This window comes from Mycobacterium senriense (genome assembly GCF_019668465.1).
GTDB lineage: Bacteria > Actinomycetota > Actinomycetes > Mycobacteriales > Mycobacteriaceae > Mycobacterium > Mycobacterium senriense.
In genome coordinates this window covers 5,316,699-5,536,765 of record NZ_AP024828.1, presented here as the reverse complement: position 1 = coordinate 5,536,765, position 220,067 = coordinate 5,316,699, and the positions used below count along the sequence as shown (strand labels likewise).

Here is a 220,067-nt window from a genome sequence, read left to right as displayed (position 1 = left end):
GAGCGCGCACCCGGGCCGAGCTGCACGGCCGGCTGGCCAAACGCGGCTATCCCGACGACGTCAGCGAACGGGTGCTCGACCGGCTGGACGCCGTCGGCCTGATCGACGACGCCGACTTCGCCCAGCAGTGGGTGCAGTCCCGCCGGGCGCACGCCGGGAAAAGCAAGCGCGCCTTGGCCGCCGAGCTGCACACCAAGGGTGTCGACAACGACGTGATCACCGCGGCGCTGGCCGGGATCGACGCCGGCGCCGAGCGGGACCGGGCGGAACAGTTGGTCCGGTCCAAGCTGCGCCGCGAGACGCTGAACGACGACGACGCGCGGGTGACCCGCAGGCTGGTGGGGATGCTGGCGCGGCGGGGTTACAGCCAGAACATGGCGTGCGAGGTGGTGTTCGCCGAGTTGGCCGCCGAGCGGGAGCGCCGCCGGGTCTAGGCCGGTGACGTGCGGTTTCTCACGCGCCGACCGGTCGCCGTACCATGGCCCCGTGACTTCGATGGTGCGAGAGACCGTGGCGGCGGACACCGCGCCGGCGCGCACCTACCAGGTCCGCACCTACGGCTGCCAGATGAACGTCCACGACTCGGAGCGGTTGGCGGGTCTGCTGGAAGCGGCCGGGTACCGGCGTGCGCCCGAGGGCGCCGACGCCGACGTGGTGGTGTTCAACACCTGCGCCGTGCGCGAGAACGCCGACAACAAGCTGTACGGCAACCTCAGCCACCTCGCGCCGCGCAAGCGCGGCAATCCCGAGATGCAGATCGCCGTCGGCGGTTGCCTGGCCCAAAAGGACCGGGACGCGTTGCTGCACAAGGCGCCCTGGGTCGACGTCATCTTCGGCACCCACAACATCGGGTCGCTGCCCACGCTGCTGGAGCGCGCCCGGCACAACAAGGTCGCCCAGGTGGAAATCGCCGAGGCGCTGCAGGAGTTTCCGTCGTCGCTGCCCAGCGCACGCGAATCCGCTTACGCCGCTTGGGTTTCCATCTCAGTCGGGTGCAACAACAGCTGCACGTTCTGCATCGTCCCGTCGCTGCGCGGCAAAGAGGTCGACCGCAGCCCCGACGACATCCTGGCCGAGGTCGCCTCGCTGGCCGACGACGGCGTGCTCGAGGTCACGCTGCTCGGGCAGAACGTCAACGCCTACGGGGTGTCCTTCGCCGACCCGGCCCTGCCCCGCGACCGCGGCGCCTTCGCCCGCCTGCTGCGAGCCTGCGGCGACATCGACGGCCTGGAGCGGGTGCGGTTCACCTCGCCGCATCCGGCGGAATTCACCGACGACGTCATCGAGGCCATGGCGCAGACGCCGAATGTCTGCCCCGCCCTGCACATGCCGCTGCAGTCCGGGTCCGACCGGGTGCTGCGCGCGATGCGACGGTCCTACCGCGCCGAGCGCTACCTCGGGATCATCGACCGCGTCCGGACCGCCATGCCGCACGCCGCGATCACCACCGACCTGATCGTCGGGTTCCCCGGTGAGACCGAAGAGGACTTCGCCGCCACGCTGGACGTGGTACGCCAGGCCCGGTTCTCGGCCGCGTTCACCTTCCAGTACTCCAAGCGGCCCGGTACCCCGGCCGCTGAGCTCGACGGGCAGATCCCGAAAGCCGTTGTGCAGGAACGCTATGACCGGCTGATCGAGCTGCAGGAGGGGATCTCGCTGGAGGGCAACCGGGCCCTGATCGGCCAGACCGTCGAATTGTTGGTCGCCACCGGCGAAGGGCGCAAGGACAGCCGCACCGCCCGCATGACCGGGCGGGCCCGGGACGGCCGGCTGGTGCACTTTGCCGTCGACACCCCCGGGGACGTCAGGCCCGGCGACATCATCACCACGGTGATCACCGGGGCCGCACCCCACCACCTCATCGCCGACGCGGGCGTCGTCACGCATCGCCGCACCCGGGCGGGTGACGCGCAGGCCGCCGGGCAGCGCCCTCGCGGTATCGGCCTTGGCATGCCCGCCGTCGGGCCGCCCGCCGGCCCGGCCGAACCCCTTGGATGTGCGCTGTGAAAAAAGAGACGAACAACGACGACGTACAACTCGGCGCCCTGCGGAGCGAGATCGAGGCCGCCGAACGCCGTGTGGCCCGCGGAATCGACCCCGGCCCGCGGGCCTTCTTCGTGTCGATCCTGGTGTTCGTGCTGCTGGCGTCGTTCGTTTTGCCGCACACCGGTGACGTGCGCGGCTGGGACGTGTTGTTCGGCAGCCACGGTGCCGGCGCGGCCGCCGTCGGCCTGCCGTCGCGGGTGTTCGCCTGGCTGGCGCTGGTGTTCGGTGTGGGCTTCTCGATGCTGGCGCTGGTGACGCGGCGCTGGGCGCTGGCCTGGGTTGCGTTGGCGGGCACGGCCATCGCGGGCGCCGCGGGCATGCTGGCGATCTGGTCGCGTCAGACCGTGGCCGCGGGGCACCCGGGGCCGGGCTGGGGCCTGATCATCGCCTGGCTCACCGTGCTGGTGCTCACCTACCACTGGGCCCGCGTGGTCTGGTCGCGCACCATCGTGCAGCTTGCCGCCGAGGAGCAGCGGCGCCGCGTCGCGGCGGCGCAGCAGTCGGTCACCCTGCTGGACAGCCTGGACGATCCGGCCACGCCCACCACCGCGGAGACCCGCGACGACCCAGGGACAACGGGGTCTGACGGGCGCTAGGGCTTGCGGGTCAGCGCCTCAACGGCCGCCTGCGCCCACTGTCGCCACTGCTCGGCGTTGGCCTTGGCCTCTTCGGCTTCCTTGGTGCGGCCCGCCGCCGCGGCCTTCTGCGCCTGCTGTTCGTATTGCTCGGCGCGGGCCTGGAACTGCTCGGCCCGGGCCTGCGCCTGCGGGTCCGACCAGCCCGTGTCGCCGGCGTCGCGCACTTTTTTCTCGACCGCGCGCAGCCGGCGCTCCAACTCGGCGGACCGCTCCCGCGGAACCTTGCCGATCGCGTCCCACTTGTCGGTGATCGTGCGCAGCGCCGCGCGGGCGGCGTCGTGGTTGCTGGTGTCCAGCTTCTCCGCCTCGGCCAGCAGCGCCTCTTTGGCGGTCGCGTTGGCCCGGAACTCCGCGTCCTTCTCCGCCGTCACCGCGTTGCGGGCGGCGAAGAACACGTCCTGGGCCGCCTTGAAACGCCGCCACAGGGCGTCGTCGACCTCCCGGGTCGCCCGGCCGGCCGTCTTCCACTCGGTGAGCAGCTTGCGGAATTCGGCGCTGGTGGCGGCCCAGTCGGTCGAGTCGGACAGCGCTTCGGCCCGCTCGCACAGCCGTTCCTTGGCCTGGCGAATCCCCGAGCGCTCCCGGTCCAGCTCCGCGAAGTGCGCTCCCCGCCGCCGGTTGAAGGCCTCCCGGGCCGCGGAGTAGCGCTTCCACAGCGCGTCGTCGACCTTGCGGTCCACCCCGCTGATCGTCTTCCACTCGTCGAGGATCGCGCGGAACCTGTCACCGGCCGCCTTCCACTGCGTCGAGTTGGCGGCCAACTCCTCGGCCTCCGCGGCCAGCGCCTCCTTGCGGGCGGTCTGGGCGGCGCGATGCTCCTCGCGCCGGGAGCGCTCCGCGGCGACGGCCGCTTCGGCGTGCTCGGCGATGGTGGTCAAGCGTCCCGCCAGCGCATCGACATCGCCCAGCACGGCCGCCGTCGGCAGCGACTCGGCCAGCTCGGCCGCGTGCGCCTTGATCTTGCGCGCGTCACCGGACCCGGAGGTCAGGCGCTCCTCCATCAGGGTGACCTCGGTGGCCAGGTCGTCGAAGCGCCGGCCAAAGTGGGCGAACGCCGCGTCGCGATCGCCGGCCTGCCAGGAGCCGACGATGCGCTCCCCGGCGGAGCTGATCAGCCACACCGTGCCGTCGTCGTCCACGCGCCCGAACCGGTGCGGATTGCTGGGCGGCGGCACCACCAGCGGGTGCGCGGTGGGGGGCCGCGGTGTCGGCCGGGGACCGGGCCGCGGTCCCGGACGCGGCGCGGGCCGAGCTGAATCGTCGCGAGGCTCGTCAGCCGTCATGCGCTCGTCACTACCCTTTCACAACCCTTCCGCGCGGTCCGTGCCCCGCGCGCCTGCCGCGCGTAGCGGCACCGTCTCCTGCCTCTGCTGGATGCCCCGGGCAGGGTTCTTCCAACAGCTGCTTAACCAGTATTCAAGCAGCTTGCTCCGGCATGCGCCGCCACCTTGCCATTCCGACCAACCCGGCGCCCGCGCGGCACCCCGCGCCGTCTCCGCGTCGGCGGGTACCGTCGTGCTAATCGCGTCACCGCATCGGAGTTCGTCGAACCCTGGTGAGCGTTATCTTCGGCTCTCGTCGGGGTCGCACGTCGATGGGAGGTCACCATCGCCAAGGTGGATATTGCTGCGCTCCTCGCGGTGATCGCCGCGCTGATGTCGGGCGTCGGCGACGTGATCCGGCAGCGCTCGGCGCAGGAGATCACCGACCAACAGGTGGGCCACCTCGAGCTGTTGCGAATGTCGTTGCGCGACGTCCGGTGGTGGCTGGGCGGGATCGCGGCGGTGGCCAGCTTCACGCTGCAGGCGGTGGCGCTGAGCCTTGGTTCGGTGGTGCTGGTGCAGGCCCTGCAGGTGACCGCGCTGCTCTTCGCCCTGCCGGTGTATGCCTGGCTGACCAGGCACCGATTGAGCCGGCGGGAGTGGGTGTGGGCGGTCCTGCTGGCGGGCGCGGTGGCGGTCTTCGTCATCGTCGGCGAGCCGGCCGCCGGTTACCAGCGGGCGTCGCTGGATTCCTGGGCGGTGGTCGCGATGGTGATCGGCCCGGCGATGGCGTTCTGCGTGCTGGGCGCGCGCCTCTGGTCGGGCCCGCTGGCCGCGGTGCTGCTGGCGCTGGTGTCGGCGTCGTCGTGGGCGTTGTTCGCTGTGCTGACCAAGGCGGTCGTCGACGTGCTGCCGGACGGGCCGGGGGCCCTCCTGCGCGCCCCGGAACTGTACGGCTGGTTGCTGGTCGCGGTGCTGGGGACGATCTTCCAGCAGTCGGCGTTTCGGGCCAGCGCGCTCACCGCGTCGTTGCCGACGATGACGGTGGCCGAGCCGCTGGTCGCCTCGGTGCTGGGCGTCACCGTGCTCGGTGAGACGCTCGGCGCCAAGGGCCCCGCGGTCATCGTCTTGGTCGCCGCGGTGGTGGTGGTCGTCGTCGCGACCACCGCCCTGGCCCGCGGAGAGGCCGCATCCCTGAACGCGGCCGACGACGCGCCGGACCATCAAAGCGATGTTGTGACGCTGATCCCATCGCGCGCGGCGGGCGAGGCGTGAAAAGGGCTGGCAGCGAACGGCCTTAGTTGTCGCGCGCCCCTGCCTGTGTAGTTCTCTTAGAGTTATCCCACGCGTTACATAGATTGCTGAAGTACTAGTTGAACGGTTACCTGCGGCGCAGTTAGCAACGTGTGGAACGTCATAAATTTGTAGTTGAACTGAACGCAAATTGTGCGTGTATTTGCCTGCGCCTCGGGGAAAGCTTGGTCGAACGGTCGTGAGGCGGAGGGGTCGAAAATGTCGAAAGTTGATGTCGCAGCGTTACTAGCCTTGTGCGCGGCGCTGGCATCGGCGGTCGGCGACGTCGTCCGGCAGCGCTCCGCGCACGAGGTCACCGACAAGCAGGTCGGCCACCTCGAGCTGTTCCGCATGTCGCTCCGGGACACCCGGTGGTGGCTGGGCGGCCTGGCCGCGATCACCAACTACAGCCTGCAGGCCGCCGCCCTGGCGTGGGGCTCGGTCGTCATGGTGACCTCGCTGCAGGTCACGGCGCTGCTGTTCGCGCTGCCCATCTACGCTCGGCTCGCCGGTCACCGGGTGAAGGCCCGCGAGTGGATGTGGGCGCTCATCCTGGCCGCCGGGCTGGCGGTCGTCATCATCGTCGGCGACCCGACGGCCGGGGAACAGCGCGGGCTGCTGCAGACCTGGCTCATCGTCGCCATGGTCATGATCCCGCTGCTGGTGGCCTGCGTGGTGGCGGCGCGGCGCTGGTCCGGCAGACCCTTCTCGGCCGTGCTGCTCGCGGTGGTGGCGGGTTCCTCGCTGGCGCTGTTCGCGGTGCTGACCAAGGGCGTCGTCGAGATGTCAGAGAACGGGCCGATGGCCGTGCTGACGTCGCCGGAGTTCGTGCCCTGGCTGCTGGCGGCCCTCGCCGGGATGATCTTCCAGCAGTCGGCTTTCCGCGCCGGCGGGCTGACCGCGTCGCTGCCGACCATGACGGTGGCCAAGCCGGTGGTCGCCGGCCTGCTCGGGGTTCTGGTGCTGGGCGAGACGATGAACACCAGCGGCCCTAGGGCGTTCGTGCTGATCGGGGCGGTGGCCGTGGTCATCATCGCGACGATCGCGCTGGCGCGCGGCGAAGCGGCCACCATCGACCAGGCCGAGCGGGGGTCAGGTGGTGCCCCGCGAGAAATCCAGACCCGAGAGATGACCGAAGACAACGACTTCGGTCCCTTCAGTAACCGTCTGGTCGTGGCGGACAGCTTCCGCCGGTGACGTCAGATCCCGGCACGCCGCACTAGTGCCGGGCCGCCGCGTTAGTTTGGTGGCGTGCTGAGCGCCATTGCGATCGTCCCGTCGGCGCCGGTCCTTGTCCCCGAACTCGCCGGGACGGCCGTCGCCGAATTGGCCGACCTGGCCGCGGCGACGCTTGCCGCGGCCGCGCTGCTACCGGACCGCTGGGTGGCGATCGGGGCGGGACTCGACGACGACGTGCTGGGTCCCGACGCGGTGGGCACCTTCGCGGGCTTCGGTGCGGACGTCCGCGTCCGGCTCTCCCCGCAGGCCGACGAGGCGGCCCCGTCGGCGGCACTGCCGATCTGCGCGCTGCTGGCCGGGTGGGTGCGCGGCCAGGCGCAGCCGCACGCCAGCGCGCAGGTCCGCGTCTACCGCGCCGACCACGACGCCGACACCGCGCTGACCCAGGGCAGACACCTGCGCGCCGAGATCGACCGGCTGGCCGAGCCGGTCGGGGTGCTGGTCGTCGCCGACGGCGCGAACACGCTGACACCGGCCGCCCCCGGCGGATACGACCCGGACAACGCCGAAGCCCAGCAGGCCTTGGACGACGCGCTGGCCGGCGGCGACATCGCCGCGCTGCGCCGCCTGCCGCAGCAGATCCACGGCCGAGTCGCATTTCAGGTGCTGGCCGGCCTGGCCGAGCCCGGGCCCCGATCGGCCAAGGAGCTGTACCGCGGAGCGCCCTACGGGGTGGGCTACTTCGCCGGTGCCTGGCAGCCGTGACGGCCGCCGTGCGCCCGTTGGCGATCATCGGCCCCACCGGCACCGGCAAGTCGCAGTTGGCCCTCGACTTCGCGGAACGGGTCGAGCGGCTCGGCGTCCGCGCCGAGATCGTCAACGCCGACGCGATGCAGCTCTACCGCGGCATGGATATCGGCACCGCCAAGCTGCCCGTCGGCGCCCGCCGCGGCATCCCGCATCACCAGCTCGACGTCCTCGACGTCACCGAGACCGCGACCGTCGCGCGCTATCAGGGCGCCGCCGCGGCCGACGTCGAAGCGATCGCGGACCGGGGCGCGGTGCCGATCATCGTGGGCGGCTCCATGCTCTACATCCAGTCGCTGCTCGACGACTGGTCGTTTCCGGCCACCGATCCCACGGTGCGCGCGCGCTGGGAACAGCGGCTCGCCGAGTGCGGGGTCGGCGAACTGCACGCCGAGCTGGCCCGCCGCGATCCCGCCGCGGCCGCGTCCATCCTGCCCACCGACGCCCGGCGCACGGTGCGGGCCCTGGAAGTCGTCGAGCTGACCGGTCAGCCGTTCGCGGCCTCCGCGCCGCGGATCGGTGCCCCCAGATGGGACACCGCCATTGTCGGACTGGACTGCGACACGACGCTTCTTGACGAGCGGCTGGCCCGGCGCACCGACGCCATGTTCGACATGGGTCTGGTCGGCGAGGTGATCGCGCTGCTGGACAGGGGTCTGCGCGACGGGGTCACCGCGTCGCGTGCGCTGGGCTACGCGCAGGTGCTGACGGCGCTGGACGAAAGCGGTCCGGCGGGCCCGGGCGCCGATCAACTGCGGGACGCGCGCGAGCAGACCTTCGTCGGCACCCGGCGCTACGTCCGGCGCCAGCGATCCTGGTTCCGCCGAGATCACCGGGTGCAATGGCTCGACGTCGGCGCCGCGACCCCGGCCGCGGGCGGCGCGGTCGTCGACGCCACCGTGCGGGCCTGGCGCCAAGTACCCTGAACAGGTGATCCGCGCCGACGACGATGATGTTGGCGCAGCCAGGATCGAGGAGTGGCGCACATGATCTTCGCCAAGGGCCACGGCACCCAGAACGACTTCGTGGTGCTGCCGGACCCGCAGGCCGAGCTGAGCCTCACCGAGGCACGGGTGGCCGCGCTGTGCGACCGGCGCCGCGGGCTGGGCGCCGACGGGGTGCTGCGGGTCACCACCGCCAGCGCGGCGCTGGCGGCCGGCGTGCTCGAACGGGTGCCCGACGGCGTGGGCCCCGACGACTGGTACATGGACTACCGCAACGCCGACGGGTCCGTCGCCCAGATGTGCGGCAACGGCGTGCGGGTCTTCGCGCACTACCTGCGCGTCAGCGGCCTGGAATCCCGCGACCAATTCGTGGTCGGATCGCTGGCCGGTCCGCGGCCGGTCGCGGTGCATCGCGCCGACGCGACCACCGCCGACATCAGCGTCGACATGGGCAAGGGCAACACGCTGGGACCCGGCGACGCGGTCGTGGGCGGCCGGCGGTTCTCCGGCCTGGCGGTCGACGTGGGCAATCCGCACCTGGCCTGTGTCGACCCACAACTGACGGCCGACGCGCTGGCCGCGCTGGACGTGGCCGCGCCGGTGAGCTTCGATGCCGCCCAGTTTCCGGACGGGGTGAACGTCGAGATCGTCACCGCACCGGCCGACGGGACGGTGCACATGCGCGTGCACGAGCGCGGAGTCGGCGAGACGCGCTCGTGTGGCACCGGAACCGTCGCGGCCGCGGTGGCCGCGCTGGCTAGTGCCGGTGCGACCACCGGCGCCCTGACCGTTCGCGTGCCCGGCGGCGAGGTCGTCGTCACCATCACCGACGCCACCAGCTTCCTGCGAGGACCGTCCGTACTGGTAGCCCAAGGAGAACTCAGCGAGGAATGGTGGCGCGCACAGCAACGTTAATTCAGGTGCACGACGCCGTTTTCGCGTGCATCATCGTTTATTGCCTATGACAGAACCAGAATTTCGTGATCACGCTCCGGCAATCCCGGAGCCCAGCACGGGCGAACTCGCCCTCGAAGATCGGTCGGCGCTGCGCCGTGTCGCCGGCCTGTCGACCGAACTCACCGACATCTCCGAAGTCGAATACCGCCAGCTCCGGCTCGAGCGGGTCGTCCTGGTGGGTGTGTGGACCGACGGCACCGCCGCGGACAGCGAGGCCAGCATGGCCGAGCTGGCCGCCCTGGCCGAGACCGCCGGCTCCGAGGTGCTCGAAGGGCTGATCCAGCGCCGCGACAAGCCCGATCCGTCGACCTACATCGGCTCGGGCAAGGCGCAGGAACTGCGGGAGGTGGTGCTGGCGACCGGAGCCGACACCGTCATCTGCGACGGTGAGCTGTCCCCGGCGCAGCTGACCGCCCTGGAAAAGGCCGTCAAGGTCAAGGTCATCGACCGCACCGCGCTGATCCTGGACATCTTCGCCCAGCACGCCACCAGCCGGGAGGGCAAGGCGCAGGTCGCGCTGGCCCAGATGGAATACATGCTGCCGCGGCTGCGCGGCTGGGGTGAATCGATGTCCCGGCAGGCCGGTGGCCGGGCCGGCGGCAGCGGGGGAGGCGTGGGCCTGCGCGGTCCGGGTGAAACCAAGATCGAGACCGACCGGCGGCGCATCCGCGAGCGGATGGCGAAGCTGCGCCGCGAGATCAAAGACATGAAGCAGGTCCGCGACACCCAGCGCAGCCGGCGGGTGCACAGCGACCTTCCCGCGATCGCCATCGTCGGCTATACCAACGCCGGCAAGTCGAGCCTGCTCAACGCGCTGACCGGTGCCGGGGTGCTGGTACAGGACGCCTTGTTCGCCACGCTGGAGCCCACCACCCGGCGCGCCGAGTTCGAGGACGGCCGTCCGTTCGTGCTCACCGACACCGTCGGATTCGTCCGGCACCTGCCCACCCAGCTGGTCGAGGCCTTCCGCTCCACGCTGGAAGAGGTCGTCGACGCCGATCTGCTGGTGCACGTCGTCGACGGTTCCGACGTCAACCCGCTGGCGCAGATCAACGCGGTCCGCCAGGTCATCTCCGAAGTCGTCGCCGACTACCGGACCCACCACGACGGCGCCGCGCCGCCGGAGCTGGTGGTGGTGAACAAGGTCGACGCCGCAAGCGATCTGACGCTGGCCAAGCTTCGTCACGCCCTGCCGGGCGCCATGTTCGTGTCCGCGCGCACCGGCGACGGCATCGACGCCCTGCGCCGCCGGATCGCCGAGCTCGCCGTCCCGGCCGACACCGCCGTCGACGTGGTGATCCCGTATCACCGCGGCGACCTGGTGGCCCGCATGCACGCCGACGGGCGCGTCCAGCAGGAGGAGCACAACGCCGAGGGCACCCGCATCCGGGCCCGGGTCCCGGTGTCGCTGGCCGGCCGGCTGCGCGAGTTCTCGGCCGACTGACCGCGCGTCCGCCCCGGGTATCTCGGGCGATCCGTGCAGCGCAGGCCCCGTCCCACCCCCTCGAGGCGAGGGTAGGCGACCCCGCCGTCTGCCTACCAACCGTCCGGTTGGTATATCTTGGGCTGCAGAATCCCCAGTCGCCGGAGGTCTTTCCATGAGCAGCGCCATCAAATACCAGCGCACGCTTTTCGAGCCAGAGCACGACCTGTTCCGTGAGTCCTACCGGGGCTTCCTGGAGCGCCACGTCGCGCCCTATCACGACGAGTGGGAGAAGGCGAAGATCGTCGACCGCGGTGTGTGGCTCGAGGCCGGCAAGCAAGGCTTCCTCGGCATGGCGGTGCCCGAAGAGTACGGCGGCGGCGGAAACCCGGACTTCCGGTACAACACGATCATCACCGAGGAGACCACCGCCGGCCGCTACAGCGGCATCGGTTTCGGCCTGCACAACGACATCGTCGCGCCGTACCTGCTGGCCTTGGCGACCGAGGAGCAGAAGCAGCGCTGGCTGCCGAAATTCTGCACCGGAGAGCTGATTACGGCGATCGCGATGACCGAGCCGGGCACCGGTAGCGACCTGCAGGGCATCAAGACCCGTGCGGTCAAGCAGGACGACCACTACGTGCTCAACGGCTCAAAGACGTTCATCACCAATGGAATCAACTCCGATCTGGTGATCGTGGTCGCGCAGACCGACCCGGAAAAGGGCGCCCAGGGCTTCTCGCTGCTCGCCGTCGAACGCGGCATGGAGGGCTTCGAGCGCGGTCGTCACCTGGACAAGATCGGGCTGGACGCCCAGGACACCGCCGAACTGTCCTTCACCGACGTCAAGGTGCCCGCCGAAAACCTGCTGGGCCAGGAGGGCATGGGATTCATCTACCTCATGCAGAACCTGCCGCAGGAACGCATCTCGATCGCCATCATGGCGGCCGCGGCCATGGAGCAGGTCCTGGAGCAGACCCTGGAATACACCAAGGAGCGCAAGGCATTTGGGAAGCCGATCGGCAGCTTCCAGAACAGCCGCTTCGTGCTCGCCGAGCTGGCGACGGAGGCGACCGTGGTCCGCATGATGGTCGACGAATTCGTCCGCCTGCACCTGGACCACAAGCTGACCGCCGAACAGGCCGCGATGGCCAAGTGGTACTGCACCGAAAAGCAGGTGCACCTGATCGACCGCTGCCTGCAACTGCACGGTGGTTACGGCTACATGCGCGAATACCCCGTTGCCCGTGCCTATCTGGACGCCCGGGTACAAACCATCTACGGCGGCACGACCGAGATCATGAAGGAAATCATCGGCCGCAGCCTCGGCGTATAGCGTTTCGTTTGCTGGATAGCGGGCGGGAAAAGGGCGCGACGAACATTCGGGCGGTCAACTCGCGCTGCGCTATTGCCGGTGAACTGACCGATGCGTGATCGGTCCGTCGCGGCGGGGTAGAGCGCGCGAATGCCTTCGATGGCTCGCGTACCGTCGGCGCATGTGTTTCCGCTGTGCCGACCGCGTCATCACACGTGGCCAGGCCCATCACCGCGGCGCCGGCGACGGCTCATGCGCCCTGCGCGGGCGTATCCGATGCAATTCCGCTGTGCGAGTCGGCAGTCCGGCGGTGTTAGTCGCTTCCGCGTTCCCGCCGCCTTTCGGTGCGTTATCCGCAACACCGCGCGAACGTTGCCGCAGTGGGTCGCGATTGGGCCGTGGGCAGGCATCATTTCGACATCGGTGTGGTATCCGTTTTTGTAAAATTCGTGATTTGACTTCGCATTTCTTGTTGGCTGGAGCAAAGTTGTGCGAGCCCGGCGATAAGGCCGATCGTGCGTGGGTCGATTTTCCGCGCAAGAACCGCTCACTCGCCGGTTATGCAGGTAAGGGCATAGCCGCAGATAGAGCCATATCCGCCGGCTGGGAGGCTTGGTGAAGGTGCAGAGAGGTCACATGCGCAACCTGATCGGGAGCGCGCTGGTCAGCTTGACGACCACAGCACTGGCCGCCGTGTTGCTGGCCCCCACCGCGGTAGCGAGTCCGATTGGTGACGCCGAGGCGGCGATGATGGCCGCATGGGACAAGGCCGGCGGCGACACCTCACCGCTGGGCGCCCGCAAGGGCGATGTGTACCCCGTCGGGGACGGTTTCGTCCTGGACTTCGACGGCGGCAAGATGTTCTTCACCCCGGCCACCGGGGCCAAATTCGCCTACGGGCCCGTATTGGACAAGTACGAGCAGCTCGGCGGGCCGGCCGGCAGCGATCTGGGCTTCCCGGCCATCAACGAGGTGCCCGGTTTGTCCGGCCCGGACAGCCGGGTGATCACGTTCTCGGCCAGCGACAAGCCGGTGATCTTCTGGACGCCCGAGCACGGCCCGTTCGTGGTGCGCGGCGCCCTGAACACCGCATGGGACAAGCTGGGCAGCTCGGGCGGCGTTCTCGGCGTGCCGGTGGGTGACGAGACCTACAACGGCGAGGTGTCCTCGCAGAAGTTCAGCGGCGGGCAGGTCTCGTGGAACCGGCAGACGAAGCAGTTCACCACCGAACCGCCCGCGCTGGCCGACCAGTTGAAGGGCCTGCAGGTGGCGATCGATCCCACCGCCGCGATCAACACGGCCTGGCGCGCGGCCGGCGGACCCACGGGACCCTTGGGCGCCAAGCAGGGCGGGCAATATCCCGTCGGCGGTGACGGAATCGCCCAGAACTTCGCCGGTGGCAAGGTCTTCTTCACCCCGGCCACCGGCGCAAACGCCGTCGAGAGCGACATTCTCGCCAAATACGAGTCGCTGGGCGGACCTGTCGGCAGCGACTTGGGATTCCCCACCACCAACGAAACCGACGGCGGCATCGGTCCTTCCAGCCGCATCGTCACCTTCTCGGCGGCCGACAAGCCGGTCATCTTCTGGACGTCCGACCGCGGCGCGTTCGTCGTGCGCGGGGCGATGAAGGCCGCGTGGGACAAGCTGCGCGCCCCCGCCGGCAAACTCGGCGCACCCGTCGGTGACCAGGCCGTCAACGGCGACGTGATTTCGCAGCAGTTCACCGGCGGCAAGATCTCGTGGAACCGCGCGAAGAACACGTTCAGCACGGAACCGGCCAACCTGGCGCCGCTGCTGTCCGGGCTGCAGGTGTCCGGTCAGAACCAGCCGAGCAATTCGGCCATGCCGGCGCACCCGAACAAGTTCACCTGGCACTGGTGGTGGCTGATGGTCGCCATTCCGGTGCTCGCGTCGCTCGTGCTGCTGGTGTGGATGCTGTTCGGCCGGCGCCGGCCCGAGCACGAGGATGGCGCGCACTACGCGCCCGACCACCGCGGCGACTTCGCCTACGACGCCGACGAACGCTGGGGACACGACGAATCCGACCACGACGCCGAGGCGTACGCACTCAGCCCGCCGCGCCAACCCGAACCCGAACCCGGCGCCGGGCGGGTCAGCTGGCAACGCCAGGTTCCCGCCGAAAGCGACTACGGGTTCACCGACGATGACCCCGACGCCGTCGACACCGACTCCATCCCAGTGGTCTCCGACGAGATGCTGTCGGAGGCAGAGTATTCCGACGCCGGAGCCGACTACACCGACTACACCGACGCCGTTCCCGACGTCGCAGAACCCGAGACGGCGGACGACGCCGCCTACGTCGACGCCGAGGACCCTGACGCCGGCTACGCCGAAGAGGTGGATTCGGAGGACGAGTATCCCGACGTCGCCGTTCCGCACACCCCGCCGGACAGCGACGCCGTGAGCGGCGCCCTGGAAGCCGCAGAGCCCGAGGACGAATACGCCGACCTCGCGGCGCCGGAGCCGGACGTCGAGCCCGCGGCGGACACACCGGCGGCAGCGGACGTGGCAGAGGCGGCCGTCGTCGCGGGCGCGGTCGCGGCCGGGACGCAGGCACGAGGCGGTCGCCACGCCGCCGCGGACGCCGCGGACGCGTCGGAGAACGGCCTGGCGGGCCCGGACGGGCGACCCACGATCCACCTGCCGCTCGACGACCCGTACCAGGCGCCCGACGGATACCCGATCAAGGCGAGCGCGCGCTACGGCCTGTATTACACGCCGGGCAGCGACCTGTACAAGGACACGCTCGCCGAAATCTGGCTGTCGAGTGAAGAAGTCGCTCAGGCCAACGGATTCACCCGGGCCGACTGACTCGGCCTGCTGTCGGGTCAGACCTTGCGGATGACCGTGACGACCTTGCCCAGCACGCTCGCGTCGTTGCCGGGGATGGGATCGAACGCCGGATTATGCGGCATCAGCCACACCTGACCGCCGGCGCGTTTGAACGTCTTGACGGTGGCCTCTCCGTCCAGCATCGCCGCGACGATGTCGCCGTTGTCCGCGACGTTCTGCTGACGCACCACCACCCAGTCGCCGTCACAGATCGCGGCCTCGACCATCGAGTCGCCGACCACCCTGAGCAGGAAAAGCGTTCCCTCGCCGACCAATTCGCGCGGCAGGGGAAAGACGTCTTCGACGGCCTCTTCGGCGAGGATGGGCCCACCGGCCGCGATGCGCCCGAGCACCGGGACGAACGTGGGCTCCGGCAGGGCGTCCGAGCCGGCCACCTCGGTGGCGGGCACCGTCACGTCGTCGTCGGCCCCGCGGACATCGACGGCCCGCGGGCGGTTGGGGTCGCGGCGCAGAAATCCCTTGCGCTCCAGGGTGCGCAGCTGATGCGCGACCGACGACGTCGACGTCAGACCTACGGCATCGCCGATCTCTCGGATGCTCGGCGGGTAGCCGCGGCTGGTGACCGAGGCGCGGATGACATTCAGAATGGTGCGCTGCCGTTCGGTCAGCGAGGAGGCCACGGAGTGCAGCCGACCGTCGGGGCCGGCCGATGAGATGTCGTTGCTGTCGCCCATGGCAATGAATGTAGCCGCACCGCGAACCAGAATCAAACATGTGTTCGAGTAGCGTGTCGCGCCGCCCGATCGCCCCCGGGATAGGCCCAAAGTCGGGTGAATCACAAATGTGTAACTCTTCGGGATACCGGGTATTTGTGCCTCATGACAGTGGTAGGGGCCGACGAACTTGTCGGTGGTGTGATCTAGCGTTTGCTCGTGCGACACGCTTCGCTCAAATGTTCGGTTTTCGAACATACAAGCGATTAGAGTCGAACACACGAGCGAGAGTTAGTTGACCGGAGGAACGAAGATGACAGTCATCCACACGCCTGCGCCGCGTACCAGCAGTCTTCGGCGCCCGATCAACGGACCCGTCCAGGGCGTTCGCTACGGGCGCGACGGCCTGGCCAGGTCCCGCAGGCCCGCGCCGGCACGGCCGGCGGGTGCGCCGACGCGCTATTACGGCACCGGGGTGGCAATGTCGGTCGCCCCGCACCGCAGGCGCGCCACCACCTGGGCGTCCACCATCGGGTTGGCGCTGGCCGCCGGGGCGATCACGCTGTGGCTGGGTCTCGTCGCGAACGTCGGTCAGGCACTCAACGGCGACTCCACCAGCTCCGCGGCCCACGTTCCGGACCGGCTCGCCGTCGTCCGCGTGGATGCGGGGGAGTCGCTTCAGGACTTTGCCCACCGGGTGGCGCCCGACGCGCCGAGCACCCAGGTCGCCGACCGGATCCGCGAACTCAACGATCTGCACTCGCCCAACCTGATGGCGGGCCAGACCCTGATCGCGCCGGTCGGCTGACAACCGTTGTGCGAGCACGACTCTGGACCGACGGACCCCGGCCGCCAGTGGTGTGTCCGTACGCCCGGCGGCTCCATTAGCCGTGCAGGTCAGCGCGCGGGTACGCTCAAAGTCCAGCGGTACCTTGTCGGCGCGATGAAGGAGCGGTCATGCACTGTCCGTTCTGCCGCCATCCCGACTCCCGGGTGATCGACTCGCGCGAAACCGATGAAGGGCAGGCCATCCGGCGCCGCCGATCCTGTCCCGAGTGCGGACGGCGTTTCACCACCGTGGAGACCGCGGTCCTGGCGGTGGTCAAGCGCAGTGGCGTCACCGAACCGTTCAGCAGGGAGAAGGTCATCAGTGGCGTCCGCCGGGCCTGCCAGGGTCGTCAGGTCGACGACGATGCGCTGAACCTGCTGGCCCAGCAGGTCGAAGACACCGTGCGCGCCGCGGGCTCGCCCGAAATCCCCAGCCACGAGGTGGGCCTTGCCATCCTGGGGCCGCTGCGCGACCTCGACGAGGTGGCCTACTTGCGGTTTGCCTCCGTGTATCGGTCGTTTGAGTCCGCGGACGATTTCGAGCGCGAGATCCAGGCGCTGCGCGATCACCGCGGAGTAGCAACCCCGGGCTGACGGAACCCGACGAGCCGTCCCGGCCTAGGCTCGGTTTCATGCCCCCTGACTTGCATCCCGACCTTGCGGCGCTGGCCCCGCTCCTCGGGACCTGGGCCGGGCGCGGCTCGGGTAAGTATCCGACGATCCCGCCCTTCGACTATCTCGAAGAAGTGGTGTTCGCCCACGTCGGTAAGCCGTTTCTGTCCTACGGGCAGAAGACCAAGGCCGTAGCCGACGGCAAGCCCTTGCACGCCGAAACCGGCTATCTTCGGGTGCCTCAACCGGGTCACGTCGAACTGGTGCTGGCGCATCCCAGCGGCATCACCGAGATCGAGGTCGGCACCTATTCGATCACCGGCGACCTCATCGACATGCGGATGTCGACGACGACGGTCGGGCTGACTCCCAGCGCGAAACAGGTGACGGAGCTTGGGCGTTCCTTCCGCATCGACGGGGACGAGCTCGCCTACACGGTGCAGATGGGTGCGGTCGGGCAACCGCTGCAGGACCACCTCGCCGCGGTGCTGCACCGGCAGCGCTGAACGCGGGGGCCTCGGCCGTCCTCAGTTCAGGTGTCTCACACCGTCATTGACGACTCGCCCGGCCACGCCGACCCAGCCTTCGGCGCTCCACGTCGTGTCGATGACGGAGCCCTTGCCCTGGGTGATCCGCAGGCTCTGGCTCAGGTAATCGGTGATCCGCATCGCCGCCGAACCGGTCGCCTCGTCCTCGACCACACCGAGGCTGGCGGCGAACGTGCGCGACCGCAACGACCCGGCCGCCCGATCGGTCCAGGCCCACAGGTAGTGCGCGGTGTCGTCGGGATAGTCCGACGGGTCGGCGGCGAGAACCTCGTCGGCCGAAGCGAATTCGTGCAGGGCGAATTCGGGTGCCCAGTCCGAGCGGGCGTTGATGCTGGCGCGGTGTTCGTCGTGACCCACCTGCACGAGCCCGGCCGGCACCTGCAGCGTGTTGATCGGCGAACCGTTCTCGCGCAGCCACCAGGTCGCGCCGACGGTCGGGTGCCCGGCGAACGGCAGTTCGGTTCGCGGCGTGTAGATGGTGGCGTGCGCGGTGGCGGAGCCGGGGGCCGGAGGAACGACGAAAACGGTTTCGCTGTAGCCCAATTGGGTTGCCAGCCGCTGTCGGGCCGCGACCTCGACCTGGCCGGCGTCCACCACACCCAGCGGGTTACCGAAATTGCCGTCCGAATCGGTGAACACCCGCAGCACCGTCACGTCGATCCCCATGGCCCGACTGTACGACGCGGCACCCGGCCGCATCGATCAAGGTGATCAGGTGGCGCTGCGCTCGTCGGACCCCATGGCGTTCAGCACCGCGACGCGAGTGGGCGCGGAGCCCGAGACGGCCTGCTCGCCGCCGCCGGTGCGGAGCAGGCCGCGAAGGCGGGCCTGGTCGTATTCGGCGGGTTCGGTGGAGTCGATGAAGCGCTCGACGACGTCGATGAACCGCGCCGGGTCGTCGTGGAAGGGGAAGTGGCCGGAACCTTCGAAGATTTCCAGCCGCGAGCCCGGCATCGCCGCATGCGCCATCCACGCATGCCGGACGGGAACCACCACATCCTTTGTGCCCCAGATGATCTGCACCGGAATGGCTTCGGTCAAATAACATCGGTCGAGCATGGTGACGATCTGCCCACGCCAATCCACCACCGCCCGCAGCGTCCTGCTGAACGCCGCGGAGGCCGTCGGTTCGGGCAGGTCGTCGAGGATTCGCAACACGTTGGGCAGGTCGCGGCCCAGCCCGGTGCTGCCCAACGCCAGGCCCAGGACGCGGCCCATGGCCTGAACCGCGGGCAGCACCAGCGGCAACCGCAGCAGCGCGATCGCCTCGCTGCCCATCGGCAGTGAAGCCCAGCGCAGCACGAAGTTGACGTCCTTGGTGACGCCGCCGGCGCCGACCAGGATGAGCCGTTCCACCAAATGCGGGAATTGGTAGGCGAATTGCATGGCCACGCCGCCACCGAGCGAGTGGCCGATGATGGTTACCCGCTCGATGTCGAGCACGCTGAGCAGGTCACGCATCCCGTTTGCGTACGCCGCGATCGAGTAGTCGGCGCGCGGCTTGTCGGATCGTCCGTGGCCCAGCAGATCCGGAGCGATCACCGTGAAACGCTGGGCGAGCTTGGCCTGCACGGCATTCCACGTGGTGGAGTTGTCGCCGATGCCGTGGATCAGCAGAATCGCCGGCCCGGAGCCGGCAATGCGGTAGGCCCGCTTGTAACCGTGAATGGTGCGGAACTCGAGTTTGGGTGCGGTCACTTCACGCACCGGGCGGAGCGTGCTCTTGCGCTTCCGCTCGGTCATATCGCCAACCTAGGTGTCGGGCCGGGCTAAGGGCGGCCTGGCCGGGGCGTGGTGCTGAGTGGGTCAGGCCTTGTCGTCGTCGTCGAACTTCTTCTCCGCCTGCTGGGCCAGAAATCGCTCGAACTCTGCGCCCAGCTCGTCGCCGCTAGGCAGATCCTCGTCGCGAGCCAGTAACGATCTGTTCTCCTGAGCGTCGATGAAGGCATCGTACTGGCGCTCCAGAGCGGCCACCACTTGAGCGACCTCCGCGCTCGCTTCGACCTGTTCGTCGATCTTGGCCCGGATCACCTCGGCCGCTTCGGTCAACGCCGTCAGCGGCAGCTCCAGCGACGCGGTCTTGGCGACCTGCTCGAGCAACGCCTGCGCGGCGGCCGGGTAATCGGTCTGGGTGAGGTAGTGCGGGACGTGCACGGTGTAGCCGACGACCTCGTGACCGTGCTGGCCCATCCGGTACTCCAGCAAATTGGACGCGCTGCCGGGAACCTGGATCTCCGAGATCCACGGCTGGAAGTTGGCGATCAGCTCCGGGTTGTTGGAGTGTGCGGTCATGGTGGTCGGCCGAGTGTGGGGGACCGCCATCGGGACCGTGCCGAGGCCGATGGTCTGGCGCACGTTGAGGCGCTCGGCCAGCAGCCGGACGGCGGTGATGAAGCGCTCCCACTTGAGGTCCGGTTCCATGCCGGCCAGCAACAGGAACGGCGTGCCGATCGTGTCGCGCATCGCGTACAGGCTCAGCTCGGGATCCTCGTAGTGGGTGAAGTGATCGGTCTTGAACGTCATCAGCGGACGCCGTGAGCGGTAGTCCAGTAATTCGTCGATCGCGAAGGACGCGACCAGCTCGGTGTCCAGCACCGCCTTCAGGTGCGCGGCTGCCAGTTTGATGGCATGACCGGCGTCGGAAAAGCCCTCCAAGGCGTGCACCAATACCGGACCGCGGCCGTCGGACGTCGACAATTGCGGTGCCGGCAGCTCGAGCTCGTACATCCCAGCCTGCCCTGGCTGGTACTGATCACCTGGGTCTCGGTGGTGAGACATCTGCGATCGCCTCCTCTCGGGGGTCTCTTCAGGGTGCCCTACCAAGTGTCCCCCGAATCAGGCGGCACCCGACATCTATCAGCGAACTTCGTAGTCACGCTGTGAGCTGAAACGCGATAGTCCTCAGGCGTAATCCGCGAACGGCACCCGGGCGCCGGTGGCGCGCTCGCCGGCAAACCCTGTGGCGCACCGCGATGTGCGGAAGTCGGCTTGTCGACCACCGGTCAGGCATGATGAAGGCGATGCGCATTCGGATCCTGATGCTCTGCTTGGCGGTGGGGGTGGCAACGTCGCTGGCGGCCTGTCGTCCTCCCGTCCAGCATGCGTCGGGCGCTCCTGTTTCCGCCCCGCGCGTCGGCGGCCCGGTGCAACGGCTCAGCCAGCCCGAGCAGAAGGCCGTCGCGGGCCCGGTCGAGCCGGATCGGCGTATCGGGGCGATTTTCATCGACGGCGGCCCGCTGCACGTCTGCACGGGCTCGGTGGTGCATTCCGCGGGCGGCAACCTGATGATGACCGCCGCACACTGCCTGGCCGGCGCCTCCCTGATCACCTTCGTCCCCGGTTTCGCCGGGGACGCCGCACCCGGTCCCGCCGATGTGTGGAAGGCCGACGCGGTCTACCTCGATCCACGCTGGATGGCCAGCAAGGACCCGCACGCCGACTACGCGATCGCGCGAGTCAGCAACGAGGCCGGCGTTCCCGTCGAGTCGCGGGTCGGCCTGGCGCTGACGCTGGGCGTGACGCCCCCGCCGGGCAGCCGCGTCACGGTGCTCGGCTATCCGGCGGGCGTGGGTGGCTCGCCCATCGGGTGTCAGGCCAGCACGTCCGTCACCGACACCGGGTTCCCCGCGCTGGCCTGCGAGGGCCTGGTGGACGGCACCAGCGGCGCGCCCTGGGTCAGCGGCACGACGCTGATCGGGCTGATCGGTGGTCTCGAGCGGGGCGGCTGCGCCGCGAGCATGTCGTATTCGGCGCCGTTCGACGCGCAGACCGCGGAGCTGCTGCATCGGGCAGAGGTCGGTGGGCCCGGCGATCCGGTCCCGAACGACCTCTCCGACGCCTGCTAGTTGTGATCGTCAGCGCGGCGGGTCGCCACCACCGGGTTAGTGGCGGAACTGGTTGAGCGCCCGGACTTTGTTCATCACGTCGAGCGCCGCGACCTTGTAGGCCTCGGAGAACGTGGGGTAGTTGAACACCGCGTCCACCAGGTACTCAACCGTGCCCCCGCAGCCCATCACGGCCTGGCCGATGTGCACCATCTCGGTGGCGCTGGTGCCGAAGATGTGCACGCCCAGCAGCTTGAGGTCCTCGGTGGACACCAACAGTTTGAGCATCCCGTAGGAGTCGCCGGCGATCTGGCCGCGGGCAAGCTCGCGGTACCTGGCCACGCCGACCTCGTAGGGCACTGAGTTCTTCGTCAGCTCCACCTCGGTGGCGCCGACGTAGGAGACCTCGGGGATGGAGTAGATGCCGATCGGCTGCAGTTCGGTGATGCCGTCGGTCGGCTCCCCGAACGCGTGGTAGGCGGCCACCCGGCCCTGCTCCATCGACGTCGCGGCCAGCGCCGGGAAGCCGATGACGTCACCGACGGCGTAGATGTGCGGCACCTTGGTCCGGAAGAAGTCGTCGACGAAGATCCGGCCGCGGTTGTCGGCCTCGAGTTCCGCGTTGTGCAGGTCGAGGTGGTCGGTCTGGCCCTGCCGCCCGGCCGAGTACATCACCGTCTCGGCGGGGATCTGCTTGCCACTGGCCAGGGTGGTGACGGTGCCCGCCGAGCCGACGTCGACCGCGGTCACCTCCTCACCGAACCGGAACGTCACCGCCAGGTCGCGCAGGTGGAACTTCAGCGCCTCGACGACTTCGGGGTCACAGAAGTCGAGCATGTCGTCGCGCTTCTCTACGACGGTGACCTTGGTGCCCAGCGCGGCGAACATCGAGGCGTACTCGATGCCGATGACGCCCGCGCCGACCACCACCATCGAGGTGGGCAGCGACTTGAGATCGAGGATCCCGTCGGAGTCGAGCACGCGGTGCTCGTCGAACTCGACGCCGGAGGGCCGGGCCGGCCGGGTGCCGGTGGCGATGACGACGTATTTGCCTGTGATGGTTATCTTTTCGCGCCGCGACGGATCCTCGACCTCGATGGTGTGTGCGTCGACGAAACGCCCGTGGCCAATCAGCAGGTCGATGCGGTTGCGCATCAGCTGGTTGCGGACCACGTCGACTTCCTTGCCGATCACGTGCTGGGTTCGGGCCAGCAGGTCGGCCGGGGTGATCTTCTCCTTCACGCGGTAGCTCGCACCGTAGAGCTCGCGCTGGCTCATCCCGGTGAGATAGAGGACCGCCTCGCGCAATGTCTTTGACGGAATGGTGCCGGTCTGGACGCACACACCGCCGAGCATCTGGCCGCGCTCGACGACGGCGACCGACTTACCGAGCTTGGCCGAGGCGATGGCGGCCTTCTGTCCGCCGGGGCCGGACCCGATGACCACCATGTCGTACTCTTGCGCCGAACTCATGGCTTAAACAGTAAGGCAGCACAACGCACAGTGCTGGGTTCATCCACAGGTCCGCTGCCGCACCCGCGCACGCGCGCACCGGTTGACGGTGGCGGCCGTCAGCGTTGGTCCTCATGACGACGCCTCGAGAAGACTTCGAACTTTCCCGCCCCGGTGCACTCATCGCCGCGCTGCCGGCCGTTCTCGGCTTCGTTCCCGAAAATTCATTGGTATTAGTGTCTTTGGGCGACGGGGAACTCGGTTCGGTGATGCGCGTCGACCTCTCCGAGGAGCTTGCCGATCGGGTTGAGCATTTGGCGGAGGTCGCCGCCGCGGCGGCCCCCGAGGCTGTCATCGCGGTGATCGTCGACGCGGACGGGGCCTACTGTCCCAGCTGCAACGAGGAATACCGGCAGCTGGCGGCGGCGCTGGCAGAAGCCTTGTCGCAGCACCACATTGAGCTGTGGGCCACGCACGTCGTCGACCAGGTGGCCCTCGGCGGCCGCTGGCACTGCGCCGAGGGCTGCGGGTCGAGCGGCCTGGTCGACGATCCCGCGGCCTCCCCGCTGGCCGCCGCGGCGGTGTTGGAGGGCAGGCGGCTCTATCCGCGGCGTGCCGACCTGCAGGCGGTCATCGCGCCCGACGACCCGGCGCGCACCGCCACGCTGGCCGACGCGGTCCGGCAGCAGGCCGCCCGGCGCCGGGCGGCACATCGTGCGCATCCGGTCCGCTGCACCCGCGGCGACGTGGAGACGGCGATGGCCGCCGCCGCCCGGGTCGCGGCCGGGGAGCCGCTGTCCGACACCGAGATGGCGACGCTGGGCTGTGCGCTGACCGACGCGCAGGTGCGCGACATCTTGTATGCGCTCGCGGTCGGGGTGAGCGCCGGCGAGGTCGAGTCGCTGTGGGCGCTGCTGGCGCGCACGCTGCCGCCGCCGTGGCGGGTCGAGGCGCTGGTGCTGATCGCGTTCAGTGCGTACGCCCGCGGCGACGGCCCGCTCGCCGGGGTGTCGCTGCAGGAGGCGCTGCGCTGTGCGCCCGACCATCGCATGGCGGGCATGCTGGACACCGCATTGCAGTCGGGGCTGCGGCCCGAGGACATCCGGGACCTGGCGCTGACGGGCTACCGGCTGGCCAAGCGGTTCGGCGTGCAGCTACCGCCGCGACGGCCGTTCGGCCGCAGGGCGGGATAGTGGCGATCGCAAGCGCGGCGCAGCCGGGAGAAGCGGGTCGCCACAATCGGGCTAGGCGGGCACGAACGGCCCGGGTCAGACCTTCTCGACCTTGACCGCGTGCGCCATCTCGTGCGGCAGGGTGACGTTCTCGTGGCCCGGAATGACGATGGTCACCCCGGCGGAGCCGTTCTCGACGGTGACGCGTGCGTTCGGGACGACGCCGGCGTCTTTCAGGCGTGAGATCAGGTCGATGTCGCCCTGGACGTGCTCGGTCAGTTGGCGTACCACCACGGCCACCGGCGCGCCGGCCGGTAACTCGGTCAGCCGGACCAGGGGACCGTCCTCGGACCAGGACTCGGGGCCCACGCCCAGGTCGAGGAGTCCGGGGATCGGGTTGCCGAACGGCGAGGTTGTGGGGTGGTTGAGCACCTTCACCAGGCGCCGTTCGACGTCCTCGCTCATCACGTGCTCCCAGCGGCACGCCTCGGCGTGGACCTCTTCCCAGGGCAGGCCGATGACGTCGACCAGCAGGCGTTCGGCGAGGCGGTGCTTGCGCATCACGGAAATTGCCAGCGCGCGGCCCTTATCGGTGAGCTCGAGGTGGCGGTCACCGGCCACGTGAAGTAAACCGTCCCGCTCCATGCGCGACACGGTTTGGCTGACAGTCGGCCCGCTCTGATCGAGGCGTTCGGCGATGCGGGCACGTAGCGGCGTCACGCCCTCTTCTTCGAGGTCGTAGATGGTCCGCAAATACATCTCGGTGGTGTCAACCAGGTCGTTCATTCAGCACCCTCCGTCGACGCTGAGTCTACTTGGCCAGCTGCGTGAATGGTTGTAACGCCTCCCAGGCAAGCAGTATGCCCGCCGCTGACGCGGCGGGCATACCGTCTGCTACCTAGCTTGAGTGAGGTGTTAGCTCGCGTACGACCGTAGCCTGTCGGCGCGCTCCCCGTTGCGGAGTTTGGACATTACGTCCCGCTCGATCTGGCGGACCCGCTCGCGAGACAGACCGAACAGCTTGCCGATCTGGTCCAGGGTGCGCGGCTGGCCGTCGTCCAGGCCGAAACGCAACCGGATCACCTGGTGCTCACGCTCGTCCAGGGTGGCCAGCACGCTGCGGATGTCGGTGTGCAGCAACTCGGCGATCACCGCGTTCTCGGCGGACATCGCCTCGGCGTCCTCGATGAAGTCGCCCAACGGGGCTTCCTCCTCCGAGCCGACGGGCATGTCCAGGCTCACCGGGTCGCGACTGTGCTCGAGCAGGTCGTTGATCTTCTCGACCGGGATGCCGGACTCGGCGGCCAGTTCCTCGTCGGTCGCCTCGCGGCCCAGGTTCTGATGCATCTCGCGCTTGATCCGCGCCAGCTTGTTGACCTGCTCCACCAGATGAACCGGCAGCCGGATGGTGCGGCTCTGGTCGGCCATGCCGCGGGTGATGGCCTGACGGATCCACCACGTCGCGTAGGTCGAGAACTTGAAACCCTTTGTGTAGTCGAACTTTTCCATCGCGCGGATCAGCCCGAGGTTGCCCTCCTGGATCAGGTCCAGCAGCGGCATGCCGCGACCCGTGTACCGCTTGGCCAGCGACACCACCAGACGAAGGTTCGCTTCCAACAGGTGACGGCGCGCCGCCTGCCCGTCGCGAACCACGGCCTCCAGATCGCGTTTGCGGTTCTCCCCGAGGCGCTTACGCGTTGCAAGCAGGTGTTCGGCGTAAAGCCCGGCTTCGATGCGCTTGGCGAGTTCGACCTCGCCTGCCGCGTTGAGGAGTGCCGTCTTACCGATACCGTTGAGATATACGCGCACTAGATCCGCTGCGGGGCTTTGAGCATCCAGATCGCCGTCAAATCTGCTCGTGCTGGCGTTCGCCATAGCGACCTCCCGTTCGGCTTTGTTCTGTCATGGAGTTCAACGACAGATCAGCTCTGAGAGTTCCCAGCGATTCGCCATCTCACACGTCTTGACGTGCAGAAATGTGCCGAAGACCTGAGAATGTCCTGAGAACCCCGCCGGGGCGGCACCTTCAACAGAAACGACGGCTAGCCGTGATCGATTCCGCCCGGCGCGTCCGGCGGCCACTCCGGCTGCGGGTGCTGCGGGGCCTCGAGCGCGCGATGTTCGGCCCGGGGGAAAAGGGGGGTGCGCTGGCGGGCGTTGTCGAACCGGCGCGGCTCGTCGGCACTGCGCGGGGGCCGGTCGTTGGCGATCAAAACGGCCATCCACGGCAACGGGATTGACAGCGCCACGATCCCCAGGGAGATCAGCCCGTTGTGCCACGCGCCGTAGGCGAGCGCGGCCAGGATCAGCGCCGGGATCCGGAAAGCCATCAAGGTCAGGTATTTACGGACTCGCGCACGGTGCTGCTCCTCATACGAGGTCGCTGCGGCGGTGATGAGCACTGGGCGGCCTTTGTTGCCGTCAAAGTCATCGAACCCCGGGTCGGAGCCGTGCTTCATTTCTCCACTGTCCCACAACTGGCCGATTCCGGCTCGGCCGGTTTCCCGGCCTGCTGGGCAGTGCACAATGTCAGGTATGCAGACCCAAACGATCGAACGCACCGAGACCGACGAACGCGTCGACGACGGGACCGGCAGCGACACCCCGAAGTACTTCCACTACGTCAAGAAGGACAAGATCGCCGAGAGCGCGGTGATGGGTAACCACGTCGTGGCGTTGTGCGGCGAGGTTTTTCCCGTCACCAAGGCGGCCAAGCCGGGCTCACCGGTCTGCCCGGACTGCAAGCAGATCTACGACCGGATGAAGAAGGGCTGATCAGCCGCGTGGCTCCGCCGGCGCGGCGTCGCGCTGCGCGGTGATCGGATTCTTGGTCACGGGATTCGACAGCGTGTCCGCCGCCTTCGCCAGCGCGGGCGAGCGCGACAGCAGCCATCTGCGCAGCCGGTGTGCGTGCGTCCTGGGCGCGGGGAATTCCTCCTGGATGGCGGCATTGAGCTCGGCGCCGATCATGATCGCGAAGCCCCCGAAGAACGAGAACAGCAGAAATGCGATCGGCGTGGACAGCGCGCCGTAGGTGTAGCCCGTACTGGTGATCCACTGCAGGTAGATCCGCAGGCCCAGGGTGGCGATCACAAACACCGCGGTGGCCAGGGCCGCGCCGAAGATCAGCCGATGCGTGGGCAGCGGCTCCGGCAACGACACGCGGTACAAGATCACGACCCCGACCATCAAGACGAGGATCAAGGCCGGGTAGTAGCCGTAGCGCAGCACGTTGGCCAGGCTGACCGGAATGTGCTCACCCACCTTGCGCGGGCCCAAGACCACCAGCGGCGCCGTCGCCACCACGAACACCAGCCCAACCACGTACAGGAACAGCGCGAACAGGCGCTGCCGCACCGGGTGGCGCAACGGCGTCTGGTCGTGCGCCTCGACCACCGAGTCGACGAACGACGAGATCGCCGACGAACCCGCCCACAGCGAGATGATGAAACCCAGCGACACCACTTCGCCGCGGGCGTGGTTGGCGATATCGCGCACGGTCGGCTCGATGATCTCGTTGACCACGCTGCGGGAGAACACGCTGTGCGCCGTCGAGATCAGCTGGCGCAGGATGCTGGGCAGCATGTCGGGCCCGAACAGCGGAGCCACATAGGCCAGGGTGCCCAACAGCCCGAGCAGCAACGGCGGGAGTGACAGCGCCGACCAAAAACCAGCCTGAGCCGACTCCGAGAAAATCGAGTCGTCCCAACTCTTGGAGAGAGTCCTCAGGGTGATTCGCCAAATGTGGTGGCGCGACGGTTTCGCGACCTGCTCGCTCATACCCGTCCAGCATTACCGAAGATCGCTCGCGCCGCTCACATTGGCGATGGGCGAGTTCGCTGCGGGTTAGCTTTCGCTGAACTCCAGCACGGCGTCCAGCTCGGTCAGCTTCGCCTCGTGCTCGTTGGCGTGATGCTGGCAGAAGAGAAGCTCCAGTCCGGAAGGCAGCTTGGCGCGTACCCGAGCCGCAGCACCGCAGCGGTCGCAGCGGTCGGCGCGGGTCAGTTCTGGACTCGTCAGAGTTGCATTCATGGCTTCTCCGTTCTCGTGCATTCACTTTCTCAGACGTATGGCGTTTTCGCCTTGTTCCCCGATCGTTATCGGTGTGTCGTTTCTCACGGGCTGGTCGAGTTTTGGTTTGGGCGATCTCTAGGGTGTCGAAGTTGTGACCTTCGTTCCTGATGCCCTGGTGCACCTGTGCGGAACCGAGCAGTGGGCGCGGGCCCGCCGGCTGGGCGCCATCCAGCCGGACACCGCCGGTGGCGAGTTCATCCATCTGTCGACGCCGGAGCAGGTGCACCTGCCGGCCAATCGGCTCTACCGCGGTCGTAGCGACCTTGTCCTGCTGCACATCGACCCGGCCCGGCTTGCCGCGCCGCTGCGGTGGGAGCCGGGGGTGGCAACCGATCCGGAGTCGATGTTGTTCCCGCATCTGTACGGCCCCCTGCCGGTGGCCGCTGTGGTCCGGGTCACTGCCTACCCACCGGCCGGCGACGGCTCCTTCGCGCCGATCTCCGGGGAAGGGGAGTCGACGTAGGCGTCGGCCTCGATCTCCACCAGCAGCTCGGGAGCGATCAGCGCCGAGACCTCGATCATGGTGGCCGCCGGGCGGATCGCGCCGAAGACCTGCTCGTGCACGGCGCCCACCTCGCGCCAGCGCGAGATGTCGGTGACGTAGATGCGGGTGCGCACCACGTCGGTGAGCGCTGCGCCCGCTTGCTGCAACGCAATCTCGATGCGGCGCAAAGCATCTCGTGCCTGCGCAGCGATGTCGCCCGCGGGTCCCGCGCCGGTTGTCCCGGCCACCGACACCAGCGGCCCGACCCGCACCGCGCGCGAATATCCAACCACCGACTCGAATTCGGAGTCGGACGTCACCAGCCGACGGTCGCCTGACATGATGGCACTGAATGGTGTTGCGGCGCGCCGGATCTCAGTCGAGGTAGTCGCGCAGCACCTGCGAGCGGCTGGGGTGGCGCAGCTTCGACATCGTCTTGGACTCGATCTGGCGGATACGCTCACGGGTCACGCCGTAAACCTGGCCGATCTCGTCCAGGGTGCGCGGCTGGCCGTCGGTGAGACCGAAACGCAGTCGTACTACGCCCGCCTCGCGCTCTGACAGCGTCTCGAGCACCGACTGGAGCTGGTCCTGCAGCAGCGTGAACGACACCGCGTCCACGGCCACCACGGCCTCGCTGTCCTCGATGAAGTCGCCCAACTGGCTGTCGCCCTCGTCGCCGATGGTCTGGTCCAGCGAAATCGGCTCGCGGGCGTATTGCTGGATCTCCAGCACCTTTTCGGGCGTGATGTCCATTTCCTTGGCCAGCTCTTCGGGCGTGGGCTCGCGGCCCAGGTCCTGCAGCAGCTCGCGCTGGATACGGCCCAGCTTGTTGATGACCTCGACCATGTGCACCGGGATGCGGATGGTGCGGGCCTGGTCGGCCATGGCGCGGGTGATGGCCTGACGGATCCACCACGTCGCGTACGTGGAGAACTTGTAACCCTTGGTGTAGTCGAACTTCTCGACCGCGCGGATCAGGCCCAGGTTGCCCTCCTGGATGAGGTCCAGGAACGCCATGCCGCGGCCGGTGTAGCGCTTGGCCAGCGACACCACCAGTCGCAGGTTGGCTTCGAGCAGGTGGTTCTTCGCGCGGTCGCCGTCGCGGCAGATCCACACCATGTCGCGGCGCTGGGCGGCCGGCAGTTTGTCGCCGCGCTCGGTCAGCTCGGTCATCAGCTGCGTGGCATACAGCCCGGCCTCGATCCGCTTGGCCAGCTCGACCTCTTCCTCGGCGTTGAGCAGCGCGACCTTACCGATCTGCTTGAGGTAGGCGCGAACCGAGTCGGCGGAGGCCGTCAGCTCGGCGTCCTTGCGGGCCTGCCGCAACGCCTCGGATTCGTCCTCGTCCCACACGAAATCGCCGGAGGCCTTGTCCTTTTCGCTGGGCTCGGCGATTTCCTCGTCGTCCTCCGCGGCGGCATCGGCGGCCTTGGCGGCGGGCTTCACGGCGACTACTTCGTCACCCTCGGCCTCGGCCTCGGCCTCGGCCTCGTCGGAGTCGGACTCGTCGGCGTCTTCGCCGTCGGCCGCTACATCGACCTCGAGGTCGTCGAGGCTGAGGTCGGCGTCGATCTCGAGGTCTTCGCCGGGCTCACCCTCGAGGTCGGGTTCGTTGTCGAGATCCTCGACGGCACCGTCGGAATCGAGGGCGTCCGGATCCGCCGGCCCACCCTTGGCCGCTTTGGTTCCGCGCGCCGACGGGGCCTTGGCGCCCTTGGCTGCGGCGCCGGCCTTCTTGGGGTCGGTTGCGTCGGCCTCGGACTTGGTGGACGGCGTTGCCTTGGCGGCCCGCTTCGCGGGTGCCGATCCATTGGCGGCCTTGGCCGCCGGTCGCTTGGCGGGGGACGACGGAGACTTCGTGGCGGTGCGTTTCACCGGCCCATCCGTCGCCGGGCTTGCTTTCGTCGCTGCCACTTACACCCCTTCGTTTGGGCTCACCTTCGGTGGGTATTGGGCATGGTTAACCGAAAGTGTCTGCTATGTCCGATGTCGGCGTTGGTATCAGCGTGGTAGGTGCACGCTATCGGTTGGGCGTTCGCCGAGGACCATTGTAACGACAGTGCGCGCTACTCCGGCTCTGCCGGGCGAAATCAGTGAGTCACGTCCGAGGTGGCGGCCATGGCCGCGCCGACGATCCCGGCGGTGTTGAGCAGGGCCGCGGCCACCACCGGGGTGCGGTTGGTCAGCAGCGGCACCCATTTTTCGGCCTTGCGGCTGATTCCGCCGCCCGCGATGAACAGATCCGGCCACACCGCGTTCTCGATGCTCACCAGCACTTTGGTCACCTGCTTGGCCCACTTCTCGTAGGACCAGTCGTTCTTCTCCTTCACCGAGGACGCCGCCCGCTGCTCGGCCTCCTTGCCGCCGACCTCGAGATGGCCGAACTCGGTGTTGGGTATCAGCGTCCCGTTGTGAATCACCGCGGAGCCGATCCCGGTGCCGAAGGTCAGCAACACCACCAGGCCCGACTGGCCCTTGCCCGCGCCGTAATGTTCCTCGGCCAGCCCGGCCGCGTCGGCGTCGTTGAGGACGACGACTTCCCGACCGTCCAGCTCGGCGCTGATGACGTCGCGCGCGTTGGTGCCGATCCAGGCCTTGTCGACGTTGGCCGCGGTCTGCACCACGCCGTGGGTGACGACGCCGGGGTAGGTGACTCCGAGCGGGCCGGTCCAGTCGAAGGCGCTGACCACCTGGGCGATGGTCTTGGCCACCGCCGAGGGCGTCGCGGGCTGCGGGGTCAGTAGCTTGACCCGCTCACCGATCAGCTGCCCGGTGTCCATGTCGACGATGCCGCCCTTGATGCCACTGCCGCCGACATCGATGCCGAATCCGCGACGCTGCGGCCTGCCGTCGGTGATGGCGGTGCCGGGCGTGTCCGTGGTCGAGTCGGTGCTGGTCATCGAATCTCCTCGGCGTGACTGGGCTGTGCGCCCACCTTAGCGCCGCGTCCGTGTCGCCCGTGGCGTCTGCGCGGCCGTGGCGACTGTGATGCGATAGGCCGGTGACCCCTTCCGATGACGAGCTCGTACGGCTGCGCTCGGTCGCCGAATCCCTGGCCGCTCAGGCCGCCGCATTCGTGAGGCGTCGGCGGGCAGAGGTTTTCGGCGCCGACGCGGGCGGCTCGAAAGTCCCAGACGGTGGCGCGGTGCGCTCGAAGAGCACCCCGACGGACCCGGTGACCGTGGTCGACACCGAAACGGAACGGCTGTTGCGCGACCGGTTGGCCGAATTACGGCCCGGGGACCCGGTTCTCGGCGAGGAAGGCGGCGGGCCCGCCGATCCGGCGGGCACCCCGGCCGGATCGGTCACCTGGGTGCTCGATCCCATCGACGGCACGGTGAATTTCGTCTACGGCATTCCCGCCTACGCGGTGTCGGTCGGCGCACAGGTCAACGGCGAGTCGGTGGCCGGGGCGGTCGCCGACGTGATCGGAAACCGGGTGTATTCGGCGGCGCTGGGCCTGGGTGCGCATGTCACCGACGACGAGGGGACGCAGTTGTTGCAGAGCTCCGCGGTCGACGATTTGTCGATGGCGTTGCTGGGCACCGGTTTCGGCTATTCGCGGCAGCGCCGCGCGGCGCAGGCGGCGCTGTTGGCCCGGATGCTTCCGGTGGTCCGCGACGTCCGTCGCATCGGTTCGGCCGCACTTGATCTGTGCATGGTCGCCTCGGGTCGGCTCGACGCTTACTACGAGCACGGCCTGCAGGTGTGGGATCGCGCCGCCGGTGCGCTGATCGCTGCGGAGGCGGGGGCCCGGGTGGTGCTGCCCGCGCCCGGCGTGAACGGGGCCGGTCTGGCGCTGGCCGCCGCGCCCGGCATCGCCGACGAGCTGCTGGCCGTCCTGGAGCGTTTCAACGGCCTGGATCCGATTCTGGATTGACCGCCGGCGTCAGCAGCTGCTGGCGTGAATCTTGGCCAGCAGCGTGGGATCTGAGGGCTCGGTGGCGCCGGGACGCAGGGTGGCGAGCACCGCGTCGATGTCATCGTCGTGGGCCAACGCGCTGAAGTCGGTGCCCAGGGACAGGTCGACGGAATCGTCGGCGCGGTTGTCGTTGAACAGCTCGGTGCACGGGGCCACCAGCCACACGGCCGCCGCGGTGGCCTGTCCGGCGGTGCCGAACCGGATCTGGCCCTGGCAGGTGAGTCTGGTGCCCGCATAGAGGGGATCGTTGGCGGCGGTCGGTTGCGCGAAGCCGAGGTCTTTCATCGCCCCGGCGACATCGCCGGCCTGCCCGCCCCGGCCGCTGGCGTTGAGGACACGAACCTTGGTGTCGGCGAGTTTGGCGGGTGTGACGTCCATCATGGCGCTGCGCGACACCTGCTCACCGAGCTGGGCCGGCGCCGAACCGGCCGCCTGGGGCGGGGGATTGCACACCACGGCTTCGTGCACCTTGGCGGGCCGCGTCAGCGCAATCGTCCAGATCACGCCGGTGGCCACCGCCAGAAGCACCACCACGACAATGGCCGGCCGGGGGTTGCGCCGCCGAAAAGGGCGGCCGTGCTTGTCAAAGGCTGTACCCTCGGTGATTTGCGTGACCACAGCTGCACTCTAGCCGCACGCTAAACCCACTGTTCAGACACGAGCGCAAGGGTAAAAATAGGGGTGTGACGTAAATCACACGTTAACGGGCCGCGATACGGGCACGAATCGTTTGGTGGATGCGTTCGACGCTGGTACAAAGCGATGCTTGGATAACGAGGGCATGTGAGGGGATAGGGCGATGCCTACCGACTACGACGCTCCACGGCGTACCGAGACCGACGACGTTTCGGAGGACTCGCTGGAGGAGCTCAAAGCGCGACGGAACGAGGCGGCTTCAGCCGTCGTCGATGTCGACGAATCTGAATCCGCTGAGAACTTTGAACTGCCTGGTGCCGACCTGTCTGGTGAAGAACTGTCGGTGCGCGTTATTCCGAAGCAGGCCGACGAGTTCACCTGCTCGAGCTGCTTTTTGGTGCAACACCGCAGTCGGCTGGCCAGCGAGAAGAACGGCGTGATGATCTGTACCGACTGCGCGGCCTGATAGCTGCACTCACCGTGTCAGTGCCGACAGCACCCGCTCGGGGTGACGGCAGCTCACCAGCCAGTACGGCGTCGGGTCGTCCGGATCGTCGAGTACCGCCAGGATCATCGGCCCTACCCATGCCCTGTGCAGCACGTACGCCGCCGGGTCGAGTTGGCGGCCCAGGGCGGCGGACTTGGCCGAGGGCGCTATCTCCGCGGACCGGGAGATCACGGTGACCGGCAGATGCGCCTGGCCGGCCCACAGCTGCACCTCGCCCGGCGCCGCCGGGTCGGCGGTGACCCGGATCTCGATGCGGCCCAGCCACAGCAGCGCCGCGGCCGCCACCGCGAACAGCGCCGCGTACGGCCACCAGGACGACTGGCGGGTGACGCCCATGTTGAATTCGAAGGCGATGATGCCGGCCAGCGCGAAGGCCGGTGGCCACCACCACCACGGAACCCACAATCGTTCGCGATACCGCACGTTGTGCGGCGCGACGCGCGTATCTGACACGCAGTCAAGGGTAGTCTGTGGCCCCGTGTCGACCAGTCTGGCCATCGTCCGTCTTGACCCCGAGCTTCCGCTGCCCAGCCGCGCCCACGAGGGCGACGCCGGGATCGATCTGTTCAGCGCCGAAGACGTCCAACTGGAACCCGGGCGGCGCGCCCTGGTGCGCACCGGGGTCGCGGTCGCCATCCCGTTCGGAATGGTCGGCTTGGTGCATCCACGGTCGGGACTGGCTGCGCGAGTTGGACTTTCGATCGTCAACAGTCCGGGTACCATCGACGCGGGCTATCGCGGCGAGATCAAGGTTGCGCTGATCAATCTGGACCCGACCGAGCCGATCGTGGTGCACCGCGGCGATCGGATCGCCCAGTTGTTGGTGCAGCGAGTCGAATTAGTGGAGTTGGTCGAGGTGTCGTCGTTCGACGAGGCCGGGCTGGCCGAAACATCCCGTGGCGATGGTGGTCACGGTTCCTCCGGCGGACATGCGAGTTTGTGATGGCATTCGGTAAACGCACACCCAAAGACGACGACGCCGACACCTCGGCGGCCGACGAGGTCGCGGCCGCCGGCGCCGACGAGCCGTCCCCCGAAGAGTTCGAGGGCCCGTTCGACATCGAGGACTTCGACGACCCCGCGGTCGCGGAACTGGCGCGGCTCGACCTGGGCTCGGTGCTGATTCCCATGCCGGAGGCCGGCCAGCTGCAGGTCGAGCTGACCGAAACCGGTGTGCCGAGCGCGGTCTGGGTCGTCACGCCCAACGGGCGCTTCACCATCGCCGCCTATGCCGCGCCCAAGACCGGCGGCCTGTGGCGCGAAGTGGCCGGCGAGCTCGCCGAATCGCTGCGCAACGACGCGGCCCAGGTCAGCATCAAGGACGGGCCGTGGGGTCGCGAGGTGGTGGGCACCGCGACCGGCGTGGTGCGCTTCATCGGCGTCGACGGCTACCGCTGGATGATCCGCTGCGTCATCAACGGCCCGCACGAGACGATGGAAGCCCTGGAGCAGGAAGCGCGAGCGGCCTTGGCGGACACCGTGGTTCGGCGTGGCGACACGCCGCTTCCGGTGCGCACACCGCTGACCGTGCAGCTCCCCGAGCCAATGGCACAGCAGCTGCGCGAGGCCGCCGCCGCGCAACAGGCCGCGCAGCAGGACGACGCCCAACAGGCCGAGGGGCAGCAGGCATCGCCCAACGAACCGGCCGCGCGCCGCAGCGTCGACGGGTCGGCGATGCAGCAGCTGCGCACCACCACCGGCGGCTGAGCCGGCTACAGGTCGGCCAGCGCGCCCAGGCACGCCGCCCCCAGGGCGGCCGGGTCCGCGCCGATCTGATCCAGCGTCACCGTCCGCAGCGCCGCGCGCGGCGCGGCGGCGACCCAGTCGAGCCCGGCCTGCAACGGATGGATCGGATCGTCGACCGCGGACGCCACGCCCAGCGGCGCGGCCAGCCCGGCCAGCTCATCGCAGCTCGGTGCGACGTAGGCGGCCGCCTCTTCCATGGCGTCGGGCAGATGGGGCCACTGGGCGCCCCACGACCGGGTCAGCTCGTCGGCCAGCCAGGTCGGGCTGGACGCCCGCATCTGGGTCGTTGTCGCCGCCAGCCCGTCGGCGCGCAACTGTGACGCCGAATACCGTGCCGCGAGTGCCGCAGGGGCGGCCCCGGGCGCGCCCGCCCAGGCCGGCAGCGCGGCCAGCACCGCGATCGTCCGATCGGGGTGGGCCAGCGCCCAGGCGGCCGCCACGGCGGCGCCGATCGAGACCCCGCCCACAGCGATCGGCCCTCGGTAGCCCGCGTCATCCAGTGCCGCCAGGTAGCTCTCGATCAACCGATCGGGCCGCGGCGGCGGGGTAACCAGCACCGCGCCGAGTTCGGACAACGGACCCGAAAATGCCCGGTGAACGTAGTCGTCGTCGGAGCCGGTTCCGGGCAACAACACCGTCGTGACACCGCGCAGATCGACCACCACCTCTTGATAGTGCCCCGCCGTTCAGCTGCCCTCCAACACGACGTTTGAGTCGGTTGGCGCTTGGGGAACCAAGAGGTCTACGGTGTCCGTTGGCATAAATGGAAGCGTCGAGGCTTATCAGCATTGTCAGGAGTGGCCATGGGGGCCCAAGGGTATCTGCGCCGGCTCACCCGTCGGTTGACGGAGGATCCGGAACAGCTCGACTCGGAGGAACTGTCCGACGAGGTCGCAAGCACCGGTGCGCAACGGGCGATCGACTGCCAGCGTGGCCAAGAGGTCACGATGGTGGGCACGCTCCGTAGCGTCGAGTGCAACGGCAGGGCCTGCGCCGGCGGAGTACGCGCCGAATTTTTCGACGGCAGCGACACCGTCACGCTCGTGTGGCTGGGCCAGCGCCGCATCCCGGGCATCGACTCGGGCCGCACCCTACGAGTGCGTGGTCGCCTCGGCAAGCTGGAGAACGGAACCAAGGCGATGTACAACCCGCACTACGAAATTCAGCGGTGACCGACCCCGAAGATCCGGGGGCACACCTGCGCGAGTCGGGCGCATCGGAACAAATGACCTCTAACCGCATCAACCCGGAACGTCTGCTGGCACAGGCAGGCGGGGTCAGTGGTGTCATCTATTCGTCGCTGCCGGTGGTGGTCTTCGTCGTCGCCTCGAGCGTGTCGGGACTGGTTCCCGCGATCGTGGCCGCAATGGCGGTGGCCGCGCTGATCCTGGTCTGGCGGCTGATTCGCCGCGACTCCCCGCAGCCGGCGTTCTCGGGTTTCTTCGGCGTCGCGCTGTGCGCGCTGATCGCCTACGTGCTGGGGGAGTCCAAGGGCTACTTCCTGTTGGGCATCTGGATGTCGCTGGTGTGGGCCGTCGTGGTCGCGGCGTCGGTGCTGATCCGCCGTCCCCTGGTCGGCTACGGGTGGAGCTGGGCGACCGGGCGTGGCGACGGCTGGCGCGACGTGCCCCGGGCCGTCTACGCGTTCGACATCGCCTCGGTCGGCTGGGTGCTGGTGTTCGCCGCCCGGTTCGTGGTTCAGGGGCTGCTCTATGACGCCGACCGGACCGGGTGGCTGGCGGTGGCGCGGATCGCGATGGGCTGGCCGCTGACCGTGCTGGCCGCGTTGGCCACCTACGCGGCGATCAAGTCGGCGCAGCGGGCCATCGCCGCCGTCGGTGCCCCCGCGGTCGACGCGGAACCCGGCGCCGTCACCGACTGATCAGCCGCCGGCCGGATCGTGGCTGCCCAGGAGCAGCTTCTGCAGGTCCTCTTCCGCCTCGGCAACGGCGACGAACAGCAGCTCGTCTCCGCCCTCCAGCGGCTCGTCCTCCTCGGGCACGATCACCCGCGGGCCGCGCAGGATCGTCACCAGCGAGGTGTTCCGCGGCAGTTGCAGTTTGCGCACCGGCTTGCCGCCCCACGGCGTGTCGTCGGGCAGCGTGATCTCGACCAGGTTGGCCTGCCCCTTGCGGAATTCCATCAGCCGCACCAGATCGCCCACGGCGACGGCCTCTTCGATGAGCGACGCCAGCATGCGCGGCGTCGACACCGCCACGTCGACCCCCCAGGCGTCGGTGAACAGCCATTCGTTGCGGGGATCGTTGACCCGCGCCACTACCCGCGGCACCGCGAATTCGGTTTTGGCCAAAAGGCTTAGCACGACGTTGGCCTTGTCGTCGCCGGTCGCGGCCACCACCACGTCGAACTCGTGCAGGTGTACCGACTCCAGCAGACTCAGTTCGCAGGCGTCGCCCAGCCGCCAGTGCGCGGCCGGGATGGCGTCGACGTCGACGTGATCGGGATTGCGTTCGATCAGCGTCACGTCGTGGCCGTTGCCGATGAGTTCGCGGGTGACCGAGCGGCCGACCGCGCCGGCGCCGGCTACAGCTACTTTCATCTGCGCCGCTCCTCAACGCTCGAATTCATCACAGGTCTTCGCTGGGTGGTAGGGCGGCGATCGCCACCGCCTCGGCGGCGCGCCCGGAGATCGCGGCGACGTACACCTGGTCGCCGGCCTGGATAACCGATTTAGGTTCCGGCAACACGCCGGCCCCGAAACGGATGAGGAAGGCCACCCGGGCGCCGGTCGCCTGCTCGAGATCGGTGACCCGATGCCCGATCCAGTCCTCGTGCAGGACGACCTCGGACACGGCGACGGTGCCGGTCGGATCGCGCCACTTGGCCGTCTCGGTCTCGCGCAGCAGCGCGTTCAGCAGGCGATCGGTGGTCCAGGGCACGGTCGCGATGGTGGGAATGCCCAGCCGCTCGTAGACCTCGGCGCGCTTGGCGTCGTAGATGCGGGCCACCACCCGCTTGACGCCGAACGTCTCCCGGGCCAGTCGCGCCGAGATGATGTTGGAGTTGTCGCCGGAGGACACCGCGGCGAACGCGTCCGCCTCCTCGATACGGGCCCTCAGCAGCACGTCTCGGTCGAATCCCTGCCCCAGCACCCGTTCGCCGGCGTATTCGGGGCTGAGCCGGTTGAACGCGGTGCTGTCACGGTCGATGACCGCGACGTCGTGACCGATGCGGGAGAGCCCGTCGGCGACCGAAGAACCGACCCGGCCGCAGCCCATCACCACTACTCGCAACTTGAGGTCCTCTCGGCCACGTCCTGCGCCCTTCACCGACAGCCCACGTCGGCCAGCCGTTTCCGGTCGGCGAACATTCTTCTACGAACGCTACCGCCAAACCCGTCGGGGCTTACTCTTGGCACTCGTGTCCAAACTTTCAACCGCCACCCGTCGGTTGCTTATCGGTCGGCCGTTTCGCAGCGACCGGCTGAGTCACACGCTGCTGCCCAAGCGGATCGCCTTGCCGGTGTTCGCCTCCGACGCGCTGTCCTCGGTTGCGTACGCGCCAGAGGAAGTGTTCCTGATGCTCTCGGTGGCCGGGGTCACGGCGTATGCGCTGACACCGTGGATCGGGCTCGCGGTGGCCGCGGTCATGCTGGTGGTGGTCGCCAGCTACCGGCAGAACGTTCACGCCTACCCGTCCGGCGGCGGCGACTACGAGGTGGTCACCACCAACCTCGGTGGCACCGCCGGGCTCGTCGTCGCCAGCGCGCTGATGGTGGATTATGTTCTGACCGTTGCGGTCTCGACGGCGTCGGCGATGGCCAACATCGGCTCGGCGGTCCCGATCGTGGCCCAGCACAAGGTGTTCTTCTGCGTGATGTCCATCCTGCTGGTGATGGCGCTGAACCTGCGAGGGGTGCGCGAGTCCGGGCTGGCGTTCGCCATCCCGACCTATGCGTTCATCATCGGCGTGCTGGTGATGATCGGCTGGGGTCTGTTCCGGATCTTCGTGTTGGGCAATCCGCTGCGGGCCGAGTCGGCCGGTTTCCAGATGCGCGCCGAGCACGGCCAGGTCGTCGGTTTCGCCTTGGCGTTCTTGGTGGCTCGGTCGTTTTCTTCGGGGTGTGCGGCGCTGACGGGTGTCGAGGCGATCAGCAACGGGGTGCCGGCCTTTGAGAAACCCAAGTCGCGCAACGCGGCGACCACTCTGCTGATGCTGGGCGGTATCGCGGTCACCCTGCTGATGGGCATCATCGTGCTGGCCGAGAAGATCGGCGTTAAGCTCGTGGAGGATCCCGCGACGCAGCTGGGCGGCGCGCCGAAGGGCTACTACCAGAAGACCTTGGTCACCCAGCTGGCGCAAACGGTGTTCGGCAGCTTCCACATCGGGTTCCTGCTGATCGCCACGGTGACCGCCCTCATCTTGGTGCTGGCGGCCAACACCGCCTTCAACGGGTTCCCGGTGCTCGGTTCGATCCTGGCGCAGCACAGTTACCTGCCGCGCCAATTGCACACCCGCGGAGACCGATTGGCGTTCTCCAACGGGATCCTGTTCCTGTCGGGCGCGGCGCTGCTGGCGATCATCGCGTTCCGTGGTGAGGTCACCGCCCTGATTCAGCTGTACATCGTCGGCGTGTTCATTTCATTCACGCTGAGTCAGATCGGCATGGTGCGGCACTGGACCCGGCTGCTGCGCAGCGAAACCGATCCGCGGGTGCGGCGCAAGATGATGCGCTCGCGGGTGGTAAACACGGTCGGATTGTTGTCCACCGGCACGGTGTTGCTGGTGGTGCTGGTGACCAAGTTCGCCGCCGGCGCGTGGATCGCCCTGTTCGCGATGAGCCTGCTGTTCGGGATCATGAAAATGATTCACCGGCACTACAACACCGTGAACCGCGAATTGGAGGAACGGGCCGCCGCCCAGGACGACGTGGTGCTGCCCAGCCGCAATCACGCCGTGGTGCTGGTGTCGAAGCTGCACCTGCCGACCCTGCGTGCGCTGGCCTACGCCAGGGCCACCCGCCCCGACGTCCTCGAGGCGGTGACGGTCAGCGTCGACGACGCGGAAACCCGTGAGCTGGTGCACAAGTGGGAGGAAAGCGATATCAGCGTCCCGCTCAAGGTCATCGCCTCGCCGTATCGTGAAGTCACCCGTCCCGTCTTGGAATACGTCAAACGGGCCAGGGAGGAGTCGCCGCGCACGGTGGTGACGGTGTTCATTCCGGAGTACGTGGTGGGCCATTGGTGGGAGCAGGTGCTGCACAACCAGAGCGCTCTTCGGCTCAAGGGCCGCCTGCTGTTCATGCCGGGCGTCATGGTGACTTCGGTTCCGTGGCAGTTGAGTTCGTCGGAACGGCGCAAAACCCTGCAGCCGCATGTGGCGCCGGGTGACGCTCGTAGGGGAATCTTCGATTGACCCGCGAATCGACCCGCGCGCCGCGCGCGACTCCACCAGCCGTGGGGGAGCCGACCCTGACCACCGGTGCCCCGGCCAACGGCGGCAGCTGCGTCGCGCACCACGAAGGCCGTGTGGTGTTCGTCCGATATGCGTTGCCCGGTGAGCGGGTGCGTGTCCGGGTCACCGCGGATCGCGGATCCTATTGGCACGCAGAGGTTCTCGAAGTGATCGACGCGGCTGCCGGCCGTATCGCGTCGCTGTGCCCCATCGCCGGGGTGGACGGCGCCGGCTGCTGCGACCTGGCGTTCGCCGAGCCCGAGGTGACCCGCACGCTCAAGGCCGAGGTCGTGGCCAACCAGCTCGAGCGCCTCGGCGGGCATGCGTGGAGCGGAGAGGCCGAGCCGCTGGCGGATTCCGCGCCGACCGGGTGGCGCACCCGCGTTCGGCTCGACGTGGGCCCCGACCGTCGCCCGGGCTTTCACCGGTATCACAGCGAGGATTTGGTGACCGACCTGCGCTGTGCGCAGCTGCCGGCCGGCATGCTCGACGGGATCGCCGACCTCGACTGGCCGCCCGCCGCCCAGCTGCACGTGGCCGTCGACGACGACGGCGCGCGCCACGTGGTGCGCACGCTGCGGCAGGGCAGGCAGACCGCGACCAAGGTGGTGGAGGGTCGCTACGAGGCGGTGCAGCGCGTGGCCGGGCGCAGCTGGCAGGTGCCGGTGACCGCCTTCTGGCAGGCGCATCGCGAGGCGGCCGGTGTGTACAGCGGGCTGGTCGCCGACTGGGCACAGTTGGGCACCGGCATGCGCGCGTGGGATTTGTACGGCGGCGCAGGTGTTTTCGCTGCGGTGCTCGGTGATGCCGTGGGCCCGTCCGGGCGGGTGCTCAGCGTCGACACCTCGCGCGCGTCGACCCGGGCCGCCCGGGTTGCCCTGGCCGATCTGACGCAGGTGCACGTCGTCACCGACTCGGTGCGGCGCGCGCTGGCGGCGCAGCGCGGGCGCGCCGACGTGGCGGTGCTGGACCCGCCGCGGGCGGGGGCCGGTCGCGAGGTCATCGACCTGCTGGCCGCCGCCGGCATTCCGCGGGTGGTGCACATCGGTTGTGAGGCAGCATCTTTCGCCCGCGACATCGGGATTTACCTCGGGCACGGCTACGCCGTCGAGCAGATCAAGGTGTTCGACGCCTTCCCGCTGACGCATCACACCGAATGCATCGCGCTGCTGACCCGTTAAGGAGTTTCTGGCGGCGACGGTCCCGCCGGCATGTCACCGCAATGCCGCGCGGGTGATACTCACGACCGGCTAGACTGCGTGGCGGTGTGCCGGGAAGTCTGGTCGGCGATGTCGTCGTCGACCGATCGAAAGGCGCGCGTGCTGATCATCCAAGGACGGGCCGTGACTGCCGAGTCATGTCGATTGCGCGCGCGGTACGTGCTCACCGGTGCTCGATTGCTGCCATCGTGAACGAAACTTCTCGCTACGCGCTGCTCGTGTTGCTCTCCAGCGCGGTCGGTTTGGTTGCGGTGTTGGCGAATCGGCTGACCGAGCGGGTCAAGATCCCCGTTCCACTACTGGTGCTGGTCGGAGCTGCGGTCGCGGTGCACACCGTGCCCGTGGTGCAGCCTCCGCCCGAGCGGGTTGTGGAACGCGTCATCACCATCGCTCTGGTGCTGGTGTTGTTCGACGGCGGCATGCACATCGGGCCTTCGCGCTTCCGCGCCGCAGCCGCTCCGATCCTGTCGCTAGGCGTAGTGGGCACCGCCCTCACCGCAGCGGGGGCGGCATTGGTGCTGCACTACGGATGCGGAATCGGCTGGTTTCCCGCGGTGCTCGTGGCCACGGCCGTGGCTCCGACCGATCCGGCCGTGGTCTTCTCTGTCCTGGGCAAGCGCGAGATCAGGGGGCGCAGTAGCACCATTTTGGAGGGCGAGTCCGGCGCCAACGATCCGGTCGGCATCTCGCTGATGTCCGGCCTGATCGCCGCGGGTGGCCTCAGCGCGGCCGGGTTCGCCAGCGTGGGAACCCAATTCGCTCTGCAAATGGCGATCGGCCTGGCCGTCGGGGTGACCGGCGGGCGTGCCCTGCTCGTCTTCATGCGCCGCGTGGCGTTACCGAGCGAAGGCCTCTACCCGCTGCGTACCCTGGCGTCAGTCCTGATGTTGTACGGCATCGCCACGCTGGCGCACGGCTCGGGATTTCTGGCGGTTTTCGTCGCCGGCATCGTGATCGGCGACGCCCGCGCGCCCTACAAGCCGGAGATCAAGCGATTCCACGCCGCCCTAGCCGGTCTGGCCGAAATCGTCGCTTTTGCCATTCTGGGTTTGACCGTCGATCTCGGTGTCCTTGGCCATCCCGATGTATGGGTTTGCGGGCTCGTCATCGCTGTGGCCCTGACAGTGTTGATTCGGCCGCTGGCGGTGGGCTTTTGTCTAGTTCCCGTGCGATTGCAGCGAAACGAACGCGCCTTCGTTCTTTTCGCCGGGCTCAAAGGCGCGGTGCCGATCCTGCTGGGCGAGTTGCTGCGCGCCGCGCACGTCCCCGATGCCGAACGCCTGTACGGCGTCGTGGTCGTCGTCGTGATCTTCTCGGTTCTCGTGCAGGGCAGTTTGGTGCCCGGCGTCGCGAATCTGTTGCACCTGCCCATGCGCACGGTGGAGACCCGGCCGTGGGAGATAGGCGTCCGGCTCGCGGACGAACCGGCGGGGGTGCATCGTTTCAGCGTTGCCAAAGGGTCTGCTATCCAAGGGTGCACGGTCGAGGGGCTCGGTGACCGCGTTGGTGATATCTGGGTGAGCATCGTTGTCCGGACGACCGGCCTGGTGCCGGTGCGGGGCGACACCGAACTCCGGGCCGGCGACGAGGTCGTCGTTTTGGCGGATCCCGAACTCCGTGACACGCTGGCCGACCTCTTCGGCCCGCCGCGGGCGCGGTGAGCGCTGCAACCGTGCCATTCGGCGGGCGCTGCGTAGACTGACTGGATGCTGGAACAGATCCGTGGGCCCGCCGATCTGCAGCACCTTTCCCAACATGAACTTCGCGTACTGGCCGCTGAGATTCGCGAGTTTCTGATTCACAAGGTTGCTGCCACGGGGGGACACCTGGGCCCGAATCTGGGCGTGGTCGAGCTGACGCTCGCCCTGCACCGGGTGTTCGACTCGCCCCACGATCCGATCATCTTCGACACCGGCCATCAGGCCTACGTGCACAAGATGCTGACCGGCCGCTCCCACGACTTCGAGAGCCTGCGCAAAAAGGGCGGGCTGTCCGGATATCCGTCGCGCGCCGAGAGCGAGCACGACTGGGTGGAGTCCAGCCACGCCAGCGCCTCGCTGTCCTACGCCGACGGTCTGGCCAAGGCCTTCGAACTGAGCGGGCACCGCAACCGGCACGTGGTCGCGGTGGTCGGCGACGGCGCGCTCACCGGCGGCATGTGCTGGGAGGCGCTGAACAACATCGCCGCCTCCGGCCGCCCGGTCATCATCGTGGTCAACGACAACGGCCGCAGCTACGCCCCGACGATCGGCGGTGTCGCCGACCATCTCGCCTCGATGCGGCTGCAGCCGGCCTACGAGCAGGCCCTGGAGAAGGGCCGCGACGCGCTGCGCGCGCTGCCGCTGGTCGGCAAGATCGCCTACCGCGTCATGCACAGCGTCAAGGCCGGCATCAAGGACTCGCTGTCGCCGCAGCTGATGTTCACCGATCTGGGCCTGAAGTACGTCGGCCCCGTCGACGGCCACGACGAACGCGCGGTGGAGGCCGCGCTGCGCCACGCCCGCGGCTTCGGACGCCCGGTGATCGTGCACGTGGTGACCCGCAAGGGGATGGGCTTCGCGCCGGCCGAGGACGACGAGGCCGAGCAGATGCATTCCTGCGGCGTCATCGACCCGGTCACCGGCCGGGCGACCAAGGTCGCCGGCCCGGGCTGGACGGCGACATTCTCCGACGCCCTCATCGGCTACGCCCGGAAGCGCCGCGACATCGTGGCCATCACCGCGGCCATGCCCGGCCCGACCGGGCTGACCCCGTTCGGGCAGCAGTTCCCGGACCGCTTGTTCGACGTCGGCATCGCCGAGCAGCACGCGATGACGTCGGCGGCCGGCCTGGCCATGGGCGGCATGCACCCGGTGGTGGCCATCTACTCGACGTTCCTCAACCGGGCCTTCGACCAGATCATGATGGACGTGGCGCTGCACAAGCTGCCCGTCACCATGGTGCTCGACCGGGCCGGCATCACCGGTTCGGACGGCGCCAGCCACAACGGCATGTGGGACATGTCGATGCTGGGCATCGTGCCCGGTATGCGGGTGGCCGCACCCCGTGACGCCACCCGGTTGCGTGAGGTACTCGGCGAGGCGCTCGACGTCGACGACGGCCCCACGGCGCTGCGCTTCCCAAAAGGTGATGTGGGCGAGGACATCCCGGCGATCGAGCGCCGCGGATCGGGCATCTCTGGCGTCGACGTGCTCGCGGTGCCGGCCGCCGGTTGCAATCACGACGTGCTGCTGATCGGCGTCGGTGCGTTCGCGCCGATGGCGCTGGCGGTGGCCAGGCGGCTGCAGGACCAGGGGATCGGCGTCACGGTCATCGACCCGCGCTGGGTGCTGCCGGTCTCGGAGAGCGTTCTGGAATTGGCGGTCCAGTACAAGCTCGTCGTCACGTGCGAGGACAACGGGGTCAACGGCGGGGTGGGCTCGGCGGTGTCCGCCGCCCTACGCCGCGCCGAGATCGACGTTCCGTGCCGCGATGTGGGGCTGCCGCAGCGGTTCTACGAGCACGCCTCGCGCGGTGAGCTGCTGGCGGATCTGGCGCTGACCGATCAGGACGTGGCCCGCCGCATCACCGGTTGGGTCGCCGCGCTGGGCAGCGGTGTCACCGAAGCGGAGATCCGCGAGCACCTCGACTAGTCGGCGATCTCCGGCGGGGCCTGCAACGCGCGGGCCAAAACCGGATCCACCAATTCCCGCTGCCACGGCCGCGCCTGCCCGGCGCGCAGGAACTCCTCGACGGCGTCGAACGGATCGGGCGCGGGCGCCCAGTCCCAGCACAGCCGTCGCACCAGGTCCGGCGACACCAGGTTCTCGGTGGGGACGTGGACCCGCTCGGAGACCTCGGACAGCGCCGAGCGCGCGGCCTCCAGCCGGGCGGCGGCCTCCGGTTTGCGTCTGCTCCACCGCGCCGCCGGCGGCGGACCGTTCGGCGGCTCGTTGACACCGGGTGGATTCTTGGTCCGCCGGGCCTCCTCCAGCGCCCCCAACCACGTCGCGGCGCTGCGCCGCTGATTGCGCCCACCGAACACCGGCAACGCGACAAGCTCCTCGACGGTCGTCGGGTTGGCCAGGGCGGCATCGATGATGGCCGAGTCGGGCAGGATGCGGCGCGGGGCGATGTCGCGGCGCTCCGCGATCCGGTCGCGCGTCAGCCACAGTTCGCGGACCGCGGCCAGGCCGCGCTGATCGCGCACCCGATGTATTCCCGACGTTCGCCGCCACCGGTCCCGCCGCACGGCGGCAGCCGGATCTTTCGTACCCGCGTCGCGCAGATAGTCGAATTCCTGTGCGGCCCAATCGGTTTTACCCTGCTCGGCCAGGATGTCGGCGATCGCGGCGCGCAGCTCGATGAGCAGTTCCACATCCAGCGCGGCGTAGTTGAGCCACTCGGCGGGCAGGGGTCGCTTGGACCAGTCGGCCGCGCCGTGCCCCTTGGCCAGCCCGAAACCCAGCAGCCGCTCGACCATGGTCGCCAGGTTCACGCGTTCGAACCCGGCCAGCCGCCCGGCGAGTTCGGTGTCATACAGCGCCGGCGGCCGCATGCCCACTTCGGCCAGGCACGGCAGGTCCTGATCGGCGGAGTGCAGGATCCACTCGTCGCTGCCCAGCACCTCGGCCACCGGCCGCAAGGTTTCGAGCGGGTCGGCGCCGTGGCTCACCGGATCGATCAAAACGGTGCCGGAACCGGCCCGCCGGATCTGGATCAGGTAGGCCCGGTTGGAGTAGCGGAAACCCGACGCCCGCTCGGCGTCCACCGCGAACGGCCCGTGCCCGCGGTCCAGTCGCTGCGCGGCCGCCTCGATCTCGTGCACGCTCACCGAGATGCCCGGCACGCCCTCGGAGGGGTGCGGGAGCGGTGTGGGGGCGGGTTCGGTGCCTACGTCGCCGGGCGCGCTGCTGCCCGGCCCGTCGGCCGAGGGTTCGCCCATGCTAGGCGCGTGACCGCGAGCTCAAATCGGTGACTCCAGCGGGGGGTAGGCCCGCGGCGTGCTCCAATACCTCGCAGAACGCCTCGACGTGCCCACCAACCGCGGGCGACGTCGCGGTCCAGGACGCGCGCAGCTCGAGCTGGTGGGCGCGCGGCGGCCCGGAGATGTCTCCGTAGCGGACCGATGTGGTGGCGGTGACGGTGCCGCCCAGGGCGACGACTTGTTCCATACGTGACTCCAGTGCCTCGACTAGCCAGCTCCACGCTACTTCGGGCAGCAGCGGGTCGACCGCCTCACTGGGGTCAAGGTCGGCCTGGATGTAGGCGACCATGCGGATGGTGCCGTCCCACGCGTCGGCCCCTTCAGGGTCGTACAGCAGGATCAACCGTCCGAAGGCGTCGCCGTCGGACCGCTCGGGAATGATTTCGTGATCGGGATGTTTGACCTCGGCGCCCAGGGCGTAACTGTGCGGAGCCAAGCGTTGCGGCGGCCGGATGGGACCCAACTCGATCTCCGGCCGCACGACGACGGCGTTCATCGCCGCCACCGCCTCGCGGAAGGGGGCCGGTTCGGAAGAGGTCACTTGGCGCCGCTCCTGTTCATCCCGACCGTTCTGCGTCGTCACGGCACGGGTCACAGGGATCGACGCTAGACCCACAGCCCGACACGCCGCGACAGGCGCGCCGCGTGTCAAACCGGCCGCGACCAAGCCGTTACCAGGCCTCCACCAAAGCTATATGTGCAGCTCAGACTGCGGTCAGCGGGTGAAACGCGCCTGGCGCTTCTCGCGGTGCGCGGCCAGGCCTTCCTGCACGTCGGGGCCGCTGAAACTGAGGAATTCCAGGCCCACCGAGGTCTCGAAGGTGGGCCCCATCATGCGATACCAGTGGTTGAGGCTGCGCTTGGTCCACTGGATCGCGTTCTGCGCGCCCTGCGCCAGGTTCTCGGCGATGCGGGTGGCGGTGGACAGCACGTCGTCATCGTCGACGCAGGTGGATACCAACCCGATCCGCTCGGCTTCCTCGCCCAGCAGCGTCTCGCAGGTCAGCAGGTAGTACTTGGCCTTGGCCATGCCGACCAGCAGGGGCCAGCAGATGGCGGCGTGGTCGCCTGCCGCCACGCCCAGCTTGGTGTGCCCGTCGATCAGCTTGGCGGTCCGGCCCGCCACCGAGATGTCGGCGAGCAGGGCCACCACCAGGCCCGCGCCCACCGCCGGCCCCCGGATGGCCGACACGACGGGGGTGTCGCAGTTGATCATGTTGTGCACCAGGTCGCGGGCTTCGCGCATGATGCGGATCCGGCCCTGGTAGTCGTTGATCGTCTCGTCGATCAGGTCGAAGCTGCCCCCGGAGGAAAAGGCCTTGCCTTCACCGCGGACCAGGACGGCGCGCACGGCGGGATCGCGGTCGATCACCGGCCAGATGTCGGCGAGGTCGCGGTGCATCTGCGGCCCGACCGAATTCAGGCCGGGGGAGTCGAGGACCAGCGTCAGCACCCCGTTCTCCCCCAGCTCGCAGCGCAGGCTGGGAAACGCGTCGTAACTCGCTGGGGGCTGACTCACTGGCATCTCCGCACTCCTGACGTTCAAACGGTCGCGGTCGTTGATCGTACGCAGCGCAGTTCGGTGTTCTTCGGTCATGGCAGCATTGAGGCTGATGAATACTCGCCGCGACCTTCCCGAGTCGCCGTATCTGGCCGCCGTGACCGGCCGCAAACCCAACCGGGTGCCGGTGTGGTTCATGCGGCAGGCCGGTCGCTCGCTGCCCGAATACCGGGCGCTGCGAGCCCAGACCGACATGCTGTCGGCCTGCTTCGACGCCGATCTGGTCTGCGAGATCACCCTGCAGCCGGTGCGCCGCCACGACGTCGACGCGGCGATCCTGTTCTCCGACATCGTGGTGCCGTTGCTCGGTGCGGGCATCGACCTGGACATCGTCGCCGGGGTCGGGCCGGTCATCGAGTCGCCGGTGCGCACCGCCGCCGACGTGGCCGCAATCAAAACCCTTGAGCGGCAACGGGTTCAGCCGGTATCCGACGCGGTGTCCATGCTGGTGGCCTCGCTCGGCAACGTCCCGCTGATCGGCTTCGCGGGTGCCCCGTTCACGTTGGCGTCCTATCTGATCGAAGGCGGCCCCAGTCGCCACCATGCGCGCACCAAGGCGATGATGCTGGCCGAGCCGGACACCTGGCATGCGCTGATGGAGAAGCTGACCGACATCACCGTGGGCTTCTTGCGGGTGCAGCTGGAGGCCGGGGTGGACGCCATCCAGGTCTTCGACTCGTGGGCCGGGGCGCTGTCCCTGGCGAACTACCGCACCTACGTGCAGCCGCACAGCACCCGGGTGTTTTCCGCGCTGGCCGACCACGGCGTACCGATGACCCATTTCGGGGTCGGCACCGCCGAACTGCTGGGCGCCATGTCCTCGGTCGGCGCGACCGTGGTCGGCGTGGATTGGCGGACCTCCCTGGCCGACGCCGCCACTCGCGTGCAACCCGGCACGGCGTTGCAGGGCAACCTGGATCCGGTGGTGGTGCTGGCGGGCTGGCCGGTGGTGGAGCGCGCGGCGCGCGCGGTCGTGGACGACGGGCGGCGGGCGATCGACGCCGGCGCCGCCGGTCACGTCTTCAATCTCGGCCACGGCGTGCTGCCCGAGACGGATCCCGGTGTGTTGACCGATCTGGTGTCGCTGGTCCACTCACTATGACCTCTCCCTCGTATTGTGTTGTGGGGGGCGGTATTTCGGGTCTGACGGCGGTCTATCGGCTTCGCAGGGCCGTCGGCGACGACGCCGCGATCACGCTGTTCGATCCGGGCGACAGGCTCGGCGGCGTCTTGCGCACCGAGGTGGTCGGCGGGGTGCCGATGGACGTGGGTGCCGAGGCTTTCGTGCTGCGCCGACCCGAAATGCCCGCACTGTTGGACGAACTGAATTTGTCTGGGCGCCAGCGGGTTTCGACGGGCGCGCGTCCGTTGATCTACAGCGGGCAGGGGTTGCGCGCGCTGCCCGCGGGCACCGTGGTCGGGATCCCGTCGTCGGCGGCGTCGGTGGCGGGGCTGGTCGACGAGGCCACGGTGGCCCGCATCGAGGCCGAACCCGCCCAACCGCTGGCGTGGGAGCCGGGCGCCGACCCCGCGGTGGCCGACCTGGTGGGCGAGCGGTTCGGCGACCAGGTGGTCGCCCGGTCGGTGGATCCGCTGCTGAGCGGGGTCTATGCGGGCTCGGCGGCCACCATCGGCCTGCGCGCGGCCGCCCCGACCGTGGCGGCGGCGCTGGACCGCGGCGCCACCAGCCTGACCGACGCGGTGCGGCAGGCGCTGCCGCCGGCCACCGGCGCGCCGGTGTTCGGGTCGCTCGAGGGCGGCTACCAGGTGCTGATCGACGAGCTGCTCGCGCGTGGGCGCCCGCGCTGGGTGCGCGCCGCGGTGTCGCGGCTCGAGCGCGCGGGCGCCGGCTGGGCGGTGGTCGACGACACCGGCGCGCGCTGGGCCGCCGATGCGGTGATCCTGGCCGTGCCGGCGGGGCAGTGCTGCCGGCTGCTGGCCGAGATCGCCCCCCGCAGCGTCGCCGCGGCCGGCCGCATCGCCAGCGCATCGTCGGTGGTGATGGCGCTCGCCGTGCCCGCCGATACCGCGTTCCCGGACTGTTCGGGCGTGCTGGTGGCCACCGGCGAGCGGTTGCGGGCCAAGGCCATCACGCTCTCGTCGCGCAAGTGGGGTGCTCGGGGTGACGCCCAGTTGCTGCGGCTCTCGTTCGGCCGGTTCGGCGATCGCGTGGCCGCCGACACGTCCGACGACGAGCTGCTGACCTGGGCGCTGGGCGACCTGGCCGCCGTGTTCAGCCTGACCATCGACCCCGTCGAGGTGCGCATCCAGCGCTGGATCGACGCGATGCCCCAGTACGGGCCCGGCCATGCCGATGTGGTCGCCGAGGTGCGGGCGGGCCTGCCCCCCACGCTCGCGGTGGCCGGCAGCTACCTCGACGGCATCGGCGTGCCGGCCTGCGTCGGCACCGCCGGGCGCTCGGCCGAGCGTGTGATCAGGGCCATCGGAGACTTGGACGCGCGGGTGGCACGATAGGTTCCATGGCCAAGCTGGACTACGACTCGCTCAACTCCACGATCCGCTACCTGATGTTTTCGGTGTTCTCCGTAGAGCCCGGTGAACTCGGTGACCAGCGCGACGACGTCATCGATGAAGCGTCGACGTTCTTCAAGCAGCAGGAGGAGCGCGGCGTCGCGGTGCGCGGCCTCTACGACATCGCGGGCCTGCGGGCCGACGCCGACTTCATGATCTGGACCCACGCCGAACGCGTCGAGGCGCTGCAGGCCACCTACGCCGATTTCCGGCGCACCACGGCGCTGGGGCGGGCCAGCTCGCCGGTGTGGAGCAGCGTGGCGTTGCATCGGCCGGCCGAGTTCAACAAGAGCCACATCCCGGCGTTTTTGGCCGGCGAGGAACCCGGCGCCTACATCTGCGTGTATCCCTTTGTGCGGTCCTACGAGTGGTACCTGCTGCCCGACGAGGAACGCCGCCGCATGCTGGCCGAGCACGGCATGGCCGCGCGCGAATACAAGGACGTTCGCGCCAACACGGTCCCGGCGTTCGCGCTCGGCGACTACGAATGGCTGCTGGCCTTCGAGGCTCCCGAACTGCACCGCATCGTGGACCTGATGCGGGAGCTGCGCGCGACCGACGCCCGCCGGCACACCCGCGAGGAGACGCCGTTCTTCACCGGGCCCCGGGTTCCCGTCGAGCAGCTGGTGAACGCCTTGCCATGACCGCGCCGGCGACGATATGGCGCATAGCGCCAAAAATGAGCGAGAGAAGCGGCGCCACATGACCCAGCCCTTCGATCCCACCGACCCCACCCGCTTCGAGGAGATGTACCGCGACGAGCGGACAACGCACGGCCTGCCGGCTGCCACACCGTGGGACATCGGCGGCCCGCAGCCGGTGGTCCAGCAGCTCGTCGCGCTGGGCGCCATCAGGGGTGAGGTGCTCGACCCGGGCACCGGCCCGGGCCATCACGCCATCTACTACGCGTCCAAGGGATATTCGGCGACCGGCATCGACGGGTCGGCGGGCGCCATCGAGCGGGCCCGGGAGAACGCCCAAAAGGCCGGGGTGTCGGTGAATTTCGAGCTGGCCGACGCGACGAAGCTGGAGGGGTTCGACGGACGGTTCGACACAGTGGTCGACTGCGCCTTCTACCACACCTTCAGCACCGAGCCCGAGCTGCGCCGGTCCTATGTGCAGGCGTTGCACCGCGCCACCAAACCGGGTGCGCGGCTGTACATGTTCGAGTTCGGCGAGCACAACGTCAACGGGTTCAAGATGCCGCGGTCGTTGTCGAAGAACGACTTTCGCGATGTGCTGCCGGACGGTGGCTGGGAGATCACCTATCTGGGCACGACCACCTATCGGGTCAACGTCAGCGTCGCGTCCATCGAGGCGATGGCCAAGCGCAGCCCCGACATGGCCGACCAGGCGGAGAAGTTACTGGAGCGCTTCCGGGTGATCGAGCCGTGGCTCGACGGCGAGCGGGCGTACGCCCCGTTCTGGGAAGTACACGCCACCCGGGTGGACTGAGAGGGCTGACGGCCCAGAGCTATCCGCCCGCCGGCACCAGCCGCAGCGAGACCGAGTTGATGCAGTAGCGCTGATCCGTCGGCGTCGGGTAGCCCTCGCCGGCGAACACGTGGCCCAGGTGGCTGTGGCAGTTCGCGCACAGCACCTCGGTGCGCGTCGTGCCCATGGAATGATCGGGCCGCAGGATCACCGCCTCGGACTTCGCCGGGTCGAAGAACGACGGCCAGCCGCAGTGCGACTCGAACTTCTCTGTGCTGCGGAACAATTCGGCACCACAGGCCCGGCATTGGTACACGCCTTCGGTTTTGGTGTCGGTGTATTCACCGGTGAAGGGTCGCTCGGTGCCGGCCTGGCGCAGCACGTGGAACTCTTCCGGGCTGAGTTTCTTGCGCCACTCGTCGTTGCTCAGTTGCACCTTGGGCTGCGACACGTCGGGGGAGGTCATGCATCCACGCTAGCGCGCATGGCGGCGATCCGCCGCGCCCGGCCCGGCAGCGCCCCGCGATCGGCGCGACGCTCAGTGGACGTGAGCCGCTGCGCCCGGCTCCGCCGCGGGTGCGATCGCCTCGCGCTCGCGCTCGGCCGTCAGCCACGCGGGATCGATGCCGTCGTCCAGGCGGTTCTCGGCCCTGGCGTCGAGGTAACGGAACAGCAGCACGGTGAAGGCGACGATCAGCAGCAGCGACCAGCCGTAGGTGATCTTGAGGTAGTGCAGCGCACGGCCGTACCTCATGTACTTGTAGATCAGCCAGTCGTCCAGCGCCATGAAGCCGTAGATCCCGAGCCAGGCCGGCCAGTTGCGGATCAGCGAGTTCCGCAGCACCACCGTCATCAGGAACGGGAACAGCATCATCGAGTAGTAGCCCTGGGCCAGTGACGACACCAGGAACGACCACAGCAGCAGCACTCCGGACGAGCTGGTGAACCAGAACAGCGGGTCTCGGGTGCGGTAGTACCGGTACAACAGCCACATCGCACCGATCATCAGCAGGGTGAACAGGATTCGCATGAACACGATCAGCCAGGTGGGTAGGCCGAAGTACACGCCGTTGCCCTCGATGGAGCTGTTGAAATAGTCCCGGGTGCCCAGGAAGTAGGGCACCGTCTTGGTGACGAAGTCCATGGGATCGCTCACCAAAGGCCATGCGGCCACGTTGACGACGACGGGAACCGCGATGGCCGGCACGAGCGTCCGCCACTGGCGATTCAGCAGCGGCAGCAACAGCAGCGGGCCCAGCACGGGTTTGAGGGTGAGCGTCAGGCCGATCACCAAGCCGGCCCACCACTGGCGCCCGGCCCTCCCGTCCAGCAGCCACCGGAAGAACAGCACCTCCGCCAGCAGCACACAGCCGTTGATATTCGTGAACACCAGCGTGCTGGTCACGCTTTCGGTGCAGAACATGGCCAGCAGCAGGGCGGGCGCGGCCACCGAAGCCAGCGTGAATTTGAACATCCGCAGCAGCAGGTACCAGGCGATCAGGATGGCCACGGCGTTGATCAGGATGAACAGGTAGCGCGACGGCGTGAAGGGCAGGTATCCGAAGGGCGCCATCAACAGCGTGCCGCCCGGCGGGTACAGGTAGTGCGGGTCGACGTAGTCGAAGTGCTCGTTGTAGATGTCCCAGCCGTGCCGGAAGTTGAGGACCGCGCGGTACACCGGTTTGAAGTCGTCGGTGATGTTGCCGTTGAGGCTCAGGATGATGCTGCGGTGCAACACCGACATGATGGCCACCGGCCACAGCGCCATCCTCAGCACCGTCGACGTGCTCGGCGGGCCGGTGCGGGGACTGAAGGCGGCCAGGGTCCGATCGCGCAGGCCGGTTCGGGTCGATTCAGCTGCCGTCACCAGCGCACCGTACACCGGCGCCCACGGATGCCGGAAAGCAGTGTCAGGCCGGGCAGTACGTGTCGGTGTTGGGTAATTTGCCGCTGCTGAGGTAGCCGATCAGCGGCGGAACGGCGCAGCCCGAGAAGATGCTGGCGCCGTGGCCGATGCCCTGCCACATCACCCGCTTGCTGGCGGCGTTGGCGTTGATGATGCTGGCCGCGGTCGCCGCGACGCCGTCGGTGCCGACGATCGGGTCGTTCTGCACGCCGAGCAGCAGCACGTCGACCTTGAGGGTCTTCGGCATGGGCGGCGGTGAGCCGGTGGGCCAGTGCACGCACTTGACCATGTTGAGCGCGGCGACCGTCCCGAAGTCGGGGTAGAGCTTGCCCCAGGCGACGACGAGTTCGCGCACCCGGTCCGGGGTGGGGCGGTTGACCGCGTCGCTGCACACGTTGACGAACTGGCCGTCGGAGTCCTGGAGGGCGTTGGCGTGGTTGATCAGATTGTTCAGCGCGTTGGTGTCGCCGGAGCGGGCGCTCGCGAGCGCGTTGGCCAGGTCGGTGGTGGCGTTGACGCGGCCGCCGGCGGGGTAGCCGAGCGCGACGGTGATGGCGTTGGCCACCTGCGCCACCGACGTGCCGCCGGGGCCCTTACCGGCGCGGGCGTCGGCCAGCAGGGCGCTGACGGCACCCTTCGGGTCGGGGCCCAGCGCGCAATTCACCGCGATGCACTGCGCGGCGAACGCGTCGAGGGCGGCCTGCTGCCCCTTGACCTGCTGCTCGGCGGCGGCTTCGGCGTTGGTGCCCAACGCAACCGGTGAGTCGAGGATCAACCGGGCCACCTTGTCCGGCCGTGATCCGGCGTAGGCCAGCGCCACCTGCGCGCCGTTGCCGATGCCGACCAGCGCGAGGGTGGGCACGTCCCACAGGGTGCGCAGCCGCTCGATATCGGAGGCGGCGTGGGCGTCGTCGTAGGAGGAGGCGTTGGGTCCGATCCCGACCGCGTCGCCGCAGTTGGTGGTGGCGGTGTTGGAGACCTCGGAGAGGTTGGCCACCGGGTCGTCGCCGGTCTGGAATTGCGACTGGTCGCGCATCTGCTGACGGTCGAACTTGTCGCGGCAGTCGATGGGACTCGACATCCCGATGCCGCGGCGGTCGACCGACACGATGGGGTGGGTGGCGAGCACGTCGGCGCCGGCACGCGACAACCAGATGGGCAATTGCGCCGAGGACGGCAGATCGGAGCCGGTGGTGAAGACCAGCGGCCCGGCGTCCTGGGGTGTCTTGTCGGAGTGGGCGCGGACCACGCCGATGCTCAGGGTGCCGCCCCCGCCGTTGACCGGATCCAGGTCGGCGTCGTAGTTCGCGCAGTCCAGCTGGACGCCGGCCGCGGCGGGGACGGCCGCGTCGGCGAACACCTTGGAGGTGCAGTCGTGCCATGCCAAGTCGTTCTTGGGTGCGGCGATCGGCGGTGGGCCACTGGGTGCCGGCTTCGAGGTCGCCGCACCCTGCGGTCGCGCACCGGAATTGGTGGCGAACCGCGGATCGGCGGCCAGGCCCGGGACGCAGCCGGCCAGCAACGCGGTCACCGCAACCAGGATCGTGGCGCACGTGTACGGCCGACTCATGCCGACCACAGTAGCTAGGCCTTGACGTAGCGGGTGTAAAGGTAGCCGGCGTCGTCGGTCAGGACGTGGGCACAGCGCATCCGGGTGAGCAGCTGCCCCGAGCCGGTCGCGATGCGTCGTGCCTGGCCGCCGACGAGGCAGGGCGCGATCGTCAGGCACAGCTCGTCGAGCATGTCGCGCCGCATCAGCGAGTCCAGCAGCGTCGGGCCGCCCTCGGTGAGAATGCGGCGCATGCCGCGCGCCCCGAGGGCCGCCAGCAGCGCGGCCTCGTCGACCTTCTCGGGATCGCGGCCGGAGCAGTCGAGCACCTCGCACAGGCCGCTGAGCGCACGGCGCGTCTGCTCGGCCGCCGCGGTGCAGGTGAGTACCAGCGGCTGCACCGCGGTGCGGGTGAACACCGCCATATCCCGGTTGAGGTGGCCCGAGCCGGTCACGATCGCCAGCTGCGGGACCTCGCTTTGGCCGCGGGTCTGCCGCCGCTGACGCTCGGCGGCGCCGACCTGAGCGCCCGAGTAGCCCTCGATCCGCACCGTGCCCGCGCCCACCAGGATGACGTCGGCGAGCTCGCGCAGCAGGTTGAAGATGAACCGGTCGCCCGGGCCGCCCATCGCGCCGCTGCTGCCCCCCGTGGTGGCCCCGCCGTCGACGCTGGTGATGAAGTTCGCCCGCACCCACGTGCCGTCGTGTTCGGGATAGTCGTAGAGCCGGGGGAGGTCGCCGTCGTCGAGTCCGCGAATCGAGCCGAGCAGCGACAGCGGCGTCGTCGAAGTCGCCGACGTCGCGAAACTCTCCGGGCCGCCAGAGTCGGGCATGAGTCTGATTGCAGCACGCCGCTACAGTTCCTGCATGCACGGGTCCACCTCCGCGGGCGCTTCGGGCGGCGTGGCTCATTTGGTGGATCGGCACCCGACGGTGTCGCCGCAGCGGCTGATCGCCCAGTTGCGACCACCTCCGACCTTCGCCGACGTGAGCTTTGCGACGTATCAGCCCGATCCGGCGGAGCCGACGCAGGCCGCCGCGGTGGTGGCGTGTCAGGAGTTCTGCCGGCAGGCCGTCGAGCGTCGCGCCGGCCGACGAAAACTGTTGGGCCGACGGGAAATTCTGCCCGGCGTCGGGCTCTACCTGGACGGTGGTTTCGGCGTCGGCAAGACGCACCTGCTGGCGTCGGCCTACTACGAGCTGCCCGGCGACGGCCCCGGCGGGTCACCGGATGGCCCGGCGCCCAAGGCGTTCGCGACGTTCGGTGAGCTGACCCAGCTGGCCGGGGTGTTCGGTTTCGTCGAATGCATCGAGCTGCTGGCCAATTACACGGCGGTCTGTATCGACGAATTCGAACTCGACGACCCGGGCAACACCACGCTGATCTCGCGCCTGCTCTCGTCGCTGGTCGAGCGCGGGGTCTCGGTGGCCGCCACCTCCAACACGCTGCCCGAGCAACTCGGTGAGGGCCGGTTCGCGGCGCAGGATTTTCTGCGCGAGATCACCACGCTGGCAAGCATTTTCACAACCGTGCGGATCGAGGGGCCCGACTACCGGCACCGCGGGCTGCCGCCCGCACCGCAGCCGTTGTCCGACGACGAGGTGGCCGCGCGCGCCGCGCGGGTCGAGGGCGCGACGCTCGATGACTTCGACGCGCTGTGCACGCATTTGGCCACCATGCACCCGTCGCGGTATCTGACGCTGATCGAGGGGGTGAGCGCGGTGTTCCTGACCGGCGTGCACGGCCTCGACGATCAGAACGTCGCGCTGCGGCTGGTGGCGCTGACCGATCGGCTCTATGACGCGGGCATTCCCGTGGTGGCCTCGGGCGCCAAGCTGGACACCATCTTCAGCGAGGAGATGCTGGCCGGGGGATACCGAAAGAAGTATCTGCGGGCCACTTCCCGGCTGCTCGCGCTCACCGCGGCGGCTGACCCAGCTCGCGGATCATGACATAGTCGCTCTCGACGCCGGCGCCGAGCTGAAACGTCCTGGTGCCATTGATCGTGAACCCGCTCTTGAGGTAAAAGCGTTGCGCCCGTTGGTTTGCCCGGTTCACGCCCAGCCACACGCAGCGGATACCCCAGTCGGCCGCGACGGCCAGTATGCGTTCCATCAGCGCCGACGCGGCCCCGCTCGCGTGGCGATCGGGCAGGATATACATCTTCGACAGCTCGGCGGCCGGGCGGATTTCGACGGCCTGCTGGACGCCGGCGTGCTCGGAGACACCGCGAACCAGCATGGCGTAACCGACGATCCGGCCGTCCTGGCGCGCGGTGACGACGGCGCGATCCGGATCGCTCAGATACCGCGCGAAGTGGGCGGCCGACAGGTTCGCCTCGATGAACGACGCGATGTTCTCCGCGGTCGCCGACGGCGGACACGCCAGCGGAAAGGTTTGCGCCGCAACGGCGGCCAGCTCTAGGGCGTCACCGGAAGCCGCCGGCGCGATCTGGAACGTTCCGGTCAGAGGTTCCACTGCGCGAGGTGGTAGCCCGTCTTCTTGTCCAGCAGGACGACGGTGGAGACGGGATCGCGGTAGGCGTCCCAATACACGCCGCCGCGCACGATCGCCCCGTTCGGGGCGTTGACGAGCACGTTGTCCAGCGCGTCGGGCGCATCGGAGGCCCGCGGCTTGTAGGCGTCGGCGTTCGGGGTCACGCCGTTGAAATCCATCACGGTCGCCATGACGTACGGGTTGGGCACCCGGATCGCGCGGATGGTCACGTCGGCGCGCTCGACGGTGCTGCCCGGAAAGCCCTTGTAGGTGCCTTCGCGGGTGTAGCCGAATCCCGGCGGTGGGTCGCACGGCCCCACCCCGCTCACGGTGACGTCGGCGATGAACGTGCCGTTGTCCACCCGCAGCGTGTCGCCGATGTGGCCGATCGGCGCATCCCCGGCCCACGCGCGGGGCATCGGAACCGCGCCGACGCCGACGCTGATGATGCCGGCAACGGCAACCAGAAAGGCGGACGCCACCACCGGCCAGCGGTGCATCTTCGCCATGTGGTGCCTCCTTGGCGCCGTTGCAGGGGACCCTCGCATGATTGCACACGCGGTGATGCCGAAGGGAGGGGTCGACCGCACCGCTCAGCCGCCGCCGGCCCCGCTCGGCGCGACATTCCCGCCGCCGGAGAGGGTTTGCAGCGCCGTGATCAAATCCGCCTCGACCCGGTCTTTGTCGACGCCGCATCGGTGCAGCGGCCCGTCCCCGCCCTCCAGCTCCAGCAGCGCCAGCAACTGGTGCTCGGTGCCCACGTAGTTGTGGCCGAGGCGAAGTGCCTCGCGCACGCTCAGTTCGAGCGCCTTGCGCGCAGGCCCGCTGAACGGAATGAGCTGCGGCGGTTCGGCATCCGCGCGCAGCGCGGAGATCGCCTCGGTCGCGGCGGCGCGCAGCGCCTCGGTGTCGACCTTCTGCAGGTGCAGCAATACGGTCGCCAGGGCGGCCGCATCGCCGAGCACACCGAGCAGCAGGTGATCGGGGGTGATCTCGCCGTTGCCCGCTTCGTGCGCGGCGTTCTGTGCGGCCACCACCGCGCCCCGCGCCCGCGGGGTGAACCGCGTGAACCCCTGTTCGAGGTCGAGGGCGGCGGCCTCGGCGCGCGGGACGAAGCGCTTCTGGGCGGCCTGCTTGCTGACGCCCATGCTCTTGCCGATGTCGGTCCAGGACGCGCCCGAGCGGCGGGCCTGGTCCACGAAGTGGCCGATCAAATGGTCGGCGACCTCGCCCAGGTGCTCAGCGGCCAGGACGGCGTCGGCCAGCTGGTCCAGCACGTCGGGGTGGACGCTCTCGATGGCGTCGATCAACTCGTCCAGGCGGATCCGATAGGCGATACGGACAGGGTCGGACATGTCGTCAACGCTAGGTTGACGACGGACGGGTTGTCAACCGTAGGTTGACGATTGGTTCGTCGCACGAGATGCAGGTTGCTCGCCTTTCTGTCAATCTGTAATTCATGAAACTGTTTCTCGCCGCAGCGGCGGGCTTTGCCGCCGTAATTGGTATGGCGGTGCCTGCACACGCCGATGACACTGACGACGCATTCATCGCGTCACTGGATAAGGCCGGCATCACGTATTCCGACAGCGATCTGGCAGTCGGAGCGGGCAAATGGGTGTGCAAGACGCTTCAGGCCCCCACCGGGATGTCGGATGTCGTCTCGACTCTGGAGTCCAAGAACTCCGACCTGACTGACGATAAAGCCAACAAGTTCGCGGCCATCGCCGCCAGCACGTACTGCCCGTACGTGGTTTCGAGCACCACCTCGCCCACATCGAGTGCGACGCCGGCCAGCTCCTCCTGACACGTCGTCCGCAATGGGACGTGTGAGGTGAATGTAATAAGGTTTTTACAAATTCCATACACCGGCACAGCATTGACTAAATCGTTAAAAACGCTTCAATGCGCTCATGCGGATCTATTTGCTGATCGGCGATAGCGCCTATTCGCTACCCGCTTCAGGTGCATTTAAATCCGCTGTTCCGCTGCGGACACCCCGGCGGCCGGAGGACAGTTCACGTCCCGTTCGCCCGACGAGATGCCAACCACCCGCATGTTTGCAACAATCGAAGCGCTATGCGATTTCTTTTGGGGCTGACCAGCCTCGCAACCATGATCGTCCTGGCCGCGCCGGCGCACGCGGACATCGACAACGACCAGGACTTCCTCAAAGACCTCCGCGACGCCGGCCTCACCTACCAGGACGGCGGCAACGCGATCACCATCGGCAAGTCGGTGTGCGATTTGCTCGACGACGGCCAATCGGACGCGAAGATCGTGACCGACCTGCGTAACCAGAATCCGGGCTTCCAGGGCGCCGCCGCGGCCAAGTTCACCTACCTCGCCGCCGCCCATTACTGCCCGAAGTACATCACCGGCGACGACCGCGGTCCGAAGCCGGAAGGCGGCGCCGGCAACTGAGCCGATCGCGGCCGCAATAGGCTGGTGGCCGTGCGCGTCGATCCCGGACCGCTGACATGGGACGCGGCCGTTGCGACCTGGCATGTCGACCTCGTCTCCGCGGCCGTCGTCGCGGTGCTCGCCACCGGATATGCCTGGTGCTACCGGCGCGCCCGTGGTGCCGAACGTCCCGTCCGCGCCGCGAACGCCGCGTGCTTCGGTGCGGGCATGCTGGTGTGGCTGCTGGCCACGATCAGCGCGGTCGGTGCCTACGCCTACGTCCTGTTCTGGGTGCGCGCGCTGCAGGTGTTACTGCTGCTCTATGTCGTGCCGTTTCTCGTCGCGCAGGCCAAGCCGGTCACCGTCCTTCGCGACGCCGTCGGGCCGGCGGGCCGCGACCGCATCGATCGGTTGTTGGCGACGCGGTTCGCGCGCGTGCTCGTGCATCCGGCGACCACGTCGGTGGCGATGCTGGTCACGCCGTGGCTGCTGTACCTGACGCCGTGGTACACCGCGGCCCTGCGGGCCGAGTGGATCGGTGCGCCGACGCGAATCCTGTTGGTGGCGTTGGGCTTCTGCTACTTCTATGCCCGGCTGCAGGAAGACCCGGTACCACACCGGTACCCTCAGTCGATCTCGCTGCTGATCAGCGTGGCCGAGGCGCTGGGCGACGGTGTGCTCGGATTGGTCATCTGGCAGGGCCCGTTGATCGGTGCGGCGTATTACGCGGGGCTGCAACGGTCTTGGGGCCCCGACCCGCGGCTCGACCAGACGATCGGCGCCGGTGTCTTGTGGATCCTCGGCGACCTGGTCGGGTGGCCGTTCGTGCTGCTGCTGATGCGCGCCATGTCTCGCGACGAGAAGGCGCACGCGGTCGCGGTCGATGCCGAACTGGACGAGGCCGAGGCGCGGAGCGCCCAGAGCGGGGGCGCCGAGAATGAAACCCCCGCGCCGTCGGGGCTTTGGTGGGAGAACGACCCGCAGCTGCGGGAGCGGTTCCGCCGCTGAGGTCCGGCTATCTCACGCCGCGCGCGCCGTCCACGTGAAGCTTTGCATCTCCGGGATCTGTGACACGAGCGCGGCGGCGACGCTGCGACCGATCTGGTCGGAGGCCGCCAGCGACGTGTCGGCGTTCAGAAAGCCTTCCACCTCGACGCGCAGGGTCCGCCCGGTCCACCTGGCCCGGGCGTGCGCGTGCGTCACACCGGGAACCGAGGCGGCGACGGCCTCGGCGGTGGTGATGATGTCGGGGTCGACGCCGTCGAGCAGGCGGTGCGCGATATCGGCGGTCACCTCCCAGCCGACGTGGCAGATGAACCCGGTGACCACGATCCCGGCGACCGCGTCGGCCCAGCCCCAGCCCAGTGCCACCCCGATCAGCCCGAGCACCGCACCGCCCGACGACAACGCGTCCAGCCACGAATGCTTGGCGTCGGCCACCATGGTCGCCGACCGAATTCGCCTGCCCACCACCAGTTTGTAGCGAGCCACCAGCTGATTGCCGACCACGCCGACGACCGCCGCGCCGATGCCCCAGCCCACGTAACCGGTGCCGCCGTGACGAAGCAGCTTGGTGACGCTTTCGAAACCGGCGACGACGGCGCTGCCCCAGATCACCAGCGCCACGCCGATCCCGGCGAGGTCTTCGGCGCGTTCGTAGCCGTAGGGGTACCGCTCGGTGGGCAGCTTGCGTGACGCGCGGAAGCCGATGAACACCAAGGCGCTGGTGGAGACGTCCGACAGGTTGTGCAGCGCGTCGCCCAGCAGCGCCACCGAGCCGGACAGCAGCGCGATGACCAACTCGACCAGGCCCGTCAGCGCCAGTCCGACGGCGCTGAGGGCGACGGCGCGATTGGCCTGCCGGCGCTCGCCGGCGTCGTCCGCCGCGTTGTCGAGGGGAAAGCTTGCCGCCGGGTCACGCACTCCGTTGATGACATGCATACCGCCAGCATGCCCGACTCGGCGGCGGCACCCAAGTCCTTTACCGAACCCCGCGTTCGTACACCGTCACCCGATCGCGTTGGCCCCACCACAGCACCGGTTGGCGGGAATCGACCTCGGTCCACTGTGTTTCGAGGATCTGATGCATCTGGGCGTCCCCGGTGCCGCCGCCACGGCCATCGCCGACGTAGATGAGACGATTCCCGTTGTAGGCCAGCAATATTCGCGCGCCGACGTCCTGGTCGTGGGGAGGCCAGGACAGGAACAGTGTTCGGTCGGGGTGCAGGGCGGCCGCTTCGGCGCAATCCTTCGCGACGATTTGGGCGTACAGGTCGTCACCGTGCTAGCCGTTGGTGAGCAGGTCGGTGCCCGGGTTCAGGTCGTAGCAGACGACGTCGACGCCCAGTTGGGTGAGCAGGTAGGCCCAATAACCCGTGCCCGCTATGGGATCGAGCAGCCCCCCTTGGCGTGGCCGGCCACGAACTGCACGGTGTCGGGGTCGGGGACGGTCCAGCAGTATCGGCGTACGAGCCATTGCCGGTTCGGCGAGTGGGCCATGTTCTCTTCGACCGTGCGGTCCAGGCTGAAATAGCCGACCACCGGGTTGCCGCCGATGCTGTCGGTCTCGACGCAGTCCTTGACCGCGTCCCAGTAGGGATTGTCGATGGCCATCGTCGGTGGTCCCGCCGCAGCGACCCGCCTGCCTATGCGGAACCGCTACTCGGCCTGCTCCGGGTTGGACGGGCCGTCGCGCCAGGGGCGGGGGCTCTTCGGCAGAATCATGAACGCCACGGGCAGGCGTACCAGCGCGTCGCGGGCGGCGACCTCGAGGAACACGATCTCCATTTCCAGGCGGTTCAACGGCCGCGTTTCCATCATGAAACGCGTCCGCAGGTAGCGGGGCGTCCTGAGCCACTCGACCACATTCATGCCCGCGACTCTACCTCGTTAGCCTAAATACTTGATTTGCACAATCTTTCACGGCAACCAAAGCCGGTTGGGGCTGAAATTCGAGAACGAGATAGACGTCACCGAAATCGTGCCGGGGATCGAACGCACAGTGTTCTGGTTGACCACGGCGTACGAGCATGGTCCCGCCGGCGTGACACGGCGCTGACGCCGAAGTCGCGTGCCTGCAACGGCGCGGAAATCCGATTGTTCAGCCGCTCATAAGCCATTTTTTTCCGGCTGTCCCTATTCTTCATCTTCATGCCGCTGTGGGTCGACGGCATCGTGAACGTCCCGAAGAAAGGAAGCGCATGATGTTCTCACCTCGCCGGCTGGCCGCGTTGGCCGTCCCCGCCTTGGCGGGCGCGGCTCTGGTTGCCAACGCCGCGGTCGCTACCGCCGATCCGCTCGATGACGCATACCTGGCTCAGTTGCGCGGCGCCGGTTTCAGCTGGCCGCCCGACCACGACGCCGCCCTCACCGCAATGGGGCGCCTGATCTGCGACGACATCGGGTGGGGTTGGACCTATGACCAGATCGCCCAGAACATTCACCAGACGTTGGATCCGAGGAACGTGACTTTCGGAGAGGTCGGATCCATGGTGAGCCTTGCGCATTCGACCTATTGCCCGCTGCAGCGATGCTGGACCGAGCACTGCTGAGCCAAATCCCTTGTGCTGCGGTAGCTACGGTCACATAAGCGGGCGTCCAGGCAGCCGTTCAGCTACTCGAAGGGCCGACCCTGTCTTTGTATTGCGGGCAGTAGGTGGCTACCGAAAGTCCGATGAAGTAGCCGGCCTGTCTCGGCGACAGGTCGCTGTCCCGCGCCAGTACAAATGCCAGCGTCGGGGCGTTGGGATTCGTATCGAGGCTGCTGCACACCATATGGGCTGTCGCAATCGCATTGTCGTTGTCGGGCACGGTGATTCCGCCCTTGGAGAGGTTCGCGATGAAGGCGTCGTCGGTGTCATCCGCTGCCGCCGGCGTCGCACAGGCGAGCGCGGCAGCGGCCAGGAAAACCGCACAGACTGTCGACCACTTTCCAGCCTTCATCCGGGTCATGGCCTCCCCTCGGTGCGCGGGCCGTTCGGCGGCGAGTCAAGGACGACTTCACTGAAAGATAGTCGAAATCGCGGTGTTCTTGGCGCTACGCGCTGACGCGTGCCATCAGGACGAGCAGTGCGTGGTCTTGACCCGACCGTTGGGTGACCCCAGCTTGGTCAGCGCGTCGTTCGCGGACGCCGTCGTGTCGGGACCCGAGCCGCCCTGGAACCGGCCGGAGGCGCGATCGAACGCCACCGATGCGCAGCCGTTGCGCGTGCCGGCCACGACCTCACAGGCGTCACCGGCTTCGGCGGTGCAGTGGGCCAGCGCGATTTGGTTCGCCTGGTCCTGGCTGCCCCCGGTGCCCCAGCCGGCGGCTCGTCCGCTTCCGACGGACACGGCCAGCGCAACGAAGTCGTCGTCGGCCCGGGCCGTCGGTGTCGGCAGCGCGACGAGCCCGGTAACGACTGCAACGACGATGGCAATGATCGGCCGCACCGCTTTCACTCCTTTGCAATGCTCAGAAGGGGGAATTTAGCGCCAACGACGGTGACCGCGCGGGCAAATGGCCGCCGCGTCGACAGGCTATGAATTGTCTTCCGGGTCTTCGGCCAGGTAGGTGACGTCGTATAACCGCCGGCTCGGTTCGGCGTCGAAAGCTTCGGTCGCGGTTGCCCGCTCGAGCCGGACGTCGGTCAGATGCGGATTATCCACGCGGATGCGGTCTTCGAGTTCGGCATGCAGCGCGTCGCCGTCCAGGGCGATATCCGCGTCCGCTCGGCCCGTGTACCTCGTCCAACTCACGCCCCACATTGTGCTCCGAGGATGGCGCGGCACGAAATCCTCGGGCCACCTGTGGGTCTCACGAACAAATCGGGGCCTTCGCGAGCCGATCGGTTTCTTCTATACTCGGCATACTCTGGTGGAGGATGCGATGGCTACAACCTGGGACACGCTCGATCGCTATGTCGTCGTCTCGACGGATACCCACGCCGGGGCGGATCTGTACGGCTACCGGCCGTATCTGCCGGCGCGGCTGCACGAGGAGTTCGATGCGTGGGCCAAGGCCTACGCCAGCCCGTTCGACGATCTGATCGTCGCCACCGCCGATCGGAACTGGGACCACGAGCTCCGGATCTCCGAGATGGACGCCGACGGGGTGGCCGCCGAGGTGCTGCTGCCCAACACCGTTCCGCCGTTCTTCCCGAGCACCCCGAACATCACCATCAGCCTGCCCCGCACCCAAGCGGACTTCGAGAAGCGTTGGGCCGGTGTGCAGGCCCACAACCGGTGGCAGATCGACTTCTGTTCGCTGGCGCCGGCCCGGCGCCGCGGGTTGATTCAGATCTTTCCCAACGACATCGAGCTGGCGCTGGAAGAAATTCGTTGGGGCGCTGAGCAGGATTGCTTTGGCGGCGTGCTCATTCCGGCGGTCTCGCCCGGTGATCCGCAGGTGGCCCCGCTTTTTCACACCCGCTATGAACCGATCTGGGCGCTGTGCGCGGACTTGGACCTGACGGTGGTGCAGCATGCGGGTGCAGGCAGCCCCGAGATGCCAATGGACCAGCCGGCGTCCAACGCGGTGTTGATCACCGAGATGGCGATCTGGGCCCAGCGCACCCTCGGTCACCTGATCTTGGCGGGGGTTTTCGAGCGCTATCCGACCTTGCGATTCGTGCCGACCGAGCAGGGCACGCTGTGGGTGCCCGGGCAGATCGGCATCCTCGACGCGATGGTGCCCACCATGAAGTCCGACGCCGGCAACCGCACCTACGGGATGTTCGGCGGATCCTCCGTCGATGCGCTGACCCTGACTCCGAGCGAATACGTGCAGCGGAACTGCTATTTGGCCAGCGAGCTGATGCCTTTCGACGGCGCGATGATCAACTTCATGGGCCCCGATCACATCATGTGGGGAAGTGATTATCCCCACGAGGAGGGCTTCGCCCCCCACTCCAAGTTGGCCATTCGGTGGGCCCTGCATGACAGGTCGCAGGACGCCTGCCGAAAGATCTTGGGCGGCAATGCCGGTCGCCTGTACCGATTCGATCTCGATGCGTTGGTGCCAGTGGCCGAGAAGATCGGCCCCACCGTCGCCGAGGTGCACACTCCGTTGGAGGACACGGGCTATCGCGCCCCGGCCGCCTTCGGCTACCGACCGTTTGAGGGAGGGCTGGCCCTCAAGCGGCTGGCGCCGGAACGACGCTAACCGGACTCTTCGGTCGTCAAGGCAGCGGAGAACTGAGGACGAGCGAGGCTGTGGCACAGGGTATCTGAGTGCCATGCGCGATTGATCGCGCCATAGGAGAGCGTCTGGGCCCAAGGCCGGAATTTGTCGGTGCGCCGAATTTTTTCCGCGCCCCGGCGCTGTCGTGTGACGATTGAAGAATTAGAGTCCGTGTGCCGGCGAACACATCCTGGCAGTGAAGAAGGGCGACGAATGACCAGAGAATTTGCGGCAACCGCAAATCACTGGTTCTGATGGGTTGAGCGTGCCCCTTAAGCGAGTCGACGAATTGAAACCCGGAGACAGGATCCGGATGAAGATCGGGCACGCCACCGTCGTCGCCACAGAGCCCCTGGACGACGACCGCACCCTGCTGACCTTTACCTATGGAACGACGGGCACCGCCAACAACGCGCTGACCGTGGACGTCCTCGACGACGACGAGTGGGGCTGGTAACGCGAGGAACCCTCGGCCACGTCGAAAAGTCACGCACCCCGGAGCCCGGCGGCGAAAACCTTGTCGGCGACCGGTTCGGCATATGACTATTGGATGGGTACGACCCGCAGGAGGAACCATGGCTCCAGACCGTCTGGCAGGCTTCGCCGGTGTATCCGCCTTGTCGCTGGCGATTGCCCTGCAGGTGTCCCCGACGGCCCTCGCCGACAATCCGTCCTGGAACGGCCAATACGCGATCACGTTCATGGTTGGCCCCAAGGCCGGGACCAGCATGGCGGTCGGCGACCCTGAGACGCAGCACACCGAGACCTACGGGTTCAGTTCGAGCTGTACGAACGGGAAGTGCGTCGCCACCATCGTCAGTGGCCCGCCGCCGACTAACCCGACGGTTCCGCAGCCGGTGCAGTTCACCTGGGATGGAAAGTCGTGGTCGCAGACCAACGATTTTCAGTGGGACTGCATGATGCCCGAAACCACGATCCAATGGAGTCCGGCGCGAGCCCAGACGCGCTACACGCCCCAACCCGACGGGTCGCTCGCCGGCGTGATGCACACCGACATCTTGAGCGGCGCGTGCCAGGGCACCATCGACATGGATATGTCGGCCGTGCGCGTGTGAATCTGCATTCACCCTCGACTGCGCGACCTATGCACCGTCGTCGCCGTCGCGCAGACAGTGAACCATGCTCTGCAGGAGCCGGAACGCGTCCGACTGCTCGGTCTCGGTCATCCCGGCCAGCATTTTGACTTCGACGGACCGGACCGCGACGGACGCCTTCTCTAGGCTCCGTCGGCCGCGAGGCGTGAGCCGCGTGGGAAGAACCTTGCCGACGGGTGCCTCCGCAGGTCTGGTCACGTAGCCATCTCGTTCCAGGGCCTGGAGCAGCACATTCATCGACTGCCGTGTCACGAACGCGCCCCGCGCGAGCTCGGAGTTCGACAAGGCCGGGCGTTGAGCCAGCAGCTCGAGGCAGGAGTAGTGCGTCACGCTCATCCCGAGCGGCCGCAGCACCTCCTCCATGGCTGCGCGGAGGGCGCTCGACGCCTCTTTCAGCAGGTAGCCCAGTGACGTCTTCAGGTCGACGCCGGCACCGTCTTGACTCATGTCAGTATCCTGACATAGGTTGCCTTATGTCAGAAAACTGACACGATCCGAAGGAGCATCTCATGCCCGTCACCGGCCCCGACTTCATCTCGCTCCAAGCGCGCGACCTCGACGCATCGCAGGCGTTCTACGAGCAGTACCTCGGTCTCGTTCGCTCGCAGGCCGGGCCTGCGCACGCCGTCGTCTTCGAGACGAAGGCGATCGCGTTCGCAATCCGCGACGTTCTGCCCGGCACCGATCTCGCATCCGTTGCTCAGCCCGGCATCGGTGCTGCGATCTGGCTTCACGCCACAGACGTCCAGGCCATTCACGATGCTCTCGCCGCCGACGGTCACACCATCGTCTCCGCACCGATTGACGGCCCCTTCGGTCGGACATTCACTTTTGCCGACCCCGACGGCTACCAGGTCACTCTCCACGACCGCGCCTGATGAGCCCGACTGCCCCACAGGGCAATTCGCTCAGGTGTGCACTTTCCAGCCCGCTAACGGCGTCGGTGCAGCGGGAGCGTCGGGATCGTTGAACTCGATGTAAACGTCGCCCTGCTTGATGTTGCTGTCGTAGGCGATGAATCCGTGGGCGGTCTGGCCGTTGGTGACGCTGCCCGAGCGCAGCGGCGGCACCTTGTTGATCTTCTGGTAGTCGACCAGAGAGGAGCCGCCCTGGGCATCGCGGTTCGGGTCTTGCCGCCACGCGGAAGAGGCGGCGGTCAGCGAGGCCGGGCTGTAGTTGAACGGCGCGTTGGACTTGCCTTCGATGGTCAATTCGATGACATTGCAGCCCCCACCGCCGGAGCAACCGGACGAGACCCAGGTCGCGTTGTTGAGCGTGACGTCGGCGGTCGCGGTGCTGTACTCCGTGACATGGATGCTGGTGCCGGATTTTCCCGTCGGGAAAGGCGACTGCTGGGACGTCGGGTCCGCGGCGCCGGGGGGCGCAGTCAAACAGGCCGTCAGCGCCAGCGTCGCTGCGAGTGCGCTCATGCGAGCAGGTCTGGTCACTGCGCGAAGATAACGTATTCGGGGATTTGAGGGCGAGTTCGCGCGTTCTGCTCCCAGCCTCGAGAATCGCCATTGAGCTGCAAACCGGTTCTGGCCTGCGCCTTGGAATGTGTCGATTGCCGGAGCGGTGTTTTGCCCGCAGTTGTCTTCCGGGCGTGATGAATTGAAGTCGCGACACTTCGATCATTGAGGTGTCGTCAAAAGGGTAGCTACGGTTGCGGCGGCGGGGGCGGCGATGCAGGCGGGTTGTCCCAACTGCCCGGAGTGCCGGCCGGCACCTGCATTCCGAGCCAGTTGCACGGCATCATCGATCGCCACGCAATGAACGCGCATTGCTGCTCGGGTGTCAACGGACTGGGACCCGCGCATGGCGGCGTTCCCGGCGTACCGCAGATCGGATCGGCCGATGCGAGCGGCGCATAGGCGAAAGTGTCATCCGCGAACAACAACGCGACGGCGGTGATCATGGTGGTGACGAGACGTCGGGTGCGATGCATAGCCCCTCGAATCAATAGCGCTTGCACAGATCGTAACGCCAGCTCAGGGCACGAATGGGCGGTTTGAACATGCCCGGCTCAACTCGATGGATTGGCGGAACACGCACATGTCGACCACCTGGCCGGCGGACCTGAAACTGAATCGGTCACACCATTATTCGGGAGGCGGGCTGCGACTAAGCACCTTGGTGCACAATGCATTTCAGAAAATGAATGCGCTTTACGACGATTTTGCCGGGGTGTTTGCGCTAGTGCGGCAAGTTGGCCAGGTAACACCGCACTCGGGTGGCGGCGTCCTCCGGCTTGACTCCCATATTGATCAATCTCCGAACTACTTCGTCCGCGGGCACAGCCGAACCGATGTCGTTATCGATCACATGGACGCTGGGGAACCAATTCTCCGCGGTTACCCCCGGTGGCGGGGGCTTCGCGTCGCCCCCTATGCACTGAGCGTAGCCATTGGCGCCGGTTTCAGCGTGAGCTGGCGGCGAACCCATCGGCACGGCAATGGCGATGCCGGCCGTCGCAGCGGCGTAGATAAGACGCATCCTGGCATTATTGCGCGTTCGCATTGTTTAACAACCACGAATCGGGTCGCCAGTGCGAACACGGCTCTCGAAGGTGCTTAACGGCCCGGCCGGTGCCCCGGGGGTGGGGGACCGATTCCGCATCGATTTTCCCTCTCAGGAGCGGCCGCCGGCCTTAGACTGCATGAGAAATGAGCGCCTATCAGACGGTCGTGGTCGGCACAGACGGCTCGGACTCCTCGCTGCGCGCGGTGGAGCGCGCAGCCGCGATCGCTGCGGATCATGGCGCGAAACTGATCGTTGCGACGGCACACCTCCCCGTCCGCGAGGAACGCGGACGCTACGCCATCCCGCCGGGGAGCGATCACGGTCAGGACTACCGGACGGTCGGCGAGGCTCCCTACTACGCGATCCTGCGGGACGCCAGGGAGCGGGCGCACCTAGCCGGTGCCAAGAACGTCGAGGAGAAGTCGGTCGTCGGCGCCCCCATCGACGTGCTGGTGCAGCTCGTAGAGGAGGCCGATGCCGACCTGCTGGTCGTCGGCAACGTGGGACTCAGCAGCATCGCCGGCCGGCTGCTGGGATCAGTTCCCGCCGCCGTCTCCCGCAGGGCCAAGACCGACGTCCTGATCGTCCATACCACCGACGCCTGAGCCTTCGTCGAGAATCGGCCGGGTCAGCTCAGCAATCGTTTGCTGATTATCCAGCGTTATCGCTGGGTATCCGTATAACCGTGCGTTTCATCCACGCGGCCGCCGCGGTCGGCATAGCCATCGCCGCCTTGTTCATCGCCTCGGCGATGCTGATAGAGACGTCCGCTCACGCTGACTACAGTGGTTACCGCCGCTGCGTGGGAAAGATGACAGAACCGCTGGCGGAACACGACCCCCAAAACTTGCAGCTTGTCGGAGTCATTGAGCAGGATCTCGATTCTGGAGTTCCCCCCGCTGCCGAGGCTCAGAAGGTAGCGCAGATGGGATTCGACCCGTCCTTTGCCAACGGGATTGTTCAGTGTGTGATTGAAGAACGTCCCTAGCGAGTCATCCGTGAGCGGCGTCCGCTGCGGCGATCAACGCCTGGGCCAGCTTCCGGGCTTGGGCTGGCGCGATGATCGGGGTATTGGGACAGTCAATGAAGACCTGGCACTCAGCGTGCCCGTCGACGTATTGCCGCCCGACGACGGAGACCACGATCTCGCTCTGTGGCCCGTGGCCAGCATGGTTGATGCTCCACTCCGGGCCGTCGAACACCCTGAACGCTGCCTCGACGGTGTCCCATTCGTCGACCATGGTTGCCCCGGTCGGCGGTGCAAGGTTGGGCTTCATGGCTAGATCGTCTCCGCGATCCCGGGCCCGGGCACGAGTAGTCCGCTACTCCACTTGTGCTGACCCCGGTCGACGTAGCGCTAAAAGTGGCTCCCAAGGCAGCTCCGGCGACAAAAGTGACTTGCAACAGTAACGTCCGCGCCGTCGATGTCGGTGATCGACAAGCCTTCTCCGACAGCGCATCCCGCATTACGCGCGTCTTCGACGCCGTAGCGGACTGGTCGCTGGGTTGCGCTGGTCACTGGCACCGGCCATCGCGGCCATCGATGGTGAACTCCGCATAGATAAATTGCTCCGCAGCGTCGGCTCGACCCGGCGCGGAGGGATTACCAGCGGTGTAGCGTTAGCGTCATAGCTGCTTCAGGAGAACAGGGTGCGGATTTGCAGGCGGTGCAGTGCAGCTGAAATGGCTAAATGTTGCCGAGCTGATCGCTAAGGCCGGTGGTGATCCATGGGCGATTAACCAGAGCTTGCAGGCCGGCAGCCCGTCTCAGATTTCGAGCCTGGCCGAGGCCTTCCATGGCGCGGGCCGACACACCGCCGAGGCGGACCACGCGTTCGAACAAGCCCGCCAACGATTCAATGCGGCTTGGAATCACCAGAACGGCGACCACCCGATCAACGACTCCGCGGAAGTGCAGCGGGTCATCAAATCGCTTGGCGCGCAGTCCGAGCAGTTGCCCAAAATCGGCGCTGACTTGGAGAACATCGCCGCCGCGTTGGCCGACGCGCAGAAAGCTGGAACGCAACGGATCTCTACGTTGGAACACGAGTTGCAGGGGCTCGACAACATTATCGACGCGGCGGAGCACGATCTGCAGGCTGGCCATCCCGACGCGAAGACCGAGGCTTTTCTAAAGAAGTTGATCGACGACGCGAAAGCCGACGCCGCTGATGACGTCCGGGATGCGCTTCACGATCTGCAGTCAATCCGTGACGGCTACTCGGCCACGCTGCAGAACTGTCTGGGCAATCTGCGCACCGACGGCTACGACCCGAACATCCTGCAGCCAGTCGATGCAGACAACCAGATCCCCCCGCCGAGCACCAATCCCGAGGACGTGCATCGCTGGTGGACATCACTGACCCCACAGCAGCGACAGCGGTTCATGGCGGAGCATCCCGACCAAATCGGCAATCTCAACGGCGTCCCCATTCTGGCGCGCAATGACGCCAACCTCACAGTGATGAATCAAGACCTCGACCGGGTGCGTGTCACCGCCGCCCGCAACGGTGTCTCGGTGGACGACGTGCTTCGCGATCCCGCGAAATTCGGTCTGTCAGCCACCGACATCACCCGCTACCAGAACGCCAACGAGACCAAGCTAGGCCTCGATCACGACGCCGGGGACCCGCTTCACCCGAACCCGGTCTACCTATTCGCTTATGACCCAACGGCGTTCGGCGGCAAGGGCCGTGCCGCGATCGCAATCGGCAACCCGGACACCGCGAAGAACACCGCGGTGATCGTGCCGGGCACCAGCAGCAGCGTGAAAGGGGGCTGGCTGCACGACGGCCACAACGACGCGATCAACCTGTTCGAACAGGCCAACGCCGCCGACCCCAATAACCCAACGGCGGTGATTGCGTGGATGGGCTACGACGCCCCCAACGGGTTTGACGACGTTGTGCGCATCTCCACACCCGAACTCGCCCGGACGGGCAGTGCGGCGCTAGCGCAGGACGTCAACGGTCTGTGGGCAACCCACCTCGGGGCGGCCCAGCATGTCACCGTGTTGGGCCACTCTTACGGCTCGACGACCGTTGCGGACGCCTTCGCCATGCACAACATGCACGCCAATGACGCTGTGCTGCTGGGCTGTCCGGGAACCGACCGTGCGACCAGCGCCGAAAGCTTTCACCTTGATGGGGGACATGTGTTCGTAGGAGACGCCTCCACCGATCCGGTCGGCATGCTCGGTCACCTAGACGGCGCGAGCAAGAAAATCTTCGGTGAGAACTTCTTCGGGAACAACCCCAGCCTGGGCGGAGACCCTGCCGTCGACGGGTTTGGGTCGGTCCGCTTCCGCGCCGAGGTTCCTGGCTCCGATGGCATCAACCCGCACGACCACTCCTACTACTACCACCGCGGCAGCGAAGCCTTGTACGGCATGGCCGACATCGTCTCCGGCCACGGCGACCAACTACAAGCCGACGGCATGACCGCCGAACACCGGCATTCGCTGGGCGGCGTGCAAGTCAGGATTCCGGGGCTACCGCCGGTCACGATCGGCCCACACACGCCGGCCGTCGTTGACCCGGAGTGGGAACGGTCGCCAGGGTCTATTACCGACAACCATGTTTTCGATGCCCAACACCACCATTAAGGAACAACGCGTGCCGTTGCGCCAATTACTGCTTACTTCGCTAGTGGCCGTCGCCATGTTGTTAGGAGGATGCGCACCAGTGCAACACAAACCACACGCCCCCGGATCGACAAACCCATATGAAGACACCGCCCACCCCATGAGCGACGACCAGACCAAGGCCCAGGTGATCGAGCCCGCCAAACAGATCGTCACCGCCGCCAACTTGGAGGGAGTCAGCGGGGCGTTCTCGTTCGCCTCCTGCAACGACCAAGGCGACCCGCCGTTTCAGGGCACCGTCACGCTGAGCTTCCTGATCCACGGGGACCCCGATGCCTATTTCCAGCAAGTACGGGCGGCGATGATCGCGCACGGCTGGAACGACGGGGCGCCACCCGGACAGCACTACCACGGCGCAACGCTCAACAAAGATGGCGTCGCCGCCAGTATCAGTTTCATGCCGTCCGACCACAGTTACGGGCAGATCATCCTCGACGGCCAATGCCGGAACATGGGCAACCACAAGGGCGAAGGTCAGTGGAGCAACATCAACGATCAGTTGGGCGGCCGTTAGCCGTCTTGCCGAATGACTAGCTAGGGCGACAGCGCGGTTGAGGATTCGGCCCCCGCAATCCTTGCGAGGACCATGGTTAACAACCAAATCCCTTGTGCGGCAACGCAGGAGGGGCGCGCCATCAATCGCTGGATATTCCCTGCCCTGTCAACCCTTCGGAGCTCACGTCGTGAGCGACATGTGCTGCGGCACGAGGACTTTCGTGTGTTCATATCATGACTAAAGTTTGGAATACGCCCTAGCGCGACAGCTTTCGCACGACGGCTGAGCTTCCGTACTCCTTCTAGCGGTAAGGTCCACGACCTCCTGCCGTGCGGCCATTCTGCGGTGCCGCATGAGTCCGCCCAAAAAAGTTGCGGGCCGAGCCCCGCACCACCAGGGTCGACCCGCAACCAACAACACCAACGGCGACCACAACCGCTAATTTGTGAAGTCCAGCGTAAACCCTTGGGTGAGACAACTGCGCACAAGGCACGTACCTGATGGCCGATTCCCTGGCACCGGAGCCGGGCGGCGGGCGGTGGGCGGCTAAACCAGTACTCAGCACAGCAGCCGGCCCGCCCCCAAGTGGGATGACGGGCCGGCTGTTTCGTCGGACAGGTAGTCCTAGGCTGTCGCGACCTCCTTCTTGCCGAAGACCCTTTCCAGCGCTGCGGTGTCGGCATAGGCGTGCGCCGCGACGACCTTGCCGTCGCGCAGGGTGAACACCTGCGCGATCTCAGAGGTCTCGCCACCGGCCGTAGTCTGGCAAAGAGCGATCACGTCGTCGCCATCTGCGATGAAACGCTGCGGGTCGGCAGTCGTCTGCTTCTCGGCCATCTTTGCGAGCAAACCTGCGAGATCGTGCTTGCCGCGATAGGAACCGCCGATCGCGCTGTCGCCCGGCTGCACCCACTCGATGTTGTCGTCGAACAGGTCCATCACGGCCTTGCCGTCACCGGCATTGAAGGCCTCGTAGCCGCGCTTGACTAACTCGATGTTCTGTTCTTGCTCTGACATTGTCAGTTCCCTTCACTCCACCCCCGATTTTCGGCCGCGGTGGACTCGCCCAGTCTGGGCAATCGCGCTAGGTCGGGTCTCCGATCAGTCAGACCATTCGCCGCCCGCTAAATGTAAGCCTTGGCACAGCGGATTTACTGGTACCGCTAGGAATATTTACTGGTAACGCTAGGAATGGGGTACTGGACTACCTGCCGCGCGGAGGTCAGCAAAAGCCGCCCTCCAGGTGAGATTAACGGTTGGCCCGCGAGCCTCAGGGCCTCGGCCGTAATCCGCCTCGGTCCTCGCGGCGTTCATCCCGCAGCGCATCCGCGCCCCACGACTATCGACGGCAGCGTCCCGCCCCGCTCCCGAGCCGCATGACGAAGAGCCGCCATTAACTCCTCCATAGCCATGGACTAGCGAGGTGCGCAGGGTGCGTGGACTACGCCGCGACCCGTGCAGCCGCGCCGACACCGAAAGCGGTGGATCAGCCTCCCGACGAGTTGGCCGTGGCCGCTGTATCGCTCCTCCACCAAAATATCGGCGAGCCCACCGCACTTCAGGCACTTTTCGACCCGGTGCATGCATTCCGGCATTAGCGTCCTCCTACGATCAAATTACGCGGGTGGCATCACCGGGGCATCTCTCGTAGGTCACGGATGGGCATGTCAGTTCCCTGGAGTGACACTGACCAGCATGGCATTCAAGGTGAATCGCGAGCCCAAATCGACCCTAAGCTTCGGGGACAAAGACAAGTTCGAGATTGTCAACGGCGGCGTGCTGAAGATCCGCCGAGCGAACAGAACAAATCTGTACATCAGCCCCCGGGTCTGGACGAGCATTGAGGAGGCCCCGTCACCTAGTGCTGGCCCTAGCCCGCGGATACACGACGACCTTGCTACCTAGACGTGAATAATCGGGCCCCTCCGAGGAGAAGTAGGGGCGGCCCGATCGACAACTAATTGAGACGCGGAGAGTGTCAATCCGGTTCCATCTTGTCCGCAAGTCATTGCCGCACGCACATCGCGTTAGGGGCGTGCGCGAGGGATGACGCGCGCGACGAGCGCTGGTGTCAGATTCGGCGCACCTTTTGCTCAGACTCCCAATCCTGCACCAGCCGCTTGGCGTTCTCCAACGTATGTGCTGATCCCTCAACCTCTTTGCGTTCACGACCGTCGCGGAGCGAGTAGCCCCGCGCCACCCAACGGTCGCTCTCTTCGTGGACGGTGTAGTGGACCCGGGTGCCGTACCGCTCCCAGGCATCGTCGCCGATGTGCATCCACTCATGCGACGCGGTCATGGTTCTCTCTTAAACCCCGTAGCCGTGCCGGGCCGCCCATAGGGGATCGCGTCTCCTTGTTCGTTTACTCGAACAGCGGAAACACCACCCTCGACGATTCCTCAAAAAAGTTGGCGAGCAGGGTATTTCAGCGTGCTCATCGAGCAGCTAGCCGATATGCCCCAGAGTCCCCGGCGTGCGGCCTTCTTCTGGCGTCCGTGATTTCGTAGGCGTTGTCACCACGCGCACGCAACGGCGGCGCATCGGAACGGTTCACAGCTGCTACCAGCCCCGGGAAGTCCCGCATAGGCAAGTCGGACGGCGCTCCTTTTCGTCAGGAACGCCGTCCGAAGCGCCAACCACCTGGTTACCAAGCTGCATGGATTGCGCGGTGAATGGTGGCCTCGGCGTCAGAAGAGGAAGAGTATTTCTCCCTGGCCTGACGCAAGCCCACCGCGCTGTGCCCAGTTGATGGGCCTTGCTTCGCGTGGGTGCCTGGTGGTCGTGCTGGGCGCCACAGCCGAGAGGAGGAATCTTCTCTTCCGGTCCGACCTTGGTCTGCCGTGGATCCGTACGGTTGACCCTACGCCTATCCAGGCAAAACAAATAGTGAATTGTCCGGGACGACGTAAGCGCCCGCGGTTTCGTGCCGCCTTGGGTGGAGGTGAATCACATTGCGGGTCAAATCAACCGGGCGGTCCGTGAGGAGAGCAGGGGGCGGCCCGCGTTATCTACTCAGAGGGACTCCCGCCGGCTGTTCGCCCTTCATCAAACGGCCGTTTGTACTGGCGTGGCGACTGGGTACGCAAGCGTGCTAAGCCCTCTGTGGTCAAGACGCGGCTACCGACGGCGCCCATCAGTCAGGTTCTGCTGTGCTTGCCAACGCGCCTCTTTGAGCACACCAGTGAGAAGGTGAGCGATCGTTTCGCTTGGGTCGCTCTGCGGGAACGCGAGGTGAGCCTTGGACCGGCAAAGCTGTTCGGCGCGCTCGAAACGCGCGATCTGCTCGGGCGTGAGCTGACCGGCCAGGTCTCGCCAAGTGGTTGCCGCGTTGTCTGGTGTGGTCATTGCTACATCACTTGGAACGGGGTTAGCCAATCCCTGGAAAGATAACCAAGTTCTGCGACAGGCTCGATGGTTCTGGATGTGAGCTATCGAGGGCGTCCGTTACGGCGCCGGGCGGCGAAGTTAATCACGTTGCCCACCACATGAACACGAGAGTCGGCGGCTCGAATCACCGCTCCAATGGCGCGTAACTCTTCGTCCGTCAAGGTTTCCGGCGACCTGGCACTCATGGCGGTCTTCACGCTGTAAATCAGTTCGTCTCTGTCGACGGTAGCGTCGCGGCCCCTGGTGACGCGGGTGTGCGCAGGCGCCAGCAGGGCATCGAACGCCACAACCTCGGGCACAGTGAGGTCTTCGAGGCCGACGACGTTCGTCATCTGGTGTATCTCGTCCACGAGACGGCCTCGGCGGCTGGTTGCCACAGTGCTGGGCATGGTGAGGTTCCCTTCAATCGGTCGAGTGTTGCCGACTGTCAGGTCATATCTAGGTCACGCGGACCAGTGGAAGCCTAGAAAAGTGCCTCTGAGCTGCTATGAAGCTGGTGCGCGATACTGGGATTGAACCAGTGACCTCTTCCGTGTCAGGGAAGCGCTCTCCCGCTGAGCTAATCGCGCCGGGAAACCAAAAGCTGGAGGTGGAGACGGGAATCGAACCCGTGTGCACGGCTTTGCAGGCCGTTGCCTCACCACTCGGCCACTCCACCGTTGGGGTCCACGCCACTTGCACCTTCGAGCGGATGACGGGATTCGAACCCGCGACCCTCACCTTGGCAAGGTGATGCGCTACCAACTGCGCTACATCCGCGCGCCTCGGACGAGATCGTCGCCCGGTGCGAAGCACGACGATAGTCCACGTGGGGGGGCCCATACAAATTTCTTGGTACGAGCCGTGCCCAGGCTATCGTGGCGACCTACCACACGGTGCGGCCGGTATCGTCTGGGCCGGCGCGTGCTAGTCTTCGACGTCGTTCGCCATCTCGGCGCGGTCCCGTGGCTCAGTGGGAGAGCGTCCGCTTCACACGCGGAAGGTCGCTGGTTCGATCCCAGCCGGGACCACAAGTATCAATCAGGTCAATGAATGATTGACCGCGCCCTCCCGTTTCCCTCGCGTCTCTCAGTGTCGACTTCTCACGCTGCGGTCCGGTGGCTCCTGTCGTAGCGTTACCTGCACGCCGGGGCGCGATTCGGGCGCACGCCAGGCGCGGAGGGGAACCATGTTGACCGTCGTCTCCCGCATCCTTCTTCCTGCGCTGGTAACCGGACTGATTGCGGCGCTGATTTCGGCGAGCAGCGCCTCGCCGGTCACCCCGGCGGCATGCAACAAGATCACCGCCAAATGGTCGTCGGTGTGGATTTTCATGCCGGACTGCCCGCCGTCGGCCGCTCCGCCACCGGCACCGTCCTCGCCGGCCCGGGCGCCCGACCCCGCGGCTCCAGACTTGCCCCACTGAACCACGCGCCCTTGCCTGATCGCGCCCGCTAGGACAACATGAACTGCATGAGTAAGGTTACCCTAACTACGGAGCTGCCGATCCCGGTCGAGACGGCCTCCGCCTTGGCGCGCAAGCCCGAGCTGATGAAGCACGTCCTCAGCCCAGTGCTGCGGGCGTACCGCCTCGAGGTCCCCGAGCGCATCGAGGTCGGCACGCAGGGATCGGCACGGCTATGGTGGTTCGGCGTGATCCCGGGCTGGACACATCACCTCACCATCAAGCGACTCGACCCGACCGTGATCTACACCAACGAGCACGGCGGGCCCGTCCATACCTGGAATCACCGCCTGACGTTCGAACCCATCGACGACGGCAGCTGCCGCTACACCGACGAGATCGAAACCGACGACGGTCTGCACGGGCTGCTGACCCGCGCCTTCGTCCGGGTCATGTTCCGGCACCGGCACCGGCGCTGGCGCAAGCTCGCGCAGATCTTGCACTGACAGCGAGAGGACGGTAGAAAATGGTCGGCAACCAAGAGGGCGTTGGCATGCTCAAACTCGAATGCCCACAGAGCCATCCCGTCGGCCGCATCCTCAAGGACGCACCGCATCAGGCCGTGCTGTTCGACCCTGGGGCCCAGGTGGGGCCGCGCCGCTTCTGGCCGGACGAGGACGAACAGCCGAATTTCACAACGCGCTGCAGGTTCTGCGATAAGCCGGTGGGGGACACCACGTCCACCTTGCAAACCAAACTCGCCTCGGTGCTCGCCGATGCGTCTGCGACCGCCGAGACGACCACGCTGCCTTACGTATAGGCGTCCGGCACCGCCGATACCGTAAGAGCTACAGTAGCGGCGTTGCGGCGCGATAGATCCGCTGCGACGCCGACTGGAGAGGAGTCCCGTGGCGCAGACACCGCATAACAGTCCCCGTCCGCCTGAAGGCGATTGGCTGGGCACTCCCTACCTGCGTTTCGAGCGCCAGGGCCCGATCGCCGTCTGCACCATCGATCGGCCGGAGGCGCGCAACGCCCTGAGCCCCGCGATGTACTTCGGGATCCGTTATGCGGTGGGGCGTCTCAACGAGGACAAGGACCTGGCCGGGCTGGTGCTCACCGGGACCGGCGACGTCTTCGCCCCCGGCGGCGACATGGGCGGCGGGGGTGGCGAGGACAACTGGATCACCTTCGGTTCCGCGCTGGGCATGGACGTGACGCCGTTCGACGCGGTGCGCACCTCGGGCAAGCCGATCGTGTCCGCGGTCAACGGGTTATGCCAGGGCGGCGGCTTCCAGATCGCCCTGTGCAGCGACCTGTCGGTGGTGAGCGACCGGGCGACCTTCCGGGTGCCCGAACTGTTCCGCGGCTACGCCGACACCTACTACAGCCAGATGCTCACCCGGGTCATCGGGCCGGTGCGCACCCGCGACCTGATGTTCACCGGACGGGTACTCACCGCGGTCGAAGCTCTCGACTGGGGCCTGGTCACTCGCGTGGTGCCGCACGAGGGCCTGCTGGACGCGGCGAAAGACATTCTCGCGCAATGCTGTCGAACCGCCCCGCGCGCCCGCGGCGTCATCAAGTCCAGCATCGACAGCTACCTGGGCCTCTATGACCGCATCGGCATGACCGCAAGCCTGTCCGACGCGGAGGCCATCGAAGGCTTCCGCTCGTTCAAGGAACGCCGCTCACCCGACTGGGTGCACCCGGAACTGCGCGTCGAGGGACGCCTGTAGCGCGTTCAGTCCCAATCGATCCACTCGCCGTGCGGCGCGACCTTCAGCACGGTGCTGATGCCGGCCTGGTCGAACGCCGCGACGAATTCGTCAACGCCCTCGCTGAAGTGGGCCCAGCCGTCGACGTAGGCCGGGATCACCACTGTGGCGCTTAGCAGTTCGGCGGCGGCGGCCGCGCGCGCCGCGGTCAGCGTCAACGGCCGCCCGCGCTCTTTGGTGGGCACGCTCGCCGCACCCGCGAACAGCACCGCAATGTCGACCCGACCGACGCGATCGGCGACGTCTTTGACCGCGGCCATCGACGCGTTGTCGCCGCTGAGGTACACCGTCGGCAGCCCTGGCCCGGACAGCACGAAACCCGTCACCTCGCAGTTGACGTGCCCGCCGGCGTCGCGCTGCCCGTCGGCCGGCCCGTGTACGGCCGGAACCGCTTGCACAATAAGCGATCCGGGCTCGCCGTCGAGTTCGTGGGATTGCCAGGGCGCGAGCCCGACCGCCGGCGGGCCCAGCCGGCCGGCGGCGCCGGTGTGGGTGAGCAGCAGCGGCGCGGCCAGTGCCATGCGGCGGCCGTCGTCGTCGAAGTTGTCGGGATGCTGGTCGTGGCTGACCAACACCGCATCCACCGGCCCCAGGGCTTTGGGACTCACGGCGGGACCGGTGAGCTTGGTCAGGTAGTCGTGCACGCCCGGCGGATCGAAGGTCGGGTCCATGACGATCCTGCGGCCCGCGATGTCGATGACGGTCGTGGGACCGCCCAGCACGCTGATCGCGCAGTCGCGCCGCGTCGCGTCCACTCGAGTGGTCATATCCCGCGCGCCCGGTCGCGCCAAAACGGTTCGCGCAGCTGAGTTTTCAGGATCTTACCGCTGGCGTTGCGGGGAAGTTCGGGTACGAAGTCCACCGTCCTCGGACATTTGAAACCGGCCAGGTGCTGGCGACAGAACTCGATGATGCCTTTTGCGTCGATCTCGCCGTCGGCCACTACGATCGCCTTGACGGATTCGCCCCAGAAGTCGTCGGGCACACCGATTACCGCGGCATCGAGGACTGCGGGATGCTCGATGAGCACGCTTTCCACCTCGGGGCCGTACACGTTCTCGCCGCCGGTGATGATCATGTCCTTGATGCGGTCTTCGATGTAGACGTAGCCGTCGGCGTCCAGGCGCCCGACGTCGCCGGTGCGCACCCAGTCGTCGGCGGTGATCGTTTCGGCGGTCGCGTCCGGTCGGTTGAGGTAGCCGGTCATGTTCTGGTTGCTGCGCACCCACACCTCGCCGGACTCCCCGGCCGGCCGTTGTGCACCGGAGTCGGGATCGACGATGCGAATCTCGCAGCCCTGCACCGCCTTTCCGGCCGCGACCTGCAACTCGGGCCGCGCCGCATCGCGGTGATCGTCGTCGGACAGCGCGGTGACCGCGCCGCACAATTCCGTCTGCCCGTACACCTGCACGAATTTCGTTTCGGGCCAGGTGGACAGCGCCCGGTGCAGCAACGGCAGCGGCATCGGTGCGGCGCCGTAGACGATGTAGCGCAGGCCGGCGATCGCGGCGGTCGCCGCCTCACCCGCATCCAAGAACCGGGCGATCACCGGCGGGACGAAGAACGCGTGGGTGGCGCCGCCGCGCACCGCGCCGATCAGCGTCGCGGCGTCGGGCTCTCGGGTCAGGAATGTCGGTGCACCGGAACGGATTCCGAACAGGGCGTAGCCGATTCCGCCGACGTGGAACAACGGCATGGCGACGAGGTTCGCGTCCCCGTTGTCAAAGGGAAACGCCGGAGCCAGGTTCGATGCGTGGTTGACCAACGCGCGCTGGCTGAGCAGCACCCCCTTGGGGCGTCCGGTGGTGCCAGAGCTGTAGATCACCAGCGCGGTCTCGTTCTCGTCGACACTCGGGTCGGGTTGCGTCGGCGCCGCCGCGGCGAGCAGCGATTCGTACTCGTCGCCGACCTCGACGATCCGTTCCACGCCCGGTACCCGCTCGGCGGCCGCCTCGGCCGGCGCACGCAACTCGGCGCCGACGACCAGCACGCGGGCGCCACTGTCGGCCAGCACGTGGACGAGTTCGTCGCCGATCACCCGCCAGTTGACCACGGTGGTGACCACACCGATCGAGGCGCCCGCGATGAGCACCTCGAGGCAGGCGGGGTGATTTTTGTCCAGGAAGGCCACGCACTGGCCCCGCTCGAGGCCGGCGGCGCGCAAGGCCCCGGCCGTGCGACGGATCCGCGAGCTCCATTCGGCCCAGGACCACTGGCGCTCGCCGTAGCGGATGGCGATCGCGTCGGGGCGCTGCTGTGCGTGTCGTTCGACGATGCCGGCGAGCGTCCCCACCGCGCTGGTCGTCGTGTCGGCTGGTGTCATGAACCCCTCCGCGTTCGAATTGCTCCAGTTTTTAATACGCGGTCGGTCGCGCACACGCCACGCCGACCCTCGCCGGCGCAGGTCGCTCGCGCCTCACTCCATAGAGGCGATCATCAGTCCGCCGTCACCGGCGGCCTGGGTGGTCGCGCTGCTGTCCTGCCGGAAGTCGATGAACGCCGATCGGCCGGTCGAGGTGTTCAGCAGCTCGGTGAACGTGCCGATCACCGGAATCGTGCCCTGCGGGTTCACCACGGTCGCGGTGTAGTTGACGGACGCTTGTTCCTGGAAGTTCGCGCCGGGCAGCGGCTTGGTGTCGGGCGGGTTCAGCCGGTTCACATCGGTCAAGATGGCCGAGGCGCCGCTGGTGAATTGGGCGATGTCGGCCTGCAGGAGCCCGGCGGCATCCGTGCCGCCCGCGGGCTTGACCGTGACCCGCAGCTGCGCGCTGGTGTCGGCGTTGTTCAGCGCCACCCAGTTCGGGCCGCGGTGTCCGACCGTCCAGCCGGGCGCGGGGGTGACCGAAACGCCCTCGGCGATGGCGATCGCGTCGTCGGACGCCAGGGTTATCGCGGCGCTGCGTTCGGCCCGGTTGGCGGAGCAGGCCAGGACGGTTACGGCGATCACGGCGGCCGCGCACACCGCCCCGACGCGCCATCCGGCCCGACGGGAAGGCAGCTGAGGCTGAGTTGCTGACATCGTCGTTCCTAACGCCGTCGGGCGCTGCGAAATTCGCCCGTGGGCATATCGTCCGCCAGTGCCGGCGGCAATGTCCAAGATGGGTTTGCTATGGCTCGATACAGCCCACCTATCAAGACGCCGGATGAGTTTGTAAAGTTCACGGCGCGAACCGATTTGACACCAGATCCGGTATTCGCGAACCGGCCGCGGGGCGGTGTGTCACCATGACTGGGCCGACCTGCCCGACGGAAAGGATCCGACATGGTGAACCCCGAGCGCGCCCGTTCCCGCACCTTCGTCGTGACCGGCGCCTCCTCGGGGATCGGGCTGGCCACCGCGCGGCGGCTTTTGGCCGAGGGCGGCACCGTGGTGGGCGCCGACCTGGCCACCCCTCCCGACGACCTGGGGCCGCGGTTCACCTTCGTGCCCACCGACGTGACCGACGAGGCCGCGATCACCGCGGTGCTGGCCGCGGTGCCGGGCCGCCTCGACGGCCTCTTTCACGCCGCCGGTGTCGCCGGGGGAGGCCCGGTGCACCTGCTCGACCGCGCCGAATGGGACCGGGTGATCGGCATCAACCTCACCGGCACCTTCCTGGTGGCCAAGGCGGCGCTGGCCAGGATGATCGAACAACCCCGGGCCGACGGCGAACGGGGCTCGATCGTGACAGTCGCCAGCGTCGAGGGCCTGGAGGGCACCGCGGGCGGCAGCTCGTACAACGCGGCCAAGGGCGGCGTCGTACTGCTCACCAAGAACATCGCGCTCGACTACGGGCCCAGCGGCATCCGGGCCAACGTCATCTGCCCAGGCTTCATCGAAACGCCCATGGCGCACAGCGTCTTCAGCATCCCCGGGATGGAGGGCCCGCTGGCCTCCATCACCAAGGAGCACGCCCTGCAGCGGCTGGGGCAGCCCGAAGAGATCGCCGCCATGGCCGCCTTCCTGCTGTCCACCGACGCCTCGTTCGTCAGCGGCCAGGCCCTCGCCGTCGATGGCGGCTACACCGCCGGTCGCGATCACGGTGTCGTCGAACTCTTCGGCTTTCCCAGGTGATCCGACTAAGATTCGTCCATGAGCGGTGGACTTACTCCTGACCAGGCGATCGAGGCGATCCGGGGCGCCGGCGGAGCACAGCCCGGTTGTCGCGCATTGCACGCCAAAGGCACCCTGTATCGGGGCACGTTCACGGCGACCCCCGACGCGCGCATGCTCTCGCGCGCACAGCATCTCGATGGCTCGACCGTTCCGGCGCTGATCCGCTTCTCCAACGGATCGGGCAACCCCGAGCAGCGCGACGGCGCGTCCGGTGTGCGCGGGATGGCGGTGAAGTTCACCCTGCCCGACGGCTCCACCACCGATGTCTCGACGCAGACCGCCCGCCTGTTCGTCTCCAGCACGCCGGACGGCTTCATCGATCTGCTCAAGGCGATGCGGCCCGGCCTCACCACGCCCGTGCGCCTGGCCAAACACCTGCTCACCCATCCGAAGCTGCTTGGCGCGCTGCCCATCCTGCGCGAGGCGAACCGCGTCCCGGCCAGCTACGCCACCACCGAGTACCACGGCCTGCACGCCTTCCGCTGGATCGCCGCCGACGGCAGCGCCAGATTCGTTCGCTACCACCTGGTTCCGACCGTCTCCGAGGAATACCTGTCGGGATCGGATGCGGGCGGCAAGGATCCGGACTTCCTCACCGACGAGCTGAAGGCGCGGCTGGACGACGGGCCGGTGCGGTTCGACTTCCGGGTGCAGATCGCCGGGCCCACTGACTCGACGGTGGACCCGTCGGCGGCCTGGCAGAGCACGCAGATCGTCACCGTCGGCACGCTGGCGATCACCGGCCTGGACACCGAACGCGAGCACGGCGGCGACATCGTGGTGTTCGACCCGATGCGCGTCACCGAGGGCATTGAGCCCTCCGACGATCCGGTCCTGCACTTCCGGACACTGGCGTATTCCGCCTCGGTCAAGCTGCGAACCGGTGTGGAACGCGGCGCCGAAGCTCCGTCCGCCTGACCGGGGAGCGCCCCGTGACGATAGTCACCTCGCGCCGAAATCGGCGGCAGACTAGGGTTTTTCTTCGGTGTCGCCACTTCAAATGTTTCTTGTATGCCTGGCTGGGCTGGGTGCCGGCGCGATCAACGCGCTGGTCGGTTCCGGCACCCTGATCACCTTCCCGACACTGGTGGCGCTCGGCTATCCGCCGGTGACGGCCACCATGTCGAACGCGACGGGTCTGGTCGCCGGCAGCGTGTCGGGCACCTGGGGCTATCGCGCCGAGCTGCGCGGTCAATGGGATCGGCTGCGGTGGCAGATCCCGGCGTCGCTGGCCGGCGCGGTGCTGGGCGCCTATCTACTGTTGCATCTGCCCGAGAAGGTGTTCGCCGAGATCGTGCCGGTGCTGCTGGTGCTGGCGCTGGTGCTGGTGGTGATCGGGCCGCGAATCCAGGCGTGGACGGCCCGGCGCGCCGAGGAGGCGGGACGCTCACCCGAGCACGTCAGCCCGCGCCGGATGGCCGCGCTGGTGTTCGGCACCTTCGCGGTCGGCGTCTATGGCGGCTATTTCACCGCGGCACAAGGCATCCTGCTGGTCGGCTTGATGGGTGCGATGTTGCCGGAGTCGGTGCAGCGGATGAACGCGGCCAAGAACCTGCTGGCTCTGGTGGTGAACGTGGTTGCCGCCGTTGCCTATACGTCGGTGGCGTTCGACCGGATCAGCTGGCCGGCCGCCGGCCTGATCGCGGCGGGCTCCCTGGTCGGGGGGCTGCTCGGGGCGCGTTACGGGCGCCGACTGTCGGGCAACGCGCTGCGGGCGATCATCGTGGTCGTCGGTTTGATCGGCCTGTATCGCCTGCTCGCGGTGGCCTGACGAGAGACCGGGTACGGCAACGGGATTGACCGCGTCGGGCTTACCTCAACTCAGCGTGGCCGCGGCGGCTTCGGCGATGACATCCATCACCTCACCGCGCTTGCGCCACGCCCGCAGCTGACGCATCGCCCCGTTGCCATCGGATATGACGCGGTCGAGTTCGTGGCGAACGCGGTCGTATTCGCCCAGCGACTCCAGCGCGGGGCGCACCCGCTGCACGAGCGCCCCCAATTGCTCACCCGCAGGCACCACACCCCGACCGTGTATCAAATCTAGTGTGCGGCCGGACAACCCGTCGTGTGCGGCCTTCCAGTACGCCGCGCGCAGCGCACCGGGCGGCAGCCGCCCCGCGTCATCGGGCGAGTCGAGCGCGGTCATCACCGCTGCCCGGATCAGGGTGGCCAGCAGCACGGTCTCGGCGACGGTGGCCGGCACGTCGGCCACCCGGACCTCGACCGTCGGGAAGTCCGCGGAAGGGCGTACGTCCCAATAGATCATGTCTTTGTCCAGGATCACCCCGGTATCGACCAACCGGCGCACCGCGTCGTCGTACTCGTCGGGTGAGGCGAAAAACGGTGGCGCTCCGGCTGCGGGCCAGCGCCGCCACAGCACGCTGCGCCAGCTCGCGTAGCCGCTGTCCGCGTTGCGGTACACGCGCGAATTCGCCGACAGCGCAAGCAAAGACGGCAGCCATGGTCGCAGCCAGTTGCTGACATGGATGGCGGCGGCGCGATCGGGCACCTGCACGTGCACGTGGCATCCGCAGATGCCCTGTTCGTGAGCGACCATCCCGAACTCTTCGCCGATCCTGCGGTAACGCGGGGTGTCGGTGACGGGAAACTCGTGCGGTGTGGTCGGCGGAAGCCCGCAGGCCAGCAGCTGGACGCCGGCGGCCTCGGCGGCCTGCGCCGCGCTGCGCCGCAGCCGGTTCAGCTCCTCGCCGAGCTCGGCGCTGGTCGAAGCCACACTCGAGGTGGTTTCCACCTGACAACTGCTCAATTCGAGTTGCAGCTCGACGCCGCGCCGTTCGGCTTCCGCGGCCACCGCGGCGTTGTGCGGGGCGGGCGCGCCAGTCTGCGGATCGATGAGGAGAAATTCTTCCTCGGCACCAACGGAGGGATGGTCGCCCATGAGCCGATTACGGCCCCGAGGAGCTACCAGCGAGCGGCCGCAGACAGCGCGGAATCGACGGTGGCGTAGATCGGCAACACGCTGCCCAGACCGCACGCGTCGACGATGCGTTCAACGATCGGCTCGCAGCTCACCAGGCGGAGGTCGATGTCGCGTTCGCGGCAGCTCTTGGCCTCGTCGGCCAGCACCGCGAAGGCGCAGCAGCCCATGAAGTCGAGTCCGGTGACGTCGACGACGAAGAAGCCGGGCGCGGTGACACCGCTGGCCGCCTCGCGCACCAGGTGGCGCCAGGTGTCCTCGTTGCAGGCATCGACCTCGCCCCCGGCGTAGATCACCACCGACGGGCCGCTGCGATCGGCGGTTGCCCGCAGCGTGGAGTTGGGGTCACCCAGCTCGTAAACAAGTTTGGTGCTCAGCGTCAGATGACTGGTGGGCATCGCTTCAACAATGGCCGAATTCATGGTGGACCCCCTGATCGACAGGCGCCCTGGGGCGCCCCGATGGATGCCCGTCCTAATGTCTGAAGACAGACTGTTCGCGAATCTCTTTTGTATAACGAGACAGGGCGGTCTGTCTACCGGCGGGGGCCTAAGAGTACGTTAAGTCCTGTATGACAACTCCGGATGTCGGAGCACCCACCGCGTCGCCTCGCGAACGCGTACTGACCGCCGCATATGACCTGTTCAGCCGGCGTGGTATCCGTGCTGTGGGCACCGACGAGGTGATCGCACGGGCCGGCGTCGCCAGGGCGACGCTGTACCGCCATTTCGCGACCAAGAACGACCTGGTGCTGGCCGTACTGGAGCGCCGCGAGGAGCTCTGGACCCGCGGTTTGATCGAGGAGCAGTCGTACGTGCGCGGCAACACCCCCGAGGAACAGCTGCTGGCGATCTTCGATGTGATGCACGACTGGTTCCGGCTCAGCGACCGCTACGAGGGTTGCTCGTTCATCAACGTGCTGCTCGAGGTGGGACCCGATCACCCGGCCGGTCGGGCCTGCATCACCCACATCGACCATGTCCGCGACATCGTGCGACGGCGCGCCGTTGCGGCCGGCTTGACCGACGTCGAGGACTTCGCCTGGTCCTGGCACATTCTGATGAAGGGCGCGATCATCCTGGCTGCCGTCGGGGACCTGGACGCCGCGCTGCGCGCCCGCAAGATGGCCCTCGGCTTGATCGACGAACACCGGCCGCCGTTGGTGGCGGACACCAGCGAGGCCGTCTAGTCACACGGTGTCGGACGCGCCTGCGCCGGCCTTGCGGTAATGCTCTGCCTCTAATTCCGCGATCATCCGGGATGTGCGTTCCCGCAACAGGATTGCGGCGGTGAGCCCGGCCACGACGGCGATCACCAGGCCGATCCAGGAGAACCGTTCCAGCCAGCGCTCGGCGGCGATGCCGGCGAAGTACACCAGCGCGGTCGTGCCGCCGGCCCAGCAGATGGCGCCCGAGACGTTGGCCGCCAGGAACCGCGGGTAGTGCATCTTCAGCGCCCCCGCCAGCGGGCCGGCCAAAATTCGTAGTAGCGCGATGAAGCGGCCCAGGAAGACGGCGCGAACACCCCAGCGGTTGAACAACTTTTCGGCGAGCGCGATGTGGCCCGGACCGAAATGTTTCGGGAATCGCCGGCCGAGCCGGTCGAAAAGCGGCATGCCGAACCGGCGGCCGATCGCGTAGCCGATCGAATCGCCGATCACCGCGCCGATCACGGCGGCGACGCCGACCCCGACCGGATTGACGGCCAGGTCATGGTGCGACGACATCAGCGCCGCCGTCACCAGCACGATCTCACCCGGCAGGGGAATGCCCAGGCTCTCGATCCCGACCACACCGCCGACCACCAGGTAGACCGCGAGCGGCGGAATCGAGTGCAGCAAGGACTCCAGATTCATGCGTCAAGGATGCCTGACCGGGCGCGGATCCGTGCCCTAAGGTGTCCGCTTGAATTCGCTCGGGGTATCCAGCCCCACCAGCCGCGGGCGTTTGGGTTCGCGCCCGTCGTACGACGACAGGCCGCGCAGCCGCCGCCAGATCCATGGAAAGAAGCTCTCCTGCGCCCAGCGCAACTGCTCGAATGTGCCCGCCGCGAGGGAACGCTGCGTGGGGTTGAGGCCGCCGAGCGCCCAATCATGGTTGCTGTCAGGCAAATTGAGCGCCTCGGCCGCCGCGGCGGCAAACAGCATGTGGCCCTTGGTGGACGCATGCACCCGATCGATGGCCCAGGTGTCCAACTCGCGCATCGACGGCGCGTTGTACAGGTCGACGAGCCGGAATCCGTAGCGGTGGGCCGCCGCGCTGATGGCCCCGTTGATCCGGGCGAGCCGCCCCGCCACCAGCCGGCCCAGCGGCAGGAACTGGGCGACGTTCGGGAAGGTCGTCGTCACCACCGTCGCGCCGCAATCGGCCAGCGCGGCGTAGATGTGCTCGAGGTCGGTCAGGGCGGGCGTAAAGGACCGGCCGGGCTGGATGACGTCGTTCATCCCGGCGCAGACGGTGATCAGGTCGGGCCGCATGGCCAGCGCCTGCGGAACCTGCTCGGTGAGCACGTGGCCGATCCGTTTTCCGCGGATCGCGAGGTTGGCGTATTGCAGCCCGGGATACAGCGAATCGACCAGCACCGCGAGCCGGTCGGCGAATCCGAGCAGGCCGATGGCGTCGTCGCCATCCCACAGGCCCTCGGTCTGACTGTCACCGATGGCGACGTAACGGCGGTATCCAGCGTGAGTAGCCCCGCTCACGATGCCGAGAATAATACGAAGCCGCGCCCATAACTGGTTACCGTGGATCCATGCCACACAAGCGTGAGCCGGGCGCCGGGGATGCCGCGGCGTCGCCCGTCGCCGAATCGCTTGCGCCGCAGTATCCGATCGAGTCGGTAGACAACGCGCTCAAGCTGTTGCTGCTGCTGGGTGAACAGCCCCAGATCCGGTTGAGCGAGGCGACCCGCTATCTGGGCGTGGCGTCATCGACCGCGCATCGCCTTCTGGCGATGCTGGCCTACCGCGGATTCGTCCGCCAGGACCCGGTGTCCAAGGCCTATCTGCCCGGTCCCTCGTTGACCGGGGTGGCGTTCGCCATCTTCGGCCGCATCGACATCGCGCGATCCGCCGCGCCGGTTATGCGCAGCCTCAGCGAACAACTGCGCGAAACGGTGCACGTCGGAATGCTCGACGGCGCCAGCGTGCGCTTCGTCGCCGCCGTGGAGGGGCCGGCGGCGGTGCGGGTGGCGTCGCGGCTGGGCCGTGCCATGCCGGCGCACTGCACCTCGACGGGCAAGGTCATGCTGGCCCAGTTGCCGCAACCGGAACTGCGCGCGCTGCTGCCGCGTGAGCAGCTGAAGCGCATCACCTCGCATTCGATCGGCAGCCGTACCGAGTTGGAAGCCGAGCTCGCCGGCATCCGCGAGCGCGGCTACGCCACCAACTCCGAAGAGAGTGAGGAGGGCGTCGCGTCGGTGGCGGTACCGATCCCGACCCGCGCGCCCGGGCTGCGGCTCGCGCTCAACGCCGCCGCGCCGCAAAACCGGCTGACGGCCTCCCGCTATCCCGCGGTGGCCGCCGCACTTGTGGCCGCCGCCAAGGAGATTGGCGATCAGCTCGGCTGATCTGCAAGCCGTGCCACCTCGTGGCGCCACGCCGCCTCGGCGGTGAACGCGGGCCCCAGGTCCGGTAGGTCCGCCCAGTCCGCGTCGTCGATGTCACGCAGGGTGCCGCCGGCCGCGCGCACCCGCAACGACATCCGGGCCAGCGTGTCGAGGCTGATCGCCTGCAGCACCGCCTGCGGCACGGTGGCGGCGGCGCTGGTGATTCCGTGGCCGCGGCAGATCACCACCGGCCGGCCGCGCATCGCCGCCACCATTTCCTTGCCCAGCCGCGAATTCCGGATCAGCACGGCGCGTTCGTAGACCGGCACACCGCCGCGCGCCAGCCAGGCGCCGGGAATGTCGTGGGCGCCGTAGATCGGCCGGATCGTGATGCCCGCCAGATCGGCGGCGACCACGTCCGGGGGATGCAGGTGCGCGACGGCGACGTGCCTCGGCTCGGCCAGCATGGTCTCGACGTGGATCGGCAGCTCGTTGGGAACGCGGTACCCGTCGAGTTCGCCCGGCGCACCGGCGGTGCCGTCGAATCTGATCAGCCGGATGTCGTCGGCCCGGGTGAACGCCACGCCGGTGTCGGCCTCGCTTCGGCAGCGCACCAGCAGGCGCTCGTCGTCGACCCGCAGGCTCAGGTGGCCGAGGATGCCGTCGACCAGACCGCGCGCCGCCGCGATGCGGCAACCCTGGGCCACCAGGGCGCGCTGCTGATCCAGATCCGCCATCACGAAGCGCCCACCCCGAATCCGCCGTCGGGCCGGACGGTTTCGCCGGTGATCCCGCGGGACCGCTCGGACGCCAGGAACACGTAACTCCACGCGTGGTCCTCACCGGTGAGCGCGACGTGCAGGGGCGTGCGCGCGGCGACGTCTCGGGCGCGGTCCGGGCTGTCGTCCAGGCGGGTCTGGTCGAGCCCCAGGCTGGACAGGCCGCGCAGGTCGGTGTTAAGCGTGCCGCCGGGCGCCACGCCGTTGACCCGGATGTCCGGCGCCAGTTCGTGCGCCAACGCCGAGACCAGACCCCGCACCGCAAATTTCGACGACACGTAGAGCACGCCACCGCGCCCGGGATAGAACGACGACGCGGACTCGGTCAGCACGATCGAGGAGCCCCGCGCGCGTCGCAGCGCCGGGATCGCGGCCTTCGCCGACTGCAGATGGCTCAGCACGTTGGTGCGAAACATCTCGTCGAACGCATCGGGCAGCGCGTCGGCCTCGATGTCGCCCACCCCCCGGTAGAAGTCGAACACCCCGACACAGTTGACCAGGATGTCCAGCCCGCCGAAGGCGTCCACCGCCGCGGCGACGGCGCGGTCGTTGGCCTCGCGGGTGGTGGCGTCACCCTCGATCACCGGCACCTGCGGCAACTGCTGGCGCAACGCATCGCACTTGTACGGATCACGTTCCAGTACAGCGACATTCGCACCCTCGGCGCCGAATGCCGCCACCACGGCGCGGCCGATTCCCGAACCGGCGCCCACGATGAGGGCGCGCCTGCCCTCCAGCCAGCCGGTCACGGCTGAGCTTCGCTCTCGTCGGGCAGCAGTGGGGCGTGGGAATTGCCGACCATGGCGGCCAGCGTACGGGGGTTCTGCCAGGTCAATGCCTCGACCTCGAGCGCATCCAGGGTGATCCACTGTCCGGATCTGGGCGCGCTGATCAGCAGACGCGATCCGTTGCGGGTGTCGACCCGGCGCACCACCACCTCGGTGAATTCGTTTGCGACGCTGATCGCTTCGCCGACCGAGCCGTCGAGCAGCCGCCGTAGTTCGTCGTTCACAGGAACACCGCCAGATTCTGCATGCGTAGCACCGACTCGTCGGCGATGATCATGCGGCGGGCCAGCTTCCAGCGATCATCGCAGCGGCGCAACACATCCTGGCGCCCGCACGACATCAGGGCGCTGTCGTTGACATCGCCCCTGCTGCGGAACAGCAGTTCGGCCGATTCGACCACCAGGCGGGCTGTATCTTCTGGGTCGTCGCTGGCAAAGGTGCGCACGTTGGTGATGAAATGCCGCAGCCGTGACGGCGGGTCCTCGGCCCACACGTGCTCGGTGCCCATCCGCGCGACCCGCTGGCTCAACGAGTATTTGTCCTCGCTGAAATGGTCCATGCCGGGCCCCCTTTCCGGCGACGTGTCGAACCCGGCGCCGCGCGCGGTCGTGACGCGCACCGGCATGGTGTAGCGCACGTCGTCGGTCAGCGTGTCCAACCACGCCTCATACTGCTGGGCGTCGAGCAGGTAGGCCTCGTCCACCAGGAATTGATGCGCCTCCAGGTGGCGAATATCGTTGAACGCCAACGCCTTCCTCATGCGGGCACCCCTTGCAGGTAGTCGGCCCACATGTTCAGCAGGGCTCGCTGGTTGTGCTCGTTGTAGCCGACCTGCGCGCGTCCGGGGCCGTGGAAAGCGCTGGGGGACAACGCCTCAATGACGGGACGGTCGTCGGGGAGCAGGCCCATCCGGCTGTTCAGCAGCAGCCGTCGCGCCATGGAACCGCCGGCGGTGGTGGTCAGTGACACCCAGTTCTCCACATCGTCTTGTTCGAACATGCCGCTGGACCCGAAGCACATCAAATAGGCCTTGTACGAGTCTTGTTTGTACTGTGCGGGAGCGGCGGAGTCCACCGCGAACCACGAGCAGACCTCGGTCTCGTTCTCGCTGATCGGCTGCCATAACCGGATCGAGATGAACGGCAGCACCTGGTCCTCGCGGTCGTGCACCTTGGGCCAGTTGTGCACGAAGCTGAGGTTCGGAAAGCACGTCGCGGCCGAGATCATGAACCCGTCCTCGCCGACCACCCGTTGCTGTTGGGGCGTCCACACGTCTTTGATCCGGCCGATCATGTCGTCGGGGTAGCCGACGTAGCGCATCCGCTCCTCGAAGCCGCCCGGCGGAAGTTTGTAGGTGGTCCCACCGCCGCGGTGCGCCCAATAGGTGGCACCGTCCTTGCGCTTCTGGGCTTTCGGCTCGCGGAACAGCCCGATGTCGACGATCGACGCATGGGTGTGCGGGGTGTGGTACATGTCGCCGGCGAAGTTCTCCGCGCCGATCTTCCAGTTCGCCTTGATCCGCCAGCGCTGCGGCCCGCGCACCTGGACACCGCCGGAGCTCTGTTTGGTGTAGTAGTCCAGATAGAACTTGAAGTCGCCCAGAAACTCTTCCAGCGGTTCGGCTTTCGGATCCAGGCTGATGAACAGCAGGCCGTTGTAGCTCGCGAAATTCGGTGCGGGCAAAAGGGTTTGGCCCTTGGCGAACCCTTCGTCGCCGCCGTAGGCCTCCCGGTGGAACGGCAATCCGGTGAGCCGGCCGTCGTTGCGGTAGGTCCAGCCGTGATAGGGGCAGCGGAAGTTGGAGGCGTTGCCCATCTCCGCGCGGCAGACCTGCATTCCGCGATGCAGGCACATATTGAACAAGGCCCGCACGGTGCCCTGCGAATCGCGGGTGATGATGAACGAGTCGTCGAGCACGCGGCGCACCACGTAGTCGCCGTCCTGGCCGATCTCGGACTCGTGTCCCACGAACGTCCACGCCCGGCTGAACAGCCGCTGCTTCTCCAGCGCGAACAGTTCGGCGTCGTTGTAGATGTGTGCGGGGATCATTCCCCGGCGCACATTCTCGAAGACCTCGGCCAATTCGCCGCGCTGGTCTGCCATGGTCCCTCTGCGATTTCTCTGTCTTACAGAACTACTCTCCGCTTAGTAGAATCTCGCAGTCTTGGGCACCGGTCAATCACCTGGCAGCCGCACTCGCCAGGTTCCTACAAGAATGCTTGGTGCTAATTCACAGGTTGCACGCAATTGAAAGGCACAGGCTCACCACTACGGTGGGTCACAACAGCCACATCGCGTACGTGAGCGCGAAGTAAACAAGGGGTAATCGTTCGGTATTGCGGCGATTAGCCGCTGTTTTGTCTGAATCTGAGGAAGGACTGGTGCCATGGTGGGTCGGCCACGGGGGGGTCGATTGCAGCAGGTCGGATCGAAGGTTCTGGCCGCTATCGGGCGCCAGGAGTGGATTGATCGACCGAGTTATCGGTTCGAACACCTGCTCAGCTTCGCCTACAACGGGCTCGGCGGCGCCCGCAACACCGTCGCCAACGCGCTCAACGGCGTCTGGCTCGGTCATCCGGTGCACCCGCCGCTGGCGTCGCTCACGAGTGGCGCGCTCGGGACGACGGTGGCGCTCGACGCGCTCAGCCTGCTGCCGGGTCAGCCCAGATCCGAGGTCGTCGACGCCTCGCGATTCGCCTCACGCGCGCTCGGGGTGGGCATCCTGGCGAGCCTCGGCTCGGCGGTCACCGGTGTCACCGATTGGCAGCACACCCACGAGGAGGACCGCCGCATCGGCGCGGTGCACGGCCTGGTGAACGTGGCCGCGACCGCGTTGTACATGCAGTCCTGGTGGGACCGGCGCAAGGGGCGCCACGGCCGCGGCATCGTTCTCACCGCTCTCGGCTACGGCATCACGGTCGCCGGCAGTTACCTCGGTGGGGCGCTGGTCTTCGAGTCCGGGATCGGCATCGACCAGTCCGGGCCGCGGCTGCGCACCTCCACCTGGACGCCGGTGCTGCCCGCAAGTTCGTTGAACGGCAAGCCGGTACGGGTCGAGGTCGACGGCGTGGGCCTGGTGGTCTGCCAGACCAAGCCCGGTGAGGTCGCCGCGTATGGAGAATTCTGCCCGCACCTGGCCGCGCCGATGTCCGACGGCTGGATGGACCGCGGCCGGCTGGTATGCCCCTGGCACGGCTCATGGTTCGCCGCCGAGTCCGGCGACGTCTTGCGTGGCCCGGCAGCAGCGCCGCTGCCGTGCTACGAGGCCCGATTGGTCGACGGAGTGGTCGAGGTCCGTGGCGAGCAGCAGCTCGCTCCCGGCGGCGCGGCAGGAATCGCAAAAGGAGGAGCCAATTGAACGCCTATGACGTGCTCAAGGAACACCACATCGTGATCAAGGGCCTCGGCCGCAAGATCAGCGATGCGCCGGTGAATTCCGAAGAGCGCCATGAGCTTTTCGACGACCTGCTGATCGAGCTCGACATCCACTTCCGCATCGAGGACGACCTGTACTACCCGGCGCTCAAGGATGCCAGCAAGCTGATCGCGGTCGCCCACGCCGAGCACCGTCAGGTGGTCGACCAGCTTTCCGTGCTGCTGCGCACGCCGCAGAGCTCGCCCGGCTATGAGGACGAGTGGAACTCGTTCAAGACGGTGCTGGAGGCCCACGCCGACGAAGAGGAGCGCGACATGATTCCCGCTCCGCCGGAAGTCAAGATCACCGACACCGAGCTCGAGGAGCTGGGCAACAAGATGGCGGCCAGGATGGAGCAGTACCGCGGCTCGGCCACCTACAAGATGCGCACCAAGGGGCGAGCGGCGCTGGTGCGCTCTCTCTGACCCGACGACACCGCCCGCTTTGCGGGATTCGGTGGGCCACCGAGAGTAGCCTCACGGCACATGAACCCCGAGTGTGTCGCTTCTCAGGGTGACATCACGGCGGAGATCGCCCGCATCGCAGCGCAATACCGCGGCGTCGGGGGAGCCGGGCATGTCGGGCACCCGCGGCTGGACTACCCGCCGTACCGCAGCACGATCCTGCGCCATCCGAAGCACCCGCTGGTGCTCGTCGATCCCGAAGGCGTCGAACGCTGGGCGCCGTGCTTCGGCCACCAGGACGTCGGCCCGCTCGATGCCGACCTGACGGCCGGTCACCCCGGCGAGCCGATCGGGGAGCGCGTCGTCGTGACCGGGCGCGTCCTCGACGAATCCGGCCGGCCGGTGGCGGGCCAGCTGGTGGAGATCTGGCAGGCCAACGCCGGCGGGCGCTACCGCCACCAGCGCGACCAGCACCCCGCGCCGCTCGACCCGAACTTCACCGGCGCGGGCCGCTGTCTGACCGGGCCGGACGGCACCTACCGCTTCCTGACCATCAAGCCCGGCCCCTACCCGTGGCGCAACCATCACAATGCGTGGCGCCCGGCGCACATCCATTTCTCGGTATTCGGAACGGCTTTCACCCAGCGCCTGATCACCCAGATGTACTTCCCGGGCGACCCGATGTTCGATCTGGACCCGATTTTCCAGTCGATCCTCGATCCCGCCGCGCGGCAACGATTGATCGCCCGCTACGACCATGGGATCACCGAGCCGGAGTACGCGACCGGCTACCGGTGGGACATCGTGTTGGCCGGTGGCGCACGAACCCCGGCCGAGGCCGAGCATGACTGAATCAGCCTGCACGCCCGGGCAAACCGTCGGCCCCTTTCTGGACCTGGGATTGCCGTATCCCGGGGACAACCTGCTGGTCGACGACGGCCATCCGCAGGCCATCCGGTTGCACGGGGCGGTGTACGACGGGGCCGGTTCGGCCGTTCCGGACGCGCTGGTGGAACTGTGGCAACCCGACGGTTCGGGAAGCGTTCCGCGGCAAGCCGGTTCGCTGCGCCGCGACCATACGGTGTTCACCGGCTGGGGGCGCTGCGCGACCGACGCCCACGGCGGTTACTCCTTCACCACCCTGAAGCCCGGATCGGCGACCGCCGGGCGTCCGCCGTTCTTCGCGCTCACCGTGTTCGCCCGGGGGCTGCTGAACCGGCTGTTCACCCGCGCCTACCTGCCCGGCGCCGAGCCGCACGCCGATCCACTGCTGGCCGCCGTCGACGCCGCGCGCCGGTCCACATTGTTCTGCGTCGCCGAAAACGACGGTGCCGCTTATCGTTTCGACATCCAGCTGCAGGGCCCGGCCGAGACCGTGTTCCTCGCATACTCCGAAGGTGCGCGATGAGCAACCTGTTGTGGCCCGGAGACCATCGCGCCGGCGAGCACATGACCGATGAGGCGCTACTCGAATCGATGATCACGGCGGAATGCGCGTGGCTGGACGCGCTGGCGGCCGCCGGACTCGCGCCCGCCCAGTGCGCCGGAGCGGACCTGTGGATTCTGGTCACGCGCACCGACTGTGAGTCGCTCGCGGTCACCGCCGAGGACGGCGGCAACCCGGTCATCCCCCTGGTCAAGCTGCTCCGGAAGCGGGCCGAACCGGGCATCGCGCCCTGGATCCACCGCGGACTCACCAGCCAGGACGTCTTGGATACGAGCCTGATGCTGGCCGTGCGCGGGGTCGCCGACGACTTGACAACCCAGCTGAGACAGCAGATTTCCGCACTGACCGAACTTGCCACCGAACACCGGGGCACACCGATGCCGGCCCGCACCCTCACCCAGCACGCCGCACCCACCACCTTCGGCGTCAAGGCCGCGGGCTGGCTGACCGGAATCGTCGACGCATTCGAGCGAATGACCACGCTGATCACGCCGATCCAAATCGGCGGCGCCGCAGGAACGTTGGCCGCATCGACGGAACTCGCCGCATTGCTCACCGGCACCGACGATCCCGCCGGCGTATCACTGCAACTGATGCACAGCGCCGCAACATCATTGGGTCTGCAGGACAGGCCCGCGTGGCACACCGCCCGCGCGCCCGTCACCGCGGTCGCCGACGCCTTCGTCGGCTGCACCGACGCCTGGGGCCGCATCGCCTCCGACGTCGTCACCCTGGCGCGCCCGGAGATCGCCGAGCTCGGCGAGCCGGCAGCCGCCGACCGGGGCGGCTCGTCGTCGATGCCGCACAAGCGAAACCCGGTGCTGTCCATCCTGATCCGCCGTGCGGCCATCGCCGCGCCGCCGCTGGCCGCGACGCTGCACACGGCTGCGGCGCTGGCCAACGACGAGCGCCCCGACGGCGCGTGGCACGCCGAATGGGACACGCTGCGCACCCTGGCCCGCCGCACCCTCGTCGCGGGATCCCAAAGCGGCGAGCTGCTCGCCGGGTTGACCGTGCACGCGCAGCGCATGGCCGCAAACCTGGATGCTGCAGACGTTTCCGGAGAGCAGCGGGCGATCGCCGACCTGGTGGGCAAGGAGCCGTCGCCGACGTACTTCGGTGCCGCCGACCGGTTGATCGACGAGAGCCTGGGCCGCGCGGCGCGGGCGCTGCGTCAGCGCTGATAGATGCTGGCCAGCCAGATGTGCAGCAGCGTGTCGATCACCCGGTCTTCGGGGATCGCCTGATCCTCGGCCGTGAACGCCGCGGCCATCATCCGCTCGCTCAGCATGTTGAGCGCCACGGACAGCTCGGCGGCTGGGATGGTGTCGGGGGCCGCGCCGCGGCCGCGCTCGGCCTTGATCGCGATGGTGGTGTAGGCGATCCACTTGCCCATGAGTGCGGACCACAGCTGCCGCACCTCGGGGTTGGTCGCTTTGGCCGCGGCCCCCGCGACGGCGACCGCCCGGTGCGATCCGGACACCTCGAAGAACGATTCGATGCGTGCCCGCCAGATCGCCTCGGGGTCACCGGACGACACGACGTCGAGCGCCCGCAGCGCCGCCTGCGCCTTGCTGTTCATCTGGTCCAGCAGCGACAGCAGCACCGCGTTCTTCGACCGGAAATAAAAGTAGAAGGTAGGTCGCGATATCCCGGCGCCTTTTGCTAGGTCGTCGACGGAAAAGTCGGCCAGCGGCCTTTCCTGCAGCAGCCGTTCGGCGGTGGCGAGAATCGCCTGCTCGCGGTCGTCACCGGGGTAGTGCGATGCCCGCCGGCCCCTCGAGGCCTGCAGATACTTCGTCTGTGTCGGGAGGTCGGACACGCCCGTTACTGTTGGGCACGTCGATATACGTCAACAAAACTGTCGATGAAAACCAGCAATAATGTCGATTAAGAACGGCGCTTTGCTGGACGACGACTATGACTAGTCGGCCACCGCGATCTCGATGGCCAGGCACTCGCTCAGCGCGTGTGCGGCCGCCCAGTCACCACCACAGACCGCGCGCTCGAGTTCGTCGACCAACGGGCTGTTGGCTCCCAGGTCGGCCAGCCACGCCGCAACCGTCGCCGTGATCTGGTGTGCGGGAACGCGAGCGACGTGTCCTTTGTGGAGGCGGTCGGTCAACTGGTAGATCGTGGCCGTCGGCCTGCGTTGCGGCCAATGAACTGTCCATTTCGGTGAATTCATTGTCCCCTCCCCGCTAGCCTCAACGCCTCGTCCGGCCCCGGAGGTGCGTCGCGCTCTAGGTCGCAATAGTACGTCTGTACCAATGCGATGGCCGGTATTTTCGCCGGGCAAAATCCGGTTTTTTTGAAGTTTTCGGTCATTGGATCGCCAATCTGGAAGAAGTCGGACCGATCAGTGCCGCGCCAGCGTGGCGCGGCCGCGGGCCATGATGCGTTCCAGGACGTTGTGCGACAGGTCGCCGTCGTTGGCCACCCGGGCGAGACCGCGCCGCCGCAGGAACATGTCGAGCCGTCGATCCGGTGACCAATCGGCGTAGATGGACCCGAGGTAGTGCGACTGCAGAAAATCCGACGCCAACGCATCGAGGTCGGACTCCGTCAACAACGGTGGGGTAGCACCCATAACTGGCAAGCTCCTTTGTTCTCCCCGCAACTGCCGCAGCCAAGTTTCGTCAGGGGACGTAACTAAACCGTCACGCAGAGATTGCGGAACCGGCCCAAAGTCGGCTGGGGTGCAAAGGCGAAGGTCGAAGCGCTGCAGCGGTTGTCAGGCGGTGTCCGCCGGCGCCGGTTTGTGGGCGACGATGGCGACGGCGGCCAGCTGCTTGCGATGTTTGTGGAACGTGTGGCGCATGGTCAGGACCCGCTTGCGGGCGTCGCGGTGCATGAGCACGTTCCTGGCGAATCGCAGCGCACCGAAGAGCCCCTCGTCGGACACCAGCCGGCGCGGCTGCAGCAGCGCCATGGGCGCGGTCGCGACCTGATCGACCACCAATCCGTGCTCGGCGAGCAGTGTCGACCACTCCGCGACCGTCAACGGACGCGCGTTCACCTTGATCGCCCTGGCGAGCGCCTGCCGTATGTCGGTGCTGACGTCCTCCGGCACATTGTCGGGGGTGAGGGCGAGTTCGTGGATGGCGTAGCGACCGCCCGGCCGCAGCACCCGCGCCGCCTCGGCGACGATGGCCCCCTTGGCCGCGTCGCCCTGCATGCTCAGCATCGCCTCCCCGATGACGACATCGCTGCTCGCATCCGGCAATCCGGTGGCGGCCGCGTCCGCGACCCGGACGGCCGCGTTCTGGGCACCGAGATCGCTGAGCACGCCGCGCACCACGTTGGCCGCGTCGGGGTCGCCCTCGGCGCCGACGTACGACCGCGGCCCCTGGGCCACGATCTCCGTGGCGGTGCGGCCCAGGCCGGGGGCCAGCTCGACGACGTCGGCCCCGCTCAGTTTCGCGTGCGACAGCAGGGTGCGGGTCAGCTCGACACCGCCGGGGCGCAGCACGCGCTTGCCGAGCCGCGCCAGCAGCCAATGGCCGGCGACCGCGTCGTCGGCGCGGCTCGAGGACGGTAGCGGTAGTTCGGAACTTGGTCGTTGTCCTGGCATCAGATCTCCTGTCGCGCAGCGCTTTCCAGTGGCTCCAGGGCCAGCTCGAGATGTCTGAGTTAGCGCACCGGGGGTGGGGTGTCGATGAGTTTGCCGATCCGGATCCGCCAGACGGTGGGGCCTTTGTCGAGATACTCCCAGTCGTAGCCGCCCGGCTTGCGCAGCCGGCGTACGTCAAGTTCGTTGGCGGCCATGGGTTCTCCGGACCCTTGCTCTAGTTTTTACAAGTACTGTTGTGTAAACTCTAGCGCATGACCTACGTGATCGGGAAGCCGTGCATCGATGTGATGGACCGCGCTTGTGTCGACGAATGCCCGGTTGATTGCATTTACGAAGGCGGTCGGGCGCTCTACATTCATCCCGACGAATGCGTCGATTGCGGCGCGTGTGAACCGGTATGTCCGGTGGAAGCGATTTACTACGAAGATGACCTGCCTGAGGACCTCCAACCCCACCTGGCCGACAATGAGGCGTTCTTCGCTGAAACGCTGCCGGGCCGCGACGCTCCCCTGGGGTCCCCGGGTGGGGCCGGCAAGGTCGGGCCGCTCGGCGTCGACACACCCCTGGTGGCGGGTCAGCCCGGTGCCACCCATTCGGACGGGGCGTGAAGGACTGGAAGCGGCGGGAGGGGCCCTGTGAAATCCGACAATTCCCAGAAGCCGCAGGAGTCGTCAACCGGGGAATCGGCCGGCCGGCGGCGCGCCGTGATGCGGCTGCTGCGGGCCTCGCCGGATCCGATGAGCATCGCCGGAATCGCCGCCGAGCTGAGTGTGCACCCCAACACCGTCCGCTTCCACCTCGACAGCCTGGTCGCTGACGGGCAGGTGGAACACGTCGAACTGGATCGGAAGGGGCCGGGCCGTCCACCGTTGATGTTTCGTGCGGTCCGACAGATGGATCGCGGCGGGCCGCGACACTATCGGCTGCTGGCCGAGATCCTGGCCACGGCCTTCGCCACCGAGCGCGATCCCGGGCCCAAGGCCCTGGCCGCGGGCCGCGCCTGGGGGCAGAAGATGGACGCCGAACTGCACCCGGTGCCCGACGACGCCGGCGGCGCCGAAGAGGCCATCGCCCACCTGATCGACGTGCTCGACGAACTCGGCTTCGCGCCCGAGCGCCGGGTCAGCGACGGTGAGCAGCAGGTCGGCCTGCGGCACTGCCCCTTCCTGGAATTGGCCGAAAACTCTTCGAGCGTCGTCTGCCCCGTGCACCTGGGCCTCATGCAGGGAGCCATGGAAACTTGGGGAGCGCCCGTCTCGGTGGACCGGCTCGACCCGTTCGTCGAGCCGGATCTGTGTGTGGCTCACCTGACACTGGCGCCCAAATGAGCACCGGCACAGCGATTGCCGTCGCGCTGACCTTCATCTGGCTCGGCATGGTGCTGGCCATCTCGTTCCTGGAAGCCCCGCTGAAATTCCGGGCGCCCAATGTGACGTTGCAGGTCGGGCTCGGCATCGGGCGGCTGGTCTTTCGCGCGCTCAACACCGTCGAGGTGGCCTTCGCGCTCGTCATCGGGGCCGTCGTGGTGGCCGGCCCGACGCCGGGGGGCGCCGCGGTGGCGATCGCCGTCGCCGTGGTCGCATTGGCCATCCAGCTGGTCGCGGTGCGTCCCGCACTGACCCGGCGGGCCGACAAGGTGCTCGCCGGGTCGGACGGACCGCGCTCCCGCGCCCACTACGCCTACGTCGCCCTGGAGACGGTCAAAGTCGTCGGCCTCGTCGTAGCGGGGATACTGCTACTGAGCGGTTAACTCACGACCCTGAAAGGCCCATGCGGGGCCTTGCAACTCCGAAGGACCCGGTATGGAATCCATCTCGCTGACCGACCTCTCCTCCGAAAAGATCGCCGAAGCCAAGCAATCCCACAGCGGACGGGCCGCCCACACCATCCACGGCGGTCACACCCACGAGCTTCGCCAGACGGTGCTGGCGTTGCTGGCCGGTCACGACCTGTCCGAACACGACAGCCCCGGTGAGGCGACGCTGCAGGTGCTGCAGGGCCACGTGCGCCTGACGACCGGCAGTGATGCCTGGGACGGCAAGGCCGGTGAATACGTCGCGATTCCCCCCGAACGTCACGCCTTGCACGCGGTCGAGGACTCGGTGGTCCTGCTGACCGTGCTGAAGACGATTCCCGCGGCGCACTAGTCACCGATGCTGTCGACGCCCTGGTCAACGGATTTCGGTCTGCGGGTCCCCATCGTCAACGCCCCGATGGGCGGGGTGGCCGGCGGCCGCCTGGCAGCGGCGGTCACGGGCGCTGGTGGCCTCGGCATGGTCGGCATGGGCAGCGTCGCCACCAGGGAGCTGCTCGCCGAGCAGCTACGGCACGTCGACGGACGGTTCGGCATCGGCATGGTCGACTGGGTGATGCGCAACGAGGCCGGCCTGCTCGAGGACGCGCTCGCCGCCCGGCCCGCCCTGCTGTCGGTCAGCTTCGGCACCGAATGGTCGTGGGTCGCTAAGGCACATGACGCCGGAATCCCCACCGTCACACAGGTTTACGACAGCACCGGGGCGCGCCAGGCCGTCGACGCCGGCGTCGACATCCTGGTCGCGCGCGGGTCCGAGGGCGGCGGGCACGGCGAGGACAAGCTGGGGCTGCTGCCGCTGCTGGACGCCGTTTTGGACGCCGTCTCCGTCCCGGTGCTGGCCGGCGGCGGTGTCGCCTCGGCGCGCAGCCTGGCCGCGGTGCTGGCCGCCGGTGCCAGCGGGGCGTGGGTGGGCACCCGGCTGTCGGCGTGCCCGGAGGCGCTGACCGGCGACACCGGCCGTCGCGCCCTGGTCACGGCGACCGAGACCGACACCGCGGTCACCCGGGCCTTCGACGTCGCCAAGGGGCTGCCCTGGCCGGCGCGGTTCCCGTCGCGGGTATTGGCCAATGACTTCGTCGAGCACTGGACGGGCCACGAGGAGGCGCTGGACGCGGGGGCCTGCGACGAGCTGGCCGCAGCGATTGCCGCCGGGGACTGCCGGATCGCCCCGGTGGACGCCGGGCAGGGCGTCGGGATGATCCGCAACGACGCGTCGGTGGCCGACGTCATCGACGAGATGTGCACGGGCGCCGAGGAATTGCTGTCGCGCTGGGGATCTACCGCCGGCCAGGCGTGAGCACGACGCAACACCGGTCCCGGCCGGGGCAGAGTCGGGCGTCGGGGCCGTGCGGTGCGAGCGCATCGGCCACACCGGTGATCAGCGCGTGGTTCATGTTGCAGGCCAGCGCCGTCTGCTCCTGCGCCAGCGCGTGGAACGGGCAGTTGGCGAGCTCGACCTCATCCTCGGAGAAACGCGGCTCGTAGCCGTATCGGCGCAGCACCCGGACCGCGCTCTGCAGCGCCGCACGGGCGTCTTTCGGGGGAGAGGAGCCCACGGCCATGGTGTGGCCGTACTCGCGGGCGACCCGGTTCAGCACCTCGGCAATCGGCTCGCCGGTATCGGCCGAGCGCGCGATGGCGGTCGCCATCAAGCGCCCGGCCAACTCGTACTCCCGCTGGGGAAGGCTGACCGCGATATCGCGGCGCGCCCGGCGATACAGCTTGGAGGTGCGCCCGGCGCCGGGGCCGGAGCGGCCGGTCACGCGCGCGTAATCGGATTCCAACAGGCCCTCCGCGGTGAGCCGGTCCAGGTGAAACTTGGCCTGGTGGTGGGGGATACCGACGGCGTCGGCCGCCTGGTCACGGCTCACCAGTCCCGGTTGGGAGCACACGAACTGATAGAGCTGCCGGCGCACCGGATCGGCGAGCGCGCCGATACCGGCTGCGTCGCGCTCCAGGGCGTCCGCGTCGTCCATTCGACCGCCATTTCTAACAGACAAAATGCTTGACGCCACAGTCTACCGAATCTAACGTTCAAACTATTATCTGTTAGAAATGGAGGCTCCCATGAGTACTAAGCAAGCCATCAGCCCCGCTTTGGCCGACCAGCTGAGGGATCCGGCCTACTCGGCATACTTCGCGCTGCGCACCGTGTTCACCATCGCGCCCATCGTTTTCGGGCTGGACAAGTTCTTTAACCTGCTCACCCACCCGCACCACTGGAGCATGTATCTGGCCGGATGGATCAACGATCTGGTGCCCGGAACGGCCGACCAGTGCATGTACCTGGTGGGCATCATCGAGATCGTGGCGGGGGTGCTGGTGGCGGTGGCCCCGCGGTGGGGCGCCTGGGTGGTCGCGGCCTGGCTGGCCGGCATCATCATCGATCTGGTCACCGGGCCCGGCTTCTACGACGTCGCGCTGCGCGACTTCGGCTTGCTCGTCGGCGCCGTCGCGCTGGCCCGGCTGGCGCAGGGCGTGCACAACGGCACCATCGGAGGCGGCGTCGCGGCGCGTTAGCCGTCAAACCGCGCGCAGGTAGCGCTTGGCGATGAGGCGCTGACCCACCTTCACCACCGGCCCGCCGGCCTTGCTCCACCAGGTCGCGGGCCGGGAGAAGGCGGACACCTCCGCGTACACGGCCGAGGTCGCCGGGTCGCGGCGAACCACGAAGCGTTCCTCGCCGGATTCCGGATGGCCCGGCAGGGTGCCGTACCCGAAGCCGCGGATGTCGGGTTCGTCGACGACGTAGACGACCCGACAGGGCGCAGGCAGAAAGCCCATCTTCACCACCACCACCGCGTCGACCACCGCGATCTCGGAGCTGGCCTGCACCCGCAGCCCCGACCCGCGCTGCATGCCCCAGCGCATGACGGCGGCCGCGGCTTGCTCGAAACGCTGTTCGCCCGTGCCGATTTGGCGCTCGGCGTGTTGATGGTCGTATCCGGCGGGCAGCTCGCCGCCGGCCGTCGCCCCCACTTCGGCATAGGTCAGGGGGAGTTCCTCGAGCGCTCGTAGGTCCACGTACTCAGCTTGCCACGCAAAGACGCGTGTCATGCCTGATTCTCCGCTCGGGACGGGACTCAGAGCGAGAGGTAGTCGGTTGATTTGGCGGATCGTCATCGAGCCCTCACCGACAGCAGACGCGACCCGCTTGACCGAGCGGCTCCGCGATTGCGATGTCTGCCACCGGCAATCCGACTAGGTGGGGAGTTCGCTGTTCGTGGGATTGCGCAGCGCCTGGTCACCCAGGATCACCACGGGTGTCTGCTCTGTCGGGCTTGCGGTCTGCGTCGAAGACCGGTTCGGCAACCTTCGCGCGTGGGCCGGGCCCGGACGGCCGGAGCGATACGGGAAGCCGACGTCGAGTCAGCGTGATCGTTTCTTGCGGCTGCTGTCCGGACAACCCGGGCCGGTGCGTTCCGGGGACCGTGTGTGCATCCTGATAAAGCCGCATGCGGAAGTATTCGGTGTTCTCGCGCTCATCGATCCCGAAGAAAAGGCCAATGACGACGACCTGTTCGCCCTGCAGTACGGCGGCAGTGTGCTCGGACTCGAGTTCTCTCATCAACGGAACCTCGCCGAACTGCAACTCAACGTGCGCCGCGAGCTGGTCGACGACCTGCTGGCGGGCACCGACGACAACGGGGCCTACGCGCGCGCCGACGCGCTAGGCCACGATCTGCGCCGTCCTCACTATGTAGTAGTGGTTCAAAGCGCGCGCGGCGCCGACAATGCCCTGCTCGCCGCTGCGGGCCGTGCCGCGGCTGCATGCACCTGAATGATTTGTCGGGTCGCCATGGGAGCCTGGTGGTCTTACTCACCGACGGTCGTCCTGATCCCGTTGCGCTGCACGGGGCGATCGGTCGAAAACTCGGCCACTCAGCGATTGCAATCGGGCGTCGGGCCACGCTGCGATGCGCCGAGCGACTTACCGCAGTCATTCATGAAAGCCCGTCGCGCCCTGAACATTCGGCTGAACTCAGCCAATCCCCGGGGAGCGTCCGCTTATGACGAGCTGGGTTTCTACCACTTGGTCGATGCGGCGCATGCTGCAGGTGCTGCCCATGAATACGCCCGCCAGTGGCTCGGCGTGCTGATCGACTACGACGCCGCAAAGAAGGCCGACCTGGTGCACACCTTGAGCCACTATCTGGAACGCGGCGGGAACTACGACGAATCGACTACTGCTCTGCAGGTTCACCGCAGCACGCGGCGGTATCGGCTCGGCCGCATCACCGACTGACCGGTTTCGACCTCCGCGATATCGATACCCGCTTCAATCTGCATGCCGCTAGCCGGGTATGGCGCTTCCTTACCCCCATCCCGTGACATGCGCCGGCGGCGAATTCCTTGCCTGCGTTCGACATTCGGGGGGTGCGCATACCGGCGGGCACTGGATTGCTTGTCCTGCGAGGTCTAAATCCGTGCACAATTTCGGGCCTACGCGGCCAGTTTGCCCTCATCGCCCTCGGGTATCCGGGCGCAGAATCGCAGAGTTACCGATTGTCAGGAGAAGCCGATGCAAGCGATGACGTACCGCGGCCCCTACAAGGTTCGGGTCGAAGAGAAGCCGATCCCGGCAATCGAGCATCCCAATGACGCGATCGTCAGGGTGCAGTTGGCGGCGATTTGCGGATCCGACCTTCACCTCTACCACGGCTTGATGCCCGACACTCGCGTCGGCCATACCTTCGGTCACGAGTTCATCGGCGTCGTAGAAGAGGTGGGTGCCTCCGTTGAGAATGTGAAACGCGGAGACCGGGTGATGGTGCCCTTCAACATCTACTGTGGGTCATGCTACTTCTGCGCCAGAGGGCTATATTCCAACTGCCACAACGTGAATCCCAATGCCACCGCGGTTGGTGGCATCTACGGCTATTCCCACACGTGTGGGGGTTACGACGGCGGGCAGGCAGAGTACGTGCGGGTACCATTCGCCGATGTCGGCCCGTCACCAATTCCCGACTGGATGGACGACACAGACGCGCTGCTGTGTACTGATGCGCTGTCGACCGGTTACTTCGGGGCTCAACTCGGAGACATTGCCGAGGGCGATACCGTCGTCGTCTTCGGGGCCGGCCCGGTGGGCGTCTTCGCCGCGAAATCGTCGTGGTTGATGGGGGCCGCTCGGGTGATCGTGGTCGATCATCTGGAATACCGGTTGGAGAAGGCCCGCAGCTTCGCACACGCCGAGACCTACAACTTCGCCGAGTGCGACGACATCGTGCTCGAGATGAAGAAGACCACCGACTTTCTCGGGGCGGACGTGGCGATCGACGCTGTCGGCGCGGAGGCCGACGGAAATCTCCTTCAACACGTCTCGACGGCGAAGCTCAAGTTGCAGGGTGGCTCGCCGATCGCACTGAACTGGGCTATCGATTCGGTTCGAAAGGGTGGAACGATCTCCGTCATGGGCGCCTACGGGCCCATGTTCAGCGCCGTCAAATTCGGCGACGCCATGAACAAGGGTCTGACCATTCATACCAACCAATGCCCGGTCAAGCGGCAGTGGCCCCGGCTGTTCTCACACATCAAGAACGGCTATCTGAAGCCGAGCGAAATTGTGACACATAGGATTCCGCTCGAGCACATCGCAGAGGGCTATCACATCTTCTCATCCAAACTTGACGACTGCATCAAGCCGGTCGTTCTTCCGCACGCCAGCTGAACAGACAGGAGCAAGGCAATGACTCAGACGCAACGTCCGCTGGCCTACACAGCGGAGCATCCGCCGACACCGAACAGCGACGAATTGCGGGCGCAGATCCCGGGTTGGGGTGCTGACCTCGATCCAAAAGACCGGCCCTCGGAGCCCAAGCTACGGTTAGACCTACCCACCGGAGCGCACTGGGACTTTCCCGAGCGCCAGGGCGAAAGTGGCCACGTGAGCGCTCTGTCGAGCACAGGTTTCTGACCCCGGTGTTCGGAACCGCGCAGCCACCCAGTGGCATCTCTGGCATCATCCGCAGGTACGCCTACCGATTCAGTGAAGGCCGAGCGGCGCACTGGATGGTGCTGCTGTATGCGGACCGCGTGGACGCGGCCGAGCACCACATCCGTTCGCTTCTCACCGCGCATCCAGACAACCCGATCACCGAGACGGGAATCAAGAGCGAGCTCACCCATCATGGCATTAAATCGCGCCTGGGCCGCAACCGGGCCGATCTGGCACATGTCTGGATGGATCCGATCATCGTGGCCGGGCCCTGGATCCTGACCGGCGAGGCAATCACCTTCGCTCTGGGTAAAGTGTTGAAGGGCTTAGGATCTCGCCCGCGGCGCTAGCCGATCGCGACAGTACCCCTCAGCTTCGGCTGAGGGGTACTGTCGCGGGAACGAATACCAACTGAGAGAACATAGGTCAGTTAATAGTTGTTGTAGGTGCTGGCGACTCGCACCGCCGTTCCAGAGTATCGAGAGTATTGCTGTGCTTGCGGAAGGGCTTGCGCCTGCTGAGCAGCCTGGGGGTCTTGGGCGTTGAGCGCCGCCACTACCTGCGGGTAACTGCAAGTTGTGTTGACGACCAAGTCCTCGTTGGGATCTGCGGACGCAACAGCGGCGGCAGTCAACGACAATGTCAGGCCGCCCGCGACAACAGCCAGTCTGATCGACGGCTGTGTGACCGTACTTTTAACCTCCTGTCCTAGGCTTTCCGAGCGCATCTCGTCGCGGCCTGGCAGTTTCATGACCTAAGCAGCAACCAGGTCACTGCGCGCTCAGCCGCTGAAAGTCCCTGGGGAGCTGGCTCAGCACGTCATCGAACTCACCGGGCGTCACCGCGTCACGAAGCGTCGCCATGACCGCAACCACGCCAGTCTCGGCCACGCCAGGATCAAGTCCGCTCCGTTCGGCCACACGGTCGACGAACTCATCGAAGCTGAACCCCTCGGCCTCTTCTTCCGTCGGGAGCAAGCTGTCCTGGAGCGGTCCGGGCAGTTGGGCGGCCAGATCCCGAGCCTCGCCGCCGGTGATGCGTTCGGCGAGGGTGGTCAAGGTGGCGCGTAGGAGCGCCACCGCTTCGCCTTCTTGCAGGTTGGTGCGCTCGGACACTAGCGCAATGATCTCCTCGTATTTCATTGAATCTCCTCAAGTTTGGACGTCCGATATCCTGCCGCAGGGTGAGCGCGGGTGCTTCGTGCTGGTGAGCCGAAATCCAGCGGTGGCAATGGACCTATCAGGCCGCGCTCACGTCGCCCGGGCAGCGGTCGGCACACTTGCTCAACGAAGGTCCATGCGGTCAGTAGGGAGTCGCGTCCGAACAGTGTCATGCAGCGTTACCGACCGGTCGCTTCCAGTTATAGCTCATCGGGATCTCGCTCTTCGGCGATCTTGGCCAGCCGCCAAAGGCACTCACGGTTTCGCGGAGCGAAGGCCGCCGCCTGCACGGTCTCTGGCAGAGAGCTCAGTGGACCCGAGACCGCTATTTCCGACATTGCTACCCGGCACCGCCCGGCGGCGTCGCTCAACCGCAACGTGACCAGGGCCTCCGAGGCCGGCCTCACGCGGGCGAAGAGGACGAGTTCCTCGTTAGGAACACATGTTTCGACGATGGTCTCGTCGTCGATGACCGCGGGCCAGGCGCCGATGGAGTGCAGAATGCGGGTGCCGGGTGAAGGCCACTTCCTGCTGACGGCCCGTATGCGGCTGTTCCCCACCACCCAACCCGAATACGTCCAACCGTTGGCCAGGACATCCCAGACTCGGCCGGGTGGCGCGTCGATGTCTCTAGTGACCGTCATGACTTGGGTCCTCCGGTTCCAGTGGACTCGTTCACAGTTCATCGAGCCTGGGATACAGAAGTTCTTGAGCGCACAGTTGAATGGCGGCCGCAATCGGAATGGCGACGAGCGCACCGACAATTCCGAGCAGTGCCCCGCCGACGAGTACGGCCAGCAAGGTGGCCACCGGCGGCACCTTGACCGCCCGCCCAATGATCTTGGGTACCAGGAGATAATCCTCGGCCAACCGGAACATCACGTAGAAGGCCAGCGTGGCAATGGCTATCGGGAGGGACACGGTGAGCGCTACCGCCGCGACAATGAGTCCGGCGACTGTTGATCCGAACGGGATGAGGTCCAGTACCGCGACGAATATCCCGAGCAGCAGCGGATAGGGCACACCGAAGATGACGAGCCAGATGAAGGTGGCCACCCCCGCGATTACCGATATCACGATGTTGCCGAACACGTAGGCGCCCACTTTCGCGTATACCTGGTCGCCGATGAGGATCGCCCGCGGCCGGCGGGATCCAGGCACCAGACGGTACAAAGTCGCGCGTATTCGGGGCAGGTCGACCAGAAAGTAGACGGTCAATACCGCCACCACCAAAAGGTCAGCGAAGGCTCCGAATAACGCCGTCCCGGCCTTGACGGCCTGCCCCAGGACCGCCCCGCCGGAGCTGTTGACCGTTTCGGTGATGCGTTGTTGGAGGTGAAAGAGGTCATTCAGCCTGCCGATCCAGGATGAATGGTCACCGACGCGCTGGACGTAGTGCGGCGCCTGCTCGATGAACTGGCGCGCCTGCTGCACGAGCGGGGGAATGGCGGCGGCAAGTGTTCCGGCCACGACTGCAAGCACGGCGACAAGCACCGCGCTGACCGCGGCCCAACGGGGCAGCTTCTTGCCGACCAACCACGACACCGCCGGCTCGAGTCCCAGGGCCACAAAGAAAGCCACCCCGATCAGTAGCAGCATCGACGACGCCGCCGCAAGGCTGCGTACCACGCCGTAAGTCACCGCGACGCCCGCCGAGGCGGTCAACCCAACCAAGAACGGTGAGCGCCAGTTGAATCGGGGTCCCGGAGATCCCAGAGGCCGTTCTGGTGTACTGATCTGGGCCGCGACGCGTTCGGCGGCGGCGATGGGTTCCCGGTCTGTCGTGTCGGGTCGGTCAACAGTGAAAGGATCATCGTCGCCGGCCCCGGTTCCAGGCTGGGCAGTCAAGCCGAAGCTGCCGGCCACCGCCACGTTTCGACCTGTGCTCAACGCCATCTTTCCTCTCTGTCGGGACCGGTCTGATCCGGCGAAGACCCCTCGGGTAGGCGGATGCCGACTTAAGAAGGTTCGTGGTGCTTGCTCAACGATTCGACAATCTCGCCGGCAAGGTCGCGCACCGGTGTATTGGTTTGTTGCGAGATCGCTTTGAGTATCGCGATGGCACGAGGGGCGTCGACGTCGAAGCGTTCCATCATCATGCCTTTCGCTTGCCCGATAACGTCTCGCGTAGCCAACGCCGCTTTGAATTGACGTATCCACTCGTCATTGATGAGCGCAATTGCGGCATGGCTGGCGACCATTGCGCCCGATAAATTCCGACTCCAGTCCGAATACGTTGGGCGCGAATCCGAACACCGGGGCTGCCTACCGGACAAGATAAAGCCCGACCGGTCTCCTTCTTCCCACTGCGCCCCCAAGTTCGGCCGTCGTGTGAACCAAGCTGCATCGACTATGTCAACCGGAATGGGTCGAAGCGTCGGCCCACCAGATCAATAAATCGCAGGCGCCGTAGACCTCTCGGGGCCAGTCAGCCCGAGCAAAGTCAACAACCGGCAGAGCGGACTGGTCGCAGCGCCCGGCCGCGGCGCTGGGTTGACGCCACCGGTAAGCGCCTTCTGCGCTAAGAATGGGACTAGTAGAGCGCGACAACCCCGTCACCCGGACCATCGTGATGCCGGCGGGAAGTCGTCGCACCGCACACGTGAACGACCCGCCCCGGCGCCCGTCTCCGTCACACTCGCTTACCGACTTCACCTCCCACGCGTTCTCAAGTCGAGTCAGGCAGGGCGAGCCGAGTCTCGATATCCGATGGACGCCCTGGCGCTGTCCGATATGCGACCGAACCGCGCGGCCGCATTTGGCGCGTACGGTCGTAGAAGTGACCGTAGAAAACTCGAAAACTGTTGCAGGCGCTTCCGGAACCTTCACCTTCGGCGGCGACCTGACCGTCAACCGCCTCGGCTTCGGCGCCATGCGCCTGACGGCGAAGGGCGTGTGGGGCCCGCCCGACGACCGCGACGAATGCGTCCGGGTGCTGCGCCGGGCCGTCGAACTCGGCGTGAACTTCATCGACACCGCCGACTCCTACGGGCCCTACGTGTCCGAGGACATCATCCGCGAGGCGCTGCATCCCTACGACGGTCTGGTGATCGCCACCAAGGCGGGGCTGCTGCGCACCGGCCCGGACATCTGGATTCCGTTGGGCAATCCGAGCTACCTGCGCCAGGAATGCGAGATGAGCCTGCGCCGGCTGGGCGTGGACACCATCGACCTGTTCCAGCTGCACCGCATCGACTCGAACTTCCCGCTGGAAGATCAGGTGGGCGAGCTGCTCACCCTGAAGAACGAGGGCAAGATCCGCCACATCGGCCTGTCCGAGATCGACGTCGACCAGCTGAACGCCGCCCTGCGCGTCACCGAGATCGTGTCGGTGCAGAACATGTACAACCTGACGGCCCGTGGCGCCGAGCCGCTGCTGGACGCCGCGACCAAACAGGGCATCGGGTTCATCCCGTGGTTCCCGCTGGCCGCCGGGCCGCTGGCCGCCCCCGACGGCCCGCTGCAGCGCATCGCCGCCGACCACGACGCGTCGCCGTCGCAGTTGGCGTTGGCGTGGTTGTTGAAGCGCTCGCCGGTGATGGTGCCGATCCCGGGCACCTCCAAGGTCGCGCACCTGGAGGAAAACGTCGCCGCCGCCCAGATCGAGCTGTCCGACGACGAATTCGAAATGTTGTCGGCCGCCGGGGCGCAGCAGCCCGTCTAACCACCGCGCGAAAGCCCGTCCGCCGGGCAATACGGTGTTGTGGTGGCCGAACATCAGCGACACCCCGGCGGCGGGTTCAACCCGCCGGAGCCGACGACCAAGGGCGGGCCCGATTACGGCAGGTTCATCGATGCCGTGCGCTCGTTGCAGGACCACGCCCGGGCGGCCGACGCGCCCGACGAGGTGATCACCGAGGCCGCTGACCTGCTGGAGAAGGTGTCGGCTCTGCTGGCGCCCTTCGACGCCGACGAGTGGGCGTCCCCATCGGGCCGGCGGATGGACCTGCCGATGCGGGGCAACATCCTGACGATCCCGATGTCGGCGCACAAGGGCGAGGACGGCCGGATCCACGGCCAGGCCCGCTTCGCCCGATTCCATCTGGGCCGCAACGGCGCCGTGCACGGCGGCGCGCTGGGGATGCTGTTCGACTCCATCCTCGGGTTGTCGGCGTCGGTGCTGACCGGCAACCCGCGGCAGCGCACCGCATACCTCAAGATCGATTACCGCCACATCGTCCCGGTGGAAAAAGAACTGCAGTTCGACGCGGGCGTCGACCGGGTGGACGGACGCAAGATCTTCGTGTCGGGCCGGTTGACCGACGGCGAGCAGTTGCTGACCGAAGCCGACGCGCTGTTCGTACGGCTCAAGCCTGGCCAGCCGTGAGCGCGGTCGGCACCGATAGCATGGCAGCGATCGACGGTCACACCACCAACCTTGGAGAACCAGCCTCATGAGCGCCCCCGCCAACGACGTCTCGCAAGCCCCGATCCGGGTGCCTGCCGGGACCACCGCGGCCGCCGCGGTGGGCGAGGCGGGGTTGCCGCGCCGGGGCACGCCCGACGCGATCGTGGTGGTGCGCGACGTCGACGGCAAGCTGCGCGACCTGAGTTGGGCGCCCGACGCCGACACCGACGTGGTCCCGGTGGCCGCCAACACCGAGGAGGGACGCAGCGTCATCCGGCACTCGGCCGCGCACGTGCTGGCCCAAGCCGTCCAGGACCTGTTCCCGCACGCCAAATTGGGGATCGGGCCGCCGATCACCGACGGGTTCTACTACGACTTCGACGTGAGCGAGCCGTTCACGCCGGAGGACCTGACAAAGCTGGAAAAGCGGATGCGCCAGATCGTCAAGGAAGGACAGCTGTTCGACCGGCGCGTCTACGCGTCCAAGGACGCGGCGCGCGCGGAGCTGGCCGACGAGCCCTACAAGCTCGAGCTCGTCGACGACAAGTCCGGGGATCCCGACGTCATGGAGGTCGGCGGCGACGAGCTCACCGCCTACGACAACCTGAATCCCCGTACCCGGGAACGGGTTTGGGGCGATTTATGCCGCGGCCCGCACATCCCGACCACCAAGCACATCCCGGCGTTCAAGCTGACCCGAAGCTCGGCCGCCTACTGGCGCGGCGACCAGAGCAACGCCAGCCTGCAACGCATCTACGGCACCGCCTGGGAGTCGCAGGAGGCGCTGGACAAGCACCTGGAGCTGCTCGACGAGGCGCAGCGCCGCGACCACCGCAGGCTGGGTGTCGAGCTGGACCTGTTCAGCTTCCCCGACGAAATCGGTTCCGGCCTGGCGGTGTTCCATCCCAAGGGTGGCATCATCCGTCGCGAGCTGGAGGAGTACTCGCGACGCAAGCACATCGAGGCCGGGTACGAGTTCGTCAACACCCCGCACATCACCAAGGAGCAGCTGTACATCACCTCGGGCCACCTCGAGTGGTACGCCGACGGCATGTACCCGCCGATGCACCTCGACGCGGAGTTCAACGCGGACGGAACGGTGCGCAAGCCGGGGCAGGACTACTACCTCAAGCCGATGAACTGCCCGATGCACCACCTGATCTACCGGTCGCGCGGTCGGTCGTATCGCGAACTTCCGTTGCGGCTCTTCGAGTTCGGCAGCGTGTACCGCTACGAGAAGTCGGGCGTGGTGCACGGGCTGACCCGGGTGCGCGGCATGACGCAGGACGACGCCCACATCTACTGCACGCGAGAGCAGATGCGCGACGAGCTGACCTCGCTGCTGCGCTTCGTGCTGGATCTGCTGGCCGACTACGGGCTCAACGACTTCTACCTGGAGCTGTCCACCAAGGATCCGGAGAAGTACTCGGGCTCCGACGAGATGTGGGACGAGGCCACCGAAGTCCTGCGGGAGGTCGCCGAGGCCTCCGGGTTGCATTTCGTTCCCGACCCCGGGGGCGCGGCGTTCTATGGCCCGAAGATCTCGGTGCAGGTCAAGGACGCGCTGGGCCGCAGCTGGCAGATGTCGACCATTCAGCTCGACTTCAACATGCCGGACCGCTTCGAGCTGGAGTACACCGCGTCCGACGGGTCGCGGCAGCGGCCGGTGCTGATCCACCGGGCGCTGTTCGGGTCGATCGAGCGGTTCTTCGGCATCCTCACCGAGCACTACGCGGGAGCCTTCCCGGCGTGGCTGGCGCCGGTGCAGGCGGTGGGCATCCCGGTCGCCGACGAGCACGTGGAATACCTGGAAGGCATTGCCGCGCAACTCAAGTCGCACGGTGTGCGCATTGAGGTCGACTCCAGCGACGACCGGATGGCCAAGAAGATCGTCAACCACACCGCCCAGCGGGTGCCGTTCATGTTGCTGGCCGGTGACCGCGACGTGCAGGCCGGCGCGGTCAGCTTCCGTTTCGGCGATCGCACGCAGATCAATGGTGTGCCGCGCGACAGCGCGGTCGATGCGATCGTGAAGTGGATCGCCGATCGCGAGAATTCCGTGCCCACAGCAGAACTCGTGAAAGTGTCAAGTGGTGAGTGACCGTGAGTGATCGCGAACCGGCCGAGCAGGGCGCCGACGACGCCATCCTGGACAGGGGCGTCGGCGAGGAGGATCACCTGCAACGGTTGTGGACGCCGTACCGGATGACGTATCTGGCCGAAGCGCCGATGAAGCGCGACAACGGCAAGACCGAGCAGCCGTTCAGCGACATTCCGCATCTTGCCGACGAAGACGGCTTGGTAGTCGCCCGCGGCGAGCTCGTCTACGCCGTGCTCAACCTCTACCCCTACAACCCCGGACACCTGATGGTGGTGCCCTACCGGCGCGTCTCCGAGCTCGAGGACCTGACCGACCCCGAAAGCGCGGAGCTGATGTTCTTCATTCAGAAGGCGATTCGCGTCATCAAGAACGTCTCGCGCCCACACGGTTTCAACGTCGGCCTGAACCTGGGGACGTCGGCCGGTGGCTCGCTGGCCGAACACCTGCACGTGCACGTGGTGCCGCGCTGGGGTGGCGACGCGAACTTCATCACCATCATCGGCGGATCGAAGGTGATCCCGCAATTGCTGCGCGAGACGCGCCAGCTGCTGGCCACGGAGTGGACAAAGCAACCATGAGCAAAATGCCGTTCCTGTCGCGGGCGGCGTTCGCGCGGCTGACCACTCCGACCGCACGGGCATGCCTACGGCTGGGATTGACCCCCGACGTCGTCACCATCCTGGGCACCATCGTCGCGGTGGCCGGGGCGCTCACGCTCTTCCCGATGGGCAAGCTGTTCGCCGGCGCGCTGGTGGTCTGGTTCTTCGTCCTGTTCGACATGCTCGACGGGGCGATGGCCCGGGAACGCGGCGGCGGCACCCGATTCGGCGCGGTGCTGGACGCCACCTGTGACCGGCTCAGCGACGGCGCGGTGTTCTGCGGGCTGTTGTGGTGGATCGTCTTCGGCCTGCACGACAAGCTGCTGGCGGTCGCAACTCTGATCTGTCTGGTGACCTCGCAGGTGATCTCCTACATCAAGGCCCGCGCCGAAGCCAGCGGGCTGCGCGGCGACGGCGGCCTGATCGAACGGCCGGAACGGTTGATCATCGTGCTTGTCGGCGCCGGCGTGTCCGACTTTCCGTTCGTCGCCTGGCCGCCCGCGCTGCCGGTCGCGATGTGGGTCCTGGCGGCGGCCAGCCTCCTCACCTGCGCGCAGCGGTTGCACGCGGTGCGCACCTCGCCGGGCGCGACCGATCGGGTGGTGAGCGAGCCGTGATTCCCACTTCGCCGGGCATGAAAACGATTGGGGCGCAACGCCGGATGGCCCGCCGGCTGGCCGGCCGGACGGTGGGCAGCCTGACGGGCGGGAGGGCCGCCGACTGGGCCTACGCGTCCGGCTGGATGGCGGTGCGGGCGATGCCGGAGTTCGCCGCGCGCAACGTCTTTGAGGCCGGGGCGCGCTACGCCGCCCGCGGCGGCGGCCCCGAGCAGCTGCGCAAGAACCTGGCCCGCGTGATCGGGGTCGCACCCGAGGAGGTGCCCGACTCGCTGATGCGGGCCTCGCTGGCCTCCTACGCCCGCTACTGGCGCGAGGCGTTCCGCCTGCCGGGGATGGACCTGGCCGCGATGGGCCGCGAGCTGCACGACTCGGTGCTGGGGCGAGACCATATCGAGGCGGCGCTGTCCGCCGGCCGCGGCGCGGTGATCGCGTTGCCGCACAGCGGCAACTGGGACATGGCCGGGGTGTGGTTGGCGCAGACCCACGGCACCTTCACCACCGTCGCCGAGCGACTCAAACCCGAGTCGCTGTACCGGCGCTTCATTGCCTACCGCGAACGCCTGGGCTTCGAGGTGCTGCCGCTGTCCGGGGGGGAACGGTCGCCGTTCGACGTGTTGTGCGATCGGCTGCGGGACAACCGGGTGGTGTGCCTGATGGCCGAGCGCGACCTCACCCGCACCGGCGTGCAGGTCGATTTCTTCGGCGAGCCCACCCGGTTGCCGGCCGGACCGGCGAAGCTCGCCATCGCGACCGGGACGGCCCTGCTGCCGGCACACTGCTGGTTCGAGGACCGCGGCTGGGGCGTGTCGATACACCCGCCCCTGGACTGCACCAGCGGCGACGTCGGCGCCATCACTCAGGCGATGGCCGATCAGTTCGAGAAGAACATCGCCGTGCGTCCCGAGGACTGGCACATGATGCAGCCGCAGTGGCTGGCTGACCTCCCCGAAGCCAAGCAGGCCCGGCTGAAGGACACCTGATGCGGATCGGGATGGTCTGTCCCTACTCGTTCGACGTTCCCGGCGGGGTGCAGTCGCACGTCCTGCAGCTGGCCGAGGTGATGCGCGCGCGGGGCCACGAAGTCAGCGTGCTCGCGCCGTCCTCGCCGCACGCCGCGCTGCCCGACTACGTCGTCTCGGCTGGCAAGGCCGTCCCGATTCCCTACAACGGGTCGGTGGCCCGGCTGCGGTTCGGGCCGGCCACCCACCGCAAGGTGAAAAAGTGGCTCGCCGAAGGCGCTTTCGACGTGCTGCACCTGCACGAGCCCAACGCACCGAGCCTATCGATGCTGGCGCTGAACATCGCCGAGGGTCCGATCGTGGCGACGTTTCACACGTCGACCACCAAATCGCTGACGCTGACGGTGTTTCAGGGCATCCTGCGCCCGATGCACGAGAAGATCGTCGGGCGGATCGCGGTCTCCGATTTGGCCCGCCGCTGGCAGATGGAGGCGCTGGGCACCGACGCGGTGGAGATCCCCAACGGCGTCGACGTCGCTTCGTTCGCCTCGGCGCCGCGCATGGACGGCTACCCGCGCGCCGGCAAGGCGGTGCTGTTCCTGGGCCGCTACGACGAGCCACGCAAGGGCATGTCGGTGCTGCTCGACGCGCTGCCGGGGCTGGTCGAACGTTTCCCCGACGTGCAGCTGCTGGTCGTCGGTCGCGGGGACGAGGACCAATTGCGCGTCCAGGCAGGCGAATTGGTGGACCATATCCGCTTCCTCGGCCAGGTCGACGACGCCGGAAAGGCGTCGGCCATGCGCAGCGCCGACGCGTACTGCGCGCCCAACCTCGGCGGCGAGAGCTTCGGCATCGTGCTGGTCGAGGCGCTGGCCGCCGGCACCCCGGTGGTGGCGAGCGATCTGGACGCCTTCCGCCGCGTGCTGCGTAACGGCGACGTGGGCTGCCTGGTGCCCGTCGGCGACGGCGACGCGCTTGCCGATGCGCTGATCGCGGTGCTGGAGGATGATGTGCTGCGGGAACGATATGTGACGGCCGGTTCGGCCGCCGTCCAGCGCTACGACTGGTCGGTGGTGGCCAGCCAGATCATGCGGGTGTACGAGACGGTCGCCGCGTCAGGCGCCAAGGTTGAGGTGGCCAGTTGATGACATGGCTGATTGTCGCCATCGCGGTCTTCGTCGCGGTGCTGGCGGTCTTCGGCGCGTGGGCGTACCGGACGGCCAACCGGCTGGACCGGTTGCACGTCCGCTACGACCTCTCGTGGCAGGCGCTCGACGGCGCACTGGCACGGCGCGCGGTGGTGTCGCGCGCCGTCGCCATCGACGCCTATGGCGGCGCGTCCGAAGGGCGGCGGCTGGCGGCGCTGGCCGACGCCGCGGAGGGGGCGCCGCGGCCCGCGCGGGAAAACGCGGAGAACGCGCTGTCGGCCGCGCTGGCCCTCGTCGATCCGGCGTCGCTGCCGGCCGGGCTGATCGCCGAGCTGGCCGACGCCGAGGCCCGGGTGGTGCTGGCCCGTCGCTTCCACAACGACGCGGTCCGCGACACCCTGGCGCTGGCCGAACGGCCCCTGGTGCGGCTGTTCCACCTCGGCGGAACCGCCGCGCTGCCCAGCTATTTCGAAATCGTCGAGCGGCCGCACGCGCTGGCCCACGGCGACCACGGCGTCCTCAACCACCGCACCTCGGCGCGCGTCGTGCTGCTCGACGACACCGGCGCGGTGCTGCTGCTGTGCGGGTCGGATCCCGCGCTCACGCACCAGCACGCACCGAAGTGGTGGTTCACGGTGGGCGGCGAGGTGCAGCAGGGGGAGCGGCTGGCCGAGGCCGCCGCGCGGGAGCTGGCCGAAGAAACCGGTTTGCGGGTCGCGCCGGCCGAGATGGTCGGGCCGGTGTGGCGGCGCGACGAGGTCTTCGAGTTCAACGGCTCGCTGATCGACAGCGAGGAGTTCTACTTCGTCTACCGCACCCAGCGGTTCGAGCCGTCGCGCGCGGGCCGAACCGAGCTGGAATGCAGCTACATCCACGGCCACCGCTGGTGTGACGCTGCTGACATCGCTGCGCTGGTCGCGGCGGGGGAGACGGTGTACCCCATGCAACTATCCGGACTGCTCACCGATGCGGCCGCGCTGGCCAGCGGCCGCACCTCCGGGCCGCTGCTGTCCATCCGCTGACTCCGTGGCGTCAACGCGGGCTAAAGCGCCTCATTAGACTGGGTCGACAACGGTTGAAGGAGATCATGCAGTGAGTACCGCCCACCCACCGAACGGCAACGGGCGAACCGGAACGGCGCGCGTCAAACGCGGCATGGCCGAGATGCTCAAGGGCGGCGTCATCATGGACGTCGTCACCCCCGAGCAGGCCAAGATCGCCGAGGCCGCCGGCGCCGTCGCCGTAATGGCGCTGGAGCGGGTGCCCGCCGACATCCGCGCGCAGGGTGGGGTGTCGCGGATGAGCGACCCGGACATGATCGAGGGCATCATCGCCGCGGTGACCATCCCGGTGATGGCCAAGGCCCGCATCGGCCACTTCGTCGAGGCGCAGATCCTGCAGAGTCTCGGCGTGGACTACGTCGACGAATCCGAGGTGCTCACCCCCGCCGACTACACCCACCACATCGACAAGTGGAAGTTCACCGTGCCGTTCGTGTGCGGGGCGACCAACCTCGGCGAGGCGCTGCGGCGGATCAGCGAGGGCGCGGCCATGATCCGCTCCAAGGGTGAAGCAGGGACCGGCGACGTCTCCAACGCGACCACCCACATGCGGGCGATCGGCGGCGAGATCCGCCGCCTGACGTCGCTGTCCGAAGACGAATTATACGTCGCCGCAAAGGAATTGCAGGCCCCCCACGACCTCGTCGTCGAGGTGGCCCGGGCGGGCAAGCTGCCGGTCACCCTGTTCACCGCGGGCGGCATCGCCACCCCGGCGGACGCGGCGATGATGATGCAGCTCGGTGCCGAGGGCGTGTTCGTGGGGTCGGGCATCTTCAAGTCCGGCGACCCCGCGCAGCGCGCCGCCGCCATCGTCAAGGCGACCACCTTCTACGACGACCCCGACGTGCTGGCCAAGGTGTCGCGCGGGCTGGGGGAGGCGATGGTGGGCATCAACGTCGAGCAGGTCCCGGAGCCCCATCGCCTGGCGCAGCGCGGCTGGTAAAAACAGTCCGTGTCGATCGAGAAGATCCTTGACCTCGAGCAACTCGAGGTCAACATCTACCGCGGGAGCGTATTCAGCCCCGAACAGGGAAACTTCCAGCGCACCTTCGGGGGCCAGGTGGCGGGCCAGTCGCTGGTCTCGGCGGTGCGCACCGTGGACCCGAGCTTCCTGGTGCACTCGTTGCACGGCTACTTCATCCGGCCCGGCGACTCCTCGGCGCCCACCATCTTCATCGTCGAGCGGCTGCGCGACGGCGGGTCGTTCTGCACGCGGCGGGTCAACGCCATCCAGCACGGCGCCACCATCTTCTCCATGTCGGCGTCGTTCCAGACGGATCAGGAGGGCATCCACCATCAGGACGTGATGCCCGCGGCGCCGCCTCCGGACGACCTGCCGGGGCTCAAGTCGATGAAGGTGTTCGACGACGAGGGCTTCAAGCAGTTCCAGGAGTGGGACGTCCGCATCGCTCCGCGCGACCAGATCCACCGGCTTCCGGGCAAGGCCTCCCAGCAGCAGGTGTGGTTTCGCCACCGCGACCCGCTGCCCGACGACCCGGTGCTGCACATCTGCGCGCTGGCCTACATGAGCGACCTGACGCTGCTCGGTTCGGCGCAGGTCACCCACCTTGAGGAGCGGGAGCACCTGCAGGTGGCGTCGCTGGACCACGCGATGTGGTTCATGCGGATGTTCCGGGCCGACGAGTGGCTGCTCTACGACCAGAGCTCGCCGTCGGCCTGCGGCGGGCGGGCGCTGTGCCAGGGCAAGATCTTCAACCGGCACGGCGAGATGGTCGCGGCGGTCATGCAGGAGGGCCTGACCCGCTTCCCCCGCGGATTCCTGCCCACCCAGCAGTGAGCGCGCCGCGGATCGGGGTCCTGGCCCTGCAGGGGGACACCCGCGAACACCTGGCCGCCCTGCGCGAGGCGGGTGCCGAGTCGATGCCGGTGCGCCGGCGCGGCGAGCTCGAGTCGGTCGACGGGCTGGTCATTCCCGGTGGGGAATCGACCACCATGAGCCACCTGCTGCTAGACCTCGGGCTGCTGGAGCCGCTGCGTGGCCTGCTGGCCGACGGGCTGCCCGCCTACGGCGCCTGTGCCGGGATGATCCTGCTGGCCAGCGAGATCCTGGACGCCGGCGCGGGCGGTCGCGAGGCACTGCCGCTGCGCGGGATCGATATGACGGTGCGGCGCAACGCCTTTGGGCGTCAGGTCGATTCGTTTGAGGGTGACATTCCGTTCGCGGGGCTCAGCGATCCGGTGCGCGCGGTATTCATCCGCGCGCCGTGGGTCGAGCGCGCCGGTGACGGCGTGGAGGTGCTGGCCAGCGCGGCCGGGCACGTTGTCGCGGTGAAGCAGGGCCGCAAGCTGGCCACGGCGTTTCATCCGGAGATGACCGGTGACCGGCGCATCCACCACCTGTTCGTCGACCTCGTCACCGGCTGACGACCGGTTGCACACCGGCCACAGCGGCACCAGCATCCGGGTGGTGAGGTGACTGCGAAACGCGCTAGCGGATGCGCTAGCGCGTTGTGGAAGCGGCATATCCCCGCCCTGCCGTGACTCCTGGGGACGCTGAGACGGCCGGGTAGTGGCCGGGCGACCCACCCCAACCGTCCACGTAGACTCGTCTGGCCACAAAAACAAAGGACTTTTCAGATAGGACACCGATGAGCGGCCATTCCAAGTGGGCCACCACCAAGCACCAGAAGGCCGTCAAAGACGCGCGGCGTGGCAAGGAGTTTGCCCGGCTGATCAAGAACATCGAGGTCGCCGCCCGCACCGGCGGCGGTGACCCGGCTGGCAATCCGACGCTGTATGACGCCATCCAGAAGGCGAAGAAGACATCGGTGCCCAACGACAACATCGAGCGCGCCCGCAAGCGGGGCGCGGGCGAGGAAGCCGGCGGCGCCGACTACCAGACGATCATGTATGAGGGCTACGGCCCCAACGGCGTGGCGGTGCTGATCGAGTGCCTCACCGACAACCGCAACCGCGCGGCCGGCGAGGTCCGGGTGGCGGTGACCCGCAACGGCGGCAACATGGCCGATCCCGGATCGGTGTCCTACCTGTTCACCCGCAAGGGCGTCGTCACGCTGGAAAAGAACGGCCTGAGCGAAGACGACGTGCTGACCGCCGTGCTGGACGCCGGCGCCGAGGACGTGAACGACCTCGGTGAGAGCTTCGAGGTCATCTCCGAGCCGACCGATCTGGTGGCGGTGCGCACCGCGCTGCAGGACGCCGGCATCGACTACGAATCGGCCGAGGCCAGCTTCCAGCCGTCGGTCAGCGTGCCCGTCGACGTCGAGGGCGCGCGGAAGGTGTTCAAGCTGGTCGACGCGCTGGAGGACAGCGACGACGTGCAGAACGTCTGGACCAATGTCGACCTGTCCGACGAGGTGCTCGCGGCGCTCGACGAGGAGTAGCTAGTCGTACCCGTGCCGCATGTCCTCGACGATGCGCGGATTGTCCAGGGTCGACGGCTCGACGGGGCGCGGGCCGATGTCGCCGCCGAATACGCCGGCCGCGTCGAGCACCTGCTGGTTGAGGTAACGCAGCGGGGGCGCGTTGGTGGGCACCTTCGGGGTGGGCGCGACGTCCGCGCGCCGCGCCAGGGCGAATCCCCAGTCGCCGAACGTGGGCACGTGCACGTGATAGGGCGTGACCGCGTAACCGGCGGCCCGGATCGTCGAAACCGTGCGCCAATACGCCGTCGGGGTGGAAAACGGGCTGCCCGCCTGCACCACCATCAACCCACCGGGAGCCAGCGCGCGGGCCACCAGTGCGTAGAACTCCGCCGAGTACAGCCGGCCCAGCACGGGTGTGTTGGGATCGGGAAGGTCGACGATGACCGCGTCGAAGCGGTCCACGTCCGGTCCGCGCAACCAGTTCATCGCGTCCTGGGTCAGCACGGCCACCCGCGGATTGTCCAGCGAACCGCCATTGGCGGCGCGCAGCGTGGTGCGCGCGATGTCGATCACCGCGGGGTCGAGCTCGACCTGCACGATCTTGGAAATGCCGGGCTGGCGCAGCAATTCGCGGGCCGCCAGTCCGTCGCCGCCGCCGAGCACCAGCACCGATTGGGCGCCGTTGCCGAGCGCGGGGTAGACCAGGCTTTCGGTGTAGCGGTATTCGTCGCGAGTGGAGAACTGCAGGCCCCCATCGAGATACAGCCGGGTGTCGTTGCCGCGCCGGGTCACCACGATCTCCTGATAGGCCGTGTGCCGGTAGGCGACGATCGGGTCGGCGTAAAGCCTTTGCCTGCTTGTTGTTTCGACGTCGGCCGAACGCAGCAGCAGGGTGGCGAGCAGCCCCACCGCGGCGGCCAGCGCGCACAGCGCCAGCACCAGCTGCCGCGTCGAAACCACTTGGCGCAACAGGAAAATCGCCACGACGGCGGCGGCCGCCAGGTTGATCATGCCGGTGGCCGCCGCGCCGCGAATCATCCCCAGCTGCGGCAGCAGCAGGAACGGCCAGACCAGCCCGCCCAGCAGTGCGCCCAGGTAGTCGGCGGCGTTCAGGTTGGCCAGCGTGCGTCCGGCATCGGCGGCTGGGTCTGTTTCAGGGCCTATCCGGCCCTGGTGCAGCAGCGTCATCAACAGCGGCACCTCGGCACCGACCAGGCCACCGATCAGCGCCGTGCTCGCCGCGAGCACCCACGTCGACCCGACGGACCCGTCCAGGAACGCGAACACCACGTACAGCGCCGCCGCCGACAGCCCACCGACGATGCCCAGCAGCGCCTCGACGGCGATGAAGGTGATCGCGGCGTGCGCCAGCAGCGGCTTGACCAGCAGCGCGCCCACGCCCAGCGCGGCGATGTAGCCCGCGACGATCAGCGAGGTGGCGACGATCCCGCCGCCGTCCAGGCTGGCCGACAATGTCAGCAGCGCGAGTTCATAGATGATGCCGCACGCCGCGCACGCCGCAACGGCGGCAAGCAACAGCGCCCGCCACCGACCAGACACCGCCGCGGGCGGCGCCGCCTCGGGCGCCCGCACCTTGGCCCTCGACCCGACGGTGCTCATGACACCGCCGCGGCGGTCACCCCTCCAACGGCCAGCAGTATCAGCGCCACCGCGAACGATCCCGGATGCAGCTCCGGCTCGTCGATGTGCTCGTGAAAACTGCCCGGGATCAGCAGGTGCATCGCCAGCAGCGCGACGCCCAGCAGGATCACGCCCATCAGCCCGAACACCGCCACCCCGACGAGTCCCTGGCCCAGCTGGCTGTAGCTGTTGGCGATGGCGGTGATGATGACGATGGTCAGGGCGATGTACATCGCGCCCGCGACGACCACGGCGTTGGGCCGGCGGTCGATGAACACCAGCTGGCGCAGCTTTCCCGGGGTCAGCACGTCGACCGCGTAGAACCCGACGAGAAGCACAGCCATGCCGACGACGAAGTACAGGATCGTCGCGACTGCGCCTTTCAGCACGGGATTGAGGTCGACGGTGCCGATCTCGACGGCGAGATACATGGTGTTCTCCTTTGCGGTGGTGCCGTCACTTGATTCCGCCGGGGCCGCCGGGCGTGCCGCCTGCGCCGCCGGATGGGGATCCCGGGAAAAACCCGGGGCCGAGGAAGATGAAGGCGCCGTGGCTGTATCCGGCGCTCAGCGGTTCCACGCGGATGCTGCACGCGTAGCTGCCGTCGGGGCCGACGATCACGATGTTGTTGCTGTAACGCAGGTACTCGGTATTGCCGTTGTCGGCCCGCGCGTCGGGTTCCGCGTAGTCGGCGAGCACGTCGGCCACCTGATCGGGTGACCCGGTGCACTGGTAGCGAGTCCCGTTCACGTCGCGGGCGTACTCGTGATAGTGGCCGGCGATGTACGACGCAATGTTCTTCTGCAGCAACAGGATTCCGAAGATCAGACATGTCACGCCGGCCACGCCCAGCACGCCGGCGATCACGAACAGGCGGTTGCGGCTCACGGGCGCCACCGGCTGGCCGTGTGTACCACCGTTCCGCCATTGCCGACGGGACGCCCCGGATAGAGGTGCCAGGTCTGCCAGCGCCAGCCGGCGCCGTCGGGTTCGGCGGCCAGCACGGTCAGCGCGGCGTCATCGCCGGGAAACGTGCCGCCTAGCCAGCCCGTGCGGTGGGCGCAACGGCCGCGCAGGTCGCGCGCGAGGCCGCGAAAGCTCGCCTCGTCGTGGGCGTCGGTGCGGGAGTGCAGGCGGTAGCCGGGCGCCTCGGTGCGCTGCGGCAGGTCGGCCCCGAGACTGCGTGCGGTGCACGAGATTTCCTCGGAGAACGCATGCTCCACGGCGACGACGTGCGAGGCGCCGAGCACGCCGAGCAGCAGCGCGGCGCCGCCGCCGGGGTGGTCCAGCCGGCAGCTGGCCAGGGGCGCGGGTACGGGCGCGTTGAGAGCCAGTCCCAGCCGTTCCCCGGATACGTCGGCCGGGGTCACGGCGAGTTGATGGAGGGGCACCGGCGAGACCTCGTGCTCTACGCCGGGCTCGGTGGGGGCGCCGCGTACACGGTGATCTCGCCGGGCGAGACCGACCTGCCCGTCGATACTTCCCAGGGCATGTCCGGGGCCCAGCGCTCGAACGAGAGCAGCGCCGACTCGTCGGTGTTGGTGCAGTCGACGAATTCCATCTCGCCGCCGGCCGGCAGGCCGGTGGTGCCTTCGGTCGTGTAGGAGGCGCGGCCGCGTTCGGACTCGTGGAACATCACACCGTCGACGACGTATGGGTCGCCGGGCCGCAGCGGCACGTCCTTGCGCGTGACCCATATCGCCAGCTCGAGGCGCCCGTCGTCTTCCTCGACGCTGAACCACATCGGCTGGTCGCCGCCCTCCAGCAGGTGTTCCCACCAGACGAAGGGGCCTTCGCGGAAAGTGACCGAACCGCGCACGATGTAGTCGATGCCGCCGTAGCTGACGATGGCCCCGGGCCCGAGTTGGCGGGGGCCGAACTGCGGCATCGCGTCGGCGGCCAGCGGATCCTGGCGCCCGCCTCGCTGGGCCGGTTCTTTCGGCCGCCGCAAAGCCACCACGAGCACCACGATCGACGCGATGAAGAGCACCACGGCGATCATGACCAGCAGAGATCCCACGCCAACCCCTCCGTTGCCACATTGCTCGAGCGAACGTGGGCTAAAGCTAACAGCTTTTTCTCGGGTTCGGCGCCGTAACGTCACCGCGGGAATCGGTGGTGCGGCCGCGTGTCCTACCCGGGCCCGTCACCGCCGGCCGCTAGGGTATCGAACAGCTGTTCTACTAGGTGGGAGCGGGAATGCGGGTGATGGGCGTCGATCCCGGCCTGACCCGATGCGGTCTGTCGGTCGTCGAAAGCGGGCGCGGGCGCACGGTCGTCGCCCTGGACGTCGACGTGGTGCGCACGCCCGCCGACGCCCCGCTGGCCGAGCGACTGCTGAAGATCAGCGACGCCGTCGAGCACTGGCTGGCCACCCACCACCCGGACGTCGTGGCGGTCGAGCGGGTGTTCTCCCAACTCAACGTGTCGACGGTGATGGGCACCGCGCAGGCCGGCGGCGTGGTCGCCCTGGCGGCCGCCAGGCGTGGCATCGATGTCCACTTCCATACCCCTAGCGAGGTCAAGGCCGCGGTCACCGGCAACGGTGCCGCGGATAAGGCGCAGGTCACCGCTATGGTCACGAGAATCCTTGAGCTGCAAGCCAAACCGACGCCGGCCGACGCGGCCGACGCGCTGGCACTGGCGATCTGTCATTGCTGGCGGGCACCGATGATCGCCCGGATGGCCGCCGCCGAGGCGATGGCCGCCGAGCAGCGACAGAAGTACAAGGCCAAGCTGAACGCCAAACTGAAGGCCGCCCGATGATCGCCTCGGTGCGCGGCGAGGTGCTCGAGGTGGCGCTCGATCACGTGGTGATCGAGGCCGCCGGCGTCGGGTACCGGGTGAACGCGACGCCGTCGACGCTGGCGACGCTGCGCTCGGGGACCGAGGCCCGGCTGATCACCGCGATGGTTGTCCGCGAGGATTCCATGACGCTGTACGGGTTCGCCGACACCGAGACCCGCGACCTGTTCCTGACCCTGCTGTCGGTGTCGGGGGTGGGGTCGCGGCTGGCGATGGCGACCCTGGCCGTCCACGACGCCGGCGCGTTGCGCCAGGCGCTGCACGACAGCGACGTCAGCGCGCTGACCCGGGTCCCCGGGATCGGCAAACGCGGCGCCGAACGCATGGTGCTCGAACTTCGCGACAAGGTCGGCGTCGGCGCAGCGGACGCATCGGCCGGCGCGGGCCACGCGGATCTCAATGGCCACGCGGTGCGCGGCCCGGTCGTGGAAGCCCTTGTCGGCCTTGGATTTGCGGCCAAGCAGGCCGAGGAGGCCACCGACAAGGTGCTGGCCGGCGACCACGACGCCACGACGTCGACCGCGCTGCGGGCCGCGCTGTCGTTGCTGGGTAAGTCCCGATGACGGACGACTACCAGGACCGGGAGGTTCGGGAGGTTTCAGCGGCGCTGGCGCCGGCTGAAGGCGACATCGATGTCAGCCTGCGACCGCGCTCGCTGCGCGAGTTCATCGGCCAACCGCGAGTGCGCGAACAGCTGCAGCTCGTCATCGAGGGAGCCAAAAACCGCGGCAACACACCGGATCACATTCTGTTGTCCGGTCCGCCGGGGCTGGGCAAGACGTCGCTGGCCATGATCATCGCCGCCGAGCTCGGGTCCTCGCTGCGGGTGACGTCCGGCCCGGCGCTGGAACGCGCCGGCGACCTGGCCGCGATGCTGTCCAACCTGGTCGAGCACGACGTGCTGTTCATCGATGAGATCCACCGCATCGCCCGGCCCGCCGAGGAGATGCTCTACCTGGCGATGGAGGACTTCCGCGTCGACGTGGTGGTCGGCAAGGGCCCCGGGGCGACGTCGATCCCGCTGGAGGTGGCGCCATTCACCCTGGTGGGCGCGACCACCCGGTCCGGCGCGCTGACCGGCCCGCTGCGCGACCGGTTCGGCTTCACCGCGCACATGGACTTCTACGAGCCCGCGGAGCTGGAGCGGGTGCTGGCCCGCTCGGCCGGGATCCTGGGCATCGAGCTCGGCGCCGAGGCGGCCGAGGAGATCGCCCGGCGCTCGCGCGGCACCCCACGCATCGCGAATAGGCTGCTGCGCCGGGTCCGCGACTTCGCCGAGGTGCGCGCCGACGGCGTGATCACCCGTGACGTCGCCAAGTCCGCGCTGGCGGTCTACGACGTCGACGAGTTGGGCCTGGACCGGCTGGACCGGGCGGTGCTCTCGGCCCTGACCCGCAGCTTCGGTGGCGGCCCGGTCGGCGTGTCGACGCTGGCGGTGGCGGTGGGCGAAGAGGCCACCACGGTCGAGGAGGTGTGCGAGCCGTTCCTGGTCCGCGCCGGCATGATCGCCCGCACGCCCCGGGGCCGGGTGGCCACCGCCAAGGCCTGGACGCACCTCGGCATGACGCCGCCGGCCGGGGTCACCGGCCTCGGCCAGGCCGGCCTGTTCGACTAGCCGCGATCGCACCGGCCATTTCGCGGCCAAATCGTGACCTTTACCCCCGGCCGGCCCAGAACGTTCGCCGGGCGCGACGTCCGGCCAGCTCAGACGGTCGGCACTACCGGCAGTGCGGCCGCGACCCTCGCCCGCCGGAGCCCGTTCCGGTGGCTCCAGCAAACATCAACCGGCGCCTGGCCGGTTACACCCCGGCACCGTCGGGTAACCAGCCTCACAACAGTCATACCTGTTTGAAGGAGGTTCCGATGAGGACCACGAGCCACGACTACGATCGCCCCCGCGCGCTGTACATGCCACGTTCCCGTGGCGCGCTAACCGGGTTACTCCTGATTCTTCTGGGTGCGTGGGGTGCACTGGTGCCGTTCTTCGGGCCCAACATCGACTGGGCGTACATGGCCGACCCGGCATGGACGTGGACCACGGCCAAAGGCTGGCTTGAGGTGCTCCCCGGGGCCGCCGCGGTGGTCGGCGGCCTGCTGGTGCTCATGTCGAACAACCGGGCCAGCGCTGTGTTCGGCGGCTGGCTGGCGGTCGCCGGCGGTGCCTGGTTCGTGGTCGGCCGCGCGTTCGCGGCGACGCTCGGGATCGGCGACATCGGTCAACCGATGGCGGCGACCGACCTGAAACGAGCCCTGCTCGAGGTTACCTACTTCACCGGACTGGGCGCACTGATCGTGTTCCTGGGCGGTGCCGCGGTGGCGCGCCTGGCGGTTCGTCACGCGCGTGACGTCGTGGCGACGGAACCGGCGCCGGTGGCGGGCGAGGCCGTCCCGGCGGCCCAACCGGCCATGTATGACGAGACCCGCGGCCCGGCCGGGGTGCCGGCGGACGCCATGGCGGCCGAGCGGGCGCCCCGCGAGCGTGGCGGCCTGTTCCGGCGGCGCACCGATCGCACCGGTGGCGGCCTGTTGCGCCGGCGCACCGAGGGTGATCGCAGCGGCCTGTTCCACCGGCACCACCACGCCGGCGCCTAGCGCGCAATCTCCAAGGCGGCAGGCACCGGTAGCCCCTGGCTACCGGTGCCTTTTCGCGTCAGGCTGGTCCGGCTGACCGCCGGTCGGTAATGTTCACCGGCCGAGACAAGCGAAAATGTGGCCGCCGCCACGCGGGCCGCGACCAGCGAGGAGGAGTGATGATCGCCACCGCGTTGGTGTTCGCCGCACTGGCGGCGTTGCTGCACGTCTACATCTTTGTGATCGAATCGTTGACTTGGACCTCGGAGCGCACCCGCGCCACCTTCGGCACCACCCCGGCCGAAGCCGAAACCACCAAGCTGCTCGCCTTCAACCAGGGCTTCTACAACTTGTTCCTGGCCATCGTCACCGGCGTGGGCATCGCCGCGGTTGCGTTGGGGCACACGGGGATTGGAGCGGCGCTGATCTTCGCCGGTGTCGGGTCGATGGCCGCGGCAGCGGTGGTGCTGATCGCGTCCGACCGTGACAAGGCGCGCGCCGCCGCGACGCAGGGCACCTTTCCGGCGATCGCCATCGTGCTCCTGCTGCTCGGGCTTCAGCAGTAACACCAGTCCCAGCAGCCTCAAAAGCCACGGCTACCGGTGGCTTTCGCGTTCGTCGTGGGTTACTAGTGGAAGGCGCTGGGTAACCATCCCAGGCCGGAATTCGAACCGGTATTCAACGAGGGGATGTCATGAAATACGCAGAGGACGGCCGACCCCGCGGGCTGAGTATGCCGCGCTCGCGCGGCGCGGTCAGCGGATTGCTCCTGGTCATTTTGGGAGCTTGGGGGGCGTTAATACCGTTTGTTGGTCCGCACTTCAATTTCGCCTACACACCGGACCGGGATTGGGCATGGAGCACGGCCAGGGGCTGGCTGGAGGTGGCGCCGGGAGCGGCCGCCGCGCTGGGCGGCCTGTTACTGATCGTCGCAGGCAACCGGGTCGCCGCCATGCTGGGCGGTTGGCTGGCCGTGCTGGCCGGCGCCTGGTTCGTGGTGGGCGGCCAGGTCGCCCCATTGTTGGGGATCGGCTCGGCCGGTGATCCGATCGCCGCGACCGACCGCAAGCGCGCGGTGCTCGAGGTCACGTACTTCTCGGGTCTGGGCGCGCTGATCATCTTCGTGGGTGGCGTTGCGCTGGCGCGCACTGCCGTGCGCCTGGCTCGCGACGTGCATCCGGTGGCGGGCGAACCCGTCGCCGCGGCGCCGGGTGTTGAGCCCTACCGGGATTCGGTCTATGAGCCGGCGGCCGAGGTATCCTCGGGCGCGCTGACCAAGCCGCGGTCCTCGGTGGAGCCCGAGCCCAAGCGGGGATGGCGCAAGAACCGCGCCGGTGCGGGGGCCGGGGCCAACGCCGCCTACCTGCGCTGGCCGCACCCGCAGCAGTAGCTTCAGCACACAAAGCAAGTCGCCCAGCCCTGAAAGGGGCTGGGCGACTTGCTTTTTCGTATCAACTCAGAGCAGGCCGAGCAACTGCAGGTTGGTGATGTACTTGACGATCACCGGCGCCGACACGTGCGGGATGTCCTTGTCGGGGCCGATTTTCGCTTCCTGCACCGCCGCACGGAACATATCCGTGGGTGCCATCGAGCCGTTGATCGGCTTCTCCGGCTTCTGGTAGTTGTGCATCAGCGGTAGCAGCGAGTACTGACGCTGCCGATCCGGCAGTGCCCGCAGCGAGGTCTCGAACCGCCGCAGCCACTCGGAGTAATCGGGGATGCGCTCGATCGAGTACCCGGCCTCGATCAGCCAGTCGACGTACTCGTCGAGTCCGATGCCGTCGTCGTACGGGTTCATCACGTGGTACGTCTGGAAACCGGTGTCGCTGTCCAGGATTTGCGATCCCAGCGTCGAGATCGCCGCGGCGATGAACTCGACCGGCAGGCCGTCGTAGTGCGCCCGTTGCCGGTTGCCGTCGGCGTCGAGCTCGTAGAACGAACCGGGCGCGATACCGGTGGCGACCAGGCTCAGCATCAGTCGGGTGAACATGTCCGGCAAGTTGAGCTGTCCGGAATAGGTTGTGTCGGCCAGGATCATGTCGCAGCGGAACACCGTGACGGGCAGGCCGCACAGGTGGTGTGCCTCACGCAGCAGCACCTCGCCGGCCCACTTGCTGTTGCCGTAGCCGTTGGCGTAGTTGTCGTTGATCTCGCGGGTGGCGCTGATCTGCCGGATGTCGGCGTTCTCGACGAACTTGCCCGGCTGGATCTGGTCGCCCACCCCGATTGTCGACACGTACGTGAACGGCTTTTGCTTGGACGTCAACGCAATTCGGATCAGCTCCGCGGTGCCCAGGGCGTTGGGACCGAACAGCTCGCTGTAGGGCAGCACGTGGTTCACCAGCGCCGCCGGGTCGACGATGACATCGACCGTGTCGGCCAGTCGCTGCCAGGTCTGGGAGTCCAGGCCGAGGTTGGCCTCGCCCTTGTCGCCCGCGATGACCTCGAGGTGGTCGGCGGCCAGCTTCTGGTAGTGCGCCAGCAGTTTCGGATCGCCGCTGTCGAAGGTCTTGTCCAGCCGGGCGCGCGCCTCCTCGTCGGACTTGGCCCGCACCAGCGCGATGACCTTGCCGTCGACCATGTCCATCCGCTCGAGCCAGTCCAATGCCAGGTAGCGGCCCAGGAATCCGGTCGCGCCGGTCAACAGCACCGTGCGCACCTCGGTCGCCGGCTTGGGCAGGCTCGGCGCGCCGGCCAGGATGGCCTCGTCGAGGAACTTGTCCAGCGTGAGGTCACTGGCGTGCACCGTCGTGGCGCCGCGTCCGTGTACGGCGGCGAACGTCGGCCGCTTGGAGCCCTGCAGCTCGGCCTCGACGTACGTGGCGATGGCCGCCAGGTCGTTGGCCGGGCTGACGATGACACCCACCGGGACGTCGACGTCGAAGATCTCGCGCAGCAGGTTGCCGAACGTCAACGCCGACAACGAGTCTCCACCCAGATCGGTGAAGTGGGCGTCGGGGGACAGGTCGCTGGTCGCGGCGCCCAGCATGGCGGCCGCGGCGCGGCTCACGGTCTGCAGCACCGGCGCCTCGGCGCCGCTGCGGCGCAGTTCGGCCAGCTCGTTCGCCTGTCCTGCGGCCAGGTCGGCGTACATCTGCTCGAGCCGTTCGCCGTAGTGCTGCTTCAGCTTCGGCCACGCCAGCTTGCGGATCCCGGTCAGCAGACCGTTTTCCAGCGTGAATGGGGTGGTCTCGATGATGAAGTCGCGCGGCACCTCGTAGGACTGCAGACCGGTCTCTTTGGCGACCTTCTGCAGCGAGTCGGCGATCTTCGGCTTGAGCGACTCAATGTCGTTGTCTGCCAATGCCTCTTCGGTGGGCACCACGACGGCCAGCAGGTAGGGCTGGGCGCTGTTGCCGTAAACGTAGATCTGGCGGATCAGCGGGCTGTTGCCGAACACCGCTTCAAGCTTGGCCAGCGTCACGAACTCGCCCTGTGCGAGCTTGAGCACGTTGTTGCGGCGGTCGACGTACACCAGCCGGTCCGGAGCGATCTCGGCGAACACGTCACCGGTGCGGTAATAGCCGTCGTCGTCGAAAACGTTGGCGGTGGTCTCGGCCCGCTTGTAGTAGCCGGGGAACATGTTCTCGGTCCGCAACAACAGCTCACCACGCGGGTGCGGCCGGTCGGTGCTGAAGTAGCCCAGGTCCGGAACGTCGACCAGCTTGTAGTCGATCACCGGCGGGCGCTGAATCTCCCCGTCGAACAACACCATTCCGGCCTCGGTCGAGCCGTAGCCGTCCATCAGGTGCATCTGCAGCAGCGACTCGGCCCACTTCTTCAGCTCCGGTGAGGTGGGCGCGGAGCCGGTCATCGCGAAGATGAACCGTCCGCCCAGCAGGTACTGACGCTGTTCTTCCAACACCGCGGCCTCGACCGCCTCGCGATCCCCACCATCGGCCAGCCGGCGCTCGACCTGGCGCTGGAATTCGCCGAACAGCGTCTCCCAGATGCGCGGTACGAAGTTCATCTCGGTGGGCCGCACCAACTCGAGGTCCTCGAGCAGGGTGGACAGGTCGCTGCGCGCCGCGAAGTACGCGGTGCCGCCATTGCCCAACGTGCCGTAGAGGATTCCGCGTCCCATGACGTGGCTCATCGGCATGAAGTTGAGGGTGATCGACGCGGCGCTCTCGCCGAACCAGTTCTTGCTGCCGCGCCGCCACATCTTGCCGACGTTGCTCTGCGGGTACATCGCGCCCTTGGGGGCGCCGGTGCTTCCGGAGGTGTAGATCAGCAGTGCGAGTGAGTCCTCGTCGGTCTGCTGCTCGGGAACCGGGGGCAGGTCCTTGCCGCGCTGCAACACATCGGCGAGCTTCTCGACGACCACGCCGGTGTCGGCCAGCCGGGCTACGGCGTTTTCCACCGCCTCGCGCTGGTCGTCGACCTCGGGCTGGTAGTCGAACACGACGAGCTTGCCGGGCATGTGCTCGCCGGCCAGGATCAGCTCCACCGCGTCGGCCAGCTGGTTGACGCTCGAGGCGATCAGGCTGGGCTCGGTCTCGGCGACGATCGGCTGCAGCGACGAGATCGCCGCGCTGGTCTGCAGCGGCACCGACACGGCGCCGATGGTGCCCAGCGCGATGTCGATGGTGGCGTAGTCAACACTGTTGAAGCCCAGCACGCAGACGCGGTCGCCGACGCTTACCGAGTCACTGGCCCAGGCGCGGCCGAGGGCCGAAACCCGTTCGCCGAGTTCGCCATACGTGACTGTCTCGAAGCGGGGGAGCAGCTCGGCCGACGTCCGTCCGGTCTTGGCGTCCTTGACGAACTCCACGACGCGCTGCCCCAGCGCCGGCCGGTCGGCGTAACCGTCCAGCACGGTCCGGATGATCTGCGGCAGTCGCAGGCCGGGCTGTTCGGTGGCAGCGGTGATCGCCGGGTCCGGGCGGGCGGCGGCGAACTGGGGGTCGTTGGCAATGAGTTGCTCGATACGGCGGTCGAGTCCTTCGTCATGAATAGCAGTCGACATAAACAGATCCCTTGCAAATGAAAGTTAGCGAGTCAATTTGCGCTGTCCGCGCTGACACATAGAACGTTAGCTAAAGTAACGGTATTCCACCATGATCCGGCCTTTGTCGTGTTTGTGAGATTGCCCACCCGAGGCGGGGCGCTTGCCCAGGTCTTACAGGTCGCGCAGGAGTCCGCCGAGGATGTCGATGCCCTCGGCCAGCAGCTCGTCACTGATGGTCAGCGGCGGCAGCAGGCGAATGATGTTGCCGTACATGCCGCAGGTCAGGACGATCACACCGGCCGCGGCGGCCGCGACGGTCAACTTCTGCGTCAGTTCTTTGTCGGGCTCGGAGGTTCCCGACTTCACCAGTTCGATGGCGATCATGGCGCCTCGGCCTCGCACGTCGCCAATCCGGTCGTCGCCGGCCTGCAGGCGCAGCAGTGGTTCGGTGATCAGCCGTTCCAACTGCCGAGCCCGTTCGATCAATCCGTCGTTCTCGATCGTCTCGATGGTGGCCAACGCGGCCGCACAAGCCAGTGGGTTTCCGCCGAAGGTGCCGCCCAAACCGCCGACGTGCGGCGCGTCCATGATCTGCGCCCGGCCGGTGACCGCCGACAGTGGCAGTCCGTCGGCGATGGCCTTGGCGGTGCAGATCAGGTCGGGCTCGATGCCCTCGTGCTCGCACGCGAACATGGCGCCGGAGCGCGCGAACCCGGTCTGCACCTCGTCGGCGATGAACACCACGTCGTTCTTGCGGCACCAGTCCAGCAGGGTGGGCAGGAAGCCCTCGGCCGGAACGATGAACCCGCCCTCGCCCTGGATGGGCTCGATGAGAAGGGCGGCCAGATTGTCGGCGCCGATCTGGCTGTCGATCACGTTGATGGTGCGCGCGGCGGCCTTTTCCCCGTCGGTGGCTAGTTCCTTGTCGATCAGGCCGTCCCGGTAGGGGTAGGACAGTGGCGCGCGGTAAACCTCCGGCGCGAACGGGCCGAAACCGCTCTTGTAGGGGGCCGACTTGGCGGTCAGCGCCATGGTCAGGTTGGTGCGGCCGTGGTAGGCGTGGTTGAACGCCACCACGGCGGGCTTGCGGGTGTACGCGCGCGCGACCTTGATGGCGTTCTCGACCGCCTCGGCGCCTGAGTTGAACAGCACCGAGCGCTTCTCACCCGAGCCCGGGGTGATCCGATTGAGCGTCTCGGCGACCGCGACGTAGGACTCGTAGGGCGTCACCATGAAGCAGGTATGGGTGAACTCGGCCACCTGCGCGCGCACCGCTTCGACCACCCGGGGCGACGAGTTGCCGATGGTGGTCACCGCGATGCCGGAACCGAGGTCGATCAGCCGGTTGCCGTCGACGTCCTCGATGATGCCGCCGCCGGCGCGCTTCACGAAGACCGGCACCGACACGTTCACCGCGCGCGACACCGCCGCCGCCCGGCGCTTGGTCAGTTCCAGCGATGCCGGACCGGGGATCTCGGTGACCAGCTGGCGCGTCTGCTCGAGGCTGGCCACCAGATAACTCCTCCCCGCGGCGCGCGTGTCACGTCGCATCAAAAGCCTATCGACCTTGGCGCCGGCGGGCACTCCGTGCACCGTGGCGGTTGGTCGTGACGCGCGGCCTGCCAGACTGAACGGGCACACTGGACCGTTACGAGGTGCGCGACGCTCGAGTCGTACCGGCACCGTAGCCCCGATAATTTACGACGAAAGACAGGCGCGTCCATGCAAAGTTTGATCCTGTTCCTGCCGTTCCTGCTCATCATGGGCGGGTTCATGTACTTGGCGTCGCGCCGCCAGAAGCGCGCGATGCAGGCCACCATCGACCTGCACGAGTCGCTGCGTCCCGGCGACCGGGTGCACACCACGTCGGGCCTGCTGGCCACCGTCGTCGCGATCACGGACGACAACGTCGACCTGGAGATCGCCCCCGGCGTGGTGACCACCTGGATGAAGCTGGCGGTCCGCGACCGGATCCTGCCCGACGACGACGAAGACCTGGCCGACGGCGACGACTCCGCCGACGAGGACTCCATCACCAAGGATTTCTGACCGGGATTCACCATCGATCGCTGCAACGGACCGCTTGCGCAACGGGCAAGTGGGGGCCACGTAGGCTCTGTCCGGGGTAACTAACCGATTTGCAAGGAGATAGAAGGAACGTGGCATCGTCTTCGGCGCCGGTGCACCCTGCCCGCTACCTGTCGGTCTTCTTGTTATTGCTCGTCGGCGTCTACCTGCTGGTGTTTCTCACCGGGGACAAGCGGGCCGCCCCCAAGCTCGGTATCGACCTGCAGGGCGGCACCCGCGTCACGCTGACCGCGCGCACCCCCGACGGCTCGAAACCCAGCCGTGAGGCGTTGGCGCAGGCCCAGCAGATCATCGGCGCCCGGGTCAACGGGCTCGGCGTCTCCGGTTCGGAGGTCGTCGTCGACGGCGACAACCTGATCATCACGGTCCCCGGGAACGACGGCAGCCAGGCCCGCAACCTGGGCCAGACCGCCCGCCTCTACATCCGGCCGGTGCTCAACTCGATGCCCGCCCAGGGCGCCGAGCCAAAGCCGCCAGCGCGCCAGCCCGCGCCCGCTCAACCGGCTCCCGGTCAGCCCGCTCCCGCTCAACCGGCGCCCGGTCAGCCCGCGCCCGGTCAACCGGCGCCCGGTCAGCCCGCGCCCGGTCAACCGGCGCCCGGTCAGCCCGCTCCCGCCCAACCGGCTCCCGCCCACCCGGGCGCTCAGCCGCGCCCGTATCCGCAGGACCCACCGCCGACGCCCAGCCCGGCACCCCCGGCGCCCGGCGCGCCCGCACCAGCGCCCGCGCCCGCCGCGCCGGCCGAAGAGGCCCCGCCCGCCGAAGCGCCCGCGCCGCCCGATCCGCGCAAGGAACTCGCCGACCGCATCGCCGAGGAGAAGAAGTGGCGCCAGAGCACGCGGCAGGGCATTCAGTTCCTCGCCCTGCAGTTCCAGGCGACCCGCTGCGACAAAGAAGACATCCTGGCCGGCAATGACGATCCGGCCCTGCCGCTGGTCACCTGCTCGACCGACCACAAGGTCGCCTACCTGCTGGGCCCGTCGATCATCAGCGGTGACCAGATCCAGGACGCCAGCGCGAGCCAGAACCAGCGCGGCATCGGCTACGTCGTCGACCTGCAGTTCAAGTCCGGCGCGGCCAGCACCTGGGCCGACTTCACCGCCGCGCACATCGGTACCCAGACCGCGTTCACCCTGGACTCGCAGGTGGTCAGCGCACCGATGATCCAGGAAGCCATTCCCGGCGGCCGGACCCAGATCAGCGGTGGCGATCCGCCGTTCACCGCCGCGACCGCCAAGCAGCTGGCCAACGTCCTCAAATACGGATCGCTGCCGCTGTCCTTCGAATCGTCGGAGGCCCAAACCGTCTCGGCCACACTGGGATTGACCTCGCTACGGGCCGGGCTGATCGCGGGTGCGATCGGCTTGGTCCTGGTGCTGCTGTACTCGCTGCTCTACTACCGGGTGCTGGGATTGCTCACGGCCCTGTCGCTGGCCGCTTCCGGGGCAATGATTTTCGCGATCCTGGTGATCCTGGGCCGTCAGATCAACTACACCCTGGATCTGGCCGGCATCGCGGGTCTGATCATCGGTATCGGCACCACCGCCGACTCGTTCGTCGTCTTCTTCGAGCGCATCAAAGACGAGATCCGCGAAGGCCGATCGTTCCGCTCGGCGGTGCCACGCGGCTGGGTGCGGGCCCGCAAGACGATCGTGTCGGGTAACGCCGTCACCTTCCTGGCCGCCGCGGTGCTCTACGCGCTGGCCATCGGCCAGGTGCGCGGATTCGCCTTCACGCTGGGCCTCACCACGGTCCTCGACATCGTGGTGGTGTTCCTGGTGACCTGGCCGCTGGTGTACCTGGCGTCCAAGTCCCCGACGCTGGCAAAGCCGGCCTACAACGGCCTGGGTGCCGTTCAGCAGGTCGCCCGCGAACGCCGGGCTTCGGCGCAGGTCAAGACGGGACGGGGATAACGCATGACTCCCTCCAAAGCCTCCAAAGACGCAACCGAGATCACCGAAGCATCCGAGGGCGCAACCGAGTTGACCGATAGTGGCGCCGCCGGGCAGCCGCACCACGGCTTCCTGTCGCGCCTCTACACGGGCACCGGCGCGTTCGAGGTGGTCGGCCGGCGCCGGTTGTGGTTCGGCATCAGCGGCGCGATCGTCGCCATCGCCGTCCTGTCCATCCTGTTGCGGGGCTTCACCTTCGGCATCGACTTCAACGGCGGCACGACGGTGTCGATGCCCGCCGCCGGGCAGGCCGGCACCGTGCAGACCGCACAGGTCTCGGAGGTGTTCCGCAAGGCCATCGGCAAGGACCCGGAGGCGGTGGTCGTCGTCGGCAACGGCGCGGGCGCGACCGTGCAGATCCGCTCGGAAACGCTGACCAACGACCAGACCACGAAGCTGCGCAACGCCCTGTTCGACGCCTTCAAACCCAAGGGCGCCGACGGTAAGCCCAGCAAGCAGGCCATCAGCGACGCGGCCGTCTCCGAGACCTGGGGCGACCAGATCACCGATAAGGCGCTGATCGCGCTCGCCGTCTTCCTGGTGCTGGTCGGCGTGTACATCATGATCCGCTACGAGCGGTACATGGCCGTCTCCGCGCTGACCACGATGGTTTTCGACCTGAGCGTCACCGCCGGGGTGTACTCGCTGGTCGGTTTCGAGGTCACGCCGGCCACCGTCATCGGCTTGCTGACGATTCTCGGTTTCTCCCTCTACGACACGGTCATCGTGTTCGACAAGGTGGAGGAGAACACCCACGGATTCCAGCACACCACCCGGCGCACCTTCGCCGAGCAGGCCAACCTGGCGATCAACCAGACGTTCATGCGTTCGATCAACACCAGCCTGATCAGCGTGCTGCCGGTGCTGGCGCTGATGGTCGTGGCGGTGTGGCTGCTGGGCGTCGGCACGCTCAAGGACCTGGCGCTGGTGCAGCTGGTCGGCATCCTGGTCGGCACCTACTCGTCGATCTTCTTCGCCACCCCGCTGCTGGTCACGCTGCGCGAGCGCACCGAGCTGGTGCGCACCCACACCCGACGCGTGATGCGGCGGCGCAGCCCCGGCTCGCGCGCGACCGCCGAGACCGGCGACGACGACGCCGAGACCGCCGAGGAGGCGGAAGAAGCGGCGACGGCCGAGCCGTCCAAGCCCGCGCCGAGCAAGCCGGCACCGGGCGCCCGTCCCGTGCGGCCGACCGGGACCCGTCGTCCCACCGGCAAGCGGAACGTCGGCCGGCGGTAGGCCCATGGCCACCGGGTACCGGGGAACTGGGGCCGATCGTGGCGCGCTCATCAGCCGTCGGGCCCTCGCGGGGTGGACCGGCGCCGGATTGGCGGTAGTGCTGGCGGCCGTTGTCACGCTGACTGCTTGCGCAGGCAGCGCCGCCTCCCAGATCGACTACGTGGTCGACGGCCCGCTGTCCACCTACAACACCAACACCGTGGCCGGCGCCGCCTCGGCCGGCGCGCAGGCGTTCGCCCGCACGCTCACCGGCTTCAGCTATCACGGCCCCGACGGCCAAACCGTCGCCGACCGTGACTTCGGCACCGTGTCGGTGGTGGGCGGCACGCCGCTGGTGCTGGACTACCAGATCGCCGACAACGCCGTCTACTCCGATGGCAAGCCGGTGACCTGCGACGACATCGTGCTCGCCTGGGCGGCCCAGTCCGGCAAGTTCCCCGATTTCCATGCCGCCACCCAGGCCGGCTACCTCGACATCGCCAACGTCGAATGCATGCCCGGGCAAAAGAAGGCCCGGGTCTCTTTCATCCCGGACCGCGGCGTCGTCGACTACGCCCAGCTGTTCACCGCGACCACGCTGATGCCGTCGCACGTCATCGCCGACCAGCTCAACGTCGACGTGACCGCGGCCCTGCTCAGCAACAACGGGCCGCTGGTGCAGCAGATCGCGAAGCTGTGGAACACCATCTGGGACCTCAAGCCCGGCATCGACGTCAAGCGTTTCCCGTCGTCGGGGCCGTACAAGATCGAGTCGGTGCTGGACGGCGGCGCCGTGGTGCTCGTCGCCAACGACCGCTGGTGGGGGCCCAAGGCGATCACGAAGCGGGTCACCGTGTGGTCGCAGGGACCCGACATCCAGGACCGGGTTAACAGCCGCAACGTCGACGTGGTCGACGTCGCCGCGGGTTCCTCGGGGGCGTTGACCACGCCGGACAACTACGAGCGCTCGGACGGGCCGTCAGACGGCGTCGAGCAGCTGATCTTCGCCCCGCAGGGCCCGCTGGCGGCGCCCAAGGCCCGGCGCGCGGTCGCGCTGTGCACGCCCCGCGATTCGCTGGCCAAGGACGCGGGGACGCCGATCGCCAACTCGCGGCTGGACCCGGTCGCCGATGACGCCGTGTCGGCCGGTGACGGGGCCGCCGAGGCCGAACCGTTCAGCAAGGCCGATCCGGTCGCCGCGCGCAACGCGCTGGGCGGCGCGCCCCTGACGGTGCGGATCGGGTACCGGGGGCCCAACGCGCGGCTGGCGGTCAACGTCGGCGTCATCACCAAGGCGTGCGCCGCGGCGGGTGTCACCGTCGTCGGCGTCATCCTGGACGGCCCGGGCCCGCAGGCGCTTCGCGACGGCAAGATCGACGCGTTGCTGGCCAGCACCGGCGGCGCCACCGGCAGCGGGTCGACGGGGTCGTCGGCGCTCGATGCCTACGCCCTGCACACCGGCAACGGCAACAACCTGTCCGGTTACTCGAATCCCCAGGTCGACAACGCGATCAGCGCGCTGGCCGTTTCGGCCGACGCCGCCGAACGATCCCGGCTGTTGACCGAATCCGCCCCGGTGCTGTGGGGCGACATGCCCACCCTGCCGCTGTACCGGCAGCAGCGCACGCTGTTGACCTCGAAGAAGATGTACGCGGTCAGCAAGAACCCGACGCGGTGGGGCGCGGGCTGGAACATGGACCGATGGGCGCTGATCCAGTGAGACCCCGATGACGAGCGCCGGCGAGCGGGCGCCGGTCGCCGACCTGATCGCGTCGCTGACGCGCAAGGTGGCCGATTTCCCCAAGCCCGGTATCCAGTTCAAGGACCTGACCCCGGTGTTCGCGGACGCGACGGCGATGACGGCGATCACCGGCGCATTGGCCGAGATCGCGTCCGGTGCGGATCTGGTGGCCGGCATCGAGGCGCGGGGATTCCTGCTGGCCGCGGCCGTCGCCGACCGGCTGCAGACCGGCGTGCTGGCCATTCGCAAGGCCGGCAAGTTGCCGCCGCCGGTGCACGCCGAGCGCTACGACCTGGAATACGGCAGCGCGACGCTGGAGATCCCCGCCGACGGGATCGACCTGCGCGGGCGCGACGTGGTGATCATCGACGACGTGCTGGCCAGCGGCGGTACCCTGGCCGCGTCGGCGCGGCTGCTCGGGCGCGCCGGGGCCAACGTGCTGGCAGCGGCGGTGGTGTTCGAACTCGGCGCGCTGCGCGGCCGCGAAGCGGTCGCGCCGTTGGCGGTACACAGCCTGACTTGCGAGTAGCGCTTAGGCATTGGAGATATCCTCGATTTCGGAGGTGACCAACGTGGCGGAGGAAAACAGCGCGGCGCAAGCGCTCGACGCGCCCACTAAGGTCTCAGAGCCGCCGGCCATCACGCAGCCGATGGAGGCCCCGGAGCCACCGACCGAATCCCTGAAAACGTCCAGCAGCGCGTCGCGTCGGGTCCGGGCCAGGCTGGCCCGCCGGATGACGGCGCAGCGCAGCACGCTTAACCCGGTGCTGGAACCGCTCGTTGCGGTGCACCGGGAGATCTACCCGAAGGCGAACGTGTCGCTGCTGCAGCGCGCCTTCGAGGTCGCCGACCAGCGGCACGCCAGCCAGCTACGGCATTCCGGCGACCCCTACATCACCCACCCGCTGGCCGTCGCGACCATTCTGGCCGAATTGGGTATGGACACCACGACGTTGGTGGCCGCGCTGCTGCACGACACGGTCGAGGACACCGGGTACACCCTGGACGCTTTGAGCGAGGAATTCGGCGACGAGGTGGGCCATCTGGTCGATGGCGTCACCAAACTGGACCGGGTGGTACTGGGCAGCGCCGCCGAGGGCGAGACCATCCGCAAGATGATCACCGCGATGGCGCGCGACCCGCGTGTGCTGGTGATCAAGGTCGCCGACCGGCTGCACAACATGCGCACCATGCGGTTCCTGCCGCCGGAGAAGCAGGCGCGCAAAGCCCGTGAGACGCTGGAAGTTATTGCGCCCCTTGCGCATCGGCTGGGTATGGCCAGCGTCAAGTGGGAACTCGAAGACCTGTCGTTCGCCATCTTGCATCCCAAGAAGTACGAGGAGATCGTTCGGCTGGTCGCCGGGCGCGCGCCATCGCGGGACACCTACCTGGCCAAGGTGCGCGCCGAGATCGTCAACACCCTGAACGCCTCGAAGATCAAGGCGACGGTGGAGGGGCGACCGAAGCACTACTGGTCCATCTACCAGAAGATGATCGTCAAGGGCCGCGACTTCGACGACATCCACGACCTGGTCGGCATCCGCATCCTGTGCGACGAGATCCGGGACTGCTATGCCGCTGTCGGCGTGGTGCATTCGCTGTGGCAGCCGATGGCGGGGCGGTTCAAGGATTACATCGCGCAGCCGCGGTACGGCGTCTACCAGTCGCTGCACACCACCGTCGTGGGGCCGGAGGGTAAGCCGCTGGAGGTGCAGATCCGGACCCGCGACATGCACCGCACCGCCGAATACGGCATCGCCGCGCACTGGCGCTACAAGGAGGCCAAGGGGCGCAACGGCCTTCCGCATCCGCACGCCGCCGCCGAGATCGACGACATGGCCTGGATGCGCCAGTTGCTCGACTGGCAACGGGAGGCCGCGGACCCGGGCGAGTTCCTGGAGTCCCTGCGCTATGACCTTGCCGTACAGGAGATCTTCGTGTTCACGCCCAAGGGCGACGTGATCACCCTGCCAAACGGTTCGACGCCGGTGGACTTCGCGTATGCGGTGCACACCGAGGTCGGACACCGCTGCATCGGCGCCCGGGTGAACGGCCGGCTGGTGGCGCTGGAGCGCAAGCTGGAAAACGGGGAAGTCGTCGAGGTTTTCACCTCCAAGGCGGCCAACGCCGGGCCGTCGAGGGACTGGCAGCAGTTCGTGGTCTCACCACGCGCCAAGGCCAAGATCCGGCAGTGGTTCGCCAAGGAACGCCGCGAGGAGGCGCTCGAGTCCGGCAAGGACGCCATGGCCCGCGAGGTGCGTCGCGGCGGACTTCCGTTGCAGCGCTTGGTCAATGGCGAGACGCTGGCGGCGGTGGCGCGCGAGCTGCACTACACCGACGTGTCCGCGCTCTACACGGCGATCGGTGAGGGGCATGTGTCGGCCCGGCACGTCGTGCAGCGGCTGCTGGCCGAACTCGGTGGCATCGACCAGGCCGAGGAGGACCTCGCCGAACGGTCCACGCCGACAACGATGTTGCGCCGCCCGCGCAGCAGTGACGACGTCGGCGTCTCGGTCCCCGGCGCCCCGGGCGTGCTCACCAAGCTGGCGAAATGCTGCACCCCGGTGCCCGGCGACCAGATCATGGGGTTCGTCACCCGCGGCGGTGGGGTGAGCGTGCACCGCACCGACTGCACCAACGCGGCCTCGTTGCAGCAGCAGTCCGAGCGCATCATCGAAGTGCACTGGGCGCCGTCGCCGTCGTCGGTGTTTCTGGTGGCCATCCAGGTCGAGGCGCTCGACCGGCACCGGCTGCTGTCGGACGTCACGCGGGTGCTGGCCGACGAGAAGGTCAACATCCTGTCCGCGTCGGTCACCACCTCCGGCGACCGAGTTGCGATCAGCCGCTTCACCTTTGAGATGGGCGACCCCAAGCATCTCGGACATCTGCTCAACGTCGTGCGCAACGTCGAAGGCGTTTACGACGTCTACCGCGTCACGTCCGCGGCGTGAACCCGGCTAGGTCAGTCGCACCGAGGTGATCTTGACCGGGTTGGTCGGCGCGCCGCTCTGACGATTGCCGGCGATGCCGGCCCGGGCGATCTTGTCCAGGGTCTCCAGCCCGGCCTGGTCGATGGTGCCCAGCACCGTGCTCTGCGGCTCCATCTCGGAATCCTGGTAGATCAAGGCGAATTGGCTGCCGTTGGTGTTGGGTCCCTCGGTGGCCATCACGATGGTGCCGCGCGGGTACACCACCGTCGCGCGCAACGCGGGGTCGTTGGGCTTGTATTGGTCCGTCGGGTACTCGTCACCGAATTCGTAACCGGGACCGCCCGAGCCGTCCACCTCGGGGCCGCCACACAACAGCGATCCGCCGTCTTGGGAGCTGATCAGCCGGGCGCACTGGGTGTTGTCGAAGAATTGCTGCTTGGCCAGGCTGATGAAGCTGTTCACCGTGCAGGGGGACTCGGAATTGGCGAGCTGGATGGCGATGTCGCCGAAGTTGGTCGAGATGACCGCACCGATCTGCGGGGGAGTGGTGGACACCCGGCCCGACTGCGGCGGGTTCACCGGCCGGGTCACCGGGTCCGGCATCGAACGATATTGGCAATTGGCGCCCAGATCGGCCGGCGGCGCGAACGCCGGCAACGGCGGCACCGTGGCTGACGCCGGGCCGCTGGACCCGGGGTTCGATCCGGCCCTGCCGGGCGCCCGCACCCGGGTCTGGGTGGACGATCCCGCGTTGTCGGCCGAACCGTGACTCTGCGTCACCAGCGCGATGACCAGGGCCGCCACCGCGGCCAGCGCCAGCGCCGATGCGCCGACGATGCCGACCAGCAAACGGCGCGATTGCGTTGGGCGGCCGGGCTGCAACCGCGGATCGGGTTTGCTGCCCGGCGGGGGAGCCGCGGGCTCCGGCGATGCCGCCTCCGGTGGTCCCGACGTGGTAGCCGCGCCGCCGCCGACCAGCACCGCCCTGGCGGCCTCGGCGAGCTCGATTGCGGTCTGGTACCGCTGTTCGGGGTCCTTGGCCATGCCGCGGGCGACAACCGCGTCGAAGCCGGAGGGGACACCGGGTGCGGTTGCGGACGGTCGCGGCGGCGGGGCGTTCAGGTGCGCGTTGAGCTGTTCTTCGAGGCTCTCTCCCGCGTAGGGGCGCTTGCCGGTCAAGCACTCGTGCAAAACGCAGGCCAGCGAGTAGACGTCGGCACGGTGATCCGTTTTGCCCTTGAAGCGCTCGGGCGCCATGTACGCGACGGTGCCCATCGTGGCACCGGTCTGCGTGAGTTGGGTGTCGGCCTCCGTGCGGGCGAGACCGAAGTCGATCAAATAGACGAAATTGTGTGCGCTGGTGATCAAGATGTTCATCGGTTTGATGTCGCGGTGGATCAACCCCGCCTGGCGAGCGCTGTCCAGCGCCGCCGCAACCTGCTCGATCACCGCGACCGTTTGCTCGGGGCTGAGTCGGTCGCCGTTCTCGTTGATGTACTGGGACAGGTGGCGACCCTCGATCAGCCGCATGTCGACATAGAGCCGACCGTCGAGCTCGCCAAAACCGTGAATGGGCACCACGTGCGGGTCGTTGAGGGCCGCCGCTACGCGGGCCTCCCGGCGGAAACGCTGCTGAAAGTCTTGATCCTCGGCCAGATGCGGCGGAAGCACTTTCAGAGCGACTACCCGGTCCGTGGTTGTGTCGTAGGCACGGTATACGCGTCCCATCCCGCCGCGCCCCAACAGATCCAAAATGCGGTAATGACCGAACGAGTCCGGATCCAGATTCACCCAACGACCATAAGCGCTCGGCGGTGCGCGCCGGGCGAATCCCGCCGATCAGAGGGAGTTTCGCGTCGATTCGGCCTAGTCCCGATGGTGGCGACCCGCTTCGCCCGGCTCCGCCGCGCTCGCGATCGGCCTAGTCCCGATGGTGGCGACCCGCTTCGCCCGGCTCCGCCGCGCTCGCGATCGCCAAGTCCCGATGGTGGCGACCCGCTTCGCCCGGCTCCGCCGCGCTCGCGATCGCCACTAGTCGAGCAGCAACGAGGTGATGGTCACCTCGGTGGCGGGCGCCCCGTCTTCACCGCCGCCGGCGACGCCGGCCTTGGCGATCTTGTCCAGGGTGGCCAGCCCGTCGGGCTGGATGGTGCCGAACACGGTGTATTGCGGCGGCAGCTGGGAGTCCTTGTACACCAAGAAGAATTGGCTGCCGTTGGTACCGGGCCCGGCGTTCGCCATGGCCAGGGTGCCGCGCGGATAGACGACGGGCTCCTGAGCCTTGGGGTCGTTCGGCGGGAACTGGTCGGTCGGGTACTCGTTGGCGAATTGATAACCCGGGCCGCCGGTGCCCTCGCCCTTGGGGTCGCCGCACTGCAGGACGCCCAGGCCCTGCGAGGTGGTCAGCCGATGGCACTTGGTGTTGTCGAAGTATTTCTGGCCGGCCAGGCTCGCGAAACTGTTGACGGTGCAAGGTGATTCGTTGTTCGCCAGCATCAGGCCGATGTGGCCCTGGTTGGTGACCATGCTGGCGCTCACCTGGGCGGGATCGGTGGGCACCTTGCCGGTCCGCGGCGGCTTGACCTGCTTGGCCGCCGGCTCGGGTGAGGCCGGGTACTGACAGTTGGCGCCCACGTTGGCCGACGGCTTGAACGGCGGCAGCGGCGCGGCCTGTCCCGGCTGGCCGGGCGCCGTCGTCTCCGGCGCACTGCTGCTGCTGGTGGTCGTCGACGCCGCGGTGTTGCTCTTGTGGTCGTCGTGCTTGGTGTTGACGATCGTGATCACCACCGCCGCGATCACGGCCACGGCCACGATCGAGCCGGCCGCGATCAGCACGATCCGGCGCGTCTTGGCTTGCTTCGCGCGCCGCTCCAGTTGCCGTTCGAGCTTGCGCTTGGCGTTGGCACGTCGCTGTTCGTTAGTCGGCACGGCCGCTATGCCTCCATGATTGGATCGGAGTCCCTTACACGGGAGAGGTGCCAGCTCAGGCTAATGTGGGCGCCGCGACTCGTGTCAAGTGGGGCCCGTGGGAAACTGGGAGCCGTGTTGATCACCGGATTTCCCGCCGGCATGTTGCAGTGCAACTGCTACGTGCTGGCCGAGCGGCCAGGAACGGACGCCGTCATCGTGGATCCGGGCCAGCGGGCGATGGGCCCGCTGCGCAACATCCTGGACAAGAATCGGCTGACGCCGGCCGCGGTGCTGCTGACCCATGGGCACATCGACCACATGTGGTCGGCGCAGAAGGTCTCCGACACCTACGGTTGCCCGACCTACATCCACCCTGAGGACAGGTTCATGCTCACCGACCCCATCTACGGCCTGGGCCCGCGCCTGGCGCAGATGGTGGCGGGCGCCTTCTGGCGGGAGCCCAAGCAGGTCGTGGAGCTGGACCGCGACGGCGACAAGCTGGACCTGGGCAGTGTGTCCGTCAACGTCGACCACACGCCAGGACACACCCGCGGGTCGGTGGTGTTCCGGGTCGCCGGGGACGAGGAAGTCGTGTTCACCGGTGACACGCTCTTCGAACGCGCGGTGGGCCGCACCGACCTGTTCGGCGGCAGCGGCCGGGACCTGCTGACCTCGATCGTCGACAAACTCCTGGTGCTCGACGACAAGACCGTGGTGCTGCCGGGGCACGGCAACTCCACCACCATCGGCGCCGAGCGGCGCCTCAACCCGTTCCTCGAAGGCCTGTAGCCGGTGAGCGAGTTCTCCGCGTTTGCCGCGCCCAAGGGCGTGCCGGATTACGTCCCGCCGGATTCGGCGCAGTTCGTCGCGGTGCGCGATGGCCTGCTCGGCGCCGCCCGCCGGGCCGGCTACAGCGATATCGAGTTGCCCATCTTCGAAGACACCGCCCTGTTCGCCCGCGGCGTCGGCGAATCCACCGATGTGGTGTCCAAAGAGATGTACACGTTCGCCGACCGTGGCGATCGTTCGGTGACGTTGCGGCCCGAGGGCACCGCGGGCGTGGTGCGCGCGGTCATCGAACACGGCCTGGACCGCGGCGCGCTGCCGGTCAAACTGTGCTACGCGGGGCCGTTTTTCCGCTATGAGCGTCCGCAGGCCGGCCGCTATCGCCAGCTGCAGCAGGTCGGCGTGGAGGCGATCGGCGTCGACGACCCGGCCCTGGACGCCGAGGTGATCGCGATCGCCGATGCCGGCTTCCGCTCCCTCGGGTTGGACGGATTCCGCTTGGAGATCACCTCGTTGGGCGACGACAGTTGCCGGCCGCAGTACCGGGAACTGTTGCAGGACTTCCTGTTTGCGCTCGACTTGGACGAGGAGACGCGACGGCGGGCGCAGATCAATCCGCTGCGGGTGCTCGACGACAAACGGCCCCAGGTGCGCGCCATGACGGCCGACGCTCCGGTGCTGCTCGATCACCTGTCCGATGCGGCCAAGCAGCACTTCGACACCGTGCTGGCGCACCTGGATGCGATGGGGGTGCCCTACGTCATCAATCCCCGCATGGTGCGCGGACTGGACTATTACACCAAGACCACGTTCGAGTTCGTGCACGACGGCCTGGGCGCGCAGTCGGGCATCGGCGGCGGTGGTCGCTACGACGGGCTGATGCGTCAGCTCGGCGGACAAGACCTGTCCGGCATCGGGTTTGGGCTCGGTGTGGACCGTACGCTGCTGGCGCTGCGCGCGGAGGGCAAGAGCGTGGGGGAGACCGCGCGGTGCGAGGTGTTCGGCGTGCCGCTGAGCGAGCAGGCCAAGCTGCGGCTGGCGGTGCTGGCCGCGCAGCTGCGCGCCGGCGGTGTGCGCGTCGACTTGGCCTACGGTGACCGCGGGCTCAAGGGCGCGATGCGCGCGGCGGACCGATCCGGGGCCCGGATCGCGCTGGTCCTCGGCGACCGCGACATCGAGGCCGGCACCGTCGGAGTGAAGGATCTGACGACGGGGGAGCAGGTACCCGTCGCGCTGGATTCCGTTGTCGCCGAGATTCTTGGGCGGCTCGGCCGCTGAGGTTGTCGCCCGCGGCTGGTAGCATCGAACACATGTTCGAAGAGGTGCATGCCCGGTTCGGCGAGGAATTCGAGCGTTGCTATCCGTCGACGACGCCAGTGTCGGTGGGCCTGCTGGAGCGGATCGGTGCGGCCGCGCGGGCGGAGAATCGGGCGGCGGCCGCGCAGTTGGTAGCCATTGGTGAGTTGTTTTCCTACCGGCTGTCTCGGTGTTCGGAGACCGAGGAGTGGGCGGTCGACACCGAGGCGGCGGTCAGTGCGGAGGTGGCCGCCGAGTTGCGGATCGGCCAGGGGCTGGCCGGGAGTCGCGTGCGCTATGCCCGCGCGATGCGCGAGCGGCTGCCGAAAGTAGGTGCGGTCTTCGCGGCCGGCGATATCGATTACCGAATGTTTCAAACGATCGTGTTCCGCACCGATTTGGTCACCGACCCCGACGTGTTGGGCGCGGTGGACACCACGCTGGCCGCCAACGTCACCAGGTGGCCTTCACTGAGCCAGGGCCGGCTGGCTGCGCAGGTGGACAGGGTGGTGGCTCGCGCTGACGCGGACGCGGTACGACGCCGCAAGGAGCGCATAGCGGATCGCGAGATCTGGTTCGCCGATGCGGGCGACGGCATGTCGCATATTGAAGGCAGCCTGGTGAGTCCGGACGCCCATGCGTTGGATAAACGATTGAATGCGTTGGCGGCCACGGTGTGTGAGCATGATCCGCGCACCCGTGAGCAGCGCCGCGCCGATGCGCTGGGGGCGTTGGCGGCCGGCGCAGACCGATTGGGGTGTCGGTGCGGGCGATCAGATTGCGCGGCCGGCAAACGGCCCGCCGCCAGCCCCGTGGTGATTCACGTGATAGCCGAGCAGGCCGTGCTGGATGGCCGCGGTTCAACGCCCGCCGCTCAGATAGGCGGGCAGGGTTTGATCCCGCCGGAGTTGCTTACCAGTTTGGCCGTCTCGGCCACACTGGCGCCGCTGGTTCATCCCGCGGATGCGCCGCCGGAGCCGGGTTACGTGCCGTCCAAGGCGCTGGCCGATTTCGTGCGCTGCCGGGACTTGACCTGTCGATGGCCCGGCTGCGACCAGCCCGCCGTGAACTGCGACATCGACCATACGATCCCGTACGCCGACGGCGGCCCGACGCACGCGTCGAACCTCAAATGCTATTGCCGCACACATCATTTGGTGAAAACGTTTTGGGGCTGGCGCGATACCCAATTGCGCGACGGGACGCTGATCCTGACGTCCCCGTCGGGACACACGTACGTGACGATCCCGGGCAGCGCGCTGCTGTTCCCCAGCTTGTGTGCGCCCGCTGGCGCGAGCCCTTTGCCTACGGCCACCAGCACCGAGCCGTGCGGCGACCGGACGGCGATGATGCCCAAGCGCCGCCGCACCCGGGCGCAAAACCGCACCGCTCGCATCGCCACCGAACGCCATCACAATCGAATGGCGCGTCAGCTCGGAAAGCCGTCGTCCACTTGGGGTTCCGGCTTCGCACATGCCGTTGGCGACGGGGAGCCGCCGCCCTTCTGAGCGCTATTTCTTGCTGGGGATAATGATGACGACGATCAGCGTCAGGATCGAGAAGAACAGCCCGAGAATTCCCCAGCCCAGCGGATTGCGGCCCTTCATCATGGCGATGATTCCGCAGACGATTGCGGCGATAACACTGCCGATAGCGACGAAAATTCCCTTGATGCCACGGAGGATAAAGCCGGCCGCGACCGGGTCCGAACTCGCCAGAATCACCTGGTGCAACATGACAGGTCCTTTCGTGAGGGGCCCACGGGTAATACCCGCGCAAATGTCCCGCAAAACCGAAAGCCGATTCGCGTGCCCCATGCGCGGTTTCGGTTTATCCGCCCGGATAACCGCGGCGCACCGTGCGGTCGAGAATTCCCAGAGTCGCACGCAATGCGCCCTCGGACAGAATCGGGAAAATTCCGGCTTCCCGCCACTTCTGGTCGATGTTCGACCAGTCGTAGAACGAGGTGACGATCGTGGCCGAGGCATCCTCGGTGGGTGTGAGCGCGTAACCGTAGACATGGCCAATCGGCGGCTGAATCTGGCCGAGAATCGTCCAAGAAATCAGCCGATCCTGCTCGAATTCCTTGATGTCGACGGTGACGTCGTATCTGCCCAATTCCGGGAAATCGTTCAATGATTCACGGTCCATGTGAACGACGAACCGGTCACCGACGGCCCGCACCGGTTCGCCTTCGGCGTCTTGGAGCATTCCGGACGAGTCGATTGCCACGTGGCCCTGCGGGTCGCACAGCACGGCGAAGATGGCCGACGCGGGAGCGGCGATGGTGCGGGAAGTCTCGATGCGTTCGGTCATTTTTCCTCGCGGCCGGCGTAGGGACGATACCGTCGTCGCTCACTGTACGACTCGCGCACCCGCTGCGAGGCGACACACTTGACTCGCTCTCGAACTAATGTTCGAATGGGCGCATGCGGTGGGCAAACCAGGCCGTCGCGGTCAACGGGACACCGGTCGAGGACGGGGCGCTGCCGGGGCTGCAGCGCATCGGCTTCCTGCGCAGCGTGCGCTCGCCGCAGTTCGACGGGATCACCTTTCACGAGGTGGTGTGCAAGTCCGCGCTGAACAAGGTGCCGAACGCGGCGGCGCTGCCGTTCCGCTACACCGTCAACGGCTACCGCGGCTGCTCGCACGCCTGCCGGTACTGCTTCGCCCGGCCCACCCACGAATATCTGGAGCTGGACTGCGGCAACGACTTTGACACTCAGGTCGTCGTCAAGACCAACGTCGTCGAGGTGCTGCGCCGCGAGCTACGACGGCCGTCCTGGCAGCGCGAGACCGTCGCCCTGGGCACCAACACCGATCCGTACCAGCGGGCCGAGGGGCGCTACGCGCTGATGCCCGGCATCATCGGCGCCCTGGCCGAATCGGGCACGCCGCTGTCGATCCTGACCAAGGGGACGCTGCTGCGGCGCGACCTGCCCTTGATCGCCCAAGCCGCGGCGCAGGTTCCCGTCTCGGTCGCGGTGTCGCTGGCCGTCGGCGATCCCGAACTGCACAAGGACGTCGAGCCCGGCACGCCCACACCGCAGGCGCGGCTGGGCCTGATCAGCGCAATCCGCGCCGCCGGGCTGGACTGTCATGTGATGGTCGCGCCGGTGCTGCCGCATCTCACTGATTCCATCGAGCATCTCGACGGGTTGCTCGGCCAGATCGCGGCGGCCGGCGCCAGCAGCGTGACGGTCTTCGGCCTGCATCTGCGCAGCTCGACCAGGGGCTGGTTCATGGCATGGCTGGCACGCTCGCATCCCGAGCTGGTCGGGCACTATCGCGAGCTGTACCGGCGCGGTGCCTACCTGCCGCGGGGCTATCGCGACATGTTGCGGGAGCGGGCCGCCCCACTGATCGCCAAGCATCGACTGGCCGGCGACCACCGCCCGTTCGCGCGAGCAGTCTCGGTCGTGCCGCCGCCGGAACCCGTTCAGGCGACGCTGTTTTGAGCTAGTCGGGCTCGGCGACCCGTCGCGCCCGCCTCCGGGCGAACGCGATGAAGTGCCGGGTGCGCTGGGTGTCTTCGTTGATGTCGTGCAGGCGGGCGGCGAGGAGATCCTGCAGCAGCAGGTGACCTTGTTCGGTGCCCTCCGGCGACAGGACTCGCAGCGCGCGGCCGCCCGATTCGGCGAGGATGTTCGCCGCATGCCGGAGGGTGTCGCGGGGGCTGACGCTGCCACCCGTGGGTATGTCCGCCGGCTCGGGATGCATGACGTCGGCCACGAAGAACGCTTCGAGCGGGTCGGTGGTGTAGTCGCGGGTCAGGTGCAATCCACGCCGGGCGATCTTCTCGGTCAGAACGGACCGGTCGAGCATCATCACGGACGCGGCGTAGGCGGTGGTGGAGGCCACGATCAAGGGCAGCAGTGCGGGCCAGGCATGGGTGAGCTCGAGGGTGAACACGATGCCGGTCAGCGGCGAGCGCATGACGCCGCCCACCACGGCCGCCAGCCCGAGGATCGCCCAGAAACCCGGGAACACCTGCGGCAGGCCTTGCCCCACAAGGGCTCCGAGCGCACCGCCGATCATGAACACCGGCGCGAGCACACCGCCCGATGTTCCCGAGCCCAATGACAGCGACCAGATGGTGGTCTTCACGATGAGAATGCCGATGATCAAGGACAGCGCGGCGCGGCCGGTGAGCAGCGCATCGATCACGTCGTAGCCGACGCCGAGGGCCCGTGGCTCGATCAGCCCGCCCGCCCCGATCACCAGGCCGCCGATCGCGGGCCACCACATCCAGTGGATCGGCAGGCGCGAGAAGGCGTCTTCGGCCAGATACACCAGACGCGTGGCGGCGATGGCGACCACCGCGCCACACGCCCCGATGACCAGCGCGAGCAGGTCGACCTTCCAGTCGACGCGGCTCAGGTGCGCAACGTCGACCGGGAAGACCGGGCCGCCGCCGAGAATGAATTGGCGCACGACGGTCGCGACGACGACCGCCGCGGTCACCGGAATCAGGCTGCGGGGCCGCCATTCGAACAGCAACAGCTCGACCGCCAGCAGGATGGACGCCAGCGGCGAATTGAAGGTGGCCGCCATTCCGCCTGCGGCTCCGGAAACCAGCAGGATCTTGCGCTCGTCGGCGGTCAGATGCAGGTGTTGGGCGAGGATCGACCCGAGCGCCCCGCCGGTCATGATGATCGGCCCCTCGGCGCCGAACGGGCCGCCGGTTCCGATGCTGATCGCGGCCGAAATGGGTTTGAGGATAGCCACTTTCGGTTCGACACGGCTGCCCTGGGTGAGAATCGCCTCGATCGCTTCGGGCATGCCGTGACCGCGAATCTTCTCCGAGCCCAGACGCGCCATGACACCGACCACCAGCCCGCCGGCGACGGGGGCGCCCAGCAACAGCCACCACGGATGAGGGTGGGATCCCGGTGCCACCAGACCGACCGCCCAGCGCTGGTAGAAGACGAGGTTGGTGACCAACCCGATCAACCGGAGCAGACACCACGCCGCGCCCGCGGCAAGCGCTCCTATCGGCACCGCGAGCGCCGCGATCAGCAGCATGCGCCGATCGACCACGAAGTCCGCCAGGCGGCCCCCGGCGACCGGACCACCCGGCGATTCAACCATTTCTGAAGTATTTCACAGGGATAAAATCCGCTGTGGCCATGTTGCTGGGCCGGGCTAGCCGGCCTTGTCACCGCGCGGCTTGGTGAGCGTGAATTCGTCGATCACGGCGACCTCACCGAACGTGCCGCGCAGCGCGTAGTGCGTCGCCTTGATCGAGGTGTTACCGCCCGGTGGGCCCGGGTCGACGTCGAAACCCACAAAGCCATAGGGGTTCTCGCGGTCGCGAAACGCCGACCACGGGGCGTCCTCCAGGACGTAGATCGGGGCCTTGCGGCCCAGTCCGGGATCGAATGCCCCCACGCCGGTCACCACCCGGCACCGGAGATCGGGGAAGAACATCGCGTTGCTCGGCGCCGAGGTGCCGCCGCCACCGATGACCAGGTGCACCGTCCCGCGCGTGGCGTCGATGACATCGTTTCGGGTGTCGACCGGTATCGGCGTGCGGGTGTCGGTGCCCAGCGTGCCGCGCAAGGGGTGCGAGCGCTCATAGTGGTGTTCGTGACCGCACACCACCAGGTCGACCTGGTACTGGTCGAACAACGGTAGCCATTCCTCGCGGATGCCGAGGTCGGCGCCGTTGGTCTTGTCGGCGGTGGAGATCGCCGTCTGATGCATGCACACGACGACCCAGTCGATATCCGGGTCGCGCCGGGCCGTGGCGAGTTCGTTTGCAAGCCAGCGCTTTTGCTCACCGCCGGAGTAACCGTGCACGTAGAAGTTGCCGCCGTCCTGGAAGGCGACGTCGTCATTGCTCAGGCTGATCACCCGCACCGAGCCGGCGGTGAACGAGTACCACATGCCGCGGGTCTCGGCGCTCGACCCGGAATCGGGTACCGCGAAGTAGGCCTGATAGGCCCCGTAACCGATTGGCCCGTTACCCAATTCGTTCTCGTGGTTGCCGGCCGCCGGCATCCAGGGCCGGTATCGCGCCGAGCGGGTGTTGTTCTCGAACCAGTTCGACCAGGTGCGCACCCGGTCTCGGGCCAGGTTGGCGTAGCACAGGTCGCCGTTGATCAGGTTGAACAGCGGCCCCATCCGTTCGATCGCCATGGTGGTGTCGGCCGCGGCCGGCGAGCCGATGTTGTCGGTGGCGTAGCTGCCGTCGGGCATCTTGGCCAGTGCCGGTGTGGACTGGTCACCGAAGCTGGTGAACAGCAGTCGTTTTCGGCCCGTCGGTGCGGTGCGCACGGTACCCTGCTCGGGTTCCGCGCCGTCGTGCACCGCGGCGTACACATAGTCGGTGTCCGGAGTGAGGTTGGTCAGCCGGGCGTGGTTGACACGAACTTCGGTGCCCGACTTCGCGTCCCGGTAGGTGCGGGTTTCCGCGGCGACGGTGCGGCCGAAGCCGGACGTCGGCGTCCCGAGCAGCACCCGCGGATTGCGGACCGCGTCGGTGGTGTGCCACGACACCACCACCTCGGTGCCGGCGTTCTTCCCGAACTGCAGGTGCAGCCCGCCGACCGGCGGTGCGCCGTGGCGATCGGGCTGCAGCCAGGCCATCGGGCCCTGCGGGCGTGACCACAGCAGCACGGCACCGCCCCCGATGCCCACCCCGAGGGCGGCCGACACCGCCCCGGTCGTCAGCAACCGGCGGCGGGTCACCGACGCTTCGGCGCTGTCGGCCCGTTTCGGGGCCGGACGCGTCTCATCGCTCATGCTTGCTTCATACCGGAGCCGGGCAACCACGGGCACAGCTGGCGGTAAACAACGAACCGCCGCTAACGAATCCGGTAGCGTTTTCGATATGACGAACGTGCACAGGACAGCGAGCGCGATCTCAGCGATGATGCTGGCAATGGCCGCGGGGGCGGTGCTAACGCCGGCGACGGCGCATGCGGATGGCCACCAGGTGACCTACACCGTGACGAGCCCCAACAACCTGACCGCCAACGTCTCGTACGTGAACGCCGACCCGCCCAGCCAGGCCGCTTTCAGCGCGGACCCGTCGAAGTTCTCGACCAGCGTGCAGGCCCCGCTCAGCGCCGGAGCGCCGGTCACCTACACCGCCACCCTGGCGAACCCGAACCAGTTTGCGAGCATCACCGCCAGCGGCATGCTGCACTGGCCGGATTCGGGCAACGGCCCCGCCCAGTTCCACTGCGAGATCGCCGTGGACGGCCAGGTGGTCGCGCAGCAGGACGCCACCACCACGGTCACCTGCCGACCCAGCTAGTCAGCCGCCCAAGACGTACACCCACGCCGTCGCGCCCGATCTCAGCGGCACCTCGATGCGGCGGTAGTCGTCCACCTCGTACTCGTCGGCGGCCGCCAGATCGGTTTCGCTGATGGCGAACACCAGCCCGTCCACGTGCGCGTCGGCCCGGTCGGAGGGCCGCAAAATGGGATGGCGGTCGCTGCCGCTGGTCGCGACGACGTGCGGGTCGGTGATGGTGACGAAATCCAGGTCGTAGCCGACGATCGCGTCGCGGTGGCCGGTGAGCTCGCGGCCGAACGTCGCGCGCTGGACCTCGGGTTGTTGCAGCGTGCCGTAGGAGAACAGCAGCTGGATCATCGGTGCACCCGCAGCGCCAGGTAGTACTCGTGTTGCCGGGTGCTGTCGACGGTGTAGCTGACCGCCGTCGCCACACCGTCGTGGTCGGACTCCAGCCAGCGCTCGGTGTGCTGGTGCTGAAACTCGGTCCAGGACGGCACGGTGAACCTCTCGAGGACCGCGTCGGGCTCTTCGATGCTGTGATACAGCCGCCAGCTGTGTCCACCGGTGCGCAGCCGCGATCGCCGCACGGCGCTCATCGCCTTGACGAACTCCTGAAGTTTGTCCGCCGCCACCCGATAGCGGATGGCCACCAGGACCGGTCCGTCGTTGGGGCAGGGTTCGAAGACGACCATGGGCGACGGCCACGCCCTGGAGATGTCGCGGCTGAGCTTTCCGGTGGACGGCCGCAAGGGGAGAACGGCGACGCTGAGGGCGGCGGCGCCCAGGAACCCGGCCGACAAGATGAGGGCGAGATCAAGCCCCGCCCGGGTGGCGATGGCGCCCCAGAGGTACGAGCCGAAAGCCTGGGCTCCCGTGAAAACCAAGAGATACACCGACAATCCGCGGGCCCGCACCCACTGCGGCAGGTGGAGTTGCGCCGCGGCGTTCAGCGTCGTCAAGGTGATCAGCCAGGTCATCCCGGACAGCACCAGAAGCGGCGCCGCCGCGGCGAACGGCAGCCACACCACGGCGAGCGGCGCGAGTGCGTACGCGGCGGCCGAGATGGCCAGCAGGGCGTTGGGCGGTATCTTCTGGCGCAGCGGCGCGGGAACCGCGACGGCGAGCACCGCGCCAAAACCTATGGCGCCCAATGCCACCCCGTAGCCACCGGCCCCCAGGTGCCACCGGTCGGCGGCGGCCACCGGCAACAGCGCCAGCAGCGCCGAGGCGGGAAACACGAAAAGGGCTGTGCGCAACAAGATCCTGCGGAAAATGGGTCCGTTGGCGACGTACCGGAAGCCGGTGACGATGGCCTGGCTGAAGTGTTCCCGTTCGACGGGCGGCTCTTGTCTGGGTCGGCGCCACGCCGTCAGGGCGACGATGATCCCGGCGAAGGATATCGCGTTGATGGCGAAGACGGCTCCTGGGCCGGTCGCGGCCAGCACCACGCCGCCGATCGCGGGCCCGACCACACGGGCGATGTTCACCGAGACGCTGGCCAACGTCGCCGCGGCCGGAATCTGCTCGCGCGTGACGACCTCGGGCTGAATCGCCTGCCAGGCCGGTGCGGTCAGGGCGGAGGCGAAGCCGACCGCCAAAGTGAACAGCAACAGTGACGTCGGGGTAAGGGTGCCGAGGAACGTCAGCACGGCCAGGGCCAGCGTCACCACAACCGCATACCACTGCAGGAAGATCAGCAGTCGCCGCCGGTCGAAGAGGTCGGCCAGCGCCCCGGCGAAGAATCCCAGCAGCAGCGTCGGTCCCAGACTCGCTGTTTGAACCAGGGCCACGATGACGGGGCTGCTGTGGTCTTCGATCAGAAACCATTGTGCGGCAACGCTTTGCATCCAGGTCCCGACGTTGGAGACGAACTGCGCGATGAATAACGCGCGGAACACCCGGTTGCGCATCGGCGCCCAGGCGGACGCTCGCCGGTCGTCGGATTGCGGTGAAGCCATACGGCAACGCCTTTCGCGTTCTGGCGGGGGATAGCAGTCTAGGACACGAAGATGTCGCGGGTGCCGCGGGCGCCGGGCTCGGCATGCGCGACGACGACGACCTCGGCGCGTTCGGCGCCGACCGCCCGGATCTTGTGGCTGATTGAGGCGTCGAAATAGGCGCTGTCGCCCGGCTCGAGCGTGAACGTCTGGTCCCCGTAATCGAGTTCAACCGTTCCGGCGTGCACGAACATGAATTCCTGGCCGCCGTGTTCGGGATGGGGGTCGTCGGCTAGCTGCTCCGTCGGGCGAACCACGAACGGCGACATCGACTTTCCCAGCAGCGACGAGGCGAGCGCCCGGTAGCGCTCACCCTCGGCATCGCCGGTGGCGCGCTCGACGGTGATATTCTCCTGCGCCGCCTCCTCGGAGAACAGCCGCCCGACGTCGACGTCGAGGGCCTTGGCCACCTTGAGGGCCACAGCGATTGACGGTGTGCTGCAACGACGCTCGATCTTGGACAGGTAGCTCTTGGTCAATCCGGTCTGGCGGGCCAACTCCTCCAGGGTCAAGCCGCGTTGCTTGCGGACCGCGCGCAGCAGTGCGGTCACGGGCCACCCCTCTCATGACACAAGGTTTCCTATAGTGATACGATTGTGTCATACGTTCGCGCCGAGGGAGCCGATTATGGCCAGCACGTTCACCGAGTCGAAGTCCGAATTGATGCGCCGGGCCGCCGAGCAGTTGACGGCGAACGTCGCCGATTCGCAGTTGACCACCCGCCAGAAGCTGGCTCTGACGTGCCGGGCGCTGTTCGACGCCGGGCATGACTCCGGGCTGGCCGGGCAGATCACCGCCCGCGCCGAGGCGGACGGCACCTACTACACCCAGCGGCTGGGCCTGGGGTTCGACGAGATCACCGACGGCAACCTGCTGCTGGTCGACGAGGACCTCAACGTCCTCGACGGGGATGGAATCGCGAACCCCGCCAACCGTTTTCACAGCTGGATCTATCGCGCCCGGCCCGACGTCCAGTGCATCGTGCACACCCACGCCTTTCACGTGGCGGCGCTGTCGATGCTGGAAGTCCCGCTGATCGTCTCCCACATGGACATCACGCCGCTCTACGACGACTGCGCGTTCCTGCCGAAATGGCCGGGCGTGCCGGTCGGCAACGAAGAGGGCGAGATCATCAGCGCCGCCCTCGGCGACAAGAAGGCGGTGCTGCTGGCGCATCACGGCCACGTCATCGCCGGTGCCAGCGTCGAGGAGGCGTGCTCGTTGGGAATCCTGATCGAACGCGCCGCCAAACTGCAGCTGACCGCCATGGCCGCAGGCACCGTCAAGGAACTACCCGAAGAACTGGCCCGCGAGGCGCACGACTGGACGCTGTCACCGCAGCGCAGCCGCGCCAACTTCGCCTACTACGCCCGCCGGGCTCTGGTCCGGCACCCCGACGTGTTGACCAGCTGAACCCGTTATCCGTCAACCCAATCCGAGGAGCCCGCTGTGGCGCAAACGCCCACGCCCAAGATCGACGGCATCATCGCCTACCCGGTGACCCCGTTCTCCGAAAAGGGGATCGACACCGAACGGCTGGCCGCACTGGTCGAGCGGCTGGTGTCCGCCGATGTGCACGCGATCGCGCCGCTGGGCAGCACCGGCGAACTGGCGTACCTCGAGGAACCCGAGGTCGACGCCGTCGTCGACACCACCATCGCCACCGTCGCCGGCCGCGTCCCGGTGATCGTCGGGGTGTCGGATGTGACCACCGCCAAGACAATTCGGCGCGCGACGTACGCCCAGCAAGCCGGGGCCGACGCGGTGATGATCCTGCCGGTGTCCTACTGGAAGCTCACCGAGCGCGAGATCTTCCAGCATTACCGCAGCATCAGTGACGCCATCTCCATCCCGATCATGGCCTACAACAACCCGGCCACCAGCGGCGTCGACATGCCTCCCGAGCTGCTGGTGCGCATGTTCGAAGGCATCGACAACGTGCGCATGGTCAAGGAATCCACCGGTGACCTGACCCGCATGCAGCGCATCGCCGAACTGTCCGGCAACCGGTTGCCCTTCTACAACGGCAGCAACCCGCTGGTGCTCGACGCGCTGAAGAGCGGAGCGTCCGGATGGTGCACGGCCGCACCGAATCTGCGGCCACAACCCTGCATCGACCTGTATGAGGCGGTTCGTGCGCAAGACCTCGACACCGCGCAGAAGCTCTACGACGACCTCAAGCCGCTGCTCACCTTCATCGTCGCGGGCGGACTGGCCACCACCGTGAAAGCCGGCCTGGAGCTGCTCGATTTCCCGGTAGGCGACCCCCGCGCGCCGCTGCTGCCGCTCGACGAGCAGGGCCGCGCCGAGTTGCGGGGCTTGCTCTCCTAGAACGCCGCGCGGCTAACCCAGGTCGGGCGCGGAGAAGGTGTCGCACTGCTTCGGGTCACCGGTCTGGTAACCGGTGGTGAACCACTTCTGCCGCTGTTCGGACGAACCGTGCGTCCAGGACTCGGGATTGACCCGGCCGGTGGATTCCTTCTGGATGCGGTCGTCGCCCACCGACGCCGCGGCCGAGAGGGCATCCGAAATGTCCTTGTCGCTCAACGGTTCCAGGTAGGGCACGCCGGTGCTCTCCTGCTTGACCGTGGAGGCGTAGTGCGCCCAGATCCCGGCGTAGCAGTCGGCCTGTAGCTCGGTGCGCACGCCGTTGCCGCCGGCGCCCTGCGCACCCTGCTGCGAGCGGCCCAGCAGACCCTGCAGGTTCTGCACGTGGTGACCGTATTCGTGGGCGACCACATACTCCTGGGCGAACGGCCCACCGCTGGAACCGAATCGATCGACCAGCTCCTTGAAGAAGTCGGTGTCGAAATACGCCGTCTTGTCCACCGGGCAGTAGAACGGCCCGACCGCGGTCGTCGCGTGTCCGCAGCCGGTCTCCACCGATCCGGTGAACAGCCGGACGCGGGGACGGGTGTAACCCTGCAGCAGCTGGTGCCACACCGCGTCCACCGAGTTGCCCGTCGCGACCACGCGGCATTGCACGTACTTGTTGGCGTCGGCGCCCGTCTTGCACTGGCTCAGGTCGAACCCGGGCGCCGAGTAGCCACCGGTGTTCGTCTGCTGGGAGTTCATCACGCGGCCGGGATCGACGCCCAAGAACAGCGCGCCGATGAGAATGAGCAGCCCGAGGCCCCCACCCCCCATGGCCATTCCCATGCCGCCCCCACCGGACGAGGACGCGGTGCTGGTGTCGATCTGCATGCCCTCGTTGAAGGTCATGACGCTCTCCTAACGTTGCCGGGTCGCAAGGGAGTCGGTGTAGCTGCGCAGGTTGCGCAGGTAGCGGCGCAGGGCCAGGTTCAGCAACGGCCCCACCACGACCATCGCCAGCTTCGCCGGTCCGGCCGGTTTCTGGGCCATGGTCCACGTCAGCCGGCAGCCACCCGGGATGGCCTCGACCCGGTAATCCTCGGCGAAGGCCGCCACGGAGCGGGTCGAGCATTCATTGAATCGGAACGCCATGTGCGTGAACGGTTCCCACGCGATGAATTCCTCGTTGCCGACGATGCCGCCGCGCATCTCCACGACGCGGGTGGTCCCGACGCCGCGCGGCTCGGGACTGGTCCAGGTCACCTTGGTGATCACCGTCGCCCACCGCGGCCAGGACTGGGCCTCGGAGAGCACCTCGAACAGCCGCTCGGGGGTGATGGCCAGGTCGACGCTGTTGCGGAAGCGGTAACGGCCCGCAACGGCATCAGCGTCGGCGAAGCTCGTATCGACGCGCTCGCACGGGAACATGACAACAACTTAGCCGGGGCCGTCGCTGGCCGCGGCCAGTAAGGGGACTATGACGTCGCTGATCGGCGTGGCCAGGCCGTGGGCCCTGCCCTTGCGAATGATCACGCCGTTGCGGATGTCCCATTCCATCGCGCGCCGGTGTTCCGCGTCGGTCAGGATCGACGTGCCCATGTCCTCGGCGACGTTGCGGAACATGTCGACCAACTCATCGACCACGCCGTCGGCCAGGCGGGCGCCCTCGGCTCGCGCGACGGCCAGGCACTCGGCGACATAGCGCCGCGACAGCGCGGCGACGTCGTCGCGGCGGAACATCCCGGACCGCCTCCGCGCCAGCGCCATGAACCCCGCCAGCGCGTTGGTGAGCAGCTTGTGCCAGGCCGCGGTGATGATGTCGGGGTCGCAGTCGACCCGGCAGCCGGCGCCGCGCAGCAGCTCGGCGACGGCCTGTCCGGACGGCCCGCTGGGCAGGACCAGGGCCGCCTCGGTGCGCAATCGCACCCAGCCCTCGGGCTGGGCCTGGGCCGAGTACCACACGATGCCGGGGATGACGGGGGACAGCGGGCAGTGCGGCTGCACCTGCTCGACCTGCTCGACACCGTTTTGCAGCACCACAACGATGGTGTGGACGTCGCACAGCCGGGCCAGCCAGCCGGCGACCGCGTCGTTCTGGGTGGCCTTGACGGTCAGCAGGACCACGTCCACCGGGCGGGTCACCTCGGCGGGATCGGTGCGCACCGGCCCGGGGACGACGATCGGGTCGGCCCCGTCGGGCCGCAGTTCGATGGCGTCGCGCGGGGTGCGACCGCACACCATCACCGAGTGACCGGCCCGGTACAGCAGCGCGGCGGCCGTCGTGCCGACGGCTCCGGGACCGACCAGGGCGATGTTGGTAGCAGCGTCTGTGGCGATGCCACCGAAATTACCTCCTTTAGACTGATCACTCGTTCCAGCTGGGTGAAAGGGAGTGTTTCGTGCTGCGCAGTCACGCCGCGGGTTCGCTGAGGAGTAGTGACGCCGGGCAGCAGGTGACGCTGGCGGGCTGGGTGGCCCGTCGCCGCGACCACGGCGGCGTCATCTTCATCGACCTGCGCGACGCCTCCGGGATCGCCCAGGTGGTGTTCCGCGAGGCTGACGTGCTGGCCCAGGCGCACCGGCTGCGCGCCGAGTTCTGTGTCGCGGTCACCGGTGTGGTCGAAATACGCCCCGAGGGCAACGCCAACCCCGAGATCGCCACCGGCGACATCGAGGTCAACGCCACCACGCTGACCGTGCTGGGGGAGAGCGCGCCGCTGCCGTTCCAGCTCGACGAGCCGGCCGGCGAGGAGCTGCGGCTGAAGTATCGCTACCTGGACCTGCGCCGCGACGGCCCGGCCGAGGCAATCCGCTTGCGCTCCAAGGTGAATGCCGCAGCGCGGTCGGTGCTGGCACAACATGACTTCGTCGAGATCGAAACCCCGACGATCACCCGGTCGACCCCGGAGGGGGCGCGCGACTTCCTGGTGCCGGCCCGGTTGCACCCCGGCTCGTTCTACGCGCTGCCGCAGAGCCCGCAGCTGTTCAAGCAGCTGCTGATGGTGGCCGGCATGGAGCGCTACTACCAGATCGCCCGCTGCTACCGCGACGAGGATTTCCGCGCCGACCGCCAGCCGGAGTTCACCCAGCTCGACATGGAGCTGAGCTTCGTCGACGCCGAGGATGTCATCGCCATCTCCGAGGAGATCCTGTCCGCGCTGTGGGCGCTGATCGGGTATGACATCCCGACGCCCATCCCGCGGATCAGCTACGCCGACGCGATGCGACGATTCGGCTCCGACAAGCCCGACATGCGTTTCGGGCTGGAGCTCGTCGACTGCACAGAGTTCTTCAAAGACACCACTTTCCGCGTTTTTCAGGCCCCGTACGTCGGGGCCGTGGTGATGCCCGGCGGGGCGTCGCAGCCGCGGCGCACGCTGGACGGCTGGCAGGAGTGGGCCAAGCAGCGCGGTCACCGCGGACTGGCCTACGTGCTGATCGCCGACGACGGGACGCTGGGCGGTCCGGTCGCCAAGAACCTGTCCGACGCGGAACGTGACGGGTTGGCCGCGCAGGTCGGGGCGAAGCCGGGGGACTGCGTCTTCTTCTCGGCGGGCCCGGCCAAGCCGTCGCGGGCCCTGCTCGGGGCGGCCCGCGGCGAGATCGCCCACCGGCTGGACCTGATCGATCCCGACGCCTGGGCGTTCGTCTGGGTGGTGGACCCGCCGCTGTTCGAGCCCGCCGACGACGCGACCGCCGCCGGCGACGTCGCCGTCGGGTCGGGGGCGTGGACCGCGGTGCACCACGCGTTCACCTCACCCAAGCCCGGGCACGAGGGCGGCATCGAGACCGACACCGGCAACGTGCTCGCCGACGCCTACGACATCGTCTGCAACGGCAACGAGATCGGCGGCGGATCGATCCGTATCCACCGCCGCGACATCCAGGAGCGGGTGTTCGCGGTGATGGGCCTGGACCACGCCGAAGCCCAGGAGAAATTCGGATTCCTGTTGGAGGCCTTCACTTTTGGCGCGCCCCCGCACGGCGGCATCGCGTTCGGCTGGGACCGGATCAACGCGCTGCTGTCCGGGGTCGACTCCATCCGCGAGGTCATCGCCTTCCCGAAGACCGGCGGCGGCGTCGACCCACTCACCAACGCGCCGGCGCCCATCACCGCCCAGCAGCGCAAGGAGTCCGGAATAGACGTAAAACCCGAGAAGGTTGACCGGGCATGACGCGCGCTGGCGACGATGCAGAGCGCAGCGATGAGGAGGAGCAGCGCCCATGACTCAGCAGAGCCCCGACCCCGCATTCCTCAACGACTTCAACGAAAAGATCATCGCGGAGTTCCGCGCGAACGACGGCAAGGTCGGCGGCCAGTTCGCCAACGCCGACCTGCTGTTGCTGCACACCACCGGCGCAAAATCCGGCCGGCCCCGGGTATCGCCGCTGGCCTACTTCCGCATCGACGGCAAGCTCATCATCATCGGGTCCTTTGCCGGCGCCCCGGTCAGTCCGGCCTGGGTGCACAACCTCCGGGCCGACCCGCGGGCGCGCGTGGAGATCGGCACCGACACCTTCGACGTCACCGCCCACGAGCTGCCCGCCGACCAGCGCGCCGCGCTCTTCGACAAAGTCACCGCCGCCGCGCCCGGCTTCGCCGAGTACCAGGCCAAGACCACCCGGGTGATTCCGCTCTTCGAGTTGAACCGGACGTAGCCGGTGGGCGCGTCGCGGCGGGCGGTCCCATCGCTGGTTCTCGCCGCCGCGCGCGCGGGCAGCAAACGGCTGCGGCTGGTCTGGTTCAACCTGGTACAGACCGCCGTGGCCGCGGGCCTGTCCTGGTACCTGACCCACGACGTCCTGGAGCACCCGCAGCCGTTCTTCGCGCCGATCGCCGCCGCGGTGTCGTTGTCGACCAGCAACGTGCTGCGCGCGCAACGCGCCATCCAGATGATGATCGGGGTGACCCTGGGGATCGGGGTGGGTTCGCTGGCGCAGGGCCTGCTGGGTCCCGGCGAGGTGCCCATCGCGGTCGCCGCGCTGGTGGCGCTGGGCGCCGCGGTGTTCATCGGGGGCGGCTTCATCGGTCACGGCATGATGTTCGCCAACCAGACCGCGGTGTCGGCGATCCTGGTGCTGGCCCTGTACCACGGCGGCGTCGGGCTGGAACGCATCTTCGATGCGCTGGTCGGCGGTGCGGTGGCCATCGTCTTCGCCGTCCTGCTGTTTCCCGCCGACCCGCTGTCGGTGCTGCGCAACGCCCGCGTCGGCGTGCTCGGGGTGCTGCATGACGTGCTGTCTCGCGCCGCGGTCGTCGCCATCAGACGCCAAGCGGCCTCACCGGAGTGGCCGCTGACCGCCGTTGACCGCGTGCACGGACAGCTCAGCGGACTGCTCGAGGCACGCACCACCGCTCGCCAGGTCGTCATCGTCGCGCCGCGACGATGGGGTCTGCGGGACGCGGTCCTGGCCGCCGACCACCAGGCCGTGCACGTGGCCCTGCTGGCCGGCTCGGTGTTGCAATTGGCCCGCGCCGTCGCCCCCGAGGTGGACGGGTGGCGTGAGCCGCTTCCGCAGCCCGTGTACACGGTGCTGATGACGCTCGCGGCCGCGACCGCTCTCGCTGAACCCGACCCCGCCGGCGCCTGTGCGTACATCGCCTCGGCGCGTCATCACGCCGCCGAGCTGCAGTCCGGCGCGCGTGGGGAAACGCAGGTGATCCTCGCCGACGTCGTCAGCGCCTGCGTCGACGACCTGCAACGGGTCATCGATCTTCGCCACGTCTGAGCGCTTCAGCGCGAGTCGGCGAGGAACTCCTGAACCAATTTCCGCGGCGCCTGGGTCAGCCACGCCTCGGTGATCAGCTCCTCGAGGTCACGCACCGAAATTTCGGCCAGGTTGACCAGCACCGCGGGATAGCCGTCGAAATGCGGTGTGGTGAAGTAAGTCCCGGGCTCGTCGTCGATCAACGCGAACTTGACGCCCTCGTCGGAAACCCGAACGCCGAGGATGTCGCCCTGCGGCCGTTGAGGGCTGTCGCGCTCCAGCGCCTCGCGCTCGGAGGGCCGCAGCGGCCGCTCCCAGGCCAGCAATTTCTTGCCGACCCGCCAGTCATGCGGTGACGGCTCGGAGGTGAGTGCCAGCTCACCAACGATGCGGGCGACGTCGCCCCACGTGGCCACAACACGATTGTGCTCCCGTTTCGGCGCGGATGCCGTCGGATCGGCAAACGGTACGCGACGGGGCGTGCCGCGCACCCCACGCAACCGTCCGGCATGTGATGAGATCAGCGGGGAGGAGGAGAAGCGCTTGCCAGCAGAACCAGGCGAACCGGGGATCGGGGTCGCGCGCCGCCACCGGGTGACCCACCGCACCGAGTACCGCTACTCCGACGTCGTGACGAGCTCTTACGGCCGCGGATTTCTCACCCCGCGCGACTCGCTGCGGCAGCGCTGTGTCGCGCATCGGCTGATCATCGACCCGGCCCCCGCCGACAGCTCCACCAGCGAGGACAGCTACGGCAACATCAGCTCCTATTTTCACGTCACCGAGCCGCACCGGGCCCTGAAGGTGACCAGCGACTCGATCGTCGACGTCTATCCGCCCGGCCCGGATCCGTATACCGGCGGGCCGGCGGGGCAGCCGTGGGAGGCGGCCCGGCCCGCCGGGCAAGCCGGAGCGCTGGCGACCGAGTTCACCCTGGATCTCAATCCGCCCGAGATCACCGACGACGTCCGCGACTACGCCGCGCCCAGCTTCACCCCCGGGCGCCCGCTGATCGAGGTGTTGCGGGACCTGACGTCGCGCATCTTCACCGATTTCACCTACCGGTCGGGGTCGACGACGATTTCCACCGGGGTCAATGAGGTTCTGGCCGCCCGCGAAGGGGTATGTCAAGACTTTGCCAGGCTGGCGATTGCCTGCCTGCGAGCCAACGGGTTGGCGGCCAGTTACGTATCCGGGTACCTGGCCACCGATCCGCCTCCCGGAAAGGATCGGATGATCGGCATCGACGCCACCCACGCCTGGGCGGCGGTGTGGACTCCGCAGCAGCCCGGCCAATTCGAGTGGCTGGGGCTCGATCCCACCAACGACCAGATGGTCGACGAGCGCTACATCATCGTGGGCCGGGGGCGTGACTACGCGGACGTCCCGCCGCTTCGGGGCATCATCTACACCAACTCGGAGCACAGTGTGATCGACGTCGCAGTCGACGTGGTGCCCTACGAAGGTGAAGTGCTGCATGCGTGACTTCACCTGCCCCAAGTGCGGCCAGCGCCTCACCTTCGAGAACTCCACCTGCCTGAATTGCGGTAGCGCGCTGGGGTTTTCGCTCGACCAGATGGCGCTGCTGGTGATCTCGGAGGACGACACAGGCGAGCACGCCGGCTTCGTGCCCGCCAGCGAGTATCAGCTGTGCGCCAATTTACTTCTCGCCGAATGCAATTGGCTGGTTCCCGTCAACACCCCCCGGCTGCTGTGCCCGTCGTGCGCGCTGACCATCGAACGGCCCAATGACGCCGACACCGTCGGGATGGCCGAGTTCGCGCGGGCCGAGGCGGCCAAACGCAGGCTGATCGCCGAGCTGCACGAGCTGAAGCTGCCGATCGTCGGGCGTGACAGGGATCCCGACTACGGGCTGGCCTTCCGGCTGCTGTCCAGCGCGCACGAGAAGGTGATGACCGGGCACGAGAACGGGGTCATCATCATCGATTTGGCCGAGGGCGACGACGCGCACCGCGAGCAGCTGCGCGTCGAAATGGACGAGCCGTACCGGACCCTGCTTGGGCATTTCCGCCACGAGATCGGGCATTACTACTACTACCGGCTGATCGCGCCGGTCACCGACTACGTGCAGCGGTTCAACGAGCTGTTCGGCGACCACGAAGCCGACTACTCCGCGGCGCTCGACCGCCACTACAGCGAGGGTGCTCCCGAGGGCTGGCAGGAGGACTTCGTATCGTCCTATGCCACCATGCATCCCGCCGAGGACTGGGCCGAGACGTTCGCCCACTACCTGCACATCCGTGACACGCTGGACACGTCGGCGTGGTGCGGGCTCGCCCCGGCGTCGGCCACCTTCGACCGGCCCGCCTTGGGCCCCAGCGCTTTTCAGACCATCATCGACATGTGGCTGCCGCTGTCGTGGTCGCTGAACATGGTGAACCGGTCGATGGGCCACGACGACCTGTACCCGTTCGTGCTGCCGGCCGCGGTGCTGGAGAAGATGAAGTTCATCCACACCGTGATCGACGAAGTGACCTCGGAGGCCCGCGGTCGCGCGTCGATAGCGGGCTAGGGGCCCTACGGTGTGCTTTTCGATCACGGCGGACCTGGTGGTGGGCACCGCCCTCGTGCCGGTCGCGGTCGCGACCCTGCGTGAGGTGAAGCACTGGCGCGAAGTGCCGTTCGCTCTGTTGCCGACGATTTTCGCGGTCCACCAGTTCATCGAGGCGGCCGTGTGGCCCAACGGCGTTGTCTCCCCGGGCCTGGCCCATCTGGCGATGCGGGCGTACGTCTTCATCGCGCTGCCGCTGCTTCCCGCGCTGGTCCCGTGGGCGATCTTGATGCTGGAACCGCGCGGCGCCCGGCTACGGGTGGCGCCGTTCGCATTGCTCGGCACCGTCGTGTCGGTTTATCTGGCCGTCGTCGTGCTCGCCGAACCGGTCACGGTGACGAAGGGCCCCCACGCGCTGCAGTACTAGACCGGCGTTTCGGACGGCTACGTGTGGGCGGTGCTGTACGTCATCGCCGTCATCGGGCCGGCGTTGCTGTCGGGCTATCGCTCCATTGTGGTGTTCGGGTTGGCGAACCTGGTGGGTTTGATCGTGGTCGCGGTCCTCTACACGCAGGCGTTCGCGTCGCTGTGGTGCATTTACGCCGCCACGCTGTCGGTCCTGGCGCTGGTGCACATGGTGCGGCGTCGGCGACTGCCCGATCCGCACCGGCTACGTGGCGTTGCCGAGGATCGGGCGACATCGAACGCGTGAATTCGGTGGGGACGGCCCGAGACTAGGCCGGCATCACCCGTCGTTCGTCGGGACCCCAAATCGGTTGCATGCCACCGGGCAGCGCCAGCTGGGTGGTGGTGATGACCTCGGCCAGGTTGCGCAGCTCGCCATGCACCGCGGCGAGCAGCTCCGCCAGCTGCGCACGCCGGCCGTCGCCGCCGACCCGCTCGAGCTCCGCGGGATGGGACCGCCGCAGCAGGGTGCCGATCTCGTCCACCAGCCGTTCGGGGCGCGAAGATCCCGACGAGCCGGGGAGGTCCTTGAGATTGATCCGCAGCCTCTCCAACTGGTACAGCAGCGACCGCGGGTTCTGCGCGTCGAACAGCATCAGCTCGGCCATGGCGGCCACGCTGACCTTGCCCACCGTGCGGCGCCGGTAAATGACCGAGGACTCGCACGCCACCAGGGTGGACTCGATGACGGTCTGTTCAGCCGCGGCGCCGCGGCCGACGGTCAACGTGGCCTGCAGCAACGCCGTCAGCCACAGCCCGCGTTCGATCCGTTTGCCGATGTCCATCATCGTCCAGCCCACGTCGCGCACCATCGACTCGCCGGCCACCCCGGACAGGGTCAGCATGCCGGCCAGCGTCTGGGCCTGGGCCCCGGTGAGCAGGGCGTCGGCCTCCGAAAGTGGTTCCGGCGGTTCCTTTTCCAGGGCCAGCGCACGCTCTACCGCGGCCAGCACCATCCACGTGTCGTTCGACATCTGGTCGCGCACCGCCCGCGCGGCCAGTGCCAAACCCTCCACCGATTCCACCAGGGAGCCGGGCCGCTCCGGGTCGACGGTGAGCGACCACAGCGTGGAGGGGGCGATCGCGATCATCTCGGCATGGTCGCCGTCGCTGTCGGGCGTTCCGGTGATGCGGCCCAGCGCGGTCATCAGCACCGGCACGCATTCGCTTTCCTCGCTGTGCTGGTGGTGGCGGTAGACGTGGAACCGGTCGCGGGTGACGATCAGCAGCCGCGCCATGCTTTCCGCGCGCTCGCCGTACCGGCCGATCCAGAACAGGTCGGACAGCACGCGCGGGGAGCTGACGCCCCAGGTGCCGGCGGCCGTCTTCGCCGGGGGCTCCGTCGTCGGCAGGCTGATCGCCTCGGCACGGGCGCGCTCCGTGGGTCGCACCCAGACGTCCTTTGCCGCAATGGTTTTCAATGTGTATGCGGCGGACCCGGGTGCCAGCACGTAGCCGATGCCGCCGATCATCGGCGCGTAACCGCCGCGCTGGGCGACGGTGAACAACCGGATTCCGACGCCCGCCGACGACAGCACGCCGGCGTGGTCGGTGGGCGCGGACGAGAATTGCGGCAGCTCCTGGCCGATCCACTGCCACGGTGTCTGCTCGATGCGGGCCGCCAACCGGGTCAGCTGCTGAGACGAAAGCGTGGGCCCGACAAGGGTTTTCTCGCCGACGGCGGATTTCACCAATAACGAGGACAGGTTCGCCAGCAGGTGTGAGCGTTCACTGGCGATGCCGCCCCAGTAGACCTGGGCGGCGGGCAGCTGCAGCGTTTCCGAGAGCAGGTGCTCGGCCATCGTGGGCAGAAAACGTAGCAGCCCAGGGTTTTCCAGAATCCCGCTGCCCAGCGTGTTGACCACGGTCACCGTCCCGCGGCGCTGGGCCTCCACCAAACCGGCCACCCCGAGCCGGGAGTCGGCGCGCAGGTCCAGCGGGTCCGTGTAGTCGGCGTCGACCCGGCGCAGCACTACGTCGACGCGCTTCAGTGTGCCCAGCGAGCGCATCCACAACATGCCGTCGCGCACCACCAGGTCGGCGCTTTCCACCATCGGAAAACCCAGCAGCGTGGCCAGATACGCTTGGTCGAACGCGGTCTCGGAGTAGATGCCCGGGGACAGCACCACGACGACCGGGTCCTGGGCGTCATCGGGTGCCGCGTCGATCAGAGCCAGCCGCAGCGCCTGGGCGAACGGCGTCGTCGGCCGCGGCGCGATGCGCTCGTAGAGCTCGGGAATCGAGTGCGCGACCACCCGCCGGTCGGCCAGGGCGTACCCGGCCCCCGATGGCGCCTGGGTGCGGTCGCCGTTGACGACGAAGGTGCCGTCCGGACGCCGGCTCACATCGCAGGCATGCATGAAAAGCTGGTGGCGGCCCGGGATTTCGATGCCGTTGGCCGCGCGCACGTACCCGGGGTGGCCGAACAGCAGCTCGGGGGGCAGGACGCCGTCAGTGAGCAGGCGGCGCGGACCGTACAGGTCGGCCAGCACGGCGTCGAGCACCCGCGAGCGCTGCAGCAGGCCGGCCTCGAGCACCTCCCAGTCGGCCGCGGACAGCACGATCGGCAAGGTGTCCAGCTGCCATGGCCGGGGCTCCTGGCCGCGACCGCCGGGCGCGACATCGGTGTAGGTGATGCCGTCGTTGTCGATGAGGTCGCGCACCACCGAGCGCAGCCGGTCCAGCCCGGCGCGGCCGCGCTCGGCGATGGCGTCGGCCAGCTCCGCCCACGCCGGGCGCACGTTGCCGTCCTGGTCGACGAACTCGTCATAGCCGCTCGCCGGGCCGTGCCGCAGATCGAACAGCGCTTCCTGGGCCCGCGCGGCGCGGTATCCGGCCAGCAGGCGATCGGCGTCGTAGCCCGCGGTGCCGGCCATCGAGCCGGGTCCAGGCGGTGCACCCGCGCCGAATGTCATGTCCGCAAACACCATTACTGCGCAACGGTACGCACGCGGCGCAGGTCGAGGATGCCCGGCGCGCCGACATCGGTGAAGATCCGGGCCTGCTTCTCCCGGATGCCGGACAGGTCGAGTTTGCCGGAGGTGAAGCCGGTCGCCTCGAAGCGGCGGGCGCGCCGTGCCTCGGCCTCCACGGCGTTGACCGGTGGCGTGTCGTAGGCCCGCCCGCCGGGGTGGGCGACGTGGTAGGTGCAGCCCCCGCGCGACGTGCCGGTGGTGAGGTCGATCAGCTCGAACCGCAACGGCCCGTCGGCCGAGATGGTCGAGTGCAGCGCGCTGGGCGGCTGCCAGGCCTTGAACCGCACCCCGCCCACGTGGATGTCGGGGTTGTCGGTGGCCAGCAACGGCACCGGATAGCCGTTGACCGTCAACACATAGCGATGGCGGTCCGCCCCGATGATGCGGACCTGGATGCGCTCCACCGAGGAGTCGACGTAGCGCGCCGTTCCCGTGGCGGTGGACTCCTCGCCCAGCGTGGTCCACGGCTCGATGGCCCCGCGCAGTTCGATCTCCACGCCGTCGAACACCGCGGTCCCGATGCGCGGGAACCGGAACTCGGTGAACGGATCCAGCCAGCTGGTCTCGAACGCGATGCCGTGCGCGCGCAGGTCCGCGGCGACGTCGGCGATGTCATGAATCAGGAAGTGCGGCAACAGGTATCTGCCGTGCAGGTTGGCGCCGTGGCGGATCAGCGGCGCGCGCAGCGGCTCGTCCCAGAACCACGCGACCAAAGAGCGCACCAGCAGCGACTGCACCATGGCCATCTGCAGGTGCGGGGGCATCTCGAAGCCGCGCAACTCCAGTAGGCCTAGCCGGCCGCGGGCGTTGTCGGGGCTGTAGAGCTTGTCGATGCAGAACTCGGCGCGGTGGGTGTTGCCGGTGATGTCGGTGAGCAGGTGACGCAGCGCGCGGTCGATCACCCACGGCTTGGTGGCGCCACCGCCGCCCAGCCGGGCGATCTCGGCGAACGCGATCTCGAGCTCGTAGAGGGCCTCGGCGCGGCCCTCGTCCACTCGCGGCGCCTGCGACGTGGTGCCCACGAACCGGCCGGCGAACAGGTAGGACAGCGACGGGTGGCGCTGCCAGTACGTCAGCAGCGACACCAGCAGGTCGGGGCGGCGCAGCAGCGGCGAGTCCGCGGGCGTCACGCCGCCCAGGGTGATGTGGTTGCCGCCGCCGGTGCCGCCGTGCGTGCCGTCGACGTCGAAAGACTCGGTACACAGGCGGGCCAGGCGGGCCTGCGCGTACAGCGTCTCCAGCTGTTGGTTCTGTTCGGCGAAGCTGGCGGTGGGCGCGACGTTGACCTCGATGACACCGGGGTCCGGGGTGATGGTTGTCGAGCGCAGCCGTGGGTCCGGCGGGGGATCGTAACCCTCGATCACCACCGGGCAGTCGACCTTGGCCGCTGCCTCGACCCGGGCGATCAGATCGACGTAGTGCTCCAGCGCCTCGGTGGGCGGCAGGAAGACGTAGAGCAGCCCGTCCCGAATCTCGGTGACCAGCGCGGTCGGCGGTGCACCGTCGGCGTCGACCACCTGCGCGCCCGTCGACTCCGTCGACAGGGCGTGGCCGACAGCAAGGGGGTCGGCATCGAACGACGGACGTGGCGGTTTCCAGCTGATCGAGTCCAGCGGTAGCCGCAGCCCCGCCGGAGAATCCCCGGGCAGCAACACGATGCGGCCGCGGCGCAGCCGCCAGTCGGCGCTGGCCCACCCCAGGTCATCGTCGCGCCGGTGCAGCGGCAGCACGAATGCCGCCGGGGCCGTGATGGATTCGTCCAGCCGGGCCAGCAGCGCCGCGCGGCCCGCGGGGGAGTCGGCTGCCAGGTCGTCGGCGTCCTCCACCGGAACCCCTTCGGGCTCAAGGACTTTGGCCGCCAGTCGATGCAGCGGGTCCTCGTAGGCCGGCCGGACCTGCGAGGCCGGCAGGCCCAGGCCGTCGGCGATCCCGGCAAGCACCTGAGAGGCCGCCTCGTTGTCGACGGGGGGTTGCGCCGTGCCGCTCCAGGGGTCGGCCAGCAGCGTCTCGTCGGTCCACAGCGGACGCCCGTCGGTGCGCCAATGCAGCGCAATCTGCCAGCGGGGCAACGGTTCTCCGGGATACCAGCGGCCCTGGCCGCGCTGGATCACGCCGCCCGGCGCCCATACGGCCTTCAAGCGGGCGGCCAGATCGGAGGCGCGCTGCCGCTTGTGCGGGCCGTCGGCGGCCGTCGTCCATTCCTTGGTCGACTTGTTTGGGTGGATATCCACCGCAACGAAGGTCGGCTCGCCGCCGACGGTCAGCCGGACGTCGGCCGCCGCCAGCCGCTCGTCAACCTGCCGGCCGACCTCGCGGATGGTCCGCCACGCGTCGTCGGTGTACGGCAGCGTGACGCGCGGGTCTTCGTGAACCCGGGTGACGGTGTTGGAGAACTCCAGCACCGAGTCGCAGGGTTCGGTGCCCCCAGTGATCGGTGCCGCCGACGTCGGGTGCGGCGTGGCCGCCAGCGGGATGTGGCCTTCGCCCGCGAACAACCCGGACGTCGGATCGAGCCCGATCCAGCCCGCGCCGGGGATGTACACCTCGGTCCAGGCGTGCAGGTCGGTGAAGTCGGCGACGGGGCCCGACGGCCCGTCGAGCGCCTCGACGTCGGAGGCCAGCTGCACCAGGTAGCCGGATACGAAGCGGGCGGCCAGCCCCAGCTGGCGCAGGATCGACACCAGCAGCCAGGCCGAGTCGCGACACGAGCCGACCCCGGCGCGCAGCGTGTAATCCGGTGTCTGCACACCGGGTTCCATCCGCAGGCTGTAGGCGACGGCGGCGTTGATGGCACGGTTGAGCTCGACCAGCATGTCGATGGTGCGAGTGCCGTCGCGCACCGAGTAATCGCTCAGCCAGGCCCGCACCAGCTCGCCCGGGCCGGAGCCGTCGCCGTCTTCGTCGACCGGCCGCAGGTAGGGCTCCAGGTCCTCGGCGAGTTCCTTGGGGTAGGTCAGCCCGCCCCGCCCCTTGCCGGGGACCCACCGTTCGGCCCAGTCCTCGATGAAGAAGTCGAACGGGTTGATCACCTTGAGGTCGGCGATCAGCCCGACGGTGATGCTCAGTTGTTGCATCGGAGTCGGAAACACCAGCCGGGCAAGGAAATTACCCACCGCGTCCTGCTGCCAGTTGATGAAGTGTTCGTCGGGCTCGATGCGCAACGAGTACGCCTCGATGGGCGTGCGGGTGTGGGGCGCCGGGCGCAGCCGCACGATGTGCGGATACACCCGGACCAGCCGGTCAAAGGTGTAGCTGGTGCGGTGCTCCAGCGCAACTTTGATGCTCATTCGCTGATCCCATCACACGCGCGCACGCGGCGCAGCGCGCCGCAATTGCGGCTTACCGCGCCGTAATACGCGAAACCTGCGCGCAGTGCTAGGCCGGTGCGTGTCCCGGTGGGGGGCCGGCCTGGTACCCCGCCTGCTGCGGCGCGGCGACCTGGCCACCGGAAAACTTGCGGTACGCGTAGATCCCGACCAGGGCGGCGACCGGGACCGCCACCACCACGCCGACGCCACACGCCAGGAAACCCACCACCACGGCGGCGACCTCGACCAGCCACACCAGCAGGGCGTTGCCGAAGTTCGACGCGACGGTGGAGAAGCTGGAGGTGAGCGCCTTGATGGGCTGCTCGGACCGATCGATCGCGTACGGGATGGTGAACTGGGCAAAGATCCCCAGGATCAGGCCGGGCAGGAAGCACAGCACCGAGGCGATCGAGGTGAGGATCCCGACCAGCAGCGCCGCCAGAAACACCCTGCCGAAGTTGCGCGGCTTGAAGAAGGACCCGATGGTCACCGGGCGGCCGTCGGCCAGATCCAGGCAGCCGGACAGGAACGCGGACTGGGCGAACGCCCCCACCAGGTATGCCACGAGATAGCCGAGGATCAGCAGCGCCGTACCGCCGCCGTTGAGGTTCCCGGTGAAGGTGAAGTAGTCGTCGTCGGAGTTGCTCGTCGTGCCCATGCTCTGGCTCAGGCCGATCAGGGTGGAGGCGACGGCAAACAGCACCGCGTACACCAGTGCCGGAATAATAAGTGCCACGGCGTTTTTGGTGAATGTGTTCCAGGCCCAGCCGAACGCGTCCCCGATGCTGAACGCGGGCGGGCCACCGTAGCCGGGTGGCGGTCCGTAGCCCGGTGGGGGCGCCCCATATCCCGGGGGCGGTCCGTAACCCGGCTGAGGCGGCGGGGGTGTGCCGTAGCCCGGGGGCGGTCCGTAACCCGGCGGAGGCGGCGGGGGTGCGCCGTAGCCCGGTGGCGGGTAGCCGGGAGGGTTGCTGCCCTGGGGGTCTGCCGGGGTGCCTGGATACTCGGGAGGTTGGCTCATGTCCGTCCTTGCTGTCGCGCGGGACTCGGCAAACGGGAACTTAGCAAAGATGCGGCCGGGGCGCGCGGATCGCCGGGCCGCCCGCCTCGCCCGGCGCGGGTGTCCGCCCGCCGTGGTATGCCTGAAACCGTGTCCGACGGTCTGTTTGACCTCCCCGGCGCGCCGCAGCCGACCGATCACGGGCTGGGCGTGTCGGGCGGTGGACCCCTGGCGGTCCGGATGCGTCCGGCATCGTTGGACGAGGTGGTCGGGCAGGACCATCTGCTGGCGCCCGGATCTCCGCTGCGCCGGCTGGTCGAGGGCTCGGGCGTGGCGTCGGCCATCCTGTACGGGCCCCCCGGCAGTGGCAAGACGACGCTGGCCGCGCTGATCTCGCAGGCGACCGGCCGCCGGTTCGAGGCGCTGTCGGCCCTGTCGGCCGGTGTCAAAGACGTTCGGGCGGTGATCGACACCGCGCGCCGGGCGCTGCTGTCCGGTGAGCAGACGGTGCTGTTCATCGACGAGGTGCACCGCTTCTCCAAGACCCAGCAGGACGCGCTGCTGTCCGCCGTCGAGAACCGGGTGGTGCTGCTGGTGGCGGCGACCACGGAGAACCCCAGCTTCTCGGTGGTCGCGCCGCTGCTGTCGCGCTCGCTGATCCTGCAGTTGCGGCCGCTGAGCGCCGACGACATCCGCACCGTGGTGCAGCGTGCGATCGAGGACCCGCGCGGGCTGGGCGGCCAGATCGCGGTCGCGCCCGAGGCCGTCGACCTGGTGGTCCGGCTGGCCGCGGGTGACGCCCGGCGCGCGCTGACGGCGCTGGAGGTCGCCGCCGAGGCGGTCGAGCCCGGCGGCGAGCTGACCGTCGCGGCCGTCGAGCAGTCCCTGGACGAGGCCGCGGTGCGCTACGACCGCGACGGCGACCAGCACTACGACGTCATCAGCGCCTTCATCAAGTCGGTGCGCGGCTCGGACGTCGACGCCGCGCTGCACTACCTGGCCCGCATGCTGGTGGCGGGCGAGGACCCACGGTTTGTCGCGCGCCGGCTGATGATCCTGGCCAGCGAGGACATCGGCATGGCCGACCCGAACGCGCTGCAGGTCGCGGTGGCGGCCGCGCAGACGGTGGCGCTGATCGGCATGCCCGAGGCGCAGCTCACCCTGGCGCACTGCACGATCTATCTGGCCACCGCGCCGAAGTCGAACGCGGTCACCACGGCGCTGGCCTCGGCGATGGCCGACATCAGGGCCGGCAAAGCCGGTCTGGTTCCGCCCCATCTGCGCGACGGGCACTACTCGGGTGCGGCGGGGCTGGGCAACGCGCAGGGCTACAAGTATTCCCACGACCACCCGGATGGGGTTGTCGCACAACAATATCCGCCGGACGAGCTGGCAGGGGTCGACTACTACCGGCCCACCGGCCGCGGCGGTGAACGCGAAATGGCCGGCCGGCTGGACCGGCTGCGCACGATCATCCGCAAGAGGGGACGGGCATGAAGATCTTCACCGACGAAGAGATGGGCGCCCTGCTGCCCACCGCCCAGCCCTACAGCGTGGTGATCCTCGAGAAGGGACCCAAGTACGGCGACGAGGCAACGCCGGGCATCGTCTGGGAGCACGGCCGCCGCAATTTCGGACTGCGCGACGACGGAGTGCTCCCGGTGGTGCTGCCGGTCATCGACGAATCCGAAGTGTGCGGCATCGGGGTGTTCGCGGCGACGGTCGAGGAGACCACGGCGATCATGTCCGACGACCCGGGTGTGGCGGCGGGCGTCTTCACCTACCGGGTGCACCCCTGCCGCGGATTCCCCGGGGACGCGCTGCCCTGAGCCGGCCCCGGTCCGATTGCCGCGACGCTAGACCAGCTCGGGCACCCGCAGGTGGGCGATCGCCAGCTCGAACTCGCCCACGTCGATCACCTCGGCGCCCAACTCGCGCACGCGCCGGCTGCGCAGCTCGCTGGCGCGGTCGCGGTTGCGGGCCATCGCCTCCATCGAGTCGAACGTGGAGCAGGTGACGGCGCGGCGGCAGGCCGGGTGATCGACCATCAGGCTGGCGCTGCAGAACCCGTCGAGCTCCTGCAGCTCGGGCAGCACCGCCATCCGGTAGAAGTCCAGCGACCGGCCGAGCTGATCCGGCACCACCTTGAGCCAGGTGGCGCGCACGCAGGCGCCGGGGCGGGAGGGGTGGTCGCGGTGCAGCAACGGGATGTCCCATTCCTCGACCCGTGCGCTGCCGTCGAACATCAGCGCGGCCCGGTCGCGAATGGGTGCGACCCGCTCGGCGCTGCCGCGCATCGCCTCCATGGTTTCCCACGAGCTGGTGGCGATGCAGGTGCCCGATTGCCGGTCAACCAGCAGCGACAGTCCCACACACCCGTCGATCTCGGTGAGGGCGGGCATGACGACGTCGCGAACATGCGCAATGCCGATGTCGACCGACAGCGGTTGCGCCTGGATGGTGGTGGAGCGTGCGTACACGGTCGACCCCTTCCATGTCGGGGCGGCACCCCGGTGGCGCCACCGGTCCCACTCGCTACCTTCCTCCTGCCGGTTACTCGCCGCAATGCTTTCGAAGCGCAGATCGGCGACCGGCCGAATGCCTGGCTCGGCCGGTCTACCGCCGCATCTCGATCAGACCAGCTCGGGTACTCGGAGGTGCGCTAGCGCCAGCTCGAACTCGCATTCATCGAGTTCCTCGGCGCGCGCCTCTTGCAGCGAGGAGTTCTTCAGCGCGGTTGCCTGGTCCCTGTTGCGCTCCATCGCATCGATGCTGTCGAACGTCGCGGAGGACACGCCACGCCCAGAGGTGCGGTCGATCATGAGGCTCGCACTGCAGAACCCGTCGAGGCCCTCGAGCTGGGGCAGGACGGACGACTTGTAGTACTCGATGCCCTGGTCCATGGTTTCCGATGGCACCTTGACCCACGTAACACGTACGCCGGCACCTTCGGGCGCGGGGTGGTCGCGATGCAGCGCCGCGATCTCCCACTGCTCGACGTTTGCCGTGCCCCCGAACATTTCCGCCGCCCGGTCACGGATCGGCGTCACGGTTTCACCGCTGGCGCGCATGGACTCGTCGCTCTCCCAGGCGCTGGTGGCGATGCACCGGCCCGAGCGACGGTCGACCAAAAGGGATACGCCCACGCACCCCGGCATACCTTGCAGCGCGGGCATGACGTCATCGCGAACATGTGCAAGCCCGGCGTCGATCGACGAGGGTTGCGCCTGAATTGTGGTAGAGCGTGCGTACACGGTCCACCCCCTCTTTGTTCGGGGCAGCGCCCCGGTGGCGCCACCGGTCATGAACTACCTTCCTCCTGCCCGTTTGCACCCGCAATGGTGTGGCAGCACTCACAATTGGTTGGCTGGTCGTGAGGCCCGCGCCGTAGGCTTGGCGGGATGCATACCGACGTGTTGGACGTGGACACCTCGCGCCGCCGCATCGTCGATCTCACCGAGGCGGTGCGCGGGTTCTGCTGGTCGCGCGGGGACGGTTTGTGCAACGTGTTCGTCCCGCACGCCACCGCGGGGGTGGCCATCATCGAGACGGGCGCCGGTTCGGACGACGACCTGGTCGACACGCTGGAACGACTGTTGCCGCGCGACGATCGCTACCGGCATTCGCACGGCTCCGCGGGCCACGGCGCTGACCACGTGATGCCGGCGCTCGTCGCGCCGTCCGTGACGGTTCCGGTGTCGGCCGGTGAGCCGATGCTGGGGACGTGGCAGAGCATCGTCCTGGTCGACCTGAACCGGGACAACCCGCAACGCTCGGTCCGGCTGAGCTTTCTCCAGGGTTAGCGGCTCGGTGTCCGGCGCGCCGGGGCAGGTACTGTGAGCGGTCGAAATGCGTCGTGAGACGGGCTTGCCATGCCCCGGCGAATAGGCTGGGAATGAGACGTCGAAGTAACGGAAAGAAGCGGACTCGAAAGTGCAGACACACGAGATCAGGAAGCGGTTTCTTGATCATTTCGTGAAGGCGGGCCACACCGAGGTGCCGAGCGCATCGGTGATCCTCGACGACCCCAACCTGCTGTTCGTCAACGCGGGCATGGTCCAGTTCGTGCCCTACTTCCTGGGCGCGCGCACGCCCGAATACTCGACCGCCACCAGCATCCAGAAGTGCATCCGCACCCCCGATATCGACGAGGTCGGCATCACCACCCGGCACAACACGTTCTTTCAGATGGCCGGCAACTTCTCGTTCGGCGACTATTTCAAGCGTCGCGCCATCGAACTGGCCTGGACCCTGCTGACCGACGATGTCGAGCAGGGCGGTTACGGCTTGGATCCCGAACGCATCTGGACGACGGTCTTTTTCGACGACGACGAGGCCGTGCAGCTGTGGCAGGAGATCGCCGGGCTGCCCGCGGAGCGCATCCAGCGCCGCGGCATGGAGGACAACTACTGGTCGATGGGCATCCCCGGCCCGTGCGGCCCGTCCTCGGAGATCTACTACGACCGCGGGCCGGAGTTCGGCGTCGAGGGCGGCCCGATCGCCAACGAGGACCGCTACATCGAGATCTGGAATCTCGTGTTCATGCAGAACGAGCGTGGCGAGGGCACCGGCAAGGCCGATTTCGAGATCCTGGGACCGTTGCCCCGCAAGAACATTGACACCGGCATGGGTGTGGAGCGGGTCGCCTTCATCTTGCAGGGCGTGCACAACGTCTACGAGACCGACCTGCTGCGGCCCGTCATCGACACCGCGGCCGCGCGGGCGCCGCGCGGGTATGACGTCGGCAACCACGACGACGACGTGCGCTACCGGGTCATCGCCGATCACAGCCGCACCGCGGCCATCCTGATCGGCGACGGCGTCACGCCCGGCAACGACGGCCGCGGCTATGTGCTGCGCCGGCTGCTGCGTCGGGTGATCCGATCGGCCAGGCTGCTCGACATCGAGGGGCCCATCGTCGGTGACCTGATGGCCACCGTGCGCGACGCGATGGGTCCGTCGTATCCGGAACTGGTCGCCGACTTCGATCGGATCCGGCGGATCGCGGTCGCCGAGGAGACCGCGTTCAATCGAACGCTGGCGGCGGGCTCGAAGCTGTTCGACGAGGTAGCCGGTACCACCAAAGCCTCTGGCGCGAAAGCGATTTCGGGGTCGGACGCCTTCACCCTGCACGATACCTACGGGTTCCCGATCGAGCTCACGCTGGAAATGGCGTCCGAGGCCGGCCTGCGCGTGGACGAGGTCGGCTTCCGCGAACTGATGGCCGAGCAGCGTCGCCGGGCCAAGGCCGACGCCGCCGCGCGCAAGCACGCGCACGCCGACCTGACCGCCTACCGGGAGCTGGTCGACGCCGGGCCCACCGAGTTCACCGGCTTCGACGAATTGACTTCCGAGGCAAAGATTCTGGGCATCTTCGTGGACGGCAAGCGGGTTCCGGTGGTCACCCACGGCACCGAGGGGGCCGACCGGGTCGAGCTGGTGCTGGACCGCACGCCGTTGTATGCCGAGGCCGGCGGTCAGATCGCCGACGAGGGGACCATCAGCGGAACGGGCGCCGGACAGAGCGCCCGCGCCGCCGTCACCGACGTACAGAAGATCGCCAAAACCCTGTGGGTGCACCGGGTTAACGTCGAGTCCGGCGAATTCGTGGAGGGCGACACCGTCGTCGCGGCCGTCGACCCGCAGTGGCGCCGGGGCGCCACCCAGGGGCACTCGGGCACCCACATGGTGCACGCTGCGCTGCGACAGGTGTTGGGGCCCAACGCCGTTCAGGCCGGGTCGCTGAACCGGCCGGGCTACCTGCGGTTCGACTTCAACTGGCAGGGGCCGTTGTCCGAAGAGCAGCGCACCCAGGTCGAAGCGGTGACCAACCAGGCCGTGCAGGCCGACTTCGAGGTGCACACGTTCACCGAGCAGTTGGAGAAGGCCAAGGCGATGGGCGCGATGGCCATGTTCGGCGAGGCCTACCCCGACGAGGTCCGGGTGGTGGAGATCGGCGGCCCGTTCTCGCTGGAGCTCTGCGGCGGGACCCACGTGCACAACTCGGCGCAGATCGGGCCGGTGACCATCCTGGGCGAATCCTCGGTCGGCTCCGGGGTGCGCCGGGTGGAGGCCTATGTCGGGCTGGACTCGTTTCGGCACCTGGCCAAGGAACGCGCGCTGATGGCGGGGCTGGCGTCGTCGCTGAAGGTGCCGTCCGACGAGGTGCCCGCCCGGGTCGCCAACCTGGTGGAGAGGCTCAAGGCGGCGGAGAAGGAACTCGAACGCGCCCGGCTGGCCGGCGCGCGGGCCGCCGCGACCAACGCCGCTGCCGGCGCGGAGCGTATCGGTAACGTCCGGGTGGTGGCGCAGCGGATGTCGGGCGGGATGACGGCGGCCGATCTGCGCTCCCTGGTCGGCGACATTCGCGGCAAGCTGGGCAGCGAACCCGCGGTGGTCGCGCTGATCGCCGAGGGCGAGGGCGGGTCGGTGCCGTATGCGGTCGCCGCCAACCCGGCCGCCCAGGATCTCGGGCTGCGCGCCAACGATCTGGTCAAGCAGATCGCCGCGAGCGTCGACGGCCGCGGGGGCGGCAAGGCGGACCTGGCGCAGGGTTCCGGCAAGGATCCGGCGGGCATCGATGCAGCGCTCGACGCGGTACGTTCCGAGATCGCCGTGATAGCGCGGGTCGATTGAGTGGTCTCCGCACAGCACCGCTTGCCTGACCGGCCCGGCGATCCCCACCAGGACCCCGGCCGGGGACGACGGCTCGGCATCGACGTGGGCAGCGTCCGCATCGGCGTGGCCTGCAGCGACCCCGACGCGATCCTGGCCACCCCGGTCGAGACCGTCCGGCGTGACCGCAACGGCAAGCACCTGCGGCGGCTGGCCGCGCTGGCCGCCGAACTCGAGGCCGTCGAGGTGGTCGTCGGCCTGCCGCGCACGCTGGCCGATCGCACCGGCCCGTCGGCGATCGACGCGATCGAGGTGGCCGACGCGCTGGCCCAGCGGATCGCGCCCACCCCGGTGCGGCTGGCCGACGAGCGGCTGACCACGGTGGCCGCGCAGCGTTCGCTGCGCGCGGCCGGGGTGCGGGCCAGGGAGCAGCGTGCGGTGATCGATCAGGCGGCGGCGGTGGCGATCCTGCAGAGTTGGCTGGATCAACGCCGCGCGGCGGTGGCGGGAGAGCTCAGCGATGGTTGACAGCGCACGGCGGGAACGGGCCGAGCCGGAGGCGGTGGGTGCGCCGGCGGGGCGCAGGTCCAGCCGCATCTCCCGCAAACGGGCCAAGCGGGGCCGTCGGCGGCGGTTCGTCGGCAAGGTCGTGCTGGCGCTGCTCGTCGTGGTGGTGCTCGCGGGTGTCTTCGCCGGCGGAAAGCTGTGGCACACGCTGTTCGGGCCCGACAACGACTACAGCGGTGGCGGCAAGCGGGACCTGGTGATTCAGGTGCAGGCCGGTGACTCGACCACCAACATCGGCGAGACGCTGCAAAAAGAGCAGGTCATCAAGACGGTCCGGGCGTTCGTCAACGCCGCGCACGGCAACAGCGCCATCAACTCGATCCAGCCCGGCTTCTACCGGATGCGCACTGAAATTCCGGCGGCCAACGCCGTCGCGCGGCTGACCGACCCGAAGAGCCGGGTGGGCCGGCTGGTCATCCCGGAGGGCCGCCAGCTCGACGACACCACCGACATGAAGACCAACGTGGTGACGCCGGGGATCCTGACGCTGATCTCGCGCGCCACCTGCGTGGATCTCGACGGTGACACGCGCTGCGTCCGGGTGCAGGACCTGCGCGCGGCCGCGACAAACAGTTCCGCCTTGGCGTTGGCGGTGCCGCCGTGGGCCACCGAGCCCGTCGGTGAGCTCGGCAAGGACCACCGCCGGATCGAGGGCCTGATCGCGCCGGGCACCTTCAACGTCGATCCGGCCGCGTCGCCGGAGAGCATCCTGGCCACCCTGATCGGCGCCGGCGGCGAGGAGTACGTGAAGTCCGGGCTGGTGGACACCGCCCAGGCCATGGGCCTGTCGCCCTACGACATCCTGGTGGTGGCGTCGCTGGTGCAGCAGGAATCCAACTCACAGGACTTCGCCAAGGTCGCGCAGGTCATCTACAACCGGTTGCACGCCCATCACACGCTCGAGTTCGACTCGACGGTCAACTACCCGCTGGACCGCCGCGAGGTGGCCACCAGCGACGCCGACCGGGCCCAGAAGACGCCGTGGAACACCTACGTGTCGCAGGGCCTGCCTGCCACCGCGATCTGTTCGCCCGGCACCGACGCGCTGAACGCCGCCGAGCATCCGCAGCCCGGTGACTGGCTGTACTTCGTCACCATCGACGCCCAGGGCACGACGCTGTTCACCCGCGACTATCAACAGCATCTGGCCAACATCGAGCTGGCTAAGCGCAACGGTGTCCTCGACAGCACGCCCCGCTAGCGCGGCCCCCAGGAAGGCGGCCGTGCTCGGCAAGCCGATCGCCCATTCGAAGTCCCCGCAGTTGCACCTGGCCGCCTATCATGCGCTGGGCCTGGCCGACTGGACGTACGAGCGCATCGAATGCGACGCCGAGCGACTGCCCGGTGTGGTCGGCGGCTTCGGCCCCGAATGGGTCGGGGTGTCGGTGACCATGCCCGGCAAGTTCGCCGCCCTGCGATTCGCCGACGAGCGCACCGACCGGGCGCAGCGGGTGGGATCGGCCAACACCCTGGTGCGCACGTCCGCGGGCTGGCGGGCCGACAACACCGACATCGACGGGGTCGCCGGGGCGCTCGGCAGCGCCTCGGGATGGGCGCTCGTCTGTGGATCGGGCGGCACCGCGCCGGCCGCCGTCGCCGGCCTGGCCCAGCTGGGCGTGGCCGGCGTCACCGTGGTGGCCCGCGATCCCGGCAAGGCGGCCCGGCTGGTGGACCTGGGCGACGAGCTGGGCGTGCCGACCCGGTTCTGCGACCTGGACGGCGACGGGTTGGCCGACGAGGTGGCGGGCGCCGAGGTGCTGGTCAGCACCATCCCGGCGGACGTGGCCGAACGATACGCCGGCACCTTCGCACGCATCGGTGTGCTGCTGGACGCCGTCTACGACCCGTGGCCAACGCCGCTGGCCGCCGCGGTGAGCGCCGCAGGCGGGCGGGTGGTCAGCGGCCTGCAGATGCTGCTGCACCAGGCTTTCGCCCAGGTGGAACAGTTCACCGGGCGGCCCGCGCCGCGCGAGGCCATGACTTGCGCGGCGGCCGCACCGCAATAGCCTGCCGCGCATGCGGATTGCGGCCGCGTGCCTGGTGCTGGCCTGGTTGGCGGCGTTGAGTTGCTACGACATTCGCGAACGCCGACTGCCCAACGCGCTGACGCTGACCGGGGCCGCGGCGATCCTGGCGGTCGCGACGCTGGCCGGGCGCGGGCCGGCGGCGCTGGCCGGAACCGTGGCCCTGACCGCGATCTACCTGGTGGTGCACTGCGCGGCCCCGGACGGAATGGGCGCCGGTGACGTCAAGCTGGCCCTCGGGCTGGGCGCGCTGACCGGTTGCTTCGGCGTCGGCGCGTGGTTTCTGGCGGCGCTGGGCGCGCCGCTGCTGACCGCGGCGCTCGGGGTCCTCGCCAGGCTCGGCGGCGGCGCCGGCGGCGCGGCCACGGTGCCGCACGGCCCGTCGATGTGTCTGGCCGGCGCGGCGGCGGTGGGGCTGGCGCTGTTGTGACGCCCTCAGTTCGCGGGCGAAAAATTCAGGACGCAGCAAACCGTTGCCGCCGGCGTCGGCTCCTGACAGCCTTTCGGGCTGGTCGTCATGTGCACGACATCGACTCGCCCAGAAAGGCTTTGACTCCCATGCCCGTTGGATCCCACCAGCACCCGGCAACAGATCCGGCGGGGATCGATCGCGTGCTCGCCGACATCGCCGCCGACTATCGCCAGCGGCTGGCCGCCGGCGGAACCGAGCCGCCCCTGCGCGGCCTCAAACTCATCCGGGACCAGCGGTTGGGCGCGGTGCGATTGGCCCGCGAGCACGGCGGCGCCGGCTACTCGGTGCCGCAATTCTTCGACCACCTCATCGCGCTCGCCGCGGCCGACCCCGACCTGGCCCACATCCTGCGGATCCACTACGCGCTGGTTGAGGAGCTCCAGGTCACGCCGAGGCAACCGGGCAGCGACCGGTGGATCGCGGTGGTCGCCGAGGGCGGGCTGATCGGTGGCGCCAACGCCGAAAAGAGCCAGAAGCCGGTGGGCGGCAACGACCGTGACACCCGGCTGGTGTCGACTGCGGGAGGGCTGCGGCTGCGCGGCCGCAAGTTCTACAGCACCGGCGCACAGTTCTCCGACTATCTGCGGATCACCGCGCAGGACGACGAGAACACCCCGACCGCCGTGGTGATCCCGGTGGACCGGGCCGGCGTCGAGCACCTCGACGACTGGGACGGCATCGGCCAGCGCCAAACGGGCAGCGGCACAACGGTGTTCCATGACGTCGCGGTCGCACCCGACGAAGTGTTTCCGCTCGCCGACACCATCGGGCGCAACCGCGCCCGTGGCGCGCTGATGCAGCTGTTCCTGCACGCCATCGCCGCCGGCATCCTGCGGGCCCTGACCGCCGACGCCGCGGCGCTGGTGCGTGGGCGGGGACGCACCTACACCTTCGCCAGTGTCGGGGAGCCCACCGCGGACCCGCAGCTGCTGCAGATCGTCGGCGAGATCGACGCGGTGGCCTACGCCGCGCAGGCACTGGTGCACAGCGCGGCGGCCGAGCTCGCCCCCGCGCTGGAGGCGGCGCGCGACACGGGGATCGATCCCGAGCTGGAAACCCGGTCGTCGATCGCGGCCGCGCGCGTCAAGGTCGCGATCCAGGAGCCCGCGCTGCGGGCCGCGTCGCGCGTCTTCGACGTCGGCGGCGCGTCGGCCGTGCAGGCGTCGGCGCTGTTGGACCGGCATTGGCGCAACCTGCGGACGCTGTTCTCGCACAACCCGACCGTCTACAAGGCGCGGGTGCTCGGCGATGTCGCGGTCAACGACGCGGAGCTGCCCGGCAGCAGTTTCTTCTGACCGGCGCCGCGCCCGGACCTACTACCGCCGCGGGCTGCGCGAATCGGCTTTTCGGAAGTCGACATGGGAAGATGGGACCCGTGTTGCGTTGGATCACTGCTGGGGAGTCGCATGGCCGCGCGCTGGTGGCCGTGCTCGAAGGCATGGTTGCGGGTGTGGAGGTTTCCTCCCTCGACATCTCGGAACAGTTGGCCCGCCGTCGCCTGGGTTACGGTCGCGGCGCGCGGATGGCGTTCGAGCGCGACGCGGTGAGCGTGCTGTCCGGGGTGCGTCACGGTGTGACCCTCGGCGGGCCCATCGCCGTCGAGATCGGCAATACCGAATGGCCGAAGTGGGAGACCGTGATGGCCGCCGACCCGGTCGACCCGGGCGAGCTGGCCGACAGCGCGCGCAACGCGCCGCTGACCCGGCCGCGGCCCGGCCACGCCGACTACGCGGGCATGCTCAAGTACGGCTTCGACGACGCCCGGCCGGTGCTGGAGCGGGCCAGCGCCCGGGAGACCGCGGCCCGCGTCGCGGCCGCCACCATCGCCCGCTCGTTCCTGCGTCAGGCGCTCGGCGTCGAGGTGCTATCGCACGTCATCGCGATCGGCCCGTCGGCGCCCTACGACGGCCCGCCGCCCGGCCCGGGCGACCTGCCCGCGATCGACGCCAGCCCGGTGCGCGCCTTCGACAAGGCAGCCGAGGAGGCGATGATCACCGAGATCGAGGCCGCCAAGAAGGACGGTGACACGCTCGGCGGTGTGGTCGAGGTGGTGGTCCTGGGCCTGCCCGTCGGGTTGGGCTCGTTCACCAGCGGCGAAAACCGGCTGGACAGCCAGCTCGCCGGCGCCGTCATGGGCATCCAGGCGATCAAGGGCGTCGAGATCGGCGACGGCTTCGAGACGGCACGCCGCCGCGGCAGCCGCGCCCACGACGAGATGTACCCCGGCCCCGACGGTGTGGTCCGCTCTACGAACCGCGCGGGCGGCCTGGAGGGCGGCATGACCAATGGCCAGCCGCTGCGGGTGCGCGCCGCGATGAAGCCCATCTCCACGGTGCCGCGCGCGCTGGCCACGGTCGACATGGCGACCGGTGACGAGGCCGTCGCGATCCACCAGCGCTCGGACGTGTGCGCGGTGCCCGCCGCCGGCGTGGTGGTCGAGGCCATGGTGGCGCTGGTGCTGGCGCGGGCCGCGCTGCAGAAGTTCGGCGGGGATTCGCTGGCCGAGACCCGCCGCAACGTCGAGTCCTACCGGCAGGCGGTCGCCGAGCGGGAGGCGCCGGCCGCGCGGGGGACCGCGTAATGGCGCCCAGGGCGGTCCTGGTGGGCCTGCCGGGGTCGGGCAAGTCCACCATCGGCCGGCGGCTGGCCAAGGCGCTCGGCGTCGATTTCCTGGACACCGACGCGGCCATCGAGCAGCAGACCGGGCGCCGCATCGCCGACATCTTCGCCACCGACGGCGAGCCGGAATTCCGCCGCATCGAGGAAGAGGTGGTGCGCGCCGCGCTGGCCGGCCACGACGGCGTGGTTTCGCTCGGGGGCGGCGCCGTCACCAGCACGGGGGTGCGTGCGGCGCTCGCCGGTCACACCGTCATCTACCTGGAGATCAGCGCCTCCGAAGGCGTGCGCCGCACCGGCGGCAACGCCGTGCGTCCGCTGCTGGCCGGCCCCGATCGGGCCGACAAGTACCGCGCGCTGCTGGCCGAGCGCAGCCCGCTGTACCGGCGGGCGGCCACCATCCGCGTCGACACCAACCGGCGCAACCCCGGCGCGGTGGTCCGCTACATCGTCTCGCGGTTGCAGGCTCCCGCCGGGGCGGCCACATGACGCGCTCTGGTGATCCGGTCACCATCGAGGTGGCCGTCGACCCGCCGTACCCGGTGATCGTCGGCACCCGCTTGCTGGGCGAGCTGGACGAACTGCTCGGCGGCCGGCACAAGGTGGCCATCGTCCATCAACCCGTGCTGACCGAGACCGCCGAGGTGGTCCGAAGCCGACTGGCGGACAAGGGCGTTGACGCGCACCGCATCGAGATCCCGGACGCCGAGGAGGGCAAGGACCTCCCGGTGGTGGGCTTCTTGTGGGAGGTATTGGGCCGCATCGGGATCGGACGCAAGGACGCATTGGTCAGCCTTGGCGGCGGTGCGGCCACCGATGTCGCCGGATTCGCGGCGGCCACCTGGCTGCGCGGCGTCGACATCGTGCACGTGCCCACCACGTTGCTCGGCATGGTCGACGCGGCCGTCGGCGGCAAGACCGGGATCAACACCGACGCGGGCAAGAACCTGGTCGGGTCGTTCCATCAGCCGCACGCCGTTCTGGTGGACCTCGACACGCTGCAGACGTTGCCGCACAACGAACTTGTGGCCGGGATGGCCGAGATCGTCAAGGCGGGATTCATCGCGGACCCGGTGATCCTCGACCTCATCGAGGCCGACCCGCAGGCCGCCGTCGACCCGTCGGGCGACGTGCTCGCCGAGCTGATCCGACGCGCGATCGCCGTCAAGGCGGAGGTGGTGGCCGCCGACGAGAAAGAGTCGGAGCTGCGCGAAATACTCAACTACGGGCACACATTGGGGCACGCCATCGAGCGTCGCGAGCACTATCAGTGGCGGCACGGGGCCGCGGTGTCGGTGGGACTGGTCTTCGCCGCCGAGTTGGCCCGGCTGGCCGGCCGCCTCGACGACGCCACCGCGCGGCGGCACCGCACCATCCTGTCCGCGCTCGGTTTGCCGGTCAGCTATGACGCCGACGCACTGCCGCAGTTGCTGGAATACATGGCGGGAGACAAGAAGTCGCGGGCCGGTGTGCTGCGGTTCGTGGTCCTCGACGGCCTGGGCAAGCCGGGCCGGATGGCCGGCCCCGACCCGTCGCTGTTGGCGGCGGCCTATGCCGGACTCGCGGAGGAGGCTTCGTGACCCGCGCCGGCGACGATGCAGAGCGAAGCGATGTGGAGGAGCGGCGCCGATGACCACCGTCGTGAACGTCATCAACGGCCCGAACCTGGGCCGGTTGGGCCGGCGCGAGCCGGACGTGTACGGCGACACGACGCATGATCAGCTGGCGGCGCTGATCGAGCGGGAAGCCGACACGCTAGGTCTCAAAGCCGTTGTGCTGCAAAGCGATAGCGAAGCCGAACTGCTGGACTGGATTCATTCTGCCGCCGACGCGGGCGAGCCGGTGATCCTCAACGCCGGCGGGCTCACCCACACGTCGGTGGCGCTGAGGGACGCGTGCGCGGAGTTGAGCGCGCCCCTGATCGAGGTGCACATCTCCAATGTCCATGCGCGCGAAGAGTTCCGGCGACACTCCTACCTCAGCCCGGTCGCGACCGGAGTGATCGTCGGGCTGGGGGTGCAGGGCTATCTGCTCGCCCTGCGCTATCTGGCCGGGGAGCCCGGCGCCAACAGCTAGCCCTTGTCGTGTTCGGCGCCCGGCTTGGTGTGCTCGTCGCCGGTGCGGATCACTTCGGTCTTCGGGTCGTCCTCGGGCTTGGCGATCGTTTCGGTCGGTGATTCGGTGGTGGCCGCCGAGTCGGTTGGCGCCTCGCGCTCGGCCGTGGCGACCGCCGCCGTCCGCGGCTCGGCGTGGGCGCCGGTGGTCTGCGTCGGGATCTCGCCGGTGGGGGCGTCGTCGCCGCGCGCCGCGGAAAACACGTCGGTGTCGGCCCGCTCGTCGTCGGTGCCCGGCCGGCGCGCCGGGGGATTGCGGTCCACCCGCCAGCGCCCGATGGTCACGCCGATGATTCCGGGCAGGAAGACGCACAGCGCGGTGAACGCCGCAAACGTCGTCAGCTCGTTGAGCAGTCCGCCGGTGTACAGGCCGCTGTAAAAGGTCGCGATCAGCCAGGTGACCGCCCCACTGAGTACACCGGCCACCAGACCGGCCAGCAGCCAGGTCATCGCCAGGTCGCCGCGGCGATCCGGATCGGGGTTGGCGGTGGCGTCGGCCCGGCCGTCGCGAATCCCCCAGATGATCACGGCAATGATGAACAGAAGTAGCAGCACCACGCTGAACAGCGTCGCCTGCGTCTGCCACGCGTTGATCAGCGCGCCCTGGAACAATCTGACCACGACCATCGCCGCGGCGTAGACCAATCCGCGCAGCATCCAGTTACTCATGGCCCAAAAGCGTAGCGAGTACCGTCAAGACCCGTGACACATTCACAGCGTCGAGACAGGCTCAGAGCGCGACTTGCGGCCAGCGGATTGGATGCGCTGCTGGTCACGGACTTGGTGAACGTCCGTTACCTCTCCGGTTTTACCGGGTCCAACGGCGCGTTGCTGGTGTTCGCCGACGATCGCGGCCCCGTGCTGGCCACCGATGGGCGGTACCGGACCCAGGCCGCCGAGGAGGCGCCGGACCTCGAGGTCGCCATCGAGCGGGCGCTGGGACGGCACCTGGCCGCGCACGCCGCGGAGGCCGGCGCGCAGAAGCTGGGCTTCGAAAGCAACGTGGTGACCGTCGACGGATTCGACGCGCTGACCCGCGAGCTGGACGCCCGCAAGGCGGCCACCGAGCTGGTCAAGGCCGCCGGAACCGTCGAGGCGTTGCGTGAGGTCAAGGACGCCGGCGAGGTCGCACTGCTGCGGCTGGCGTGTGAGGCGGCCGACGCGGCGCTGACCGATCTGGTGGCGCGGGGTGGCCTGCGGCCCGGCCGGACCGAACGCGAGGTCAGCCGCGAGCTGGAGGCCCTGATGCTCGACCACGGCGCCGACGCGATCTCGTTCGAGACGATCGTTGCCGCGGGCCCGAATTCGGCGATCCCGCATCACCGCCCCACCGACGCGGTGTTGGCCGGCGGCGATTTCGTGAAGATCGACTTCGGTGCGCTGGTCGGCGGCTACCACTCCGACATGACCCGCACCTTCGTGCTCGGCAAGGCCGCCGACTGGCAGCTGGAGATCTACCAATTGGTCGCCGACTCGCAGCGGGCCGGCCGCGAGGCGCTGCACGCGGGCGCCGACCTGCGCGAGGTGGACGCCGCGGCCCGCCGGGTGATCGCCGACGCGGGCTATGGCGAGCAGTTCAGCCACAGCCTGGGCCACGGCGTGGGCCTGGAGATCCACGAAGCGCCGGGCATCGGCGCCACGTCCACCGGCACGTTGCTGGCCGAATCCGTGGTGACGGTGGAACCTGGGGTCTACCTGCCCGGCCGCGGCGGGGTGCGCATCGAGGACACGCTGGTGGTGCCGGACGAAACCCTCGGCAGGCCACCGGAATTGCTGACCAAGTTCCCCAAGGAGCTCACCGTTTTGGCGTAGCGACCGCCGACGGACGGCTTTGCCGGGGTTGCGCCCCCGAGTACAGTCGGGTGCGTGAACGGGGTGGCACGGGGGTTGGCGCGCCTCCGGGATTTCCGGTGGGACATGTACGCCCAGCCCCTTCGGGAGATGCGGCTGGAGATGCAGATCGTCTACTTCGCGATCCACGTGCCGTTCGCCAGCGGGGTCACGCTGCATGTCCCGCTGCTGACGATGATCAAGCCGCTGCCGTCGCCGGACGAGCACGCCGCGGTCGGCTCCGAACGCGTCCACCGCTAGGGCGTTTCGCGCGTCGCGGCCCGACCCCGGCCCGCGGGGCGCGGTCGCGGAGCGCTCTAAACTGGCCGACAAGTTACAGACAGTTCCGTAGCGACTGTCCAACGTCTGAGGAGATATACCGAACCGTGGCAAGCACTGCCGATTTCAAGAACGGACTGGTGCTGGTGATCGACGGCCAGCTGTGGCAGATCGTCGAGTTCCAGCACGTCAAACCGGGCAAGGGGCCGGCCTTCGTGCGGACCAAGCTCAAGAACGTGCTCTCCGGCAAGGTCGTCGACAAGACGTACAACGCCGGCGTGAAGGTGGAGACCGCCACCGTCGACCGGCGCGACGCCACGTACCTGTACCGCGACGGTTCGGATTTCGTGTTCATGGACAGCCAGGACTACGAGCAGCACCCGCTGCCCGAGTCGCTGGTCGGCGATTCCGCGCGGTTCCTGCTGGAGGGCCTGCCGGTGCAGGTGGCATTCCACAACGGCGCCCCGCTGTACCTCGAGCTGCCCGTCTCGGTCGAGATGGAGGTCACGCACACGGAGCCGGGCCTGCAGGGCGACCGGTCAAGCGCCGGCACCAAGCCCGCCACCGTGGAGACCGGCGCCGAGATCCAGGTGCCGCTGTTCATCAACACCGGAGACAAGCTGAAGGTCGACACGCGCGACGGCAGCTACCTGGGGCGCGTCAACGCGTGAGCAGACCCGTGCGGGGACGCCATCAGGCCCGTAAGCGTGCCGTCGATTTGTTGTTCGAAGCCGAGGCCCGTGGGCTGAGCCCGGCGGAGGTCGTCGACGTCCGCACCGGGCTCGCGGAGACGAACCCCGAAGTCGCGCCCCTGCAGCCGTATACGGCCGCGGCGGCCCGGGGGGTCGGCGAACACGCCGCGCACATCGATGACCTGATCAGCTCGCATCTGCAGGGCTGGACGCTGGACCGGCTGCCCGCGGTGGACCGCGCCATCCTGCGGGTCGCGGTCTGGGAGCTGCTCTACGCCGACGACGTGCCCGAGCCCGTCGCCGTGGACGAGGCCGTACAGCTGGCCAAGGAACTGTCCACCGATGACTCGCCGGGCTTCGTCAACGGGGTGCTCGGCCAGGTCATGCTGGTGACACCGCAGATCAGGGCCGCCGCCCAGGCGGTCCGGGGTGCGGCGGGTTCCGACACCGCAGGCACACCGGAGGACCACGGACCGCAACCATGACCCGGTTGGAGCTGCGCCTGCTCGTGGCGGCCATCCTGGCCGCGACGGTGGTGCTGGGCGCGGTGATCTGCGCCGCCTTTCGCCTGACCATCGTGGCCTCGGTGCTGTCGATCTACGCGCTGGGTGTGGGCGCCTGGCTGTATCACTGCGTCGAGCGGGTGGCCGTCGCCCGCCGCATCAGCACGGTGCGTTCGGCGGCCAAGCCGCTGCAGCCGCTGCTGCCGGTGATGGCCGCGATCATGGGGCTGACGCAGGGCGTGGTGCGCTCGCTCAGCGATGTCACCGAGTTGCCGGTCCGTCGCCTCGAGCTGCCCATGCTGCGGTGGACGGACGGCGCGCGGGGTAATCGTCGCCTTCGAGGCGGCATTGTGGACAGTGACGACGAGGCGGATCACTGAGCAAGCTGGGGTAAATGACCACGGGGCGTGGCGCAGCGGGTTCACAATACGAGCGGCACGTCAGCGGCGGCGATCCGAGAAGAACAGGTGAGATCATGATTCGATACAGCACCCAGCCGCGACGACTTCGAGTGTCCGCACTGGCGGCCGTGGCCAATCCGTCCTACGCCCGGGTCGACACCTGGAACCTGCTCGACGACGCGTGCCGTCACCTCGCCGAGGTGGACCTCGCCGGACTGGACAAGACCCACGACGTGGCGCGGGTGAAGCGCCTCATGGATCGCATCGCCGCCTACGAGCGGTACTGGCTGTACCCCGGTGCGGCGAACCTGGCGATCTTCCGGGCCCACCTGGAGAGCCTGTCCACCGTGCGGCTCACCGAGGAGGTCTCCCTGGCCGTGCGGCTGCTGAGTGAATACGGCGACCGCGCAGGGCTTTTCGATACCTCCGCGCCGCTGGATGACCAGGAGCTGGTCGCCCAGGCCAAGCAGCAGCACTTCTACACCGTGCTGCTGGCCGACGACGCCCCGAGCACGGCGCCGGACAGCCTGGCCGAGTGCCTGCGCGCGCTGCGCTGCGCGTCCGACGATGTGCAGTTCGAGATCCTGGTGGTGCCCAGCGTCGAAGACGCCATCACGGCGGTTGCGCTGAACGGAGAGATTCAGGCCGCGATCATCCGCGACGACCTGCCGCTGCGGTCCCGCGACCGGCTGCCGCTGATGAACACGCTGCTGGGGCCGAACGAGGATGTGGACGGGGTCATTCCCGATCGGGCCAACGACTGGGTGGAGTGCGGCGAGTGGATTCGCGAGCTGCGACCCCACATCGACCTGTATCTGCTGACCGACGAGTCGATCGCCGCCGGCGACGACACCGAACCCGACGTCTACGACCGCACGTTCTACCGGCTCAACGACGTCACGGACCTGCACAGCACGGTGCTCGCCGGACTGCGAAACCGTTACGCCACACCGTTTTTCGACGCGCTGCGCGCGTATGCTGCCGCGCCGGTCGGCCAGTTCCACGCCCTGCCCGTCGCGCGCGGCGCCAGCATCTTCAACTCCAGGTCGCTGCAGGACATGGGGGAGTTCTACGGCCGCAACATCTTCATGGCCGAAACCTCCACCACCTCCGGCGGCCTCGACTCGCTGCTGGACCCGCACGGCAACATCAAAAAGGCGATGGACAAGGCCGCCAAGACGTGGAACGCCGACCACACCTACTTCGTCACCAACGGGACGTCGACGGCCAACAAGATCGTGGTGCAGTCACTGACCCGGCCGGGCGACATCGTGCTGATCGACCGCAACTGCCACAAGTCGCACCACTACGGGCTGGTGCTGGCCGGTGCCTACCCGCTGTACCTGGACGCGTATCCGCTGCCGCAGTTCGCGATCTATGGCGCGGTGTCGCTGCGCACCATCAAGCAGACGCTGCTGGACCTGGAGGCGGCCGGACAGCTGCACCGGGTGCGCATGCTGCTGCTGACCAACTGCACCTTCGACGGCGTCGTCTACAACCCCGTGCAGGTCATGCAGGAGGTGCTGGCGATCAAGCCGGACATCTGCTTTTTGTGGGACGAGGCGTGGTATGCGTTCGCCACGGCCGTGCCGTGGGCCCGGCAGCGGACCGCCATGGTGTCCGCCGAGCGCCTGGAGCAGATGCTGGCATCGCCGGAATACGTTGCGGAATACCGGAAATGGGCCGCCTCTATGGACGGTGTCGACCGGTCGGAGTGGGTCGAGCGCGAGCTGATGCCCGACCCGGCCACCGCCCGGGTGCGCGTCTACGCCACGCACTCCACGCACAAGTCGCTGTCTGCGCTGCGGCAGGCGTCGATGATCCACGTGCGCGACCAGGATTTCAACGCGCTCACCCGGGATTCCTTCGCTGAGGCGTTCCTGACGCACACCTCGACGTCGCCGAACCAGCAGCTGCTGGCGTCCCTCGACCTGGCCCGCCGCCAGGTCGACATCGAGGGCTTCCAACTGGTCCGCCAGGTATACGACATGGCGCTGGTCTTCCGTCATCGGGTGCGAAAAGACCGGTTGATCAGCAAGTGGTTCCGCATCCTCGACGAATCCGACCTGGTGCCTGAGGAGTTCCGGGAGTCCTCGGTGAGTTCCTACCGGGAGGTCAGGCAGGGCGCGCTGGCCGAGTGGAACGAGGCCTGGCGCTCCGACCAGTTCGTGCTGGACGCGACGCGGGTGACCCTGTTCGTGGGCGCGACCGGGATGAACGGCTACGACTTCCGCGAGAAGATCCTGATGGAGCGATTCGGGATCCAGATCAACAAGACGTCGATCAACAGCGTGCTGCTGATCTTCACGATCGGCGTCACCTGGTCCAGCGTGCATTACCTGCTCGACGTGTTGCGAAGGGTGGCAATCGATTTCGACCGCACCGAGAAGGCGGCCAGCGTCGCCGACCGGGCGTTGCAGCAGCGTCATGTCGAGGAGATCACCGAGGACCTGCCGCACCTGCCCGACTTCAGCGAATTCGACGTCGCGTTCCGGCCCGTCGACGAGTGCAACTTCGGCGACATGCGGTCGGCGTTCTACGCTGGCTACGAGGAGACTGACCGCGAACACGTGCTGATCGGCATGGCAGGGCGGCGACTGGCCGAGGGCAAGACCTTGGTGTCGACCACCTTCGTGGTGCCCTACCCGCCGGGCTTTCCGGTGCTGGTCCCGGGTCAGGTGGTCTCCAAGGAGATCGTCTACTTCCTGGCCCAGCTCGACGTCAAGGAAATCCACGGGTACAACCCCGATCTCGGGTTGTCGGTCTTCACCGAGACGGCGCTGGCCCGGATGGAGGCGCAACGCAATGCCGCGATGGCGGCGGTGGGCTCGGTGACCGCGGCGTTCGAGCTGCCGGCGGACGCGTCGGCGTCCAATGGCGCGCGCAACAACGGTGCCAACGACGCCCCGGCGGTGCCGTCGGTCGCCGACAGCAGCTGAGCGATCAGCCGGTCGCCGGAGTCGGATTCGCGCCGCAGGCGGCGCGGGCCGGGGTGTGCGGTGCGCCCGGCGACCAGTCGGCGATACCTCGCCGGATCCCCTGCAGCAGGGCGTCGCGGCCCGCGGGAGCCGTCTGGTTGCAGCTCGAACTGAGGGTATTGAACGGACTCGGGTCGGCGCCGGCCGGCGCAGCCAGGACAGCGGAGCCGAACACGACGGCCGCGCTGACCAATATTCGGGCGACCGCACGATCGTTACGACGCACAGGGCGTGCAGTACTGAACATGACGGCGCCAGCCTAGGACGCGGCCGCTGAGAGGCCGCTGAGAAGGCGCTGAGCTCAATGTTTTCAGCCGGGGCCGCGGGGCTGCAGAATTAACGACGTGCGAATATCCGGTGTCGGGCCGTTTCGGCGAAGCGGGCGATCGCGTCCGTGGCGCCTCGCCCACCTGGGCATCTCGGCTCGCTCGGCGGCCGTGTCGGCGATCGTCGTGCTGTGTGCGCTCGGCGTGGCCGGCGCCGGCTTGGACGCGATCCTGTACCGCACGCTGTTGACGGGCGTCGATTACGCCGCCGCCGAGAGGGTCCGCGACATCACCAAGGCGCTGCAGGCCGATTCGTTCGACGACCTCGACAACGCGTTGCTGCACACCGATCAGCGGGTGGTCGCAACCCAGCTGATCGGTCCGGATGGCAACGTGGTCAAGCGATCCGGCTCGGCGCCGAAAACGCCGCTGGTCGCGGCGGATCAGTTCGACTTCAACCTGCGTCGCGGCCTGCCAGACGACGCGGTGGCCGGTGACGACATGCGGGTCAGTGGCCAAAAAGTCGCAACCCGATCCGGTGTGTACACGGTGCTGGTGGGAGGGGGCAGCGAGGCGGTCGAGGGGACCGCGCGGGCCATCGCGATCTTATTGGCCTGTAGCGCGCCGGTGATCGTCGCGGTCGTGGCGGGCGCGACCTACTGGCTGGTGCGCCGCTCCCTGCAGTCGGTGGACGCCATCCGGACCAGGGTGGCCGACATCTCCACGTCCGATCTGGCCGAGCGGGTGCCGGTGCCCGACAGCCACGACGAGATCGCGGCCCTGGCCGTCACCATGAACGAGATGCTGTCGCGTCTGGAAGCGGGTCACCGTGCGCAGCAACGCTTTGTCGGCGACGCGTCCCACGAATTGCGGAGTCCGCTGGCCACCATCATCTCCGGGCTGGAAGTGGCAGAGGCCCATCCCGATCTGCTCGACGCCGACCTGGCGGTGAACACCTTGCTGCCCGAGGCGCAGCGCATGCACACCCTGATCGAAGATCTGCTGCTGCTGGCCCGCGCCGACGAGCAGACGCTGCTCCGGCGCAAGGAGCAGGTGGCCCTCGACGACCTCGCGCGCGCCGAAGCCGACCGCGCGCAGCGTGACACGCAACGCGTGGTGCACACCGATATCCGTCCGGTGCGCCTGGAAGCCGACCCGGTGGCCATGTCGCGGATGATCCGTAACCTCGTCGAAAATGCTGTCCGCCATGCGGTTTCGTGCGTGGGTATAGCAGTCGGCGGCCGGGGCGGGGCGGTGGTCGTGACCGTCAGCGACGACGGCCCGGGAATTGCCCCCGCCGACCGGAGCCGGGTTTTCGAACGTTTCGTGCGCCTGGATTCCGACCGGGCCCGAAGCGGGGGAGGGGCGGGCCTCGGCCTGGCGATCGTCGCCGAGATCGTGGCCGCACACGGGGGAACGGTCACCATCGACGACCCGCCGTCCGGCGGAACCAAGATGATCGTGACGTTGCCCGTGTTTCAGCAGAGCAATCGGTAACCGACGCCCCGAATCGTCTCGATGGTGTTGGTGCCGAAGGGGACATCGATCTTGCGACGCAGATATCCCACGTAGACCTCGACCACGTTGTCGGGGCCGTGATGATGCGCGTCCCACACGTTCTGCAGGATCTCGGCCTTGGTCACCACCACGTCCTTGTTGCGCATCAGGAACTCGAGCACCCCGTACTCGCGGGGAGTCAGCGCGATCGGGGCCGAGCCGCGTTTGACCGTGTGCCGGGCGGGATCCAGCGTCAGCGTCCCGGCTTTCAGCACCACCGGCCGCGCCGGCGCGCCGCGACGAATCAGCGCCCGCAGCCGCGCCACCAGCACCCGGAACGAGAACGGCTTGGTCAGGTAGTCGTCCGCACCCAGATCGAAGGCGTCCGTCTCGTCATACTCACCGTCCTTGGCGGTCAGCATGAGCACCGGTGTCCACACGTTGTGCGACCGCATTCGGCGCAGCACCTCATAGCCGCTGAGCTCGGGCAGCATGATGTCGAGAATGATTACGTCGAAACCGTTTTCGGTGGCCTCCCGCAGGCCGTCGACACCGTTGCCGACGGTCACGACGACGAATCCCTCAGCCTTGAGTCCCCTGGCCACGGTGGCGGACAGCCGCGGTTCATCCTCGACGAGCAGGACTCTCATGTTTCAACGCTACGTCGAGCGCCGGGCGCACCGTCAGTCGGGCCAGCGGGCCTCGATCAGCACCTCGGCGAACGGGCCGCCCATGCGGCAGAAACGGTTGGTCGCCACCCACACGACGCCGGCGTTTTCCAGCGTGATGCGCACCGGGTGGCCGACGATGGTCTCACCGGGATTGGTGTGGCTGAAGAACGTTGTCAGGCTGTCCACGTCGACGTCGACTTTCCAGTCGGGCCACGGTTGTTGGAAGAAGTCGCGGTTGAACCACATCGTCGTGCATTCCTCGATGCGACGCTCGCGCAGGCCCATCGGGGGAAGCATCATGAGCGGCGTCGCCTGGCGCCGCTGCGTGCCGGGTGGCATCCCCGCTCCTTTGTGCCGCCGTCATTACAGACCTCACAAACCGTAGGGTCCAATCGCTGTGAAATCGTTGAGAGCCGGGTCGCGCCGGTGGGTCAGCGTGGATCCCGGTCCGGTTGCTCGACGCCGGTTTCCGGATTGTGTTCCGTCGCATCATCTTTGGGCTGGCCGGGGTGGTGACCGGGCCGCTGCGGTATGACGACGACCAACACCGCGATCAGCGCCGCTAGCACCGCCGAGGCGAGCGGGCGACTCCACGCCAGGCCACCGTCGGCGACCGGCTTGTCGATGAAGTCACCGACGGTCGCCCCCAGCGGCCTGGTGAGGATGAACGCGACCCAGAACAAGGTGACGCGGGAGATGGACGTCCAGAAGTACAGGGCCGCGACCACCGCCAGGCCGACCGCGAAAACCAGCGCACCGCGTTCGTAACCGAAATCGCGTGTGTCGGCCAGCCAATCGCCGAGCGCGGTGCCCAGCGTCTGCGAGAACGTGATGGTCGCCCAGTAAAAGGCCTCCACCTTGGGCGTGGAGACGGTGCTGACCGATACGGTGCCCTGCGACCAGCGCCAGAGTCCCAAAGTGACCAGCAGGCACGCCAGCAGCAGCAGAGACCCGCCTGTGTAGCCGATGCCCAGCGATCGGTCCGCGAAATCGGCCAGCACTGTGCCGAACGTCGTCGAGGCCACGATCGTCGCCCAGTAGAGGACCGCATGGAATCGCCGGGCGAGAATCTGCGCCGCCACCAGCGCCACCAGCGCGACGCCGAAAATCGCGACCCCCGCGGCGTAGCCCCAATTCAGGGTCATCGTGACGGTGTCGCCGCCCGTCTCGCCCAACGTCGTCGCCAAGACCTTGATGACCCAGAACCCCAGGGTGACCGCCGGCACCTTGGTCAACGCGTGTTTCGAAACGTCCGTCATGCACTCCACCTTCCGCCGTCGGGTGCCCATCCGGGAATCAGGGTTCCACGGCGTGACAGGTTCTACTCACCGGGATCACAAAGCCGACGCGTTCGCGCAGGTGGCGCAATACCGTGGCGGGTGGCGGTTTTAGCTGGTCGGGCCTCGAGACGGCCCGGCGCAATACGCGCGGCCGCCCTCGCGGTGCCTCATCGGCGACCCGAAAAACCGGCCTGAGCTGCGTTAGCGTGACTCCCGTGGCGCAACCAGTACCCAGTCGGGATATCCAAGACTCCCGGGCCAATCGCGCCCGCCGGGTCGCCGACGTGCTGCGCCAGCAGATTCACTCCGACGCCTACCCGGAGGGTCTGCCCGCCGAACTGGAGCTGGCCGGCGAATTCTCGGTCTCGCGCAACACCATTCGCGAGGCGCTGACCGCCCTCAAGCACGAGGGGCTGATCGACCGCGGGCCCAAGGTCGGCACGCACGTCGCGCAGCGCAAGTACGACCACGGGCTCGACGTGCTGCTGGGTCTGAAGGAGACGTTCAAGGATCTCGGTGAGGTCCGCAACGAGGTGCGCGCCGCGATGCCGGTCACCGCGCCGCCGTCGGTGGCACGCCGGCTGCGGCTGCAACCGGGCGAGCAGGCGGTGTTCATCGAGCGGTTGCGGTACCTGGGGGACCTGCCGCTCAGCCTCGATCTCACCTACCTTGCGCCGGACATCGGCCGCGAGGTGCTGACCCATCCGCTGGAGACCAACGACCTGTTCGCGCTCATCGAGGAGGTGAGCGGGCAGCGACTGGGGTCGGCGGCGCTGGCGCTGGAGGCCATTCCCGCCGACGCGCACTCGGCGGCCACGCTGCAGGTGCCCGACGGCGCGGCGCTGCTGATGCTGGAGCGGCTCACCAGCCTCGCCGACGGCACGCCCGTCGACCTGGAGTACATCCGGATGCGGGGCGATCGAATCACCATGCGGGGCAACCTGATGAGGAGTAACCCATGACGCTGATCAACAACAACCGCGCCGACGTGCCGGTCACCATCGACGAGTCGCTGTGTATCGACGGCTGCACGCTGTGCGTGGAGGTCTGCCCGCTCGACGCGCTGGCCATCAACCCCGACACCGGCAAGGCCTTCATGCATGTCGACGAGTGTTGGTACTGCGGCCCGTGCGCGGCCCGCTGTCCCACCGGCGCCGTCACGGTCAACATGCCCTATCTCCTTCGCTGAAAAGCGTTCAACCCCAGGAACTCCCATGAAACGACGCGCCATCCGGCTGGCGTCGGTGCTGATCGCGATCGCCGCGCTCACCTCCGGTTGCTCACTGGAATCCCTGTCGCAGTCCTCCGATGTGGTCAACGTGGTGGTGGGATATCAGTCCAAGACCATCAACACCGTCACCGCGGGTACGCTGCTGCGCGCGCAGGGCTACCTGGAGCACCGGCTGGCCGACATCACCACCCGCACCGGCACCAAATACGCTGTGCGGTGGCAGGATTACGACACCGGCGCCCCGATCACCGCGCAGATGCTCGCCGAGAAGATCGACATCGGCTCGATGGGCGACTATCCGATGCTGATCAACGGCTCCAAAACGCAGGCCAACCCGCTGGCCAAAACCGAGATCGTCTCCATCACCGGCTACAACCCCAAGGGCGCCCTGAACATGGTGGTGGTGGCGCCCGGGTCGTCGGCGACCACGCTGCGCGACCTGGCCGGCTCCAAGGTCTCGGCGAGCGTTGGGTCGGCCGGTCACGGCACCTTGATGCGGGCGCTGGACAGGGCCGGTATCAAGGGTGTGGAAGTGCTCAACCAGCAGCCGCAGGTGGGCGCCTCAGCCCTGGAATCCGGTCAGGTGCAGGGTCTTTCGCAGTTCGTCGCCTGGCCGGGGCTGCTGGTGTTCCAGAACAAGGCCAAACTGCTGTATGACGGCGCCGAGCTGAACCTGCCGACCCTGCACGGGGTGGTGGTGCGGCGCTCGTATGCGGCGTCTCATCCGGAGGTGCTGGGCGCGTTCCTGCAGGCGCAACTGGACGCCACCGAATTCCTCAACTCCAAGCCGCTGGAGGCCGCCCGGCTCGTCGCCCAGGGGAGCGGCCTGCCGCAGGAAGTGGTGTATCTCTACAACGGCCCCGGCGGTACGTCGTTCGACACCACGCTCAAACCGTCCCTGGTCGAGGCGTTGAAAAACGATGTGCCGTACCTGAAGTCGATCGGCGACTTCGCCGACCTCGACGTGTCCGGCTTCGTCCAGGACGGGCCGCTGCGCACCGTGTTCGGGGCCCGCGGCCGCAACTACGACGCGGCCAGGGCAGCCACCGCCAACCCGTCCGCGCTGCGCGGCGATCCCGCGCTGGCCAGCGAACTGTGGCTGGACGGTGCGGATTCCACGCAAACGATCCCCAACCCGACCGGTCTGCTTCGTGCGGTGCGCGAGGTGACCGCCCGCGGCGCCAAGGTCCGCGCCGCATACGTCCCCGACGCGGAGCTGGGCACCCGGTGGTTCGCCGACAAGGCGGTCTGGGTGCAAGAGGGCCAGAACTATCTGCCGTTCGGAACGCCGGCCGGCGCGCATCGCTATCTCGCCGCACACCCGGGCGGCGCCATCGTGAATTACGGACAGGCCCTTGGAGGTTCGGTATGACCGCCTATCTCACCGGCGATCGGGCAGCTCCGGTGTCGGCGCAAGTCGTCGACACGGTCCCGGCGACGACCGCCCCGCGACGTGCCGGCTCGCCGTGGCGGTGGCGGCTGCTGCGGCTCGCCTCGGTTGCCGCCGCGATCGGGTTGTGGCAGGCGCTCACCGCCGACAAGGTGCGGCTGCTGCTGCGCTTCGATACGCTGCCCACCGTCACCGAGATCGTGCACGCGCTGGAACGCCGGCTCGGAACCTCCGAGTACTGGCTTGACCTGGCGCAGTCGCTGATCCGGATCCTCACCGGCTTCGGATTGGCCGCGGTGGTGGGGGTCGCGACGGGCGTGCTGCTGGGACGTTCCCGCTTGTTCGCCAACACCTTCGGTCCGCTGACGGAATTGGTCAGACCCGTTCCGGCCATCGCGATGGTGCCGGTGGCGATCCTGCTGTTCCCGACCGACGAGGCCGGCATCGTGTTCATCACCTTCCTCGCCGCGTACTTCCCGATCCTGGTCAGTACCCGGCACGCGGTGCGGGCGCTGCCCACGCTGTGGGAGGACTCGGTGCGCACCCTGGGCGGCGGCCGGTGGGATGTGCTGAAGCGGGTGGTGTTGCCGGGCATCCTGCCGGGAGTGTTCGGCGGCCTGTCGGTCGGCATGGGCGTGGCGTGGATCTGTGTGATCTCCGCGGAGATGATCTCGGGCCGACTCGGGATCGGCTATCGCACCTGGCAGGACTACACCGTGCTGGCCTACCCCCAGGTGTTCGTCGGCATCATCACCATCGGCGTGCTGGGTTTCGCGACGGCGGCGGCCGTGGAGGTCGTGGGCCGCCGGGTGACCAGCTGGCTACCGCGTGCGGATGAGGAGCAGCGATGACCGTTGGAGTGAGTCTGGAACTGGATCGAGTTCGGTTGTCCTACACCGGAGAACCGGTGATCGACGGGCTGAGCCTGACGGTGCGGCCCGGGGAGATCCTGGTGCTCACCGGCCCCTCGGGCTGCGGCAAGTCGACGGTGCTGCGGGCCCTGGCGGGACTGCTGCGGCCCGACAAGGGCCGGATCGTCGCCGACGGCGACGAGGTGACGACCACCTCGGGCGACCGGGGCATGGTGTTCCAGGACAACGCGTTGCTGCCCTGGCGCACCGTGCGCTCCAACATCGAGTTGGCCCTGCGGCTGCGCGGAGTCACCCGGGCCGGCCGGCGCGCCGAGGCCGACCGCTGGATCGCCGAGCTCGGTCTCACCGGCTTCGGCGACTACCTTCCCAAGAGCCTGTCCGGTGGCATGCGGCAGCGCGTTCAGCTGGCTCGCGGGCTGGCCGGGGCGCCGCGCGCGGTGATGATGGACGAGCCGTTCGGCGCGCTGGACACCCAGACCCGTACGGCCATGCAGCGGCTGCTGATCGACACCTGGCGTGCCCATCCGACGACGATCGTCTTCGTCACGCACGACGTCGACGAGGCGCTGCTGCTGGGTGACCGCATCGCCGTACTGGGCAGGGCCGGCCAGCCGCTGCGCACCCTGGTCGACGTGCCGGAGCCGCGCGTAGACCGGCAGCGCGCCGCGCTGCGCGCTGAAGTCATTGCGGCACTGAATCACTCGGCGGTGGCGGCATGATGCAGATTCCCGACCCGGCGACCCCGGTCCGGCTCGACTGTGACGTCCTGGTCATCGGCGGCGGCACCGCCGGCACCATGGCGGCGCTGTCCGCCGCCGAGAGCGGCGCGCAGGTGCTGCTGCTGGAGAAGGCCCACGTGCGCCACTCCGGCGCCCTGGCGATGGGCATGGACGGCGTCAACAACGCGGTGATCCCCGGCAAGGCCGAACCCGAGGATTACGTCGCCGAGATCACCCGCGCCAACGACGGAATCGTCAATCAGCGCACCGTGTATCAGACCGCCACCCGCGGCTTCGCGATGGTGCAGCGGCTGGAGCGCTACGGCGTGAAGTTCGAGAAGAACGAGCACGGCGAATACGCCGTGCGCCGGGTGCACCGCTCCGGCTCCTACGTGCTGCCGATGCCCGAAGGCAAGGACGTCAAGAAGGCGCTGTATCGCGTGCTGCGGCAGCGGTCGATGCGCGAGAAGATCCAGATCGAGAACCGGCTGATGCCGGTCCGGGTGCTGACGCATCAGGGCCGGGCCGTGGGCGCGGCGGCGCTGAACACGCGCACCGGTGAATTCGTCACGGTCGGTGCCAAGGCGGTCATCTTGGCCACCGGGGCGTGCGGCCGGCTCGGGCTGCCCGCGTCGGGCTACCTGTACGGCACCTACGAGAACCCCACCAACGCCGGCGATGGCTACTCGATGGCCTACCACGCGGGCGCGGAGCTGTCCGGCATCGAGTGCTTCCAGGTCAACCCGTTGATCAAGGACTACAACGGCCCGGCGTGCGCGTACGTCGCCAATCCCTTTGGTGGCTATCAGGTCAACGCGCACGGCGAGCGGTTCGTCGACTCCGACTACTGGTCGGGGCAGATGATGGCCGAGGTCAAAACCGAGATCGACTCCGCGCGCGGACCCATCTACCTCAAGGTGTCGCACCTGCCCGACGAGACGCTGACCGCGCTGGAAAACATCCTGCACACCACCGAGCGGCCCACCCGGGGCACCTTTCACGCCAACCGCGGCCACGACTACCGGACGCATGACATCGAGATGCACATCTCCGAAATCGGCTTGTGCAGCGGGCATTCCGCGTCGGGTGTGTGGGTCGACGAGCACGCCCGCACCACGGTGCCCGGACTGTACGCCGCCGGTGACATGGCCTGCGTCCCGCACAACTACATGATCGGGGCATTCGTGTTCGGCGACCTGGCGGGCACGCACGCCGCTTCGACTCTGGCAGGTGTCGCTGCGCCGCAACAGCTTCCGGAGGATCAGGTGCGCGACGCGCACGAGCTGATCTACCGGCCGCTGCGGCATCCGGACGGCCCGCCGCAACCTCAGGTCGAGTACAAGCTGCGCCGCTTCGTCAACGACTACGTCGCGCCGCCCAAGACCGGGGCCAAGCTGTCGCTGGCCATCCGCACCTTCGAGCGGATGAGCGCCGAGATCGCCGAGATGGGCGCCCGCAATCCGCACGAGCTGATGCGCGCGGTGGAGGTGTCGTTCATCCGCGACTGCGCCGAGATGGCCGCCCGCTCGTCGCACACCCGCACCGAATCCCGGTGGGGCCTATATCACGATCGCGCCGACCTGCCCGGCCGCGACGACAACCAATGGGGTTATCACCTCAACCTGCGCAAGGACGCCGGCGGCGAGATGGTGTTCCTCAAGCGGCCGGTGGCACCGTATTTCGTGCCGGTCCCGGAGCTCGACGGCCTGCCGCCCACCGACCGGACCGTGTACCCGGTGGAGCAGCCGCCGCTTGTCGGCGGCCAGGCGCCGGCCAGCGCAGCGTCCCGAATCGATTCGGCCAGAACAGCGTTCGAGCCACCGTCGCCGCGCATCGCCGAGGTCCTGGCGCTCGAGGAGCCCACGATGGCCGACCTCGATCCCTACCTTGCCGACGCGGATCCCGGCGTGCGCCGCACCGCGGTGTCGACGCTGACCGAGCACATCCCCGACGGGTATGCGCCGGCCCTGGTCGCCGCGCTGAAGGACGGCGACGCCTCGGTCCGCCTCACCGGCGCCGACGGCATCCGCGAGTTGGTCGAGGTGTTGCCGCAGCCGGAAAGCGTGCGCGAGCACCTGGATTCGGCCGATCGGGTGGTGCGCGCGGCCTCACTGTACGTGCTGGCCGCGCGCCGGGCCGGTGACGCCGCGCAATACCGTCGCGCGCTCGACGACGCGGACCATCGGGTGCGCATCGAGGCGGTGCGTGCGCTGGTGTCCGTCGACGACGTGGCGGGTGTCGTCACCGCCGCCGGTGACGAGAACCGCGAGGTCCGCATCGCGGCGGCCGCCGGGCTGGCGACGCTAGGAGCGGCGACAGCCCCAGCTGGCTCTGCGGTGCGCCGGCTCGTCGCCGACTCCGACCCGCTGGTTCGCGCTGCCGCCCTGGCCGCGCTGGGCCAATTAGGTTGCAGCCAAGACGATTTCTCCGCCATCAAGCAGGCGCTGCGGGCGCCGGCCTGGCAGGTGCGGGAAGGCGCGGCCCGCGCGCTGGCCGGCGCGCCGGTCGACTTCGCGGTCCCGCATCTGTCCGAGGCGCTGGGCGACGCCCATCTGGACGTGCGCAAGGCGGCCGTGCTCAGCCTGACCCGGTGGGCCGCGGAGCCCGCCGCCCGGGACGCCCTGGGACTTGCGCTCAAGGACGGCGACGCCGACGTGCGGGCCTACGCGCGCCGGGCGCTCGAGCAGGACAGCTTGGCGGAAAGACGTTAATCAGCGCAGGATCTTGGCGTACAGGAGGCTGTCCTGCGGTTCGGGTCCCATCGTGGGGTAGACCGCGTGCCGGGCCAGCCGCCCCTCCAGGTAGAAGCCGGCGTGCTCGAGCAGCCGCGCCGAGCGCTCGTTGTCCACACTGCAGGTGGCCCAGACGCGGTACACCTCCCGATCGGCGTCGAGCGCGGTGAGCAGCATGCCGAGCACCTCGGACATCAACCCCTTGCCCCACCAGCGCCGGCCCAGGCAGTAGCCGACCTCGACCGAGTGCGGCGCGGTGCGCCGGCAGCTGGCCAGCCCGATCACCTCGCCGCGGTGCCGCGACTCGATGACCCAGGTCTTCTCGTCCGCGCCGGCGTTGAGTTTTTCGGTGATCACGCGCCGCGTCGCGGCCACGTCGGGGTGCGGCGCCCACAACAGATACTTGGTGACCTGCGGGTCGCGGGCGACCCGCTGGAACAGCGCCCCGGCGTCGTCGAGCGTGGGTAGGCGCAGCAGCAGCCGAGGGCCGCTGATGCGGTCGGGTGGGTATTCGGGCATCGGGATGTGACTTTAAAGGTCGAGGGCGCGATAGGTGTTGCGGACGAATCGCGGTTGCGCCGTGCGGAGTTTGACCAGCGACGTGTTTCCGGCGACGGCCGTGGCAGCGTCGACGGTCAGGTCCGGCAGGTTCTGAATCAGGTAGAGCAGGATCAGATCCGCACTGGGGTCGGCCTGCCACCAGGTCCCGTACGCGCCGGGCCAGCTGAACGTGCCGAGGCCGCCGGGCCCGAAAAGCGGTGCGCTCTTGGCCGGATCGGTCACCAGCGACAGGTTCAGCCCGAAGCCGCGGCCGACCCAGTACGGCGCGCCCAGGAAGGTGTGCCGCTTCTGCTCCTCGGTGAGCCGGTCGGTCCGCATCGACCGGACGGACTCTTCCGAGAGCACCCGCACGCCGTCGACCGTTCCGCCGCCGAGCAGCATCCGCACGAACCGCAGGTAATCGTCGGCGCTCGACCACAATCCGCCGCCGGCGTTGCAGAACGAGGGCGGCGTGATGTGCGGCGGACCCATCACGCCGTGGTGCAGCCGGCTCTGTTCGTCCAGTGAGTACATGGTTGCCGCGCGGCGCCGCGCCTCGGGCGAGACGAAGAACCCGGTGTCGGTCATGCCCGCCGGGCCCAGGATCCGCTCGTCGAGCACCTCGTGGAACGGCTTGCCCTCGATGCGGGCGGCGATGACGCCCAGCAGGTCGATGGAGTGGCTGTAGGTGACCCGGTCACCGGGCTGATGCACCAGCGGCAGCTTGGCCAGCTCGGCCAGCCAGACGTCCGGGCCCTGATTGAAGGGCAGCCGCATGTAGGCCTTGGCGATCGGCCCGGACACCGAAAAGCCGTACGCCAGCCCGCTGGTATGGGTGAGCAGATCCTCGATCAGGATGGTGCGGTTCGCCGGGTGCGTCCGGTCGAGCGGGCCGTGCGGATCGTCGAGCACCCGCACGCCGGCCAACTCCGGCGCCCAGCGGGTGACCGGATCCTTGAGTGTCAGCTTGCCGTCGTCGACCAGGCTCATCACCGTCGCGACCGTCACCGGCTTGGTCATCGACGCGATGCGAAACAGCGTGTCGCGCTGCATCGGCAGACCCGCGTCCACATCGCGGTAGCCGATTTCGTTGACCTGCAGCAGTTCTCCGCGCTGCCAGACCGCCGTCACCGCACCGGCGAGCAGGCCGGCGTCGCACACCTCACGAATGGAGGCGGCATTGCCATCGAGACTCGAGCGATTCACCTGGTCAGGTTAGCGGGCGGTCGGAGGTCCCTCAGATTCGGTCGATGCCGGCGAGCAGGGTCGCCACCCCGGACGTGAGTACGCCCGCCACCAGTAGCGTCGCGCCAAACCAGACGGTCACGATCATCCGATTCGGGCGGGCCGGGTTGCGGCCGAGCACCGACAGGAAGAACCCCGCGGGCATCATGATGGCGGCGAGCAGCACGGCGATCGCCCCACTATTGGCCCAAGCGGGATCCGCACCCGCGGCGCTGCCCAGGACCGACAACAACAGGCCCAGCATCACGAGCACACCGGCGTGCGCATGGCCCGCTCGGAAGAACGATTTTTGTAGGTCGTTGGTTTCGTGGCTGCCGGTGACAACGCGCAGGAGGAAGACGCCGCCGGACGCGATGGCGACGATCGAGATGATGGTGGCCCCGAGGGTGATGCTCATGAACGGGGTGATCAGCGAGGTGCTCATAAAGCCTCCTGAACGTCGTAGTCATTACTTGGATACTTCTACTATCTAATACTGGATAGTAGAAGTATCCAATGTCAAGATGTTGGGGCAAGAGTTTCCGAAGGAGAGCGCCCGTGCTGATCTCAGAGCTGGCAAGCCGCACCAATGTGGCCGTGCCGACGATCAAGTTCTACCTTCGCGAGGGCGTGCTGATGCCAGGCCGCGCCGTCAGCTCCACCCGCGCTCACTACGGCGAGCCGCATGTGCGACGGCTTGCACTGATCAGAGCGCTGTCCGCGCTGGGGTTGTCGATTGCCCAGATCAGGTCCGTCGTCGGACTGATTGACGATCCGGGCCGGTCGCTGTTCGCGACGCTGGGCGCGGCGACGGCGGCGCTCTCGCGTCCCGCCGAAGCCACCGGCAACGAGGACCACGCCCGGGCTCAGGCTGCGCTTGCCGCGCTCGACATCACCGTGCCCGACGATCTTCCGGCGGTGGGGCAGCTCGACCGCGCTCTCGCCGATGCCGAAGCGGCGGGCGTCCCGATGACCGAGGATCGTTTGCACGCCTACGCGCCGCACATCAGAGCGATTGCCGCATACGACATCGAGCAGATGCCGCTGGAACCAGCCACGGCGGCAATCGAATACGCCGTATTGGGCACCATCTTCTATGAACCCGTCCTCGCGGCACTGCGCCGCATCGCGCACGCCGGACTTGCCGCGCAACGGCTGGCCGAGGATGGGTCAGGCGGCGACTAGTCGGCTAGCGCCGCTGTGCGCGGACGTACCAGAACTCCATTTCGACCTGCTTACCGTCCAATTCGCGGCGCATGGTCGCCGGCTGCAGTGACTCGATGTCCCAACCCGCGCCGCCGAGGACCTCGCGCAGCGTCTGCTCGGAGACCGCGGGCCGAGGCCACTGCGGGTCGGCGGCGTTCGCGTCGGAAAAGCAGCTGATCAACAGGGTGGCGCCGGGCCTGGTCGCCCGGTGCGCCGCGGCGGCATAGTGTCGCTTGCCTGTTTCGTCGAGACAGTGAAACATGCCGCTATCGACGACGGTGTCGAACGCGTCGTTGTAGCCATCGAGCCGGGTCGCGTCGGTGACCGCGAACGTCACGTCCACTCCGGCATCCGCGGCTCGCCGCTCGGCGGTGATCAGCGCGGTCGGGGAGATGTCCAACCCGGTTACCCGATAGCCGTGCCGGGCAAGATAGATGGCGTTGTCGCCGAGACCGCAGCCGATGTCGAGGACGTCCCCGTGCACCCAGCCACCGCTGTGCCACGAAACGACACTGTCCTTGGGCGCCTTGGTATCCCACGGCGGCGCGGCCATCGGTGGGATGCCTGCCCCTGGGCTTTCGCCGCGGTAAAGCGCGTCGAAGTCCATGCGCTGCAAGCCGGAAAATCCAGACGACGAAGTCACTGTCGCCAGCTTAGTCCCGCCGAGTGAATTGCCTGGATCCAGCTAGGCGGCGTGGGGATCGGTTAGGCGGACGCCGATCCCGATTTCCAGCTCACTGACTTCCACTCCGACCGGCCCGAGCGTCGGAGGCGCGCCGGAGCGATAGTGCATGCCGGCGGGCGTGGTGAAATCGGCTGTATGTGAACCGTTTTCGTCCGCCTCCGCCGCTACGCGCCAACCGGAAACCTCCTTGACGTAGTTGCAGCGTTCACACAAGCCCAGCCCATTGGCCGCACTCGTCGACCCGCCGCGCCGATACGGCCTGGCGTGGTCGCGGTGGCGGATGGGGGCATCGCAGTACGGGGTGCGACAGCGGCCATCGCGAAACCCGATAAAGGCGGCCAGGCTCTTCGGGAAACGGCGCGCCCGCGATTCCATCGCCACCAGGGCCCCGGAGCGCGGATGTCGGTAGAGCCGGCGCAGCGTGCCGCGGGACCGGGAGTCAATCACTGCACCGTTCACGAGCTGGCGGGCTACGGCCGCGGGGATCGGGCCATACCAGTCGACGTTCGCCGCGGTTGGTGCATCACCCAACAGCGATTCGTCGGAGATGACCAGGTTGACGGCTACTGGCTGGGCGACGTCGGCGGGTCGCCCGGTAATCCGCTCAACCAGCGTGTCAGCCATCACCTGGCCACGCGAGCGTTGATCGAATGTGGTGTCGGCGGTGCGCTTCAGCGCCGCGTAGACCGAGACGCCCTGCGCTACGGGCAGTAATGCCGTCACCCAAGTCATCGTGTCGGGAGCCGGCCGGATCGTCACTGTGCGTTCGGATTCGGCCTTGGCGGCACGATCGACCACCGCCTGCGCATTGAGCCGGTAGGCGATCGCCCGGGCGGCCGCGGTGATTCGCGCGTCGCCCATCCCGTCCAACGAGGACCCGTCGCCGCACAGTTCGGCGTCGAGGGTGCGGCGGTCGTCGACGTCCAGACAGGCCGACTCACGAACGATCAGGGTGGCCCGCCATTCGAACAGTCGCCCGCTCTCGAGGGCCGCCAGGGTGTAGGGCATCTCGTGGACCAATGCCTTCGCGAATCCGAGATGTCTGCCGCCCCGGGCGGGGGAGTCCCGTCGCGCCAAGGCGATCTCGCTGGCTACTCCGCGGCCGCGCTGGGCGGCGGGCATTCCGGCGGCCGCCTCGTTCGCGCGGCGCAACGCGTCCAGGGCTGCGGCCGCCCGCGCCTGATCCGCCGCGGCCGCCGACTTGGCTCGCTCCTGCGCAGCGATCCGCGCCAGCAATGCGGCTTCCTCCGATGATTCGAACATACTTTCGACAATAGTCCGCCGCACCGACAAACCGGCCGCGGCACAAATCCTCTGTACATCCAGCGCGGCGAAATTAGAATTCGGTGCTATGGCCAATCAAACGGCCAGGACGATAGCCGCGGCGTGCGGTGGTGCTGCCATATTTGCCCTGGCGCTCAGTGGAATCGGCGGTGTCCAAACGCCGCCCACCAACATGACGGACCCCGTGACGACCGTGGAACCGACGCCCACATCGCCGGACGACGTCTGCTGCGATACGCCCCAACCCCAGGCAAGCGACTGGCACTGCAAAATCGGCCTGAACTGTGGGCCGATCAGACCCCGCCGCACCTGGCCTCCGCCGCCCCCTCCTCCGCCTCCGGAATAGGCCGCGGAGCTTTCACTCTGGCGAACCGGTCACCCGCCGGCACCGCCCGACGCGTGGCACTCGAAATAAGTGCTACGCTGCCTCGCAGTCGACATCCTTTAACGATCCGTCCGGCGAGGCGGAGAAGGAGGTCAAGTTTCGTCATGGGTGCTGCGGGCGACACCGGCTTGGGCAGCGATTCCCGGGAGTTGATGTCGGCGGCCGACGTGGGCCGCACCATTTCCCGCATTGCGCATCAGATCATCGAAAAGACCGCGCTGGACGGTCCCGACGCGCCACGGGTGGTGTTGCTGGGCATCCCGACCCGCGGTGTGATCCTCGCCAATCGGCTCGCCGCCAACATCGGCGAATACAGCGGTGTCCAGGTCGGCCACGGCGCCCTGGACATCACGCTCTACCGCGACGATCTGATGCAGAAGCCGCCGCGACCGCTGGAAGCCACCTCGATTCCGGCCGGCGGCATCGACGACGCGTTGGTGATCCTGGTCGACGACGTCCTGTACTCCGGCCGCTCGGTGCGGTCCGCGCTGGACGCGCTGCGCGACGTGGGCCGGCCGCGGGTGGTGCAGCTGGCGGTGCTGGTCGACCGCGGCCACCGCGAACTGCCCCTGCGCGCCGACTATGTCGGCAAGAACGTCCCCACCTCACGCGGCGAGAGCGTGCACGTGCTGCTGAGCGAGAACGACGGTGACGACGGGGTGGTGATCTCACGATGACGCGCCATCTGCTGGCGGCCGGCGACCTGAGCCGCGATGACGCCACTGCCATCCTCGACGACGCCGACCGGTTCGCCCAGGCGCTGGTGGGTCGCGAGATCAAGAAGCTGCCGACGCTGCGCGGCCGCACCATCGTCACGATGTTCTACGAGAACTCGACCCGCACCCGGGTGTCCTTCGAGGTGGCCGGCAAGTGGATGAGCGCCGACGTGATCAACGTCAGCGCGTCCGGATCGTCGGTGGGCAAGGGGGAGTCGCTGCGCGACACCGCGTTCACGCTGCGCGCCGCGGGCGCCGACGCGCTGATCATCCGGCACCCGGCCTCCGGCGCCGCGCACCTGCTCGCCGACTGGACCGCCGCGAACGACGATGGGCCGTCGGTGATCAACGCCGGCGACGGCACCCACGAGCACCCGACCCAGGCGCTGCTGGACGCGCTGACCATTCGCCAGCGGCTCGGCGGCATCGAGGGCCGTCGCATCGTGATCGTCGGCGACATCCTGCACAGCCGGGTCGCGCGCTCCAACGTCATGCTGCTCGACACCCTGGGTGCCGAGGTGGTCCTGGTCGCGCCGCCCACGCTGCTGCCGGTCGGCGTCGAGGGCTGGCCTGTCACCGTGTCCAACGACTTCGACGCCGAGCTGCCCGCCGCCGACGCGGTGCTGATGCTGCGGGTGCAGGCCGAGCGGATGAACGGCGGGTTCTTTCCCTCGGTGCGCGAATACTCCTCGCTGTACGGGCTTTCCGATCGCCGCCAGGCGATGCTGCCCGGCCATGCCGTGGTGCTGCACCCGGGTCCGATGCTGCGTGGCATGGAGATCGCCTCATCGGTGGCCGACTCATCGCAATCTGCTGTGCTGCAACAGGTTTCCAACGGTGTCCACGTGCGGATGGCGGTGCTGTTCCACGTGCTGGTCGGCACCGAATTAGCCGGGGAAGAGGGTGCGGCGTGAGCGTGCTGCTGCGCGGGGTGCGGTTGTACGGCGACGGTGATCGCGTCGACGTGCTGGTCGACGACGGCCAGATCGCCGACATCGGCCCCGGCTTGGCCGAAGCCGGAGGCGTCGACAAGGACCTGGACGTGATCGACGCCACCGATCAGGTGCTGCTGCCCGGCCTCGTCGACCTGCACACCCATCTGCGCGAACCCGGGCGCGAATACGCCGAGGACATCGAAACCGGCTCGGCCGCAGCGGCTCTGGGTGGCTTCACCGCGGTGTTCGCGATGGCCAACACCAACCCGGTCGCCGACAGCCCGGTGGTCACCGACCACGTGTGGCATCGGGGCCAGCAGGTCGGCCTGGTCGACGTGCACCCGGTGGGCGCCGTCACCGTCGGGCTCGCCGGCAAAGAGCTCACCGAGATGGGCATGATGGCGGCCGGCGCCGCGCAGGTGCGGATGTTCTCCGACGACGGCATCTGCGTGCACGACCCGCTGGTGATGCGCCGCGCCCTGGAATACGCCACCGGTCTGGGCGTGCTCATCGCCCAGCACGCCGAGGAACCACGGCTGACCGTCGGCGCCGTCGCCCACGAGGGGCCCACCGCCGCCCGGCTGGGCCTGGCGGGATGGCCCCGGGCGGCCGAGGAGTCGATCGTCGCCCGCGATGCGCTGCTGGCCCGCGACGCCGGCGCCCGGGTGCACATCTGCCACGCATCCACCGCGGGCACCGTCCAGATCGTGAAATGGGCCAAGGAGCAAGGCATCTCGATCACCACCGAGGTCACCCCGCACCACCTGATGCTCGACGACAGCAGGCTGGCCAGTTACGACGGGCAAAACCGGGTGAACCCGCCGCTGCGCGAAGCGGCCGACGCGGTGGCGCTGCGCCACGCGCTGGCCGACGGCGTCATCGACTGTGTGGCCACCGATCACGCCCCGCATGCCGAGCACGAGAAGTGCGTGGAATTCGCCGCGGCGCGCCCCGGCATGCTGGGGTTGCAGACGGCGCTGTCGATCGTGGTGCAGACGATGGTCACCCCCGGGCTGTTGACCTGGCGGGACGTCGCCCGGGTGATGAGCGAAAACCCCGCCCGCATCGCGGGCCTGCCCGATCACGGCCGGCCGCTGGAGGTGGGGGAGCCGGCCAATCTCACGGTGGTGGATCCCAGCACCTCGTGGACCGTCGCCGGTTCCGACCTGGCCAGCCGGTCGGCCAACACGCCCTACGAGGCGATGACGCTGCCCGCCACCGTGACGGCCACGCTGCTGCGCGGCAAGGTCACCGCCCGAGACGGGAAGTCCCCGGCATGAATTCGGGCACGCTGGTGGGATCGCTGATCTTCGCGGCCGTGGTGGTAATCGTGATCACGGTGGTGATCCAGCTGATGATGCGGACCTGGCAGCGTCGCTCGCGGCAGCAGGCGGAGCTCATCGGGGCGTTGCCCGAGATCCCGGACCAGGTGGGGGCGGCGACCATCACCACCCGCGGCCACTACTGCGGTTCCATGATGGCGCCGGGCTGGAGTGAGCGGATCGCGGCCGGTGACCTGGGTTTCCGCAGCAAAGCGGTGCTGACCCGCTATGCCGGCGGCATCATGGTGGAACGCGTACGCGCGCAACCCATTTGGATCCCTAGGGAATCGATCACGCACATTCGGATGGAGCGCAGAATGACGGGCCGGGTTGGGATTCTGGCGATCCGCTGG

238 protein-coding genes, 4 tRNA genes and 5 pseudogenes (2 of these 247 cut by a window edge) are annotated in these 220,067 nt (G+C 68.1%); 140 read left to right on the top strand and 107 right to left on the bottom strand.

All coding sequences use genetic code 11. The features are described from left to right. The 3 genes from recX to MTY59_RS25825 form a co-directional block, all read left to right on the top strand. On the top strand, positions 1–434 hold the 3' portion of the coding sequence (recX, locus tag MTY59_RS25835) for a recombination regulator RecX (RefSeq protein ID WP_221043665.1). Its footprint begins 88 nt before the window's first position; only the last 434 of its 522 coding nucleotides appear in the window; the start codon falls outside the window, past its left edge; the stop codon is at positions 432–434. Between the two features lie 61 nt (positions 435–495). Beyond that, entirely contained in the window at positions 496–2,007 is a 1,512-nt protein-coding gene (gene miaB, locus MTY59_RS25830; protein WP_221046664.1) for a tRNA (N6-isopentenyl adenosine(37)-C2)-methylthiotransferase MiaB, read from the top strand. Continuing rightward, on the top strand, positions 1,995–2,642 hold the full coding sequence (locus MTY59_RS25825) for an Rv2732c family membrane protein (RefSeq protein ID WP_221043664.1): 648 nt from the start codon (positions 1,995–1,997) through the stop codon (positions 2,640–2,642). The genes miaB and MTY59_RS25825 overlap by 13 nt, the downstream gene beginning before the upstream one ends. On the opposite strand, the gene MTY59_RS25820 is transcribed toward MTY59_RS25825, so the two are convergent. After that, positions 2,639–3,967 carry a DUF349 domain-containing protein gene (locus MTY59_RS25820; RefSeq protein ID WP_221043663.1) on the bottom strand — a complete coding sequence of 443 codons (1,329 nt, stop codon included), beginning with the start codon at positions 3,965–3,967 and terminating at the stop codon, positions 2,639–2,641. The two genes, MTY59_RS25825 and MTY59_RS25820, sit on opposite strands and share 4 nt — an antisense overlap. A 324-nt stretch (positions 3,968–4,291) precedes the next feature. Between MTY59_RS25820 and MTY59_RS25815 the strand changes: the two genes are divergently transcribed. The 8 genes from MTY59_RS25815 to MTY59_RS25780 all read left to right on the top strand — a co-directional run bounded on the left by MTY59_RS25815 (position 4,292) and on the right by MTY59_RS25780 (position 14,699). After that, a complete protein-coding gene (locus MTY59_RS25815) occupies positions 4,292–5,221 on the top strand; it encodes a DMT family transporter (protein ID WP_221046663.1) in 930 nt (309 codons plus the stop codon). A 237-nt stretch (positions 5,222–5,458) separates the two neighbouring features. Next, entirely contained in the window at positions 5,459–6,436 is a 978-nt protein-coding gene (locus tag MTY59_RS25810; protein WP_221043662.1) for a DMT family transporter, read from the top strand. 54 nt (positions 6,437–6,490) lie between these two features. Further along, positions 6,491–7,183, top strand: coding sequence for a class III extradiol ring-cleavage dioxygenase family protein (locus MTY59_RS25805; protein ID WP_221043661.1), 693 nt, complete (start codon positions 6,491–6,493; stop codon positions 7,181–7,183). An 8-nt stretch (positions 7,184–7,191) separates the two neighbouring features. Beyond that, entirely contained in the window at positions 7,192–8,151 is a 960-nt protein-coding gene (gene miaA, locus MTY59_RS25800) for a tRNA (adenosine(37)-N6)-dimethylallyltransferase MiaA (protein WP_221046662.1), read from the top strand. Positions 8,152–8,211: 60 nt separating this feature from the next. Continuing rightward, positions 8,212–9,084, top strand: a complete 873-nt coding sequence (gene dapF, locus MTY59_RS25795) for a diaminopimelate epimerase (protein WP_221043660.1) — start codon at positions 8,212–8,214, stop codon at positions 9,082–9,084. Between the two features lie 46 nt (positions 9,085–9,130). Beyond that, positions 9,131–10,570 (top strand): GTPase HflX, encoded by a 1,440-nt coding sequence (gene hflX, locus MTY59_RS25790; protein ID WP_221043659.1) that lies wholly within the window; start codon positions 9,131–9,133, stop codon positions 10,568–10,570. 154 nt (positions 10,571–10,724) lie between these two features. Beyond that, on the top strand, positions 10,725–11,885 hold the full coding sequence (locus MTY59_RS25785; protein ID WP_221043658.1) for an acyl-CoA dehydrogenase family protein: 1,161 nt from the start codon (positions 10,725–10,727) through the stop codon (positions 11,883–11,885). 615 nt (positions 11,886–12,500) lie between these two features. After that, positions 12,501–14,699 carry a sunset domain-containing protein gene (locus MTY59_RS25780; RefSeq protein WP_221046661.1) on the top strand — a complete coding sequence of 733 codons (2,199 nt, stop codon included), beginning with the start codon at positions 12,501–12,503 and terminating at the stop codon, positions 14,697–14,699. Between the two features lie 17 nt (positions 14,700–14,716). On the opposite strand, the gene lexA is transcribed toward MTY59_RS25780, so the two are convergent. After that, complete coding sequence (lexA, locus tag MTY59_RS25775; RefSeq protein WP_221043657.1) at positions 14,717–15,415, bottom strand: transcriptional repressor LexA; 699 nt, start codon at positions 15,413–15,415, stop codon at positions 14,717–14,719. A gap of 292 nt (positions 15,416–15,707) precedes the next feature. On the opposite strand from lexA, the gene MTY59_RS25770 reads away from it, so the two are divergent. From MTY59_RS25770 to MTY59_RS25760, 3 genes are all read left to right on the top strand, one after another. Further along, complete coding sequence (locus MTY59_RS25770; RefSeq protein WP_221043656.1) at positions 15,708–16,202, top strand: LysM peptidoglycan-binding domain-containing protein; 495 nt, start codon at positions 15,708–15,710, stop codon at positions 16,200–16,202. A 149-nt stretch (positions 16,203–16,351) separates the two neighbouring features. Then, on the top strand, positions 16,352–16,816 hold the full coding sequence (gene nrdR / locus MTY59_RS25765) for a transcriptional regulator NrdR (protein ID WP_007774910.1): 465 nt from the start codon (positions 16,352–16,354) through the stop codon (positions 16,814–16,816). A 38-nt stretch (positions 16,817–16,854) separates the two neighbouring features. Then, a complete protein-coding gene (locus tag MTY59_RS25760; protein ID WP_221043655.1) occupies positions 16,855–17,340 on the top strand; it encodes a peroxynitrite isomerase in 486 nt (161 codons plus the stop codon). Between the two features lie 21 nt (positions 17,341–17,361). On the opposite strand, the gene MTY59_RS25755 is transcribed toward MTY59_RS25760, so the two are convergent. The 3 genes from MTY59_RS25755 to MTY59_RS25745 form a co-directional block, all read right to left on the bottom strand. Continuing rightward, positions 17,362–18,048, bottom strand: coding sequence for a PhzF family phenazine biosynthesis protein (locus tag MTY59_RS25755; protein WP_221043654.1), 687 nt, complete (start codon positions 18,046–18,048; stop codon positions 17,362–17,364). Between the two features lie 45 nt (positions 18,049–18,093). After that, a complete protein-coding gene (locus tag MTY59_RS25750; RefSeq protein ID WP_221043653.1) occupies positions 18,094–19,125 on the bottom strand; it encodes an alpha/beta fold hydrolase in 1,032 nt (343 codons plus the stop codon). A gap of 63 nt (positions 19,126–19,188) precedes the next feature. Next, the gene (locus MTY59_RS25745; protein WP_064951798.1) at positions 19,189–20,160 is read right to left on the bottom strand and encodes a proteasome assembly chaperone family protein; all 972 of its coding nucleotides are present in this window, start codon (positions 20,158–20,160) and stop codon (positions 19,189–19,191) included. 230 nt (positions 20,161–20,390) lie between these two features. On the opposite strand from MTY59_RS25745, the gene MTY59_RS25740 reads away from it, so the two are divergent. Further along, complete coding sequence (locus MTY59_RS25740; protein ID WP_221043652.1) at positions 20,391–21,227, top strand: trypsin-like serine peptidase; 837 nt, start codon at positions 20,391–20,393, stop codon at positions 21,225–21,227. Positions 21,228–21,263: 36 nt separating this feature from the next. Here MTY59_RS25740 and sthA read toward each other — a convergent pair whose 3' ends face one another. Continuing rightward, entirely contained in the window at positions 21,264–22,679 is a 1,416-nt protein-coding gene (gene sthA / locus MTY59_RS25735) for a Si-specific NAD(P)(+) transhydrogenase (protein WP_221043651.1), read from the bottom strand. Between the two features lie 113 nt (positions 22,680–22,792). Here sthA and MTY59_RS25730 point away from each other — a divergent pair, with 113 nt between their 5' ends. After that, positions 22,793–23,851 (top strand): DUF4192 domain-containing protein, encoded by a 1,059-nt coding sequence (locus MTY59_RS25730; RefSeq protein ID WP_221043650.1) that lies wholly within the window; start codon positions 22,793–22,795, stop codon positions 23,849–23,851. Between the two features lie 75 nt (positions 23,852–23,926). Here the strand turns inward: MTY59_RS25730 and MTY59_RS25725 are convergent, their stop codons facing one another. From MTY59_RS25725 to MTY59_RS25715, 3 genes are all read right to left on the bottom strand, one after another. Then, the gene (locus MTY59_RS25725) at positions 23,927–24,616 is read right to left on the bottom strand and encodes an iron-dependent transcriptional repressor DtxR (RefSeq protein WP_064879654.1); all 690 of its coding nucleotides are present in this window, start codon (positions 24,614–24,616) and stop codon (positions 23,927–23,929) included. Between the two features lie 129 nt (positions 24,617–24,745). Continuing rightward, positions 24,746–25,705: a sigma-70 family RNA polymerase sigma factor SigB gene (gene sigB / locus MTY59_RS25720; RefSeq protein ID WP_007774892.1), complete on the bottom strand. Its 960-nt coding sequence runs from the start codon at positions 25,703–25,705 to the stop codon at positions 24,746–24,748. Positions 25,706–25,872: 167 nt separating this feature from the next. Next, positions 25,873–26,307: a DUF3099 domain-containing protein gene (locus MTY59_RS25715; protein ID WP_221043649.1), complete on the bottom strand. Its 435-nt coding sequence runs from the start codon at positions 26,305–26,307 to the stop codon at positions 25,873–25,875. A 58-nt stretch (positions 26,308–26,365) separates the two neighbouring features. On the opposite strand from MTY59_RS25715, the gene MTY59_RS25710 reads away from it, so the two are divergent. Next, the gene (locus MTY59_RS25710; protein WP_064879665.1) at positions 26,366–26,605 is read left to right on the top strand and encodes a DUF3039 domain-containing protein; all 240 of its coding nucleotides are present in this window, start codon (positions 26,366–26,368) and stop codon (positions 26,603–26,605) included. On the opposite strand, the gene MTY59_RS25705 is transcribed toward MTY59_RS25710, so the two are convergent. Both MTY59_RS25705 and MTY59_RS25700 read right to left on the bottom strand, forming a co-directional pair. Continuing rightward, the gene (locus MTY59_RS25705; protein ID WP_221043648.1) at positions 26,606–27,610 is read right to left on the bottom strand and encodes a YihY/virulence factor BrkB family protein; all 1,005 of its coding nucleotides are present in this window, start codon (positions 27,608–27,610) and stop codon (positions 26,606–26,608) included. It lies immediately after the preceding gene. Positions 27,611–27,676: 66 nt separating this feature from the next. Then, positions 27,677–27,862, bottom strand: coding sequence for a DUF7455 domain-containing protein (locus tag MTY59_RS25700; protein ID WP_007774888.1), 186 nt, complete (start codon positions 27,860–27,862; stop codon positions 27,677–27,679). Positions 27,863–27,995: 133 nt separating this feature from the next. On the opposite strand from MTY59_RS25700, the gene MTY59_RS25695 reads away from it, so the two are divergent. Then, complete coding sequence (locus MTY59_RS25695; RefSeq protein WP_221043647.1) at positions 27,996–28,367, top strand: DUF952 domain-containing protein; 372 nt, start codon at positions 27,996–27,998, stop codon at positions 28,365–28,367. Here the strand turns inward: MTY59_RS25695 and MTY59_RS25690 are convergent. The 3 genes from MTY59_RS25690 to ppgK all read right to left on the bottom strand — a co-directional run bounded on the left by MTY59_RS25690 (position 28,307) and on the right by ppgK (position 31,291). Then, on the bottom strand, positions 28,307–28,729 hold the full coding sequence (locus tag MTY59_RS25690; RefSeq protein WP_221043646.1) for a RidA family protein: 423 nt from the start codon (positions 28,727–28,729) through the stop codon (positions 28,307–28,309). The two genes, MTY59_RS25695 and MTY59_RS25690, sit on opposite strands and share 61 nt — an antisense overlap. A 34-nt stretch (positions 28,730–28,763) precedes the next feature. Continuing rightward, a complete protein-coding gene (locus MTY59_RS25685) occupies positions 28,764–30,305 on the bottom strand; it encodes an RNA polymerase sigma factor (protein ID WP_221043645.1) in 1,542 nt (513 codons plus the stop codon). A 176-nt stretch (positions 30,306–30,481) separates the two neighbouring features. After that, positions 30,482–31,291: a polyphosphate--glucose phosphotransferase gene (gene ppgK / locus MTY59_RS25680; protein ID WP_221043644.1), complete on the bottom strand. Its 810-nt coding sequence runs from the start codon at positions 31,289–31,291 to the stop codon at positions 30,482–30,484. A 101-nt stretch (positions 31,292–31,392) separates the two neighbouring features. Between ppgK and MTY59_RS25675 the strand changes: the two genes are divergently transcribed. Beyond that, on the top strand, positions 31,393–32,271 hold the full coding sequence (locus tag MTY59_RS25675) for an inositol monophosphatase family protein (RefSeq protein WP_221043643.1): 879 nt from the start codon (positions 31,393–31,395) through the stop codon (positions 32,269–32,271). Positions 32,272–32,280: 9 nt separating this feature from the next. On the opposite strand, the gene cei is transcribed toward MTY59_RS25675, so the two are convergent. Next, the gene (gene cei / locus MTY59_RS25670; protein WP_221043642.1) at positions 32,281–32,931 is read right to left on the bottom strand and encodes an envelope integrity protein Cei; all 651 of its coding nucleotides are present in this window, start codon (positions 32,929–32,931) and stop codon (positions 32,281–32,283) included. Positions 32,932–33,112: 181 nt separating this feature from the next. Between cei and MTY59_RS25665 the strand changes: the two genes are divergently transcribed. Then, positions 33,113–33,415, top strand: coding sequence for a DUF4193 domain-containing protein (locus tag MTY59_RS25665; protein WP_036468275.1), 303 nt, complete (start codon positions 33,113–33,115; stop codon positions 33,413–33,415). 9 nt (positions 33,416–33,424) lie between these two features. On the opposite strand, the gene MTY59_RS25660 is transcribed toward MTY59_RS25665, so the two are convergent. Further along, positions 33,425–33,910: a DUF3093 domain-containing protein gene (locus MTY59_RS25660; RefSeq protein WP_221043641.1), complete on the bottom strand. Its 486-nt coding sequence runs from the start codon at positions 33,908–33,910 to the stop codon at positions 33,425–33,427. Between the two features lie 25 nt (positions 33,911–33,935). On the opposite strand from MTY59_RS25660, the gene dut reads away from it, so the two are divergent. Both dut and MTY59_RS25650 read left to right on the top strand, forming a co-directional pair. Further along, entirely contained in the window at positions 33,936–34,400 is a 465-nt protein-coding gene (gene dut / locus MTY59_RS25655) for a dUTP diphosphatase (RefSeq protein WP_221043640.1), read from the top strand. Further along, the gene (locus MTY59_RS25650; protein WP_415822809.1) at positions 34,400–35,164 is read left to right on the top strand and encodes a DUF3710 domain-containing protein; all 765 of its coding nucleotides are present in this window, start codon (positions 34,400–34,402) and stop codon (positions 35,162–35,164) included. Before dut ends, MTY59_RS25650 begins: the two co-directional genes overlap by 1 nt. A gap of 5 nt (positions 35,165–35,169) precedes the next feature. Here the strand turns inward: MTY59_RS25650 and MTY59_RS25645 are convergent, their stop codons facing one another. Next, positions 35,170–35,868 (bottom strand): alpha/beta hydrolase, encoded by a 699-nt coding sequence (locus MTY59_RS25645; protein WP_221043638.1) that lies wholly within the window; start codon positions 35,866–35,868, stop codon positions 35,170–35,172. A 138-nt stretch (positions 35,869–36,006) separates the two neighbouring features. On the opposite strand from MTY59_RS25645, the gene MTY59_RS25640 reads away from it, so the two are divergent. Beyond that, entirely contained in the window at positions 36,007–36,375 is a 369-nt protein-coding gene (locus MTY59_RS25640; protein WP_221043637.1) for an OB-fold nucleic acid binding domain-containing protein, read from the top strand. A gap of 53 nt (positions 36,376–36,428) precedes the next feature. After that, positions 36,429–37,085 (top strand): DUF3159 domain-containing protein, encoded by a 657-nt coding sequence (locus MTY59_RS25635; protein WP_221046660.1) that lies wholly within the window; start codon positions 36,429–36,431, stop codon positions 37,083–37,085. Here the strand turns inward: MTY59_RS25635 and MTY59_RS25630 are convergent, their stop codons facing one another. Both MTY59_RS25630 and MTY59_RS25625 read right to left on the bottom strand, forming a co-directional pair. Continuing rightward, positions 37,086–37,763, bottom strand: coding sequence for a potassium channel family protein (locus MTY59_RS25630; protein WP_221043636.1), 678 nt, complete (start codon positions 37,761–37,763; stop codon positions 37,086–37,088). It abuts the gene before it with no gap. A 28-nt stretch (positions 37,764–37,791) separates the two neighbouring features. After that, complete coding sequence (locus MTY59_RS25625) at positions 37,792–38,457, bottom strand: potassium channel family protein (protein ID WP_120312186.1); 666 nt, start codon at positions 38,455–38,457, stop codon at positions 37,792–37,794. Positions 38,458–38,584: 127 nt separating this feature from the next. On the opposite strand from MTY59_RS25625, the gene MTY59_RS25620 reads away from it, so the two are divergent. The 4 genes from MTY59_RS25620 (at position 38,585) to dxs (ending at position 45,470) form a co-directional block, all read left to right on the top strand. Then, complete coding sequence (locus MTY59_RS25620; RefSeq protein ID WP_221043635.1) at positions 38,585–40,579, top strand: APC family permease; 1,995 nt, start codon at positions 38,585–38,587, stop codon at positions 40,577–40,579. A 41-nt stretch (positions 40,580–40,620) separates the two neighbouring features. Beyond that, a complete protein-coding gene (locus MTY59_RS25615) occupies positions 40,621–41,799 on the top strand; it encodes a class I SAM-dependent RNA methyltransferase (RefSeq protein ID WP_221043634.1) in 1,179 nt (392 codons plus the stop codon). Between the two features lie 227 nt (positions 41,800–42,026). After that, positions 42,027–43,499 (top strand): cation:proton antiporter domain-containing protein, encoded by a 1,473-nt coding sequence (locus tag MTY59_RS25610; RefSeq protein WP_221043633.1) that lies wholly within the window; start codon positions 42,027–42,029, stop codon positions 43,497–43,499. A gap of 45 nt (positions 43,500–43,544) precedes the next feature. After that, entirely contained in the window at positions 43,545–45,470 is a 1,926-nt protein-coding gene (gene dxs / locus MTY59_RS25605; RefSeq protein ID WP_221043632.1) for a 1-deoxy-D-xylulose-5-phosphate synthase, read from the top strand. Here the strand turns inward: dxs and MTY59_RS25600 are convergent. The 3 genes and pseudogenes from MTY59_RS25600 to MTY59_RS25590 form a co-directional block, all read right to left on the bottom strand. Continuing rightward, positions 45,467–46,762: an HRDC domain-containing protein gene (locus MTY59_RS25600; protein ID WP_221043631.1), complete on the bottom strand. Its 1,296-nt coding sequence runs from the start codon at positions 46,760–46,762 to the stop codon at positions 45,467–45,469. The two genes, dxs and MTY59_RS25600, sit on opposite strands and share 4 nt — an antisense overlap. Before the next feature lies 1 nt (position 46,763). Continuing rightward, positions 46,764–47,430, bottom strand: a pseudogene (locus MTY59_RS25595) (DUF3000 domain-containing protein). A gap of 89 nt (positions 47,431–47,519) precedes the next feature. Next, on the bottom strand, positions 47,520–48,329 hold the full coding sequence (locus MTY59_RS25590; RefSeq protein WP_221043629.1) for an enoyl-CoA hydratase/isomerase family protein: 810 nt from the start codon (positions 48,327–48,329) through the stop codon (positions 47,520–47,522). 88 nt (positions 48,330–48,417) lie between these two features. Here MTY59_RS25590 and hemE point away from each other — a divergent pair, with 88 nt between their 5' ends. The 4 genes from hemE to MTY59_RS25570 are packed head-to-tail and all read left to right on the top strand — an operon-like array spanning position 48,418 to position 52,352. Continuing rightward, entirely contained in the window at positions 48,418–49,467 is a 1,050-nt protein-coding gene (gene hemE / locus MTY59_RS25585; protein ID WP_221043628.1) for a uroporphyrinogen decarboxylase, read from the top strand. Beyond that, positions 49,464–50,840 carry a protoporphyrinogen oxidase gene (locus tag MTY59_RS25580; protein WP_221043627.1) on the top strand — a complete coding sequence of 459 codons (1,377 nt, stop codon included), beginning with the start codon at positions 49,464–49,466 and terminating at the stop codon, positions 50,838–50,840. The genes hemE and MTY59_RS25580 overlap by 4 nt, the downstream gene beginning before the upstream one ends. A 5-nt stretch (positions 50,841–50,845) precedes the next feature. After that, positions 50,846–51,541, top strand: a complete 696-nt coding sequence (hemQ, locus tag MTY59_RS25575) for a hydrogen peroxide-dependent heme synthase (protein WP_221043626.1) — start codon at positions 50,846–50,848, stop codon at positions 51,539–51,541. Positions 51,542–51,599: 58 nt separating this feature from the next. After that, positions 51,600–52,352 carry a class I SAM-dependent methyltransferase gene (locus tag MTY59_RS25570; protein ID WP_221043625.1) on the top strand — a complete coding sequence of 251 codons (753 nt, stop codon included), beginning with the start codon at positions 51,600–51,602 and terminating at the stop codon, positions 52,350–52,352. A 19-nt stretch (positions 52,353–52,371) separates the two neighbouring features. Here MTY59_RS25570 and msrB read toward each other — a convergent pair whose 3' ends face one another. The 4 genes from msrB to MTY59_RS25550 all read right to left on the bottom strand — a co-directional run bounded on the left by msrB (position 52,372) and on the right by MTY59_RS25550 (position 56,619). Next, positions 52,372–52,797 carry a peptide-methionine (R)-S-oxide reductase MsrB gene (gene msrB, locus MTY59_RS25565; RefSeq protein ID WP_415822814.1) on the bottom strand — a complete coding sequence of 142 codons (426 nt, stop codon included), beginning with the start codon at positions 52,795–52,797 and terminating at the stop codon, positions 52,372–52,374. Positions 52,798–52,869: 72 nt separating this feature from the next. Then, complete coding sequence (gene aftC, locus MTY59_RS25560) at positions 52,870–54,213, bottom strand: arabinofuranan 3-O-arabinosyltransferase (protein WP_221043624.1); 1,344 nt, start codon at positions 54,211–54,213, stop codon at positions 52,870–52,872. A 28-nt stretch (positions 54,214–54,241) separates the two neighbouring features. Further along, complete coding sequence (locus MTY59_RS25555; RefSeq protein ID WP_221043623.1) at positions 54,242–55,807, bottom strand: alpha/beta hydrolase; 1,566 nt, start codon at positions 55,805–55,807, stop codon at positions 54,242–54,244. A gap of 14 nt (positions 55,808–55,821) precedes the next feature. After that, on the bottom strand, positions 55,822–56,619 hold the full coding sequence (locus MTY59_RS25550; protein WP_221043622.1) for a pyrimidine reductase family protein: 798 nt from the start codon (positions 56,617–56,619) through the stop codon (positions 55,822–55,824). Between MTY59_RS25550 and zapE the strand changes: the two genes are divergently transcribed. After that, positions 56,618–57,739, top strand: a complete 1,122-nt coding sequence (gene zapE, locus MTY59_RS25545) for a cell division protein ZapE (protein ID WP_221043621.1) — start codon at positions 56,618–56,620, stop codon at positions 57,737–57,739. The genes MTY59_RS25550 and zapE overlap by 2 nt on opposite strands. Here zapE and MTY59_RS25540 read toward each other — a convergent pair. The 3 genes from MTY59_RS25540 to MTY59_RS25530 all read right to left on the bottom strand — a co-directional run bounded on the left by MTY59_RS25540 (position 57,705) and on the right by MTY59_RS25530 (position 59,638). Further along, on the bottom strand, positions 57,705–58,265 hold the full coding sequence (locus MTY59_RS25540) for a GNAT family N-acetyltransferase (RefSeq protein WP_221043620.1): 561 nt from the start codon (positions 58,263–58,265) through the stop codon (positions 57,705–57,707). The genes zapE and MTY59_RS25540 overlap by 35 nt on opposite strands. Further along, positions 58,253–58,783, bottom strand: a complete 531-nt coding sequence (locus MTY59_RS25535) for a DUF1942 domain-containing protein (RefSeq protein ID WP_221046658.1) — start codon at positions 58,781–58,783, stop codon at positions 58,253–58,255. Before MTY59_RS25535 ends, MTY59_RS25540 begins: the two co-directional genes overlap by 13 nt. Before the next feature lie 93 nt (positions 58,784–58,876). Next, positions 58,877–59,638, bottom strand: a complete 762-nt coding sequence (locus MTY59_RS25530) for a Clp protease N-terminal domain-containing protein (protein WP_221043619.1) — start codon at positions 59,636–59,638, stop codon at positions 58,877–58,879. A 104-nt stretch (positions 59,639–59,742) separates the two neighbouring features. On the opposite strand from MTY59_RS25530, the gene MTY59_RS25525 reads away from it, so the two are divergent. The 3 genes from MTY59_RS25525 to MTY59_RS25515 all read left to right on the top strand — a co-directional run bounded on the left by MTY59_RS25525 (position 59,743) and on the right by MTY59_RS25515 (position 61,694). Beyond that, the gene (locus MTY59_RS25525; protein ID WP_221043618.1) at positions 59,743–60,090 is read left to right on the top strand and encodes a DUF732 domain-containing protein; all 348 of its coding nucleotides are present in this window, start codon (positions 59,743–59,745) and stop codon (positions 60,088–60,090) included. A 272-nt stretch (positions 60,091–60,362) separates the two neighbouring features. Next, a complete protein-coding gene (locus tag MTY59_RS25520; protein ID WP_221043617.1) occupies positions 60,363–60,707 on the top strand; it encodes a DUF732 domain-containing protein in 345 nt (114 codons plus the stop codon). 30 nt (positions 60,708–60,737) lie between these two features. Then, on the top strand, positions 60,738–61,694 hold the full coding sequence (locus MTY59_RS25515) for a cytochrome c oxidase assembly protein (RefSeq protein ID WP_221043616.1): 957 nt from the start codon (positions 60,738–60,740) through the stop codon (positions 61,692–61,694). A 12-nt stretch (positions 61,695–61,706) separates the two neighbouring features. Here the strand turns inward: MTY59_RS25515 and MTY59_RS25510 are convergent, their stop codons facing one another. The 4 genes from MTY59_RS25510 to MTY59_RS25495 all read right to left on the bottom strand — a co-directional run bounded on the left by MTY59_RS25510 (position 61,707) and on the right by MTY59_RS25495 (position 63,557). Beyond that, entirely contained in the window at positions 61,707–62,627 is a 921-nt protein-coding gene (locus tag MTY59_RS25510; RefSeq protein ID WP_221043615.1) for a cation diffusion facilitator family transporter, read from the bottom strand. Positions 62,628–62,667: 40 nt separating this feature from the next. Beyond that, a complete protein-coding gene (locus tag MTY59_RS25505; protein WP_221043614.1) occupies positions 62,668–62,847 on the bottom strand; it encodes a hypothetical protein in 180 nt (59 codons plus the stop codon). A gap of 221 nt (positions 62,848–63,068) precedes the next feature. Then, a complete protein-coding gene (locus tag MTY59_RS25500) occupies positions 63,069–63,299 on the bottom strand; it encodes a hypothetical protein (RefSeq protein WP_221043613.1) in 231 nt (76 codons plus the stop codon). 45 nt (positions 63,300–63,344) lie between these two features. Then, positions 63,345–63,557, bottom strand: coding sequence for a hypothetical protein (locus MTY59_RS25495; RefSeq protein WP_221043612.1), 213 nt, complete (start codon positions 63,555–63,557; stop codon positions 63,345–63,347). 82 nt (positions 63,558–63,639) lie between these two features. On the opposite strand from MTY59_RS25495, the pseudogene MTY59_RS25490 reads away from it, so the two are divergent. Both MTY59_RS25490 and MTY59_RS25485 read left to right on the top strand, forming a co-directional pair. After that, positions 63,640–63,744: pseudogene (locus MTY59_RS25490) on the top strand (TetR/AcrR family transcriptional regulator); the annotation flags it as partial. 142 nt (positions 63,745–63,886) lie between these two features. Further along, positions 63,887–64,237 carry a DUF732 domain-containing protein gene (locus MTY59_RS25485; protein WP_250160668.1) on the top strand — a complete coding sequence of 117 codons (351 nt, stop codon included), beginning with the start codon at positions 63,887–63,889 and terminating at the stop codon, positions 64,235–64,237. Between the two features lie 58 nt (positions 64,238–64,295). Here the strand turns inward: MTY59_RS25485 and MTY59_RS25480 are convergent, their stop codons facing one another. The 3 genes from MTY59_RS25480 to MTY59_RS25470 all read right to left on the bottom strand — a co-directional run bounded on the left by MTY59_RS25480 (position 64,296) and on the right by MTY59_RS25470 (position 65,423). Further along, on the bottom strand, positions 64,296–64,637 hold the full coding sequence (locus MTY59_RS25480) for a DUF732 domain-containing protein (RefSeq protein ID WP_221043611.1): 342 nt from the start codon (positions 64,635–64,637) through the stop codon (positions 64,296–64,298). 105 nt (positions 64,638–64,742) lie between these two features. Beyond that, the gene (locus MTY59_RS25475) at positions 64,743–65,117 is read right to left on the bottom strand and encodes a DUF4189 domain-containing protein (protein ID WP_221043610.1); all 375 of its coding nucleotides are present in this window, start codon (positions 65,115–65,117) and stop codon (positions 64,743–64,745) included. Positions 65,118–65,204: 87 nt separating this feature from the next. Continuing rightward, entirely contained in the window at positions 65,205–65,423 is a 219-nt protein-coding gene (locus tag MTY59_RS25470) for a hypothetical protein (protein ID WP_221043609.1), read from the bottom strand. A 130-nt stretch (positions 65,424–65,553) separates the two neighbouring features. Between MTY59_RS25470 and MTY59_RS25465 the strand changes: the two genes are divergently transcribed. From MTY59_RS25465 to MTY59_RS25455, 3 genes are all read left to right on the top strand, one after another. After that, positions 65,554–66,828, top strand: coding sequence for an amidohydrolase family protein (locus MTY59_RS25465; protein ID WP_221043608.1), 1,275 nt, complete (start codon positions 65,554–65,556; stop codon positions 66,826–66,828). Between the two features lie 283 nt (positions 66,829–67,111). Then, on the top strand, positions 67,112–67,303 hold the full coding sequence (locus tag MTY59_RS25460) for a hypothetical protein (RefSeq protein WP_221046689.1): 192 nt from the start codon (positions 67,112–67,114) through the stop codon (positions 67,301–67,303). Positions 67,304–67,421: 118 nt separating this feature from the next. Beyond that, on the top strand, positions 67,422–67,922 hold the full coding sequence (locus MTY59_RS25455) for an Rv2253 family sensor-like surface protein (protein ID WP_221043607.1): 501 nt from the start codon (positions 67,422–67,424) through the stop codon (positions 67,920–67,922). Between the two features lie 27 nt (positions 67,923–67,949). On the opposite strand, the gene MTY59_RS25450 is transcribed toward MTY59_RS25455, so the two are convergent. After that, positions 67,950–68,408, bottom strand: coding sequence for a MarR family winged helix-turn-helix transcriptional regulator (locus tag MTY59_RS25450; protein WP_221043606.1), 459 nt, complete (start codon positions 68,406–68,408; stop codon positions 67,950–67,952). A gap of 62 nt (positions 68,409–68,470) precedes the next feature. On the opposite strand from MTY59_RS25450, the gene MTY59_RS25445 reads away from it, so the two are divergent. After that, positions 68,471–68,839 (top strand): VOC family protein, encoded by a 369-nt coding sequence (locus MTY59_RS25445; RefSeq protein ID WP_221043605.1) that lies wholly within the window; start codon positions 68,471–68,473, stop codon positions 68,837–68,839. A gap of 30 nt (positions 68,840–68,869) precedes the next feature. On the opposite strand, the gene MTY59_RS25440 is transcribed toward MTY59_RS25445, so the two are convergent. The 3 genes from MTY59_RS25440 to MTY59_RS27870 all read right to left on the bottom strand — a co-directional run bounded on the left by MTY59_RS25440 (position 68,870) and on the right by MTY59_RS27870 (position 70,454). Then, a complete protein-coding gene (locus MTY59_RS25440) occupies positions 68,870–69,391 on the bottom strand; it encodes a DUF4352 domain-containing protein (RefSeq protein ID WP_221043604.1) in 522 nt (173 codons plus the stop codon). A 227-nt stretch (positions 69,392–69,618) separates the two neighbouring features. Further along, entirely contained in the window at positions 69,619–69,906 is a 288-nt protein-coding gene (locus tag MTY59_RS25435) for a hypothetical protein (RefSeq protein WP_221043603.1), read from the bottom strand. A 248-nt stretch (positions 69,907–70,154) separates the two neighbouring features. Continuing rightward, positions 70,155–70,454 carry a hypothetical protein gene (locus MTY59_RS27870; RefSeq protein WP_347881603.1) on the bottom strand — a complete coding sequence of 100 codons (300 nt, stop codon included), beginning with the start codon at positions 70,452–70,454 and terminating at the stop codon, positions 70,155–70,157. Between the two features lie 170 nt (positions 70,455–70,624). Here MTY59_RS27870 and MTY59_RS25430 point away from each other — a divergent pair, with 170 nt between their 5' ends. Together MTY59_RS25430 and MTY59_RS25425 are read left to right on the top strand one after the other, a co-directional pair. Continuing rightward, positions 70,625–71,086 (top strand): universal stress protein, encoded by a 462-nt coding sequence (locus tag MTY59_RS25430; RefSeq protein ID WP_221043602.1) that lies wholly within the window; start codon positions 70,625–70,627, stop codon positions 71,084–71,086. Between the two features lie 80 nt (positions 71,087–71,166). After that, positions 71,167–71,469, top strand: a complete 303-nt coding sequence (locus MTY59_RS25425; protein WP_221043601.1) for a hypothetical protein — start codon at positions 71,167–71,169, stop codon at positions 71,467–71,469. Between the two features lie 4 nt (positions 71,470–71,473). Here the strand turns inward: MTY59_RS25425 and MTY59_RS25420 are convergent, their stop codons facing one another. Beyond that, a complete protein-coding gene (locus tag MTY59_RS25420; RefSeq protein WP_221043600.1) occupies positions 71,474–71,758 on the bottom strand; it encodes a hypothetical protein in 285 nt (94 codons plus the stop codon). A 395-nt stretch (positions 71,759–72,153) separates the two neighbouring features. On the opposite strand from MTY59_RS25420, the gene MTY59_RS25415 reads away from it, so the two are divergent. Both MTY59_RS25415 and MTY59_RS25410 read left to right on the top strand, forming a co-directional pair. After that, entirely contained in the window at positions 72,154–74,085 is a 1,932-nt protein-coding gene (locus MTY59_RS25415; RefSeq protein ID WP_221043599.1) for a putative alpha/beta hydrolase, read from the top strand. After that, complete coding sequence (locus MTY59_RS25410) at positions 74,066–74,638, top strand: hypothetical protein (protein WP_221043598.1); 573 nt, start codon at positions 74,066–74,068, stop codon at positions 74,636–74,638. Before MTY59_RS25415 ends, MTY59_RS25410 begins: the two co-directional genes overlap by 20 nt. A 606-nt stretch (positions 74,639–75,244) precedes the next feature. Here the strand turns inward: MTY59_RS25410 and MTY59_RS25405 are convergent. Further along, positions 75,245–75,637, bottom strand: coding sequence for a nuclear transport factor 2 family protein (locus tag MTY59_RS25405; protein WP_221043597.1), 393 nt, complete (start codon positions 75,635–75,637; stop codon positions 75,245–75,247). Positions 75,638–76,056: 419 nt separating this feature from the next. Here MTY59_RS25405 and MTY59_RS25400 point away from each other — a divergent pair, with 419 nt between their 5' ends. After that, the gene (locus MTY59_RS25400; protein ID WP_221043596.1) at positions 76,057–76,218 is read left to right on the top strand and encodes a hypothetical protein; all 162 of its coding nucleotides are present in this window, start codon (positions 76,057–76,059) and stop codon (positions 76,216–76,218) included. 473 nt (positions 76,219–76,691) lie between these two features. On the opposite strand, the gene MTY59_RS25395 is transcribed toward MTY59_RS25400, so the two are convergent. From MTY59_RS25395 to MTY59_RS25370, 6 genes are all read right to left on the bottom strand, one after another. Continuing rightward, a complete protein-coding gene (locus MTY59_RS25395) occupies positions 76,692–76,919 on the bottom strand; it encodes a hypothetical protein (RefSeq protein ID WP_221043595.1) in 228 nt (75 codons plus the stop codon). A gap of 819 nt (positions 76,920–77,738) precedes the next feature. Further along, positions 77,739–77,966 carry a hypothetical protein gene (locus MTY59_RS25390; RefSeq protein WP_221043594.1) on the bottom strand — a complete coding sequence of 76 codons (228 nt, stop codon included), beginning with the start codon at positions 77,964–77,966 and terminating at the stop codon, positions 77,739–77,741. 83 nt (positions 77,967–78,049) lie between these two features. After that, positions 78,050–78,340: a hypothetical protein gene (locus tag MTY59_RS25385; protein WP_221043593.1), complete on the bottom strand. Its 291-nt coding sequence runs from the start codon at positions 78,338–78,340 to the stop codon at positions 78,050–78,052. Positions 78,341–78,502: 162 nt separating this feature from the next. Further along, a tRNA-Val gene (locus MTY59_RS25380) sits at positions 78,503–78,577 on the bottom strand. A gap of 15 nt (positions 78,578–78,592) precedes the next feature. Then, a tRNA-Cys gene (locus MTY59_RS25375) sits at positions 78,593–78,666 on the bottom strand. Between the two features lie 28 nt (positions 78,667–78,694). After that, a tRNA-Gly gene (locus tag MTY59_RS25370) sits at positions 78,695–78,767 on the bottom strand. A gap of 179 nt (positions 78,768–78,946) precedes the next feature. On the opposite strand from MTY59_RS25370, the gene MTY59_RS25365 reads away from it, so the two are divergent. From MTY59_RS25365 to MTY59_RS25345, 5 genes are all read left to right on the top strand, one after another. After that, positions 78,947–79,018: transfer RNA gene (locus MTY59_RS25365), tRNA-Val, on the top strand. Positions 79,019–79,176: 158 nt separating this feature from the next. Beyond that, positions 79,177–79,413, top strand: a complete 237-nt coding sequence (locus MTY59_RS25360; RefSeq protein WP_221043592.1) for a hypothetical protein — start codon at positions 79,177–79,179, stop codon at positions 79,411–79,413. A gap of 38 nt (positions 79,414–79,451) precedes the next feature. Then, entirely contained in the window at positions 79,452–79,898 is a 447-nt protein-coding gene (locus tag MTY59_RS25355) for an SRPBCC family protein (RefSeq protein ID WP_221043591.1), read from the top strand. Positions 79,899–79,918: 20 nt separating this feature from the next. Next, positions 79,919–80,212, top strand: coding sequence for a hypothetical protein (locus tag MTY59_RS25350; protein WP_221043590.1), 294 nt, complete (start codon positions 79,919–79,921; stop codon positions 80,210–80,212). 88 nt (positions 80,213–80,300) lie between these two features. Next, on the top strand, positions 80,301–81,131 hold the full coding sequence (locus MTY59_RS25345) for an enoyl-CoA hydratase/isomerase family protein (protein WP_415822818.1): 831 nt from the start codon (positions 80,301–80,303) through the stop codon (positions 81,129–81,131). Positions 81,132–81,136: 5 nt separating this feature from the next. Here MTY59_RS25345 and MTY59_RS25340 read toward each other — a convergent pair whose 3' ends face one another. From MTY59_RS25340 to MTY59_RS25330, 3 genes are all read right to left on the bottom strand, one after another. After that, the gene (locus tag MTY59_RS25340) at positions 81,137–81,925 is read right to left on the bottom strand and encodes an MBL fold metallo-hydrolase (protein WP_221046655.1); all 789 of its coding nucleotides are present in this window, start codon (positions 81,923–81,925) and stop codon (positions 81,137–81,139) included. 8 nt (positions 81,926–81,933) lie between these two features. Further along, complete coding sequence (locus MTY59_RS25335; protein WP_221043589.1) at positions 81,934–83,493, bottom strand: long-chain-fatty-acid--CoA ligase; 1,560 nt, start codon at positions 83,491–83,493, stop codon at positions 81,934–81,936. Positions 83,494–83,586: 93 nt separating this feature from the next. Beyond that, positions 83,587–84,189 carry a hypothetical protein gene (locus MTY59_RS25330; protein WP_250160665.1) on the bottom strand — a complete coding sequence of 201 codons (603 nt, stop codon included), beginning with the start codon at positions 84,187–84,189 and terminating at the stop codon, positions 83,587–83,589. Between the two features lie 243 nt (positions 84,190–84,432). Here MTY59_RS25330 and MTY59_RS25325 point away from each other — a divergent pair, with 243 nt between their 5' ends. From MTY59_RS25325 to MTY59_RS25315, 3 genes are all read left to right on the top strand, one after another. After that, positions 84,433–85,224 (top strand): SDR family NAD(P)-dependent oxidoreductase, encoded by a 792-nt coding sequence (locus tag MTY59_RS25325; RefSeq protein ID WP_221043588.1) that lies wholly within the window; start codon positions 84,433–84,435, stop codon positions 85,222–85,224. A gap of 18 nt (positions 85,225–85,242) precedes the next feature. Further along, the gene (locus MTY59_RS25320; RefSeq protein WP_221043587.1) at positions 85,243–86,184 is read left to right on the top strand and encodes a catalase family peroxidase; all 942 of its coding nucleotides are present in this window, start codon (positions 85,243–85,245) and stop codon (positions 86,182–86,184) included. A gap of 82 nt (positions 86,185–86,266) precedes the next feature. Continuing rightward, positions 86,267–87,037, top strand: coding sequence for a sulfite exporter TauE/SafE family protein (locus MTY59_RS25315; protein ID WP_221043586.1), 771 nt, complete (start codon positions 86,267–86,269; stop codon positions 87,035–87,037). Positions 87,038–87,082: 45 nt separating this feature from the next. On the opposite strand, the gene MTY59_RS25310 is transcribed toward MTY59_RS25315, so the two are convergent. Together MTY59_RS25310 and MTY59_RS25305 are read right to left on the bottom strand one after the other, a co-directional pair. Beyond that, positions 87,083–88,168 carry a glutamate--cysteine ligase gene (locus MTY59_RS25310; protein WP_221043585.1) on the bottom strand — a complete coding sequence of 362 codons (1,086 nt, stop codon included), beginning with the start codon at positions 88,166–88,168 and terminating at the stop codon, positions 87,083–87,085. 23 nt (positions 88,169–88,191) lie between these two features. Continuing rightward, complete coding sequence (locus MTY59_RS25305) at positions 88,192–88,629, bottom strand: anti-sigma factor antagonist (RefSeq protein WP_221043584.1); 438 nt, start codon at positions 88,627–88,629, stop codon at positions 88,192–88,194. 149 nt (positions 88,630–88,778) lie between these two features. On the opposite strand from MTY59_RS25305, the gene MTY59_RS25300 reads away from it, so the two are divergent. Continuing rightward, entirely contained in the window at positions 88,779–89,396 is a 618-nt protein-coding gene (locus MTY59_RS25300; protein ID WP_221043583.1) for a TetR/AcrR family transcriptional regulator, read from the top strand. On the opposite strand, the gene MTY59_RS25295 is transcribed toward MTY59_RS25300, so the two are convergent. Then, the gene (locus MTY59_RS25295; RefSeq protein WP_221043582.1) at positions 89,397–90,062 is read right to left on the bottom strand and encodes a DedA family protein; all 666 of its coding nucleotides are present in this window, start codon (positions 90,060–90,062) and stop codon (positions 89,397–89,399) included. Positions 90,063–90,098: 36 nt separating this feature from the next. Next, positions 90,099–90,908: an SGNH/GDSL hydrolase family protein gene (locus tag MTY59_RS25290; protein ID WP_221043581.1), complete on the bottom strand. Its 810-nt coding sequence runs from the start codon at positions 90,906–90,908 to the stop codon at positions 90,099–90,101. A gap of 50 nt (positions 90,909–90,958) precedes the next feature. Between MTY59_RS25290 and MTY59_RS25285 the strand changes: the two genes are divergently transcribed. Further along, entirely contained in the window at positions 90,959–91,774 is an 816-nt protein-coding gene (locus MTY59_RS25285) for an IclR family transcriptional regulator (RefSeq protein WP_221043580.1), read from the top strand. On the opposite strand, the gene phtC is transcribed toward MTY59_RS25285, so the two are convergent. Genes phtC through MTY59_RS25260 form a run of 5 tightly spaced genes read right to left on the bottom strand, consistent with a single transcriptional unit; the run spans position 91,762 to position 95,423 of the window. Next, positions 91,762–92,490 (bottom strand): 3,4-dihydroxyphthalate decarboxylase, encoded by a 729-nt coding sequence (phtC, locus tag MTY59_RS25280; protein WP_221043579.1) that lies wholly within the window; start codon positions 92,488–92,490, stop codon positions 91,762–91,764. The two genes, MTY59_RS25285 and phtC, sit on opposite strands and share 13 nt — an antisense overlap. Then, positions 92,490–93,281 (bottom strand): 3-(cis-5,6-dihydroxycyclohexa-1,3-dien-1-yl)propanoate dehydrogenase, encoded by a 792-nt coding sequence (gene hcaB, locus MTY59_RS25275; protein WP_221043578.1) that lies wholly within the window; start codon positions 93,279–93,281, stop codon positions 92,490–92,492. The genes phtC and hcaB overlap by 1 nt, the downstream gene beginning before the upstream one ends. Beyond that, the gene (locus tag MTY59_RS25270) at positions 93,278–93,544 is read right to left on the bottom strand and encodes a dihydrodiol dehydrogenase (RefSeq protein ID WP_221043577.1); all 267 of its coding nucleotides are present in this window, start codon (positions 93,542–93,544) and stop codon (positions 93,278–93,280) included. The genes hcaB and MTY59_RS25270 overlap by 4 nt, the downstream gene beginning before the upstream one ends. Continuing rightward, positions 93,541–94,080, bottom strand: a complete 540-nt coding sequence (locus MTY59_RS25265) for a 3-phenylpropionate/cinnamic acid dioxygenase subunit beta (RefSeq protein WP_221043576.1) — start codon at positions 94,078–94,080, stop codon at positions 93,541–93,543. Before MTY59_RS25265 ends, MTY59_RS25270 begins: the two co-directional genes overlap by 4 nt. After that, entirely contained in the window at positions 94,077–95,423 is a 1,347-nt protein-coding gene (locus MTY59_RS25260) for an aromatic ring-hydroxylating dioxygenase subunit alpha (RefSeq protein ID WP_221043575.1), read from the bottom strand. Before MTY59_RS25260 ends, MTY59_RS25265 begins: the two co-directional genes overlap by 4 nt. Before the next feature lie 283 nt (positions 95,424–95,706). Between MTY59_RS25260 and MTY59_RS25255 the strand changes: the two genes are divergently transcribed. From MTY59_RS25255 to MTY59_RS25235, 5 genes are read left to right on the top strand one after another with little or no spacing between them, the layout of a single operon-like run. Next, complete coding sequence (locus tag MTY59_RS25255; protein WP_221043574.1) at positions 95,707–96,678, top strand: Rieske (2Fe-2S) protein; 972 nt, start codon at positions 95,707–95,709, stop codon at positions 96,676–96,678. Next, positions 96,675–97,160 (top strand): hemerythrin domain-containing protein, encoded by a 486-nt coding sequence (locus tag MTY59_RS25250; RefSeq protein WP_221043573.1) that lies wholly within the window; start codon positions 96,675–96,677, stop codon positions 97,158–97,160. The genes MTY59_RS25255 and MTY59_RS25250 overlap by 4 nt, the downstream gene beginning before the upstream one ends. A gap of 60 nt (positions 97,161–97,220) precedes the next feature. Then, positions 97,221–97,991 carry a protocatechuate 3,4-dioxygenase subunit beta gene (gene pcaH / locus MTY59_RS25245; RefSeq protein ID WP_221043572.1) on the top strand — a complete coding sequence of 257 codons (771 nt, stop codon included), beginning with the start codon at positions 97,221–97,223 and terminating at the stop codon, positions 97,989–97,991. After that, positions 97,984–98,547 carry a protocatechuate 3,4-dioxygenase subunit alpha gene (gene pcaG, locus MTY59_RS25240; RefSeq protein WP_221043571.1) on the top strand — a complete coding sequence of 188 codons (564 nt, stop codon included), beginning with the start codon at positions 97,984–97,986 and terminating at the stop codon, positions 98,545–98,547. The genes pcaH and pcaG overlap by 8 nt, the downstream gene beginning before the upstream one ends. Next, positions 98,544–99,770, top strand: coding sequence for a lyase family protein (locus tag MTY59_RS25235; protein ID WP_221043570.1), 1,227 nt, complete (start codon positions 98,544–98,546; stop codon positions 99,768–99,770). The genes pcaG and MTY59_RS25235 overlap by 4 nt, the downstream gene beginning before the upstream one ends. Here MTY59_RS25235 and MTY59_RS25230 read toward each other — a convergent pair. From MTY59_RS25230 to MTY59_RS27790, 5 genes are all read right to left on the bottom strand, one after another. Next, positions 99,761–100,408, bottom strand: a complete 648-nt coding sequence (locus MTY59_RS25230) for a TetR/AcrR family transcriptional regulator (RefSeq protein WP_221043569.1) — start codon at positions 100,406–100,408, stop codon at positions 99,761–99,763. The two genes, MTY59_RS25235 and MTY59_RS25230, sit on opposite strands and share 10 nt — an antisense overlap. A 102-nt stretch (positions 100,409–100,510) precedes the next feature. Continuing rightward, positions 100,511–100,774, bottom strand: a complete 264-nt coding sequence (locus MTY59_RS25225; protein ID WP_221043568.1) for a hypothetical protein — start codon at positions 100,772–100,774, stop codon at positions 100,511–100,513. Positions 100,775–100,945: 171 nt separating this feature from the next. After that, on the bottom strand, positions 100,946–101,155 hold the full coding sequence (locus MTY59_RS25220; protein WP_221046653.1) for a hypothetical protein: 210 nt from the start codon (positions 101,153–101,155) through the stop codon (positions 100,946–100,948). Positions 101,156–101,320: 165 nt separating this feature from the next. Further along, the gene (locus tag MTY59_RS25215; RefSeq protein WP_221043567.1) at positions 101,321–102,160 is read right to left on the bottom strand and encodes a class I SAM-dependent methyltransferase; all 840 of its coding nucleotides are present in this window, start codon (positions 102,158–102,160) and stop codon (positions 101,321–101,323) included. Between the two features lie 59 nt (positions 102,161–102,219). Further along, on the bottom strand, positions 102,220–102,354 hold the full coding sequence (locus MTY59_RS27790) for a hypothetical protein (RefSeq protein WP_284145247.1): 135 nt from the start codon (positions 102,352–102,354) through the stop codon (positions 102,220–102,222). Between the two features lie 57 nt (positions 102,355–102,411). On the opposite strand from MTY59_RS27790, the gene fdxA reads away from it, so the two are divergent. From fdxA to MTY59_RS25190, 5 genes are all read left to right on the top strand, one after another. Then, positions 102,412–102,768, top strand: a complete 357-nt coding sequence (gene fdxA / locus MTY59_RS25210; RefSeq protein ID WP_221043566.1) for a ferredoxin — start codon at positions 102,412–102,414, stop codon at positions 102,766–102,768. 99 nt (positions 102,769–102,867) lie between these two features. After that, positions 102,868–103,488: a helix-turn-helix transcriptional regulator gene (locus MTY59_RS25205; protein ID WP_250160913.1), complete on the top strand. Its 621-nt coding sequence runs from the start codon at positions 102,868–102,870 to the stop codon at positions 103,486–103,488. After that, the gene (locus MTY59_RS25200) at positions 103,485–103,910 is read left to right on the top strand and encodes a hypothetical protein (RefSeq protein WP_221043564.1); all 426 of its coding nucleotides are present in this window, start codon (positions 103,485–103,487) and stop codon (positions 103,908–103,910) included. Before MTY59_RS25205 ends, MTY59_RS25200 begins: the two co-directional genes overlap by 4 nt. A gap of 52 nt (positions 103,911–103,962) precedes the next feature. Continuing rightward, positions 103,963–104,307, top strand: a complete 345-nt coding sequence (locus MTY59_RS25195; protein WP_221043563.1) for a cupin domain-containing protein — start codon at positions 103,963–103,965, stop codon at positions 104,305–104,307. Positions 104,308–104,313: 6 nt separating this feature from the next. Further along, positions 104,314–105,270: an NAD(P)H-dependent flavin oxidoreductase gene (locus tag MTY59_RS25190; protein ID WP_221043562.1), complete on the top strand. Its 957-nt coding sequence runs from the start codon at positions 104,314–104,316 to the stop codon at positions 105,268–105,270. Here the strand turns inward: MTY59_RS25190 and MTY59_RS25185 are convergent. Next, on the bottom strand, positions 105,251–105,949 hold the full coding sequence (locus tag MTY59_RS25185) for a helix-turn-helix transcriptional regulator (RefSeq protein WP_221043561.1): 699 nt from the start codon (positions 105,947–105,949) through the stop codon (positions 105,251–105,253). The genes MTY59_RS25190 and MTY59_RS25185 overlap by 20 nt on opposite strands. 91 nt (positions 105,950–106,040) lie before the next feature. On the opposite strand from MTY59_RS25185, the gene MTY59_RS25180 reads away from it, so the two are divergent. Continuing rightward, positions 106,041–106,493: an Rv2617c family stress response/phage resistance protein gene (locus tag MTY59_RS25180; RefSeq protein ID WP_221043560.1), complete on the top strand. Its 453-nt coding sequence runs from the start codon at positions 106,041–106,043 to the stop codon at positions 106,491–106,493. Positions 106,494–106,496: 3 nt separating this feature from the next. On the opposite strand, the gene MTY59_RS25175 is transcribed toward MTY59_RS25180, so the two are convergent. Beyond that, on the bottom strand, positions 106,497–106,997 hold the full coding sequence (locus MTY59_RS25175; RefSeq protein ID WP_221046652.1) for a DUF1990 domain-containing protein: 501 nt from the start codon (positions 106,995–106,997) through the stop codon (positions 106,497–106,499). 181 nt (positions 106,998–107,178) lie between these two features. Here MTY59_RS25175 and MTY59_RS25170 point away from each other — a divergent pair, with 181 nt between their 5' ends. From MTY59_RS25170 to MTY59_RS25155, 4 genes and pseudogenes are all read left to right on the top strand, one after another. Beyond that, positions 107,179–107,754 (top strand): hypothetical protein, encoded by a 576-nt coding sequence (locus tag MTY59_RS25170; protein ID WP_221043559.1) that lies wholly within the window; start codon positions 107,179–107,181, stop codon positions 107,752–107,754. A gap of 165 nt (positions 107,755–107,919) precedes the next feature. Then, positions 107,920–108,219: a helix-turn-helix domain-containing protein gene (locus MTY59_RS25165; RefSeq protein WP_221043558.1), complete on the top strand. Its 300-nt coding sequence runs from the start codon at positions 107,920–107,922 to the stop codon at positions 108,217–108,219. A gap of 276 nt (positions 108,220–108,495) precedes the next feature. Next, positions 108,496–109,644 carry a zinc-dependent alcohol dehydrogenase gene (locus MTY59_RS25160; RefSeq protein WP_221043557.1) on the top strand — a complete coding sequence of 383 codons (1,149 nt, stop codon included), beginning with the start codon at positions 108,496–108,498 and terminating at the stop codon, positions 109,642–109,644. A gap of 39 nt (positions 109,645–109,683) precedes the next feature. Next, positions 109,684–110,261: pseudogene (locus MTY59_RS25155) on the top strand (hypothetical protein). Between the two features lie 420 nt (positions 110,262–110,681). On the opposite strand, the gene MTY59_RS25150 reads toward MTY59_RS25155, so the two are convergent. The 4 genes from MTY59_RS25150 to MTY59_RS25135 all read right to left on the bottom strand — a co-directional run bounded on the left by MTY59_RS25150 (position 110,682) and on the right by MTY59_RS25135 (position 113,272). After that, positions 110,682–111,053 carry a DUF2267 domain-containing protein gene (locus tag MTY59_RS25150; RefSeq protein WP_221043556.1) on the bottom strand — a complete coding sequence of 124 codons (372 nt, stop codon included), beginning with the start codon at positions 111,051–111,053 and terminating at the stop codon, positions 110,682–110,684. Positions 111,054–111,271: 218 nt separating this feature from the next. Beyond that, entirely contained in the window at positions 111,272–111,715 is a 444-nt protein-coding gene (locus tag MTY59_RS25145; RefSeq protein WP_221043555.1) for an SRPBCC family protein, read from the bottom strand. A 31-nt stretch (positions 111,716–111,746) separates the two neighbouring features. After that, entirely contained in the window at positions 111,747–112,919 is a 1,173-nt protein-coding gene (locus tag MTY59_RS25140) for an AI-2E family transporter (protein ID WP_431190744.1), read from the bottom strand. Between the two features lie 110 nt (positions 112,920–113,029). Further along, a complete protein-coding gene (locus tag MTY59_RS25135) occupies positions 113,030–113,272 on the bottom strand; it encodes an ANTAR domain-containing protein (protein ID WP_221043553.1) in 243 nt (80 codons plus the stop codon). Positions 113,273–113,850: 578 nt separating this feature from the next. Here MTY59_RS25135 and MTY59_RS25130 point away from each other — a divergent pair. The 12 genes from MTY59_RS25130 (at position 113,851) to MTY59_RS25075 (ending at position 125,272) form a co-directional block, all read left to right on the top strand. Continuing rightward, positions 113,851–114,735 (top strand): aldo/keto reductase, encoded by an 885-nt coding sequence (locus MTY59_RS25130; protein WP_221043552.1) that lies wholly within the window; start codon positions 113,851–113,853, stop codon positions 114,733–114,735. 39 nt (positions 114,736–114,774) lie between these two features. Then, positions 114,775–115,398 (top strand): PaaI family thioesterase, encoded by a 624-nt coding sequence (locus MTY59_RS25125; protein ID WP_221043551.1) that lies wholly within the window; start codon positions 114,775–114,777, stop codon positions 115,396–115,398. A 67-nt stretch (positions 115,399–115,465) separates the two neighbouring features. After that, positions 115,466–117,520: a threonine--tRNA ligase gene (gene thrS / locus MTY59_RS25120; RefSeq protein ID WP_221043550.1), complete on the top strand. Its 2,055-nt coding sequence runs from the start codon at positions 115,466–115,468 to the stop codon at positions 117,518–117,520. Positions 117,521–117,522: 2 nt separating this feature from the next. Next, positions 117,523–118,098, top strand: a complete 576-nt coding sequence (locus tag MTY59_RS25115; protein WP_221043549.1) for an ATP adenylyltransferase — start codon at positions 117,523–117,525, stop codon at positions 118,096–118,098. Further along, positions 118,095–118,736: a phosphatidylinositol phosphate synthase gene (gene pgsA / locus MTY59_RS25110; RefSeq protein WP_221043548.1), complete on the top strand. Its 642-nt coding sequence runs from the start codon at positions 118,095–118,097 to the stop codon at positions 118,734–118,736. Before MTY59_RS25115 ends, pgsA begins: the two co-directional genes overlap by 4 nt. A 44-nt stretch (positions 118,737–118,780) precedes the next feature. Next, on the top strand, positions 118,781–119,719 hold the full coding sequence (locus MTY59_RS25105; protein WP_250160911.1) for a phosphatidylinositol mannoside acyltransferase: 939 nt from the start codon (positions 118,781–118,783) through the stop codon (positions 119,717–119,719). Continuing rightward, a complete protein-coding gene (locus tag MTY59_RS25100) occupies positions 119,719–120,843 on the top strand; it encodes a glycosyltransferase family 4 protein (RefSeq protein ID WP_221043546.1) in 1,125 nt (374 codons plus the stop codon). Before MTY59_RS25105 ends, MTY59_RS25100 begins: the two co-directional genes overlap by 1 nt. Further along, entirely contained in the window at positions 120,843–121,868 is a 1,026-nt protein-coding gene (locus MTY59_RS25095; protein WP_221043545.1) for an NUDIX hydrolase, read from the top strand. Before MTY59_RS25100 ends, MTY59_RS25095 begins: the two co-directional genes overlap by 1 nt. A 70-nt stretch (positions 121,869–121,938) precedes the next feature. Then, positions 121,939–122,850 carry a pyridoxal 5'-phosphate synthase lyase subunit PdxS gene (gene pdxS / locus MTY59_RS25090; protein WP_221043544.1) on the top strand — a complete coding sequence of 304 codons (912 nt, stop codon included), beginning with the start codon at positions 121,939–121,941 and terminating at the stop codon, positions 122,848–122,850. Positions 122,851–122,859: 9 nt separating this feature from the next. Beyond that, positions 122,860–123,705 carry an acyl-CoA thioesterase II gene (gene tesB, locus MTY59_RS25085; RefSeq protein WP_221043543.1) on the top strand — a complete coding sequence of 282 codons (846 nt, stop codon included), beginning with the start codon at positions 122,860–122,862 and terminating at the stop codon, positions 123,703–123,705. After that, positions 123,702–124,292 carry a pyridoxal 5'-phosphate synthase glutaminase subunit PdxT gene (gene pdxT / locus MTY59_RS25080; RefSeq protein WP_221043542.1) on the top strand — a complete coding sequence of 197 codons (591 nt, stop codon included), beginning with the start codon at positions 123,702–123,704 and terminating at the stop codon, positions 124,290–124,292. Before tesB ends, pdxT begins: the two co-directional genes overlap by 4 nt. 224 nt (positions 124,293–124,516) lie before the next feature. Continuing rightward, a complete protein-coding gene (locus MTY59_RS25075; protein WP_221043541.1) occupies positions 124,517–125,272 on the top strand; it encodes a YebC/PmpR family DNA-binding transcriptional regulator in 756 nt (251 codons plus the stop codon). Here the strand turns inward: MTY59_RS25075 and MTY59_RS25070 are convergent, their stop codons facing one another. From MTY59_RS25070 to MTY59_RS25050, 5 genes are read right to left on the bottom strand one after another with little or no spacing between them, the layout of a single operon-like run. After that, positions 125,273–126,874 (bottom strand): polyamine aminopropyltransferase, encoded by a 1,602-nt coding sequence (locus MTY59_RS25070; RefSeq protein ID WP_250160664.1) that lies wholly within the window; start codon positions 126,872–126,874, stop codon positions 125,273–125,275. Beyond that, positions 126,871–127,326 carry a DUF350 domain-containing protein gene (locus MTY59_RS25065; protein ID WP_221043540.1) on the bottom strand — a complete coding sequence of 152 codons (456 nt, stop codon included), beginning with the start codon at positions 127,324–127,326 and terminating at the stop codon, positions 126,871–126,873. Before MTY59_RS25065 ends, MTY59_RS25070 begins: the two co-directional genes overlap by 4 nt. 25 nt (positions 127,327–127,351) lie before the next feature. After that, complete coding sequence (locus MTY59_RS25060; RefSeq protein WP_221043539.1) at positions 127,352–127,783, bottom strand: DUF4247 domain-containing protein; 432 nt, start codon at positions 127,781–127,783, stop codon at positions 127,352–127,354. Next, positions 127,780–128,286 (bottom strand): DUF2617 family protein, encoded by a 507-nt coding sequence (locus tag MTY59_RS25055; RefSeq protein ID WP_221043538.1) that lies wholly within the window; start codon positions 128,284–128,286, stop codon positions 127,780–127,782. The genes MTY59_RS25060 and MTY59_RS25055 overlap by 4 nt, the downstream gene beginning before the upstream one ends. A gap of 17 nt (positions 128,287–128,303) precedes the next feature. Beyond that, entirely contained in the window at positions 128,304–128,915 is a 612-nt protein-coding gene (locus MTY59_RS25050) for a DUF4178 domain-containing protein (protein WP_221043537.1), read from the bottom strand. A 179-nt stretch (positions 128,916–129,094) separates the two neighbouring features. Between MTY59_RS25050 and ruvC the strand changes: the two genes are divergently transcribed. From ruvC to MTY59_RS25020, 6 genes are all read left to right on the top strand, one after another. Next, positions 129,095–129,661 carry a crossover junction endodeoxyribonuclease RuvC gene (ruvC, locus tag MTY59_RS25045; protein ID WP_221043536.1) on the top strand — a complete coding sequence of 189 codons (567 nt, stop codon included), beginning with the start codon at positions 129,095–129,097 and terminating at the stop codon, positions 129,659–129,661. Continuing rightward, positions 129,658–130,263 carry a Holliday junction branch migration protein RuvA gene (ruvA, locus tag MTY59_RS25040; RefSeq protein ID WP_221043535.1) on the top strand — a complete coding sequence of 202 codons (606 nt, stop codon included), beginning with the start codon at positions 129,658–129,660 and terminating at the stop codon, positions 130,261–130,263. Before ruvC ends, ruvA begins: the two co-directional genes overlap by 4 nt. Then, entirely contained in the window at positions 130,260–131,315 is a 1,056-nt protein-coding gene (ruvB, locus tag MTY59_RS25035; protein WP_221043534.1) for a Holliday junction branch migration DNA helicase RuvB, read from the top strand. The genes ruvA and ruvB overlap by 4 nt, the downstream gene beginning before the upstream one ends. A gap of 248 nt (positions 131,316–131,563) precedes the next feature. Next, positions 131,564–132,292, top strand: a complete 729-nt coding sequence (locus MTY59_RS25030; RefSeq protein ID WP_221043533.1) for a hypothetical protein — start codon at positions 131,564–131,566, stop codon at positions 132,290–132,292. Between the two features lie 158 nt (positions 132,293–132,450). Beyond that, positions 132,451–132,837 carry a DUF1304 domain-containing protein gene (locus MTY59_RS25025; protein ID WP_221043532.1) on the top strand — a complete coding sequence of 129 codons (387 nt, stop codon included), beginning with the start codon at positions 132,451–132,453 and terminating at the stop codon, positions 132,835–132,837. Positions 132,838–132,965: 128 nt separating this feature from the next. Then, positions 132,966–133,661, top strand: coding sequence for a hypothetical protein (locus MTY59_RS25020; protein WP_221043531.1), 696 nt, complete (start codon positions 132,966–132,968; stop codon positions 133,659–133,661). A 66-nt stretch (positions 133,662–133,727) separates the two neighbouring features. Here MTY59_RS25020 and car read toward each other — a convergent pair whose 3' ends face one another. Together car and gabT are read right to left on the bottom strand one after the other, a co-directional pair. Continuing rightward, the gene (gene car, locus MTY59_RS25015) at positions 133,728–137,240 is read right to left on the bottom strand and encodes a carboxylic acid reductase (protein ID WP_221043530.1); all 3,513 of its coding nucleotides are present in this window, start codon (positions 137,238–137,240) and stop codon (positions 133,728–133,730) included. 153 nt (positions 137,241–137,393) lie between these two features. Continuing rightward, positions 137,394–138,734 (bottom strand): 4-aminobutyrate--2-oxoglutarate transaminase, encoded by a 1,341-nt coding sequence (gene gabT / locus MTY59_RS25010; RefSeq protein ID WP_221046650.1) that lies wholly within the window; start codon positions 138,732–138,734, stop codon positions 137,394–137,396. A gap of 210 nt (positions 138,735–138,944) precedes the next feature. On the opposite strand from gabT, the gene yajC reads away from it, so the two are divergent. The 6 genes from yajC to MTY59_RS24980 all read left to right on the top strand — a co-directional run bounded on the left by yajC (position 138,945) and on the right by MTY59_RS24980 (position 147,172). After that, positions 138,945–139,271 (top strand): preprotein translocase subunit YajC, encoded by a 327-nt coding sequence (gene yajC / locus MTY59_RS25005; protein WP_221043529.1) that lies wholly within the window; start codon positions 138,945–138,947, stop codon positions 139,269–139,271. A gap of 110 nt (positions 139,272–139,381) precedes the next feature. Continuing rightward, the gene (gene secD, locus MTY59_RS25000; protein WP_221043528.1) at positions 139,382–141,223 is read left to right on the top strand and encodes a protein translocase subunit SecD; all 1,842 of its coding nucleotides are present in this window, start codon (positions 139,382–139,384) and stop codon (positions 141,221–141,223) included. Positions 141,224–141,226: 3 nt separating this feature from the next. Continuing rightward, on the top strand, positions 141,227–142,501 hold the full coding sequence (gene secF / locus MTY59_RS24995; protein WP_221043527.1) for a protein translocase subunit SecF: 1,275 nt from the start codon (positions 141,227–141,229) through the stop codon (positions 142,499–142,501). Positions 142,502–142,505: 4 nt separating this feature from the next. Continuing rightward, complete coding sequence (locus MTY59_RS24990; RefSeq protein WP_250160663.1) at positions 142,506–144,200, top strand: ABC transporter substrate-binding protein; 1,695 nt, start codon at positions 142,506–142,508, stop codon at positions 144,198–144,200. A gap of 7 nt (positions 144,201–144,207) precedes the next feature. Next, positions 144,208–144,750 carry an adenine phosphoribosyltransferase gene (locus MTY59_RS24985; RefSeq protein WP_221043526.1) on the top strand — a complete coding sequence of 181 codons (543 nt, stop codon included), beginning with the start codon at positions 144,208–144,210 and terminating at the stop codon, positions 144,748–144,750. A 43-nt stretch (positions 144,751–144,793) separates the two neighbouring features. Then, complete coding sequence (locus MTY59_RS24980; protein WP_221043525.1) at positions 144,794–147,172, top strand: RelA/SpoT family protein; 2,379 nt, start codon at positions 144,794–144,796, stop codon at positions 147,170–147,172. A 6-nt stretch (positions 147,173–147,178) separates the two neighbouring features. Here the strand turns inward: MTY59_RS24980 and MTY59_RS24975 are convergent, their stop codons facing one another. The 3 genes and pseudogenes from MTY59_RS24975 to MTY59_RS24970 all read right to left on the bottom strand — a co-directional run bounded on the left by MTY59_RS24975 (position 147,179) and on the right by MTY59_RS24970 (position 150,079). Next, positions 147,179–148,942, bottom strand: coding sequence for a protein kinase domain-containing protein (locus MTY59_RS24975; protein ID WP_221043524.1), 1,764 nt, complete (start codon positions 148,940–148,942; stop codon positions 147,179–147,181). A gap of 75 nt (positions 148,943–149,017) precedes the next feature. Further along, a pseudogene (locus MTY59_RS27785) lies at positions 149,018–149,183 on the bottom strand (2-isopropylmalate synthase); the annotation flags it as partial. Next, entirely contained in the window at positions 149,183–150,079 is an 897-nt protein-coding gene (locus tag MTY59_RS24970) for a peptidylprolyl isomerase (RefSeq protein WP_221043523.1), read from the bottom strand. The gene MTY59_RS24970 and the pseudogene MTY59_RS27785, both read right to left, overlap by 1 nt. A 114-nt stretch (positions 150,080–150,193) precedes the next feature. Between MTY59_RS24970 and MTY59_RS24965 the strand changes: the two genes are divergently transcribed. From MTY59_RS24965 to MTY59_RS24955, 3 genes are read left to right on the top strand one after another with little or no spacing between them, the layout of a single operon-like run. Continuing rightward, positions 150,194–150,850: an MBL fold metallo-hydrolase gene (locus MTY59_RS24965; RefSeq protein ID WP_221043522.1), complete on the top strand. Its 657-nt coding sequence runs from the start codon at positions 150,194–150,196 to the stop codon at positions 150,848–150,850. A gap of 3 nt (positions 150,851–150,853) precedes the next feature. After that, a complete protein-coding gene (hisS, locus tag MTY59_RS24960) occupies positions 150,854–152,125 on the top strand; it encodes a histidine--tRNA ligase (protein ID WP_221043521.1) in 1,272 nt (423 codons plus the stop codon). 32 nt (positions 152,126–152,157) lie between these two features. Next, the gene (locus MTY59_RS24955; protein WP_221043520.1) at positions 152,158–153,651 is read left to right on the top strand and encodes an HNH endonuclease signature motif containing protein; all 1,494 of its coding nucleotides are present in this window, start codon (positions 152,158–152,160) and stop codon (positions 153,649–153,651) included. Positions 153,652–153,654: 3 nt separating this feature from the next. On the opposite strand, the gene MTY59_RS24950 is transcribed toward MTY59_RS24955, so the two are convergent. Both MTY59_RS24950 and MTY59_RS24945 read right to left on the bottom strand, forming a co-directional pair. After that, positions 153,655–153,879, bottom strand: coding sequence for a deoxyribodipyrimidine photolyase (locus MTY59_RS24950; protein ID WP_221043519.1), 225 nt, complete (start codon positions 153,877–153,879; stop codon positions 153,655–153,657). 94 nt (positions 153,880–153,973) lie between these two features. After that, positions 153,974–154,459: an SRPBCC family protein gene (locus MTY59_RS24945; protein WP_221043518.1), complete on the bottom strand. Its 486-nt coding sequence runs from the start codon at positions 154,457–154,459 to the stop codon at positions 153,974–153,976. Positions 154,460–154,572: 113 nt separating this feature from the next. Here MTY59_RS24945 and MTY59_RS24940 point away from each other — a divergent pair, with 113 nt between their 5' ends. Further along, positions 154,573–155,601, top strand: coding sequence for an Rv2578c family radical SAM protein (locus MTY59_RS24940; RefSeq protein ID WP_221043517.1), 1,029 nt, complete (start codon positions 154,573–154,575; stop codon positions 155,599–155,601). Between the two features lies 1 nt (position 155,602). Here MTY59_RS24940 and MTY59_RS24935 read toward each other — a convergent pair whose 3' ends face one another. Both MTY59_RS24935 and MTY59_RS24930 read right to left on the bottom strand, forming a co-directional pair. After that, a complete protein-coding gene (locus tag MTY59_RS24935) occupies positions 155,603–157,234 on the bottom strand; it encodes a chloride channel protein (RefSeq protein WP_221043516.1) in 1,632 nt (543 codons plus the stop codon). Positions 157,235–157,288: 54 nt separating this feature from the next. Continuing rightward, positions 157,289–158,890, bottom strand: coding sequence for a purple acid phosphatase family protein (locus tag MTY59_RS24930; protein WP_221043515.1), 1,602 nt, complete (start codon positions 158,888–158,890; stop codon positions 157,289–157,291). A gap of 88 nt (positions 158,891–158,978) precedes the next feature. On the opposite strand from MTY59_RS24930, the gene MTY59_RS24925 reads away from it, so the two are divergent. Then, positions 158,979–159,407: a hypothetical protein gene (locus MTY59_RS24925; protein WP_221043514.1), complete on the top strand. Its 429-nt coding sequence runs from the start codon at positions 158,979–158,981 to the stop codon at positions 159,405–159,407. On the opposite strand, the gene MTY59_RS24920 is transcribed toward MTY59_RS24925, so the two are convergent. From MTY59_RS24920 to MTY59_RS24910, 3 genes are read right to left on the bottom strand one after another with little or no spacing between them, the layout of a single operon-like run. After that, a complete protein-coding gene (locus MTY59_RS24920) occupies positions 159,408–159,746 on the bottom strand; it encodes a gamma-glutamylcyclotransferase family protein (protein WP_221043513.1) in 339 nt (112 codons plus the stop codon). It lies immediately after the preceding gene. Next, positions 159,743–161,347: an MFS transporter gene (locus MTY59_RS24915; RefSeq protein ID WP_221043512.1), complete on the bottom strand. Its 1,605-nt coding sequence runs from the start codon at positions 161,345–161,347 to the stop codon at positions 159,743–159,745. Before MTY59_RS24915 ends, MTY59_RS24920 begins: the two co-directional genes overlap by 4 nt. A gap of 38 nt (positions 161,348–161,385) precedes the next feature. Next, on the bottom strand, positions 161,386–161,937 hold the full coding sequence (locus MTY59_RS24910; RefSeq protein ID WP_221043511.1) for a helix-turn-helix domain-containing protein: 552 nt from the start codon (positions 161,935–161,937) through the stop codon (positions 161,386–161,388). 76 nt (positions 161,938–162,013) lie between these two features. Here MTY59_RS24910 and MTY59_RS24905 point away from each other — a divergent pair, with 76 nt between their 5' ends. Continuing rightward, positions 162,014–162,799 carry an aldolase gene (locus MTY59_RS24905; RefSeq protein ID WP_221043510.1) on the top strand — a complete coding sequence of 262 codons (786 nt, stop codon included), beginning with the start codon at positions 162,014–162,016 and terminating at the stop codon, positions 162,797–162,799. Between the two features lie 36 nt (positions 162,800–162,835). Beyond that, on the top strand, positions 162,836–163,717 hold the full coding sequence (locus tag MTY59_RS24900) for a dihydrodipicolinate synthase family protein (RefSeq protein WP_221043509.1): 882 nt from the start codon (positions 162,836–162,838) through the stop codon (positions 163,715–163,717). Between the two features lie 12 nt (positions 163,718–163,729). Here the strand turns inward: MTY59_RS24900 and ypfJ are convergent, their stop codons facing one another. The 3 genes from ypfJ to MTY59_RS24885 are packed head-to-tail and all read right to left on the bottom strand — an operon-like array spanning position 163,730 to position 166,036. Beyond that, positions 163,730–164,608, bottom strand: coding sequence for a KPN_02809 family neutral zinc metallopeptidase (ypfJ, locus tag MTY59_RS24895; RefSeq protein ID WP_221043508.1), 879 nt, complete (start codon positions 164,606–164,608; stop codon positions 163,730–163,732). A gap of 9 nt (positions 164,609–164,617) precedes the next feature. Continuing rightward, positions 164,618–165,127 carry an SRPBCC family protein gene (locus MTY59_RS24890; protein ID WP_221043507.1) on the bottom strand — a complete coding sequence of 170 codons (510 nt, stop codon included), beginning with the start codon at positions 165,125–165,127 and terminating at the stop codon, positions 164,618–164,620. Positions 165,128–165,136: 9 nt separating this feature from the next. Beyond that, the gene (locus MTY59_RS24885) at positions 165,137–166,036 is read right to left on the bottom strand and encodes an oxidoreductase (protein ID WP_221046648.1); all 900 of its coding nucleotides are present in this window, start codon (positions 166,034–166,036) and stop codon (positions 165,137–165,139) included. A 41-nt stretch (positions 166,037–166,077) separates the two neighbouring features. On the opposite strand from MTY59_RS24885, the gene aspS reads away from it, so the two are divergent. From aspS to MTY59_RS24870, 3 genes are read left to right on the top strand one after another with little or no spacing between them, the layout of a single operon-like run. After that, on the top strand, positions 166,078–167,874 hold the full coding sequence (aspS, locus tag MTY59_RS24880) for an aspartate--tRNA ligase (RefSeq protein WP_221046647.1): 1,797 nt from the start codon (positions 166,078–166,080) through the stop codon (positions 167,872–167,874). Positions 167,875–167,923: 49 nt separating this feature from the next. Next, a complete protein-coding gene (locus MTY59_RS24875) occupies positions 167,924–168,358 on the top strand; it encodes a nitroreductase family deazaflavin-dependent oxidoreductase (RefSeq protein WP_221043506.1) in 435 nt (144 codons plus the stop codon). Positions 168,359–168,361: 3 nt separating this feature from the next. Next, a complete protein-coding gene (locus tag MTY59_RS24870) occupies positions 168,362–169,429 on the top strand; it encodes an FUSC family protein (RefSeq protein ID WP_221043505.1) in 1,068 nt (355 codons plus the stop codon). Positions 169,430–169,434: 5 nt separating this feature from the next. Here MTY59_RS24870 and MTY59_RS24865 read toward each other — a convergent pair whose 3' ends face one another. After that, a complete protein-coding gene (locus tag MTY59_RS24865; RefSeq protein WP_221043504.1) occupies positions 169,435–169,824 on the bottom strand; it encodes an MmcQ/YjbR family DNA-binding protein in 390 nt (129 codons plus the stop codon). Between the two features lie 127 nt (positions 169,825–169,951). On the opposite strand from MTY59_RS24865, the gene MTY59_RS24860 reads away from it, so the two are divergent. The 3 genes and pseudogenes from MTY59_RS24860 to MTY59_RS27860 all read left to right on the top strand — a co-directional run bounded on the left by MTY59_RS24860 (position 169,952) and on the right by MTY59_RS27860 (position 172,632). Then, entirely contained in the window at positions 169,952–170,893 is a 942-nt protein-coding gene (locus MTY59_RS24860; protein WP_221043503.1) for a transglutaminase family protein, read from the top strand. Next, positions 170,886–171,941 (top strand): zinc-binding metallopeptidase family protein, encoded by a 1,056-nt coding sequence (locus MTY59_RS24855; protein WP_221043502.1) that lies wholly within the window; start codon positions 170,886–170,888, stop codon positions 171,939–171,941. The genes MTY59_RS24860 and MTY59_RS24855 overlap by 8 nt, the downstream gene beginning before the upstream one ends. A gap of 10 nt (positions 171,942–171,951) precedes the next feature. Next, positions 171,952–172,632: pseudogene (locus MTY59_RS27860) on the top strand (DUF6629 family protein). 22 nt (positions 172,633–172,654) lie between these two features. Here MTY59_RS27860 and MTY59_RS24845 read toward each other — a convergent pair. From MTY59_RS24845 to MTY59_RS24835, 3 genes are all read right to left on the bottom strand, one after another. Beyond that, positions 172,655–175,261, bottom strand: coding sequence for a circularly permuted type 2 ATP-grasp protein (locus tag MTY59_RS24845; protein ID WP_415823347.1), 2,607 nt, complete (start codon positions 175,259–175,261; stop codon positions 172,655–172,657). Between the two features lie 53 nt (positions 175,262–175,314). Then, positions 175,315–178,647: a transglutaminase family protein gene (locus MTY59_RS24840; RefSeq protein WP_221043500.1), complete on the bottom strand. Its 3,333-nt coding sequence runs from the start codon at positions 178,645–178,647 to the stop codon at positions 175,315–175,317. Positions 178,648–178,735: 88 nt separating this feature from the next. Next, positions 178,736–179,689: a hypothetical protein gene (locus MTY59_RS24835; RefSeq protein WP_221043499.1), complete on the bottom strand. Its 954-nt coding sequence runs from the start codon at positions 179,687–179,689 to the stop codon at positions 178,736–178,738. A gap of 117 nt (positions 179,690–179,806) precedes the next feature. Between MTY59_RS24835 and MTY59_RS24830 the strand changes: the two genes are divergently transcribed. Next, positions 179,807–181,165, top strand: coding sequence for a replication-associated recombination protein A (locus MTY59_RS24830; protein ID WP_221043498.1), 1,359 nt, complete (start codon positions 179,807–179,809; stop codon positions 181,163–181,165). Next, on the top strand, positions 181,162–181,497 hold the full coding sequence (locus MTY59_RS24825; protein ID WP_221043497.1) for a hypothetical protein: 336 nt from the start codon (positions 181,162–181,164) through the stop codon (positions 181,495–181,497). The genes MTY59_RS24830 and MTY59_RS24825 overlap by 4 nt, the downstream gene beginning before the upstream one ends. 27 nt (positions 181,498–181,524) lie before the next feature. Here MTY59_RS24825 and MTY59_RS24820 read toward each other — a convergent pair whose 3' ends face one another. Beyond that, a complete protein-coding gene (locus MTY59_RS24820; RefSeq protein WP_221043496.1) occupies positions 181,525–182,148 on the bottom strand; it encodes a hypothetical protein in 624 nt (207 codons plus the stop codon). Between the two features lie 153 nt (positions 182,149–182,301). After that, positions 182,302–182,922 (bottom strand): antibiotic biosynthesis monooxygenase, encoded by a 621-nt coding sequence (locus tag MTY59_RS24815; protein ID WP_221046646.1) that lies wholly within the window; start codon positions 182,920–182,922, stop codon positions 182,302–182,304. A gap of 159 nt (positions 182,923–183,081) precedes the next feature. On the opposite strand from MTY59_RS24815, the gene MTY59_RS24810 reads away from it, so the two are divergent. From MTY59_RS24810 to aroQ, 11 genes are all read left to right on the top strand, one after another. Then, positions 183,082–183,471 (top strand): secondary thiamine-phosphate synthase enzyme YjbQ, encoded by a 390-nt coding sequence (locus MTY59_RS24810; RefSeq protein ID WP_007774433.1) that lies wholly within the window; start codon positions 183,082–183,084, stop codon positions 183,469–183,471. Between the two features lie 130 nt (positions 183,472–183,601). Further along, entirely contained in the window at positions 183,602–186,304 is a 2,703-nt protein-coding gene (alaS, locus tag MTY59_RS24805) for an alanine--tRNA ligase (RefSeq protein ID WP_221043495.1), read from the top strand. Continuing rightward, positions 186,305–186,811, top strand: coding sequence for a Holliday junction resolvase RuvX (gene ruvX, locus MTY59_RS24800; RefSeq protein WP_221043494.1), 507 nt, complete (start codon positions 186,305–186,307; stop codon positions 186,809–186,811). Beyond that, positions 186,804–188,051 carry an endolytic transglycosylase MltG gene (mltG, locus tag MTY59_RS24795; protein ID WP_221043493.1) on the top strand — a complete coding sequence of 416 codons (1,248 nt, stop codon included), beginning with the start codon at positions 186,804–186,806 and terminating at the stop codon, positions 188,049–188,051. Before ruvX ends, mltG begins: the two co-directional genes overlap by 8 nt. Then, complete coding sequence (locus MTY59_RS24790) at positions 188,026–188,856, top strand: shikimate dehydrogenase (protein ID WP_221043492.1); 831 nt, start codon at positions 188,026–188,028, stop codon at positions 188,854–188,856. Before mltG ends, MTY59_RS24790 begins: the two co-directional genes overlap by 26 nt. 10 nt (positions 188,857–188,866) lie before the next feature. Then, positions 188,867–189,304 carry a prepilin peptidase gene (locus MTY59_RS24785; protein WP_221043491.1) on the top strand — a complete coding sequence of 146 codons (438 nt, stop codon included), beginning with the start codon at positions 188,867–188,869 and terminating at the stop codon, positions 189,302–189,304. A gap of 128 nt (positions 189,305–189,432) precedes the next feature. Beyond that, positions 189,433–190,641 (top strand): acyl-CoA dehydrogenase family protein, encoded by a 1,209-nt coding sequence (locus tag MTY59_RS24780; RefSeq protein WP_221043490.1) that lies wholly within the window; start codon positions 189,433–189,435, stop codon positions 190,639–190,641. An 80-nt stretch (positions 190,642–190,721) separates the two neighbouring features. Further along, positions 190,722–191,927, top strand: coding sequence for a chorismate synthase (gene aroC / locus MTY59_RS24775; RefSeq protein ID WP_221043489.1), 1,206 nt, complete (start codon positions 190,722–190,724; stop codon positions 191,925–191,927). Further along, positions 191,927–192,451, top strand: a complete 525-nt coding sequence (locus MTY59_RS24770) for a shikimate kinase (RefSeq protein WP_221043488.1) — start codon at positions 191,927–191,929, stop codon at positions 192,449–192,451. The genes aroC and MTY59_RS24770 overlap by 1 nt, the downstream gene beginning before the upstream one ends. After that, the gene (gene aroB / locus MTY59_RS24765; RefSeq protein ID WP_221043487.1) at positions 192,448–193,542 is read left to right on the top strand and encodes a 3-dehydroquinate synthase; all 1,095 of its coding nucleotides are present in this window, start codon (positions 192,448–192,450) and stop codon (positions 193,540–193,542) included. Before MTY59_RS24770 ends, aroB begins: the two co-directional genes overlap by 4 nt. Before the next feature lie 49 nt (positions 193,543–193,591). Then, positions 193,592–194,038, top strand: coding sequence for a type II 3-dehydroquinate dehydratase (aroQ, locus tag MTY59_RS24760; RefSeq protein ID WP_221043486.1), 447 nt, complete (start codon positions 193,592–193,594; stop codon positions 194,036–194,038). Here aroQ and MTY59_RS24755 read toward each other — a convergent pair. Beyond that, the gene (locus MTY59_RS24755) at positions 194,035–194,745 is read right to left on the bottom strand and encodes a B-4DMT family transporter (protein WP_221043485.1); all 711 of its coding nucleotides are present in this window, start codon (positions 194,743–194,745) and stop codon (positions 194,035–194,037) included. The two genes, aroQ and MTY59_RS24755, sit on opposite strands and share 4 nt — an antisense overlap. A 33-nt stretch (positions 194,746–194,778) precedes the next feature. Here MTY59_RS24755 and MTY59_RS24750 point away from each other — a divergent pair, with 33 nt between their 5' ends. The 6 genes from MTY59_RS24750 (at position 194,779) to MTY59_RS24725 (ending at position 200,720) form a co-directional block, all read left to right on the top strand. Continuing rightward, on the top strand, positions 194,779–195,888 hold the full coding sequence (locus MTY59_RS24750; protein ID WP_221043484.1) for a M24 family metallopeptidase: 1,110 nt from the start codon (positions 194,779–194,781) through the stop codon (positions 195,886–195,888). Positions 195,889–195,942: 54 nt separating this feature from the next. Further along, positions 195,943–196,167 carry a hypothetical protein gene (locus MTY59_RS24745; protein WP_221046688.1) on the top strand — a complete coding sequence of 75 codons (225 nt, stop codon included), beginning with the start codon at positions 195,943–195,945 and terminating at the stop codon, positions 196,165–196,167. A gap of 125 nt (positions 196,168–196,292) precedes the next feature. Then, a complete protein-coding gene (gene efp / locus MTY59_RS24740; protein ID WP_067827843.1) occupies positions 196,293–196,856 on the top strand; it encodes an elongation factor P in 564 nt (187 codons plus the stop codon). Then, a complete protein-coding gene (gene nusB / locus MTY59_RS24735) occupies positions 196,853–197,362 on the top strand; it encodes a transcription antitermination factor NusB (RefSeq protein WP_221043483.1) in 510 nt (169 codons plus the stop codon). Before efp ends, nusB begins: the two co-directional genes overlap by 4 nt. Then, positions 197,359–197,760: an antitermination protein NusB gene (locus MTY59_RS24730; RefSeq protein ID WP_221043482.1), complete on the top strand. Its 402-nt coding sequence runs from the start codon at positions 197,359–197,361 to the stop codon at positions 197,758–197,760. The genes nusB and MTY59_RS24730 overlap by 4 nt, the downstream gene beginning before the upstream one ends. A 95-nt stretch (positions 197,761–197,855) precedes the next feature. After that, entirely contained in the window at positions 197,856–200,720 is a 2,865-nt protein-coding gene (locus tag MTY59_RS24725; RefSeq protein ID WP_221043481.1) for an aminotransferase class I/II-fold pyridoxal phosphate-dependent enzyme, read from the top strand. A gap of 4 nt (positions 200,721–200,724) precedes the next feature. On the opposite strand, the gene MTY59_RS24720 is transcribed toward MTY59_RS24725, so the two are convergent. Further along, positions 200,725–200,985 carry a hypothetical protein gene (locus tag MTY59_RS24720; RefSeq protein ID WP_250160660.1) on the bottom strand — a complete coding sequence of 87 codons (261 nt, stop codon included), beginning with the start codon at positions 200,983–200,985 and terminating at the stop codon, positions 200,725–200,727. A 124-nt stretch (positions 200,986–201,109) separates the two neighbouring features. Between MTY59_RS24720 and MTY59_RS24715 the strand changes: the two genes are divergently transcribed. Then, complete coding sequence (locus MTY59_RS24715; protein WP_250160908.1) at positions 201,110–202,522, top strand: HAMP domain-containing sensor histidine kinase; 1,413 nt, start codon at positions 201,110–201,112, stop codon at positions 202,520–202,522. Here the strand turns inward: MTY59_RS24715 and MTY59_RS24710 are convergent. From MTY59_RS24710 to MTY59_RS24700, 3 genes are all read right to left on the bottom strand, one after another. Further along, positions 202,504–203,172 carry a response regulator transcription factor gene (locus MTY59_RS24710; protein WP_221043479.1) on the bottom strand — a complete coding sequence of 223 codons (669 nt, stop codon included), beginning with the start codon at positions 203,170–203,172 and terminating at the stop codon, positions 202,504–202,506. The genes MTY59_RS24715 and MTY59_RS24710 overlap by 19 nt on opposite strands. Before the next feature lie 33 nt (positions 203,173–203,205). After that, positions 203,206–203,532: a hypothetical protein gene (locus MTY59_RS24705; RefSeq protein ID WP_221043478.1), complete on the bottom strand. Its 327-nt coding sequence runs from the start codon at positions 203,530–203,532 to the stop codon at positions 203,206–203,208. Positions 203,533–203,624: 92 nt separating this feature from the next. Continuing rightward, on the bottom strand, positions 203,625–204,452 hold the full coding sequence (locus MTY59_RS24700; protein ID WP_250160659.1) for a COG4705 family protein: 828 nt from the start codon (positions 204,450–204,452) through the stop codon (positions 203,625–203,627). 227 nt (positions 204,453–204,679) lie between these two features. Between MTY59_RS24700 and MTY59_RS24695 the strand changes: the two genes are divergently transcribed. Genes MTY59_RS24695 through MTY59_RS24670 form a run of 6 tightly spaced genes read left to right on the top strand, consistent with a single transcriptional unit; the run spans position 204,680 to position 211,396 of the window. After that, positions 204,680–205,435 (top strand): GntR family transcriptional regulator, encoded by a 756-nt coding sequence (locus MTY59_RS24695; RefSeq protein WP_221043477.1) that lies wholly within the window; start codon positions 204,680–204,682, stop codon positions 205,433–205,435. Continuing rightward, positions 205,432–205,662: a 4Fe-4S dicluster domain-containing protein gene (locus tag MTY59_RS24690; RefSeq protein WP_064885673.1), complete on the top strand. Its 231-nt coding sequence runs from the start codon at positions 205,432–205,434 to the stop codon at positions 205,660–205,662. Before MTY59_RS24695 ends, MTY59_RS24690 begins: the two co-directional genes overlap by 4 nt. 25 nt (positions 205,663–205,687) lie before the next feature. Further along, complete coding sequence (locus MTY59_RS24685; RefSeq protein WP_221043476.1) at positions 205,688–207,076, top strand: ABC transporter substrate-binding protein; 1,389 nt, start codon at positions 205,688–205,690, stop codon at positions 207,074–207,076. Further along, positions 207,073–207,945, top strand: a complete 873-nt coding sequence (locus tag MTY59_RS24680; RefSeq protein ID WP_221043475.1) for an ABC transporter permease — start codon at positions 207,073–207,075, stop codon at positions 207,943–207,945. Before MTY59_RS24685 ends, MTY59_RS24680 begins: the two co-directional genes overlap by 4 nt. Then, positions 207,942–208,685, top strand: a complete 744-nt coding sequence (locus MTY59_RS24675) for an ABC transporter ATP-binding protein (RefSeq protein ID WP_221043474.1) — start codon at positions 207,942–207,944, stop codon at positions 208,683–208,685. The genes MTY59_RS24680 and MTY59_RS24675 overlap by 4 nt, the downstream gene beginning before the upstream one ends. After that, positions 208,682–211,396 carry a fumarate reductase/succinate dehydrogenase flavoprotein subunit gene (locus MTY59_RS24670; RefSeq protein ID WP_221043473.1) on the top strand — a complete coding sequence of 905 codons (2,715 nt, stop codon included), beginning with the start codon at positions 208,682–208,684 and terminating at the stop codon, positions 211,394–211,396. Before MTY59_RS24675 ends, MTY59_RS24670 begins: the two co-directional genes overlap by 4 nt. Here the strand turns inward: MTY59_RS24670 and MTY59_RS24665 are convergent, their stop codons facing one another. Genes MTY59_RS24665 through MTY59_RS24655 form a run of 3 tightly spaced genes read right to left on the bottom strand, consistent with a single transcriptional unit; the run spans position 211,397 to position 213,626 of the window. Continuing rightward, entirely contained in the window at positions 211,397–211,936 is a 540-nt protein-coding gene (locus tag MTY59_RS24665) for a GNAT family N-acetyltransferase (RefSeq protein WP_221043472.1), read from the bottom strand. Positions 211,937–211,948: 12 nt separating this feature from the next. Continuing rightward, positions 211,949–213,163: a serine hydrolase domain-containing protein gene (locus tag MTY59_RS24660; protein ID WP_221043471.1), complete on the bottom strand. Its 1,215-nt coding sequence runs from the start codon at positions 213,161–213,163 to the stop codon at positions 211,949–211,951. Positions 213,164–213,194: 31 nt separating this feature from the next. Further along, a complete protein-coding gene (locus tag MTY59_RS24655) occupies positions 213,195–213,626 on the bottom strand; it encodes a hypothetical protein (protein ID WP_250160658.1) in 432 nt (143 codons plus the stop codon). A 113-nt stretch (positions 213,627–213,739) separates the two neighbouring features. Between MTY59_RS24655 and MTY59_RS24650 the strand changes: the two genes are divergently transcribed. Then, positions 213,740–214,366 carry a MerR family transcriptional regulator gene (locus tag MTY59_RS24650; protein ID WP_221043470.1) on the top strand — a complete coding sequence of 209 codons (627 nt, stop codon included), beginning with the start codon at positions 213,740–213,742 and terminating at the stop codon, positions 214,364–214,366. Between the two features lie 4 nt (positions 214,367–214,370). Here MTY59_RS24650 and MTY59_RS24645 read toward each other — a convergent pair whose 3' ends face one another. Further along, positions 214,371–215,003 carry a class I SAM-dependent methyltransferase gene (locus MTY59_RS24645; protein WP_221046643.1) on the bottom strand — a complete coding sequence of 211 codons (633 nt, stop codon included), beginning with the start codon at positions 215,001–215,003 and terminating at the stop codon, positions 214,371–214,373. A gap of 69 nt (positions 215,004–215,072) precedes the next feature. Continuing rightward, positions 215,073–216,335, bottom strand: coding sequence for an HNH endonuclease (locus tag MTY59_RS24640; RefSeq protein WP_221043469.1), 1,263 nt, complete (start codon positions 216,333–216,335; stop codon positions 215,073–215,075). 510 nt (positions 216,336–216,845) lie between these two features. Between MTY59_RS24640 and pyrR the strand changes: the two genes are divergently transcribed. The 4 genes in view from pyrR to MTY59_RS24620 are tightly spaced (each overlapping or abutting the next) and all read left to right on the top strand, a layout consistent with a single transcriptional unit that may run on beyond the window. Beyond that, on the top strand, positions 216,846–217,418 hold the full coding sequence (gene pyrR, locus MTY59_RS24635; RefSeq protein ID WP_221043468.1) for a bifunctional pyr operon transcriptional regulator/uracil phosphoribosyltransferase PyrR: 573 nt from the start codon (positions 216,846–216,848) through the stop codon (positions 217,416–217,418). After that, positions 217,415–218,371 carry an aspartate carbamoyltransferase catalytic subunit gene (locus tag MTY59_RS24630; RefSeq protein WP_221043467.1) on the top strand — a complete coding sequence of 319 codons (957 nt, stop codon included), beginning with the start codon at positions 217,415–217,417 and terminating at the stop codon, positions 218,369–218,371. The genes pyrR and MTY59_RS24630 overlap by 4 nt, the downstream gene beginning before the upstream one ends. Beyond that, positions 218,368–219,672 carry a dihydroorotase gene (locus MTY59_RS24625; protein WP_221043466.1) on the top strand — a complete coding sequence of 435 codons (1,305 nt, stop codon included), beginning with the start codon at positions 218,368–218,370 and terminating at the stop codon, positions 219,670–219,672. The genes MTY59_RS24630 and MTY59_RS24625 overlap by 4 nt, the downstream gene beginning before the upstream one ends. Continuing rightward, positions 219,669–220,067, top strand: the 5' portion of a protein-coding gene (locus tag MTY59_RS24620) for a PH-like domain-containing protein (RefSeq protein ID WP_221043465.1). Its footprint extends 105 nt past the window's final position; 399 of the gene's 504 nt are visible here — the first part of the coding sequence; the start codon lies at positions 219,669–219,671; its stop codon lies beyond the right edge, outside the window. Before MTY59_RS24625 ends, MTY59_RS24620 begins: the two co-directional genes overlap by 4 nt.

Bases quoted from the DNA above. Each gene is read 5' to 3' on its own strand.
- MTY59_RS25705 (WP_221043648.1), bottom strand. From the start codon at position 27,610: ATGAGCGAGCAGGTCGCGAAACCGTCGCGCCACCACATTTGGCGAATC.
- MTY59_RS25405 (WP_221043597.1), bottom strand. From the start codon at position 75,637: ATGTCAGAGCAAGAACAGAACATCGAGTTAGTCAAGCGCGGCTACGAG.
- MTY59_RS25570 (WP_221043625.1), top strand. From the start codon at position 51,600: ATGACCCAGCCCTTCGATCCCACCGACCCCACCCGCTTCGAGGAGATG.
- MTY59_RS25730 (WP_221043650.1), top strand. From the start codon at position 22,793: ATGACGACGCCTCGAGAAGACTTCGAACTTTCCCGCCCCGGTGCACTC.
- MTY59_RS25450 (WP_221043606.1), bottom strand. From the start codon at position 68,408: ATGAGTCAAGACGGTGCCGGCGTCGACCTGAAGACGTCACTGGGCTAC.
- MTY59_RS24935 (WP_221043516.1), bottom strand. From the start codon at position 157,234: ATGGTTGAATCGCCGGGTGGTCCGGTCGCCGGGGGCCGCCTGGCGGAC.
- MTY59_RS25600 (WP_221043631.1), bottom strand. From the start codon at position 46,762: ATGGGCGAACCCTCGGCCGACGGGCCGGGCAGCAGCGCGCCCGGCGAC.
- MTY59_RS24655 (WP_250160658.1), bottom strand. From the start codon at position 213,626: ATGAGCACCTCGCTGATCACCCCGTTCATGAGCATCACCCTCGGGGCC.
- MTY59_RS24755 (WP_221043485.1), bottom strand. From the start codon at position 194,745: ATGAGTAACTGGATGCTGCGCGGATTGGTCTACGCCGCGGCGATGGTC.
- MTY59_RS25550 (WP_221043622.1), bottom strand. From the start codon at position 56,619: ATGCCCGACTCTGGCGGCCCGGAGAGTTTCGCGACGTCGGCGACTTCG.
- MTY59_RS25785 (WP_221043658.1), top strand. From the start codon at position 10,725: ATGAGCAGCGCCATCAAATACCAGCGCACGCTTTTCGAGCCAGAGCAC.
- MTY59_RS25710 (WP_064879665.1), top strand. From the start codon at position 26,366: ATGCAGACCCAAACGATCGAACGCACCGAGACCGACGAACGCGTCGAC.
- MTY59_RS25390 (WP_221043594.1), bottom strand. From the start codon at position 77,966: ATGACCACACCAGACAACGCGGCAACCACTTGGCGAGACCTGGCCGGT.
- ruvA (WP_221043535.1), top strand. From the start codon at position 129,658: ATGATCGCCTCGGTGCGCGGCGAGGTGCTCGAGGTGGCGCTCGATCAC.
- dapF (WP_221043660.1), top strand. From the start codon at position 8,212: ATGATCTTCGCCAAGGGCCACGGCACCCAGAACGACTTCGTGGTGCTG.
- MTY59_RS25305 (WP_221043584.1), bottom strand. From the start codon at position 88,629: ATGAATTCGGCCATTGTTGAAGCGATGCCCACCAGTCATCTGACGCTG.
- MTY59_RS25215 (WP_221043567.1), bottom strand. From the start codon at position 102,160: ATGCCAGGACAACGACCAAGTTCCGAACTACCGCTACCGTCCTCGAGC.
- MTY59_RS25650 (WP_415822809.1), top strand. From the start codon at position 34,400: ATGGCATTCGGTAAACGCACACCCAAAGACGACGACGCCGACACCTCG.
- dxs (WP_221043632.1), top strand. From the start codon at position 43,545: ATGCTGGAACAGATCCGTGGGCCCGCCGATCTGCAGCACCTTTCCCAA.
- MTY59_RS24665 (WP_221043472.1), bottom strand. From the start codon at position 211,936: ATGCCCGAATACCCACCCGACCGCATCAGCGGCCCTCGGCTGCTGCTG.
- ruvC (WP_221043536.1), top strand. From the start codon at position 129,095: ATGCGGGTGATGGGCGTCGATCCCGGCCTGACCCGATGCGGTCTGTCG.
- MTY59_RS25225 (WP_221043568.1), bottom strand. From the start codon at position 100,774: ATGAATTCACCGAAATGGACAGTTCATTGGCCGCAACGCAGGCCGACG.
- MTY59_RS25295 (WP_221043582.1), bottom strand. From the start codon at position 90,062: ATGAATCTGGAGTCCTTGCTGCACTCGATTCCGCCGCTCGCGGTCTAC.
- pcaH (WP_221043572.1), top strand. From the start codon at position 97,221: ATGAACCCCGAGTGTGTCGCTTCTCAGGGTGACATCACGGCGGAGATC.
- yajC (WP_221043529.1), top strand. From the start codon at position 138,945: ATGCAAAGTTTGATCCTGTTCCTGCCGTTCCTGCTCATCATGGGCGGG.
- MTY59_RS25075 (WP_221043541.1), top strand. From the start codon at position 124,517: ATGAGCGGCCATTCCAAGTGGGCCACCACCAAGCACCAGAAGGCCGTC.
- MTY59_RS25360 (WP_221043592.1), top strand. From the start codon at position 79,177: ATGTTGACCGTCGTCTCCCGCATCCTTCTTCCTGCGCTGGTAACCGGA.
- MTY59_RS25355 (WP_221043591.1), top strand. From the start codon at position 79,452: ATGAACTGCATGAGTAAGGTTACCCTAACTACGGAGCTGCCGATCCCG.
- MTY59_RS24950 (WP_221043519.1), bottom strand. From the start codon at position 153,879: ATGTTGCACCAGGTGATTCTGGCGAGTTCGGACCCGGTCGCGGCCGGC.
- MTY59_RS24955 (WP_221043520.1), top strand. From the start codon at position 152,158: ATGTTCGAAGAGGTGCATGCCCGGTTCGGCGAGGAATTCGAGCGTTGC.
- MTY59_RS25330 (WP_250160665.1), bottom strand. From the start codon at position 84,189: ATGTCAGCAACTCAGCCTCAGCTGCCTTCCCGTCGGGCCGGATGGCGC.
- MTY59_RS24985 (WP_221043526.1), top strand. From the start codon at position 144,208: ATGACGAGCGCCGGCGAGCGGGCGCCGGTCGCCGACCTGATCGCGTCG.
- MTY59_RS25165 (WP_221043558.1), top strand. From the start codon at position 107,920: ATGAAAGCCCGTCGCGCCCTGAACATTCGGCTGAACTCAGCCAATCCC.
- MTY59_RS24835 (WP_221043499.1), bottom strand. From the start codon at position 179,689: ATGAGCCAACCTCCCGAGTATCCAGGCACCCCGGCAGACCCCCAGGGC.
- MTY59_RS24690 (WP_064885673.1), top strand. From the start codon at position 205,432: ATGACGCTGATCAACAACAACCGCGCCGACGTGCCGGTCACCATCGAC.
- MTY59_RS25555 (WP_221043623.1), bottom strand. From the start codon at position 55,807: ATGAGTCGGCCGTACACGTGCGCCACGATCCTGGTTGCGGTGACCGCG.
- MTY59_RS24730 (WP_221043482.1), top strand. From the start codon at position 197,359: ATGACCCGGTTGGAGCTGCGCCTGCTCGTGGCGGCCATCCTGGCCGCG.
- MTY59_RS25750 (WP_221043653.1), bottom strand. From the start codon at position 19,125: ATGACCGAGCGGAAGCGCAAGAGCACGCTCCGCCCGGTGCGTGAAGTG.
- MTY59_RS24680 (WP_221043475.1), top strand. From the start codon at position 207,073: ATGACCGCCTATCTCACCGGCGATCGGGCAGCTCCGGTGTCGGCGCAA.
- MTY59_RS25665 (WP_036468275.1), top strand. From the start codon at position 33,113: ATGCCTACCGACTACGACGCTCCACGGCGTACCGAGACCGACGACGTT.
- MTY59_RS25440 (WP_221043604.1), bottom strand. From the start codon at position 69,391: ATGAGCGCACTCGCAGCGACGCTGGCGCTGACGGCCTGTTTGACTGCG.
- car (WP_221043530.1), bottom strand. From the start codon at position 137,240: ATGTCGACTGCTATTCATGACGAAGGACTCGACCGCCGTATCGAGCAA.
- MTY59_RS25160 (WP_221043557.1), top strand. From the start codon at position 108,496: ATGCAAGCGATGACGTACCGCGGCCCCTACAAGGTTCGGGTCGAAGAG.
- MTY59_RS24705 (WP_221043478.1), bottom strand. From the start codon at position 203,532: ATGCCACCCGGCACGCAGCGGCGCCAGGCGACGCCGCTCATGATGCTT.
- MTY59_RS25260 (WP_221043575.1), bottom strand. From the start codon at position 95,423: ATGGCAGACCAGCGCGGCGAATTGGCCGAGGTCTTCGAGAATGTGCGC.
- MTY59_RS25145 (WP_221043555.1), bottom strand. From the start codon at position 111,715: ATGACGGTCACTAGAGACATCGACGCGCCACCCGGCCGAGTCTGGGAT.
- MTY59_RS24855 (WP_221043502.1), top strand. From the start codon at position 170,886: ATGCGTGACTTCACCTGCCCCAAGTGCGGCCAGCGCCTCACCTTCGAG.
- MTY59_RS25520 (WP_221043617.1), top strand. From the start codon at position 60,363: ATGCGATTTCTTTTGGGGCTGACCAGCCTCGCAACCATGATCGTCCTG.
- MTY59_RS25510 (WP_221043615.1), bottom strand. From the start codon at position 62,627: ATGCATGTCATCAACGGAGTGCGTGACCCGGCGGCAAGCTTTCCCCTC.
- MTY59_RS24845 (WP_415823347.1), bottom strand. From the start codon at position 175,261: ATGGCCGGCACCGCGGGCTACGACGCCGATCGCCTGCTGGCCGGATAC.
- MTY59_RS25100 (WP_221043546.1), top strand. From the start codon at position 119,719: ATGCGGATCGGGATGGTCTGTCCCTACTCGTTCGACGTTCCCGGCGGG.
- MTY59_RS24940 (WP_221043517.1), top strand. From the start codon at position 154,573: ATGCGGTGGGCAAACCAGGCCGTCGCGGTCAACGGGACACCGGTCGAG.
- MTY59_RS24785 (WP_221043491.1), top strand. From the start codon at position 188,867: ATGCGGATTGCGGCCGCGTGCCTGGTGCTGGCCTGGTTGGCGGCGTTG.
- MTY59_RS25500 (WP_221043613.1), bottom strand. From the start codon at position 63,299: ATGGCCATCGACAATCCCTACTGGGACGCGGTCAAGGACTGCGTCGAG.
- MTY59_RS24825 (WP_221043497.1), top strand. From the start codon at position 181,162: ATGAAGATCTTCACCGACGAAGAGATGGGCGCCCTGCTGCCCACCGCC.
- MTY59_RS25070 (WP_250160664.1), bottom strand. From the start codon at position 126,874: ATGAGCACCGTCGGGTCGAGGGCCAAGGTGCGGGCGCCCGAGGCGGCG.
- MTY59_RS25435 (WP_221043603.1), bottom strand. From the start codon at position 69,906: ATGCATCGCACCCGACGTCTCGTCACCACCATGATCACCGCCGTCGCG.
- MTY59_RS25335 (WP_221043589.1), bottom strand. From the start codon at position 83,493: ATGACACCAGCCGACACGACGACCAGCGCGGTGGGGACGCTCGCCGGC.
- MTY59_RS25700 (WP_007774888.1), bottom strand. From the start codon at position 27,862: ATGAATGCAACTCTGACGAGTCCAGAACTGACCCGCGCCGACCGCTGC.
- MTY59_RS25310 (WP_221043585.1), bottom strand. From the start codon at position 88,168: ATGGGCGACCATCCCTCCGTTGGTGCCGAGGAAGAATTTCTCCTCATC.
- MTY59_RS25200 (WP_221043564.1), top strand. From the start codon at position 103,485: ATGAGCACCGGCACAGCGATTGCCGTCGCGCTGACCTTCATCTGGCTC.
- MTY59_RS25235 (WP_221043570.1), top strand. From the start codon at position 98,544: ATGAGCAACCTGTTGTGGCCCGGAGACCATCGCGCCGGCGAGCACATG.
- MTY59_RS24875 (WP_221043506.1), top strand. From the start codon at position 167,924: ATGACTCAGCAGAGCCCCGACCCCGCATTCCTCAACGACTTCAACGAA.
- msrB (WP_415822814.1), bottom strand. From the start codon at position 52,797: ATGACCTCCCCCGACGTGTCGCAGCCCAAGGTGCAACTGAGCAACGAC.
- lexA (WP_221043657.1), bottom strand. From the start codon at position 15,415: ATGGGCGACAGCAACGACATCTCATCGGCCGGCCCCGACGGTCGGCTG.
- MTY59_RS25725 (WP_064879654.1), bottom strand. From the start codon at position 24,616: ATGAACGACCTGGTTGACACCACCGAGATGTATTTGCGGACCATCTAC.
- MTY59_RS27870 (WP_347881603.1), bottom strand. From the start codon at position 70,454: ATGCGTCTTATCTACGCCGCTGCGACGGCCGGCATCGCCATTGCCGTG.
- MTY59_RS24830 (WP_221043498.1), top strand. From the start codon at position 179,807: ATGCCTGAAACCGTGTCCGACGGTCTGTTTGACCTCCCCGGCGCGCCG.
- MTY59_RS25325 (WP_221043588.1), top strand. From the start codon at position 84,433: ATGGTGAACCCCGAGCGCGCCCGTTCCCGCACCTTCGTCGTGACCGGC.
- MTY59_RS24710 (WP_221043479.1), bottom strand. From the start codon at position 203,172: ATGAGAGTCCTGCTCGTCGAGGATGAACCGCGGCTGTCCGCCACCGTG.
- hemQ (WP_221043626.1), top strand. From the start codon at position 50,846: ATGGCCAAGCTGGACTACGACTCGCTCAACTCCACGATCCGCTACCTG.
- ruvB (WP_221043534.1), top strand. From the start codon at position 130,260: ATGACGGACGACTACCAGGACCGGGAGGTTCGGGAGGTTTCAGCGGCG.
- MTY59_RS25025 (WP_221043532.1), top strand. From the start codon at position 132,451: ATGATCGCCACCGCGTTGGTGTTCGCCGCACTGGCGGCGTTGCTGCAC.
- MTY59_RS24905 (WP_221043510.1), top strand. From the start codon at position 162,014: ATGGCCAGCACGTTCACCGAGTCGAAGTCCGAATTGATGCGCCGGGCC.
- MTY59_RS25455 (WP_221043607.1), top strand. From the start codon at position 67,422: ATGGCTCCAGACCGTCTGGCAGGCTTCGCCGGTGTATCCGCCTTGTCG.
- MTY59_RS24840 (WP_221043500.1), bottom strand. From the start codon at position 178,647: ATGAGCATCAAAGTTGCGCTGGAGCACCGCACCAGCTACACCTTTGAC.
- MTY59_RS25480 (WP_221043611.1), bottom strand. From the start codon at position 64,637: ATGACCCGGATGAAGGCTGGAAAGTGGTCGACAGTCTGTGCGGTTTTC.
- MTY59_RS25780 (WP_221046661.1), top strand. From the start codon at position 12,501: ATGCGCAACCTGATCGGGAGCGCGCTGGTCAGCTTGACGACCACAGCA.
- MTY59_RS25105 (WP_250160911.1), top strand. From the start codon at position 118,781: ATGGCCCGCCGGCTGGCCGGCCGGACGGTGGGCAGCCTGACGGGCGGG.
- MTY59_RS25150 (WP_221043556.1), bottom strand. From the start codon at position 111,053: ATGAAATACGAGGAGATCATTGCGCTAGTGTCCGAGCGCACCAACCTG.
- hflX (WP_221043659.1), top strand. From the start codon at position 9,131: ATGACAGAACCAGAATTTCGTGATCACGCTCCGGCAATCCCGGAGCCC.
- MTY59_RS25315 (WP_221043586.1), top strand. From the start codon at position 86,267: ATGTTTCTTGTATGCCTGGCTGGGCTGGGTGCCGGCGCGATCAACGCG.
- MTY59_RS25020 (WP_221043531.1), top strand. From the start codon at position 132,966: ATGAAATACGCAGAGGACGGCCGACCCCGCGGGCTGAGTATGCCGCGC.
- MTY59_RS24990 (WP_250160663.1), top strand. From the start codon at position 142,506: ATGGCCACCGGGTACCGGGGAACTGGGGCCGATCGTGGCGCGCTCATC.
- pcaG (WP_221043571.1), top strand. From the start codon at position 97,984: ATGACTGAATCAGCCTGCACGCCCGGGCAAACCGTCGGCCCCTTTCTG.
- miaB (WP_221046664.1), top strand. From the start codon at position 496: ATGGTGCGAGAGACCGTGGCGGCGGACACCGCGCCGGCGCGCACCTAC.
- MTY59_RS25300 (WP_221043583.1), top strand. From the start codon at position 88,779: ATGACAACTCCGGATGTCGGAGCACCCACCGCGTCGCCTCGCGAACGC.
- MTY59_RS25485 (WP_250160668.1), top strand. From the start codon at position 63,887: ATGATGTTCTCACCTCGCCGGCTGGCCGCGTTGGCCGTCCCCGCCTTG.
- MTY59_RS24670 (WP_221043473.1), top strand. From the start codon at position 208,682: ATGATGCAGATTCCCGACCCGGCGACCCCGGTCCGGCTCGACTGTGAC.
- MTY59_RS24770 (WP_221043488.1), top strand. From the start codon at position 191,927: ATGGCGCCCAGGGCGGTCCTGGTGGGCCTGCCGGGGTCGGGCAAGTCC.
- MTY59_RS24700 (WP_250160659.1), bottom strand. From the start codon at position 204,452: ATGACGGACGTTTCGAAACACGCGTTGACCAAGGTGCCGGCGGTCACC.
- MTY59_RS24920 (WP_221043513.1), bottom strand. From the start codon at position 159,746: ATGATCCAGCTGCTGTTCTCCTACGGCACGCTGCAACAACCCGAGGTC.
- MTY59_RS25350 (WP_221043590.1), top strand. From the start codon at position 79,919: ATGGTCGGCAACCAAGAGGGCGTTGGCATGCTCAAACTCGAATGCCCA.
- MTY59_RS25760 (WP_221043655.1), top strand. From the start codon at position 16,855: ATGCCCCCTGACTTGCATCCCGACCTTGCGGCGCTGGCCCCGCTCCTC.
- MTY59_RS25445 (WP_221043605.1), top strand. From the start codon at position 68,471: ATGCCCGTCACCGGCCCCGACTTCATCTCGCTCCAAGCGCGCGACCTC.
- secF (WP_221043527.1), top strand. From the start codon at position 141,227: ATGACTCCCTCCAAAGCCTCCAAAGACGCAACCGAGATCACCGAAGCA.
- MTY59_RS25525 (WP_221043618.1), top strand. From the start codon at position 59,743: ATGAAACTGTTTCTCGCCGCAGCGGCGGGCTTTGCCGCCGTAATTGGT.
- MTY59_RS25205 (WP_250160913.1), top strand. From the start codon at position 102,868: ATGCGGCTGCTGCGGGCCTCGCCGGATCCGATGAGCATCGCCGGAATC.
- MTY59_RS24925 (WP_221043514.1), top strand. From the start codon at position 158,979: ATGACGAACGTGCACAGGACAGCGAGCGCGATCTCAGCGATGATGCTG.
- MTY59_RS25640 (WP_221043637.1), top strand. From the start codon at position 36,007: ATGGGGGCCCAAGGGTATCTGCGCCGGCTCACCCGTCGGTTGACGGAG.
- MTY59_RS25580 (WP_221043627.1), top strand. From the start codon at position 49,464: ATGACCTCTCCCTCGTATTGTGTTGTGGGGGGCGGTATTTCGGGTCTG.
- MTY59_RS25190 (WP_221043562.1), top strand. From the start codon at position 104,314: ATGCTGTCGACGCCCTGGTCAACGGATTTCGGTCTGCGGGTCCCCATC.
- zapE (WP_221043621.1), top strand. From the start codon at position 56,618: ATGAGTCTGATTGCAGCACGCCGCTACAGTTCCTGCATGCACGGGTCC.
- MTY59_RS25420 (WP_221043600.1), bottom strand. From the start codon at position 71,758: ATGAAGCCCAACCTTGCACCGCCGACCGGGGCAACCATGGTCGACGAA.
- ppgK (WP_221043644.1), bottom strand. From the start codon at position 31,291: ATGACCAGCACCGACTCGACCACGGACACGCCCGGCACCGCCATCACC.
- pyrR (WP_221043468.1), top strand. From the start codon at position 216,846: ATGGGTGCTGCGGGCGACACCGGCTTGGGCAGCGATTCCCGGGAGTTG.
- MTY59_RS25180 (WP_221043560.1), top strand. From the start codon at position 106,041: ATGAGTACTAAGCAAGCCATCAGCCCCGCTTTGGCCGACCAGCTGAGG.
- MTY59_RS24675 (WP_221043474.1), top strand. From the start codon at position 207,942: ATGACCGTTGGAGTGAGTCTGGAACTGGATCGAGTTCGGTTGTCCTAC.
- MTY59_RS25265 (WP_221043576.1), bottom strand. From the start codon at position 94,080: ATGAGGAAGGCGTTGGCGTTCAACGATATTCGCCACCTGGAGGCGCAT.
- aroQ (WP_221043486.1), top strand. From the start codon at position 193,592: ATGACCACCGTCGTGAACGTCATCAACGGCCCGAACCTGGGCCGGTTG.
- hemE (WP_221043628.1), top strand. From the start codon at position 48,418: ATGAATACTCGCCGCGACCTTCCCGAGTCGCCGTATCTGGCCGCCGTG.
- mltG (WP_221043493.1), top strand. From the start codon at position 186,804: ATGGTTGACAGCGCACGGCGGGAACGGGCCGAGCCGGAGGCGGTGGGT.
- MTY59_RS25770 (WP_221043656.1), top strand. From the start codon at position 15,708: ATGACAGTCATCCACACGCCTGCGCCGCGTACCAGCAGTCTTCGGCGC.
- MTY59_RS24685 (WP_221043476.1), top strand. From the start codon at position 205,688: ATGAAACGACGCGCCATCCGGCTGGCGTCGGTGCTGATCGCGATCGCC.
- MTY59_RS25820 (WP_221043663.1), bottom strand. From the start codon at position 3,967: ATGACGGCTGACGAGCCTCGCGACGATTCAGCTCGGCCCGCGCCGCGT.
- MTY59_RS25385 (WP_221043593.1), bottom strand. From the start codon at position 78,340: ATGACGAACGTCGTCGGCCTCGAAGACCTCACTGTGCCCGAGGTTGTG.
- MTY59_RS25690 (WP_221043646.1), bottom strand. From the start codon at position 28,729: ATGTCAGGCGACCGTCGGCTGGTGACGTCCGACTCCGAATTCGAGTCG.
- MTY59_RS24630 (WP_221043467.1), top strand. From the start codon at position 217,415: ATGACGCGCCATCTGCTGGCGGCCGGCGACCTGAGCCGCGATGACGCC.
- ypfJ (WP_221043508.1), bottom strand. From the start codon at position 164,608: ATGACCTTCAACGAGGGCATGCAGATCGACACCAGCACCGCGTCCTCG.
- MTY59_RS25530 (WP_221043619.1), bottom strand. From the start codon at position 59,638: ATGTCCGACCCTGTCCGTATCGCCTATCGGATCCGCCTGGACGAGTTG.
- MTY59_RS25285 (WP_221043580.1), top strand. From the start codon at position 90,959: ATGCCACACAAGCGTGAGCCGGGCGCCGGGGATGCCGCGGCGTCGCCC.
- MTY59_RS25630 (WP_221043636.1), bottom strand. From the start codon at position 37,763: ATGAAAGTAGCTGTAGCCGGCGCCGGCGCGGTCGGCCGCTCGGTCACC.
- MTY59_RS25320 (WP_221043587.1), top strand. From the start codon at position 85,243: ATGAGCGGTGGACTTACTCCTGACCAGGCGATCGAGGCGATCCGGGGC.
- nrdR (WP_007774910.1), top strand. From the start codon at position 16,352: ATGCACTGTCCGTTCTGCCGCCATCCCGACTCCCGGGTGATCGACTCG.
- MTY59_RS25255 (WP_221043574.1), top strand. From the start codon at position 95,707: ATGGTGGGTCGGCCACGGGGGGGTCGATTGCAGCAGGTCGGATCGAAG.
- pgsA (WP_221043548.1), top strand. From the start codon at position 118,095: ATGAGCAAAATGCCGTTCCTGTCGCGGGCGGCGTTCGCGCGGCTGACC.
- MTY59_RS25410 (WP_221043598.1), top strand. From the start codon at position 74,066: ATGCCCAACACCACCATTAAGGAACAACGCGTGCCGTTGCGCCAATTA.
- thrS (WP_221043550.1), top strand. From the start codon at position 115,466: ATGAGCGCCCCCGCCAACGACGTCTCGCAAGCCCCGATCCGGGTGCCT.
- MTY59_RS25535 (WP_221046658.1), bottom strand. From the start codon at position 58,783: ATGCACCGCTGGCCGGTGGTGGCGTCCGCCTTTCTGGTTGCCGTTGCC.
- MTY59_RS24725 (WP_221043481.1), top strand. From the start codon at position 197,856: ATGATTCGATACAGCACCCAGCCGCGACGACTTCGAGTGTCCGCACTG.
- MTY59_RS25185 (WP_221043561.1), bottom strand. From the start codon at position 105,949: ATGGACGACGCGGACGCCCTGGAGCGCGACGCAGCCGGTATCGGCGCG.
- MTY59_RS25195 (WP_221043563.1), top strand. From the start codon at position 103,963: ATGGAATCCATCTCGCTGACCGACCTCTCCTCCGAAAAGATCGCCGAA.
- MTY59_RS25395 (WP_221043595.1), bottom strand. From the start codon at position 76,919: ATGACCGCGTCGCATGAGTGGATGCACATCGGCGACGATGCCTGGGAG.
- phtC (WP_221043579.1), bottom strand. From the start codon at position 92,490: ATGGCGGATCTGGATCAGCAGCGCGCCCTGGTGGCCCAGGGTTGCCGC.
- MTY59_RS25740 (WP_221043652.1), top strand. From the start codon at position 20,391: ATGATGAAGGCGATGCGCATTCGGATCCTGATGCTCTGCTTGGCGGTG.
- MTY59_RS25745 (WP_064951798.1), bottom strand. From the start codon at position 20,160: ATGTCTCACCACCGAGACCCAGGTGATCAGTACCAGCCAGGGCAGGCT.
- sthA (WP_221043651.1), bottom strand. From the start codon at position 22,679: ATGAGTTCGGCGCAAGAGTACGACATGGTGGTCATCGGGTCCGGCCCC.
- MTY59_RS25430 (WP_221043602.1), top strand. From the start codon at position 70,625: ATGAGCGCCTATCAGACGGTCGTGGTCGGCACAGACGGCTCGGACTCC.
- MTY59_RS25825 (WP_221043664.1), top strand. From the start codon at position 1,995: ATGTGCGCTGTGAAAAAAGAGACGAACAACGACGACGTACAACTCGGC.
- aroB (WP_221043487.1), top strand. From the start codon at position 192,448: ATGACGCGCTCTGGTGATCCGGTCACCATCGAGGTGGCCGTCGACCCG.
- MTY59_RS25590 (WP_221043629.1), bottom strand. From the start codon at position 48,329: ATGCCAGTGAGTCAGCCCCCAGCGAGTTACGACGCGTTTCCCAGCCTG.
- MTY59_RS24915 (WP_221043512.1), bottom strand. From the start codon at position 161,347: ATGGCTTCACCGCAATCCGACGACCGGCGAGCGTCCGCCTGGGCGCCG.
- MTY59_RS24780 (WP_221043490.1), top strand. From the start codon at position 189,433: ATGCCCGTTGGATCCCACCAGCACCCGGCAACAGATCCGGCGGGGATC.
- MTY59_RS25465 (WP_221043608.1), top strand. From the start codon at position 65,554: ATGGCTACAACCTGGGACACGCTCGATCGCTATGTCGTCGTCTCGACG.
- MTY59_RS24890 (WP_221043507.1), bottom strand. From the start codon at position 165,127: ATGTTCCCGTGCGAGCGCGTCGATACGAGCTTCGCCGACGCTGATGCC.
- sigB (WP_007774892.1), bottom strand. From the start codon at position 25,705: ATGGCGAACGCCAGCACGAGCAGATTTGACGGCGATCTGGATGCTCAA.
- MTY59_RS25095 (WP_221043545.1), top strand. From the start codon at position 120,843: ATGACATGGCTGATTGTCGCCATCGCGGTCTTCGTCGCGGTGCTGGCG.
- MTY59_RS25755 (WP_221043654.1), bottom strand. From the start codon at position 18,048: ATGGGGATCGACGTGACGGTGCTGCGGGTGTTCACCGATTCGGACGGC.
- MTY59_RS25635 (WP_221046660.1), top strand. From the start codon at position 36,429: ATGACCTCTAACCGCATCAACCCGGAACGTCTGCTGGCACAGGCAGGC.
- MTY59_RS25065 (WP_221043540.1), bottom strand. From the start codon at position 127,326: ATGTATCTCGCCGTCGAGATCGGCACCGTCGACCTCAATCCCGTGCTG.
- MTY59_RS27790 (WP_284145247.1), bottom strand. From the start codon at position 102,354: ATGGCCGCCAACGAACTTGACGTACGCCGGCTGCGCAAGCCGGGCGGC.
- MTY59_RS25495 (WP_221043612.1), bottom strand. From the start codon at position 63,557: ATGAATGTGGTCGAGTGGCTCAGGACGCCCCGCTACCTGCGGACGCGT.
- MTY59_RS25135 (WP_221043553.1), bottom strand. From the start codon at position 113,272: ATGGTCGCCAGCCATGCCGCAATTGCGCTCATCAATGACGAGTGGATA.
- MTY59_RS25810 (WP_221043662.1), top strand. From the start codon at position 5,459: ATGTCGAAAGTTGATGTCGCAGCGTTACTAGCCTTGTGCGCGGCGCTG.
- MTY59_RS24640 (WP_221043469.1), bottom strand. From the start codon at position 216,335: ATGTTCGAATCATCGGAGGAAGCCGCATTGCTGGCGCGGATCGCTGCG.
- fdxA (WP_221043566.1), top strand. From the start codon at position 102,412: ATGACCTACGTGATCGGGAAGCCGTGCATCGATGTGATGGACCGCGCT.
- MTY59_RS24930 (WP_221043515.1), bottom strand. From the start codon at position 158,890: ATGAGCGATGAGACGCGTCCGGCCCCGAAACGGGCCGACAGCGCCGAA.
- MTY59_RS24945 (WP_221043518.1), bottom strand. From the start codon at position 154,459: ATGACCGAACGCATCGAGACTTCCCGCACCATCGCCGCTCCCGCGTCG.
- MTY59_RS25030 (WP_221043533.1), top strand. From the start codon at position 131,564: ATGAGGACCACGAGCCACGACTACGATCGCCCCCGCGCGCTGTACATG.